217 protein-coding genes and 1 tRNA gene (2 of these 218 only partly in view) are annotated in these 224,006 nt (G+C 62.8%); 114 read left to right on the forward strand and 104 right to left on the reverse strand.

Annotated elements, in window-relative coordinates:
- On the reverse strand, window positions 1-439 hold the 5' portion of the coding sequence (locus ACYG9Z_RS06760; RefSeq protein WP_023671992.1) for an NADPH-dependent FMN reductase. 167 nt of this gene lie to the left of the window's left edge; 439 of the gene's 606 nt are visible here — the first part of the coding sequence; the start codon lies at window positions 437-439; the stop codon falls past the left edge of the window.
- 89 nt (window positions 440-528) lie between these two features.
- On the opposite strand from ACYG9Z_RS06760, the gene ACYG9Z_RS06765 reads away from it, so the two are divergent.
- Window positions 529-897 carry a winged helix-turn-helix transcriptional regulator gene (locus tag ACYG9Z_RS06765; protein WP_023683744.1) on the forward strand — a complete coding sequence of 123 codons (369 nt, stop codon included), beginning with the start codon at window positions 529-531 and terminating at the stop codon, window positions 895-897.
- A 500-nt stretch (window positions 898-1,397) separates the two neighbouring features.
- Here ACYG9Z_RS06765 and ACYG9Z_RS06770 read toward each other — a convergent pair whose 3' ends face one another.
- Complete coding sequence (locus tag ACYG9Z_RS06770) at window positions 1,398-1,793, reverse strand: acyl-CoA thioesterase (RefSeq protein WP_023671995.1); 396 nt, start codon at window positions 1,791-1,793, stop codon at window positions 1,398-1,400.
- A gap of 224 nt (window positions 1,794-2,017) precedes the next feature.
- On the opposite strand from ACYG9Z_RS06770, the gene ACYG9Z_RS06775 reads away from it, so the two are divergent.
- The 3 genes from ACYG9Z_RS06775 to ACYG9Z_RS06785 are packed head-to-tail and all read left to right on the forward strand — an operon-like array spanning window position 2,018 to window position 5,759.
- Window positions 2,018-3,634, forward strand: a complete 1,617-nt coding sequence (locus ACYG9Z_RS06775) for a GMC family oxidoreductase (RefSeq protein ID WP_023751225.1) — start codon at window positions 2,018-2,020, stop codon at window positions 3,632-3,634.
- A complete protein-coding gene (locus ACYG9Z_RS06780) occupies window positions 3,631-4,845 on the forward strand; it encodes a mandelate racemase/muconate lactonizing enzyme family protein (RefSeq protein ID WP_023751226.1) in 1,215 nt (404 codons plus the stop codon). The genes ACYG9Z_RS06775 and ACYG9Z_RS06780 overlap by 4 nt, the downstream gene beginning before the upstream one ends.
- Entirely contained in the window at window positions 4,842-5,759 is a 918-nt protein-coding gene (locus tag ACYG9Z_RS06785) for an NAD(P)-dependent oxidoreductase (RefSeq protein ID WP_023683741.1), read from the forward strand. Before ACYG9Z_RS06780 ends, ACYG9Z_RS06785 begins: the two co-directional genes overlap by 4 nt.
- Before the next feature lie 92 nt (window positions 5,760-5,851).
- Here the strand turns inward: ACYG9Z_RS06785 and ACYG9Z_RS06790 are convergent, their stop codons facing one another.
- On the reverse strand, window positions 5,852-6,790 hold the full coding sequence (locus ACYG9Z_RS06790; RefSeq protein ID WP_023683740.1) for a diacylglycerol/lipid kinase family protein: 939 nt from the start codon (window positions 6,788-6,790) through the stop codon (window positions 5,852-5,854).
- Window positions 6,791-7,451: 661 nt separating this feature from the next.
- On the opposite strand from ACYG9Z_RS06790, the gene ACYG9Z_RS06795 reads away from it, so the two are divergent.
- Window positions 7,452-7,769: a hypothetical protein gene (locus ACYG9Z_RS06795; protein WP_023724937.1), complete on the forward strand. Its 318-nt coding sequence runs from the start codon at window positions 7,452-7,454 to the stop codon at window positions 7,767-7,769.
- Window positions 7,770-7,806: 37 nt separating this feature from the next.
- Here ACYG9Z_RS06795 and ACYG9Z_RS06800 read toward each other — a convergent pair whose 3' ends face one another.
- On the reverse strand, window positions 7,807-8,439 hold the full coding sequence (locus tag ACYG9Z_RS06800; RefSeq protein WP_156931477.1) for a hypothetical protein: 633 nt from the start codon (window positions 8,437-8,439) through the stop codon (window positions 7,807-7,809).
- Between the two features lie 286 nt (window positions 8,440-8,725).
- Here ACYG9Z_RS06800 and ACYG9Z_RS06805 point away from each other — a divergent pair, with 286 nt between their 5' ends.
- The 3 genes from ACYG9Z_RS06805 (at window position 8,726) to ACYG9Z_RS06815 (ending at window position 10,850) form a co-directional block, all read left to right on the forward strand.
- Entirely contained in the window at window positions 8,726-9,241 is a 516-nt protein-coding gene (locus ACYG9Z_RS06805; protein ID WP_023751228.1) for a hypothetical protein, read from the forward strand.
- Window positions 9,242-9,342: 101 nt separating this feature from the next.
- Window positions 9,343-9,837, forward strand: coding sequence for a YegJ family protein (locus ACYG9Z_RS06810; protein ID WP_023751229.1), 495 nt, complete (start codon window positions 9,343-9,345; stop codon window positions 9,835-9,837).
- An 11-nt stretch (window positions 9,838-9,848) separates the two neighbouring features.
- Window positions 9,849-10,850 carry a serine hydrolase domain-containing protein gene (locus ACYG9Z_RS06815; RefSeq protein WP_023691556.1) on the forward strand — a complete coding sequence of 334 codons (1,002 nt, stop codon included), beginning with the start codon at window positions 9,849-9,851 and terminating at the stop codon, window positions 10,848-10,850.
- A gap of 28 nt (window positions 10,851-10,878) precedes the next feature.
- Here ACYG9Z_RS06815 and ACYG9Z_RS06820 read toward each other — a convergent pair whose 3' ends face one another.
- Both ACYG9Z_RS06820 and ACYG9Z_RS06825 read right to left on the reverse strand, forming a co-directional pair.
- Window positions 10,879-11,856: a DUF3137 domain-containing protein gene (locus tag ACYG9Z_RS06820; RefSeq protein ID WP_023751230.1), complete on the reverse strand. Its 978-nt coding sequence runs from the start codon at window positions 11,854-11,856 to the stop codon at window positions 10,879-10,881.
- Window positions 11,857-11,902: 46 nt separating this feature from the next.
- A complete protein-coding gene (locus ACYG9Z_RS06825; protein ID WP_023751231.1) occupies window positions 11,903-12,949 on the reverse strand; it encodes a CapA family protein in 1,047 nt (348 codons plus the stop codon).
- A gap of 146 nt (window positions 12,950-13,095) precedes the next feature.
- Between ACYG9Z_RS06825 and ACYG9Z_RS06830 the strand changes: the two genes are divergently transcribed.
- The 4 genes from ACYG9Z_RS06830 (at window position 13,096) to ACYG9Z_RS06845 (ending at window position 19,836) form a co-directional block, all read left to right on the forward strand.
- On the forward strand, window positions 13,096-14,361 hold the full coding sequence (locus ACYG9Z_RS06830; protein WP_023751232.1) for a hypothetical protein: 1,266 nt from the start codon (window positions 13,096-13,098) through the stop codon (window positions 14,359-14,361).
- Window positions 14,362-14,483: 122 nt separating this feature from the next.
- A complete protein-coding gene (gene uvrB, locus ACYG9Z_RS06835; protein WP_023751233.1) occupies window positions 14,484-17,648 on the forward strand; it encodes an excinuclease ABC subunit UvrB in 3,165 nt (1,054 codons plus the stop codon).
- A gap of 340 nt (window positions 17,649-17,988) precedes the next feature.
- Window positions 17,989-19,515: an ABC-F family ATP-binding cassette domain-containing protein gene (locus ACYG9Z_RS06840; protein WP_023751234.1), complete on the forward strand. Its 1,527-nt coding sequence runs from the start codon at window positions 17,989-17,991 to the stop codon at window positions 19,513-19,515.
- Window positions 19,516-19,662: 147 nt separating this feature from the next.
- Entirely contained in the window at window positions 19,663-19,836 is a 174-nt protein-coding gene (locus ACYG9Z_RS06845) for a hypothetical protein (protein ID WP_023672009.1), read from the forward strand.
- 49 nt (window positions 19,837-19,885) lie between these two features.
- Here the strand turns inward: ACYG9Z_RS06845 and ACYG9Z_RS06850 are convergent, their stop codons facing one another.
- The gene (locus tag ACYG9Z_RS06850) at window positions 19,886-20,500 is read right to left on the reverse strand and encodes a glutathione S-transferase family protein (RefSeq protein WP_023751235.1); all 615 of its coding nucleotides are present in this window, start codon (window positions 20,498-20,500) and stop codon (window positions 19,886-19,888) included.
- 220 nt (window positions 20,501-20,720) lie between these two features.
- Between ACYG9Z_RS06850 and ACYG9Z_RS06855 the strand changes: the two genes are divergently transcribed.
- Both ACYG9Z_RS06855 and ACYG9Z_RS06860 read left to right on the forward strand, forming a co-directional pair.
- Window positions 20,721-21,149 (forward strand): VOC family protein, encoded by a 429-nt coding sequence (locus ACYG9Z_RS06855; RefSeq protein ID WP_023672011.1) that lies wholly within the window; start codon window positions 20,721-20,723, stop codon window positions 21,147-21,149.
- A gap of 71 nt (window positions 21,150-21,220) precedes the next feature.
- Window positions 21,221-21,574: a DUF1428 domain-containing protein gene (locus tag ACYG9Z_RS06860; protein WP_023683729.1), complete on the forward strand. Its 354-nt coding sequence runs from the start codon at window positions 21,221-21,223 to the stop codon at window positions 21,572-21,574.
- Between the two features lie 7 nt (window positions 21,575-21,581).
- On the opposite strand, the gene ACYG9Z_RS06865 is transcribed toward ACYG9Z_RS06860, so the two are convergent.
- On the reverse strand, window positions 21,582-23,216 hold the full coding sequence (locus ACYG9Z_RS06865) for a tetratricopeptide repeat-containing sulfotransferase family protein (protein ID WP_023751236.1): 1,635 nt from the start codon (window positions 23,214-23,216) through the stop codon (window positions 21,582-21,584).
- A 203-nt stretch (window positions 23,217-23,419) separates the two neighbouring features.
- Complete coding sequence (locus ACYG9Z_RS06870) at window positions 23,420-23,602, reverse strand: hypothetical protein (protein WP_023728228.1); 183 nt, start codon at window positions 23,600-23,602, stop codon at window positions 23,420-23,422.
- 323 nt (window positions 23,603-23,925) lie between these two features.
- Here ACYG9Z_RS06870 and ACYG9Z_RS06875 point away from each other — a divergent pair, with 323 nt between their 5' ends.
- Genes ACYG9Z_RS06875 through ACYG9Z_RS06885 form a run of 3 tightly spaced genes read left to right on the forward strand, consistent with a single transcriptional unit; the run spans window position 23,926 to window position 24,633 of the window.
- Window positions 23,926-24,195, forward strand: a complete 270-nt coding sequence (locus ACYG9Z_RS06875) for a hypothetical protein (RefSeq protein ID WP_023672014.1) — start codon at window positions 23,926-23,928, stop codon at window positions 24,193-24,195.
- On the forward strand, window positions 24,192-24,458 hold the full coding sequence (locus ACYG9Z_RS06880) for a hypothetical protein (protein ID WP_023751237.1): 267 nt from the start codon (window positions 24,192-24,194) through the stop codon (window positions 24,456-24,458). Before ACYG9Z_RS06875 ends, ACYG9Z_RS06880 begins: the two co-directional genes overlap by 4 nt.
- Window positions 24,459-24,495: 37 nt before the next feature.
- Window positions 24,496-24,633 (forward strand): hypothetical protein, encoded by a 138-nt coding sequence (locus ACYG9Z_RS06885; RefSeq protein ID WP_023689689.1) that lies wholly within the window; start codon window positions 24,496-24,498, stop codon window positions 24,631-24,633.
- A gap of 553 nt (window positions 24,634-25,186) precedes the next feature.
- Here ACYG9Z_RS06885 and ACYG9Z_RS06890 read toward each other — a convergent pair.
- Entirely contained in the window at window positions 25,187-25,591 is a 405-nt protein-coding gene (locus tag ACYG9Z_RS06890) for a Kazal-type serine protease inhibitor domain-containing protein (protein ID WP_023751238.1), read from the reverse strand.
- A 484-nt stretch (window positions 25,592-26,075) separates the two neighbouring features.
- Between ACYG9Z_RS06890 and ACYG9Z_RS06895 the strand changes: the two genes are divergently transcribed.
- From ACYG9Z_RS06895 to ACYG9Z_RS06905, 3 genes are all read left to right on the forward strand, one after another.
- Window positions 26,076-26,288 carry a cold-shock protein gene (locus ACYG9Z_RS06895; protein WP_006202520.1) on the forward strand — a complete coding sequence of 71 codons (213 nt, stop codon included), beginning with the start codon at window positions 26,076-26,078 and terminating at the stop codon, window positions 26,286-26,288.
- Window positions 26,289-26,640: 352 nt separating this feature from the next.
- Window positions 26,641-26,853 carry a cold-shock protein gene (locus tag ACYG9Z_RS06900; RefSeq protein WP_023672019.1) on the forward strand — a complete coding sequence of 71 codons (213 nt, stop codon included), beginning with the start codon at window positions 26,641-26,643 and terminating at the stop codon, window positions 26,851-26,853.
- A 192-nt stretch (window positions 26,854-27,045) separates the two neighbouring features.
- On the forward strand, window positions 27,046-27,471 hold the full coding sequence (locus ACYG9Z_RS06905; RefSeq protein WP_023672020.1) for a BA14K family protein: 426 nt from the start codon (window positions 27,046-27,048) through the stop codon (window positions 27,469-27,471).
- A gap of 66 nt (window positions 27,472-27,537) precedes the next feature.
- Here the strand turns inward: ACYG9Z_RS06905 and ACYG9Z_RS06910 are convergent, their stop codons facing one another.
- From ACYG9Z_RS06910 to ACYG9Z_RS06920, 3 genes are all read right to left on the reverse strand, one after another.
- The gene (locus tag ACYG9Z_RS06910) at window positions 27,538-28,176 is read right to left on the reverse strand and encodes an MBL fold metallo-hydrolase (RefSeq protein WP_023751239.1); all 639 of its coding nucleotides are present in this window, start codon (window positions 28,174-28,176) and stop codon (window positions 27,538-27,540) included.
- Window positions 28,177-28,403: 227 nt separating this feature from the next.
- Complete coding sequence (locus ACYG9Z_RS06915; RefSeq protein WP_023751240.1) at window positions 28,404-28,718, reverse strand: hypothetical protein; 315 nt, start codon at window positions 28,716-28,718, stop codon at window positions 28,404-28,406.
- Window positions 28,719-28,863: 145 nt separating this feature from the next.
- A complete protein-coding gene (locus ACYG9Z_RS06920; RefSeq protein ID WP_023672023.1) occupies window positions 28,864-29,757 on the reverse strand; it encodes a branched-chain amino acid aminotransferase in 894 nt (297 codons plus the stop codon).
- 244 nt (window positions 29,758-30,001) lie between these two features.
- Between ACYG9Z_RS06920 and ACYG9Z_RS06925 the strand changes: the two genes are divergently transcribed.
- The 4 genes from ACYG9Z_RS06925 (at window position 30,002) to ACYG9Z_RS06940 (ending at window position 33,977) form a co-directional block, all read left to right on the forward strand.
- The gene (locus ACYG9Z_RS06925) at window positions 30,002-30,535 is read left to right on the forward strand and encodes a MarR family winged helix-turn-helix transcriptional regulator (protein ID WP_023683723.1); all 534 of its coding nucleotides are present in this window, start codon (window positions 30,002-30,004) and stop codon (window positions 30,533-30,535) included.
- Window positions 30,522-31,241, forward strand: coding sequence for a response regulator (locus ACYG9Z_RS06930; RefSeq protein WP_023751241.1), 720 nt, complete (start codon window positions 30,522-30,524; stop codon window positions 31,239-31,241). The genes ACYG9Z_RS06925 and ACYG9Z_RS06930 overlap by 14 nt, the downstream gene beginning before the upstream one ends.
- 75 nt (window positions 31,242-31,316) lie before the next feature.
- The gene (locus tag ACYG9Z_RS06935) at window positions 31,317-32,732 is read left to right on the forward strand and encodes an ATP-binding protein (protein WP_023751242.1); all 1,416 of its coding nucleotides are present in this window, start codon (window positions 31,317-31,319) and stop codon (window positions 32,730-32,732) included.
- Window positions 32,733-32,954: 222 nt separating this feature from the next.
- A complete protein-coding gene (locus ACYG9Z_RS06940) occupies window positions 32,955-33,977 on the forward strand; it encodes a glycosyltransferase family 4 protein (protein WP_023751243.1) in 1,023 nt (340 codons plus the stop codon).
- 10 nt (window positions 33,978-33,987) lie between these two features.
- Here the strand turns inward: ACYG9Z_RS06940 and ACYG9Z_RS06945 are convergent, their stop codons facing one another.
- From ACYG9Z_RS06945 to ACYG9Z_RS06955, 3 genes are all read right to left on the reverse strand, one after another.
- Window positions 33,988-34,347 carry a tRNA-binding protein gene (locus tag ACYG9Z_RS06945; RefSeq protein ID WP_023672028.1) on the reverse strand — a complete coding sequence of 120 codons (360 nt, stop codon included), beginning with the start codon at window positions 34,345-34,347 and terminating at the stop codon, window positions 33,988-33,990.
- 6 nt (window positions 34,348-34,353) lie between these two features.
- On the reverse strand, window positions 34,354-34,854 hold the full coding sequence (locus ACYG9Z_RS06950; protein WP_006202532.1) for a type III secretion system chaperone family protein: 501 nt from the start codon (window positions 34,852-34,854) through the stop codon (window positions 34,354-34,356).
- 315 nt (window positions 34,855-35,169) lie between these two features.
- Window positions 35,170-35,472: an accessory factor UbiK family protein gene (locus ACYG9Z_RS06955; protein WP_023751244.1), complete on the reverse strand. Its 303-nt coding sequence runs from the start codon at window positions 35,470-35,472 to the stop codon at window positions 35,170-35,172.
- 77 nt (window positions 35,473-35,549) lie between these two features.
- On the opposite strand from ACYG9Z_RS06955, the gene ACYG9Z_RS06960 reads away from it, so the two are divergent.
- From ACYG9Z_RS06960 to ACYG9Z_RS07005, 10 genes are all read left to right on the forward strand, one after another.
- Window positions 35,550-35,786 carry a hypothetical protein gene (locus tag ACYG9Z_RS06960; protein WP_023672030.1) on the forward strand — a complete coding sequence of 79 codons (237 nt, stop codon included), beginning with the start codon at window positions 35,550-35,552 and terminating at the stop codon, window positions 35,784-35,786.
- 82 nt (window positions 35,787-35,868) lie between these two features.
- A complete protein-coding gene (locus ACYG9Z_RS06965) occupies window positions 35,869-36,108 on the forward strand; it encodes a BrnA antitoxin family protein (protein WP_023751245.1) in 240 nt (79 codons plus the stop codon).
- 103 nt (window positions 36,109-36,211) lie between these two features.
- Window positions 36,212-37,096, forward strand: a complete 885-nt coding sequence (gene lgt / locus ACYG9Z_RS06970; protein WP_023713942.1) for a prolipoprotein diacylglyceryl transferase — start codon at window positions 36,212-36,214, stop codon at window positions 37,094-37,096.
- The gene (locus tag ACYG9Z_RS06975; RefSeq protein ID WP_031243963.1) at window positions 37,093-38,157 is read left to right on the forward strand and encodes a class I SAM-dependent methyltransferase; all 1,065 of its coding nucleotides are present in this window, start codon (window positions 37,093-37,095) and stop codon (window positions 38,155-38,157) included. The genes lgt and ACYG9Z_RS06975 overlap by 4 nt, the downstream gene beginning before the upstream one ends.
- A gap of 151 nt (window positions 38,158-38,308) precedes the next feature.
- On the forward strand, window positions 38,309-39,103 hold the full coding sequence (pgeF, locus tag ACYG9Z_RS06980; RefSeq protein ID WP_023751246.1) for a peptidoglycan editing factor PgeF: 795 nt from the start codon (window positions 38,309-38,311) through the stop codon (window positions 39,101-39,103).
- On the forward strand, window positions 39,103-40,254 hold the full coding sequence (locus tag ACYG9Z_RS06985) for a M24 family metallopeptidase (protein ID WP_023683716.1): 1,152 nt from the start codon (window positions 39,103-39,105) through the stop codon (window positions 40,252-40,254). Before pgeF ends, ACYG9Z_RS06985 begins: the two co-directional genes overlap by 1 nt.
- 55 nt (window positions 40,255-40,309) lie before the next feature.
- Window positions 40,310-40,906: a hypothetical protein gene (locus tag ACYG9Z_RS06990; RefSeq protein ID WP_023713943.1), complete on the forward strand. Its 597-nt coding sequence runs from the start codon at window positions 40,310-40,312 to the stop codon at window positions 40,904-40,906.
- Window positions 40,907-41,047: 141 nt separating this feature from the next.
- Window positions 41,048-41,983, forward strand: coding sequence for a ribose-phosphate pyrophosphokinase (locus ACYG9Z_RS06995; protein ID WP_023670050.1), 936 nt, complete (start codon window positions 41,048-41,050; stop codon window positions 41,981-41,983).
- Window positions 41,984-42,075: 92 nt separating this feature from the next.
- The gene (locus tag ACYG9Z_RS07000; RefSeq protein ID WP_348524866.1) at window positions 42,076-42,399 is read left to right on the forward strand and encodes a hypothetical protein; all 324 of its coding nucleotides are present in this window, start codon (window positions 42,076-42,078) and stop codon (window positions 42,397-42,399) included.
- Window positions 42,400-42,738: 339 nt separating this feature from the next.
- Window positions 42,739-43,710, forward strand: a complete 972-nt coding sequence (locus ACYG9Z_RS07005; RefSeq protein WP_023683714.1) for a Bug family tripartite tricarboxylate transporter substrate binding protein — start codon at window positions 42,739-42,741, stop codon at window positions 43,708-43,710.
- A 35-nt stretch (window positions 43,711-43,745) separates the two neighbouring features.
- On the opposite strand, the gene ACYG9Z_RS07010 is transcribed toward ACYG9Z_RS07005, so the two are convergent.
- Window positions 43,746-44,618 (reverse strand): AraC family transcriptional regulator, encoded by an 873-nt coding sequence (locus tag ACYG9Z_RS07010; RefSeq protein ID WP_023751247.1) that lies wholly within the window; start codon window positions 44,616-44,618, stop codon window positions 43,746-43,748.
- A 203-nt stretch (window positions 44,619-44,821) separates the two neighbouring features.
- Between ACYG9Z_RS07010 and ACYG9Z_RS07015 the strand changes: the two genes are divergently transcribed.
- Window positions 44,822-46,066: an MFS transporter gene (locus ACYG9Z_RS07015; protein WP_023683712.1), complete on the forward strand. Its 1,245-nt coding sequence runs from the start codon at window positions 44,822-44,824 to the stop codon at window positions 46,064-46,066.
- Window positions 46,067-46,207: 141 nt separating this feature from the next.
- The gene (locus ACYG9Z_RS07020) at window positions 46,208-47,122 is read left to right on the forward strand and encodes an alpha/beta fold hydrolase (protein WP_023683711.1); all 915 of its coding nucleotides are present in this window, start codon (window positions 46,208-46,210) and stop codon (window positions 47,120-47,122) included.
- A gap of 98 nt (window positions 47,123-47,220) precedes the next feature.
- On the opposite strand, the gene ACYG9Z_RS07025 is transcribed toward ACYG9Z_RS07020, so the two are convergent.
- Window positions 47,221-48,063 carry an alpha/beta fold hydrolase gene (locus ACYG9Z_RS07025; RefSeq protein ID WP_155924133.1) on the reverse strand — a complete coding sequence of 281 codons (843 nt, stop codon included), beginning with the start codon at window positions 48,061-48,063 and terminating at the stop codon, window positions 47,221-47,223.
- Between the two features lie 150 nt (window positions 48,064-48,213).
- On the opposite strand from ACYG9Z_RS07025, the gene ACYG9Z_RS07030 reads away from it, so the two are divergent.
- Window positions 48,214-48,645 (forward strand): MarR family winged helix-turn-helix transcriptional regulator, encoded by a 432-nt coding sequence (locus ACYG9Z_RS07030; RefSeq protein ID WP_023670043.1) that lies wholly within the window; start codon window positions 48,214-48,216, stop codon window positions 48,643-48,645.
- A 22-nt stretch (window positions 48,646-48,667) separates the two neighbouring features.
- Here ACYG9Z_RS07030 and ACYG9Z_RS07035 read toward each other — a convergent pair whose 3' ends face one another.
- The 4 genes from ACYG9Z_RS07035 to ACYG9Z_RS07050 all read right to left on the reverse strand — a co-directional run bounded on the left by ACYG9Z_RS07035 (window position 48,668) and on the right by ACYG9Z_RS07050 (window position 54,104).
- Window positions 48,668-49,429, reverse strand: coding sequence for a glutamine amidotransferase (locus ACYG9Z_RS07035; RefSeq protein ID WP_023683709.1), 762 nt, complete (start codon window positions 49,427-49,429; stop codon window positions 48,668-48,670).
- 79 nt (window positions 49,430-49,508) lie between these two features.
- Window positions 49,509-50,510 (reverse strand): rhamnose ABC transporter substrate-binding protein, encoded by a 1,002-nt coding sequence (locus ACYG9Z_RS07040; protein WP_031192988.1) that lies wholly within the window; start codon window positions 50,508-50,510, stop codon window positions 49,509-49,511.
- 46 nt (window positions 50,511-50,556) lie between these two features.
- Window positions 50,557-51,546: an ABC transporter permease gene (locus ACYG9Z_RS07045; RefSeq protein WP_023670040.1), complete on the reverse strand. Its 990-nt coding sequence runs from the start codon at window positions 51,544-51,546 to the stop codon at window positions 50,557-50,559.
- On the reverse strand, window positions 51,543-54,104 hold the full coding sequence (locus ACYG9Z_RS07050) for an ATP-binding cassette domain-containing protein (RefSeq protein ID WP_023751248.1): 2,562 nt from the start codon (window positions 54,102-54,104) through the stop codon (window positions 51,543-51,545). Before ACYG9Z_RS07050 ends, ACYG9Z_RS07045 begins: the two co-directional genes overlap by 4 nt.
- A gap of 242 nt (window positions 54,105-54,346) precedes the next feature.
- Here ACYG9Z_RS07050 and ACYG9Z_RS07055 point away from each other — a divergent pair, with 242 nt between their 5' ends.
- The 7 genes from ACYG9Z_RS07055 (at window position 54,347) to ACYG9Z_RS07085 (ending at window position 60,623) form a co-directional block, all read left to right on the forward strand.
- Complete coding sequence (locus ACYG9Z_RS07055; protein WP_245259840.1) at window positions 54,347-55,579, forward strand: ROK family transcriptional regulator; 1,233 nt, start codon at window positions 54,347-54,349, stop codon at window positions 55,577-55,579.
- Between the two features lie 262 nt (window positions 55,580-55,841).
- A complete protein-coding gene (locus ACYG9Z_RS07060; protein WP_023686131.1) occupies window positions 55,842-56,486 on the forward strand; it encodes a 50S ribosomal protein L25/general stress protein Ctc in 645 nt (214 codons plus the stop codon).
- 21 nt (window positions 56,487-56,507) lie between these two features.
- On the forward strand, window positions 56,508-57,248 hold the full coding sequence (gene pth, locus ACYG9Z_RS07065) for an aminoacyl-tRNA hydrolase (RefSeq protein ID WP_023741063.1): 741 nt from the start codon (window positions 56,508-56,510) through the stop codon (window positions 57,246-57,248).
- A gap of 95 nt (window positions 57,249-57,343) precedes the next feature.
- Window positions 57,344-58,447 (forward strand): redox-regulated ATPase YchF, encoded by a 1,104-nt coding sequence (ychF, locus tag ACYG9Z_RS07070; protein ID WP_023751249.1) that lies wholly within the window; start codon window positions 57,344-57,346, stop codon window positions 58,445-58,447.
- A gap of 200 nt (window positions 58,448-58,647) precedes the next feature.
- Window positions 58,648-59,622, forward strand: a complete 975-nt coding sequence (gene corA / locus ACYG9Z_RS07075) for a magnesium/cobalt transporter CorA (RefSeq protein WP_023741062.1) — start codon at window positions 58,648-58,650, stop codon at window positions 59,620-59,622.
- Between the two features lie 78 nt (window positions 59,623-59,700).
- Entirely contained in the window at window positions 59,701-60,162 is a 462-nt protein-coding gene (locus ACYG9Z_RS07080) for a MaoC family dehydratase (protein WP_023670033.1), read from the forward strand.
- Complete coding sequence (locus ACYG9Z_RS07085; protein WP_023749786.1) at window positions 60,159-60,623, forward strand: MaoC family dehydratase; 465 nt, start codon at window positions 60,159-60,161, stop codon at window positions 60,621-60,623. Before ACYG9Z_RS07080 ends, ACYG9Z_RS07085 begins: the two co-directional genes overlap by 4 nt.
- A 90-nt stretch (window positions 60,624-60,713) precedes the next feature.
- Here ACYG9Z_RS07085 and ACYG9Z_RS07090 read toward each other — a convergent pair whose 3' ends face one another.
- The 5 genes from ACYG9Z_RS07090 to petA form a co-directional block, all read right to left on the reverse strand.
- Window positions 60,714-61,259, reverse strand: coding sequence for an adenine phosphoribosyltransferase (locus ACYG9Z_RS07090; RefSeq protein ID WP_013529989.1), 546 nt, complete (start codon window positions 61,257-61,259; stop codon window positions 60,714-60,716).
- Window positions 61,260-61,268: 9 nt separating this feature from the next.
- Complete coding sequence (locus ACYG9Z_RS07095; protein WP_023749787.1) at window positions 61,269-62,414, reverse strand: alpha-hydroxy acid oxidase; 1,146 nt, start codon at window positions 62,412-62,414, stop codon at window positions 61,269-61,271.
- A 186-nt stretch (window positions 62,415-62,600) separates the two neighbouring features.
- On the reverse strand, window positions 62,601-63,473 hold the full coding sequence (locus ACYG9Z_RS07100; protein ID WP_023670029.1) for a cytochrome c1: 873 nt from the start codon (window positions 63,471-63,473) through the stop codon (window positions 62,601-62,603).
- Window positions 63,474-63,496: 23 nt separating this feature from the next.
- Entirely contained in the window at window positions 63,497-64,840 is a 1,344-nt protein-coding gene (locus ACYG9Z_RS07105; protein ID WP_023670028.1) for a cytochrome b, read from the reverse strand.
- Window positions 64,841-64,856: 16 nt separating this feature from the next.
- Window positions 64,857-65,417: a ubiquinol-cytochrome c reductase iron-sulfur subunit gene (gene petA / locus ACYG9Z_RS07110; RefSeq protein ID WP_023670027.1), complete on the reverse strand. Its 561-nt coding sequence runs from the start codon at window positions 65,415-65,417 to the stop codon at window positions 64,857-64,859.
- A 259-nt stretch (window positions 65,418-65,676) separates the two neighbouring features.
- Here petA and ACYG9Z_RS07115 point away from each other — a divergent pair, with 259 nt between their 5' ends.
- Genes ACYG9Z_RS07115 through ACYG9Z_RS07125 form a run of 3 tightly spaced genes read left to right on the forward strand, consistent with a single transcriptional unit; the run spans window position 65,677 to window position 66,724 of the window.
- Window positions 65,677-65,952 (forward strand): type II toxin-antitoxin system Phd/YefM family antitoxin, encoded by a 276-nt coding sequence (locus ACYG9Z_RS07115; RefSeq protein ID WP_023701566.1) that lies wholly within the window; start codon window positions 65,677-65,679, stop codon window positions 65,950-65,952.
- Window positions 65,952-66,374, forward strand: coding sequence for a type II toxin-antitoxin system VapC family toxin (locus ACYG9Z_RS07120; RefSeq protein ID WP_023670025.1), 423 nt, complete (start codon window positions 65,952-65,954; stop codon window positions 66,372-66,374). The genes ACYG9Z_RS07115 and ACYG9Z_RS07120 overlap by 1 nt, the downstream gene beginning before the upstream one ends.
- A 5-nt stretch (window positions 66,375-66,379) precedes the next feature.
- Window positions 66,380-66,724, forward strand: coding sequence for a cupin domain-containing protein (locus tag ACYG9Z_RS07125; protein WP_023751250.1), 345 nt, complete (start codon window positions 66,380-66,382; stop codon window positions 66,722-66,724).
- A gap of 20 nt (window positions 66,725-66,744) precedes the next feature.
- Here ACYG9Z_RS07125 and ACYG9Z_RS07130 read toward each other — a convergent pair whose 3' ends face one another.
- The 5 genes from ACYG9Z_RS07130 to ACYG9Z_RS07150 are packed head-to-tail and all read right to left on the reverse strand — an operon-like array spanning window position 66,745 to window position 71,759.
- Window positions 66,745-67,053, reverse strand: a complete 309-nt coding sequence (locus tag ACYG9Z_RS07130; RefSeq protein ID WP_023724966.1) for a DUF6665 family protein — start codon at window positions 67,051-67,053, stop codon at window positions 66,745-66,747.
- A gap of 1 nt (window position 67,054) precedes the next feature.
- Entirely contained in the window at window positions 67,055-67,531 is a 477-nt protein-coding gene (locus tag ACYG9Z_RS07135) for a GNAT family N-acetyltransferase (RefSeq protein ID WP_023751251.1), read from the reverse strand.
- A gap of 3 nt (window positions 67,532-67,534) precedes the next feature.
- The gene (locus ACYG9Z_RS07140; RefSeq protein WP_023751252.1) at window positions 67,535-69,418 is read right to left on the reverse strand and encodes an ABC transporter ATP-binding protein; all 1,884 of its coding nucleotides are present in this window, start codon (window positions 69,416-69,418) and stop codon (window positions 67,535-67,537) included.
- A 10-nt stretch (window positions 69,419-69,428) separates the two neighbouring features.
- Complete coding sequence (locus ACYG9Z_RS07145) at window positions 69,429-71,324, reverse strand: ABC transporter ATP-binding protein (protein WP_023751253.1); 1,896 nt, start codon at window positions 71,322-71,324, stop codon at window positions 69,429-69,431.
- A gap of 27 nt (window positions 71,325-71,351) precedes the next feature.
- The gene (locus ACYG9Z_RS07150) at window positions 71,352-71,759 is read right to left on the reverse strand and encodes a hypothetical protein (protein WP_023670019.1); all 408 of its coding nucleotides are present in this window, start codon (window positions 71,757-71,759) and stop codon (window positions 71,352-71,354) included.
- A 445-nt stretch (window positions 71,760-72,204) separates the two neighbouring features.
- Between ACYG9Z_RS07150 and ACYG9Z_RS07155 the strand changes: the two genes are divergently transcribed.
- The gene (locus tag ACYG9Z_RS07155; RefSeq protein ID WP_023751254.1) at window positions 72,205-72,663 is read left to right on the forward strand and encodes a tRNA (cytidine(34)-2'-O)-methyltransferase; all 459 of its coding nucleotides are present in this window, start codon (window positions 72,205-72,207) and stop codon (window positions 72,661-72,663) included.
- 146 nt (window positions 72,664-72,809) lie between these two features.
- Complete coding sequence (gene soxR, locus ACYG9Z_RS07160; RefSeq protein ID WP_023691595.1) at window positions 72,810-73,256, forward strand: redox-sensitive transcriptional activator SoxR; 447 nt, start codon at window positions 72,810-72,812, stop codon at window positions 73,254-73,256.
- Here soxR and ACYG9Z_RS07165 read toward each other — a convergent pair.
- Window positions 73,253-73,510: a hypothetical protein gene (locus ACYG9Z_RS07165; RefSeq protein ID WP_023683688.1), complete on the reverse strand. Its 258-nt coding sequence runs from the start codon at window positions 73,508-73,510 to the stop codon at window positions 73,253-73,255. The two genes, soxR and ACYG9Z_RS07165, sit on opposite strands and share 4 nt — an antisense overlap.
- 275 nt (window positions 73,511-73,785) lie before the next feature.
- Between ACYG9Z_RS07165 and hemF the strand changes: the two genes are divergently transcribed.
- The 3 genes from hemF (at window position 73,786) to ACYG9Z_RS07180 (ending at window position 75,616) form a co-directional block, all read left to right on the forward strand.
- The gene (gene hemF, locus ACYG9Z_RS07170) at window positions 73,786-74,700 is read left to right on the forward strand and encodes an oxygen-dependent coproporphyrinogen oxidase (RefSeq protein ID WP_023751255.1); all 915 of its coding nucleotides are present in this window, start codon (window positions 73,786-73,788) and stop codon (window positions 74,698-74,700) included.
- Between the two features lie 238 nt (window positions 74,701-74,938).
- Window positions 74,939-75,199, forward strand: coding sequence for a DUF1344 domain-containing protein (locus ACYG9Z_RS07175; protein WP_023751256.1), 261 nt, complete (start codon window positions 74,939-74,941; stop codon window positions 75,197-75,199).
- 231 nt (window positions 75,200-75,430) lie between these two features.
- The gene (locus ACYG9Z_RS07180; RefSeq protein ID WP_023670013.1) at window positions 75,431-75,616 is read left to right on the forward strand and encodes a DUF1059 domain-containing protein; all 186 of its coding nucleotides are present in this window, start codon (window positions 75,431-75,433) and stop codon (window positions 75,614-75,616) included.
- A gap of 6 nt (window positions 75,617-75,622) precedes the next feature.
- Here ACYG9Z_RS07180 and ACYG9Z_RS07185 read toward each other — a convergent pair whose 3' ends face one another.
- From ACYG9Z_RS07185 to ACYG9Z_RS07195, 3 genes are read right to left on the reverse strand one after another with little or no spacing between them, the layout of a single operon-like run.
- Window positions 75,623-76,894, reverse strand: a complete 1,272-nt coding sequence (locus ACYG9Z_RS07185) for a CCA tRNA nucleotidyltransferase (protein ID WP_031243969.1) — start codon at window positions 76,892-76,894, stop codon at window positions 75,623-75,625.
- Window positions 76,891-77,523, reverse strand: coding sequence for a CoA pyrophosphatase (locus tag ACYG9Z_RS07190; RefSeq protein ID WP_023724971.1), 633 nt, complete (start codon window positions 77,521-77,523; stop codon window positions 76,891-76,893). The genes ACYG9Z_RS07185 and ACYG9Z_RS07190 overlap by 4 nt, the downstream gene beginning before the upstream one ends.
- Window positions 77,523-78,152 carry a DUF1285 domain-containing protein gene (locus ACYG9Z_RS07195; protein WP_023670010.1) on the reverse strand — a complete coding sequence of 210 codons (630 nt, stop codon included), beginning with the start codon at window positions 78,150-78,152 and terminating at the stop codon, window positions 77,523-77,525. Before ACYG9Z_RS07195 ends, ACYG9Z_RS07190 begins: the two co-directional genes overlap by 1 nt.
- 144 nt (window positions 78,153-78,296) lie before the next feature.
- Between ACYG9Z_RS07195 and ACYG9Z_RS07200 the strand changes: the two genes are divergently transcribed.
- From ACYG9Z_RS07200 to ACYG9Z_RS07215, 4 genes are read left to right on the forward strand one after another with little or no spacing between them, the layout of a single operon-like run.
- Complete coding sequence (locus ACYG9Z_RS07200) at window positions 78,297-79,301, forward strand: AAA family ATPase (RefSeq protein ID WP_023751258.1); 1,005 nt, start codon at window positions 78,297-78,299, stop codon at window positions 79,299-79,301.
- A complete protein-coding gene (locus tag ACYG9Z_RS07205; protein ID WP_023751259.1) occupies window positions 79,301-80,215 on the forward strand; it encodes a DUF58 domain-containing protein in 915 nt (304 codons plus the stop codon). Before ACYG9Z_RS07200 ends, ACYG9Z_RS07205 begins: the two co-directional genes overlap by 1 nt.
- Complete coding sequence (locus ACYG9Z_RS07210) at window positions 80,212-83,037, forward strand: DUF4159 domain-containing protein (RefSeq protein ID WP_023751260.1); 2,826 nt, start codon at window positions 80,212-80,214, stop codon at window positions 83,035-83,037. The genes ACYG9Z_RS07205 and ACYG9Z_RS07210 overlap by 4 nt, the downstream gene beginning before the upstream one ends.
- A gap of 4 nt (window positions 83,038-83,041) precedes the next feature.
- Window positions 83,042-85,126, forward strand: coding sequence for a membrane protein (locus tag ACYG9Z_RS07215; protein ID WP_023814983.1), 2,085 nt, complete (start codon window positions 83,042-83,044; stop codon window positions 85,124-85,126).
- A gap of 44 nt (window positions 85,127-85,170) precedes the next feature.
- Here ACYG9Z_RS07215 and clpS read toward each other — a convergent pair whose 3' ends face one another.
- The 4 genes from clpS to ACYG9Z_RS07235 all read right to left on the reverse strand — a co-directional run bounded on the left by clpS (window position 85,171) and on the right by ACYG9Z_RS07235 (window position 86,683).
- A complete protein-coding gene (clpS, locus tag ACYG9Z_RS07220; RefSeq protein WP_023670006.1) occupies window positions 85,171-85,476 on the reverse strand; it encodes an ATP-dependent Clp protease adapter ClpS in 306 nt (101 codons plus the stop codon).
- Between the two features lie 133 nt (window positions 85,477-85,609).
- Entirely contained in the window at window positions 85,610-85,957 is a 348-nt protein-coding gene (locus ACYG9Z_RS07225) for a hypothetical protein (RefSeq protein ID WP_023713954.1), read from the reverse strand.
- Window positions 85,958-86,110: 153 nt separating this feature from the next.
- A complete protein-coding gene (locus tag ACYG9Z_RS07230; RefSeq protein ID WP_023670004.1) occupies window positions 86,111-86,341 on the reverse strand; it encodes a hypothetical protein in 231 nt (76 codons plus the stop codon).
- A gap of 39 nt (window positions 86,342-86,380) precedes the next feature.
- On the reverse strand, window positions 86,381-86,683 hold the full coding sequence (locus ACYG9Z_RS07235) for a hypothetical protein (protein WP_023683677.1): 303 nt from the start codon (window positions 86,681-86,683) through the stop codon (window positions 86,381-86,383).
- 258 nt (window positions 86,684-86,941) lie between these two features.
- Here ACYG9Z_RS07235 and ACYG9Z_RS07240 point away from each other — a divergent pair, with 258 nt between their 5' ends.
- The 3 genes from ACYG9Z_RS07240 to ACYG9Z_RS07250 all read left to right on the forward strand — a co-directional run bounded on the left by ACYG9Z_RS07240 (window position 86,942) and on the right by ACYG9Z_RS07250 (window position 89,562).
- Window positions 86,942-87,658, forward strand: a complete 717-nt coding sequence (locus tag ACYG9Z_RS07240) for a response regulator (protein WP_023670002.1) — start codon at window positions 86,942-86,944, stop codon at window positions 87,656-87,658.
- Window positions 87,655-89,064, forward strand: a complete 1,410-nt coding sequence (locus ACYG9Z_RS07245; RefSeq protein WP_023751261.1) for an ATP-binding protein — start codon at window positions 87,655-87,657, stop codon at window positions 89,062-89,064. Before ACYG9Z_RS07240 ends, ACYG9Z_RS07245 begins: the two co-directional genes overlap by 4 nt.
- Before the next feature lie 93 nt (window positions 89,065-89,157).
- Window positions 89,158-89,562, forward strand: a complete 405-nt coding sequence (locus ACYG9Z_RS07250) for a YciI family protein (protein WP_023751262.1) — start codon at window positions 89,158-89,160, stop codon at window positions 89,560-89,562.
- A gap of 27 nt (window positions 89,563-89,589) precedes the next feature.
- Here ACYG9Z_RS07250 and ACYG9Z_RS07255 read toward each other — a convergent pair whose 3' ends face one another.
- Both ACYG9Z_RS07255 and ACYG9Z_RS07260 read right to left on the reverse strand, forming a co-directional pair.
- On the reverse strand, window positions 89,590-91,065 hold the full coding sequence (locus ACYG9Z_RS07255; RefSeq protein ID WP_023683674.1) for a pyridoxal phosphate-dependent decarboxylase family protein: 1,476 nt from the start codon (window positions 91,063-91,065) through the stop codon (window positions 89,590-89,592).
- 19 nt (window positions 91,066-91,084) lie between these two features.
- Window positions 91,085-92,170, reverse strand: coding sequence for a PLP-dependent cysteine synthase family protein (locus ACYG9Z_RS07260; RefSeq protein ID WP_023683673.1), 1,086 nt, complete (start codon window positions 92,168-92,170; stop codon window positions 91,085-91,087).
- A 202-nt stretch (window positions 92,171-92,372) separates the two neighbouring features.
- Here ACYG9Z_RS07260 and ACYG9Z_RS07265 point away from each other — a divergent pair, with 202 nt between their 5' ends.
- Window positions 92,373-94,403: a transcriptional regulator gene (locus ACYG9Z_RS07265; RefSeq protein WP_050586802.1), complete on the forward strand. Its 2,031-nt coding sequence runs from the start codon at window positions 92,373-92,375 to the stop codon at window positions 94,401-94,403.
- A gap of 96 nt (window positions 94,404-94,499) precedes the next feature.
- Here ACYG9Z_RS07265 and choV read toward each other — a convergent pair whose 3' ends face one another.
- From choV to ACYG9Z_RS07280, 3 genes are all read right to left on the reverse strand, one after another.
- The gene (gene choV / locus ACYG9Z_RS07270) at window positions 94,500-95,681 is read right to left on the reverse strand and encodes a choline ABC transporter ATP-binding protein (RefSeq protein ID WP_023683671.1); all 1,182 of its coding nucleotides are present in this window, start codon (window positions 95,679-95,681) and stop codon (window positions 94,500-94,502) included.
- A complete protein-coding gene (gene choW / locus ACYG9Z_RS07275) occupies window positions 95,678-96,532 on the reverse strand; it encodes a choline ABC transporter permease subunit (protein ID WP_023669995.1) in 855 nt (284 codons plus the stop codon). Before choW ends, choV begins: the two co-directional genes overlap by 4 nt.
- A 137-nt stretch (window positions 96,533-96,669) precedes the next feature.
- A complete protein-coding gene (locus tag ACYG9Z_RS07280) occupies window positions 96,670-97,605 on the reverse strand; it encodes a choline ABC transporter substrate-binding protein (RefSeq protein WP_023686157.1) in 936 nt (311 codons plus the stop codon).
- A gap of 236 nt (window positions 97,606-97,841) precedes the next feature.
- On the opposite strand from ACYG9Z_RS07280, the gene ACYG9Z_RS07285 reads away from it, so the two are divergent.
- The 6 genes from ACYG9Z_RS07285 (at window position 97,842) to ACYG9Z_RS07310 (ending at window position 104,633) form a co-directional block, all read left to right on the forward strand.
- Window positions 97,842-98,453 (forward strand): thymidine kinase, encoded by a 612-nt coding sequence (locus ACYG9Z_RS07285; RefSeq protein ID WP_023683669.1) that lies wholly within the window; start codon window positions 97,842-97,844, stop codon window positions 98,451-98,453.
- 14 nt (window positions 98,454-98,467) lie between these two features.
- Window positions 98,468-99,646, forward strand: coding sequence for a glycosyltransferase (locus ACYG9Z_RS07290; RefSeq protein WP_023683668.1), 1,179 nt, complete (start codon window positions 98,468-98,470; stop codon window positions 99,644-99,646).
- A gap of 85 nt (window positions 99,647-99,731) precedes the next feature.
- Complete coding sequence (locus ACYG9Z_RS07295) at window positions 99,732-100,115, forward strand: c-type cytochrome (protein ID WP_023683667.1); 384 nt, start codon at window positions 99,732-99,734, stop codon at window positions 100,113-100,115.
- A gap of 321 nt (window positions 100,116-100,436) precedes the next feature.
- Window positions 100,437-101,525 carry a hypothetical protein gene (locus tag ACYG9Z_RS07300; protein WP_023669990.1) on the forward strand — a complete coding sequence of 363 codons (1,089 nt, stop codon included), beginning with the start codon at window positions 100,437-100,439 and terminating at the stop codon, window positions 101,523-101,525.
- A gap of 27 nt (window positions 101,526-101,552) precedes the next feature.
- Window positions 101,553-102,698, forward strand: a complete 1,146-nt coding sequence (locus ACYG9Z_RS07305; protein WP_023751264.1) for a hypothetical protein — start codon at window positions 101,553-101,555, stop codon at window positions 102,696-102,698.
- 24 nt (window positions 102,699-102,722) lie between these two features.
- The gene (locus ACYG9Z_RS07310) at window positions 102,723-104,633 is read left to right on the forward strand and encodes an ATP-binding protein (RefSeq protein ID WP_023695821.1); all 1,911 of its coding nucleotides are present in this window, start codon (window positions 102,723-102,725) and stop codon (window positions 104,631-104,633) included.
- A gap of 68 nt (window positions 104,634-104,701) precedes the next feature.
- Here the strand turns inward: ACYG9Z_RS07310 and ACYG9Z_RS07315 are convergent, their stop codons facing one another.
- Complete coding sequence (locus ACYG9Z_RS07315; RefSeq protein ID WP_023701543.1) at window positions 104,702-104,839, reverse strand: hypothetical protein; 138 nt, start codon at window positions 104,837-104,839, stop codon at window positions 104,702-104,704.
- Window positions 104,840-104,966: 127 nt separating this feature from the next.
- Here ACYG9Z_RS07315 and ACYG9Z_RS07320 point away from each other — a divergent pair, with 127 nt between their 5' ends.
- The 3 genes from ACYG9Z_RS07320 (at window position 104,967) to ACYG9Z_RS07330 (ending at window position 109,404) form a co-directional block, all read left to right on the forward strand.
- Window positions 104,967-106,271: a DUF6638 family protein gene (locus ACYG9Z_RS07320; RefSeq protein WP_023683664.1), complete on the forward strand. Its 1,305-nt coding sequence runs from the start codon at window positions 104,967-104,969 to the stop codon at window positions 106,269-106,271.
- 16 nt (window positions 106,272-106,287) lie between these two features.
- A complete protein-coding gene (locus tag ACYG9Z_RS07325; RefSeq protein ID WP_023686165.1) occupies window positions 106,288-107,412 on the forward strand; it encodes a DUF2333 family protein in 1,125 nt (374 codons plus the stop codon).
- A gap of 312 nt (window positions 107,413-107,724) precedes the next feature.
- Window positions 107,725-109,404, forward strand: a complete 1,680-nt coding sequence (locus ACYG9Z_RS07330; RefSeq protein ID WP_023683662.1) for a formate--tetrahydrofolate ligase — start codon at window positions 107,725-107,727, stop codon at window positions 109,402-109,404.
- Between the two features lie 61 nt (window positions 109,405-109,465).
- On the opposite strand, the gene ACYG9Z_RS07335 is transcribed toward ACYG9Z_RS07330, so the two are convergent.
- Both ACYG9Z_RS07335 and ACYG9Z_RS07340 read right to left on the reverse strand, forming a co-directional pair.
- A complete protein-coding gene (locus tag ACYG9Z_RS07335; RefSeq protein WP_023691612.1) occupies window positions 109,466-110,782 on the reverse strand; it encodes a hypothetical protein in 1,317 nt (438 codons plus the stop codon).
- Between the two features lie 521 nt (window positions 110,783-111,303).
- A complete protein-coding gene (locus ACYG9Z_RS07340) occupies window positions 111,304-111,942 on the reverse strand; it encodes a cysteine hydrolase family protein (RefSeq protein ID WP_023751265.1) in 639 nt (212 codons plus the stop codon).
- Between the two features lie 123 nt (window positions 111,943-112,065).
- Between ACYG9Z_RS07340 and ACYG9Z_RS07345 the strand changes: the two genes are divergently transcribed.
- Window positions 112,066-113,061: a GlxA family transcriptional regulator gene (locus ACYG9Z_RS07345; protein WP_023669983.1), complete on the forward strand. Its 996-nt coding sequence runs from the start codon at window positions 112,066-112,068 to the stop codon at window positions 113,059-113,061.
- Between the two features lie 15 nt (window positions 113,062-113,076).
- Here ACYG9Z_RS07345 and ACYG9Z_RS07350 read toward each other — a convergent pair whose 3' ends face one another.
- Window positions 113,077-113,634, reverse strand: coding sequence for a sugar O-acetyltransferase (locus ACYG9Z_RS07350; protein WP_023669982.1), 558 nt, complete (start codon window positions 113,632-113,634; stop codon window positions 113,077-113,079).
- Between the two features lie 154 nt (window positions 113,635-113,788).
- Here ACYG9Z_RS07350 and ACYG9Z_RS07355 point away from each other — a divergent pair, with 154 nt between their 5' ends.
- The 4 genes from ACYG9Z_RS07355 (at window position 113,789) to ACYG9Z_RS07370 (ending at window position 118,079) form a co-directional block, all read left to right on the forward strand.
- Entirely contained in the window at window positions 113,789-114,250 is a 462-nt protein-coding gene (locus tag ACYG9Z_RS07355) for a membrane protein (RefSeq protein WP_023695827.1), read from the forward strand.
- Window positions 114,247-115,638 carry an FAD-containing oxidoreductase gene (locus ACYG9Z_RS07360; RefSeq protein ID WP_023751266.1) on the forward strand — a complete coding sequence of 464 codons (1,392 nt, stop codon included), beginning with the start codon at window positions 114,247-114,249 and terminating at the stop codon, window positions 115,636-115,638. Before ACYG9Z_RS07355 ends, ACYG9Z_RS07360 begins: the two co-directional genes overlap by 4 nt.
- 115 nt (window positions 115,639-115,753) lie before the next feature.
- Complete coding sequence (locus tag ACYG9Z_RS07365; protein WP_023751267.1) at window positions 115,754-116,932, forward strand: MFS transporter; 1,179 nt, start codon at window positions 115,754-115,756, stop codon at window positions 116,930-116,932.
- A gap of 91 nt (window positions 116,933-117,023) precedes the next feature.
- Window positions 117,024-118,079 (forward strand): succinylglutamate desuccinylase/aspartoacylase family protein, encoded by a 1,056-nt coding sequence (locus tag ACYG9Z_RS07370; RefSeq protein ID WP_023695830.1) that lies wholly within the window; start codon window positions 117,024-117,026, stop codon window positions 118,077-118,079.
- Window position 118,080: 1 nt separating this feature from the next.
- Here ACYG9Z_RS07370 and ACYG9Z_RS07375 read toward each other — a convergent pair whose 3' ends face one another.
- Entirely contained in the window at window positions 118,081-118,851 is a 771-nt protein-coding gene (locus ACYG9Z_RS07375; RefSeq protein ID WP_023751268.1) for an isocitrate lyase/PEP mutase family protein, read from the reverse strand.
- Window positions 118,852-119,172: 321 nt separating this feature from the next.
- Between ACYG9Z_RS07375 and ACYG9Z_RS07380 the strand changes: the two genes are divergently transcribed.
- Together ACYG9Z_RS07380 and ACYG9Z_RS07385 are read left to right on the forward strand one after the other, a co-directional pair.
- Entirely contained in the window at window positions 119,173-121,362 is a 2,190-nt protein-coding gene (locus ACYG9Z_RS07380; RefSeq protein ID WP_023686176.1) for an anthranilate synthase, read from the forward strand.
- Window positions 121,363-121,367: 5 nt separating this feature from the next.
- Entirely contained in the window at window positions 121,368-122,315 is a 948-nt protein-coding gene (locus ACYG9Z_RS07385) for a cation diffusion facilitator family transporter (protein WP_023751269.1), read from the forward strand.
- Window positions 122,316-122,321: 6 nt separating this feature from the next.
- On the opposite strand, the gene ACYG9Z_RS07390 is transcribed toward ACYG9Z_RS07385, so the two are convergent.
- The 3 genes from ACYG9Z_RS07390 to ACYG9Z_RS07400 form a co-directional block, all read right to left on the reverse strand.
- Complete coding sequence (locus tag ACYG9Z_RS07390) at window positions 122,322-122,708, reverse strand: type II toxin-antitoxin system VapC family toxin (protein ID WP_023751270.1); 387 nt, start codon at window positions 122,706-122,708, stop codon at window positions 122,322-122,324.
- Window positions 122,705-122,950: an antitoxin gene (locus ACYG9Z_RS07395; protein ID WP_023724992.1), complete on the reverse strand. Its 246-nt coding sequence runs from the start codon at window positions 122,948-122,950 to the stop codon at window positions 122,705-122,707. Before ACYG9Z_RS07395 ends, ACYG9Z_RS07390 begins: the two co-directional genes overlap by 4 nt.
- Window positions 122,951-123,015: 65 nt before the next feature.
- Complete coding sequence (locus ACYG9Z_RS07400) at window positions 123,016-124,104, reverse strand: hypothetical protein (protein WP_023751271.1); 1,089 nt, start codon at window positions 124,102-124,104, stop codon at window positions 123,016-123,018.
- A gap of 100 nt (window positions 124,105-124,204) precedes the next feature.
- Between ACYG9Z_RS07400 and ACYG9Z_RS07405 the strand changes: the two genes are divergently transcribed.
- From ACYG9Z_RS07405 to ACYG9Z_RS07425, 5 genes are all read left to right on the forward strand, one after another.
- A complete protein-coding gene (locus tag ACYG9Z_RS07405; protein WP_023683648.1) occupies window positions 124,205-124,633 on the forward strand; it encodes a DsrE family protein in 429 nt (142 codons plus the stop codon).
- A 73-nt stretch (window positions 124,634-124,706) separates the two neighbouring features.
- Window positions 124,707-125,486, forward strand: coding sequence for an SDR family NAD(P)-dependent oxidoreductase (locus ACYG9Z_RS07410; RefSeq protein ID WP_023669971.1), 780 nt, complete (start codon window positions 124,707-124,709; stop codon window positions 125,484-125,486).
- A 78-nt stretch (window positions 125,487-125,564) separates the two neighbouring features.
- Window positions 125,565-125,873: a putative quinol monooxygenase gene (locus ACYG9Z_RS07415; protein ID WP_023686181.1), complete on the forward strand. Its 309-nt coding sequence runs from the start codon at window positions 125,565-125,567 to the stop codon at window positions 125,871-125,873.
- 80 nt (window positions 125,874-125,953) lie between these two features.
- The gene (locus ACYG9Z_RS07420; protein ID WP_023751272.1) at window positions 125,954-127,042 is read left to right on the forward strand and encodes an AbrB family transcriptional regulator; all 1,089 of its coding nucleotides are present in this window, start codon (window positions 125,954-125,956) and stop codon (window positions 127,040-127,042) included.
- Window positions 127,043-127,087: 45 nt separating this feature from the next.
- Complete coding sequence (locus ACYG9Z_RS07425; RefSeq protein WP_023669968.1) at window positions 127,088-127,840, forward strand: SDR family NAD(P)-dependent oxidoreductase; 753 nt, start codon at window positions 127,088-127,090, stop codon at window positions 127,838-127,840.
- Window positions 127,841-127,896: 56 nt separating this feature from the next.
- On the opposite strand, the gene ACYG9Z_RS07430 is transcribed toward ACYG9Z_RS07425, so the two are convergent.
- Window positions 127,897-128,793 (reverse strand): LysR family transcriptional regulator, encoded by an 897-nt coding sequence (locus ACYG9Z_RS07430; protein WP_023695836.1) that lies wholly within the window; start codon window positions 128,791-128,793, stop codon window positions 127,897-127,899.
- Between the two features lie 146 nt (window positions 128,794-128,939).
- Between ACYG9Z_RS07430 and ACYG9Z_RS07435 the strand changes: the two genes are divergently transcribed.
- A complete protein-coding gene (locus ACYG9Z_RS07435) occupies window positions 128,940-130,475 on the forward strand; it encodes an MFS transporter (RefSeq protein WP_023751273.1) in 1,536 nt (511 codons plus the stop codon).
- A gap of 10 nt (window positions 130,476-130,485) precedes the next feature.
- Here ACYG9Z_RS07435 and ACYG9Z_RS07440 read toward each other — a convergent pair whose 3' ends face one another.
- From ACYG9Z_RS07440 to ACYG9Z_RS07450, 3 genes are read right to left on the reverse strand one after another with little or no spacing between them, the layout of a single operon-like run.
- The gene (locus ACYG9Z_RS07440) at window positions 130,486-130,800 is read right to left on the reverse strand and encodes a nuclear transport factor 2 family protein (RefSeq protein ID WP_031192978.1); all 315 of its coding nucleotides are present in this window, start codon (window positions 130,798-130,800) and stop codon (window positions 130,486-130,488) included.
- Entirely contained in the window at window positions 130,800-131,576 is a 777-nt protein-coding gene (locus tag ACYG9Z_RS07445; protein ID WP_023705945.1) for an esterase family protein, read from the reverse strand. The genes ACYG9Z_RS07440 and ACYG9Z_RS07445 overlap by 1 nt, the downstream gene beginning before the upstream one ends.
- A 5-nt stretch (window positions 131,577-131,581) precedes the next feature.
- Window positions 131,582-132,748: an ATP-grasp domain-containing protein gene (locus ACYG9Z_RS07450; protein WP_023751274.1), complete on the reverse strand. Its 1,167-nt coding sequence runs from the start codon at window positions 132,746-132,748 to the stop codon at window positions 131,582-131,584.
- A 482-nt stretch (window positions 132,749-133,230) separates the two neighbouring features.
- Here ACYG9Z_RS07450 and leuA point away from each other — a divergent pair, with 482 nt between their 5' ends.
- The 4 genes from leuA to ACYG9Z_RS07470 all read left to right on the forward strand — a co-directional run bounded on the left by leuA (window position 133,231) and on the right by ACYG9Z_RS07470 (window position 138,440).
- Window positions 133,231-134,907 (forward strand): 2-isopropylmalate synthase, encoded by a 1,677-nt coding sequence (leuA, locus tag ACYG9Z_RS07455; RefSeq protein ID WP_023669962.1) that lies wholly within the window; start codon window positions 133,231-133,233, stop codon window positions 134,905-134,907.
- 154 nt (window positions 134,908-135,061) lie between these two features.
- Entirely contained in the window at window positions 135,062-136,831 is a 1,770-nt protein-coding gene (locus tag ACYG9Z_RS07460; protein WP_023751275.1) for a tetratricopeptide repeat protein, read from the forward strand.
- A 103-nt stretch (window positions 136,832-136,934) separates the two neighbouring features.
- Entirely contained in the window at window positions 136,935-137,738 is an 804-nt protein-coding gene (locus ACYG9Z_RS07465) for an alpha/beta fold hydrolase (RefSeq protein WP_023751276.1), read from the forward strand.
- A gap of 84 nt (window positions 137,739-137,822) precedes the next feature.
- The gene (locus ACYG9Z_RS07470; RefSeq protein ID WP_023683637.1) at window positions 137,823-138,440 is read left to right on the forward strand and encodes a hypothetical protein; all 618 of its coding nucleotides are present in this window, start codon (window positions 137,823-137,825) and stop codon (window positions 138,438-138,440) included.
- Here the strand turns inward: ACYG9Z_RS07470 and ACYG9Z_RS07475 are convergent, their stop codons facing one another.
- Complete coding sequence (locus ACYG9Z_RS07475) at window positions 138,441-139,367, reverse strand: metallophosphoesterase family protein (protein ID WP_023683636.1); 927 nt, start codon at window positions 139,365-139,367, stop codon at window positions 138,441-138,443.
- Window positions 139,368-139,438: 71 nt separating this feature from the next.
- Between ACYG9Z_RS07475 and ACYG9Z_RS07480 the strand changes: the two genes are divergently transcribed.
- Complete coding sequence (locus ACYG9Z_RS07480; RefSeq protein WP_031195394.1) at window positions 139,439-139,939, forward strand: NUDIX domain-containing protein; 501 nt, start codon at window positions 139,439-139,441, stop codon at window positions 139,937-139,939.
- 16 nt (window positions 139,940-139,955) lie between these two features.
- On the opposite strand, the gene ACYG9Z_RS07485 is transcribed toward ACYG9Z_RS07480, so the two are convergent.
- Complete coding sequence (locus ACYG9Z_RS07485) at window positions 139,956-140,942, reverse strand: glutathione S-transferase family protein (protein WP_023751277.1); 987 nt, start codon at window positions 140,940-140,942, stop codon at window positions 139,956-139,958.
- Window positions 140,943-141,213: 271 nt separating this feature from the next.
- Between ACYG9Z_RS07485 and ACYG9Z_RS07490 the strand changes: the two genes are divergently transcribed.
- The 6 genes from ACYG9Z_RS07490 (at window position 141,214) to ACYG9Z_RS07515 (ending at window position 145,954) form a co-directional block, all read left to right on the forward strand.
- Window positions 141,214-141,750, forward strand: coding sequence for a GNAT family N-acetyltransferase (locus ACYG9Z_RS07490; protein ID WP_023669955.1), 537 nt, complete (start codon window positions 141,214-141,216; stop codon window positions 141,748-141,750).
- Between the two features lie 105 nt (window positions 141,751-141,855).
- Window positions 141,856-142,617: a 3-hydroxyacyl-CoA dehydrogenase gene (locus tag ACYG9Z_RS07495; RefSeq protein ID WP_023751278.1), complete on the forward strand. Its 762-nt coding sequence runs from the start codon at window positions 141,856-141,858 to the stop codon at window positions 142,615-142,617.
- 6 nt (window positions 142,618-142,623) lie between these two features.
- Entirely contained in the window at window positions 142,624-143,790 is a 1,167-nt protein-coding gene (locus tag ACYG9Z_RS07500) for a CaiB/BaiF CoA transferase family protein (protein ID WP_023751279.1), read from the forward strand.
- A 35-nt stretch (window positions 143,791-143,825) separates the two neighbouring features.
- A complete protein-coding gene (locus ACYG9Z_RS07505) occupies window positions 143,826-144,596 on the forward strand; it encodes a HugZ family pyridoxamine 5'-phosphate oxidase (protein WP_023751280.1) in 771 nt (256 codons plus the stop codon).
- Window positions 144,597-144,749: 153 nt separating this feature from the next.
- Window positions 144,750-145,088 (forward strand): ArsR/SmtB family transcription factor, encoded by a 339-nt coding sequence (locus ACYG9Z_RS07510; RefSeq protein ID WP_023669951.1) that lies wholly within the window; start codon window positions 144,750-144,752, stop codon window positions 145,086-145,088.
- A 71-nt stretch (window positions 145,089-145,159) separates the two neighbouring features.
- Window positions 145,160-145,954, forward strand: coding sequence for a TrmH family RNA methyltransferase (locus tag ACYG9Z_RS07515; protein ID WP_023751281.1), 795 nt, complete (start codon window positions 145,160-145,162; stop codon window positions 145,952-145,954).
- A 38-nt stretch (window positions 145,955-145,992) separates the two neighbouring features.
- Here ACYG9Z_RS07515 and ACYG9Z_RS07520 read toward each other — a convergent pair whose 3' ends face one another.
- Window positions 145,993-147,153, reverse strand: a complete 1,161-nt coding sequence (locus ACYG9Z_RS07520) for a coiled-coil domain-containing protein (RefSeq protein ID WP_023751282.1) — start codon at window positions 147,151-147,153, stop codon at window positions 145,993-145,995.
- Window positions 147,154-147,308: 155 nt separating this feature from the next.
- Entirely contained in the window at window positions 147,309-147,845 is a 537-nt protein-coding gene (locus ACYG9Z_RS07525; RefSeq protein ID WP_245259859.1) for a DUF1134 domain-containing protein, read from the reverse strand.
- A gap of 389 nt (window positions 147,846-148,234) precedes the next feature.
- Between ACYG9Z_RS07525 and chpT the strand changes: the two genes are divergently transcribed.
- Entirely contained in the window at window positions 148,235-148,864 is a 630-nt protein-coding gene (chpT, locus tag ACYG9Z_RS07530) for a histidine phosphotransferase ChpT (protein WP_023669947.1), read from the forward strand.
- A 243-nt stretch (window positions 148,865-149,107) separates the two neighbouring features.
- Complete coding sequence (locus ACYG9Z_RS07535) at window positions 149,108-149,476, forward strand: response regulator transcription factor (protein WP_023669946.1); 369 nt, start codon at window positions 149,108-149,110, stop codon at window positions 149,474-149,476.
- Window positions 149,477-149,561: 85 nt separating this feature from the next.
- On the opposite strand, the gene ctrA is transcribed toward ACYG9Z_RS07535, so the two are convergent.
- Window positions 149,562-150,257, reverse strand: a complete 696-nt coding sequence (gene ctrA, locus ACYG9Z_RS07540) for a response regulator transcription factor CtrA (protein WP_006203583.1) — start codon at window positions 150,255-150,257, stop codon at window positions 149,562-149,564.
- Between the two features lie 449 nt (window positions 150,258-150,706).
- Between ctrA and ACYG9Z_RS07545 the strand changes: the two genes are divergently transcribed.
- Window positions 150,707-151,084 carry a flagellar export protein FliJ gene (locus ACYG9Z_RS07545; RefSeq protein ID WP_023669945.1) on the forward strand — a complete coding sequence of 126 codons (378 nt, stop codon included), beginning with the start codon at window positions 150,707-150,709 and terminating at the stop codon, window positions 151,082-151,084.
- Window positions 151,085-151,192: 108 nt separating this feature from the next.
- On the opposite strand, the gene ACYG9Z_RS07550 is transcribed toward ACYG9Z_RS07545, so the two are convergent.
- Window positions 151,193-151,594, reverse strand: coding sequence for a winged helix-turn-helix transcriptional regulator (locus tag ACYG9Z_RS07550; protein ID WP_023669944.1), 402 nt, complete (start codon window positions 151,592-151,594; stop codon window positions 151,193-151,195).
- Between the two features lie 92 nt (window positions 151,595-151,686).
- Between ACYG9Z_RS07550 and ACYG9Z_RS07555 the strand changes: the two genes are divergently transcribed.
- A complete protein-coding gene (locus ACYG9Z_RS07555; protein ID WP_023751283.1) occupies window positions 151,687-152,616 on the forward strand; it encodes an NADP-dependent oxidoreductase in 930 nt (309 codons plus the stop codon).
- 67 nt (window positions 152,617-152,683) lie between these two features.
- Here the strand turns inward: ACYG9Z_RS07555 and sciP are convergent, their stop codons facing one another.
- Complete coding sequence (sciP, locus tag ACYG9Z_RS07560) at window positions 152,684-152,959, reverse strand: CtrA inhibitor SciP (RefSeq protein ID WP_013529904.1); 276 nt, start codon at window positions 152,957-152,959, stop codon at window positions 152,684-152,686.
- Between the two features lie 257 nt (window positions 152,960-153,216).
- Here sciP and mnmA point away from each other — a divergent pair, with 257 nt between their 5' ends.
- Complete coding sequence (mnmA, locus tag ACYG9Z_RS07565) at window positions 153,217-154,407, forward strand: tRNA 2-thiouridine(34) synthase MnmA (RefSeq protein WP_023669942.1); 1,191 nt, start codon at window positions 153,217-153,219, stop codon at window positions 154,405-154,407.
- Between the two features lie 64 nt (window positions 154,408-154,471).
- Here the strand turns inward: mnmA and ACYG9Z_RS07570 are convergent, their stop codons facing one another.
- Window positions 154,472-155,431, reverse strand: coding sequence for a Gfo/Idh/MocA family protein (locus ACYG9Z_RS07570; protein ID WP_023695851.1), 960 nt, complete (start codon window positions 155,429-155,431; stop codon window positions 154,472-154,474).
- Between the two features lie 236 nt (window positions 155,432-155,667).
- Between ACYG9Z_RS07570 and ACYG9Z_RS07575 the strand changes: the two genes are divergently transcribed.
- A tRNA-Met gene (locus ACYG9Z_RS07575) sits at window positions 155,668-155,744 on the forward strand.
- Between the two features lie 305 nt (window positions 155,745-156,049).
- Here the strand turns inward: ACYG9Z_RS07575 and ACYG9Z_RS07580 are convergent.
- The 3 genes from ACYG9Z_RS07580 to ACYG9Z_RS07590 all read right to left on the reverse strand — a co-directional run bounded on the left by ACYG9Z_RS07580 (window position 156,050) and on the right by ACYG9Z_RS07590 (window position 160,403).
- Complete coding sequence (locus ACYG9Z_RS07580) at window positions 156,050-157,204, reverse strand: GNAT family N-acetyltransferase (RefSeq protein WP_023751284.1); 1,155 nt, start codon at window positions 157,202-157,204, stop codon at window positions 156,050-156,052.
- Window positions 157,201-158,193, reverse strand: a complete 993-nt coding sequence (locus ACYG9Z_RS07585; protein ID WP_023751285.1) for a sterol desaturase family protein — start codon at window positions 158,191-158,193, stop codon at window positions 157,201-157,203. Before ACYG9Z_RS07585 ends, ACYG9Z_RS07580 begins: the two co-directional genes overlap by 4 nt.
- 203 nt (window positions 158,194-158,396) lie before the next feature.
- Entirely contained in the window at window positions 158,397-160,403 is a 2,007-nt protein-coding gene (locus ACYG9Z_RS07590; RefSeq protein ID WP_245259842.1) for a heparinase II/III family protein, read from the reverse strand.
- Between the two features lie 16 nt (window positions 160,404-160,419).
- On the opposite strand from ACYG9Z_RS07590, the gene ACYG9Z_RS07595 reads away from it, so the two are divergent.
- Entirely contained in the window at window positions 160,420-161,661 is a 1,242-nt protein-coding gene (locus tag ACYG9Z_RS07595) for a glycoside hydrolase family 5 protein (RefSeq protein WP_031243975.1), read from the forward strand.
- Between the two features lie 222 nt (window positions 161,662-161,883).
- Window positions 161,884-163,773: an asparagine synthase (glutamine-hydrolyzing) gene (gene asnB / locus ACYG9Z_RS07600; protein ID WP_023713988.1), complete on the forward strand. Its 1,890-nt coding sequence runs from the start codon at window positions 161,884-161,886 to the stop codon at window positions 163,771-163,773.
- Between the two features lie 18 nt (window positions 163,774-163,791).
- Here the strand turns inward: asnB (ACYG9Z_RS07600) and ACYG9Z_RS07605 are convergent, their stop codons facing one another.
- Window positions 163,792-164,910 (reverse strand): glycosyltransferase, encoded by a 1,119-nt coding sequence (locus ACYG9Z_RS07605; protein ID WP_031197598.1) that lies wholly within the window; start codon window positions 164,908-164,910, stop codon window positions 163,792-163,794.
- Window positions 164,911-165,078: 168 nt separating this feature from the next.
- Here ACYG9Z_RS07605 and ACYG9Z_RS07610 point away from each other — a divergent pair, with 168 nt between their 5' ends.
- Window positions 165,079-166,518, forward strand: coding sequence for a lipopolysaccharide biosynthesis protein (locus tag ACYG9Z_RS07610; RefSeq protein WP_023683435.1), 1,440 nt, complete (start codon window positions 165,079-165,081; stop codon window positions 166,516-166,518).
- Between the two features lie 40 nt (window positions 166,519-166,558).
- Here ACYG9Z_RS07610 and ACYG9Z_RS07615 read toward each other — a convergent pair whose 3' ends face one another.
- From ACYG9Z_RS07615 to wecB, 3 genes are all read right to left on the reverse strand, one after another.
- Window positions 166,559-167,272, reverse strand: a complete 714-nt coding sequence (locus ACYG9Z_RS07615) for a WecB/TagA/CpsF family glycosyltransferase (protein ID WP_245259843.1) — start codon at window positions 167,270-167,272, stop codon at window positions 166,559-166,561.
- Between the two features lie 86 nt (window positions 167,273-167,358).
- A complete protein-coding gene (wecC, locus tag ACYG9Z_RS07620; protein WP_023683437.1) occupies window positions 167,359-168,696 on the reverse strand; it encodes a UDP-N-acetyl-D-mannosamine dehydrogenase in 1,338 nt (445 codons plus the stop codon).
- Complete coding sequence (wecB, locus tag ACYG9Z_RS07625) at window positions 168,689-169,843, reverse strand: non-hydrolyzing UDP-N-acetylglucosamine 2-epimerase (protein ID WP_023751288.1); 1,155 nt, start codon at window positions 169,841-169,843, stop codon at window positions 168,689-168,691. The genes wecC and wecB overlap by 8 nt, the downstream gene beginning before the upstream one ends.
- Before the next feature lie 354 nt (window positions 169,844-170,197).
- On the opposite strand from wecB, the gene ACYG9Z_RS07630 reads away from it, so the two are divergent.
- On the forward strand, window positions 170,198-171,493 hold the full coding sequence (locus ACYG9Z_RS07630; protein ID WP_460223151.1) for a glucosamine inositolphosphorylceramide transferase family protein: 1,296 nt from the start codon (window positions 170,198-170,200) through the stop codon (window positions 171,491-171,493).
- A 42-nt stretch (window positions 171,494-171,535) separates the two neighbouring features.
- Here ACYG9Z_RS07630 and ACYG9Z_RS07635 read toward each other — a convergent pair whose 3' ends face one another.
- Window positions 171,536-172,639, reverse strand: coding sequence for an acyltransferase family protein (locus ACYG9Z_RS07635; RefSeq protein ID WP_196814872.1), 1,104 nt, complete (start codon window positions 172,637-172,639; stop codon window positions 171,536-171,538).
- A gap of 256 nt (window positions 172,640-172,895) precedes the next feature.
- Between ACYG9Z_RS07635 and ACYG9Z_RS07640 the strand changes: the two genes are divergently transcribed.
- The 5 genes from ACYG9Z_RS07640 to ACYG9Z_RS07660 all read left to right on the forward strand — a co-directional run bounded on the left by ACYG9Z_RS07640 (window position 172,896) and on the right by ACYG9Z_RS07660 (window position 179,090).
- The gene (locus tag ACYG9Z_RS07640; RefSeq protein WP_023751290.1) at window positions 172,896-174,155 is read left to right on the forward strand and encodes a VpsF family polysaccharide biosynthesis protein; all 1,260 of its coding nucleotides are present in this window, start codon (window positions 172,896-172,898) and stop codon (window positions 174,153-174,155) included.
- A 218-nt stretch (window positions 174,156-174,373) separates the two neighbouring features.
- On the forward strand, window positions 174,374-175,972 hold the full coding sequence (locus tag ACYG9Z_RS07645) for a GumC family protein (RefSeq protein WP_031243977.1): 1,599 nt from the start codon (window positions 174,374-174,376) through the stop codon (window positions 175,970-175,972).
- Window position 175,973: 1 nt separating this feature from the next.
- Window positions 175,974-177,080: a glycosyltransferase gene (locus ACYG9Z_RS07650; RefSeq protein ID WP_023671792.1), complete on the forward strand. Its 1,107-nt coding sequence runs from the start codon at window positions 175,974-175,976 to the stop codon at window positions 177,078-177,080.
- Between the two features lie 169 nt (window positions 177,081-177,249).
- A complete protein-coding gene (locus ACYG9Z_RS07655) occupies window positions 177,250-177,978 on the forward strand; it encodes a N5-glutamine methyltransferase family protein (RefSeq protein WP_023671791.1) in 729 nt (242 codons plus the stop codon).
- Entirely contained in the window at window positions 177,975-179,090 is a 1,116-nt protein-coding gene (locus tag ACYG9Z_RS07660; RefSeq protein ID WP_023671790.1) for a hypothetical protein, read from the forward strand. Before ACYG9Z_RS07655 ends, ACYG9Z_RS07660 begins: the two co-directional genes overlap by 4 nt.
- A 134-nt stretch (window positions 179,091-179,224) precedes the next feature.
- Here ACYG9Z_RS07660 and nadE read toward each other — a convergent pair whose 3' ends face one another.
- From nadE to asnB (ACYG9Z_RS07680), 4 genes are read right to left on the reverse strand one after another with little or no spacing between them, the layout of a single operon-like run.
- The gene (nadE, locus tag ACYG9Z_RS07665) at window positions 179,225-180,229 is read right to left on the reverse strand and encodes an NAD(+) synthase (RefSeq protein WP_023751291.1); all 1,005 of its coding nucleotides are present in this window, start codon (window positions 180,227-180,229) and stop codon (window positions 179,225-179,227) included.
- A complete protein-coding gene (locus tag ACYG9Z_RS07670) occupies window positions 180,226-181,773 on the reverse strand; it encodes a class I adenylate-forming enzyme family protein (RefSeq protein ID WP_023683447.1) in 1,548 nt (515 codons plus the stop codon). Before ACYG9Z_RS07670 ends, nadE begins: the two co-directional genes overlap by 4 nt.
- Window positions 181,774-181,796: 23 nt before the next feature.
- Window positions 181,797-182,060, reverse strand: a complete 264-nt coding sequence (locus ACYG9Z_RS07675; protein ID WP_023671787.1) for an acyl carrier protein — start codon at window positions 182,058-182,060, stop codon at window positions 181,797-181,799.
- 22 nt (window positions 182,061-182,082) lie between these two features.
- The gene (gene asnB / locus ACYG9Z_RS07680) at window positions 182,083-184,020 is read right to left on the reverse strand and encodes an asparagine synthase (glutamine-hydrolyzing) (RefSeq protein WP_023744244.1); all 1,938 of its coding nucleotides are present in this window, start codon (window positions 184,018-184,020) and stop codon (window positions 182,083-182,085) included.
- 298 nt (window positions 184,021-184,318) lie between these two features.
- Between asnB (ACYG9Z_RS07680) and ACYG9Z_RS07685 the strand changes: the two genes are divergently transcribed.
- Window positions 184,319-185,188 carry a hypothetical protein gene (locus ACYG9Z_RS07685; RefSeq protein ID WP_023751292.1) on the forward strand — a complete coding sequence of 290 codons (870 nt, stop codon included), beginning with the start codon at window positions 184,319-184,321 and terminating at the stop codon, window positions 185,186-185,188.
- A gap of 207 nt (window positions 185,189-185,395) precedes the next feature.
- Here the strand turns inward: ACYG9Z_RS07685 and amaB are convergent, their stop codons facing one another.
- From amaB to ACYG9Z_RS07740, 11 genes are all read right to left on the reverse strand, one after another.
- A complete protein-coding gene (amaB, locus tag ACYG9Z_RS07690; RefSeq protein ID WP_023751293.1) occupies window positions 185,396-186,910 on the reverse strand; it encodes an L-piperidine-6-carboxylate dehydrogenase in 1,515 nt (504 codons plus the stop codon).
- A gap of 175 nt (window positions 186,911-187,085) precedes the next feature.
- Window positions 187,086-188,360, reverse strand: a complete 1,275-nt coding sequence (locus ACYG9Z_RS07695) for an RNA polymerase sigma factor (RefSeq protein ID WP_023707663.1) — start codon at window positions 188,358-188,360, stop codon at window positions 187,086-187,088.
- Window positions 188,357-188,731 (reverse strand): YciI family protein, encoded by a 375-nt coding sequence (locus ACYG9Z_RS07700; RefSeq protein WP_023671781.1) that lies wholly within the window; start codon window positions 188,729-188,731, stop codon window positions 188,357-188,359. The genes ACYG9Z_RS07695 and ACYG9Z_RS07700 overlap by 4 nt, the downstream gene beginning before the upstream one ends.
- An 82-nt stretch (window positions 188,732-188,813) precedes the next feature.
- On the reverse strand, window positions 188,814-189,914 hold the full coding sequence (locus ACYG9Z_RS07705) for a DNA topoisomerase IB (protein ID WP_023703952.1): 1,101 nt from the start codon (window positions 189,912-189,914) through the stop codon (window positions 188,814-188,816).
- Window positions 189,915-189,977: 63 nt separating this feature from the next.
- Window positions 189,978-190,739, reverse strand: a complete 762-nt coding sequence (locus ACYG9Z_RS07710) for a glycosyltransferase family protein (protein ID WP_023751295.1) — start codon at window positions 190,737-190,739, stop codon at window positions 189,978-189,980.
- Complete coding sequence (locus tag ACYG9Z_RS07715) at window positions 190,736-191,614, reverse strand: glycosyltransferase family 2 protein (protein WP_023751296.1); 879 nt, start codon at window positions 191,612-191,614, stop codon at window positions 190,736-190,738. The genes ACYG9Z_RS07710 and ACYG9Z_RS07715 overlap by 4 nt, the downstream gene beginning before the upstream one ends.
- A 137-nt stretch (window positions 191,615-191,751) precedes the next feature.
- A complete protein-coding gene (locus tag ACYG9Z_RS07720; protein WP_245259845.1) occupies window positions 191,752-192,543 on the reverse strand; it encodes a glycosyltransferase family 2 protein in 792 nt (263 codons plus the stop codon).
- 101 nt (window positions 192,544-192,644) lie between these two features.
- Window positions 192,645-193,529, reverse strand: a complete 885-nt coding sequence (locus ACYG9Z_RS07725; protein ID WP_023683456.1) for a transglutaminase family protein — start codon at window positions 193,527-193,529, stop codon at window positions 192,645-192,647.
- A 1-nt stretch (window position 193,530) separates the two neighbouring features.
- Window positions 193,531-195,942, reverse strand: a complete 2,412-nt coding sequence (locus ACYG9Z_RS07730) for a circularly permuted type 2 ATP-grasp protein (protein ID WP_023728357.1) — start codon at window positions 195,940-195,942, stop codon at window positions 193,531-193,533.
- 6 nt (window positions 195,943-195,948) lie between these two features.
- Entirely contained in the window at window positions 195,949-199,308 is a 3,360-nt protein-coding gene (locus ACYG9Z_RS07735; protein ID WP_023751297.1) for a transglutaminase family protein, read from the reverse strand.
- A gap of 248 nt (window positions 199,309-199,556) precedes the next feature.
- The gene (locus ACYG9Z_RS07740; protein ID WP_023751298.1) at window positions 199,557-200,753 is read right to left on the reverse strand and encodes an acyl-CoA dehydrogenase; all 1,197 of its coding nucleotides are present in this window, start codon (window positions 200,751-200,753) and stop codon (window positions 199,557-199,559) included.
- A gap of 106 nt (window positions 200,754-200,859) precedes the next feature.
- On the opposite strand from ACYG9Z_RS07740, the gene ACYG9Z_RS07745 reads away from it, so the two are divergent.
- A complete protein-coding gene (locus ACYG9Z_RS07745) occupies window positions 200,860-201,771 on the forward strand; it encodes a LysR family transcriptional regulator (RefSeq protein ID WP_286439811.1) in 912 nt (303 codons plus the stop codon).
- A gap of 11 nt (window positions 201,772-201,782) precedes the next feature.
- Here the strand turns inward: ACYG9Z_RS07745 and ACYG9Z_RS07750 are convergent, their stop codons facing one another.
- The 9 genes from ACYG9Z_RS07750 to ACYG9Z_RS07790 form a co-directional block, all read right to left on the reverse strand.
- Complete coding sequence (locus ACYG9Z_RS07750; protein ID WP_023714001.1) at window positions 201,783-201,965, reverse strand: hypothetical protein; 183 nt, start codon at window positions 201,963-201,965, stop codon at window positions 201,783-201,785.
- 65 nt (window positions 201,966-202,030) lie between these two features.
- The gene (locus tag ACYG9Z_RS07755; RefSeq protein WP_023751300.1) at window positions 202,031-204,352 is read right to left on the reverse strand and encodes a Tex family protein; all 2,322 of its coding nucleotides are present in this window, start codon (window positions 204,350-204,352) and stop codon (window positions 202,031-202,033) included.
- 114 nt (window positions 204,353-204,466) lie between these two features.
- Window positions 204,467-205,648 carry a serine hydrolase domain-containing protein gene (locus ACYG9Z_RS07760; protein WP_023686323.1) on the reverse strand — a complete coding sequence of 394 codons (1,182 nt, stop codon included), beginning with the start codon at window positions 205,646-205,648 and terminating at the stop codon, window positions 204,467-204,469.
- A gap of 33 nt (window positions 205,649-205,681) precedes the next feature.
- Window positions 205,682-206,878 carry a serine hydrolase domain-containing protein gene (locus ACYG9Z_RS07765; RefSeq protein ID WP_023686324.1) on the reverse strand — a complete coding sequence of 399 codons (1,197 nt, stop codon included), beginning with the start codon at window positions 206,876-206,878 and terminating at the stop codon, window positions 205,682-205,684.
- A gap of 62 nt (window positions 206,879-206,940) precedes the next feature.
- Entirely contained in the window at window positions 206,941-207,975 is a 1,035-nt protein-coding gene (locus tag ACYG9Z_RS07770) for an ABC transporter substrate-binding protein (protein WP_023683465.1), read from the reverse strand.
- Window positions 207,976-207,998: 23 nt separating this feature from the next.
- Window positions 207,999-208,799, reverse strand: coding sequence for an ABC transporter permease (locus ACYG9Z_RS07775; RefSeq protein ID WP_023671766.1), 801 nt, complete (start codon window positions 208,797-208,799; stop codon window positions 207,999-208,001).
- Window positions 208,792-209,712: an ABC transporter permease gene (locus ACYG9Z_RS07780; protein ID WP_023691712.1), complete on the reverse strand. Its 921-nt coding sequence runs from the start codon at window positions 209,710-209,712 to the stop codon at window positions 208,792-208,794. Before ACYG9Z_RS07780 ends, ACYG9Z_RS07775 begins: the two co-directional genes overlap by 8 nt.
- A gap of 2 nt (window positions 209,713-209,714) precedes the next feature.
- On the reverse strand, window positions 209,715-210,815 hold the full coding sequence (locus ACYG9Z_RS07785) for an ABC transporter ATP-binding protein (protein ID WP_023699750.1): 1,101 nt from the start codon (window positions 210,813-210,815) through the stop codon (window positions 209,715-209,717).
- A gap of 156 nt (window positions 210,816-210,971) precedes the next feature.
- Complete coding sequence (locus tag ACYG9Z_RS07790; RefSeq protein WP_023751301.1) at window positions 210,972-212,651, reverse strand: amidohydrolase; 1,680 nt, start codon at window positions 212,649-212,651, stop codon at window positions 210,972-210,974.
- A gap of 277 nt (window positions 212,652-212,928) precedes the next feature.
- Between ACYG9Z_RS07790 and ACYG9Z_RS07795 the strand changes: the two genes are divergently transcribed.
- Together ACYG9Z_RS07795 and ACYG9Z_RS07800 are read left to right on the forward strand one after the other, a co-directional pair.
- Window positions 212,929-213,582, forward strand: a complete 654-nt coding sequence (locus ACYG9Z_RS07795; protein ID WP_023686329.1) for a TetR/AcrR family transcriptional regulator — start codon at window positions 212,929-212,931, stop codon at window positions 213,580-213,582.
- Window positions 213,583-213,606: 24 nt separating this feature from the next.
- Window positions 213,607-214,638: a histone deacetylase family protein gene (locus ACYG9Z_RS07800; RefSeq protein ID WP_023751302.1), complete on the forward strand. Its 1,032-nt coding sequence runs from the start codon at window positions 213,607-213,609 to the stop codon at window positions 214,636-214,638.
- A gap of 87 nt (window positions 214,639-214,725) precedes the next feature.
- Here the strand turns inward: ACYG9Z_RS07800 and ACYG9Z_RS07805 are convergent, their stop codons facing one another.
- Complete coding sequence (locus ACYG9Z_RS07805; RefSeq protein WP_023751303.1) at window positions 214,726-215,919, reverse strand: TMEM43 family protein; 1,194 nt, start codon at window positions 215,917-215,919, stop codon at window positions 214,726-214,728.
- Between the two features lie 64 nt (window positions 215,920-215,983).
- Window positions 215,984-218,890, reverse strand: a complete 2,907-nt coding sequence (locus ACYG9Z_RS07810; RefSeq protein WP_460223152.1) for a M16 family metallopeptidase — start codon at window positions 218,888-218,890, stop codon at window positions 215,984-215,986.
- Between the two features lie 507 nt (window positions 218,891-219,397).
- On the opposite strand from ACYG9Z_RS07810, the gene ACYG9Z_RS07815 reads away from it, so the two are divergent.
- Window positions 219,398-220,108 (forward strand): helix-turn-helix transcriptional regulator, encoded by a 711-nt coding sequence (locus ACYG9Z_RS07815; RefSeq protein WP_023671758.1) that lies wholly within the window; start codon window positions 219,398-219,400, stop codon window positions 220,106-220,108.
- Complete coding sequence (locus ACYG9Z_RS07820) at window positions 220,105-220,875, forward strand: helix-turn-helix transcriptional regulator (RefSeq protein WP_023683474.1); 771 nt, start codon at window positions 220,105-220,107, stop codon at window positions 220,873-220,875. The genes ACYG9Z_RS07815 and ACYG9Z_RS07820 overlap by 4 nt, the downstream gene beginning before the upstream one ends.
- Window positions 220,876-220,906: 31 nt before the next feature.
- On the opposite strand, the gene ACYG9Z_RS07825 is transcribed toward ACYG9Z_RS07820, so the two are convergent.
- The 5 genes in view from ACYG9Z_RS07825 to ACYG9Z_RS07845 are tightly spaced (at most 38 nt apart) and all read right to left on the reverse strand, a layout consistent with a single transcriptional unit that may run on beyond the window.
- Entirely contained in the window at window positions 220,907-221,344 is a 438-nt protein-coding gene (locus ACYG9Z_RS07825; RefSeq protein ID WP_023671756.1) for a hypothetical protein, read from the reverse strand.
- Window positions 221,341-222,423, reverse strand: a complete 1,083-nt coding sequence (flhB, locus tag ACYG9Z_RS07830) for a flagellar biosynthesis protein FlhB (RefSeq protein WP_023683475.1) — start codon at window positions 222,421-222,423, stop codon at window positions 221,341-221,343. The genes ACYG9Z_RS07825 and flhB overlap by 4 nt, the downstream gene beginning before the upstream one ends.
- Window positions 222,424-222,436: 13 nt before the next feature.
- Window positions 222,437-223,453, reverse strand: a complete 1,017-nt coding sequence (locus ACYG9Z_RS07835) for a flagellar motor switch protein FliG (protein WP_023683476.1) — start codon at window positions 223,451-223,453, stop codon at window positions 222,437-222,439.
- 38 nt (window positions 223,454-223,491) lie between these two features.
- Complete coding sequence (fliN, locus tag ACYG9Z_RS07840) at window positions 223,492-223,881, reverse strand: flagellar motor switch protein FliN (RefSeq protein ID WP_023683477.1); 390 nt, start codon at window positions 223,879-223,881, stop codon at window positions 223,492-223,494.
- A 33-nt stretch (window positions 223,882-223,914) separates the two neighbouring features.
- A protein-coding gene (locus ACYG9Z_RS07845) for a FliM/FliN family flagellar motor switch protein (RefSeq protein WP_023683478.1) crosses the window boundary here: on the reverse strand, window positions 223,915-224,006 show its end. The gene runs 841 nt beyond the window's last position; only the last 92 of its 933 coding nucleotides appear in the window; its start codon lies off the right edge, out of view; the stop codon is at window positions 223,915-223,917.

Here is a 224,006-nt window from a genome sequence, read left to right on the forward strand (position 1 = left end):
CAATGTGAACGGCGGATTTGACCGGCGCCATCTGCAATTCGACCGCGGCAAGACGCAAATGTTCGACAGCGCGCGAGCCGCCGACGCTGCCATAGCCGACGAAACCGGCCGGCTTCTTGTTCCATTCATTGGCGGCGTAATCGATGGCGTTCTTCAGCACGGCCGTCGGGCCATGATTGTATTCGGCGGCGGTGAAGATGAAGCCGTCGAATTCGGCGACCTTCTTTTGCCAGCGCTGGGCAACTTCGTTCTGCGACGGCGCCCAGGCGGACGAGGCGACCTCGTCGAAGAAGGGCAGCGGCCAGTCGCGCAGGTCGACGGTCTCGACGTCGATGTCGGCATGAGATTTCGCGATCTTGGCGATCCACTGGGCGGGCACATCGGCGAAACGCGCGGCGCGTGTCGAACCGACGACGATGGCGATTTTGGGCTTGGACATGGGGCTCTCCATATATGCAAAAGCTGGTATCGTTTGGATACCGGCGCTATATGAGATACTGACAAATGGCAGCGCAAGGAGGCACCGTTATGTTACTGAGGCACCCGCACAACACCGAAGACTGCCGCGCCGTCTCGGAAATCCTGCAGCGCGTCGGCGACAAATGGACCGTTCTGGTCGTCGGCAAGCTGGGCGGCGGACCGCTGCGTTTCAATGAGTTGCGCGCCGCTGTCGGCGGCATTTCGCAGAAGATGCTGACCACCACCTTGCGCGGTCTTGAGCGCGACGGCTTCGTCACCCGAACCGTGTTCCCGACCATCCCGCCACGCGTCGACTATGAGCTGACGGAGCTCGGCCATGAGCTGCTGGTGCCGGTCGGCGCGCTCGGCGAATGGGCGCGGAAGAACACCTCGCGGGTCCAGGCGGCGCGTGAAAGATTCGATGGCGTGCACGCCTGAAAACCGTTGCCCAGCAATAGTTTACGGATTTTGCCGTCGACGACGCGTACCCGGGTTTAACTGGATCCGCCCTGGCATCGTTGGTCGCGCCATCGCGACATAGCTGCAGCGTTTCGTTCGCCGGCGCATGATCATTTTGAGGCTGACGAGGTCTTCCGCTGACGGGCCCTCAGGCCTTTGACGCAGGGTTGCTGCAACACACTGCGCCGCACGTCTCTACCCTTGCAGACCGCTGGGCAGTCCGCTCGTTGCCAACGGTCCGGTCGTGCGTGCAGGCAACGCTTGGAAGCTCTTTCCTGATCTCGGTATAAGCGGTCGTGCCAAGCAGGCAGATCACCGCGACGAGGGCCGCCACGAGCCAGCCGTTCAGCATGTGTTGACGCATTGTCTTCCCTCCGCCGCCCGCAGAATCGGATGTGAAGGCAACCATTGGATGTCGCGCAGCGCATCGCCCGCGCGGGGGATGTTACATAAGCGCAAGCTTGGCAGAATCGACGATGTCAACTTTCGGTTGGAATCGGCTTCGGCTTGCCGTCGCTATCCAGCGCCACCATGACGAAATCGGCGTGGGTGACCTTCTCCATCAGGTCGGAGAGGTAGCGTTGCGCCCAGGCCTCGACCTTGAGCGTCATGGAGGTGCGGCCGACGCGCTCGACATGGGTGTAGATGCACAGCGTGTCGCCGATCTTCATCGCCTTGGCGAAGGACATTTCCTTGACAGCCGCCGTCACCACGCGACCCTTGGCCCGCTCGGCCGCACGGATGCCGCAGGCAAGATCCATCTGCGCCATCACCCAACCGCCAAAGATGTCGCCGGCCGCATTTGCATCGGCCGGCATGGCGAGCGTACGCAAGGTCAGATCGCCGATCGGCCGTCCGTCCGCGTAATGCACCATCTGCCGGATCCCCTGAAACGATTGCCCTCGATCCCCTAGCGTCATGGACCCAAGAGGTCAACGCGACGGGCGAGGCTCCCGGCGCAATGTCGGTTCCATGGCAGCTTTTCCGGCCAGGCGTCTCACGGTCGCATTTTTCACAACGCATGCCGGAAGGCACCGCGACTTCGGAAGCCTGCCGCGGATAGGCTGCAGCCAGTTTTGCGGAGCCGCCGACACCAATCATGCAGACCTATGACTTCATCATCGTCGGCTCCGGCTCAGCCGGCTCGGTTCTCGCCGACAGGCTGTCGGCTTCCGGCCGTTACTCCGTGCTGGTGCTGGAAGCCGGCGGCAGCGACCGCCGCTTCTATGTCCAGATGCCGCTTGGCTACGGCAAGACTTTCTTCGACCCCGCGGTCAACTGGAACTACAAGCCCGAGCCGGACCCCGGCCTTGCCGGCAATGTCGACCATTGGCCGCGCGGCAAGCTGCTTGGCGGCTCAAGCTCGATCAACGCCATGGTCTGGATCCGAGGCGCGCGCGAGGATTTTGATGACTGGCGCGATGCCGGCAATCCCGGTTGGGGTTATGACGATCTGTTGCCGGGCTTCAAGGCGCTTGAGGACAATGAGGCCGGCGCCGACAGATGGCGCGGCACCGGCGGGCCGCTGCATATCACCGACACGACGAACGCCGTCCATCCGCTGACCAGGCGCTACCTCGCAGCCGGCCAGCAGGCTGGGCTGCCGCTCAACCCTGACTTCAACGGCGCCGCCCAGGAAGGCGTCGGCACCTACCAGATCTCCACCAAAAACGGCCGCCGCATGTCGGCCGTGCGCGCCTTCCTGCGCCCCGCGATGAAGCGCAAAAACGTCCGCGTCGAGACGAATGCGCTGGCGAGCAGGATCCTGTTCGAGGGCAAGCGAGCCGTCGGCATCGAATATCTGCAGAATGGCGAGACCAAGACGGCGCGGGCCGGCCGCGAAGTCATCCTGTCCGCCGGCTCGATCAACTCGCCGCAGCTCTTGCAACTTTCCGGCGTCGGCCCCTCGTCACTGCTCATGGGGCTTGGCATCCCGGTCGTCCACGCCAACGAAAATGTCGGCGCGCATCTGCAGGACCATGTCGGCATCAACTATACCTTCAAGGGAAACGTGCCGACGCTCAACCAAATCCTGCGGCCCTGGTGGGGCAAGCTGCTGGTCGGCATGCAGTACATCCTCACCCGCTCCGGCCCGCTGTCGCTGTCGATGAACCATGGCGGCGGCTTCTTCCGAACCGACCCGGCGTTTTCGCGCCCCAACATGCAGCTTTATTTCCAGGCTTTCTCGACCGTCATTCCGAAGAGCGGCGAGCGGCCGATCCTGACGCCAGATCCGTGGCCGGGCTTTTCCATCGGCCTCTCCAACTGCCGCCCGTCCAGCCGCGGCGAGATCATGATCCGCTCCAGCAATCCGCTGGACTATCCCAGGATCGTCGCCAACGCCTATTCCACCAACGCCGATGTCGACGAGATGCTGGCGGCGGTGAAATTCGTGCGCAAGATAGCCTCGATGCCCGCCATGGCCGAGATCATCACTGAGGAGGTTTTGCCAGGCCCATCGATCCAATCGGATGCCGACCTGATCCAGGATTTCAGGAAGCGCTCAGGCACCGTCTATCACCCGGTCTCGACCTGCCGCATGGGGCCGGACGCCGGGGCCGCCGTCGTCGACCCGCGCCTGAAAGTGCACGGGCTCGAAGGTCTGCGCGTAATCGACGCCTCGATCTTTCCCGCCAACATCACCGGCAACACCAACGCCGCCTCGGTCATGACCGGATGGAAGGGCGCCGAACTGGTTCTGGAGGACCAAAAATGAAGATCACCGACGTCAAGACCTGGGTAGTCGGCAACCCGCCGCCCGGCATCGGCGGCAAGTATTTCATCTTCGTCAAGCTGACCACCGATGGCGGCGTCGTCGGTTACGGCGAGGCCTACAACGCCACCTTCTCGGCTCACATAACAGCGAAGCTGGTCGAGGACATGGCCGAGCGTTACCTGATCGGCCACGATCCGCATGACATCGAGACCTTCTTCCGCCGCGCCTATTCCTCAGGATTTACCCAGCGCCCCGACGTTACCGGCATGGGCTGTTTCTCGGCGCTGGAAATGGCCTGCTGGGACATTGTCGGCAAGGAAGCCGACAAGCCGGTCTACAAACTGCTCGGCGGCCAGGTGCACGAGACGCTGCGCTCCTACACCTATCTCTATCCGCACACCGGCAGCGTCCATTCGGAGGACGCGCCGGACGGCCGGAACGTCTACAATGACCCCGAATTGGCGGCCGCCTGCGCGCTCGAATATGTCGAGCAGGGGTTCAACGCCGTCAAGCTCGACCCGGCAGGCCCCTACACCGCCTTCGACGGCCACCAGCCGCGCCTGATCGACATCGATGTCTCCACCCGCATGGTCAAGGCGGTCCGCGAAGCGGTCGGCACCCGCGCCGATATTCTGTTCGGCACGCATGGCCAGTTCACCGCGTCGGGTGCGCTGCGGATGGCACGCGCGATCGAGCCCTACGATCCCTTGTGGTTCGAAGAGCCGGTGCCGCCCGACATGCCCGAAGTGATGGCTCAGGTGGCGCGAGGCACGTCGATCCCGATCGCCACCGGCGAGCGGCTAACGACCAAGTTCGAATTCGCCCGAATCATCGAGAACCGCGCCGCCACCATCCTGCAACCGGACCTTGGCCGTTCCGGCGGCATTCTCGAAACCAAGAAGATCGCCGCCATGGCCGAGGCATACCACATCCAGATCGCGCCGCACTGCTATTGTGGGCCGATCGTTGGGGCCGCCAACATCCAGCTGGCGGTGACGCTGCCCAATTTCCTCATCCTGGAATCGCTGAAGCAGTGGGACGGCTTCCACGCGACACTGCTCAAGAAGAAGATCGAATGGCAGGACGGCAATGTCATTCCATCGAAGGAGCCGGGCCTCGGCGTCGAGCTGGACGAAGCGGTCTGCGACGCGCATCCCTACACCGGCAAGGACCTGCATTTGCAGATGATGCAAACGCCGCTGATGCCGTGAGCGAACGCTACGCCTTCATCGGCCTTGGCCATCTCGGCGGCAACCTTGCCGCCAGCCTGTTGCGCAACGGTTTTGTCGTCATCGTCTTCGACCGCGACCCCGCCGCCGTCGAGCGCCTCGTGGCGCTCGGCGCCACGGCCGCGACCAGCCCGGCCGAAGCGGCGGCACAGGCCGGCAATGCCATCACTTGCCTGCCCTCGCCCAAGGTCAGCGAAGCGGTGCTGGCTAATGCCGGCGGCCTGCTCGAGGGTCTGCCCAGGGGCGGCTCCTGGATCGAGATGTCGACCAACGGCCGCGACGAGATCCTGCGCCTCGCCGCCCTCGCCGCGGCCAAAGGCATCGAGACGCTGGAGTGCCCGGTCACCGGCGGCGTGCATCTGGCCGCGGTCGGAAAGATCACCGCGCTTGTCGGCGGCGATGCTGCGCTTTACGAGCGCCATCGTCCGGCCATCGAAGCGATGTGCGCAAAGTCGTTCCTGATGGGTCCGGTCGGCTCCGCGGCGGTGATCAAGGTGATCACCAACATGCTGGCCTTCATCCATCTCGTCGCCGCCGGCGAGGCGCTGATGTTGGCCAAGCAAGGCGGCCTCGACCTCGCGCAATCCTACCACGCCATCGTCGCCTCCTCCGGCAACAGCTTCGTCCATGAGACCGAAAGCCAGCTCATCCTCAACGGCTCCTACGACATTGGCTTCACCATGGACCTGGCACTGAAGGACCTCGGCTTTGCGCTTGCGATGGGCAGAGAGTTCAGACTGCCACTCCAACTGGCGCCGCTTGTGAGTGAGATTTTCCTGATGGGCAAACAGGAATATGGCGGCGGCGCCTGGTCGACCCAGATCGTCAAACTGCTCGAGGATGCCGTCGACATGGATCTGCGCGCGCCCGGTTTCCCAGCCAAGCTGGAAAGCTAAGCCGGGTAAATATGTCCTGCGATTTCAGGCCTTTGGCCGGTTCGCCGGAATCGCCGCTCAAACCACCTGAATCAATCCCTCAACGCCTTGATTCAATATCTCAGCGTCAGCGCTCCGGGCAGGATCTCAAACGTCGCGGGTATACGCCCCGGCGACTCGCCATCTATGTCGACCAGCGCGCCGTTCTTCTCGACATCGCCGATAGGTTCGACCACCACTTTCCGGCCACGCAATATGGTGATGGCCGGATGGTTGCGGTGCCGGCCGCCATAGAGCAGCCGAATATCCCAGATCAGCTTCAGCTTGCCGGCCGCGCGCAGGATGACGATGTCGAACTGGCCGTCGGCGAGTTCGGCGTCCGGGGCGATCATCATGCCGCCGCCGAAGAACTTTCCGTTGGCGACCGCCACCAGCGCCATGCGCGCCTCGACCGGGGTGCCATCGTCGACGGTGATCCTGACGTCCTGGAAGCGGTAGCGGATGAACTCGACCACGGTGCGCCAGAAAAACAGCGCCTTGGCCGACATCCTGCCCTTGCGCTTGTCGGCATTGACCGCACGGTCCGTGGCGCCGGATAGGCCGAGGCTGGCGATATTGATGAAGTGCCGGCTGGCCAGCGCGCCATGGTCGTCGATGTAGCAGATGCGCCCTGCATCGACCTTGCGCGCCTTGGCTTCGGCGATCCGCTTCAGCACCGCATCCACCTCTTTCGGCAGCCCGAGCCCGCGCGCGAAATCGATGCCGGTGCCGCAAGGCAGCAAGGCAAGTTCGGTTGTCCGGCCGCTCTCATCGAATGCCTGCAGCAATCCGTCGGCCACCTCGCTGGCGGTGCCGTCGCCGCCGGCCGCGATCACCAGCTCGAAGCCGCTTGCCGCGAGGTCGAGCGCCAGCCTTTCGGCGTCGCCCTCGGCCTGCGTCTCGCGCAGCTCGAATTCGCCGAAATGCTTTTTCAGCGATGCGGCGACCTCCGGCCAATGCCGTTTCAGCCGGCCGCCGCCGGCAATCGGATTGAGCACCACCCCGACTTTCAATGCGCACCCTCCCCGCACCGAGCCGATAGGCTCGATGCTTTGCCGGCATTGAAGCCCGCGCCAGCCGGCGGAGCAAGGGGCACAGCCGATCAGGCGCCAAAAAGCGGGCGGGCCGTCTAATGCAACTGGAGTCGAAATTCCGAGCTTTGTGGCAAACGATCCCCGATAATCCCGTTATCCACAGGCTCACGCCCATTCCCCAAAACCCTTACCCGGCGTAAGTTTAACCCATCTCAGGCGGCTACCGATCGCCACGCCGAAAGGCAAAGCGAAAAGGCGGATTTCCTGAGGCCCGTACGGCCCGAAGCGAGAGCAGGCTTGCTTGTTCGAGGGACGGATGCCGAGACCTACGGGGCCGCGGAAAGCGTGCGAACGCCAACGGCGGACCGATGCTGCCATGAAGGACGGCGAAAACCTTCGATGGCGCGCTGGGCGAAGCTCGCAAGGGTGGAGCACGGCGTGGTCTGGAACGGGCACTGCCCTCGGGCGGTGACTGGCAGGACCGTCAAAATCAAGGCCGGCATGGCGCGACGACTTTACGGAAGTTGCTGCCGCGACCGTGTCCTGATCTGACAGGGAGGCGCTGGGAGAAATCCCGGCGCCGACTGTCTTTTGGGCTAAGGGTCCAGTCGGCGAAGCGACGCGTGAAGAAGCCGATACTTTGCTGGAGCGCGATTTCGGCGCTGACGGCACCATCTTCATCACCAGGCGCGATCAGCAATTCACCGACATGATCCCGCGCCTGATCGACAGAGGCGTGTCCTTCGTCGAGATCGGTGGCAATGACGCGATCATGCTCACCGTGCTTTCGGCGGCAGACTTCGCTCCGCCCGAAGGCGCCCGGGCGCTGTTCAGCCAACCGTTTCCGATCGATCCGGCCACCCGTCGCACCGGGCTGATCGTCGCCGTGCGCAAGCTGCACATCGTGCTGCCGGCGCTGTTCGAAGCAGGCGCGAGGCTTGAGCGCGTCTACAACTGAAGCCGCGCCCTGCACGCGGCCTGCCCGGCGGGCCGAGCTACTTCTTCGGGCCGATGCCCGGGACCAAATTGAGGCCAGCGTTTATATATTCCGGCCGTATGGCGCCGCTGATGAGCGTGAAGGTGGCGAGCATGATGCTGGCCAGCGCACCGTCATGCCATGGCCTGAGGGCCAGCGCGTTGACGGCATAGGCCCAGAATGGGAAGGCGAGCATCGACATGACGATGTTGGCTCCCGGAGCCTCCGCATTGTCGGCTGAATCGCTGACCGATTTCAGATACACCGGCGTCATCGCCAGCGCGACGATCAACATGATCCATGAAATGGTCCAGACGCTGATACCGGCCATTTCAATCTTATAGATGGCTGCCTGCACCTTACCCGGAATGTCCCCCGGATTGCCTTTGGTCTCTTCCGCCACCGCATCGGTCAACGCCTTGGCAACCGGCTGCTCAGTGGCATTGACCAGGATGGAGTTGACGAAGATGAAAAATGCCACGACTTCGGCAGGCACGTACTTCGCAACCCGGTCGAGATAGCCGTCGCCGCCTTTCGATCCTTGATCTTCTTGCTTGTCATCGTCGACGCCGAGCGGAGCATCGCCTGGAATGCCCTCGAGCGTTGAATCCCTTTTCGGCACAGGCTCGGCGGACCGGACAATTCTTCCCATGACAAACCCCTCCTATATTGTTGTATCGCCCCGTGAGTATCGTAGTAGAAAACCGGGCCAAGAAACAGTTGTCGCGGCCATAGCCGACAAGATTTATTCAGGCTTCTTCCTGCAAATGCATCACGCCCCCGCCATATCTGCTACCGGGTGTCTCGAAATCCACCTATAGTGAGCCGTACCCGAAAAACGCATCCCCCGGCTCATCGCGTGATCGCGGCCAAAATCCCGCCTTGTTCGCGCGCGATGGAAGGACTGGCTGCCGGGGGGCAATCCGAAGGACAAGACCGTGCTCAAGACCGCCCTTGTCGCCATGACCATTGTCGGCTGCGACTGCGACGCCAAGCTTTGCGAATATATCGGCGAGACGCCGGCGAAGTGGGCGACCATCGCCGACTGCGAAGCGGCGATGAAAAGCCAGATGCTGCACCAGAAGAACTTCGACTATCCGCTGGTCTCCGGCATATGCCGCAGCAAGGGGTCGGCGTCTTCTTCGCAACTGGTGGCGGCCGCATCCCGCCCAGAACTGAAGCCGGCCAGCCGGAATGTCCAAACCCCGTTGCCGCCGGAACTGAGCCATCGGCCGAGCGTTCCCGTCGGCTCCCCGACGACGGCCATGGAGGCAGCAGCGGTACGGCCCGTCGCCTACGAGCAAGTGGTCGATGGCGGAACAGGCGTGCTCTACCGCACCAGGAACGGCTACGCCGTGGTCAAGACAGATCTCGGCCGCGTCGCGTCGGCAACGGTCGGCATTGCCAAGCGGTCCGCGAACTGGCTGGCAGGGCTGGTGCCGAGCGGGTTGTGAGCGGCCTGCCGTTCGGACCATACCACGCTGTCGCACTGCCGTTGAAAACTCCAGGTAGATGCATGATGGTGTCAGGCATCGACACGCAGGAGCGCCATTTCATGAAGCATGCAGTTCGAACCGTGCTGTCCCTGGTGCTGGCGTTGGCGCCGGTTCCGGCCGGTGCGCAGGATTCCGGCCAGGGCGGCGACAAGGTTGTAGGCGTCGCCAGGGACGATCCGGACATGGCGGCGGCCATTGCGCAGGCGCGCGCCAGCCTCGATGAATTCCTGTCCTTGTCGGATGCGCCGCCAGCCGGGACAACCAGCTACAAGTTGAAAGTCGAGGTCAGGGACGGAGACGCCTCGGAGCATTTCTGGATCATCCCCTTCCACAAGACCGCGACCGGATTTGCAGGAACATTGGCCAATGAGCCGCAAGCGGTGCACAATGTCGTGGCCGGCCAGGAACTCGAATTCAAGCGGGACGATATTTCCGACTGGGGCTACACCAGAAACGGTCGCCAGGTCGGGAGCTTCACCGTCTGCGTGATGTTCAAGACGATGGCGCAAGAAGACGTCGAATATTACCGCCAGAACTACGGCTTCGACTGCTGAGGCGCGGCGACATGAAAGGGGCTGAATATCCCGGCGAAAAATGGAACGTCGTATCGGCGGCCGATGCCGGATGGAACGTCGATCTCCTCGCCGAGGCGAAAGCAGCGGCACGGCAATTTGGTTCGATAGCGTCTGTGGCCATCCATCGCGGATCTGTCGTCGCATCCAGCGGTTCGGCCTCGAAAAAAGTCGTCATCCGCTCGGTCCGCAAAAGCCTGCTGAGCGCTCTAATCGGCATCGAGGTCAAGCGCGGACGCATTCGTCTGGACAACACGCTGGGCGAGCTCGGCATCGATGATGTCGCGCCGTCGTTGAGCGAAGCCGAAAAGCAGGCAACAGTCGGCGATCTCATCAAGGCTCGGTCCGGGATTTACCACCCGGCGCTCGCCGAATCCGAACAGATGAAAGCCGACCGGCCCGTCCGCGGCAGCCACCCCAGGGACAGCCACTGGTATTACAACAATTGGGACTTCAACGCCCTTGGCACCATCTATGAGAGGGCAACCGGCCGCTCCGTTTTTGACGGCTTCCATGCCGACATCGCCGTCCCGCTCGGCATGCAGGATTTTCACCCTGACGACGGCGCGTATTTGCGCGGCCCCGAATCGGAGCACCCCGCCTATCATTTTCGCATGACCGCGCGCGATCTTGCCCGATTCGGCCTTCTGTACCTGCGCAAAGGCAGCTGGCGCGGCACGGAGATCGTGCCGCGGGCGTGGATCGAAGACAGCACAAAGGCTTATTCGATCACTCCAGACGGAAGCGGCTATGGTTACATGTGGTGGACGACCGGCCGTGATGGCGAAGCCCAGTCCGAAGCCACCGTTCTTCGCAATGCGGATTTGCCCAGGGTTCGCTATTTCGCCCATGGCGGTTTCGGTCAGATGATCGGCGTCTTGCCGGCAGCCGAACTGGTAGTCGTCAATCTCGCGGTCAGCCGCTCCAGATCCGCCGAGGAGCAGCGCAGGCTCGGCGATATTGTCCGCCTTGTCGCGAGAGCCGCACCCGGATGAATGGCGGCTTGTTGCAATCGGGAACTGCCTAGCTTGCGGCCGCCTCGCCATCCGTCGCGCCGATCTTGCGCACCAGCGCCGCGGTCGCCAGGATCGCGCCCATATCGGCGATCATCGGGGCGATGTGCTTGGTGTAATCGAGTGGCACGGAAATGGCGGGCAGTTCGAAGAAATTCTTCGGCTGCGGCAAGAGCAGGAAACCATCGCTGCCTTTAAGTGCCACCCGCGCCGGATCATCGCGCCATGTCTCGTGCAGCCATTTCAGCGCCTGCGCCAACCGGCCGCTCACCAGCGGCTGCGCGGCGGCGACATTGTCGGTGCGAAATTCGTAGTCGCCGTCGAGCAGCGGATCGCCGCTGGACAGTTCCTGCATCTTGCCGGCGAAGATGCCGCGGAAGAAACCGACCACCGCGTTGCTGCGGCGCGTCGCGACCAATATGCCGGGGAACGGCGCGATCGTCTCGAACGCAACGATGACGCCCTTGAAGACCGTCGACGAGCCTTTGCCCGACCCTTGGCGCAACTCCGCCTCGTAGAGCTCGAACGGAAAATCCTCGTAGCGGCCTGATACGATGTCGTCGAAGCTCTGCCGGTTGAAGGCGCCGACCACGGCGCGCGGCAGCCGGTCGAAGGAATTCGGCGTCACGCTGTGCTGATAGCGCACATCCCTGATGAAGCCGAAGATGATCGGCAGCAGCGTGTCACGGAACGATTGCTGCAGCCGCGTCGCCGGCCTGATCGCCAGGAAGTACAGCAGCAGCGCCGCGAAGAAACCGCCGGCATAGAGGAACACATGCGGCGTCGAGAACCATTGCTCGTTCAAGTCGGCGACCTTGTTGAACAGCCAGGCCACCAGCACGACAAAAACCAGCAGCAGCCCCAGAAACACCGGCACCCGCCAGCGCACCTGGCGGCAGGCCGAAGCCCGTCCAGCCTCATAGATCTCGATATTCTTCCTGATGCCGGCGACCACCGCTTCATCAGGCATGAACTCAGCTGCTTCCATCGCCCCCTCGCAAATTCCTATTATACCTATGATAACGGGAAAGTTGTCAGTCGCCAAAGATCGCCTTCAGCCTGGCCTGGACCTTGCCCTTCACCCGGCCAGTCAGCGCCTCGACCGGAACCAGCCGCTCATGCCCGCCTGCGCGCAGCCGCATGAAGGGATGCATCCGGTACCCGGCGATCGCACCGCGCATGCCGAGATCGGCGCTGACATCGACGACGAAAATGCCGGCGATGCGGCCGGGCCAGGGCTGCCGCGCCAGCGCCGTGCCGAGGAAGTCGCCAAGCCCGTAAGCCACGAGCGTCTTGCCGACCCATTGCACCGGCTGCACGACATGGGCGTGGTGCCCGGCAATCAGCCCGACGCCGTGACCGGCCAGCAACCTCGCCAGCGTTTGCGTTTGCGGCTGCGGAAAATGCCGGAACTCCCAGTCCCAGTGCGGCACCGCACAGGTGAGATCGATGTTCTTGTCGGCCGCGCCTCTCGGCCATGCCGCCGGATCGCCTTGCATCGAGACAAGCTCGGTGAATGGCCCGGCGTCACCATTGCGCCACAGTGTGAAGGCGGCAAAGCCGATCGTCAGCGGCCCGGCCTTGACCTGCTCGACCGGTCCTTTTTTCGCGGTGCCGATGGTGCGGATTCCAAGCCGCTTCAACGCCGCAACGGTCTCGTCGAAACCGGCGACGCCCTGGTCGAGCACATGGTTGTTGGCCAGCGACAGCACGAGCTTTTCACGCGCGATGCCTACGGCGGCAAGCGCCGCGGCAAGAAACCGCTCGCTCATCGCATGGTGCGTGCCAAGCCGCGTGCCAAACGCCACGCTCGGCCGCTCGACGACCGGACTTTCGCAATTGCCGATCACCAGATCGGCTGAGCCCAAGAGCTTTGCGATTTCCGGATCGCACTCCGGCGCACTACGGTTGGCCACCGCCGAAATATCGCCGACAAAGGCCAGCCGCACCTTCCGCCCCGGCGGCGGATCGATGATCGTCGTCGCCGCCCTCGGTGCAAAATCCCTGACATCGCCGCCGAGAGACGGTTTCAGGAAGCGCGGCAGCCATGACAGTTTGTAGGAAAGCGGATAATTCGACACGCGACGCCCAATCGTTTGCCCAATCGGTTAGCTTGTGTAGACGGTCTGCTCGGGAAGTGTCGACCGTCAGTCCTTGAAACACTGCCGCCGGCAGACACGGCGCCAAATGCGTGTAATGTCTGCGCATCGCATAGTGGAGGGATGAGATGACACGTTTTGCAGGCCTGCTGGCGTCCGCCTTCCTCCTGTTGCTGCCGCTATCTTCGGCCCGCGCCGCCGCGCCCGAAGCGGCAACCGCTTTGTTCGAGGCCAAAACGGTGACCGAGCGCAACCGTGCGCTCACAACGCTTGAGTCTGCAGCGAAAGGCGATCCGGCGTCAGCCTATGCCGCCGGCGCCGGCGAATTCTTCACCGCGCTGGAAATCCTCGCCGGCGGTCTGCACCGCCACGGGTTCGAAAGCCCGCAATCCTTCATGCTGCCGCTGATGCGGCTGCCGATTCCGGACAATCCCGATCCCGAACCGCTGACCTATGAGCAGTTCCGCGCCATTCTGGTCGCCTTCCGCGACCGGCTGGAGACATCCGCGGCCACTCTGGGCTCGGTACCCGCCGATGCCGATATCGGCATGGTCGTCGACCTCACCCATGCCGGCATCGATCTCAACGAAGACGGCGCCATCGCGCCGGATGAAAGCATGGCCGCCATCATGGCCTCGCTGTCGCGCGGCGGTATCTCGTCGGACGGCGCCGCTTCCTCGCTCACATTCCGCTTCGACCGCGCCGACGGTTTCTGGCTGCAGGGCTATGCCGAATTCCTGATGGCGCAGGCCGATTTCTGGCTGGCGCATGATTTCAGGACCATGTTCGACGGCTCGTTCCACATGCTGTTTCCGCGCGCCAAACTGCCGCTGCAGGACATTCTCGTGCCTCCCGCCGGCGACATGGGCAGCAGCATCTTCTCATCGGAATGGCGCATCGCGGATTTCATCTCCATGGTTCACCTCGTCAACTGGTCGGTGGTCGAGCCCGAGCGCCGTCAAGCGGCGCGCCGCCATCTGCTCGAAATCATCCGGCTGTCGCGCGAGGACTGGAAGGCGATCCGCGCCGAGACCGACAATGACCGCGAATGGCTGCCGGGACCGCAGCAGAAGGGCGAGAACCCGCTCACCGGGCTCGAAGTCGGCGAGGAGCAGGTCGAGGCCTGGCTCGCCACTCTGACCATGGCCGAAGACCTTTTGGAAGGCCGCAAGCTGCTGCCGCATTTCCGCATCACGGCCAGCACCGGCCAGGGCATCAACATGAAGCGTTTCTTCGAAGAACCGAAGCCTTTCGACCTCGTGCTGTCGATTACCGGCCCGGCCATCGCGCCCTACCTCGAGAGCGGTGAGATCGTGACCAGCGGCGAGTTCGACCAGATCCAGCGCCAGTTCGGTGGCGGTGGGTTTTTGACCTTCGCGCTGTGGTTCAATTGAGCAGGCGGCCTGGCTTCGCGTAACACAGCTCCTGACACCCTTGTGTCAGGAGCTTCGACCCGCTTAGCGCCCTTCGCCACTGCACTCTTTCCATTTTGGCGGACTCTGCCCATATTTGGGGCATGGCCAAACTCCCTGACAAAAAGACACCGTCTCCGGCGGGTGACAACGGCGCTTCGCCGCCGAAGCGGCGCAGCCCGCTGACCGATTTCCTCGATGCCTCGGAGCCTCTGCACAGAGGCGGCTTCGCCGAGGCGCCGCAGGCCGACTTCACCGGCGCGCCGCTGAGCGGCTCGATTGCCGACTGGGCCGAGCAGATCGAGCAGGAGGCCGAGAAGGAAGGCCGTCTCACCGGTAAGAGCGATGGTAGATCGCCAAAGTCCGCGAAAAAGATCCCGGAGCGGTCCGCTGCGCCCGGCCGCAGTTCGCGCGGCACCTCGATGGGCGGCGCGGCCACGGCCCGCGAACGCACCGCAGCCGGCCTCAATCCGGTCGCCGGCCTCGACATCTCGCTGGAAGACGCCGAGACCATGGCCTCGGGCAGCGTCACCGCCACGGTCGCGGCGCTGTCGGCGCTGATCGAATCCGGCAACCCCTTGCACAAGGACGGCGTGCTGTGGACGCCGCACCGCCCTGCCCGCCCGGAAAAATCCGAAGGCGGCATCGCCATCAAGATGGTGTCGGATTTCGAGCCGGCCGGCGACCAGCCGACCGCCATCAAGGATCTTGTCGAGGGCGTCGATAACAATGACCGCACGCAGGTGCTGCTCGGCGTCACCGGCTCCGGCAAAACCTTCACCATGGCCAAGGTGATCGAGCAGACGCAGCGCCCTGCTTTGATCCTGGCGCCCAACAAAACGCTGGCCGCGCAGCTCTATTCCGAGTTCAAGAAATTCTTCCCCGACAATGCGGTCGAGTATTTCGTCTCCTATTACGACTACTACCAGCCCGAAGCCTACGTCCCGCGTACCGACACCTTCATCGAGAAGGAATCCTCGATCAACGAGCAGATCGACCGCATGCGGCATTCGGCGACCCGCTCGCTGCTCGAGCGCGACGACGTCATCATCGTCGCTTCGGTGTCCTGCATTTACGGTATCGGCTCGGTCGAGACCTATACGGCGATGACCTTCCAGATGCAGATCGGCGATCGGCTCGACCAACGGGCGCTGCTCGCCGACCTCGTCGCCCAGCAGTACAAGCGCCAGGACATCAATTTCGTGCGCGGCTCGTTCCGCGTGCGCGGCGACACGATCGAAATCTTCCCGGCCCACCTTGAAGACCGCGCCTGGCGCATCTCGATGTTCGGCGACGAGATCGAGGCAATCACCGAATTCGATCCGCTCACCGGCCAGAAGACCGGCGAGCTGAAGAGCGTCAAGATCTACGCCAACTCGCACTACGTGACGCCGCGTCCAACGCTCAACCAGGCGATCAAGTCGATCAAGGAGGAGCTCAAGTACCGGCTGGTCGAGCTCGAGCGCGCCGGCCGCCTGCTGGAGGCACAGCGGCTCGAACAGCGCTGCCGCTTCGATCTTGAGATGCTGGAAGCCACCGGCTCCTGCGCCGGCATCGAGAACTATTCGCGCTATCTCACGGGACGCCAGCCGGGCGATCCGCCGCCAACTTTGTTCGAATATATCCCCGACAATGCGCTGGTCTTCATCGACGAAAGCCACGTCACCGTGCCGCAGATCGGCGGCATGTATCGTGGCGACTTTCGGCGCAAGGCGACACTGGCGGAGTATGGTTTTCGCCTGCCCTCCTGCATGGACAATCGCCCGTTGCGCTTCGAGGAATGGGACGCCATGCGTCCGCTCTCCGTCGCGGTTTCTGCGACACCCGGCGCCTGGGAGATGGAACAGGCCGGCGGCGTGTTCGCCGAGCAGGTCATCCGCCCGACCGGCCTGATCGATCCGCCGGTCGAAGTCCGCCCGGCGAAAAGCCAGGTCGACGATGTCGTCGGCGAAATCCGCGACACCACGGCCGCCGGCTACCGCACGCTGGTCACCGTTTTGACCAAGCGCATGGCCGAAGACCTGACCGAATATTTGCATGAGCAAGGCGTGCGCGTTCGCTACATGCACTCCGACATCGACACGCTGGAGCGCATCGAGATTCTGCGCGATCTCCGCCTCGGCGCTTTCGACGTGCTGGTCGGCATCAACCTGCTGCGCGAAGGCCTCGACATTCCTGAATGCGGTTTCGTCGCCATCCTCGACGCCGACAAGGAGGGCTTCCTGCGCTCCGAGACGTCGCTGATCCAGACCATCGGTCGCGCCGCCCGCAACGTCGACGGCAAGGTCATCCTCTATGCCGACCAGGTCACCGGCTCGATGGAGCGGGCGATGGCCGAGACCAACCGCCGCCGCGAAAAGCAGATGGAATGGAACGCGGCCAACGGCATCACCCCGGAATCGGTGAAGTCGCGCATCTCCGACATTCTGGACTCGGTCTACGAGAAGGACCATGTCCGCGCCGATATCTCGCAGTTCACCGACGGCGCCGGTGCGATGATGGGCAACAATCTCAAGGCTCATCTCGACGCCATGGAAAAGCAGATGCGCGACGCCGCCGCCAATCTCGACTTCGAGAAGGCCGCCCGCTTCCGCGACGAGATCAAGCGGCTGCGCGAGATGGAACTGTCCATCTCGGAAGACCCTCTGGCCAAATACGCCGACATGGAAAGCCCGGTCTCCGGCCGCGAGAAGGGCAAGCACAACAAGGGCGTGGCCAAGCACCGTACGGCTGAGGAACAGGAGCGTTTTCGCAAGTTCGACGACGCACGCGCGGCTGAAGAGGCGGCCAGGGCTGCCCGGTCCAACCTCTTCCGCAAGCCGGCGCTCGACGAAATGGGCGCCGACGGCGCCGTGCCGGTAAAGAAGCCACTGTTCGCCAAGCCCTCGATCGACGACATGGGCCCAGGCACCGACATGCCGACACCGGCCGGAGCGGTATCGCGCTCGCTGTTCAAGAAACAGTCGGCCGAAGAGGCGCACGGCTCCGACTTCGGCATTCCGGGCGACGCGACTAGGCCCCTGTTCAAGAAGAACTCACTGGACGAGATGACGGTTCGGCGGACCGAAAAGCCGGTCGAAGGAAAAATGCCGGCCAAGCCCCAGCCAATCTCCCCCCAGCTGGGGGAGATGTCCGGCGGGACAGGCGCGAAGGATCGCGACGCCAAGCCAATGATTCGCCAGCGCGCCGGCATCGGCTCCTACGAAGACCCAGGCGACGCCCGCCGCGAAAAGCGCCGGCCGGGCAAGACGGGACGGCCGGGGAAATAGCACCTCTTCCCTTCTCCCCTTGTGGGAGAAGGGAAGAGCGCTCCACCACCGCCGCATCCGTCGCCCACTTGCCTCCACCCCCGCCTTTGGTGTAATCGCTCCACACACTCAAAGTTTTGTCTTGAAAGGAGGGCTGCGTGTCTATCGATCACCATCGTCAGCGTGGCCCGATTTCTGCCCTGCGAGTTCGCTTGCAGGGCTGACCAGGGACATCACGGGTTTTTTCCCGTTTCGATTTTTTGGTCTGCCCTTCGTGGTGCGCAAAGCTGAGCCTGATGGCCGGCAAGCACACCGTCAAAGTGCATCCGGAGTTGTCTCCGGCGAGACCAGAGAAATCACAATGGCCCTGATCAGCCTCAAATCCCTCGGTGTCACCATGAGTGCGCCGCTGTTTTCCAACCTCGATCTCACCATCGGCACCGGCGACCGGCTCGGCATCGTTGCCGCCAATGGCCGCGGCAAGTCGACCTTGCTCAAATGCCTGACCGGCGCGCTGGAGCCGACCTCGGGCGACATTTCTCGCACGCGCGGCCTGCGTGTCGGCCATGTCGGGCAGTCGGTTCCGCCTGCCCTTCTTAGCCGCACCTTCCATCAGGTGGTGGCCGATGCCTTGCCGGCCGAGCAGGCCGACAGCGAGATGTGGCGCGTCGATGTGGTGCTGGATTCGCTCGACGTGCCCGAGCCGATGCGCGAACGGCCGATGCAGGCGCTGAGCGGCGGATGGCAGCGGCTGGCGCTGATCGCCCGCGTCTGGGTCACCGATCCGGATGTGCTTTTGCTCGATGAGCCGACCAATCATCTCGACCTCGCCAAGATCAGCCAGCTGGAAAGCTGGCTGATCGCGCTGCCCCGCGAGGTGCCGGTGGTCATCGCCAGTCACGACCGCGCCTTTCTCGACGCCGTCACCAACCGCACGCTGTTCTTGCGCCCGGAGGACTCGCCGGTGTTTGCACTGCCCTATTCCAAGGCCAGGCAAGCGCTCGACGACCTGGACGCTTCGACGGCGCGCCGGTTCGAGCGCGACATGAAGGTGGCGCAGCAGCTGCGCAAGCAGGCCGCCAAGCTCAACAACATCGGCATCAATTCCGGCAGCGACCTTTTGACGATGAAGACCAAGCAACTCAGGGAACGGGCGGAGAAGCTGGAAGACGCCGCGGTATCGGCGCATCGCGAGAAATCGGCCGGCGCGATCCGGCTGGCCAACCGCGGCACCCATGCCAAGGTGCTGATTACGCTGGACGACGCCGCGGTGGAAACGCCGGACGGCATGCTGCTGTTCAAGACCGGCAAGCGCCACATCTGCCAGGGCGACCGCATCGTGCTGCTCGGCCGCAACGGCGTCGGCAAGTCGCGTTTCGTCGAGCTGATCCGCAACGCCATCGCCGAGCCGGACACGGTGCCGAACGTCAAAGTGACGCCGTCGACGGTGCTCGGTTACAGCGACCAGGCGCTGGCCGGCATCAGTGGCGACGAGACCCCGCTGGCCCTGGTCTCGCACCGCTACGATGTCGGCGAGCAACGCGCCCGCTCGCTGCTCGCCGGCGCTGGCGTGGTCATTGAGATGCAGGAGAAAAAGATCGGTGTGCTGTCCGGCGGCCAGAAGGCGCGGCTGATGATGCTGGCGCTCAGGCTCACCCACCCCAACTTCTACCTGCTGGACGAGCCGACCAACCATCTCGACATTGACGGCCAGGAAGCGCTGGAGGAGGAACTGCTCAAGCACCAGGCGAGCTGTGTGCTCGCCTCGCATGACCGCTCCTTCATCCGCGCCGTCGGCAACCGCTTCTGGCTGGTCGACAAGCGGAAGCTGACCGAAGTCGAAGACCCCGAGGATTTCTTCCGCTCGGTGGCTGAAACGGTGGGCTGAGGAACTACCACCATGGGCCGCACTGTGTTGCGGCCCATGGTTTCACATCTCCCAGAATATTTTCAGCGCTCTGTCGGATCGCCTGAACCTGCTGCGTCCTTGGGATGCCGACACGATGATGCCGGCTTCATCTGAGGAGAACGCATCATGTCCATCCTGTCATCCATAGGCCGCGTCGCCGCCCGTTACGCACAGAACCGCGCCCGCTATCGCAGCGAGCGCGAGCTTCTGGCCCTGCCGATCGAACTGCGCAAGGATATCGGCTGGCCGGAAATCCTCATCGACGCGCAAAACGGCCCGCGGATCTGCAGGGCGCCCTGACCATGCGGTCGGGAAAGATCGATGCAGGCCGCCGCGGGGCGACCGTTGCTCAGTCATGCGTATCGCCAGACAGCGGCGTCGCCTGCATCGATCGACGCTTTTCGAAGGCCTCGAACCAGCGCGTCAGCCGCGCCCGCGCGCGAAAGGACGGCAGCTGGCGGAACGCCATCCAGGACAGCGTGGTGGCAAGCGCTATATGGCCGACATGGAGCGATGTCTCGGCGTTCAGCGCGCTTTCGATCCAGTCATAGCTGGCCTCGATTTTTTCCCGGTAGCCTTCGGCAAGCGCTGCATAGCGCAACTGTTCGGGCCGCCTTTCCGTCTCCCAGCGCAGGCCTATGCCCGTCTGCGCCAGGCCTTGGGCGACCGCCTGCAGCCGCAACGCCTGCCAGCGCGCTTCGCCGTCCTGCGGCAGCAATTTGCGGCCGTCATGCAGCGTATCGAGATAGGCGCAGATGACATCGGAATCGAAGAGCGGCGACGCATCCGGCCGCAGCAGCACCGGCACCTTGCCGAGCGGGTTTTCGGCGTAGACACGGGCATTGCGCAAGGTCGGGCTGGTCTCGTGATGAATGACCTCGAGCCGGTCGGCAAGCCCGACCTCATGGGCGAAGACGAGCGCCTTGCGCGCAAAGGGCGAATGGGTCTGGTAATAGAGGATCATTGTCGTCTCAGCGGGTTGGAGAAGCAGTCCCCTTTTCTAGCCTGCTCATACCGAGGATTGCGCTCTGATTGGGCGCCGCCGACGCAAGTTCATTTCACCCCAAAAATCGCATCGGCCCAAAAAATCGCATCAGACATGTAGGATTGCCGCCGCCTCGTTCGTCCTGAGGTTCGCAAAGGCCAGACCAAGCGCCCAGACCAAACCCAAAGAGGAACAAGACATGACCGACCAGACCCCCATTCAGCCGGCCGCGAAAGTTCTCGGTGGATTGACCCCCTATCTGCAGCTGGACGGCGCCTTCAAGGCCGCCGAATTCTACAAGAAGGCCTTCGGCGCCGAGCAGGTGTTCTTCTATCCGCCCGATGAGCAGGGCCGCACCATGCACATCCATCTCCACATCAACGGCTCGACGCTGATGATTTCCGATTTCTACCCCGAAAACGGCATGCCTGCCGTCAAGCCGCAGGGCTATACCATGCAGCTCCATCTCGGCGCCGACGAGATCGATGACTGGTGGAAGCGCGCGGTCGATGCCGGCTGCGAAGTCGCAGTGCCGCTGCAGCTGATGTTCTGGGGCGACCAGTGGGGCAACATGCGCGATCCCTTCGGGGTCGAATGGGCGATGAACGCGCCGGCGAAGAAAGACTGACCACTGCTGACAAAGCTCCTCACCGGCTGACGCCGGTAAGGAGCTTTGTGAGATACTCCAAGGAGAACCTGATGTCCTATGTCGATGGTTTCGTGCTCGCCGTGCCGAAGGCAAATATCGATGACTACAAGAAGCTGGCCAACCTCGCAGGCCCGATATGGAAGGAACACGGAGCGCTCGCCTATGTCGAATGTATCGCCGACGACGTGCCCTATGGTGAGTTGACCTCGTTTCCGCGTGCCGTTCAGGCAAAAGACGACGAGATCGTCGTCTTCGCCTGGGCCGTCTATTCGTCCAGGCAAAGCCGCGACGCGGTAATGGCCAAGGTGATGGCCGATCCCCGTTTGACACCCGATTTGGGGCCTATGCCCTTCGATATGAAGCGCATGATCTTCGGCGGCTTCCAGCCCTTCATCGAGCTTTAGCCGCTGCTCAGGCCAGCTTGTCCAGCAGCGGCTTCAACCTGTCGCCATAGCGCTTCCAGAGATCGACCGAGCCCTGATACATCGGCTGGCGCACCTGCGCGGCCGAGGCCGTGCGCACCGGGCGGTCGGTCTCGTGGAACGACAGCGCCTTGTCGTCCCAGGACAGGCCGAGATGCCCGATCAGCGCCCGCGTCTGTCCCTCCTGGTCGGCCACGAAATCCTCGTAACGCACGTCATGGACGACGCCCGGCAGAACATCGTGCCAATGCGCCATGATGTCGGTGTAGATGTTGTGGAAATCGGCGAGCTCGCCCAGATCATAGCCGTAGCGGTGGTTGTCGCCGCGGAAATGCACCTTGTAGATCGAAAGGCAGGTCGCCGCCGCATCGCGCGCGCAATGGATGATCTTGGCTTTCGGCAGCATCATATGGATGAAGCCGATGAGCAGGAAGTTGCCGGGCATCTTGTCGGTGACATGCCTGAAGTTGGGATAGCGCTCATGCAGCATGTCGAGATAGGCTTGGCCCGCCTCCGCAAACTCCGCGTCGGATACATCGACCAGTCCCCAGGGGAAACCTCCCGGCATGGTCAGCGGAAATTGCTTGCCGACCGCGGTTTTCAACATGCTGAGCTCGCCCGCGCCATAGACTTGTGGATGGCTGGCGATGATCTGTTCGACCAGCGTGGTGCCGGAGCGCGGCATGCCGACGACGAAAATCGGCGTGTCGTCGGAGATTGCACTTGGCTTGTGCTTTTCGAAAAAGCCGGCGTTGAACACCGTCTTCATCGCCTCGAATTCGGCCCGCGTCCTGACCGGATCATAATCGATGCCCTTGCGGCGGATCGCATTGCCTTCAGCGAAATAGTCGAAGGCCCTGTTGTAGTCCTTCAAATCGTCATTGGCCTTGCCGAGACCGAAGGACAGCTGCATGCGCGCCAGGCTGTCGGCCGGCGCCTTGGCATGCTGGGCCTCCATGCCGGCGAGTTCGGCGTCGCGCTCCTTCTGGCGCTTGACCTGCGTCAGCATCAGCCAGGCTTTTGCCATGCCTGGCGTGATCGCCAGCGCCTGCCGGAACAGGTCGGCCGCCTCATCGAGCTTGCCTTTTTCCATCAGCCCGACGCCGAGCCCGTGCAACAGGTCGGCATCCCTGGGCCGGATCGTCAGCGCCTCGCGAAAGGTCGCCAGCGCCTCGTCCAGACGACCGGCTTCCTGCAACGTTTCGGCAAGCCCGATGCGGGCGCGGACATGGAAGGGATTGCGCGCGATTGTGCCGCGATAGATGTCCTCCGCAGCCTCGAACTGGCCGAGCTGTTTCAACGCCGAACCCAGATTGTCGCGTGCCGCGAGCTGGTCGGGCTTGAGATCTACCGCGCCGCGGAAGAAATCGGCGGCCGCTGCGATGCGGCCGAGATCGCGCATCACCGTGCCGAGATTGTTGAGGAAATCGGGATTCTTCGGCTGCAGACGCACAGACTGCTCGATCAGCTCCAGCCCTTCGGGGCTGCGCCCGGTCTGGTGCAGCAACAGGCCCAGGAAATGCGCCGCTGCCGGGTGATTGGCCTTGCGCGCCAGCACCTGCCGGTACAGCGTCTCGGCCTCCTGCCGGCGCCCGGCCTGATGCAGCTGCAGCGCCTGCTGCACATATTGGTCGAGGCCCAGCGGCGCCTGTCCGCCAGCTCCAGCACCCGCCGCTCTTCTCTGATCTCTGTTGATGGGAAACCTGCCGTGTTTTGTCCGCTTGCCGCGATCTAGGCCATCGGCGCTGCAGGTTCAAGGGAAGAGTGGGCTCGCCAAGGGCGCGGACCTCTTCGAAACTCTAGAGGAATTCCAGGAAAATGTAGCGTTCAAATCAGCCGGTGGCTCTCGGCGAGCCGGCGCTCCCGCCGTAGCGTGCCGTCGGTGTCGGCAATCTTGCGCCGTGCCGCTTCGTCGCTTCTTATCGTCAGGCGCACTGATATTGCCTTGGGGAAGAGGACGATTGGCTCGATTGTTGCGGTCGGACGATCCGGCGTTTTCATGAATCTCATATATTTTTGCCTTTCGTAAAAAATAATCTTAGGGGCACAGGAATAATTATTCCGATGCTCTCTAAATAAGAAATTGGCTGATATTGTTCCACAATAGCAGATTTATTAGGGGTTTATACGAGAAATTTTTTATACCGGTCGAGCCGCGGCGGAAATCAGCTTGAATAACCAACAATTTCGGATTATTGATCTGAGATCGTTTTTTGGGTCAAGCTTGGCATATAGCGGCGTCGGAGATACTCGACCCGCCAAACTCATTCCAATCGCCGATGGTTGAGTTCCCGGTTGATGCCGGAAAGCATCGACGAACCAGAGCCAAGCCAATGCCGGATCGCACCACCCGTTCCATCGCCCATTTCGCGGCACCCTTCGTGCTTGGCGGGCTGGAAGGGCAACTGCCGGCCGGCGACTATGACATCGATCACGACGAAGAGCTGATCGAGGGCATGTCGCGGCTTGCCTGGCGTCGCGTCGCCACCTTCATCCATTTGCCGGCAAGGGCGGTGAAGAACCCGGCCACCAGCCAGCTTGTCGCCATCGACTACCTCGAACTCGAAACAGCGCTGAGGCGCGACCAGGAGAACGCAGCATGATCCGCTTCCAGCAGAATGCGCGTCCGCGCACCGACACGCCCTCGCACCTCTTCGCCATCGGCCAGACCGTGCGGATGAAGAGCCGCAGCGGGCTCGCCCAGAAGGCCGCCGAGCTGTTTCAGATCAAGAGCAGATTGCCGGTCAAGGATGGCTCGCCGCAATATCGCATACGCAGCGAGGAGGAGACCTATGAGCGGGTCACCACGGAAGACAACCTCGAAGTGGCGGACGCCCCGGCTGTCCCCGACAGCCCCGCCGTCTGACACCGCACCCACCCAGCACGTACGAAGGAGCAGACAGATGGCCAAGGGTCAGCAGCGCAGCAATCGCGAAACGCGCAAGCCCAGGAAAGACAAGGTGGTGGCCAAGGCCGCCTCCCCGTTCGGTTCCTCGGTCAAGCAAGCCGAGAGCGGCCTGAAGCCGAAGTCGAAGGGCTGACCAGGCAGGGCGCGCCTGGCGCACCTGCCGGCAATGGACTGACGATCTCGGACTGACGATCTCGCCCAAAACTCTGCAACGGAGGCTTGCTTGACGTTCTTCGTCGAGCCGCTCGCGCGACGTCGACGAAGCCACGCTCGACAAGGTATCGCTGGACGCGCCGAACCTGCGCGCCGCCCTGCAGGGCGCCACCGCGCTGTTCCACAGCCTCGCCATGCCGCAGATCCCCGACCGTCTGCGCATTTGCGACGAGGACGGCGCAGAGCTTTATGCCGGCCCGGCCGACGGGGCGTATTCGGCGTAGGCAACCACTCCGATCCGCGACCTTGCCTTCTCCCTTGGGGGTGAGAAGCGGTCCGCGCAGCAGACGAAAAGCCGATTGTTGGCTTTTCGAGTTTCGAACGCCCTGAGCCTGCGAAGGACCAAGGGTGGTCCGGTCCACCCGCCCGGTCCCCGCTGCTTCGCAGGGTCCCGGCATTCGCCGCCTTTTATCGTGCCAGTGGGACGGTGAATTCGCCTCCGGCGGACTCACCCGACAGGGGAGAAGGAAAAATCAGCAGGGGCCGTCCTCGACGACGCGGTAGTCGGCGGCACGGGCCTCGCAGGCGTTGGGAAAGGTGCGCAGCTCGCCATGGCGGCGGGCGCAGACCGGGGCGTATTCGCGCGTGCAGAATGTCGGCTCTTCGCCGCCACCACCGCCGTCGCGGCAAGGGCCGTCGCGAACGATGCGGTAGCCTTCCCGTTCGGCAAGGCAGGCATTGGCGAAGGTCTGGCGGTCACCGCCGCGCCGCGCGCAGACCGGCTCGTATTGCCTGGTGCAGAATTCCGGTTCCGGCCGTGGCGGGCGCGGACGTGGTCCCGGCCCGTCATCGACGACGACGGTGCAGGCCGCAAGAAGACCCGACAGGAAGAGAATAGTAAAACCCTGGCGCGAGAAGATCGTCGCAAGAAATCTCATGAATATGCCTCCCTCGAGACCCCCGTCCCCGGCGCAAAACGCGCCTGTCGATCCTCGCCATTCCCTTGCCAAATGCAACCCCCGTTTGCGGCGCGGGAGCCATACGATGCCCGGCCCGCGCATTGCTTTGGCCCTGGACCAAACCGCTGGACCATGCGTGGCCGGGCTCTGGCTGATGAACTCTTAAGAACCCAGGTTTATCGAAGCGCCTTCGTTGGGATGCGTCGATGGACGCGGCCCGCGGCGCTATCTTGCAACGATCACGTTTCCGTGCGATAAATTTTGTGTTCGGGCATTTGCGACCCGGAGAGCGGAACGTTTTGGACGACCTTTCCCCGATACTGTGAATCTCTGACGGCCCCATTTTCGGCGGGGGGTTTTACCATGCGCAAATGCAGGACTGCCGAAGCAACCACCGGGACTTGCCCACGATGCCAGGCGGCGGGCAAACCATAAGACTGACACGGGTGAAGGAGTTTCCCCAATGGCCCAGACCGGCACCGTTAAATTCTTCAACGCGACCAAAGGCTTCGGCTTCATCACGCCCGACGGCGGCGCCAAGGATGTGTTCGTCCACATTTCCGCGATCGAGGCCTCGGGCCTGCGTACCCTCGTCGACGGCCAGAAGGTCACCTTCGACGTTGAACCCGACCGCATGGGCAAGGGTCCGAAGGCGGTCAACCTCCGCGCGGCCTGAACCGGCGGTGCCCGCGCGCCCGTCAGGGCGCTCGAAAAAGCACCTAAAGCGTGTTTGAACCGGCTTTGTCAGCCGTGCAGAGTTTCGAAGGCGCGACGTTTCCCGTTGCGCCTTTTTCATGACCGCCGTCGCCGGAGGCAAAGGACGCTTTATCGGTCAATGCCGTGGCTGATCGCCGGAGCAATCGTCTGGCGCGAATTGCCTTCGGTGCCACGATCTATTTGACCAGCCTTCAGCGTTGCCGCCGTCGCCAAAACTTTCTCTTGCCGATAGCGCTAAAATAAAGGACAAATTTCCCTTCGGGCATTTGCCGGCCCGAAACTGGACTTTATGGGATCAAAGGGAGCTTCCCATGCCGCAGACCGGCACCGTCAAATTCTTCAATCATGCCAAAGGCTTCGGCTTCATTACGCCCGACGACGGGCAGAAGGATGTCTTCGTTCATATTTCGGCCGTGCAGGCTTCGGGTCTTTCCGGTCTGGAGGATGGACAGAAAGTGACATTCGACACCGAGCCGGACAAGCGCGGCAAGGGTCCGAAGGCCGTCAACCTGTCGGTCGGCTAAGCTGGCTCAAGACAGTCCGGACGGAGATTGACGAGGCGGAGCGCCTTGCGTACGCGCTTGGTTTTGCCGCAAGAACTGGATCGTATCAGCCAATTCCGTTCAGCCCCCGTTCAGCCACGGTCTTCTATTAATCGTCCCCTAGGCTGGACCGCATCCCCGAAAACTATCCGGGCCGGCACGAAGGAGACCAAAATGAATCGCATTTTCAAGACCGCCATCCTGGGCGCCGCTCTCGCCGCGACCACCCTCGCCACCTTGCCTGCCGCCAATGCCAAGGACTGGAACCGCTGGCATCATGGCCATGGTCGTCATCATAATGGCGACGCGCTTGCGGCCGGTGTCGTCGGCCTTGCGGCCGGCGCTCTGATCGCCGGTGCGCTGAGCAACCCGCAGCCGCGCTACAGCAGCTATGATGACGATTACGACTACCGCGAAGTGCGGCCGGCGCCGGTGCGCCGTTACTATGCCGAACCGCGGGTCGTCTATGCCGACCGCTATGCCGAGCCGTGGACCCGCGACTGGTACGAATACTGCTCGGACCGCTACCGGAGCTTCAATGCCCGCAGCGGCACGTTCACCGGCAATGACGGTGAGCAGCATTTCTGCGTCGCGAATTGAGCTTCCCTGTCCCACAAAAAGCGCTGACCGCAAGGCCAGCGCTTTTTTTTTGGCAGAAAGACATCGCTAAGTCAGGAAGGGATTGGTCCGCCTCTCCTCGCCAAAGCGGCCACCCGGGCCGTGGCCGCAGATGAAGCCGACCTCGTCACCGAGCGGCAAAAGCTTGTTCTTGATCGAGGCGATCAGCGCCGCATGGTCGCCGCCCGGCAGGTCGGTGCGCCCGACCGAGCCGCGAAACAGCACGTCGCCGACATGAGCGAACTTCGCCGCGCGATTGTAGTATACGACATGGCCGGGCGCATGGCCGGGGCAGTGCAGCACCTCGAACATATGTGAGCCGAACGAAACCGTCTCGCCCTCTGCGAGAAACCGGTCGGGCACGCAGTTGCGCGCCCCGGCAATGCCGTAGCGCTGGCCCTGGTTCTCGAGATTGTCGAGCAATAGCTTGTCGGCTTCGTGCGGGCCGATGATCTCGATGCCGAGTGCTTCCTTCAGCTCCATGGCGCCGCCGGCGTGATCGATGTGGCCATGGGTGATCCAGATCGCAGCGGCGGTGATCGCATTGTCCTTCAGCACCGCCAGCACCTTGTCGATGTCGCCGCCCGGATCGACGACGACGCCATGCTTGTCATCCATGTCGAACAGGATGGTGCAGTTCTGCTGGAAAGGCGTGACCGGCACGATGCCGGCATTGAGCTGACCCATGATTGTCCTTTCGCTGTTCCAGCGTGATGTAGAGGCGCGGGCGAAGGCCGTCCACTGCTGAAAGGCAAACAGTCCGTCCCAAAACAGAAATGGGCGGCCCAACGGCCGCCCATTTGACGAAGCCTGAGTCTCGAGCAATTCCAGGAAAAGTGTAAAGCGGTTTTCCGTCCGGAATTGGGTAAAACAACCTAGATCATTCGCCGTGAAACGGTGAATGATCTAGAGGCTTACTTCTTCATCGCGCCCGTGACCGCACCGATGATGCCGGTCAGGATGGCGCCGCCGCCGGCGCCGCCGAGCAGGTTTTTGAGGTTCAGCGTATCACCCAATCCGCCCGCTGCCGTTGCAGCCGCTGCCGGGTCGGCCGTGCCGCCGAGCAGGCTGCCGAGGATCGCCGCCCCGCCGACGCCGCCAACCGCGCCGCCGAGGATTTTGGTCAACTGGCCCATCGCCGCATTCTTCAGCGCGACGCCGACCGCCTGACCACCGACAACACCTGCAATTACCTGTACAACGAGCGCAATGAGCGTATTCGTATCCATGTACCTAGTCCCTCCATAGCTGCCAGCCTCCCGGGCCGACACCATCATGAGACGCTGAATTGTACGAAAGTCAAATGCACAGATGCTGAAATAAAGGGGCCGGCCTCAAAACCGCCCCTGCTTGCGAAAAAAGCTGTGACTTTCGTTATTCTGCGGCTATCGCATGCTTAGGTTGCACCGCAGCAGAATAGTCGTTCATCAAAGTCTTGGCGATCTCGCCGACCTCGAATCGGTACGGACCGATCTCGGAGACCGGCGTCACTTCCGCTGCCGTTCCGGTGAGGAAGCACTGTTCGAAGCCTTCGAGTTCCTCAGGCATGATGGCGCGCTCGACGACTTCAAGGCCGCGGTCCTTGGCGAGGCCGATGACGGTGCGGCGGGTGATGCCGTCGAGGAAGCAATCGGGCTTCGGCGTGTGGATCTTGCCATCCTTGACGAAGAAGATGTTGGCGCCCGTTGCTTCGGCGACCTGGCCGCGCCAGTCGAGCATCATGGCATCGGCATAGCCCTTGGCCTCGGCGGCATGCTTGGACATGGTGCAGATCATGTAGAGGCCGGCGGCTTTCGACTTCGACGGCGCGGTGCGCGGATCGGGCCGGCGCCATTCCGCCAGATCGAGACGGATGCCCTTGAGCTTCTGCGCCGGGTCGAAATAGCTCGGCCATTGCCAGATGGCGATGGCGCAGTTGATGCGGCTGTTCTGCGCCGACACCCCCATCTGTTCGCTGCCGCGCCAGGCGATCGGCCTGACATAGGCGTCCTGGAAACCCTGCTTCTTCAGAAGCGTGGTCGAGGCGTCATTGAGCTCGGCCACGGAATAGGGAATATTGAAGCCGAGCAGGCGCGCCGATTCATGCAGACGCTCGGTGTGCTCGTTGAGCTTGAAGATGGCGCCGCCATAGGCGCGCTCGCCCTCGAAGACGGCGCTGGCATAGTGCAGGCCGTGGGTCAGCACGTGGATCTTGGCATCGGCCCATTTGACGAACTCGCCGTTGATCCAGATGAAGCCGTCCAGTTGGTCGAAGGGAACGGATGCCATGGAAACCTCCCGCGGGCGGCGACCCGCACATCATTAGTGTTGTTCTTGTTGCGCGACAGCCGCGTCGGGCGGCCCTTGAAGCGTAAGCGGAGAATCGAACTCTGGCAAACTCAGGAAGTTCCGGAAAAACCGCACTCCCTTGCCTTTTCGTTCGCATTCAGCCGAAAAGCTTGTCAAAAATTACCATTGCGGGGAAATTACGTCAATAGTACTGACATAATTTCCCTCTATGGACGGAGAAATGATGACGGATCGAAGCCCAGCTGCCGGAAAACCGATCAAGACGCCGATCACCGACGAGGACGGCATCGACTTCGCCATCATCGAACTGTTCTTCTTTGCGTATCGCGATTTCACTTCCGATCCGGACCAGATCCTGGCCGATTACGGCTTTGGCCGCGCCCATCACCGGGTGCTGCATTTCGTCAACCGCCGGCCGGGACTGACGGTCGCTGAACTGCTCGACGTGCTCAAGATCACCAAGCAGAGCCTGGCGCGGGTGCTCAAGCAGTTGATCGACACCGACCATATCGTGCAATTGCAGGGTCCGCGCGACCGCCGCCAGCGGGAGCTCTATCCGACAGCCAAGGGGCGCGCCCTGGCGCTGGCCCTGGCGCGGCCACAGTCACGCCGCATCCGTGCTGCATTGGAAGATTCCGGAGCCAGCGAGCGTCCCTTGATCGAACGATTCCTGGAAGCCATGGTCAATCCGGAACTAAGGGCGCAGATCGACATTGTGCCTGCAAACATGTCAGGGAAAAGCCATGGAGACCACTGAGAGGGTGGACCAGCCGACGGCGCCGGACGATGACGCGCCGCATCTGCTTGTGGTCGACGACGACACCCGCATTCGCAATTTGCTCAAGCAGTATCTGACCGAAAACGGTTTTCGCGTCACAGTCGCCGGAAATGCCGGCGAGGCCAGGCGAAAGCTCGCCGGGCTCGACTTCGACCTCCTTGTCCTCGACGTCATGATGCCCGGAGAGACCGGCGTCGACCTCACCAAGGCGCTGCGGGCGGAGAAGAACGTGCCGATCCTGATGCTCACCGCGCTATCGGAAACCGACAGCCGCATCACCGGGCTCGAGGCCGGCGCCGACGACTATCTGCCCAAGCCCTTCGACCCGCGCGAGCTGATCCTGCGCATAAACAACATCCTGCGCCGTGGCGGCCCCGCGACGACGCCCAAGGTCGAGCAGCTGGTCTTCGGCCCTTATACTTTCCAGATCGCCAGGCGCGAGCTGAAGCGGGGCGGCGAGGCGCTGAAGCTGACCGACCGCGAGCAGGAGATCCTGGCGATCTTTGCCGCGCGGGCCGGCGAAACGATCCCGCGCCATGAACTTGTCGGCGACGATTCGGAAGTCGGCGAGCGCACCATCGACGTTCAGATCAACCGCCTGCGCCGCAAGATCGAGCGCGATCCGTCCAATCCGGTCTGGCTGCAGACGGTGCGCGGTATTGGGTATCGGCTCAGCGTGGAATAGAATGCCGCTGACGGCCGCCCTTGGCCATAGATGTGCGGCCATCGACCAGCGGCGATTGACCCAGCGGAAGGACAAATGGCGACCACGCAACTGGAACGGCCGGAACAGGGCGGCTTTGGCGCGCGTGTATCACGGGCGCTGAAAGCAATGCCGCGTGCCTGGAAGCGGTTCTGGCGGCTGGTTGCGTTCTATATGCCCAAGCGGCTTTATGCCCGCTCGCTGATCATCGTCATCGCGCCGATGATCCTTCTGCAGTCGGTCGTCGCCTTCGACTTCATGGAACGCCACTGGGCAACCGTGACGCAGCGCCTGTCGCAGGCCACCGTGCGCGACATCGCCGCGATCATCGACATGATCGAGACCTATCCGCACGATGGCGACTACGCGAACATCATCCGCATCGCCCAGGACCGCATGCAGTTGAAGGTCGACCTCTTGCCGCCCGACCCGTTGCCGGCGCCTGGACCCAAGCCCTTCTTCTCGATCCTTGACGACGTCCTTTCCACCGAGATCACCCGCCAGATCAACCGCCCGTTCTGGATCGACACGGTCGGCAATTCCAACATCGTCGAGGTTCGCATCCAGCTCGAGGGCAAGGTGCTGCGCGTCTTCGTGCGCCGCAGCCAGGCCTATGCCTCCAACACCCACATCTTCCTGATCTGGATGGTCGGGACGTCGCTGGTGCTGCTGACGATCGCCATCCCCTTCCTTCGCAACCAGATCCGGCCGATCCTGTCTCTGGCCGAGGCCGCCGAAAGCTTCGGCAAGGGCCGGCCGATGCCGCGCGATTTCCGCCCACGCGGCGCCGAGGAGGTCCGCCGGGCCGGCTTTGCCTTCATCCAGATGCGCGAGCGCATCGAACGCCAGCTGGAACAGCGCACCGCCATGCTGACCGGCGTCAGCCACGATCTCAGAACCATCCTCACCCGCTTCAAGCTGCAGCTGGCGCTGGCCGGCGGCAAGCCCGAGACCAAGGCCGCGCTCAACCAGGACATCGACGACATGCAGTCGATGTTGGAAGGCTATATCGCCTTTGCCCGCGGCGAAGCGTCGGAAGATGCCGGCCATTTCGATCTCGAGGCCTATTTCCAAAAGCTCGGCGAGGAGGCGTCGCTGCACAAGCGCAAGCTATCGACCGTGCTTGCCGGTGATCCGGATGTGCATGTGCGCCCGCACGCTTTCGCCCGGCTGTTGTCCAATGTCGCCGGCAATGCCTTGCGCTATGCCAAGACGGTGGAGATCAGCGCCGATCACGGCCGCGGCTCACTCGTCGTCACCATCGACGATGACGGTCCGGGCATCCCGCCGGAAAAGCGCGGGGACGTGTTCAAACCGTTCGTGCGGCTCGACGAGGCGCGCAACCTCGACGCCAGCGGCACCGGCCTTGGTCTCTCTATCGCCCGCGATATTGCCCGCAGCCATGGCGGCGACATCATGCTGGAAGACAGCCCGCTCGGCGGCCTGCGGGCGGTGATCAAGGTGCCCGCCTGACCAAAGCATGATCTGGAAGGCGGGCTCGGCCAAAAACCACCTTCATCCGCCCGTCATGAAACCATGGTCAAGAGCGCGCATGAAGCGCGCGACCTCAGTTGATTCGGCTCAGCCGCCTTACTTCGACCTCGTGCCTGCCCGGGTGCGGTGGAGCGAAGCGAGGGCAGCCGGGCCGTACCGCTATCGCATCAAGGCAACCGTCGACCCGAGCAAAGGACCGCAATGCGCATCCTGATGGTCACCGACGCCTGGCGGCCGCAAGTCAACGGCGTTGTCCACACGCTGGAGCGGCTCACCGAAACGCTGAAAACCTTCGACGTTGCGGTCGACTTCCTGACCCCGAACATCTTTCGCACCTTGCCGTTGCCGACCTACCCCGACATCAGGCTGGCGCTGACCACGCCCGGTCATGTCGCGCGGCTGATCGAGGCTCGCAAGGCTGACCATATCCATATCGTCACCGAAGGCCCGCTCGGCATCATGGCGCGGCGCTATTGCCGCAATGCTGGCCGTCCCTTTACCACCAGCTATCACACCCGCTTTCCCGAATATCTCAGCGCCCGCCTGCCGGTGCCGGAGAGCTGGGCCTATCGCTGGCTGCGTGATTTCCACAATTCGGGACAAGGCACGCTGGTCGCCACCCAGTCGCTGGCGGAGGACCTTGCGTCGCGAGGCTTCACCAAGCTCAGGCCGTGGACGCGGGGCGTCGACACCGATCACTTCCGCCCGGACAAGAAGAAGGACCTCGGCTTTCCCGGCCCGGTATTCTTGTGCGTCGGCCGCGTCGCCATCGAGAAGAACCTGAGCGCCTTCCTCGATCTCGACCTGCCCGGCAGCAAGGTGATCGTCGGCGAAGGACCGGAACTGGCCAGGCTCAGGGCGAAGTACCCGCAGGCGCACTTCCTCGGCCATCGCCCGAACGATGAGCTGGCCGAGATCTACGCCTCGGCTGATGTTTTCGTTTTCCCCAGCCGCACCGACACGTTCGGCAACGTCATCATCGAGGCGCTGGCCAGCGGCACGCCGGTGGCCGCCTATCCGGTCACCGGACCGATCGACATTGTCGGCGACGGCATCGGCGGCGCGGTGTCGACCGATCTGCGCGAGGCCTCGCTCGCAGCGCTCAATGTCGACCGCGCCGAGGCGCGCGAACGCGCCATGCGCTACAGTTGGAAAGCCTGCGCCGAAATGTTCATGGGCACGGTCGAAGAGGCGCTGAGCACAAGGCGCAAGCTGGCCGCCTGACGCAATCTTCCTAAAACAACCTGCCGCCGTCCGGCACCTTGCGCTCGATGGCGCCGAGCACCACCGCGCCTTCCTCATCAGGGAAGCCGAGCGTCAGCACTTCCGACATGAAAGGACCGATCTGGCGCGGAGGGAAATTCACCACCGCAAACACCTGCCGTCCCACCAGCGTTTCCGGCGCATAGTATTTCGTGATCTGTGCCGAGGATTTCTTCACGCCGATCTCAGGGCCGAAATCGATCTTCAGCTTGAAGGCGGGTTTGCGCGCCTCGGGGAAAGGCTCGGCCTCGACGATCGTGCCGGCACGGATGTCGACACGATCAAAATCGGCAAAGCTGATCTCGGGCTTGCGCGCGCTGCTCGAACTCATGGAAGCTCAAGCGTTGCCATAGGTCTCGAACAGGACGCCGGCCAGCGCATCCTTGGCCGAGGTTCCCGACCAGACAACGAACTGGAAGGCCTGGAAATAGCATTCGCAGGCTTCAAGCGCCGACGACAAAAGCACCTCGACCTGCTGGCTCGACGGTTCGACCCCGCCGGCAAGCAGCAGCGACTGGCGAAACATGATCGCGCCCTCCTGCTCCCAGAGATCGAAATGGCCAAACAGCATCTGCTCGTTGATCAGCGACAACAGCCGCATCACTTCCAGCGCGCGGGCTTCCGGCACCTTGATGTCGAAAGCACAGGCCAGATGCAGCGCCTCGAAATCCTCCATCCATGAGAAGGAGACGTGATAGTCGGTCCAGCTGCCGGCAACCGAGATCGAGATTTCGTCATCGCCGGCCCGTTCGAAGGACCAGTCATTGTTATGGGCGACCTGCTCGATGACATCCACCGGATGGATTTCGCGGGAGAATTCGAGTTCGAGAAGTTCCATGGAATGCTTCCTGTGTTCAGGGGAGCGCCACACGCTCCGCGGGGCACACACGACGAACAATTTGTCTTGAACTCGGACGGCCAGGACTTCACGACACAAAGACCCCGGACCGGACCCCACCGCCCGGCCGCATGACCCTGCTCCGAATCATGCAACAAATTCAGTCTATTGATCGGGAGTCGCGTGAACAGCCTAATTTTTCGCACTGCGTCATCAGCATGTGGAAAGGCGCTGTCACAAAGATTCATGCATTGCCGGTAAACGATTCACGGCAAAGCACTTTTTCGGATTGTGCTTTGTGGAAAAGTTTAAATTTTATTTTTTTGCTTTGGGCTTTGCCGCAGCCGCAGGTGCGGCCTGTCCGGTCAATTCGGCAAGCCTGGCCTCGAGCGCGTCGATGCGGGCGGCCAGCCTGGTGTTTTCTTCGCGGGCCTTGGCAGCCATGTCGCGGGCAGCCTCGAACTCCTCGCGCTGCACCACATCCATGGTGTTGAGGATGCGCTCGGCCTGCCCCTTGAAGGCAGTCTCCACCTCGCGGCGCACGCCTTGTGCGGCACCCGCAGCATCGGTCATCAGCTTGGCGAATTCATCGAGAATGCAGTTCGGTCCGGTTGACATGGCAAATCCTCGCTTGCTCGAATTGACGTAGTGGCACTGCCTGCGGAATGCAAGAACGTTGAAGCTGGTGCGGCTTCATGTCGGACGCGATTTGGCTCACGGTCCGGCCGACAGATTGCTATTATCGCAAATGGATTCTTGGAACGACGGTTGCCGTGACGGACAGTGCGGACTTGGAGAAGCGCTTTGCAGCACTCGATGCAGCACTCGCAAAGGGCATTTCGGATGCCGATGCGGGCCGGGTCAAGCCTGGCGACGAGGTGCTGGACAGGCTTGAAGCCAAATACAGGGCAATGGCAGAGAGAACCAAGTGAAGTTACTGGTCTTCGCAGACCAGCGGCCTAGTTTTCCTCACGACTTGCTCAGGCAAGAGTCACTCTCATTCAGGATCAACCAATGGCAACGCCCCCGCGCCGACCGACCAATCCGATGGAAGCCGCTGAAGCGGCCTTCAAGCCGGTCAAGAAACCCGCGCCTCCCATTCGCGAACCCTCCGCCGCACCAAACGTTCGCGAGCTTGTCTCGATCAGGATCGATCGCGCCGTGCTCTACCATTTCCAGGAAGATGGCCCCGGCTGGCAAGACAGGATCAACGATGCGCTCAGGCAATTGGTCGCCGGCAAGCCGCAGGGTTGAGCCCATTATCTCTGACGATCAGGCTGTCGTCACCTTGCCTTGACCCAGCCAAAACCCTGCCGCATGGTCCGCGCCCTAACGCGAGCCCTCCCAGGAGATCCTGTTGAACGACTATTTCCCGCTGCCGATGGCGTCGCTGTCCTTCCCCAACATCGACCCGATCCTGGTTCAGATCGGCCCGCTGGCTGTGCACTGGTACGGCATCGGCTATATCGTCGGCATCCTGTTCGCCTGGTGGTACGCCAAGCGGCTCGTCACCAACACAAGGCTGTGGCCTGATGGCGTCTTGCCGATGAAGCCGATCGACCTCGACGATTTCATCGTCTGGGCCGCCGTCGGCGTCGTGCTCGGCGGACGCACCGGCTATGTGCTTTTCTACGATTTAAAGCGCTATATCGACCACCCGCTCGACATCTTCGCCGTCTGGCAGGGCGGCATGTCGTTCCATGGCGGCCTGCTTGGCGTCATCCTCGCCATGACGCTGTTTTCCCTCAAGCGCGGCATCCGCACCTGGACGCTGTTCGACGTGGTGGCAGCCGGCGTGCCGGTCGGGCTCGGCCTCGTCCGCATCGCGAACTTCGTCAATGCCGAACTCTGGGGTCGCGTGACCGACGTGTCGTGGGGCGTCGTCTTCTGCAACGAGCGTCTCCAGCAGACCGTGGCGGGTTGTGTCGCGGGCCTAGAGCCTCGCCATCCGAGCCAGCTCTACGAAGCGCTGCTCGAGGGCGCGGTGCTGTTCCTGGTCCTGCGCTTCCTCACCCATTCGCGGCTGAAGCTGAAGACGTCGCGCTTTGTCGGCGGCGCCTTCATTTGCGGCTACGGCCTGTCACGCATCTTCGTCGAGTTCTTCCGCGAGCCCGACCAGCAGCTCGGCTACCTCCTCGGCGGCTGGCTCACCATGGGCATGGTGCTGTCGCTGCCGATGGTGCTGGCCGGCATCTGGGCGATGGCCACCGCCAAACCGGCGCCGCAACCACAGCCGGCATGACACGGCTGAAGACCCGCATCGTCGACCTGATCGGCGCGCTCGGGCCCCTCCCCGTCAACGAGTACATGGCGCTCTGCCTTTTCGATCCCAGCGACGGCTACTACACCACGCGCGAGCCGTTCGGCGCCGCCGGCGACTTCGTCACCGCACCCGAGATCAGCCAGATGTTCGGCGAACTCGTCGCCGTCTGGCTCTATCAGGCCTGGCTGGCGATCGGCCGACCGCTGCCGGTCACCATCGCGGAGATCGGGCCTGGCCGCGGCACGCTGATGAAGGACATGCTTCGCACCCTGACGCGGCTCGATCCGGCTATCGCCGCCGGAGCGTCCTTCGCTCTGGTCGAGACCAGCCCGCGGCTAACCGAAATCCAGAAGCAGACGCTTGCCGAAAGTTCGGTTGAGCTCGGCTGGCACGAAACCATCGCCACGCTACCGCAGGCGCCATTGCTGATCGTAGGCAACGAATTGTTCGATGCCGTGCCGATCCGCCAGTTCATCCGCGCCGGCGCCGGCTGGCGCGAACGGGTGATCGGCCTCGATGTCTCAGACGAGTTGAGCTTCTTCGCCGGCGCCGGCTCGGTCGAGGCGACGCTGCTGCCGGAAGACGCCGCCGAGGCGCCACAAGGCTCTATTTTCGAAATAGCACCGGCCCGCGCGGCACTGATGGCGACCATTGCCGAACGCATAGCCGACCACGGCGGCGCCGGGCTGTTCCCCGATTACGGCCATCTCCAGCCCGGTTTCGGCGACACATTGCAGGCCGTGCGCAGGCACGCCCCAGAAGATGTGCTGGCCAATCCCGGCGAAGCCGATCTCACCGCCCATGTCGACTTCGCGGCACTGGCCGCCGTCGTGCGGGCGCATGGCCTCGATGTGGAATTGGCGACGCAGGGCGACTTTCTGCTTGGCATGGGATTGCTTGAGCGAGCTGGCCAGTTGGGCAGCCAGGCAAGCCAAGAGGCACGACAAACCATTGCCGATGCCGTCGAGCGCCTGGCCGGACCCGACGGCATGGGCACGCTGTTCAAAATCCTGAAAATCCTGCCGCATCAGCCAGTCTGACCCTCGGAGATCGTTACAAGCCGTCCCGCCATGTCGCTTGTGGTCGCATGCCTGCTTTTGGCCAATGCAAAGTCGACGCAGCAGCACTGTCGCAATCACTCGGCCGAACTTCGCCTTGACGAAAACGCCGGCGCGGACAACAAACCCATCCATGCTGAATCAGACCAAACCGGATCCTGTTCGCTCGCCGCTGCTGGAAGCGGCCAAGCCGCGAGGTATCCGCCATGGCTATTTCACCCGTATCGGCGGCGTCTCCGGCGGCATCTATCAGGGACTTAACATCGGCACCGGGTCGGATGACGATCAGATGCTGGTCGCCGAGAACCGCCGCCGCGTCGCTGCCTGGATGGGTGTGCCGGCCAGCCATCTCCTGACCGCGCATCAGGTCCACTCGCCCGATGTCGTTATTGCCAGGGAACCCTTTCCCGGCCCGCGGCCCAAGGCCGACGCCATCGTCACCGACCGGCCGGGCATCGCCATCGGCGCCTCGACGGCCGATTGCGGCCCGGTGCTGTTCGCCGATGCGCAAGCGCGCATCATTGGCGCTGCACACGCCGGCTGGAAGGGCGCTTTCACCGGTGTGCTTGAAAACACCATTGCCGCGATGGAAAGCCTCGGCGCCCGCCGTGAGCGCATCATTGCGGTTCTCGGTCCTTCGATCGGCCCCGACAATTACGAGGTCGGGCCGGAATTCGTCGCCCGTTTCGTCGAAGCCGATGCCGAAAACATCGGCTATTTCGCGCCTTCGGCCAATCCGGCGCATGCAATGTTCGATCTCAACCTCTATACGGTCGACCGGCTGAAGAAGGCTGGCGTGACCGCGCAGGGGCTTGGCCGCTGCACCTATGCCGAGGAGGATCTCTTCTTTTCCTACCGGCGCGCGACGCATCGCAAGGAACCGGACTACGGTCGGCAGGTTTCGGCAATTGTTTTGGAGAAGGGATAATGGCGCTGCATTTCGAACGGTCGGAATTTGACGCCCGGCGTGACCGGTTGATGATCGAGATGACGGAAAAGAAGCTCGATGCTGTACTGCTTTTCGCCCAGGAGAGCATGTACTGGCTAACCGGCTACGACACGTTCGGCTTCTGTTTCTTCCAGTGCCTGGTTGTGAAGGCTGACGGCTCGATGGTGCTGCTCACCCGCTCGGCCGATTTGCGCCAGGCGCGCCACACATCGATCATCGACAACATCGTGCTGTGGACCGACCGCGACGGCGCCAACCCGGCGGTCGACCTGCGCAACCTGCTCAACGACCTCAATCTCCTCGGCGCCCGCATCGGCGTCGAATACGACACCCATGGCCTGACCGCCTTCAATGGCCGCCGCGTCGACGAGCAGCTGCAGACCTTCGGCCAGATCGCCGACGCCTCCGGTATTGTCGGCCGTCTGCGCCTGTTCAAGAGCCCGGCTGAAATCGCCAAGGCCGAAAAGGCCGCCAACCTTTCCGACGACGCGCTCGACGCGGCCCTGCCGCTGATCAAGCAGGGCGGCGACGAAGCGCTGATCCTTGCCGCCATGCAGGGCGCGGTGTTTGCCGGCGGCGGCGACTATCCGGCCAATGAATTCATCATCGGCTCGGGCATCGACGCGCTGCTCTGCCGCTACAAGGCCGGGCGCCGCAAGCTGACCAAGAACGATCAGCTGACGCTCGAATGGGCCGGCGTGTTCCATCACTATCACGCGCCGATGATGCGCACCGTGCTGACCGGCAAGGCGTCGAAGCGCCATCAGGAGCTGTTCGACGCCGCCCGCGCGGCTCTTCTGGCGGTCGAGAAGGCGATGACGCCCGGCAACACCTTCGGCGACGTCTTCGACGCGCATGCCCGCACGCTGGAGGCGCACAGCCTGACCAAGCATCGGTTGAACGCCTGCGGCTATTCCGTCGGCGCCCGCTTCACCCCGTCCTGGATGGATATGCCGATGTTCTACCAGGGCAATCCCGAGCCGATCGCGCCCAACATGACATTGTTCGCGCACATGATCATCATGGACTCCGAAACCGAGACGGCGATGACGCTTGGCCGCACCTACCTGACCACCGAATCCCAGCCGAAGCCGCTTTCACGCCATGATCTCGACTTGATCGTACAGTGAATCCATAATGGTTGGTCCACGCGGGGGCGTTCGCGACTAAGGAGTTTTCGGGCAGATGAGACGATCGCATGTGACGACCGTGTCATTGCTCGCAGCGCTTGTGCTGGCCGCTTGCACCAATGCCAAGGACGTCCTTGAGCCGTCCGCCATCACGCCGCCGGCAGCCTCGGCCCAACCGGCTCAGCCCTTGGCTGCCCCGGGCATCGCGCCCGCCGCCACACCAGCGCCGGTCGTCGGCGCCACGACACCCGCCAACCCCGCGCAGAGCGCCGCCGCTTTGTCGAAGACCCGGCTGCAGATCGCGCCGATCGTCGGCGCCTCCGTGGAAGCGGCAACGCCGCTGACGGCCGAACTGCAGACACGCGCCAAGCAGCGCGGCATCACCCTTGCCGGCAGCGCCGACCAGGCCGCCACCCATGTGCTGAAGGGCTACTTCTCGACGATGACGGAAGGCAAGGATACCACCGTTATCTATGTCTGGGACGTCTATGACCCCGCTGGCAACCGGCTACACCGCATCAATGGCCAGCAGAAGGCGCCCTCGGTCAATGCCGCCGAAGGCTGGCCCGCGGTTGCACCCGCTACCATGCAGGCGATCGCCGACCAGACGATCGACCAGTTCGCGGCCTGGCTCGGCGGCAGCGCCGGCTGATCCGCCTGTTACCGGCTTCCGTTCACTGTTGACGTTTTTGAGATTAGCCGGCGGATTCCCGTCAACGAGGCTTGCAATACCGGCACGGCTCGCTACAAGCCCGATTAAGAGGACCTCCCCATCCTTCGCCAGGAACGGTGCATGAAGCTTTTCGCGGGCAATTCCAACCGGGTGCTGGCCGAAGCGGTCGCCCGCTATCTCAATGTCCCGCTGGGCAAGGCCAGCGTCAGACGCTTCGCCGATCAGGAAATCTTCGTCGAAATCCAGGAAAACGTGCGCGGCGAGGATGTCTTCATCCTGCAGTCGACCTCGTTCCCGACCAACGATCATCTGATGGAACTGCTCATCATGATCGATGCCTTCATGCGCTCCTCGGCCAAGCGCATCACCGCGGTCATCCCCTATTTCGGTTACGCCAGGCAGGATCGCCGGGCCTCGGGCCGCACACCGATCTCGGCCAAGCTGGTCGCCAACATGATCACCCGCGCTGGCGTCGACCGCGTTTTGACGCTCGACCTCCATGCCGGCCAGATCCAGGGTTTTTTCGACATTCCGACCGACAATCTGTTCTCGGTGCCGGTGATGGCCCGCGACGTGAAGGCAAAATACAAACAGCTTGCCAATGTCGTCGTCGTCTCGCCCGATATTGGCGGCGTGGTGCGCGCCCGCGCGCTCGCCAAACGCTTCGACGCACAACTGGCCATCGTCGACAAGCGCCGCGAACGTCCCGGTGAATCCGAAGTGATGAACATCATCGGCGCGGTCGCCGGCAAGGATTGCCTGCTGATCGACGACATCGTCGATTCCGGCGGCACGCTGTGCAATGCCGCCGATGCGCTGCTCGCCAACGGCGCTACCAGCGTCACTGCCTATATCACCCACGGCGTGCTGTCGGGCGGTGCGGTCGCCCGGATCAGCGGCTCGAAGCTGCAGGAACTGGTGATCACCGATTCCATCCAGCCGACGCAAGGCGTGCTCGACGCCCCGAATATCCGCGTCATCTCCATCGCCGACCTGATTGGCGAGGCGATTTCGCGCACAGCGACCGAAGAGTCCGTGTCGAGCCTGTTCGATTAATCCATGTTGCCCAAAAGCGTGCCCACGGGCCTGGCTCGGGGGTAATCTCGTTTTGGAATCTGCCCCAAACCGTCGTGAAAGGAGCGCAGCTGATGCGCAATCGAATCAAGGCTGCAGGCATCGCAGGAATGCTTCTCGCAATCGGCATCGCCAGCGCGGCCTATGCGCCGACAATCGCTCCGGTTTCGACCGCGCAGGCGCAAACGGAATATCTTCCCACCGAAAAGGATTTCATCGGCAAATGGAGCATCGCAGGGTCCGCAATCCGGCCACCGCGTGATCTGAAAGAGCCGGCGAAGCCCGACCAGGATGCGGCTGCGACCGAATTTCAGCAGACTGTGACCGCCTTTTATGGCGCCTTCGACTATCTGGAGATCACGGCGGACGGCCGCTACAATTTTCACCCAACCGGGTGACCCGGCATCGGGGCCTTGCGTCTGGTGCGGGACATGGTCGTTCAAGAACGATTCCCTCTGGCTCGAACTGGACACGGCGCCCAGGCTCGACATCTACGCCGAGGGCGGCGACATGCAGATGACCTACACGGCCGAGCCTGAAGAGACGTCACGATACAAATGGCTTGTTTTCAGCTGGACCAAGGCTGATTGAACTGAGGGGTGAGGCGTTCTCGCGCACGCCAACCGAAGCATCGGTGTCAAGCCCGATCTCCTGAGGCGGGCAGTCAGTCCATGGTTGCATTGTGCGAGGAGTTCACCATGGCCATACTGCCCCTCCAATCAACGGAGGAGTAGCAGATGCGGCGTAGGACTTTGCTCGGGCTCGCGGTTTCCATCGCAGCCACCCTTTCAGCACCGGCGGCCTGGGCCGCCGATTTTCCGGACCGGACCATCACCATGGTTGTCCCCTTTTCCGCCGGTGGCTCGACGGATCTGGTCGCGCGCCTAGTCGCCAACAAGATGTCCGAAAAGCTGGGCCAGCAGATTGTCGTCGAAAATGTCGGCGGCGCCGGGGGCAGCATCGGCGCTGCCCAGGTCGCCCGAGCCGAACCGGACGGCTACACGATCCTGATGGGCACGGTCGCAACCCACGCGCTCAACCCGCTGATCCTGAAGACAAAGCCCTACGACGCGGAGAAGGATTTTGCGCCGATATCGTTGCTCGTGCTGGTGCCAAACGTCCTGGTCGTAAACCCTGAATTCCCCGCCAAGGACGTCAAGGAACTGATCGAGATGCTGAAGAAGGACCCGGACAAATATGCCTACGCCTCATCAGGCAATGGCACCCCGCTGCATCTCTCCGGCGAGCTTTTCAAGACGATGGCCGGCGTCAGTATGCAGCACATTCCCTACAAGGGCGCCGGACCGGCCTTGAACGACGTTATCGGCAATCAGGTGCCGATGATGTTCGACAACCTCCCCTCTTCATCGGGCCATATCAAGAGCGGGACGCTGAGAGCGCTTGGCGTCACCACCAAGGAGCGCGTTCCCTCCTTCCCCGACATACCGGCCATTGCCGAAACCATTCCCGGCTATGAAACCTACAGCTGGAACGCTCTGTTCGCGCCCGCAGGCACGCCGCCGGAGGTCGTCGCCGTTCTTCAGAAGGCGGCAGTTGAAGCCCTGAAAGACCCTGATGTGATCGCCCGCATGGCCCAGTTCAGCGCCTCGATCGTGGCCTCCACCCCGGAAGAGCTTGGAGTGCATGTGAAGGCCGAACTCGCCAAATGGGAACCGATCGTCAAGGCCAGCGGCGTTCAGCTGGACTAGGGCCTACGGCAAAGTACTGCGGGCTTTTCCTGGCGCTACGGCGCCGGGGCCTCAAGCCGAGGCTGAGCCCGCCGCATGCCTTCGTCGCGGGCGCCGCGCATATAGCCGCGCGGCGAGGCGCCGAGCATGCGCTTGAACATGGTTATGAATGCCGGCACGCTGTCATAACCGAGGTCGAGCGCCACCCTGGTGATTGGCTCGCCGTCGGCGAGCCTGGGAAGTGCCGCGAACAGGCAGGCCTGCTGGCGCCATGTCGACAAGGACAGTCCGGTCTGGCGGTGGAAGGCACGGGTGAAGGAGCGCCGGCTCATCCCCGCGGCATCGGCCCACTCGTCGATCGTGGCATGCGGCGACGGTGCCGCGACGAAGCGTCGGCAGAGCGCCGCCAGCCTGGGATCAGACGGGAACGGCAGGCCGAGCGGCCGTTCCGGCAAGGTCGGGATCTCGTGCAGCAAGAGGTTCATGATCAACCCGCCGCGGCCTTCCAGTTCGCCGCCTTGCGGCAGCTTTTCCGATTCGACGATCAGGCTGTGCATCAGTTCGGTGACGCCGACGACGCGCAAACCTTCCGGCAGGCCGGGGATCGCGCCCGGCATCACATAGACCGAGCGCATCGAGACATCGCCCAGCATTTCGACGGAATGCTCGGTGCCGGCCGGTATCCACATTGCATGGTCGGGCGGCACCATCCAGCGCCCGTACCTGGTCGTCACCAGCACGACACCGACCAGCGCATGCAGCAGCTGGCTGCGGCTGTGGCGGTGTTGCGGCACGAGGTAACCGTCCGGATATTCGGTCGGCAAAGCCACCGCCGGCCCGGAAACCTCCTCCAGCCACTGCCAGCGGCTTTCGTGCAATCGGCCGAGATCGGCATTGCCGGCGCGGAAGATGTCCCTGCCATGTGGCATCGGCTATGGCCCACTTGCGAAACTATTGGACCAAACCACGAAAGAAGTCGCCTCGCAAGCGGCTTATAAGGCAGCCATCCCCAGGGCGCTCCGCAGGGGCGTCGCCCAAGCGCTTCAGACGAGCGTCCTTAAGGCGGTCCGCGGGAGCGGCCGCCAAGCCTGCCCGCGGGCAAACACCCGCCAAAAAGACCTCGGAGCCTGCCTTGACCGATACGACAGCCACCAGCATTGCACCGCAGCCAAGCGCCAGCCTCCCTTCAGCCCAGGCGACCGCCTTCACCGTCATTCTGGCGGTGAGCTTTTGCCACGGCATTAACGACATCATGCAATCGCTGCTGCCGGCGATCTATCCGCTGCTGAAAGAGAACTACGGTCTCGATTTCTGGCAGATCGGTCTTTTGACCTTCACCTTCCAGGTCACGGCGTCGCTGCTGCAGCCGGTCATCGGCATGATCACCGACAAGCGGCCAATGCCCTATTCGCTGCCCTACGGAATGGCGTCCTCGCTGATTGGCCTGATCGTGCTCGCCTATGCCGGCCACTATGCGCTGCTTCTGGTCGGCGCCTCGCTGATCGGCATCGGCTCGGCGATCTTCCATCCGGAATCCTCGCGCATTGCCCGCTTTGCCTCCGGCGGCCGCTTTGGCCTGGCGCAATCTTTGTTCCAGGTCGGCGGCAATTTCGGCCAGTCGATGGGGCCGTTGCTCGCTGCCTTCATCGTCGTGCCCTTCGGCCAGACCAGCATTTCATGGTTCGCCGTCGGTTCTCTGATCGGCATCATCGTTTTGTCGCGGGTCGGCGGCTGGTACAGCCGGATGCGCGCCGCGCAGGGCAATCGCAAGGCGGCAAGCTTCGTCTCGCCCTTCCCGCGCAAGAAAGTGATGGGTGCGCTCATCGTCCTGACGCTGCTGGTGCTGACCAAGAATGCCTACATCGCCTCGCTCTCCAGCTACTACACCTTCTATTCCATCCATAAGTTCGGCGTGTCGGTGCAGATGAGCCAGGTCATGCTGTTCCTGTTCCTCGGCGCCTCGGCGCTGGGCATCCTGCTCGGCGGACCGTTCGGCGACCGCTACGGCCAGAAGGCGATGATCTGGTTCTCGATCGTCGGCGTGCTGCCGTTCACGCTGGCGCTGCCCTACGCCAATTTCGAATGGACGATGGTGCTGACGGTGCTGATCGGCCTGATCCTGTCCTCGGCCTTCTCCAACATCGTCGTGTTTGCGCAGGAGTTGGTGCCGGGACGTGTCGGCACCATCGCCGGGATCTTCTTCGGCTTCGCCTTCGGCATGGGCGGCATTGCAGCCGCCGTGCTCGGCGTCGTCGCCGACTTGAAGGGCATCGATTTCGTCTTCCAGATCTGCTCGTATCTGCCGCTGCTCGGCCTGCTGACGGTGTTCCTGCCCAACATGAAGGAAGCCAGGAAGGCGCAAGCGGCGGCCAGATAAAACCGGTCGATTTTGCGGATTTGGCGCAGGGCGCGGCATTGCTGCGCCCTCTGTGATTCTTTCACCATGCGCTGGTTGAAAAGCCTGCTAGAGATAGTCATCAACGAAGGCTTGGGGCCTTCGACGTCTCTGGGGGATGACATGCGCAAGACCGTATTGGCCGTATTGGGTGTGCTTCTTGTTACCTTGCCGGCGACGGCACGCATCGTTCCTTTTCCGCCGGGTTTCAAGACGCAGTCCGTCGAAACCAACGGCACCAAACTCTATGTGCGCGTTGGCGGCAAGGGTCCCGCCGTCGTGATGCTGCACGGCTTTGCCGATACCGGAGACATGTGGGGCGCCGCGGCCATCGCCCTCGCAAAGGACCACACCGTCATCGTGCCGGACCTGCGCGGCATGGGTCTGTCGGCCCACCCGGAAGCGGGCTACGCCAAGAAGAACCAGGCCGTCGACATCGCCGGCGTGTTGGATGCCCTGAAGATCGACAAGGCAGATCTCGTCACCCACGACATCGGCAACATGGTCGGCTATGCGCTTGCCGCGCAATATCCCAAGCGCATCACCAAATGGGTCATCATCGATGCGCCGCTGCCCGGCATCGGCGATTGGGAAAAGATCAAGCAAAGCCCGCTGCTTTGGCACTTCAACTTCCGCGGCCCGGATATGGAGCGGCTGGTCGCAGGGCGCGAGCGCATCTATCTCGATCGCTTCTACAACGAACTGTCGGCAGACCCCAAGAAGATCGACGAGGCCACGCGCAAGCACTACGCCAGACTCTATGCCCGCCCGCATGCGATGCATGACGCTTTCGAGCAGTTCAAGGCGTTTGACCAGGACGCGATCGACAACCAGGCGATGCTCGCCGCCGGCGGCAAACTGACCATGCCGGTACTGGCTGTCGGCGGTGAAAAATCCGCTGGCACTACGCAGGCCGATCTCCTGCGGCTTGTTGCGACCGATGTCACGGGCGGCATCGTGCCCGCTTCCGGACACTGGATCATGGAGGAAAACCCCGACGACACCGTCAAACTGATCACTGGTTTTCTCGATAAATAGGCACTGTCCCGCTGACATTTCGACGAAAGCAAATGCACCCGCCCGGCGGCGGGTGCCTTGCCTATCCAACTGGACGATGTCTATTCAACTGAACGATTCTAGGCCTTGAAGAACGCCAGCAGGTCGACATTGATGACATCGGCATGGGTCGTCGCCATGCCGTGCGGGAAGCCCTTGTAGACCTTGAGCTCGCCCTTTTTGAGCAGCTTGACAGCCAGCAGCGCGGAGTCGGCGATCGGAACGATCTGGTCGTCGTCGCCATGCATCACCAGCACCGGCACGTCGATGGCCTTCAGATCGTCGGTGAAGTCGGTTTCCGAGAACGCCTTGATGCAATCGTAATGCGCCTTGGTGCCGCCCATCATGCCCTGGCGCCACCAATTCTCGACGACAGCCTGCGACACCTGGGCGCCGGGGCGGTTGAAGCCGTAGAACGGGCCGGCCGCAATATCGTGGAAAAACTGGGCGCGGTTGGCTGCCTGGGCGGAGCGGAAACCATCGAACACCTCGATCGGCAGGCCACCCGGATTGGCCGCCGTCTTCAGCATGATCGGCGGCACCGCGCCGAGCAGTGCGGCCTTGGCGACACGGCCACCGGAACCGTACTTCGCGACATAGCGGGCCACTTCGCCGCCACCGGTGGAATGGCCGACATGGATCGCGTCCTTGAGGTCGAGATGCGCCGCAAGCTCCGCGACATCAGCGGCGTAGGTGTCCATCTCGTTGCCGGTATCGGTCTGGGTGGAGCGGCCATGGCCGCGCCGGTCATGGGCAATGACGCGATAGCCCTTGGACAGGAAGAACAGCATCTGGGCGTCCCAGTCGTCGCTGCTCAGCGGCCAGCCGTGATGGAAGACGATGGGTTGTCCCGTTCCCCAATCCTTGTAGAAAATTTCGGTGCCGTCCTTGGTGGTGATCGTGCTGCTGCCGGGCTTGGTCATCTCGCTCTCCATTGATTGCTTCCGCGATAATCAATATCGCGATAACCATACGACTAGCGCAGGTCCAAATCCTTGTCTACAGAAAATATGTATCGCGATATCATTTTTCGTGGTACATATTGATGTGCTCAGTCGGCAAAGGAATGCCTCGTGCCTCTCCCGTTGGACAACCAGCTCTGCTTCACGCTTTACGCCACCAGCATGGCAATCAATCGCACCTACAAGCCCATGCTGGACGAGATGGGCATCACCTATCCGCAATATCTCGTGCTGAACGCACTTGCCGAAGCCGGCGGGATGTCGGTCGGCTCGATTGCGCACAGGCTCGCTTTGGAATCGAGCACCATCACGCCGCTGGTGAAGCGCATGGAACAGGCCGGTCTCGTCACCCGCCAGCGCAGCCAGACGGACGAGCGCCAAGTGCAGGTCGACCTGACGCCTGCCGGCCGCGCGCTGCTCGTCCAGTGCAACTGCCTCAACGAAACCCTGATCGAACGCTCGGGCATGACGATGGCTGATCTCGATGCCTTGAATCGGCGGATCCAGGCGCTGCGCGAAGCGTTGAGCAGCAAGCCGGACTAGCTGCCCTACAAACACGCCAGGCTTAATCCTTGCCGGCCAGCCAGCGCACGACGTTGCCCATCAGCTTGCCGTAGAGCGGCCAGCCGAGAAAGTCCTGCGACAGCCAGTGCGGGCCGATATCCGTCGCCCAGGCGACAGTGCGGCCGTGGCCAACGCTGCGAGCAGCAAGCAGCGGCCAGTCCGTGCCGCGATACTGGCAGGTCGCCAGAAGCTGGGACGAGCCGTCGCGCCTGAAATCGAGTTTGTTCATGCCGAGGATCGGCGGCAACGGACCCGCGACACCGGCAAGGATCGGATGCGACGCCTGAAGGATCGACGGCTGCAGGCCTTGCGGCACTTCCAGCCCGTCCGAGAATGGCAGGCAGCGCACGGGCAGCACGTCCTCGACCGGGGTGTCGTGGAAACGCGCCGTGCCGAACAGGCCTTGGAACCCCATATAGCCGCCGGCCAGCATCAGCCCGCCGCCGCCTTCGACATAGGCCTTGAGGACGTCGAGGCGGTTGACGCCGATGCGCCCGGCGCGGGCCTCCGGCGTGACCAGCAAGGTCAGCGCGCCGACATCGGAGATCACCACCGCCTGGTATTCGGCCAGCGCGTCGAGGTCATACGGAAATTCGGCCGCACAGCGATCGCCACCGATCTGCGTCACCGCTATGCGCTCTGCGGCAAGGGCGGCATTGAAGGCCGTCGCGCCATTCACCCATGTCGCACTTGTCAGAACGTCGCCGCCGGCAGCGACCGACGTCGTCGCCGCGAAGGTCTCGCCTGCCAGCAAGAGTTTCATCGTCGCCCTCACGCTTTTCGACTGACAATTGAACGAGCGGGCGCCGGCTTGAACCGGCGCCCGCCGGGCCTTGGGAGGCTTAGAACTTAAACTCGGCCAGGTTTTCCGGCGTCACGATCTTGGCCGGGCCAAGGATCAGTTCGCCGCTGGCGCCGATCGTGTACTCGCCGAGCCTGCCTGCCGTGAACTTCTCACCTTCCTTGCCGGTGATCTTGCACTGCGCCAGCGCCTGGGCCGCCTGATAGGTCAGGTAGCCGAGATCGGTGACATTCCACCAGATATCCTGGGCAGCGCCATCCTTGATGTATTTCGAAATCAAAGTGGCCGGCGCAAGGCCGGTCAGCTTGACCTTGCCGATCATGCCGGCTTCCTCGAGTGCGCGCGCGGCCGCCGGAAGGCCTATGCCTGCCGGCACGATGATCACCTTGAGATCCGGAAACGCCTGCACCAGCGCCAAGGCCTGCTGCTGGTTGACCTGCTCGCTCTCTTCGCCATAGGCGACCTGCACCAGTTTCATCTTGGCGTATTTCGGCTCTGCCGCCATCTTCGCCTTCATGAAGTCGATCCAGGCGTTCTGGTTGGTCGCCGTCGGCGTCGACGACAGGATGGCGAACTCGCCTTCGCCGCCGCTGAGGTTGAATGCGCTTTCCAGCATCATTTCGGCCAGACTGTCGCCCTTCACCTGGTTCACGAACACCGCGCGCGCATCGGCCGCGACGTCGGAATCGTACGAGATCACCCGGACGCCTTGCTGAACGGCGCGCTTCAGCGCAGGCGCAACGGCATTGGCGTCGTTGCCGGCGATAGCGATGACGCCGACCTTCTGCGACACAAGGCTGTTGATGAATTCGATCTGTGCCTCGGCCGTCGCCTGCGACGGGGCGACCTGGGTGGCGGTGCCGCCAATTTCCTTCGCAGCCTCCTCGGCGCCGCCGAAAGCCACCTTGAAGTAGGGATCGGTGTCGAGCTTGGGCAGGAAGCCGACGATCACCGGTTCCTTGGCGCATTCCTGGCTGTAGGCCAGCGAGGCCGGCGCAAGCAGAACCGCGGATGCGAGCAGGGCTATTCTAAACGCTTTCATTGTGTCTCCTCCGTCAGAATTCGGGCTTGAAGAAAGGGGCCCGAGATCACCCCTTGGTTTCGCGCAGGACGCGCGATCTTGACAGCCGCTCCTCCAGGGAGCGCCAGTAATTGCCGACCAGCAGCGAGCCGATCAGAAGCAGGCCGATGATCATGCCTTGAGCGTCGCCGCCGATCTGGTTGAGCGCCAGCACATTTCGGATGATGGCGATCAACAGCAGCGCCAGCATGACCCCCGTGAGCCGCCCCTTACCACCGAAGACGCTGACGCCGCCGAGCAGCACGATGGTGATGACATCGAGCTCCATGCCGAGCGCATTGTTGGCGCGGGCATTGGAAAGGCGCGCGGTATAGACGATGCCGGCGATGGCTGCGACCATGCCCGAAACGACGAACAGCTTCAGCACCATTTTGCGCGTATCGATGCCGGAATAACGCGCCACTTCGGGGCTGCCGCCGAGCGCATAGATGCGCTTGCCGGTCGGCGTCTTCTGCAGCACCACCGCGAAGATCGGCGCCAGCAGCAGGAACGGCACGATGGTCCACGGGATTTGTGTGCCCGGCAGATTGCTGATGCCGAAATCGACAACCGCCGGCGGCAATATGTTGACCGAACCGGTGCCGAGCAGGATGTAGCCAATGCCCCGATACAGCGCCATGGTGCCGAGCGTCACCACCAGCGACTGCAACCCGAGGCCCGACACCAGATAGCCGTTGAAGGCGCCGAGCAGGCCGCCGAAGACGAGCGTCAGCGGAATGGCGGCCAGCGTCGGCACGCCGCCCTGGACGAGCAGGCCAAACACCACGGATGTCAGCGCCAGCACCGAGGCGATCGACAGGTCGATCTCGCGGGTGATGATGAGCAGCGTCATCGGCAGGATCAGCAACGCCTTTTCCGAGGCGCTTGCGGCCAATTGCGAGAGGTTGAAGCCGGAGACGAAATTCGGCACGAAGACCGCCGCATAGATAAAGACGGCGAGGCAGGCGGTCGCCAGCAGCAGATCCCAGAAGTCGATCGAGCGGATAAACTTTCTCATCTCGCCCTCGCCTGTCTTGCCTGTTCGGCACGCCGCGCGATGAAGGTGTCGATGCCGATGGCAACCAGGATCACCAGGCCATAGACGCCCTGCAGCCAGAGCGGGTCGACACGCACCAGCGTCAGCCCGTTCTTGATGACCAAGAGCGTGAGCGCGCCAAGGATGATGCCGAGCAGCGTGCCCGAGCCGCCGCGGATGGCGACGCCGCCGACCACCGCAGAGGCGATCACCGTGAGTTCGAAGCCGAGCGCGACGCGGGCATCGATGGTGGCGTAGCGCGAAGCCCACAGGGCGCCGCACAGGCCGCCTAGCAGGCCGGCCATGCCGAAGGCCAGCAGGATGCGCCGGTCGACCGGAATGCCGATCAGCCTTGCGCCGTCCGGGTTGGAACCGGTGGCAAACAGCTCGCGCCCGGTTGCGGTGCGATAGAGCAGCACATAGCCGGCGCACAGGATGACAATAGCGATGATGACGATCAGCGGCACGCCTGCGATCTTCAGCCCGGTCATGTCGAGCCAGGCTTGCGTGACTTCGTCGGCGCTGACCTGGTCGCCCGCCGCCCAGATCGAGTTGAAACCGCGGAAGATCGACATCGAAGCCAGCGTAACGACGATGGCCGGGATCTTTCCCCTGGTAACGACAAGGCCGTTGAGCAGTCCGGCAAAGCCGCCGACCGCGCAGGCGGTGATCAGGCCGATGCCGATGTCCAATCCGGGATAGGCCTGAACCATGCTGGCCGCCATATAGGCGGAGAGGCCGATCACAGCTGCGATCGACAGGTCGATGTTGCGGGTGATCAGCACCAGCATCTGCGCCAGTGCGGCGACAATCAGCAAGGCCGCGTCCATCGACACAGCGGTGAGGTTCGCCGCGCTCACCATGCGCGGGTTGATGATGGTGACCGGAATGGCGACGGCGAGCATCGCCGCAAGCAGGCCGAATTCCCGCCGCTTCAGAAAATCGAACGGTCCTTTTGCCTTTTCCTCCTCGGCGGCGCGTTCTATCTGCGCTGCCTGGCCGGCACGTTCATCGGTCCTGGTCGCCGCTTCCAGTACCTTTTCCTGCGTGGCTTGTCCGCGCGAAAACTCAGCAGTCTGGCGGCCTTCGCGCAGCACGATAATGCGGTCGCACATGCCGATCAGCTCGGGCATCTCTGACGAGATCAGCAGGATCGCCATGCCATGCGCGGCAAGGTCAGCGATCATTGCATGCACTTCCGCCTTGGTACCGACATCGATGCCTTGCGTCGGCTCGTCGAGGATGAGCACGCGCGGCTCGGTGCGCAGCCATTTGGCCAGCACCACCTTCTGCTGGTTGCCGCCGGATAACTCTTTCACCGGCTGCCCGTAGCCGGAAAAGCGCAGCTTCATGCGCTTCAGCCAGTCCGCCACCAGACCGATGGCGCGGTCGGTGCCGTAGAGACCGCGTTGTGCGGCCTTGTCGAGAACAGGTAGCACCGCATTGTCGAGGATGGAGAAATCCATCACCAGGCTCTGGCCCATGCGATCTTCCGACACATAGGCGATGCGCGCATCCATGGCGTCGCGCGCCGAGGCGAACTGCACGGGCTTGCCGTCGATCAGGATTTCGCCGGCGTCGGGCCGGTCGATACCGAACAGCACGCGCGCAATCTCGGTGCGTCCGCTGCCGACCAGGCCGCCAAGCCCCAGCACCTCGCCGGCGTGAAGCTTGAGGTCGATACCGGTAAAGCCGCCGGCGCGCGAAAGTCCCTTCCCCTCCAGCACCAGCGCGCCTGAGGCATGGCGCCGTTCGGGATAGAGGTCGGTGACTTCACGCCCGACCATCATGCTGATGGCGGCAGCACGGCCAAGCTCGGCCTTCGGCTTGACGCCGATCAGGCGCCCGTCGCGCAGCACCGCGATGCGGTCGGCGATGCGGAAGATCTCGTCCATACGGTGGCCGACGAACATCATCGCCACGCCGTGCAGCCTGAGATCGGCAACGACGGAAAACAGCCGCTCGACCTCGCGCTGCGACAGCGCCGCCGTCGGTTCGTCCATGATCAGCACGCGCGCATCCAGCGATAGCGCCCGGGCTATTTCGACCAGTTGCTGTTCTGAGGTACGCAGGGTTCCCAGCCGCGTTGCCGCCGGCACGTCGAGGCCGACGGTCGCCAGCACCTTGCGGGCGCCGGCCAGCATGGCGGCATTGTCGATGCCGCCAAAGCGGTCGCGCGGCATGTGGCCGAGATAGATGTTCTCCGCCACCGACAGATCGGGAAACAGGCCAGGATGCTGGTGCATGACCGCAATGCCGGCCGCCTGCGCGTCATGCGGCGAATGGAAGACGGCTGATTTGCCGTCAACCTCGACATGACCGCTGGTGGGAGAATGCACACCGGCCAGAAGCTTCACGCAGGTGCTCTTGCCGGCGCCGTTTTCGCCAAGCAGCGCCAGCACCTCGCCGGAGCGCAATTCGAAGGAGGCGTCCTTGAGCGCAATCGTGCCGCCGAAAGCCTTCGTCGCCTGAACCAGGGCAACAGGAACAGCCCGCACCACCGCAGCGTCGGCTTCGCTTTGTGTGCTCGAGTGCAGCACGTCTCCTCCCTGACTAGTTATTTTTTCAATTTGCTATATTAAATAGCACAAAGGCGCAACGGCAAAATTGACTTCCATGGTTCCGACGCGCACTGTCGCCGCCAACATAGGCACCGCAGGGTGCGCTCGGCCGCAGGTGGTTTGCGGGCTTCGCGCCGGGAACGGGACATTTGGGGAGTGTGCGGGTTTTGTCAGGGAAAGGCAGCAATTCTGTCAAAGTTCGGCACTATAATGAGCGTTTCGTGCTCGACGCCATCCGTCGCCTCAAGGAAGCCTCCAAGTCCGATCTGGCGCGCGCGGCAAGCCTGACGCCGGCGGCCATCGCTGCCATCGTCGACGGCCTGGAATCTTCCGGATTCGTAAAGCAAGTGGGAAAAAGGTTTGGGCAGCGCGGTTCGCCCTCCACGCTGTACCGGCTGACGCCGGAGCGCATCTACAGCGTCGGCATCAAGATCGGCCGGCGTGCGCTTGAAGCCGTTCTGGTCGACTTCGCCGGTGAAATCCGCGCAAGAGAGTCGCACGAATACCGCTTCCCCGATCCTGATTTGGTGCTGAAGGCCGGCAACATGGCGCTGGCCACCTTCGAAAAGCTGGTGGATGGGCTTGGCGATGCCAGCATAGTCGGCGTCGGCATTGCCTCACCCTATTTCCTCGGCGGCTGGAGCGAGGAACTCGGCTTTCCCGACGATCTCGGCAGCCGCTGGGAGGCGATCGACCTGACGACATGCTTTGCCACGCCGGCGAAGACGCCGGTGTTCGTGGAAAACGACGCCACGTCGGCGGCGCTGGCCGAACTCGTCCAGGGCGCCGGCGCCCGCTTTCGCGATTTCATGCACATCTCGATCGACACTTTTGTCGGCGGCGGCCTGGTGCAAGGCGGCAGGGTCCATACCGGGCCGCATGGCAACAGCGCTGCCCTCGGACCCTTGCCGGTCTCGCCCTCAAGCCTCGATTCGGTGGCGGCGAAGCCTGCGCGCTACCAGAGCCTGCTGCATCGCGCCTCGATCTATGTGCTGGTCAATCACCTGAGGTCGCGCGGCGTGGTGATCAATCGTGTGCGGGAACTCGATCCGTTGCCACCCGAAGCGCGCGTGCCGCTGTTCGAATGGATCGACGATTGTGCGAGCGCGCTGGTCGAGGCGATCATCGCCATCACCTCCATCATCGATATCGAGGCCATCGTTCTCGACTCGATCCTGCCCAGGCCGATCCATCTCGAACTGCTGGCAAGGGTGCAGGCCCAGTTCAACCAGGCCAGCGCCATCGGCATCGTGGCGCCGGAGATCGTGCCGGGGCAATTCGGCCCCGAAGCGTCCTCGATCGGCGCCGCCATGCTGCCGTTCTCGGCGCTGCTGGCGCCCGACAGCGGCGTGCTGATGATCGGCAAGGACCGGACTAAACTGCTGAGCGCGCTGTCCACGCTGGGTGGCGCCAAGGGAAACGGATCAAATCCGCCCGCCGACCTGCCGGCCTGAGCGCAATGCGGCGCCCAACGCAGGATCGGCCGCCCTTGCCCGCCATGGCTTGCACCCTTTCCCGCCTTCCGCTATAGAGCCGCCACCCGCGTAGACACCCTTGGAGGCAACGCGGCGGAAGGCTGCCTTCCCTTGTGATCCCGAACAAAGCTCCGCGTATGCGGTTTCTGGCATTCGGACATCCAGGCCTGGCGGCTTTCGACGTTTACGGTCCAGGCACACTGCCACCGCAAACGCTCCATAAAACGCGAAAGGAAATGCCATGAGCCACGATACTTACGAGCTCAAGGCCGAAGCGCGCGAACAGGTCGGTAAGGGGTCCGCCCGTGCAGTTCGCCGCAACGGTAAAGTGCCTGCAGTTATCTACGGCGACAGACAGCCTCCCCTGGCGATTGCGCTGAACTACAAGGACGTCTTCTACAAGATCCATGGCGGCGGGTTTTTGACCACGATCGCCACGATCGATGTCGACGGCAAGAAAATCCAGGTTCTGCCCAAGGATTTCCAGCTCGACCCGGTCAAGGATTTCCCGGTCCATGTCGACTTCCTGCGCATCGGCAAGGACACCGAGGTCAACGTCGACGTGCCCGTGCACTTCATCAATGAAGACAAGTCGCCCGGCATCAAACGCGGCGGCGTGCTCAACATCGTGCGTCACGAAGTCGAGTTCCACTGCCCGGCCAATGCGATCCCGGAATTCATCACCGTCGATCTCACCGGCGCCGACATTGGCGATTCGATCCACATCTCGGCGGTTACATTGCCGGCCGGCGTCAAGCCGGTGATCTCCGATCGCGACTTCACCATCGCGACCATTGCCGGCTCCTCGGCGATGAAGCCGGAGACGGAAGAGACGGCGGAAGCGGCAGCCCCCGAAGCGGCGGCTCCTGCTGCCGAAGAGAAGTAATTTTCGAGCCCGGAGCGCACGATGCTTGTCTTTGCAGGCCTCGGCAATCCGGGCGCGAAATACGCTGATAACCGGCACAATGTCGGCTTCATGGCGGCGGACGCAATTGCCCGCCGCCATTCCTTTTCGCCCTGGTCGAAGAAGTTCCAGGGCCTGATCGCCGAAGGCACGATTGCCGGCGAGAAGATTCTCCTGATCAAACCGCAGACCTTCATGAACCTGTCGGGACAGCCGGTCGGCGAAGCCTTGCGCTTCTACAAGCTCGGCCCCGAGGCGCTGACCGTCTTCTACGACGAGATCGACCTGCCGGCCGGCAAATTGCGGGTCAAGGTCGGCGGCGGCGCCGGCGGCCACAACGGCATCCGCTCGCTCGACCAGCATGTCGGCAAGAATTTTCGCCGCGTGCGCATCGGCGTCGGCCACCCCGGTGTCCCGGAAATGGTGCACGGCCATGTCCTAGGCGACTTCGCCAAGGCCGACCGCGGGTGGCTGGACGTGCTGCTCGACACCATCGCCGACGATGCCGGACTGCTGGCCAAGGGCGAAGACAGTTCCTTCATGAACCGCATCACGCTGGCGCTTCGCGACAAGCTCGTGCCGACCAGCGACGACGACCGCCCGCCGCCCAAGGCGCCGAACACGCAGAGCCCGAAAGCCCAGAGCCACATCCGCCAGGCACGGCCACAGCAGGCGCCGGCCAAGCTGCCGGAAAGCGGCCCTATGGCCGCCATGCTGAAGAAACTGTTCGGCAAGAAGGACTGAGCGTCGATAGGATCGGGACTGCGGGGCTTGACGTTGCTCACCCCTATCGCCCATAGCCCTCATCAAATTTCTAGTTTCCCGATAGGACCGGACACATGGGTTTCAAATGCGGCATCGTTGGCTTGCCCAACGTCGGCAAGTCGACGCTTTTCAACGCATTGACCAGGACGGCGGCGGCGCAGGCCGCCAACTATCCGTTCTGCACCATCGAACCGAACACCGGCGAGGTGGCGGTGCCTGATCCGCGGCTGCAGAAGATCGCCGCAATCGCCAAGTCTAAGGAGATCATCCCGACCCGCATCTCCTTCGTCGACATCGCCGGCCTGGTGCGCGGCGCCTCCAAGGGCGAAGGGCTGGGCAACCAGTTCCTCGCCAACATCCGTGAGGTCGACGCCATCGTGCATGTGCTGCGCTGTTTCGAGGATGACGACATCACCCATGTCGAGGGCAAGATCGACCCTGTCGCCGACGCCGATACGGTCGAGACCGAGCTGATGCTCGCCGACCTCGACAGCCTCGAGCGCCGCATCGTGCAGATCCGCAAGCGCGCTGGCAGCAAGGACAAGGAAGCAACCACCGTGCTGCCGATGATGGAGGCCGCACTCGAGCTCCTCCAGGCCGGCAAGCCGACCCGCATCCTGCTCAACGGCATTTCAGCGGAAGACCTGCGCGTCCTGCAGGGACTGAACCTCTTGACCTCGCACCCCGTGCTCTATGTATGCAACGTCGCCGAAGCCGACGCCGCCACCGGCAACGAGCACACCAGGGCCGTGGAAAAGATGGCGACCGCGCAGGGCGCCGGCACCGTGGTGATCTCAGCCGCGATCGAAGCCGAAGTCGCCCAGCTCTCCGACGAGGAAGAGATGGAGTTCCTGTCCTCGCTCGGCCTCGACGAACCTGGCCTCAACAAGGTCATCCGCGCCGGCTACGATCTGTTGCATCTCATCACCTATTTCACCGCCGGGCCGAAGGAGACCCGCGCCTGGACGATCCACAAGGGCGACAAGGCCCCGCAGGCGGCCGGCGTCATCCACACCGATTTCGAGCGCGGCTTCATCCGCGCCCAGACCATCGCCTATAACGACTACGTCACACTGGGCGGCGAAGTGGCGGCCAAGGAAGCCGGCAAGGCGCGCGACGAAGGCAAGGAATATGTCGTCCAGGATGGCGATGTCCTGCTGTTCAAGTTCAACACCTGAGGCGCCGCGGCTGGCGCGCTGACGGCGACCGATCACGGCTTCGTCAAGTGGAGGAGCCGGCATGCCGCTTCGCTTGACTGCCCTTGGCACCGGGTCTATGGCCGTTTGCATGCGACTTGGCCATCCCCGTGGGAACGGCGGCGCGTGCAAGACCCATCGCTATTAAACGAAACCTTGGGCTCAACCAACGGAGACCGGCGATGATCAAGGCCTTCGTCGTCGACAATGATCGCCTGCGCCTCGCCGACGATCTCGTGGCCAATGGCGATCAGGTCGTCTGGGCCGACCTTCTCAACCCGACCAAGGAAGAAGAAGCGACGATCGAGACCTGGCTCGGCGTTGCCATCCCGACGCGCGAGGAGATGGAGGAGATCGAGATTTCGAGCCGCCTCTACATCGAGGACGGCGCCTACTTCATGACCGCCACCTTGCCGGCGCAGACCGAAATCGATGATCCCTTGATGTCACCGGTTACCTTTGTGCTTGCCGGCCCGAGACTGGTCACCATCCGCTATCATGAGCCGAAGGCGTTCAAGACCTTTCCCCTGCGCGCCGAGAAGGTGGCGACAGGCTGCACCACCGGCAACACCATCCTGATCGGCCTGCTGGAGGCGATCGTCGATCGCCTAGCCGATATTCTCGAACGCGCCGGCCGTGACATCGAGACGATCTCGCGCGATATCTTCGAAGCGCGGTCGACCAAGGTGAACAAGCGCAATCGCGACTTCCAGGAACTGCTCAAGGCCATCGGCCGCAAGGAGGACATTGCCTCCTCGATCCGCGACAGCCTTATCTCGCTGCAGCGCCTCACCGGCTTCCTTGCCCATGTCGCGACCCAGATCAAGATGAGCAAGGACGTCCGCGCCCGCATCAAGACAGTATCGCGCGACGTGCTGTCGCTCGCCGACCACGCCACCTTCCTGTCGCAGAAGATCTCGTTCCTGCTCGACGCGACGCTCGGCATGATCTCGATCGAGCAGAACGCCATAATCAAGATCTTCTCGGTCGCCGCCGTCATCTTCCTGCCGCCGACGCTGGTGGCTTCGATCTACGGCATGAATTTCGACGTCATCCCGGAGCTGAAATGGGAGCTCGGCTATCCCTTCGCCATCGGCCTGATGATCCTGTCGGCGATCCTGCCGTTCTGGTATTTCCGCCGCCGCGGCTGGTTGTAGGCCCAATAGAATTCGCTTGACCAAACGCCGCCCGGACGGCATCCGGATGCCCGGTGATCGTACAACCGGATTGGGATCATGACCGCAAAAAGCTGGGCCTACGAGGATTTCACCGAGGGCGCATCGATCGACCTCGGCGCCAAGCAGGTGAGTGCGGCCGAAATCATCGAATTCGCCACCGAATTCGACCCGCAGCCGATGCATCTCGACGAAGCCGCCGGCAAGGCCAGCATCCTTGGCGGCTTGGCCGCCTCCGGCTGGCACACCTGCGCGATCTTCATGCGCATGCTGTGCGACGCCTTCCTGCTCGACTCGACCGCGCAAGGCGCGCCCGGCATCGACCAGGTCAAATGGAAGAAGCCGGTGCTGGCCGGCGACACACTGGCCGGCAGCACCAGCGTGCTTGCCAGGCGCCTGTCGAAATCCAGGCCTCAGCTCGGCCTCGTCACCTTGCGCAGCGAACTGTTCAACCAGCGCGGTGAAAGCGTCTTCGAACTTGAGAACACTGTCATGTTCTTGACCCGCGAGGCCGGCGCATGAGCCTCGACGCGTTCTTCCGCATCGGCGAAACCATCAACCTCGGTTCGCACACATTCGAAACCGAGGCGATCAAGGCGTTCGCCTGCAAATACGATCCACAGGTCTTTCATGTCGACGAGGAGGCGGCGAAGAAAAGCGTGTTCGGCCGCCTCTGCGCCTCAGGCTGGCACACCGCGGCCACCTGGATGAAGCTCAATCTCAAAAATCCTATGGACGCTTCTCAATGGACCGGACCCGGCCCGGTACCAGAATTCGGCCCCTCCCCCGGCTTCAGGAACCTGAAATGGCCAAAGCCGGTCTATGCCGGAGAAACCGTCACCTTCATGCGCACGGCCCTGTCCCACCGCCCGCTTGCCACCCGCCCCGGCTGGCGCCTGCTGGCGCTGCGCTCGGAAGGTTCCGATTCGGCAGGCGACAAGGTGCTGGAGTTCGACAGCGCCGTGCTGGTGAAGGCTGGGTAGTGAATAGTGAGTAGTGAGTATTCAATATCAGAGTGTGTGAGTAAGCCTAGCGCCTGTCATTGAACGCTGACATTCACTATTCACTATTCACTAATGCCCCTCAAACCCGATCAACGTCCGCACCGGCACGCCCAGCGCTTCGAGCTTCGCCCGTCCGCCGAGATCCGGCAGGTCGATGACGAAGCACGCGGCAAGAATATCGGCGCCGATCTGCCTTAGCAGCTTGACCGCCGCCTCCGCCGTGCCGCCGGTCGCGATCAGGTCGTCAACCAGGATCACCTTCTCGCCCGGCGCAACGCCGTCCTTGTGCATCTCCATCTCGTCCAGCCCGTACTCCAGGCTGTAGGCGACGCGTACCGTCTCGTAAGGCAGCTTGCCCTTCTTCCGGATCGGCACGAAACCGGCCGAAAGCTGGTGCGCGACCGCACCGCCGAGGATGAAGCCGCGTGCCTCGATGCCGGCGATCTTGTCGATCTTCTGCCCGGCATAGGGATGCACCAGCTCGTCGATGGCGCGGCGGAAGGCGCGCGCATTGCCGAGCAAAGTGGTGATGTCGCGAAACAGGATGCCGGGCTTGGGGTAGTCCGGAATGGTGCGGATCGCGGCGAGCAGCGTGTCTTCGAGCGAGGATTTCATGGGTCGAGATTACCTGAAACGGAGGTTGTTGCGCGACAATTGTTCGATCGAACTGCAGCCCATCAGCTTCATGCCGCGCTCGATCTCGACCCGCATCTGCTCCAGCGCCCGCTCGACGCCCGGCTGTCCGGCCGCCGCCAAGGGGAACAGATAGTAGCGGCCGACGCCAACAGCCTTGGCGCCGAGCGACAGCGCCTTCAGCACATGGGTGCCGCGCTGCACGCCGCCATCCATGATGACGTCTATTCTGTCGCCGACGGCATCGACGATCTCGGCCAGTTGGTCGAACGCCGCCCGCGAGCCGTCCAGCTGCCGGCCGCCATGGTTGGACAGCACAATGCCGCTGCAGCCGATCTCGACGGCGCGCTTGGCATCCTCCACCGACATGACGCCCTTGAGACAGAACGGACCTCCCCACAGTCTGACCATCTCGGCAACATCGTCCCAGGTCATCGACGGATCGAGCATCTCGGTGAAGTAGCGGCTGATCGACATCGTGCCGCCGCCCATGTCGACATGCTCGTCGAGCTGCGGCAGCTTGAATCCCTCATGGGTGAAATAGTTGATCGCCCAACCCGGCTTCAGCGCGAACTGCAGCATGCCGGCAAGGTTGAGCTTGAAGGGGATGGCAAAGCCGGTGCGCTTGTCGCGCTCGCGGTTGCCTCCGGTGATGCTGTCGACGGTCAGCATCATCACTTCGACTCCAACCGCTTTCGCCCGCTGCATCATCGCCCGGTTGAGGCCGCGATCCCGGTGGAAATAGAACTGGTAGACCTGCGGGCTGCTGCTGATCTTGCGCGCTTCCTCAAGACTGACAGTGCCGAGCGAGGACACGCCGAACATCGTGCCGAATTTGGCCGAAGCCTTGGCCACCGCGCGCTCGCCTTGATGATGGAACAGCCGCTGCAAGGCGGTCGGCGAGCAATAGACGGGCATGGCCAGCTTCTGGCCCATCACCGTCACCGACATGTCGATCTCGCTTACCCCGCGCAGCACGTTGGGAACGAGGTCGCTGCGCTCGAAGCTCTCGGTGTTGCGGCGGTAGGTGACCTCATCGTCGGCCGCGCCATCGATGTAGTTGAAGATTGGCCCCGGCAACCGCTGCTGGGCCATGCGCCGGAAATCGGAAAAGTTGTGACAGTCGCGTAGCCGCATCATCGATCCCAAATGCCCCTTTAGCCGGCGATCCGCCGGGCGCGCGTGCAATACCAATCGCATGGCGGCGTGCCAACGGACTTCTTACTGGACGGCTGCTGCGCCAAGATGCGAACCATGTCCGGTTTGGCAAGCAAAAAGGGCGTCCGAAGACGCCCTTTCCATTTCCGAGGAATAAGATGCGGCTTAGTGCGCCACGCCTTCCCACACCTTGCGCTTGGTCAGATACATCAGCGCCCCGAACAGAAGCAGAAACACCAGCACGCGGAAGCCGGTCTTCTTGCGGTCTTCCATATGCGGCTCGGCCGCCCACATCAGGAACGCCGAGACGTCGCGCGAATACTGGTCGATCGTCTGCGGCGAACCGTCATCGTAGGTCACCTGGCCGTCGGAGAGCGGCTTGGGCATCTTCAGCGACACGCCGGACATGAAGTATGGATTATAGTGGGTGCCTTCGGGGATCACCATGCCGGCAGGTGGCGTCTCGTCATAGCCGGTCAGCAGCGAATGGATGTAGTCCGGGCCGCCCTGCGCATATTGCGTGAAGATGTCGAAGACGAAGCGCGGGAAGCCGCGCTCGACGCCGCGCGCCTTGGCCAGCAGCGACATATCCGGTGGGGCAGCGCCGCCGTTGGAAGCGGCAGCCGCCTCCTCATTGGCGAACGGCGCCGGGAAATGGTCTGACGGCTTGCCCGGCCGGTCGAACATGTCGCCGGCATCGTTGGGTCCATCATGGATGGTGTACTCGGCCGACAGCGACTTGATCTGCGCTTCCGAATAGCCGAGGTCCTCCAGCGTGCGGAACGCCACCAGGTTCATCGAGTGGCAGGCCGAGCAGACTTCCTTGTAGACCTTCAAGCCACGCTGCAGCTGCGCCTTGTCGTAGGTGCCGAACGGACCGGCAAAAGTCCAGTCCATCTCCTTCGGCTCGTGGATCGGGAAATGCGTCGGTGCCGCCGCGTTGTGCGCCTCTTCAGCGGCGATCGCCACACTGCCGACGGCTCCGATGCCAGCGGCAAACACGCCTAGCAGGGCGAGCGAGGTGAGAATCTTTTTCATGCCAAATCCCCTTAGATTCTCACTCAGCCTTTGGTTTCCGGCGCCGCGGTCGCACCGGCCGGATGTCCCCCTCCGGCACCCTTGTTCTTCTCCAGCACCGCCTCGGTGATCGAATTCGGCAGTCTGCGTGGCGTCTCGATCAGGCCAAGCACCGGCAGGATGACGAGGAAGAAGGCGAAGTAGAACAGTGTCGCCGCTTGAGCGTAGCCAACGTAGTTGCCCGAGACCTCACCTATCAGGAGGGTCAACAGACCGCCGCCTTCCGCCGGCTGCGAGCCAAGCCAGCCAAGCAGGACAGCGTCGGCGACGAACAGCCAGAAGAACAGCTTGTACCAGGGCCGGTAGACCGCCGAGCGCACCTTGGAGGTGTCGAGCCACGGCACCAGGAACAGCATGACGATGGCGCCGAACATGCACAGCACGCCACCGAGCTTGGAGTTGATCGGCCCGATGTTGAAGGTGATCGCGCGCAGGATCGCGTAGAACGGCAGGAAGTACCATTCCGGCACGATGTGGGCCGGCGTCTTCAGCGGGTTGGCGATCGTGTAATTGTCCGGATGGCCGAGAAAGTTCGGCAGGTAGAAGACGAAATAGGCGAAGAAGAACAGGAACACGATCATGCCGAATGCATCCTTGATGGTCGCATAGGGCGTAAAGGCAACGGTGTCGGTCTTCGATTTCACCTCGATGCCGGTCGGGTTCGACTGGCCGACCACGTGCAGCGCCCAGACGTGCAGCACGACGACGCCGGCGATCATGAACGGCAGCAAATAGTGCAGCGCAAAGAAGCGGTTGAGCGTCGGGTTGTCGACGGCGAAACCGCCGAGCAGCAGTTCCTGGATCCAGTTGCCGACCAGCGGAATGGCACTGAAGAAGCCGGTGATGACGGTGGCGCCCCAGAAGCTCATCTGACCCCAAGGCAGCACATAGCCCATGAAGCCGGTCGCCATCATCAGCAGATAGATGATGCAGCCGAGGATCCACAGCAGCTCGCGCGGCGCCTTGTAGGAGCCGTAATAAAGCCCGCGGAAGATGTGGATGTAGACGGCGACGAAGAAGAACGAGGCGCCGTTGGAATGCATGTAGCGCAACAGCCAGCCCGAATTGACGTCGCGCATGATCTTCTCGACCGAATTGAAGGCGAGGTTGGTGTCGGCGGTATAGTGCATGGCCAGCACGATACCGGTCAGGATCTGCGCCACCAGCATGATCGTGAGGATGCCGCCGAAGGTCCACGCATAGTTAAGGTTGCGCGGCACCGGATAGGCGATGAAGCTGTCATAGACCATGCGCGGCAGCGGCATGCGGGCGTCGAACCAGCGTTCGATACCGGTCTTGGGCGTATAGGTCGAGTGTCCCTCGCTCATCGAATTATCCCCTGCCTCAACCGATAAGGATTTTGGTATCGGAAATGAACTTGAATACCGGCACGGCCATGTTTTCCGGCGCCGGGCCTTTGCGGATGCGGCCGGCGGTATCGTACACCGAACCGTGGCACGGGCAGAACCAGCCGCCGAAATCGCCTTCCTGGCCAAGCGGAATGCACCCCAGATGCGTGCAGACCTGCACCATCACCATCCAGGCTTCCTTGCCGGGCGTGGTGCGGTTGGCGTCGGTCGCCGGCGCATCGGCGGGCAGATTGGCGTTGCGGGCAATAGGATCCTTGAGGTCGGCAAGGTTCACGGCCTCGCCGTCCTTCATCTCCTGCTCGGTGCGGTTGCGCACCACGACCGGCTTGCCGCGCCATTTGACGATCAGCGACATGCCAGGCGTCAGCGAGGCGACGTCGACCTCGACCGAGGCCAGCGCCAGCGTCGAGGCATCGGGGCGCATCTGGTCGATGAAGGGCCAGGCAACGGCGCCTGCGCCAACCACTGCGGCCATGCCGGTGGCGACGTAGAGAAAATCACGACGGTTGGGATCCTGGGTGTCGGTTGCGCTCACGGGTGCCTGATCCTTTCGCCTCTTCCGAGCCGGCGGCCGAGCTTTGTCCCCGCTCCATCGCGCCGGCCCGACAGCGCATGGCGAACAAGCTAGCGAATTCCTCCGGCATTTGGATTTCGGTTTATGCGTGAAGCCCGTTTTTGTCCAGCGGGCTGAGGCCACAAGGGCAGATTGTCGCGGGCGTTCCGCACGAAGAGAAATTTGACGAGCTTGGCCGAATGTAGCAATATGTCTACATCTTCCGGATGGAGGTGTTGATATGAATATCTCGACGAAGACGATAACCATCATGTCGAGCCGTGAATTCAACCAGGACACGGCGCATGCCAAACGGGCAGCCAAGAACGGGCCGGTCATCATTACCGACCGCGGCAAGCCCTCCCATGTGCTGATGTCGATGGAGGAATATCAGCGTTTAGAGAAGAAGCCGAGAAGCCTCGCGGACGCGATTGCCGATGATCGCCCCGAAGCAGATTTCGACTGGGAACCACCTCGCCTGGAAGGACCGTTTTTCAAGATTCCCGAACTCGACTGATGTTCATTCTTGACACCAATGTCGTTTCGAATCTGCGTCGTCGGGACAAGGCCGATCGCAACGTTTTGGCCTGGTCAGAGACCCACGACATCGCCAGCTTTTTCATGTCGGTCATTTCGATCCTGGAACTCGAAATCGGAACATTGCTCTTGTCGAGGAAGGATACTCGCCAGGCCACCATGTACCGTGAGTGGTTGGATCAGACACTCATTCCACAGTTTGACGACCGGATATTGAGCATAGACACGGCTGTTGTCGTGCGTTGCGCAAACCTCCACGTTCCCGATCCAAAGCCGGAGCGCGACGCCCTCATAGCCGCTACCGCGCTCGTCAAAAACTTGACAGTCGTGACCCGCAACACCAAGGATTTTGAAGGCACCGGCGTGAAGCTTTTCAACCCCTGGATACCGACGAAGGGTTAGAGGCTATGGCACACATCATCGACCGCGAGACCTGGACCAGGACGCCCGGCCGCTGGCAGGGCGAACTGCAATGCGGCGCCTACGACTCCAACTCCTGCCTGATTTTCAACTATCAGGAAGAGATTGGCGGCGGCCCGCGCGTGCACACGCATCCCTATTGTGAAATCTTCATCATCCGGCAAGGCACCGGCCTCTTCACGATCGGCGACCAGCAGATCGAGGCCACGGCCGGCCAGATCCTGATCGTGCCGCCCGATACGCCGCACAAATTCACCAATCTTGGCCCAGGCCCGCTCGAAACGACCGACATCCACGAAAACGGCAGCTTCATCACCGAATGGCTGGAATGAATGTTGCCGGCTGATGACCTCTAGCTTGCACCGAGCCTGACCAGCACGGCCCTTGGGATATCGTATTCGCGGATGACCGACTCATGCCGGCGCAGGCCGCAGAGTTCACGCTGGATGAAATAGGCGTGCACCGCTGCGGCAGCCTCCTTGAGCAGCCGCGGTCGCTGCTCCTTGTCGTCGTTGTTCTGACGGAGCTTGGCCAGCGTTTCCTCGACCCGTTGGCCGGCACGGCCGAGCGCTGCGGCCTTTTCAGCCAGTATCTCATGGCCGAGGGCGTCGAACGCGGCTTCGGCAGCCGAGGCGCCTAGGGATGGCGGACGCAGTGACATCTCAGCCTCCTTTTCTGTCTTGAGAGAGCATCATGCGGTGCGTGACGAATTCTTCGCCCACCACCGGCTGGAAGCCAAGCCGTTCATAGAACCCAAAGGCTCCTTGTGGCGCGCGGCTGTTCAGCACGGCAAAATGCTGACGTGCCCTGTCAATGACGGTCTCGACCAGCATGCGGCCAACGCCGCTGCGGCGATGATGCGCGCTGACGAACAGGTGCCTGACCCGGCCGTGGTCCCTGCCTTCGAAATAAGGATCGATGTTCAACCCGCACACACCAGCGAGTTCTCGGCCATGCCATGCGCCAAACAGCGCCTCGCCTCGTTTCAGGAACTTATTGCAGCCGCCTGCCCAGCCATCCGCCAGCCGCACCAGCATCCAGTAGCCCTCCAGCCGGCTCTCCTCCTTCAGCGCATCGAAGGCCGGCGCGGTTGGCCGCAGCCGCTTGAGGACGTAGCCGATATCAGGCGACGCTGCCATGCCCTACTCCGCCGGCCGTGTCTCTTCCAGCACGCTTTCCTCGTGGTAGAGGAAGCCGCCGGACTGCCGCTTCCACAGCCGCGCATAGAGCCCGTCGAGCGCCACCAGCTCGTCATGCGTGCCCTGTTCGATGATGCGGCCTCCGTCCAGCACCACAAGACGGTCGAGCGCGGCGATGGTCGACAGCCGATGGGCGATGGCGATGACCGTCTTGTTCTCCATCAGCCTGGCCAGATTCTCCTGGATCGCCGCCTCGATGTCGGAATCGAGCGCCGAGGTCGCCTCGTCGAGGATCAGGATCGGCGCATCCTTGAGGAAGACGCGGGCGATCGCGACGCGCTGGCGCTGGCCGCCCGACAGTTTCACGCCGCGCTCGCCGACAAAAGCCTCGTAGCCGGTACGGTCCCGGTTGTCGCGCAGGCCCAATATGAACTCGTGCGCCTCGGCCTTCTTCGCCGCCGCGATCACCTCGGCGTCAGTTGCATCCGGCATGCCGAGCTTGATGTTGTCGCGTAGCGAGCGGTGGAACAGCGCCGTGTCCTGGCTGACCACGCCGATATTGGCGCGCAGCGAGTTCTGCGTCACCTCGGCGACGTCTTGCCCGTCGATCAGGATTTTCCCGCTCTCGAGGTCGTAGAGGCGCAGGATGAGATTGGCTAAGGTCGTCTTGCCCGCACCGGACGGCCCGACCAGCCCGACCTTCTCGCCAGGCTTGACCACAAGGTCGATGCCATTCAGCACGCCAAAACCCTTGCCGTAGTGGAACTCGACATTCTTCACCTCGATGCGGCCGCCGGCGACGACAAGCTCTTTCGCATCCGGCGCATCGACAAGGCCAAGCGGCTGCGAGATCAGCGCCTTGGAGTTTTCCAGCACGCCGAGGTTTCGCAAAATGCCGTTGAGCTGCATCATCACGCGCCCGAGCAGCATGTTGAGCCGTAGCACCAGGGACAGCGTGAAGGCGACGGCGCCGACAGTGATCGACCCTTCGACCCAGAGATAGACGGCAAAGCAGCCAATCGCGGTGATCATGATGCCCGACAGCGTCGTCAGCGCCATTCGCACGCCGGTCAGCCGGCGGGTGAAGGGCCGTAGTGCATCGAGATAGATGTCGAAGCCGTTCTTGATGTAGCGGTCGTCGCCGTCGGCCGAGAACAGCTTCAGCGTCTGCACGTTGGAATAGGAATCGATGATGCGCCCATTGATCATCGAGCCCGCTTCAGCCGTCGCCTCGGCATGCCTGCGGATCGAGGGCAGATAGAGCTTGGCCAGCCAGGCGAAAGCGAGGATCCAGATCACCACCAGCACGGCCAGGCGCAGATCCAGCCCGGCGACCAGCGCCAAGGTCGTCACCGTATAGATGAGCATGAACCAGATGACCTCGATGAAGCTCTCCATCAGGTCGCCGGTCGCCTGCCCCGCCTGCCAGACTTTTGTCGCGATACGGCCGGCGAAATCGTTCTGGAAGAAAGTGTAGGACTGCCGCGACACATGCCGGTGTGCCTGCCAGCGCACCAGATTGTAGAAGCCCGGCGTGATCGTCTGTTCGTTGACCAGCGCCGACAGGCCGACGACGACGGTGCGGATGACCAGCACCACTGCGATCATGAAAACAAGCTCAGGCCCGGCGGCGGTCCACAGCGCGTCCCAGCTGCGTTCACCGGGAAGCTGGTCGAGAATATCGACCAGCCGCCCGACGAAGTAGAAAAGCCCGGCCTCGATCAGCGGCGCGATGCCGCCGATGACCAGCATGGCGAAGAAGGCGAACTTCGCCTGGCCGACATAGTGCCAGAGGAAGCCGCCGACGCTTGGCGGTGGCCGAAGGTCCGCCGGCTCCCTGAACGGATAGACCCAGTCCTCGAACCAGCGATAGACGGCTGTCATCATGCTGACGTCATCACTCTGCGGCTTCACCCTTCACGCCGATGTCGTTGGCAACGGCGTCATTGGCGGCATCGACCGGACCGTCGTCGAGCAGGAACCCGCCCGACTGGCGCTGCCAGAGCTGCGCGTAGAGCCCGCCGCTGGCAACGAGTTCCTCGTGCGACCCTTCCTCGATGACACGGCCCTTGTCGAGGACGACGAGCCTGTCCATCGCCGCGATGGTCGACAGCCGGTGCGCAATGGCGATGACGGTCTTGCCTTGCATGAGCTTGTAGAGATTCTCCTGGATGGCGGCCTCGGCTTCGGAATCCAGCGCCGACGTCGCTTCGTCAAGGATAAGTATCGGTGCGTCCTTCAACATAACGCGAGCAATGGCGATGCGTTGCCGCTGGCCGCCGGACAATTTGACGCCGCGGTCGCCGACATGAGCATCGAGCCCTTTACGTCCGGTGTGATCCGAAAGCCTGCCGATAAACTCCAGCGCCTCGGCCCGCCCGGCTGCCTCGACAAGCATTTCCTCCGTCGCATCGGGCCGCCCGTAAAGGATGTTGTCGCGCACCGAACGATGCAGCAGCGAAGTGTCCTGCGTCACCATGCCGATCTGCGCGCGCAGCGAATCCTGCGTCACCGAAGCGATCTCCTGGCCGTCGATCAGGATCCGGCCGTTCTCGAGGTCGTAGAACCGCAACAGGAGATTGACCAGCGTCGACTTGCCCGCACCCGAGCGCCCGACAATGCCGACTTTCTCGCCGGGCTTCACCGTCAGCGACAGGTTCTCGATGACGCCCTTCTGCTTGCCATAGTGGAAACGAATGTCGTCGAAGCGGATCTCGCCCTTGGTGACGGCAATGTCCTTCGCCCCCGGCCGGTCTTCGACCAGGCGCGGCAGCGAGATCGAGGCGATGCCGTCTTGCACCGTGCCGATGTTCTCGAACAGGCTCGACATTTCCCACATGATCCACTGCGACATGCCCCACATACGGAGCACGAGGCCGATGACCACGGCGACGGCGCCGATCGTCACCGCCTGGCCGAGCCACAGCCACAGCGCCAGCGCCGTCACCGAAAACAGGAGCAGCGCGTTGAGGATATAGAGCAGCCCGTAAAGCACCGTCACCAGCCGCATCGACCGGTAGACCGTGTCGAGGAAGCCTGCCATGCCTTCTTTGGCGAACGTTGCTTCGCGCCGTGCATGGGAAAACAACTTGACCGTCTGGATGTTGGTGTAGCTGTCGACGACGCGGCCGGTCATCGTCGAGCGCGCATTGGCCTGCGCCTCGCCGACCTTGCCCAGCTTCGGGATGATATAGCGCAACAACCCGATATAGCCGAGCAGCCAGACGCCGAGAGGTGCCGCCAGCCGCAAGTCGGCCGAGCCGACGATGAACAGCATGCCGAGGAAATAGACGATTACGTAATTGAGCACCTCGATCACCTTGATGACGCATTCGCGCACGGCGAGTGCCGTCTGCATCAGCTTGGTGGCGATGCGGCCGGCGAATTCGTCCTGGTAGAAGCTCATCGACTGCTTCAAGAGATAACGATGCACCTGCCATCGGATGCGCATGGGGTAGTTGCCCATCAGCGTCTGCTGGTTGAGCAAAGAATGCAGCCATACTGTACCTGGCAGCGCGAACAGCACGACGAAGGCCATGCCGGCGAGCTTCCAGCTCTCGGTCTGCAGGAAGGTTTCGCGGTTCTGCCCGGACAGCCAGTCGACGATGTGGCCCATGAAGCCGAACATCCACACTTCCGCGATGGCAATCGCCGTCACCAGCACCGCGTCGAGGATGATGTATGGCCAGGCGCCGCGCGTATAATGCACGCAGAAGGCAACCAGCGTCTTCGGCGGCTCGACCGGTTCCGCTGCGGGGAACGGATCGAGCCTTCTTTCAAACCAGCTAAACATAGTGATGCTCACAAAACTTTTGTCCGCTCATGCGGCGCGGGAAAAATCCCCGGGGCGCTCCGCGTCCCCAGACCGTACGTCGGCGGGGACCGACGGCCCGGAATCACCCGGGCCATCGGTCCTGCTTCGCGCAATATAGGGACTTGCGGGCTTTTCACCGACAGAAGCCTTCGACTGAGCTGACGGCACGCCGCCGCCAGTCCGGTTTTTCGCGCCCGGCCGGATCAGCCGGATGATCCGGCGCACCAGCGACGGCCGGCTGTGGTCGGGAACCGCACGCGAGAAATCGACATCCGGCAACATGCCGCGATGCGGACGCCGGCGCGTCTGGGCGTGAACCGCCGACGAATACGTCTCGCCGACCAGCAACGCCCAGGTCGCCGTCTTGCGTTCGTGCAGGCTTCTTGAACCCGGTATCTTATAGGGATCGAACATCGGTCCGTCCTCCGTGTGAAAATAGACATAAAAAGGCGAAGCAATGTCGTGCGCCGGCCTTCGGCCGGAGGCACGGATTGCATCCGTCGGGACACGACGATAGGCCTCGGTCGCGACATGCTCAGCTGGGGCGCTTGGCCCCTTTAACGGTTTGAAAAACATCGCAGGATTCCTTCGAGAGCCGAAAATTGGGTTCGGCGGGAATCGGTGCGATCAGATCTAAGAAATCAGGTAAATCGTCGTACCGAAACCGCCAGCAGGCAGGTAAGCCCACGGGAGGGGCGCTGGATGTGCATGGTCATCATGAAATACCCCTCCATCGGTTCGGGTTGACAATGCGTGCGGTATAATCGACTTCGCAGAAAATGGCCACCCGCAGGTCCAGCAATTTCCAAAACCAGCCACCCGCTGTGGCCGATCTGCCACTTATTAGAAAGACGCGGAAATGAACCACCGTCTCCGCATCGCCCTCTACCAGCCTGACATCTCCGGCAACACCGGAACTATCCTGCGCTTCGCCGCCTGCCTCGGCCTTGGCGTCGACATCATCGAACCAGCCGGGTTTCCGCTCTCCGACAAAGCGCTCAAGCGCGCCGGGATGGACTACCTCGAAATGGCTGCCCTGACCCGGCATGTCGACTGGAACGCCTTCGAGGATTGGCGCAAGGGCCAAGCCTGCCGGCTGGTGCTGCTCACCACCAAAGCCGCGACCCCCTATACGGGCTTCAGCTTCGCCCAAGGCGACATCCTGCTGTTCGGCCGCGAATCCGCCGGCGTGCCGGATCCTGTCCATCAGGCGGCGGATGCGCGGCTGACGATCCCGATGCAGCCGGGCACGCGCAGCATCAACGTCGCGCTGTCCGTCGCCATGGTCGCCGGTGAAGCCATCCGGCAACTCGGCTAGAACCTTCAACGCGTTGTCGTCATCGCCAACGGCCCTTGCGTCTTGCATCATTCTCACCCAGGCGCACATCGCCTTCTCCTCAATTGCCCTATCGACATTTCCTGGCTACAAGCTCAACTTAAGTTGAGGTCAAGCGGAAAATCGAGATGGCTCCGGTAAAGGAATTGACGGTCGGCCAGTTGGCCATGCGTAGCGGCGTGGCGGTGTCGGCGCTGCATTTCTACGAGGCGCGCGGGCTGATCCGCAGCCACCGCACGTCGGGCAACCAGCGGCGCTATGGCCGCGACGTGCTGCGGCGGGTGGCGATCATCCGGATCGCCCAGGAGGTCGGCATCTCGCTGGCCGAGATCGGCGCCGCACTTGAATCGCTGCCAGAAGGCCGTACCCCGACGCGCGAGGACTGGAACCTGTTGTCGACCGGCTGGCGCGACGACCTCGATCGCAAGATCACTCAGCTAAAGAAGCTGCGCGACGGCCTTACCGACTGCATCGGCTGCGGCTGCATGTCGATCGACAAATGCCCGCTGCGAAACAGGGAAGATCGCTTGAGTGCGCAAGGGCCGGGCGCAAGGCGACTGCTTGTGGAATCCTAATCCGCCGCGGGCAGCCGCCGTATGGTGAATTCGATTACGTCGCCCGGCCGCTCGAACCAGCTTTCGATCTCGGTCCAGTAGGCCTGCTTGGGAAAACGCTCGAACCATTCCTTGGCCTTGAGCCGCGCATCCGGGCGCGGCAGGACGAAGGTCTCGCGCAAAAACCCGTCACGCGGCATGCGCTCGCGCTCGGCGCGTGAACGATCGAGCCTTTTCTTCAGGCCATGCAGCGGCGGTCTTGCCGGCGTGCGCATGAAAGAACTCCTGGGCCGAACCAGATGACACTTGACCCTTGCCCCTAAGAGATTAGGGATCGCGCCCGGAAAAGGCTAGTGGTCCGATTCCAACATTCGCCTCCCTAATCCCCAGGCGCCGTTGCGAATGTTGGAATCACAAGGACCGCTAGCAAGTTTATGTTTCTGGTGGAGTTTTCGAATTTGACATTTGCATCGTGCCCTGCGCCACGCTCTCTGCAAATGTCAAATTCACTCCACTAGGTCCTTTGTCGGCCGCGACCGGAGACAGCATTTTGGAACGACCAGAAATACCGGCAGGCCTGCCAGCCGACATCGAACAGAAGAAAATGAAGGCCAGGCTCTGGTTCGAGACGCTGCGCGAGCGCATTTGCACAACCTTCGAGCAGATCGAACAGGAACTGCAGGGACCACTGGCCGAATGGTCGCCCGGCAGCTTCGAGAAGACGCCGTGGGAACGCGACAATGGAAAGGGCGGCGGCGGCACCATGTCGATGATGCATGGCCGCGTCTTCGAGAAGGTCGGCGTCCACACCTCGACCGTCTATGGCGAGTTCTCGCCCGAATTCAGGAAGCAGATGCCAGGCGCCGAGGAAGACCCGAGCTTCTGGGCATCGGGCATTTCGTTGATTGCGCATCCGTGGAACCCCAACGTGCCGGCCGTGCACATGAACACCCGCATGGTCGTGACATCGCGCCACTGGTTCGGCGGCGGCGCTGACCTGACACCGGTGCTTGATCGCCATCGCACCGAAGACGACCCCGATACCATCGCCTTCCACCGCGCCATGCAGTTCGCCTGCGAGAAGAATGCCGGTGTCGCCGACCACCCCAAATTCAAGGCCTGGTGCGACGAGTATTTCTATCTGCCGCACCGCCACGAGCCGCGCGGCGTCGGCGGCATCTTTTTCGACTGGCTGCATTCGGGGGAGGAGAAAGGCGGCTGGAATGCCGATTTGAACTTCGTCCAGGATGTCGGGCGTTCTTTCCTTGTCGTCTACGGACACCTGGTTCGCGCTCATTTCAACGAGAACTGGACCGACGACGACCGCGACGAGCAGCTCATTCGCCGCGGCCGTTATGTAGAATTCAACTTGCTTCACGATCGCGGCACCATTTTCGGCCTGAAGACCGGGGGCAATGTCGCCTCGATCCTGTCCAGCCTGCCGCCGGAGGTCAGGTGGCCGTAAACTATCGGTGAGCGCAACGTGAGCCGCATTGACGTCCCATTCGCCGAATCTGGGCAGCCAATGTGGCATCGCCATTATCTTTTTCGTCTAATAGGCAATTGAAATAAAAAGACTATTTGTCGTTTCGGGCCGGGAAGCGCCGGCGGTTCAGTCCCGAACCGCGACACGACGCTACCGGACGGCCCTGAACAAGGCGGAGCATTTTCCAAACGGATGCCCGCATTTCCAGGAGTATTACATGCGAAAGCTCATTGTTTCGGCAGCCGCCGCTGCCCTTCTCGCTTCCGGTTCGGTCGCCTTTGCCGCGGTCAAGCACACCACCGGTACGGTCAAGACCTATGATGGCACGGCCATGAGCCTTGTTCTGGAGGATGGATCCACCTTCACGCTGCCCCAGACCTTCAAGGATCCAGGCTTGAAGGCCGGCGAAAAGGTCCGCGTTTCCTGGGACATGAGCGGCAAGAACAAGGTTGCCGAGTCCGTCAAGATCGTGAAGTGATGGGGACAAGACCGAACGGTCTTGCCTTGGCTTAGCCTGGCAAGAGGGGGCGGAGCAGCGCTGCTCCGCCTTTTTCGCACCCACGGCAACTAAAATGGTCGAACCGTGTTATGCTAGCTCCCCCGTGCGTGCCCCCGAAACCGACTGCTGTGACAGGGCGCGGAACAGGAGATGGCGGAGCTTCGTGTGCCCATGAGAGGCACAGGCTCAAGGAGGAAAGGAGAAAATCCCATGAAGGAATTCCATTGCGGCTCGCTGGTTCCCGGCTGTGAGTGGCACACGCGTGCCGGTGAGGAAGCCGAGGTCATGCGCCGCGCCGTCGACCATATGCGCGAGACACATGGCGAAACGGTCATTCGCGAGACGATGATCGAGGCGATCCGCTCGCGCATCGAGAAAGTTCGCGACGCGGCCTGAGCAGACCTATCTGGCCTTCAAGGCTTCCGCGGCGCGCTCCAGCAGCGCGTCGCGATCGAGCGCAAAGCCGGACCCGATCCATTCCTTTTCCAGGTTTTTCAGGATCGCACCGAGTATTGGCCCCGGCGACGCGCCAAGCGCCGTCAGATCGCCGCCCTTGACTGGGAACACCGGTTTTTCCCATTTCAGCGCAAAAGCGAGCAGGCGCGAAAACCCGCCGGCCTGAACCAGCGCGTCATTGTCCTCGAGAGCCCGCGCTCGCGCCGACGCCAGCGACAGCCGCAGGCGATCGAGAAAACCCTGGCGCTCGCCGGAATAGAGTTTCTTGGCCAGTTCCGCTTCGCTTGTCTTGGGCTCGACGGCAGCCGTCAGCGCCCAGTGGCGCAGGCGCTCCGCCTCAGTGGTCGAAAGTTTCAGCCGCTCGGCCAGTGTCTTCATCCGCGCCGCATCGGGCGGCACGATCGCCTCCAGCCTGAGCAGCGGGTCCGGCGCCCAGCCCAGATCCTTCTCTGTCTTGGTCAGCCCATGAATGGCATCGATGCCCCATTTCTCGCTTTCCGGCAGGGCGCTGGTGAGCACGCCGGCCTGGCGCATCCACAGCAAGGCGCGCGACGGATCTGGGGCCGATAACAACTTCTTCAGCTCGGACCAGATGCGTTCGGCCGAGAGATGGGCGAGACCGTCCTTGAGCCGGGCGCAGGCCTTCAATCCCTCGGCATCGGGCCGACCCTCGCCATACCAGGCGAAAAAGCGGAAGAAACGCAGGATGCGCAGATAGTCTTCGCGGATCCGCTGCTCGGCATCGCCAATGAAGCGCAGCCTTCGTGCCTCGATATCGCCGACGCCGCCGACCAGGTCCACGACGGTCCCGTCAGCCTCCGCATAGAGCGCGTTGATGGTGAAATCGCGCCGTTCGGCGTCGGCCTTCCAGTCGCGGCCGAACGACACTTTGGCGCGGCGGCCATCGGTCTCGATGTCGGCGCGCAGCGTGGTGACCTCATAGGGCGCGCCGCCGGCAATCACCGTGATCGTGCCGTGCTCGATGCCGGTCGGCACCGCCTTGAAGCCCGCCGCCTCGGCGCGGCGAACGGTTTCCTCGGGCAGGCAAGTGGTAGCAACGTCGATATCGGCGACCGGCTGCCCCATCAGCGCATTGCGCACCGCGCCGCCCGCGATGCGGGCTTCCTCGCCGCCCTGCGCCAGCACGGCAAACAGCCGCTGCAGATGCTTTTCACCCAGCCAGTCGGCTCTGCCCGCCAGCGATATCGGATCACTCAAGCATAGAGCCTTTCATAGAGGGTGCGGATGATGCCGGCGGTGACGCCCCAGATGCGCTGGCCGCCATAGGGCATATCGTAGAAGAACCATTCCAGGTCGTTCCACATGCGGCTGTCCCTGGTGTGGTTGGCCGGATCCATCAGGAACGAAAGCGGCACTTCGAAGGCGGCGTCGACCTCGTCGGAATTGAGCGACAGCGTAAAACCGGGCTCGACGATCGCCAGCACCGGCGCGATGCGATAGCCGCTGCCGGCGACATAATCGGGCATGCGGCCGATGATCTCGATGCGGTCCTGGCCGAGCCCGATCTCCTCGAAGGTTTCGCGCAAGGCCGCTGCTTCCGGGGTCGCATCGGTGGGATCAATGGTGCCGCCGGGAAAAGCCACCTGCCCGGAATGGCTGCGCAGTTTTTCCGCCCGCTTGGTCAAAAGCACGGTCGCATCGCGTCCATGATCGACGACCGGGATCAGCACCGCGGCGTCGCGCAGCGCTTTGAGCTGCGTCAACCGTGGATGGCCGGGGTTGAAGCGATGATCGCCATAATCGTCGCCGGCATGGGCTTCAGCTTGCGCCGCGACCCGCGCGCGAAAATCCGCTGTGGAAAACGGCGGCGGCCTCACCTGATCCATCATGCGCTCAGCCGCTTCAGTTTTTCCGCCGGCATGATCGGATAGATTTCGCCTTTCGAGCGCACGGCAAACATCGTCTTGCCGCCGATATCGATCTCCTCGCCATGCTCGACCAGTTCGTACATCACCGGCCGCGCCACCAGCGCTTCCAGCCGCCCGCGCACCAGCACATAGGGTTTTAGCCCGCCGGTCTCGTTCTCGTCGACGAAGCGCAGCGGATGGCCAGGTCCGGCCTCGACGACATCGCCGACATTGGTGCGGAAAGTGATGGTCTGCTCGGCGCCGGCGCCGGAAACATCCATTTCAACCGCGATGAAAGGCGCGTCCACGACGCGGATGCCGACCCGTTCGACCGGCGTCACCAGATAGGTCCTGCCATCCTCGTCCTTGCGCAGCACGCTGGAAAACAGCTGCACCAGCGGCATGCGGCCGATCGGCGTGCCGAGATAGAACCACGTTCCGTCTTGTTTGATCTCCATGTCTAGATCGCCGCAAAAGTCGGGATTCCAGCGCTCCACCGGCGCCGCGCCCTTGCCGGCGCGAGCCGCACGCGAGATCAACGCTTCGAGACCGCGCGCCTCGGTTGCGGCAGCAAGGCTGTGCTCGCGATGTTCGGAGCGTTCCGTCATGGTCACGAAATAGTCACTGTTGTTCCGCTTGTCAGCCTAAGTCTGTGATTTAAATTCATTCGTAGGCGCCAGGCGAAGCCGAATCGCGGCATTCTAAGGCACTACAGTGCAAGCCGGTACTTCCAGCACAAGGATCGATGCGGCATGAGCGTAATGGTCAAGGAAAGCCCAATCAGCGAAAAGGACATGATCGCCCAGGCCGAGACGGCGCTGGCCGATATTTCCAGGGTGCGCGACGGCGTCGGCCGTGTCATTTTCGGCCAAGAAGTGGTGGTCGAGCGCACGCTGGTGGCGCTGCTTGCCGGCGGCCATGCGCTGCTGGTCGGCGTGCCCGGCCTTGCCAAGACCAAGCTGGTCGAAACGCTCGGTGTCGTGCTCGGCCTCGATTCGCGCCGCATCCAGTTCACGCCCGACCTGATGCCGTCCGACATTCTCGGCTCCGAAGTGATGGAGCAGGACGAGGCGGGAAAGCGCTCCTTCCGCTTCATCTCCGGCCCGATCTTCGCGCAATTGCTGATGGCCGACGAGATCAACCGCGCCTCGCCGCGCACCCAGTCGGCGCTGCTGCAGGCAATGCAGGAATATCACGTCACCATCGCCGGCATTCGCCACGACCTGCCCGCACCCTTCCATGTACTGGCGACGCAAAACCCGCTGGAGCAGGAAGGCACCTATCCCCTGCCCGAAGCGCAGCTCGACCGCTTCCTGATGCAGATCGACATCCTTTATCCCGAAATCGAGGCCGAGCGGCGCATTCTGCTGGAGACCACCGGCATCGAGGACGCCAAGGCGCAAAACGTGCTGCAGCCGGCGCGGCTGAGGGAAATCCAGACGCTGATCCGCCGTATGCCGGTGCCCGAAAGCGTCGTCGACGCCATCCTCAAACTGGTGCGTTCGGCGCGTCCCGGCCAGGGCAATGCCGAGACCGACAAGCATGTCGCCTGGGGTCCCGGCCCGCGCGCCAGCCAGGCGCTGACGCTGTGCGCCCGTGCGCGCGCGCTTTATGACGGGCGGCTGGCGCCGTCGGTGGACGACATCCGCGCGCTGGCCGAACCGGTGCTGCAGCACCGCATGGCGCTGACCTTTGCCGCCCGCGCCGAGGGCACGACCGTGCGCGACGTGGTAGCGAAACTGGCCAAAGGAATCTGATGGCGCGTATCGGCGAAGTCCAGGCACCGGCAGCGACGCGCGAGGCGCTCGCCAGGGGCCGCTTGCGGGCTTCGCTGGTGCCGGACCTGCTGGTCGAGGCGCGCCGTATCGTCAATACGGTAATTGCCGGCTGGCATGGCCGCCGCAAGCGCGGCATCGGCGAGAATTTCTGGCAGTTCCGCCCCTATGTCGAAGGCGATTCCTCGCGCATCGACTGGCGCCGTTCGGCCCGCGACGACCACACCTATGTGCGTGACCGCGAATGGGAAGCAGCCCACACGGTGTGGCTTTGGGCCGACCCATCGCCCTCCATGCTCTACAAATCGACTGGCGCCAGCGTTTCCAAGGAATCGCGCGCGCTGGTGCTGGCACTGGCCATGGCCGAATTGCTATCTCGCAGCGGCGAGCGCATCGCCTGGCCCGGCCTGACCGATCCGTTCACCGCCCGCAACGGCGCCGAGCGCATCGCGGCGCAATTGATTCACGCCGCCGACCCGCCGGCAAAGCCTGACCTGTCCGCCATCCGCCGCTTCTGCGACATCGTCGTCGTGAGCGATTTCCTCGACCCGGTCGAGGAGACCATGGAATGGCTCGATGTGCTGGCGCGGCATGGCGTGCGTGCGCATCTGATCGAGGTTGCCGATCCGGCGGAGGAGACCTTTCCCTATGCCGGCCGCACCGAATTCACCGATCCCGAGACCGGCGACAAGTTGACCGCCGGCCGCGCCGAAATGCTCGGCGACGAATACCGCCTGCTCTACACCGCCCGCCGCCAGGAGTTGGCCAGCTGGTGCAAGCGCCTCGCCTGGAGCTACACCGTCAACCACACCGACCGCCTCGCTTCCGAGGCGTTGGTGCGCATCCACATGGCGATGACCGCCGATGGCGCATTCGTGGGAAAGGCCGGCGCATGAGCTGGCTGCCGCTCTCCTTTGGCGCTCCCATGGTGTTGTGGGGCCTGCTGGCGCTGCCGGTGATCTGGTGGCTGCTCAGGCTCACACCGCCCAAGCCGCAGTCCGAAATCTTTCCGCCGCTGAAGATCCTCGCTCGCGTGCTGAAGCGCGAGGAAACGCCGCAGCAGAGCCCGTGGTGGCTGACGCTGCTGCGGCTGTTGATGGCAGCCCTTGTCGTCGCGGCATTAGCCGAACCCATTTTCAATCCGCGCGAAAAATTGCCGGCCGAGGGCGCCGCCCTGGCGCTCGTCATCGACAATGACTGGGCGAGTGCCGCCGACTGGGGCAAGCGCGTCGCCACCGCCCAGCGGCTGATCGCCGATGCCGGTTCGAACGGCGTACCGGTCGTCATCGCCTTCACCGCCGAAAAGCCGAACGCCGAGATCGGCCCCTTCGATGCGGCGGCTGCCCTCGACCGGCTGCGCGCCGCCAAGCCGAGGCCGATCCCGACCGACCGACCCGCTGTCTATGCCCGCGTCGCCGGCGTGCTGGGAACCTTGCCCGGCGCCAGCGTTGCCGTTCTCACCGACGGCCTTGCGGCAAAGGGCGACGAGGCCGCCTTCAACACACTGCTGTCGAAAAACGCCGCCCGTGTCGTCTGGGCCAATTCCGACCGGCTGGCGCTGACTGGGCTCACTGGCGCCGAAAATCAGGTCGACGGCTTCGCCCTGACCGCCATCCGCGCGCCCGGCGATCCGGCGCCGGCACAAGTCACCGCCGGCGCCTTCGACGATAAGGGCCGCCGCATCGCCGACGCGACGCTGACCTTCGCGCCGGGTGAGACTACTGCCACCGGCACGATGGCGGTGCCGTTCGAACTGCGCAACGACTTCGCCTCGATCGCGCTCGACGGCGAACGCCAGGCAGGTGCGGTGCGCGTGCTTGACGAAAGTTCCAAGCGCCGTCGCGTCGGACTTTTATCGCAGGCCGAGGCCGACCAGGCGCAGCCGCTTCTGTCGCCGCTCTATTACATCAGGCGCGCGCTGCAGCCTTTCGCCGATCTGGTCGAACCGTCGAGCGTCGATCTCGCCGACGCCATCCCGCAGCTTCTCGACCAGAAGCCGGCGATGATCGTCATGGCCGATATCGGTACCATTCCGCCGCAGGTCCATCAGCGGCTGGTCGACTGGGTCGAGAATGGCGGCACGCTGGTGCGCTTTGCCGGTTCGCGGCTGGCCGCCGCCGGCAATGACGATGATCTGTTGCCGGTCAGGCTGCGCACCGGCGAGCGCTCGCTTGGCGGCGCGCTGTCATGGACGACGCCGCAAGCGGTGACCGAATTCCCGAAGAACGGCCCGTTCGCCGACCTCGCACCGCCGGCCGAAGTCACGGTGAGCCGGCAGGTGTTGGCCGAACCGACGCCGGACATCGTCGAGCGCACCTGGGCAACCCTTGCCGATGGCACCCCGCTGGTGACCGGGTTGAAGAAGGGCAAGGGCACGCTGGTGCTGTTCCATATCACCCCGGAAGCGACATGGTCGACGCTGCCGATCTCCGGCAGCTTCGTCGAGATGCTGCGGCGCATCGTGCAGCTGTCGCGCAACCAGGGTGCGGCGGTTGCCAACGCCGAAGCCGCTGCTACGTCGCTGGCGCCTTATCGCATGATAGCCGCCGACGGCACTTTGGTGCCGCCGACGCCGGACGCACGACCGCTGGTCCCTGGCGCCGGCTCGCTGCCGGTGACGTTCGAGAACCCGCCCGGCCTCTATGGCTCGGAAACCGGCGTTTTCGCCCACAATCTGCTCGACCCGGCCACCGCCTTCGCGCCGCTGGTGCGCCCGCAATTCACAGTGCCGGTGACCAATATCCAGTACGCTTTCGATGAATCGCGCGACCTCAAGGGATCGCTGGTCACAGCGGCACTTGTGCTTATGCTGCTCGACACGCTGGCGGTGTTCTGGATGGGCGGGCTGATGTCGCGCCGACCGCGCCGCGGCCGATCGGCCGCAGCAACGACGGCTGCGCTGCTGCTTGGCCTCGGCATGCTGTTTGGCCATGCCGACCTCGCCCACGCCGACGACGCCAAGCCCGGCGATGCCGCGGCAATCGAGGATATTGCCAAGACCCGCATCGCCTATGTGCTGACCGGTGTGCCCGGTGACGATTCGATCAGCCGCGCCGGGCTCGAAGGCCTGACCCGCTTCCTGATCGAGAAGACCGCGCTCGAGCCGGGCGCGCCGGCGGGCGTCGATATCTCGAAGGACGAGCTTTCCTTCTATCCGCTGATCTACTGGCCGATCGATCCTTCCGCGCCGATGCCGAGCCAAGCCGCGATCGCCCGCATCGACGCCTATATGCAGCAGGGCGGCACGGTGCTGTTCGACACGCGCGACCAGTTCGCCAACGGCATCGGTGCGGATTCGGCGAGCCCGGCGACAGAACGGTTGCGCGACATTCTCGGCAATCTCAACGTGCCGCCGCTGGAGCCGGTGCCCGCCGACCATGTGCTGACCAAATCCTTCTTCATCCTGCCCGAATTTCCCGGCCGCTTCTCCGGCAGCCCGCTCTGGGTGGAAGCCTCGCTCGAGGCCAGCAATGCCGAGAATCGGCCGGTACGCGTCGGCGACGGCGTCTCGCCGATCCTGATCACCGCCAATGATTTTGCCGGCGCCTGGGCCGTCGACGAGAATGGTGACCCGCTTTTGCCGACCGTGCCATCGGATCCGATGCAGCGCATCTATGCGCTGCGCGCCGGCGTCAACATCATGATGTACATGCTGACCGGCAACTACAAATCCGACCAGGTGCACGTGCCGATCCTGCTCGAACGGCTGGGGCAGTAAGCCTATGAACTGGTCGATTTCCTTCGAACCGCTGCTGTCCTGGCCCTTGCTGGCTTTGGTGCTCGCACCGCTGCTGGTGCTGGCGGCTGTCGGCTTGTGGTTTCGCCAGCGCGGCGCGATCTTCCGCTTCGCGGCGCTGATTGCGCTGGGCGCAGCACTCCTCAATCCGGTCTTCCTCGATGAGGAGCGCGAGGCGCTGAAGAGCGTCGTTGCCGTCATCGTCGACCGCAGCCAGAGCCAGGATATCGGCGACCGGACCAAACAGACCGACGAAGCGCTTGCCGGTTTGCAGCAGCGCCTTGGCCGCTTCAAGCAGTTCGACGTCCGCGTCGTCGAGGCCGGCAAGTCGGAAGCCGCCGACGAGCGCACCGAGACCAAGCTTTTTGCAGCGCTTGAAGGCGCTTTCCGCGACGTGCCGCCCTCGCGCATCGGTGGCGCCATCATGATCACCGATGGCGAGGTGCATGACGCACCGGCCGCCCCCGACTTCAATGCGCCGCTGCACGCGCTGATCACCGGCAACGAGCACGAGAAGGACCGCCGCATCCGCTTCGAGAACGCGCCACGCTTCGGCCTCGTCGGCAAGCCGCTCGACATGACCTACCGCGTCATCGCCACCGACGGCGAAACCGGCCCGGTCGATGTCCGCGTCTCGGTCAATGGAGAGCAGGTCGCGGTCGAAGAAGCGACCATCGGCCAGGCGATGCCGCTGCAGGTGACCATCCCCGGCGCCGGCCGCAACATCGTCGAACTCTCTATTGACCGCGAGCCGGGCGAACTGACCGACGCCAACAACCGCGCCATCGCGCTGATCGACGGCATCCGCGAGAACTTGCGCGTGCTTTTGGTTTCCGGCGAACCGCATGCCGGCGAGCGCACGTGGCGCAATCTGCTGAAATCCGACGCCTCGGTCGATCTCGTCCATTTCACCATTCTGCGGCCGCCGGAAAAGCAGGACGGCACGCCGATCAACGAACTGTCGCTGATCGCCTTCCCGACCCGCGAGTTGTTCGTCGAGAAGATCAAGGATTTCGATCTCATCATCTTCGACCGCTACCAGCACCGCGACGTGCTGCCGATCCTCTATTACGACTACATCTCCGAATACGTCGAAAAGGGCGGCGCGCTGCTGATCGCCGCCGGGCCGGAATATGCCGGCGACTCCTCGATCGCCCGCACCCCGCTAATGTCGTCGCTGCCGGCAATGCCGACCGGCGAAGTCATCGACAAGGCCTTCTATCCGCGCCTCACCGATCTCGGCCAGCGCCATCCGGTGACGCGCGGCCTCGACGGCTCGGCGACCGAGCCGCCGCGCTGGAGCCGCTGGTTCCGCACCATCGGCGTGCAGAACCCCGAAGGCGAAGTGGTGATGAAGGGCGCCGACAACCGCCCGCTGCTTCTGCTCGATCATAAGGGCGAAGGCCGCGTCGGCATGCTTCTGTCCGATCAGGGCTGGCTATGGGCGCGCGGCTTCGAGGGTGGCGGGCCGCATGTCCAGCTTTACCGCCGCATCGCCCACTGGCTGATGAAGGAACCTGAACTCGAGGAAGAGCGGCTGACCGCCGACGGCCGCGGCATGATGCTGGAAATCCGCCGCCAGACGATGAGCGACGATCCCGGCCCGGCGCAGGTGATCACCCCTTCGGGCAAGGCGCTGATCGTCAAGCTGGAGAAGTCCGAACCCGGCGTTTTCCTGGGCAGCATCGAGACCAAGGAGATCGGCCTCTACCAGATCGGCAATGGTGACCTGACCGCACTCGCCCATGTCGGCCCGGTCAACGCGCCGGAATTCTCCGACGTCGTCTCTACCGAGGACCGGTTGAAGGCTCCGACTGAGGCCACCGGCGGCAGCGTGCGCCGGCTGGCGGCCTCCTCCACCCTTGGCCAGCTCACCGGCAGCGTCACCCTGCCCTCCATCGTCCCGGTCCGCGCCTCCGGTGCGGCCTCGGGCGCAGACTGGATCGGCCTGCGCAGCACCGACGACAGCGTGCTCAAAGCCGTCTCGCGCGTACCCCTGTTCGGCGGCTTCCTCGGCCTTTGCCTGCTGCTGCTGGCCATGGGCGCGATGTGGTACAGAGAGGGAAGGTAAGGATCCCTTCTCCCCGTCACTATACGGGGAGAAAGACGCTCAACCTACTCCTCCGGCTCCGTCGTAAACAGCAGCGGGTACCCCTTGGCCTTGGCCGCGTCGACGGCCCGTGTCGCCTTGGTCTCGGCGACATCCCTGGTGAAGACGGCAACGACGCAAACGCCGAGCCGGTGCGCGGTGATCATCACCCGGTTAGCCTGGTCTTCGCTGAGCTTGAACTCGCCCTTCAGCACCGTCACCACGAATTCGCGCGGCGTAAAATCGTCATTGATGAGGATGACCTTGTAGAGCTTCGGCCGCTCGGTCCGCGGCTTGGTCTTGGTGCGGGGTTTGGAACTGATTTCAGGCATCGGGAACCGGTATCGCGCGAGGGGTCGCTCTCACTTTGTCATGGGGGAAAGCCGTCGTCCATTTTGATCGGCGCGCCAAACCGGCTTCCCGGAAGTGCTGCCGTTCACAAATTTAGGAAGTGTATGCTGCGGTTCAACGGCCCTGGCGATTGGCGACGCGACGAGCCTGGAATTGCCGTGCGCTGGATGCCGCATCCGGCCTTGATCCGGCCGCCTTGTATTCGACCCAGGCGACCGCGAGCCAGCCGAAGAAGCAGGCCAGCGCCGCGCCGGTGATCACGGTAAGCAGCAGGCTTTGCCATGGTGTGATGTATTGCCAGCTGCTGGAGATTGCCGGTGCAAACAGCGACGGCTCTGTGCGCCCGCTCACCGGATCGGGCACCGGGCTGGCGGTGAACTGGATCAGCACCCTGACCATTGCCGAGGCCACAAGGCCGCCGATGGCCATCGAGCGCAGAATGGATGAAAGCCGCTTCTTCATGCGGGCTATCCTACCGGACCGGCATTGCAAACGGGTTAAAGTCCTGGGTGGCCGGCACCCATCAACGGGTAATCATGCTCACACGACAAGGCCGCTCCAGCCGGGGGGGTGCTGGAGCGGCCTTGTTACAGACAAGCCTGTTGGCTGTCTGGATCAGGCCTTCGGGGCGTCCGTCTTGACGACCTTCTTCGCCTTCTTGTGCTTCTTGACGGGCTTCTTGGCGACGACCTTCTTCACCGGGGGCTTGGCGGTCGTGGTCGCCGGAGCGGTGGTCGTGGAAGCAGCCGGAGCAGCGGTCGTGGTGGCAGCGGCATTGCCCAGAGCCGGCATTGCGAAAGCGAGAGCGACGGCGAGACCGGTGGCGGAGAGGATGGACTTTTTCATGGCTTCATTTCCTTCTTTGTGCGGGTCGTGTTTCGAGTGTCACTGAACCGGGTCGATCGGTGTCACTCCAAGCAGCTTCAAAGCGTTCGCGAGCATCCGGATACCCTGTGCCTGTTTCTTGTTGGCGCAGAACCGGTTTCCCTTTCTTTGCAGTGCTTTCGCCGCGGTGACCTGCGTTGCCGCGGCATGGGTTTCAAGGGCTTCGTCTACCTGGCGATTGAGATCGATGCAGCGCTCGCTCCTTGTGATCGGCGTCACCTTTGCGGTTGTGGCTCCGACCGCGGCTGTGACGAGCGGAATGCTGAGCAGCGCACCCATCAAGCTGATCGTGAACCTGTGCATTGGTGATGTCCGTTACTCCGGAGACTTCGCGTCGCAGCCGATGTCCTGACCGCCACGGCACCCTTTATGCCCTTGATTTTTTTCGGGAGTTTTTCCGGACTATAGAATTTTGTTTCTGAATTGTTTCTGGCAAATCGGCTTTGCGGGCGATCATCGCCGCTGGCCAACATGTGGCCAGAATTCTATCGTGTGGGTGACGCCACAGAAGCAGACTCAGAAGGCAGCCGCCGACCGGCCGCCAGCAATGACAGGATCGCCGTGAAATCCGATGCGCACATACTGATCGTCGACGACGACAAGGGCATTCGCGACCTGCTTCAGGAATTCTTCCAGAAGCGCGGCCTGCGCACCACGGTTGCCGCCGACGGCGTCGAGATGGAAGACATACTGCGCCGCACGCAGGTAGACCTGATCGTGCTTGATGTGATGCTGCCGGGAAAGAGCGGGCTGGAGCTCTGCCGCGACCTGCGCGCCAGCTACTCGACGCCGATCATCATGCTGACGGCGGTCACCGAGACCACCGACCGCGTCGTCGGCCTGGAAATGGGCGCCGACGATTATGTGCCCAAACCCTTCGATCCGCGCGAGCTGCTGGCCCGTATCCGCGCCGTTTTGAGGCGCAATGGTGCTGCCGAGCCGAAGCGGGCCACCACCAAGCAGATCTATCATTTTGCCGGCTGGACGATGGACTGCTCGCGCCGCCGGCTGATGGCGCCGGGCGACGTCAGGGTCGAACTGACGATGGCGGAGTTCAACCTGTTGCAGACCTTCGTCAAAAGCGCGCAGCGCGTCCTCACCCGTGACCAGCTCATCGAGCTTTCCGGCGGTGACAGCGACTATTCCTTCGACCGCAGCATCGACATCCTGGTCAGCCGTCTCAGGCGCAAGATGGAAGACGACCCCAAGACGCCGAAACTGATCCTGACTGTGCGCAGCGGCGGCTACCAGTTCCTGCCCGAGACCACCTCCGAATGAGACGTTTCCTGCCGCAAACCCTGCCGGTCTGGGTTTTGCTCATCGTCATTGCCGGCCTGCTGATCAGCCAGGTCGCCACGCTCTACATCGTCTCGCGCGATCGTGCCGTCGCCAATGACGAGGTCGATCTCTACCGGCTTAACGACCGCGCCTATTCGCTGGTGCAGCTGATGCATGACGACACGCCGGAGCAGCGCAAGCTGACGGCCTCCGGTCTGTTCAACGCCACCTATGCGCTCACCGTTTCGGACACGCCCGCGGTCACCTCGTCGATCGCCGGCGACGACGAACTGGCCGAACTCGAGGACATCCTGGTCGGGCGGCTGTCGAAATTCGGCATCACCGACGCCCGCGTCCGGCGCGATCCGGCAACCCAGGCAGCCAACGCGCCTGGCGGTGTGGCCGTGACCAAGGATGTCGGCGCGGTGGAGCGTGACCTGTTATCGCTGGCGGCCAGCTTCGCCCAGAGCGACAAGCTGACGGCATCTGTCCGCTTCGCCGACGGCCAATGGCTGAATTTCACCGAGCCCAACACGCCGGTCGGACCGATATTGAGCTTCGACAGCCTGCCGCTCTATTCGCTGATCGCGGCCCTGGTGGTGATCATGTCGATCTGGTCGCTGCGCCGGCTGACGGCGCCCTATCGGATGATGGAAACGGCGGTCAACCGGATCGGCACGGACCTGAAGAGCCCGCCGATCGCCGAGACCGGCAGCCGCGAAATCCGCGCCGCGGCCAAAGCCGTGAACGCCATGCAGGTCCGGCTGCGCGACTATGTCGAGGACCGCGAACATCTGGCCGCCGCGCTCGCCCACGATCTGCGCACGCCGCTGACCCGCATGCGGCTGCGCCTCGAGCTGTTGCGCAGATCGACGGCGCGCGAGGCGCTCGCCCACGACCTCGCCGACATCGAGAGCATCGCCAGCTCCGTCATCGACTTCGCCACCTTCGAAGTCACCGAGGAGAAGAGCGAGCGGATCGATTTCTGGTCGCTGGTGGAATCGATCGCCGACAGTTTCGAGGACGTCACGTTCGACCATGACGGCGCCAGGCCGCGTGGCATGATCTGCATGGCGCGGCCGGTGGCGCTCAAGCGCTGCGTCAACAATCTGGTCCAGAATGCCGTGACCTACGGCAAGAAAGCCCATGTCAGCCTGCGGCAGTCGGACGGCGCGGTCACGCTGGTTATCCGCGACGAGGGGCCGGGCATACCGCAGGCGCAGCTCGACCAGGTGTTCGGTTCCTTCGTGCGGCTGGAGCAATCGCGCAACCGCCAGACCGGCGGTCTCGGGCTAGGCCTGACCATTGCCCGCAACATTGCGCGTGCCGCCGGCGGCGATGTCAACCTGTCCAACCATCCTCGCGGCGGCCTGCTGACGGAGCTCAGCCTGCCGCTGGCGGCATAAGGCAGCAGACTAGCGTCTCGATGGGCACCGGGGGTGGATCAACCAACCCAACCTTGCAATAGTGCGGCCGCTCGAACAGGAGGAGATCGCCGCATGCTTTACGCCATCCTGGCCTATCACGTCGAACAGACCATCCAGTCCCTGACGCCGCAGCAGGACGCGGCGCTGATGCACGACCTGCTCGAGGTCAATGCCAGATTGACCCGCGAAGGCAAGCTTGGGCCGGCGGCAAGACTGGGCGCGACCGCCGAGGCCGTCACGCTGCGCGGTCCGGGCGAAGGCATCGTCATCGACGGGCCGTTTGCCGAGACCAAGGAACAATTGCTGGGTCTTTATGTCCTCGACTGCGCCACGCAGGAGGCGGCGATTGCAGCCGCGCGCGACTTGCGCCGCGTGAATCCCTCGGCAGTCTACGAAATCCGGCCGATCACATTTTACCTTCCCGGCCTGGCGTTCCCCGTGACGAAGGGCGATTTCCAGGAGGCCGCCAGCGGCTGAGAGCCGCTTGCCCTACCCCATGGCCGGTCAGGCGGAAGCGATCTCGTTGCCCAGGCGGACCGTTTCGGCGACGAGAAGGTCGAGATCCTCGCGCCGGGTCCGGTGGTTGTTGATCGCCACCCTGAGGCAATGCTGGCCTTGCACCGTGGTATCGGAAATGGCGGCGATGCCCTCTTCCTGCAGCCTCAGCATGATCTCGGTGTTGAGCGCTTTCGCGCGCTCGCCATCGAGACCATCCGCGCGATAGCGGAAGCAGACGATGTTGATGCTGGTCGGCGCCGTCAGTTCGAGCGCTGGTTCGGCCGCGATTAGCCCTGAGAGATACTGCCCCTGCGCAATGTTCTGGTCGATCAGGCGGCCGAATTTTTCGACGCCGTGTTCTCGCAACGCCATCCACACTTTGAGTGCCTTGAAGCCGCGTGACGTCTGCAGGCCATAATCGTGCAGCCATTGGCCGGAGGCGAGGCCGCGCGGTGTCGATTCCAGATATTCCGGCGTCACCGCGAAGGTCTTGCGATGCGCCGAGGCATCCCTGACCAGCGCGCAGCCTGCCTCGAACGGAGCGTGCAGCCATTTGTGGGGGTCGAGCGCGATGGAATCGGCCCATTCGATGCCGGCGACGCGATGTGCATTCTGAGGCGCGATCGCGATCAGCGCGCCGATGCAGCCGTCGACATGGAACCAGAGGTCCTCCTCATGCGCCAGCTTGGCCAGCGCCTGCAGATCGTCGATGGCGCCGGTGTTGACAGTGCCGGCGTTGCCGATGATGCAGGCCGGCTTGAACCCGGCCGCGCGATCTTCCGATATCGCAGTCCTCAAACCTTCAATGTCGATGCGCAGGCCGGCGTCGCTGGCAATGCGGCGCAGCGCCTTGTTGCCGAGACCGAGCGCTTCCATCCCCTTGCGGTGACAGGAATGGACCTGGTCCGAGCCATAGAAACGCAAAGGCTTTTCGATTGCTCCAACGCCGTGCTCGCGCACGTCGATGCCGGCCTTGGTGTTGCGCGCCACGGTGAGCCCGATGATGTTGGCCATCGAGCCGCCGCTGACCAGCGTGCCGCTGGCCGAAGCCGGCATGCCCATCATCTGCTTGCACCAGTCGACCACCTGGCCGTCCATCAGGGCGGCGGCATGGTTGCCGCCGCCGAGATTGGAGCCCTGGATTGCCGCCAGGAAATCGCCGATCGCGCCGGTAAAATTGCTCGACCCCATATACCAGGACCAGAAGCGCGGATGGATGTTGCCCATCGGATAGGGCATCACCTTGTCCACGACATCGCCATAGATGTCGGCGAGCGGGGTCGGCGATTGCGGCAGCGAGGCGGTGAAGAAATCCCTCACATCTCCAGGCATCTCCTGCCACACCGGCCGTTGCCTGACATCGCGCAGGTAAGCGACGGCATCGTCAACGATCCGATGCGACAGGCTTTGCACATCGGCCCAGTCCGAGGGGTCAAGCGTTTCCTCGGTACTGGTAGCCGAGTGTCCAGGCATCGCGTCCATGCAATTTGCTCCCGCGTCATCATGCCGGGAACTGGCAACCGGGCGTCGAGCGCGAGAGAGCAAGCTCTTCCGCATTCATCTCGGCCTCGATGCCATCGAACAGCGGTGTCGACATATAGCGTTCGCTGGTATCGGGAAGCATGCACAGGATCACCGAACCGGCCGGCGCCGTGCCGGCGATCTGGCGTGCCACGGCAAAAGCCGAACCGCCGGAAATGCCGGTGAAGATGCCTTCCTGCTGCGCCAGCGCCTTGGCCCATTTCATGCCCTCCGGCCCGGCGATCGGCATCACCTCGTCATAGAAGTTGCCAGCGATGGCCTCCTGCAGGACGTGCGGGATGAAATCCGGCGTCCAGCCCTGGATCGGGTGCGGTTCGAAAGCCGGATGGCTGGCGGCCGGCGCTCCGCCGGCGCCACGCATCTGCGGCTTGCCGCTACCGACAAGCTGCGCATTGGCCGGTTCGGTGAGCACGATCCGGGTCTCAGGCCTCTCGCGGCGCAGCACCCGCGCCACGCCGGCGACGGTGCCGCCGGTGCCGTAACCGGTGACGAAATAGTCGAGCCGCGAGCCGGCGAAATCGTTGACGATCTCGCGTCCCGTGGTTGCTTCATGGATGTCGGCGTTGGCCTTGGTCTCGAACTGGCGGGCCAGGAACCAGCCATTGGCTTCGGCCAATTCCACCGCCTTCTTGTACATGCCGAAGCCTTTCTCGGCGCGCGGCGTCAGCACCACCTTGGCGCCCAGCATCCGCATCAGCTTGCGGCGCTCGACCGAGAAACTGTCGGCCATCGTCACCACCAGCTTGTAGCCCTTCTGCGCACAGACCATGGCAAGACCGATGCCGGTGTTGCCGCTGGTCGCCTCGACAATGGTCTGTCCAGGCTTGAGCGCGCCGGTGCGTTCACCTTCCTCGATGATGTTGAGCGCCAGCCGGTCCTTCACCGACGCCGCCGGATTGAAGAACTCGGCCTTGACGTAGATGGTGGCGTGCGCCGGTCCGAGATTATTGACGCGGATGACCGGCGTGTCGCCGATGGTGTCGAGAATGCTGTCGAACAGGCGGCCGCGGCCGGCCGTGGTTCTGATTTTCTGCTGATGCAACATGGTAGACTCCTGGTTCTTGCTCACGGGCCGGTTACACACCGGCGGTTTGGGCGGCGAGATTTCGACACCTTGCCGCACTACAGGTCCTTGACGTGCGGCAGTGTGGTAAACACCACATTCGGCGCACAAATTTTGCGAGCCGGGTGCACTTTGTCGTGCTCGGTGGTAAAGCAGGGGTCGGCAGGTCAGCGTGGGAGCAGGCGTGGTATCTGGCGTGGAATCGAGCCTGGCGAGCAGCCATCAAGGTGTTGTCGTGCGCCTGTTTGGGCCGCCGACGATTGCGCGCGACGGCGTCCCGGTGGTCTTGCCGGCATCGCGCAAGCTGCGCGCGCTGCTGGCCTATCTGGCGCTGGCGCCCCATCCGGTCGGACGTGGCAAGCTCTGCGAGTTGCTGTGGGATGTTCCAAATGATCCCAGGGGTGAGCTTCGCTGGTGCCTGAGCAAGCTGCGGGCCGCGCTCGACGAACCGGGCCGCCGCAGGATCGAAACATCGGGCGATACGATCGCGCTCGACCTCGACGGCATCTCAGTCGACGTTCTGGATGTCGCGGCGGCGGCTGCCGCAGGCATCGAAACGCTCGAGCCGACGCGACTGCAGTTGCTCTCCGACCTGTTCGTCGGCGACTTCCTCGAAGGGCTGGAGATCGACCGCAGCCCTCTCTTCAACAGCTGGCTGACCGCGCAGCGCCGCCGTTTCGGTTCCTGCCAAGCTGCTATACTGGAACATTTGGTCAAGACGCTGCCGGCCGATTCCGAAGACGTCTCCGCCCATCTCGAAAAATGGCTGGAATTGACCCCGTTCGACAGCAGCGCCCATGTCGCACTCCTGGTGAGGCTGGCGAGGCGCGGCCAGTTCGGTGCCTGCGAAGACCATCTTGCCGCTGCGGCGCAGTTGTTCCAGTCGGAAGAGCTGGATTTCGGCCCGGTGCGCGAGGCGTGGCTGTCCATCCGCAGCGAACGGCCCTGCGCGATTTTGCCGGCACAACCGGCAGCTCCGCCCGGGCCGAACCAGGCGTCAGTCATGCTTGCCGGTTCAGAAGCCGCGACGCCGCACAAGGCTTCGCTGGCCGTGATGCCATTTGCCGAAGACGCCGGTAGCGGCGTTCGTGGCGGGCTGGCCGATGGCTTGACCCACGACATCATTACCCGCCTCGCCAAGCTCAGGGACTTCTTTGTCATCGCCCGGGGCTCGGTCTTTGCGCTGGCGGAAAGGAACATCGCGCCGGAAGATGCCGGTCGAAGGCTGAATGTCGACTATGTCGCCACCGGCACGGTGCGCAGCGCGACGGGCCGCCTGATCATCACCGTCGAGCTCGTCGAGGTCCGCACAGCCAGGATCGTCTGGGCCGAGACCTTCGAGCGCAAGCCCGACGATCTTTTCGCCGTGCTTGACGATATCGGCAACAGCATCGTGGCCTCGGTCTCATCCGAGATCGAGACCGTCGAGCGCAACCGCGCCATGCTGAAAGCGCCCAATTCACTTAACGCCTGGGAGGCCTACCATCGCGGCCTCTGGCACATGTATCGCTTCACCCGCAGCGAGAACGACCTCGCACGGCATTTCTTCGACATTGCTGTCAGGCAGGATCCGACCTTCACCCGCGCCTATGCCGGCCTCTCCTTCACCCATTGGCAGAGCGCCTTCCAGCGCTGGGGCGACCGCGACCAGGACAGCGTGCTTGCCTTTGAGGCGGCCGGCCAGAGCCTTTTGGTCGACGATCATAATCCCGCCGCGCACTGGGCGATGGGCCGGGCGCTGTGGCTGCGCGGCGAGGGTGACGCGTCCGTGCTCGAACTGCAAAGAGCCGTCGACCTCAGCCCGAACTTCGCGCTTGGCCACTATGCGCTGTCGTTCGTGCATTCGCAGTCGGGCGACCCGCAAGCGGCGATCGGGTCGTCGGATCATTCGCGCCATCTGTCGCCGTTCGACCCGATGCTGTTCGGCATGCTGGGCGCACGCGCCATGGCGCATGTCCGCCTCGGCCAGTTCGACGAGGCAGCCGATTGGGCACTGAAGGCGGCCGCCCGCCCCAACGCCCATGTCATCATCCTGTCGATCGCCGCTCACTGCCTGGCGTTGGCGGGGCGACTGGACGAGGCGAAAACTTTCGCCGCCGCCATCCGCAAGACGCTTCCGGATTACCGAGCCGACGACTTCATCGACACCTTCCGCTTCGACCGGGATGCCACAGCCCTGTTCAAGCTCGGCGCCACGCGCATCGGTCTGGCTTAGAGCATGATCCCAAAAAGTGGGTACCGGTTTTTGGAAAAGATCATGCTCCAACAAAGGGCTAGATCATGATGAATTTCAACCAAATCTCATCATGATCTAGCGCCGCAACACCGCGCTCAGCACATCGCGTATCCCGATCGCGCCGACAAAGCGCGACTGGTCGTCGAACAGCGCCACGGGTGCCGTCTGCGAGCGGTGCATGGCCAGCATCACCGTCTTCAGCGACGTGCCGGGGTTGGCCCAGAACACTTGCGCCGTCTCCTCCGGCTGCGCCTCGACATCGGCGCATGAAACCCATACCGCCGGTTTGCCGTCGCGTTCCGCCGCCGCCACCAGCCCGTGCTCGTCGATCTTAAAGCGCGTCGTCTTGCGCCGGTCGAGCCACACCCAGCCATTATCGCCGTGCTGGAGGTCGCGGCTGTCGCGCATGACGTTCCAGGCGGTCAGCACCGACAACGGATTCACATTGGCGATGAAGTCGCGGACATAGTCATTGGCGGGCTTGAGCACGATGTCTTCCGGCGCCCCGGTCTGCACGATGCGACCGCCCTCCATGATGGTGATGTGGGTGCCGATCTTCAGCGCCTCTTCCAGATCATGGCTGACGAAGATGATGGTCTTCTTCAGCTCCGCCTGCAGCTGCAGCAATTCGTCCTGCAGCTTGGTGCGGATCAGCGGATCGAGCGCAGAGAACGGCTCGTCCATCAGCAGGATCGGCGCCTCGGTGGCGAAGGCACGGGCCAGGCCGACGCGCTGCTGCATGCCGCCGGACAGCTCATGCGCGTATTTCTTCGACCACTGGTCGAGATTGACCAGTTTCAGCTGGCGTTGCACGCGCTCCTTGCGCTCTTGCTCCGGCACGCCGGCGAGTTCGAGGCCGAGGCCGACATTCTCCTCCACCGTACGCCAAGGCAGCAGGCCGAACTGCTGGAACACCATCGCCACCTGCTTCTGGCGCAGCCGCCGCAGCGTCGCCTGATCGCAGGTCACGACATCGACGATATTGTCGCCGTCCTTGACCAGCACCTGGCCGCGCGACACCACGTTGAGCCGGTTGACCGCCCGCAGCAGCGTCGACTTGCCCGAGCCGGACAGGCCCATCAGCACCGAGATTTCGCCCTCATGCACGGTCAGGCTGGCGCCGGCGCAACCCAGCACATTGCCGGTCTTTTCGAGGATTTCGGCGCGCGTGGCGCCGCCGTCGATCAGCGCCAGCGAACCGGCCTGGTCGGACCCGAAGACGATATCGACATTCTTGAAGTCAACGGCGACGGTCATTTCTTGCCTCCAACGCCGATACGCGTCATCCGGTCGAGCACGATGGCGAGTACGACAATCGCCAGACCCGCCTCGAGCCCGAGATCGATGCGGCGCGAGCCGAGCGCGCGGTTGATTTCAGTGCCGAGGCCGCCGGCGCCGATGAGGGCTGCAAACACCACCATCGACAGCGACAGCATGATCGATTGCGTCAGCCCGGCCATGATGGTCGGCAGCGCTGAGGGCAATTCGACCTTCCACAGCAGCTGCTGCTTGGTGGCGCCAAACGCCTCGCCGGCCTCGATGATCGACTTCGGCACCGAGACGACGCCGAGATGGGTGAGCCGGACCGCGGTCGGGATGACGAAGATGATGGTGACGATGAGGCCGGGCGCGTTGCCGAGACCGAACAGGGTCAGGACCGGGATCAGGTAGACGAAGGTCGGCAGCGTCTGCATCAGGTCGAGCACCGGCAGCATGATGCGGTAGACCTTCGGCTTGTGCGCGGCCCAGATGCCGAGCGGCACGCCGATGGCCATCGCCATGGCGGCGGCGGCCACGACCAGCACCAGCGTCTGCACCGTCTGCTTCCAGAGGTTCTGGTTGATGATGAAGATCAGGCCGAGAAAGACGCCTATGGCCAGCGGGCGCGAGCGCTGCAGCAGCCAGGCGATGATGGCGATGATCAGCGCCAGCAGCACCGGCGGCACCATCAAAAGGATGCCAACCAGCCCGTCGAGCAGGAAATTGAGGCCATTCGAGAAGGCCCTGAACACGGTGTCGAAATTGTCGGTGAGGAAACCGAAGAACGCCTTTCCCCAGGCGCCGATCGGTATCTTGTGATCGACCATGAATTTCGAAATCGGATCCATATCGCCCCTCTCATGCGAGAGACCGCCTGCTTCCGGCCTCCGCTGTCGTTAGGTCATCTTCTCACAGGATATGAAAAAGGGCAGCCTTTTTTAGATTGGCTGCCCTTCCTGGTTCGGCTTTGCCGAATTCAGTCGGCTCAGCTTCCGAGCGCGGTCTTGACCGCCGCTGCCGCATCGCCGCCATCGAAGGTGGTGACGCCGGCAATCCACGGCGCAACCGCGTCAGGGTGCTTCTTCAGCCAGTCGGCTGCGACCGTGTTGGCGTCGCCGCCCTTCAGGATCGCGTCCATCATCTCGCCTTCCATGTCCAGGTTGAACTTCAGGTTGGCGATGAACTTGCCGGCATTCGGGCATTCGGTGGTGTAGCCCTTGCGCACATTGGTGTAGACGGTGGCGGCGCCGAAGCCGCTGTCGCCCATGCCGTCGAGATAGGTGAGCTTCATGGCGCCCATCACCGGATGCGGCGTCCAGCCGAGGAACGCGATCCACTCATTGTTCTTGATCGACTGCTCGGCCTGCGTCAGCATGCCGGCTTCCGAGGACTCGACCAGCTCGAAGCCTTCGAGATTGTCCTTCGGATTCTTGATCATGTCGAGGATGATGCGGTTGCCGTCATTGCCCGCCTCGATGCCATAGATCTTGCCGTTGAACTTGTCCTTAAACTTGCCGATGTCGGTCAGCGACTTGACGCCGGCCTCCGCGACATAGGTCGGTACGACGATGCCGTAGCCGGCGCCGGTCAGGTTGGTGCCGATCGTCTCGACCGAACCATCGGCGGTGTAGTCCTTGATGTCGTTGGTCATCGACGGCATCCAGTTGCCGAGGAAGACGTCGAGATCCTTGTTTTTCAGCGACGCCATGGTCACCGGTACCGATAGCTGGATCGTCTGCGGCTCGTAGCCGAGCGCGGTGAGCAGCACCGAAGCGACGCCGGTGGTTGCCTGGATGTCGGTCCAGCCGACATCGGAAAGGCGCACCGCCTTGCAGCTCTCCGGATCGCCGGCAAGTGCAGCGCTCGTGGACAGAAAAGTCGCCAGGCCGAGGCCGGCGACGAAGGTGTTCATACGCGACATTGGCAGTCTCCCATTGTGATTCTTGGCGAAGCGTAGTTACGGTTTCTCTGCCCGCCTTGTTTCGTCAGCCAAACACCATTCTGGTGTGGTTTCAAGCGCTAAGACAATCACGATCAACGGCGCGGACTGGCCAAACAGCGACACGCCCGCCGCTTTTTCGATGGCAGACGGCTTTTCCCATGAAATGCAGCGGTGCCCTCTCCCCGCGCCGCGCCAACTCGGCTTAAAAGGACGGCATGGCCAAGCTCTACTTCCACTATGCGACGATGAATGCCGGCAAAACGACAATGCTGCTGCAGGCGTCCTACAATTATCGCGAACGCGGTATGACGACGATGCTGTTCGTCGCCGGCCACTACAGAAAGGGCGACACCGGGCTGATCTCGTCGCGCATCGGCCTGGAGACGGAGGCCGAGATGTTCCGCGACGGCGACGATCTCTACGCTCGCGTCGCCGAGCATCACGAACATACGACGGTGCATTGCATCTTTGTCGACGAGGCGCAATTTCTCGAGGAAGAGCAGGTCTGGCAGCTCGCCCGTATCGCCGACCGGCTGAACATCCCGGTGATGTGCTACGGCCTGCGCACCGATTTCCAGGGCAATCTGTTTTCCGGTTCGCGAGCGCTTCTGGCCATCGCCGACGATCTGCGCGAAGTGCGCACCATCTGCCGCTGCGGCCGCAAGGCGACGATGGTCGTGCGTCTCGGCGCTGACGGCAAGGTGGCCAGACAAGGCGAACAGGTGGCGATCGGCAAGGACGTCTATATCTCGCTCTGCCGCCGCCACTGGGAAGAGGAAATGGGCCGCGCCGCGCCCGACGATTTCATTGGCTTCACCAGAGGCTGAACGGCCGGGACAACATGAAAATTCTGCAGTTCACAGTCGATTGCCCGTTTCCGCCGGTCTCCGGCGGAGAGATCCGGAACGCCGCCAATGCACGCGCTTTGGCATCGATTGGCGAGGTCCTGACGGTAAGCCTGACTGGCGCCCCGGCACCCTCCACACCGCCGAACATCCGTCACCGGATCATCGAGGCAGCGCGCGGCAGGGCGCCTTGGGGCAGGCGCAGCCCGCACCCGACCGTGCATATGATGCCGGACGACGAGCTGGCCGAAGCCGACGCCATCTGGAGGGAATTCGCGCCCGATCTCGTGGTGATCGAGGAGATCGTGCTTTCGCAGCTGCTGACGCTGGCGCCGAAGCATCGCGCGCGCACCGTCCTTGACCAGCACAACATCGATTCCCGGACGGTGTCCGACCGGATCGCCGGCCTGACGCTGTGGCAGCAAATACGAGACTGGCGCCAAAACAGGCGAAGGAAGGCAGAGGCGCGCGAAGCCGACAGGTGTGCGGCTGCCCTGGCCGACCAGATCTGGGTTTGTTCGCGGGCCGACGAAGCGCTTCTGTCCGCTCTCGGCCCCGTCAACGACGTCAGGTTCGTCGCCAACCCCATTCCAGACGAGAGCGTGCTTTCCCTGCCGATTGCTGCCGAGCGCTTCAGTGAGCTCAGCCTGTGCTTCATCGGGCATCTCGGCTATTTCCCCAACATCGACGCCGTCAAGCAGATCGGCCGCGCGATGGCGCCGCGCCTCGCCGCTTCCGGCCGGCCCTGGTCGATCACCGTCGCCGGCAGAAACCCGCGCGATGTCGTGCGCGGTCTATGCACCAGGCATGGTCTGCGGTTGATCGAGAACCCGCCGCATCTGCCGGAATTGCTTGGCCGCGCCGGCTATGCGCCGATCCCGCTGCGCTTCGGCGGCGGAACCCGCATCAAGGTGCTGGAGGCGATGGCGGCGGGCTTGGTCGTCGCCGCCACCGAAAAGGCCGTCGAAGGGCTTGGGCTGCAGGCGGGCAGGCATTTCCTGTCCAGCGACGATGCCGGCAAGTTGGCATCGAAAATCATCGATCTCGCGACACGCCCGCAAGCGGCCGCCGAGATGGCGGAGATCGGCCGCGCTTTCGTGCGCGATAACCATTCGTCGGCGGCGATTGAAAAGCAAGTCAAGCAGGCGGCTGCGGCGATCCCGCGCACGGATTGAGCCCGGTCCGCTATCAGCCGCCATACTGCGTTTGTTAAGGCCTGCTGCCTATTTTGCCCTCAGCAAGAGCCAGCCGGGAACCGCCATGCTTCGAGCCATTTCATCAGCCCTTGTCATTTACTTGGCCGGTATCCTCGCCGCGCAGGCCGACGGCGATGCAGCACTTGGCAAGAATGTATTCTACCGCTGCATGGCCTGTCACGAGGCGGCAAGCGACCGCGACAAGGTCGGCCCGCATCTCCTCGGTATCGTCGGCCGCACCGCCGGCACCGCCCAGAATTTCAACTATTCGCAGGCCATGAAGGACGCCGGCGCGGCCGGCCTGGTCTGGGACGAAGCCAACCTCAAAGCCTATCTTGGCGCTCCCAAGCTGAAAGTACCCGGCAACAGGATGGGCTTCTCCGGCCTGAGCAGCGACGAGGACATCGCCAACGTCATCGCCTATCTGAAGGCCGATCCGAAGCCTTAAACGTCGCGATGGGTAGCGTGATGGCGACGGCTTCCGCCAGCTGTCTCGCGCTTGCAACTCATTGAGCCTTCTGTCGAATTCAGCACACCCACACTGTCCGAGATCGACTTCTTCGCAGCCGTCAAAGTTCAATGACAATTGAACAATACTTGGCCGGCTGGTTAATCACGCCATGACCCCGCCTTCATTGCCTTTCAAGACGACCAGGCAATTTTTTGTTTTCGGGGCGGGTCTTGTCTTGCGTCTTTCAATCCCCTGATACCCCACATATATTCGCCGCTGTTCGCAGCCAGCGACCGGAAGCCGAAGCGGGAGGCCCCTATGGCGACATTGCAGAATTTCGATGCCGAAATTGCCAAGACCAGGCAGGTCGTGCAGGACATGCGCTCCAAGATCGAGCAGTCGGGCACGGTGCTTGATACGCTGGCCACCGCCGACAAGAAGATCGGCGACGCCAATTTCGACATCGAGAATGCCCGCATCGAGGACGTGCTGAAGCAGCAGAAGGTGATGGAAGGCAACATTGCCGACCTGATCATCGGGCTGGAAGACGCCACCAACGTCTTCGGCACCGAATTCGAGAGCATGAAGAACTACACCGGCTGGGAAAGCTTCGTCGGCGTCTTCTCGGCGCAACGCAAGCAGCGCATGCGCACCGACCGCGTCCGCAACATGTCGCTGGCCGGCAATCTGCAGGAGCTTCTGGTCAAGTCCGACACCATCGTCGGCATCCTGAAAGCGCAGAAAGAGGTCCTCGACCAGCGCTACAAGACCTCGGAAAACAGCCTGTCGCAGGTGATCGAGCGCCGCAAGGTCACCATGACCAACCTCGAGGCGGTGCAGAAGCGCATCGAGGAGGTCAATCCGCTGCTGCTCGACATCGAAAACAAGATCGCCGCTTCTACCAGTCAGAAGGAGCGCACGCAGCTTGAGGGCGAGCGCTCGAAACTGGCGACCGAATACAATGAAAAGCAAGCCAAGGAGCAGGAGCTTCTGGCCGAGAGCCAGACGCTGGAACGCTACACCTCGATGTTCCAGACCTTCGTCGATTCGCTTAACAATCAGATCGCAGCCCAGTCGACGCTTATCAACAAGCTGACCATCGATACCGAGCAGCGCATCGTGCTCTACAAGGCACTGGAAGATTCCTTGAAGACCGCCGCCCAGCAGGATGTCGCCCACAAGATCAACACGCTGGGCAGCCAGGTTGACAACACCGCCGAAGAGACCATGGCCGGCATTGGCGCCGCCTCGCAAAAGCACATCGGCGATCTTCTCGAAATGCACGAGAAGAACATGGTCGCCAGCTCCGACATCCAGCGCCGCAAGAAGCTCGCCGACGACGCCTTCGCCCGCCGTTTCGACGACGTGATGAAGAAGCACAATTCGGCCAACTACGTGCAGTCGTAAGGAGCGGCTGCACGCGGGCACACCGGCATGACTCCCGAAAACGAAGCGGCGGCGCGCTATTTTTCCGCCATCACGGCGGCACTCAGCGGCCTCGAAGTGTTCATGCGCGACGACCGCTCGCCGCTTTACCGGCACGGCATCGTCGCCAAGATTGTCGCCGAATACATTGCCCGGCTGGACAAATCGTTTTCCTGCTGGCGCAACCGGCTCGGCTTCATGGACACGTTCCGCATTTCGCGCGCCGACAGCGGCTATCCCGTCTTCCAGAACCTGCTCGAACTGGAAAACGACCGCCGCCAGGCCGAGGCGCGGCTGGCCAACATTCCGCTGGCCGGCGAATTGCGCGAGGAAATGGCCGACTTCATCCTGCGCCACAAGGAATTCCCCGAAGCGCTGCAGAAGTCGATGGCCGAGCGGCTCTATCTCGAGGACGTCAAGAGCGAACAGACTTTTGGCCCGTTCTCGCTGGCGCAGACGGCCAAGGTCTCGGTCAATCCAAAGACCGGGCGCCCCTATTACCTCGTGCACTGGGCGAGCTTCGACGGCAGCGCCAACCTGCCGCTGGTCTACATGGTGACGGTGGAGGATTCCTCCGAAAGCATGATCCGGCAGCTCGTTGACAGCAGCGGCAAGCTCAATGAACGGGTCGACATCCCGCTGCCGGTGGACGGCCTGCTCAACCCCGAACTCGCCCATCGCTTCGACGATTTCACCGAGAAGAATTCCGCCTACACGCTTTCGCCCGCAACGATTGCGGTCAATCTCGACAAGGATTTCGAGCCGCTGCACCCTAAGCAGCTGCGCCGCGTCGTGCTCGGCCCCTTTTATTCCGCAGGCATTACGGACAACAATTCGACCGTGACCGAGGTGCTGGCCAAGGTGCGCAAACCGGAAAATGCCTGGCTGCTCACCTGGACCATCCAGGAGGTCTACTCCAAGGGCGAGAAACCCGGCCGCAAGGGCCTGTTTTCGAGCGAGAAGACCACGCAGGAATTCTTTATCAACACCGACGATCTCGAAGCCGCGCGCCAGGGTGTGTCGAGCTACGAGAACCACGCCCTGATCTCGCACGAAGCCTATCAAGCACTCTACGCCGCCGGCGAAGCTCAAAAGATCTTTTCCGGCTACAAGGTTCACATCCTGTCAAATGGGCAGGTGATTTCAGATGTCTGACCGTCACATCGCGGAGCATCCTTCATGGACACCGGCCTGACCACCATTCCGGAAGCGGCTATCGAAAAGCACCGCGCAACCGCGCAAAGCTTCATCACTCGCGTCGTCGTGCTGGAGGATCCTTCACGCGAATCCGGCACCGCGCTTGCCGGCACCAATCGCCGCTTCGTCTCGACAGTCTCGGTCGGCTCGGTGCGCCGTACCCGCGAGGTCGAGCTTACCAAGACCGTCGCCGCGATCCATCCCGACGACCAGTTGATGAGCATCCCGCAGCACACGCTTTTGTTTCGCGCCCGCCGCGGCCTGGCGATTGCGCTCGCCATTTCCGATGTCTTCGCCGAAGGCTCCGACCTTGAAAGCCTGCAGGCCAAGAACACCCGCGCACCGCTCGAAGGCGATGAAGCCGCGACCTTCAAGAAGCTTCTGTCAGCCTCTGCTTACGTTTCGGCCTTCAGCCTTGCCTCCTATCTGTTCCAGCTGATCGACAGCGATGGCGAGGCGCCCAACGATATCCCCGAACCCGACTTCCTGTTCGACACGCCGCAGGACGCGGTGAAGTCGATCGTGGCTGGGTTGGACAAGGCGATCACCGGGTCGAAGGACGATGGCGACCTGACGACCCGGGCGCGTGCTTTCGCCCGTGTTGCCATTGACGGGCTCTTGGCCCGTAAAGGCCGCTTCGACGGCATCGGCCCGTTCGAGAACGCCCATATCCGCATCGACGCCGACGATTTCACCCTCGACGGCTTCGACGTCGCGCCCGGCAAGCGCTCCAAGCCGCTGGTGATGACCTTCAAGAAGCCGGAAGAGGTCGTCGGCAACCACATTGCCAAATACCAGTCGGTCAAGCTCGCCAAGATGCTGATGGCCTACGATTTCGAGCGCGAGCTGAACCCGTTCGTCGAACTCGGGGGCTTCCTCTTCACCTTCATCGGCGACGGCGCGCCGGGCACCGGCAAGACGACGCTGATCCAGATGATCGCCGGCCTCGTCAACAATTATTGTCAGGTTGCCGGCTATCCCTTCGCCTATGAGAATTTCGGCGTCGACCAGATCTCGTCCTACCAGGGCAAATCCGGCCAGAATTGCCGCCAGTTCATCAACAATGTCTTGAACCCACGCGTCATCGGTTTCGGCACCGTCGACGACATCGACCAGGTGGCGGCCCGCCGCTCCGACGACCGCGCCTCGGCCGGCCAACAGGAAATCACCGGCGTCTTGATGGACGCCTTTGCCGGCGCCGGCACGGTGGTGCGCGGCAATTGCTCGTTCGGCATGTTTTCCAACTATCCCGAAAATGTCGACGATGCGCTGCGCCAGCGCGCCGGGGCCCGCTGGCTGGTCGACGGCCCACAGAGCCGCGACGACTATATCGACATCTTCGTCCTGCTTGCCGGCAAGAACCACAAGATCCCACTCGGCGACCACAAGCTCTACGCCGCGCAGGAGATCCAGCGCGCGGTGACCGAAGCCTATGAGGAGCACGAGAAGCCTCAGGAAGACGGGCTGATGAAGGTCTATGAGCGCTACATGAAGGAGAATGGCGCGCCGAAATCGATGGCCGACATCGGCACTTATCTGCACCTGATCAAGGATGCCGAGCCGCGCTTCACCGGCCGAGCCATCAAGAACGTCACCGACGCCATCAAGATGCGCGCCATGGACATCGAGCTGCCCGACGACTGGTTCGAGAAGCCGGAAGTCTTCATGCACAAGGGCTACGACGAAAAGAAGGCCATGATCGAGGAACTGCGGGGGCCGTTCTCGATGGACATGGTCATGCAGGAGATCAACCGCTACGCCGACTCGGAGTTCCGCTATTCCGACAAATCCGACGACGCCGCGGTGGAGAAGCTGCTGCGCGACGCACGCCTGCGCGAACGGGCGGGGCGCGAGATGGAGGAGATGAAGAAGAAGGGGCTCTGGAATGCGTGAACTTCCTTCGCTGCCCGCGGGTGCTGAAAGGCTTGGCGCTAACGCTGACGCCCCCCTCTCCCCGTCCTTCACGCGGCGAGGGCAAGGGTGAGGGGCGGCGCATGCGTGGACCAGAGATCGCTCCGACCATACTGGCAGCTATCGAACAGCGCCTCGATCGGGACATCCGGACCAATGATCTTCGATTTATTGACGCCAAAGGCCATGGGGAGACATGTCCTTGAATGCTAGCGCTGCCCCTCACCCTTACCCTCTCCCCGTGAAGAACGGGGAGAGGGAGGCGTCAGCGTTGGCGCTTCGCCACAACAGGCAACGCCGCTCGGAACGTTCTGCATGAGCCACGCCAAAAAACCCGACCTTCTCCGCGACAATGAGCTGATCTACGGCCGCTTGCTCACCGTCGACGAGTCGCACCTCATCCAGCGCTACAACAAGGCGCTTGTTGCCTTCGGCCTCAAGCCCACCAAGCTGAAGAGCTTCCAGATCGACCGCACCGGCTTCTCGCCCGAAGTGGCCGAGGAATGCGGCGATTACGATTATCTCGACCCCAATGAGGTCAACCGCCGCTTCATCATCCTGACGCCTTCGCAGATCGATCTGCCGGTGGTGCACACCGCCTTTTCCAACACCTCGCAGCTGATGTTCGAGTTCATGTCCAAGAACCAGCGCGCCATCGATGCGCTGACCATCAAGGATGTCATCTACGGCGAGATCGAGGATTCCGTTCCCCTGGTCAACGACATCGAGGATCTGCTGTCGATCAGCCAGGTCGAGTTCCGGGTGCTTTCGGCCGAGGACGTGCTGGGCAAGGCCGCCGAACTCGGCAAGCTGGTCGACCGGCTGAAGCAGGAGCCCGATGCCTGGCGCGACAACACCATGCTGAGCCGTATGGTGGAGCTGGCGAAGGTCTGCGGCGATATCCGTGAGAATGCGCTGGTGCCCGACCAGGTGATCTTCCGCCACAACGCCTACTGGACCAGCCATTTCGGCGGCGTCTACGTCTTCGTCGATCCTGATATGACCACCGTCATCGGCGACCCGGCCGCCCCCGGCTTTCGCCGTTCGCGGCCCTGGCAGGTCAGCTATCTCTCGATCAACGATGCCGACAAGGTGTTCAAGTTCCTGGCCAGCACCGGCCGCATCGAATTGCCGCGCGCGTCATGGGTCGAAAGCTCGGGCTATCTCGAGCATCGCGCCGAGATGGTGGTGCGCTCTCTCATCCGCGACACAGAGCCGAACCGCAATTTGACCGAGGTCGACAAGGTCTGGCTGCAGACCTGGATCCATGGCCATGCCGATCTGATCACCAAGGACGGCAATTTCCCCTTTCTCAACGCCGCCAAGCGTGAGATCGCCCAGCTCGGCCATCTCAAGATCGAGGATGTGTTTCCGCAACAGCGCTTCCTGGTCGTGCGTGGCAAGCCCGACCATCCCGACGCCTGGCTGACCAACCAGCTGATCTCGGATTTCGTGCCGCAGGACTTTGTCTCGCGTTACGTCTTCAACAAGCCGGGCTTCTACAAGGACTATGACGGCTACAGCGACGCCTGGCGGTCGCATGTTGTGGACGTTCTGAAAACCACATATTTGAAAGACAAAGTGGCGTTTCGCACGCGCCTTTACGGCCTGACTGACTGAGGGGTGAACGAGAGCCATGCTTGATCCGATCGTGAATTTCTTCACCCGCATCTTCCAATGGATCGGCCGCGGCATCGGCCTCGTCATCGGCGCGATCCTGTGGCCGTTCCTCTGGGCTGGGCGCTGGTATACGCAGCGCGGCTGGATCCTGAAGGCTGTGGTCGGCCTCGCGCTTCTGGTATTGATCGGCCTCTACGCCAATTTCTTCTACGCCACCCAGTGGTGGAACAAGTTCGATCCCAACTACGTCGACAAATACACCTTCGAGAACCGCAACATTTCCGCCGGCGAACAGGTCGCCGCCGGCGCCGGCACCGACACCGCCAAGACCTGCGGCAATTCGGGCATCGCCCAGGTGGCGGCCGACCTGACGGACTTCAACGTCAACCAGAATGCCTGGATCTCGTCGATGATCCTCTACAAACTCGGCCTGTTCGGCATCGACTGGGACAACACGCCGTTCATGGACAACAAGGCCTCGTTCCAGCGCGGCATCAACCAGGCGGTGCGGCGTACCGCCACCGAGCTTGCCGACAATCTCGGCCGTGTTCGCACCACATCGCAGATCGACGGCGACCTGCAGGATGCGCGCGGCAATCTGCAGTTCGACGAGGAGACCTGGTATTTCGGCCTCAACCCGTTCGGCCCCAAGACGCCGACGCCGAGCTATTATCGCGATGCCGTCACCAAGCTACGCTCCTTCAACGCCCGCCTCGGCAGCTGCCAGGCGACGTTCGATGCCCGCGCCGACAATCTGAAGCAGTATATCGACCGCATCTCCTCCGACATCGGTTCCACCTCCGCGATCCTCAAGGAGCGCGCCGAAAACCATAACAATGGCTGGTTCGACTTCCGCGCCGACGACCGCTTCTGGTTCGCCTATGGCCAGCTCTATGCCTATTACGGCCTGATGAAGGGCGCCCAGGCCGACTTCGAGGACGTCATCAAGGAAAAGCATCTCGGCAATCTGTGGGACACGATGGATGCGCAATTCGTCTCGGCCCTGCGCATCCAGCCCTTCATCATCGCCAATGGCCGCGAGGATGGCTGGATCATGCCGACGCACCTGACGACGATGGGTTTCTACGTGCTTCGCGTGCGCTCCAACATGGTCGAGATCAGCAACGTCCTGACTCAGTAGCGTCCACAGCTTTCCCGGCGAGCGATGGCGAATTTGCGCCGTCGCCTCTGTCGCATTCCGTGCATTGGGCGGCTGTTTTGAGACGGCGGAACGTCGCGTCCTCTGGCTTCTATACGGCGCGGCAACGGAGCCAGGAAGAACCGGCGACAGGTCGGCCGGCCGCGGAGACACTTTCTTCATAGGAAACATAGTTGCATGCAAGTTGACGCCGCGGGAGCGACAGGGTTAGAACATGCCCGCGCCCTGGTTCAACATGCCTGCGAGTGAGATCAAACCCGTCCCCTCCACCGTCCAATCCGAAGGAAAGCCGTCATGGCCGAAGTGAAGTCCGACATCGAGATCGCGCGCGGCGCCAAGAAAAAGCAGATCCAGGAGATCGGCGCCAAGATCGGCATCCCGACCGAGCACCTTTTGCCCTACGGCCACGACAAGGCGAAGATTTCGGCCGAATTCATCAAATCGGTGAAGGGCAACAAGGACGGCAAGCTGATCCTCGTCACCGCCATCAACCCGACGCCGGCCGGCGAAGGCAAGACGACCACCACCGTCGGCCTCGGTGATGGCCTCAACCGCATCGGCAAGAAGGCGATCGTCTGCATCCGCGAGGCTTCGCTCGGCCCGAATTTCGGCGTCAAGGGCGGTGCCGCCGGCGGCGGCTACGCGCAGGTCGTGCCGATGGAGGACATGAACCTCCACTTCACCGGCGACTTCCACGCCATCACCACGGCGCACAATCTTCTGTCGGCGCTGATCGACAACCACATCTACTGGGGCAATGAGCTCGGCATCGACACCCGCCGCGTCGCCTGGCGCCGCGTCATGGACATGAACGACCGGGCGCTGCGCGAAATCATCTGCTCGCTCGGCGGCGTCGCCAACGGTTATCCGCGCGAGGCAGGCTTCGACATCACCGTCGCCTCTGAAGTGATGGCTATCCTGTGCCTGTCCACCGACCTCAAGGATCTGGAAAAGCGCCTCGGCGACATCATCGTCGCCTACCGCCGCGACAAGACGCCGGTCTATGCCCGCGACCTCAAGGCCGACGGCGCCATGGCGGTGCTGCTGAAGGACGCCATGCAGCCAAACCTGGTGCAGACGCTGGAGAACAACCCTGCCTTCGTGCATGGCGGCCCGTTCGCCAACATCGCGCATGGCTGCAACTCGGTGGTCGCCACCACCACGGCGCTGAAGCTCGCCGACTACGTCGTCACCGAAGCCGGCTTCGGCGCCGACCTCGGAGCCGAAAAATTCTTCGACATCAAGTGCCGCAAGGCGGGTTTGAAGCCGGCGGCTGCCGTCATCGTCGCCACCGTGCGCGCCATGAAGATGAATGGCGGCGTCAAGAAGGAAGACCTCGGCAAGGAAAACATCGAGGCAGTCAAGAAGGGCTGCCTCAATCTGGGCCGCCACATCGAGAATGTGAAACAGTTCGGCGTGCCTGCGATCGTGGCGATCAATCATTTCACCACCGATACCGAGGTGGAAATCCAGGCGATGAAGGATTTCGTCGCCTCGCTCGGCGCCGAGGCGATCCTGTGCAAGCATTGGGCCAATGGCTCTGCCGGCATTGAGGAGTTGGCGCGCAAGGTCGTCGAGATCGCCGAATCCGGCGCCTCGCAGTTCGCGCCGCTCTATCCCGACGCAATGCCGCTGTTCGAGAAGATCAACACCATCGTCCAGCGCATCTATCGCGGCGACGAGGCGATCGCCGACAAGTCGGTGCGCGACCAGCTGCATGCCTGGGAGCAGGCCGGCTACGGGCACCTGCCGGTCTGCATGGCCAAGACCCAATATTCCTTCTCGACCGACCCGAACCTGCGCGGCGCGCCGACCGGGCACACCGTGCCGGTGCGCGAGGTCAGGCTTTCGGCGGGCGCCGGCTTCGTCGTCGTCATCTGCGGCGAGGTCATGACCATGCCCGGCCTGCCCAAGGCGCCGTCCTCGGAAAAAATCTTCCTCAACGAGGCCGGCCAGATCGAAGGCCTGTTCTGAGATTTGTCTCGACAACCAAGGGCGCCGCAGCCATGCGGCGCCCTTTTGCTTGCCGGGCTTCTCACGCCACTGTCGAGGACCCGAACTTCTTGATCCCGGCGACCGACATGCTGACGAACTGGTCGAGAATGGTGAAGAAGATATCCAGACTGAACCCAAACAGGAAGGAGAAGGTGAAGAGGCTGAAGCCTATTCCCGAAGCCTCCTCTCCAAGCTTGGTGCCCGGTGCTACAAACCAGGCAAGCACCATGCCGGCCAGCGCCCCCAGTGCGATCCTGTGGATCAGCCGCGACAGCGGTGGATTGGGCAGCAGCGGATTGAGGATCATCCGCATGTGAAACATGATGGCTCCGAGCGCGCCGTAGAAGGCCGGGAGTATCCACAAGGCATATGGGCTGAGAACCTCGTCCAGCGTCTTTATCTGCGCGGTCAGCGTGTAGATCGAGTTCGGCGCGATCGTGATCACTCCGTCGCACTGCAGGCTGCGCGTTGCCTCGTCGAAATCGGCATTCACGTCCGTCACTTTTTCCGAAGACGTACCTTCAAGATTGTTCGGGTTTTTCTTTTCGGTGTTTATCTGCGCGCAATAGGCATCCGGCTGATTGGGGAGCTCCTTGAGCTTGTCTGGAGGCGTGGATTTACTCACCCCCAGCGGCTGGTCACAGAACTGGTCTATGGCACCTTGCTGGGAATACTGAGCCTGGCCCGCCGCTACGCCATCTGCCGTGGAGGTTGAATAAAATTTGCAGTACATCCATTGCATTCCCCAGATCGGGAATTGCGCGTCCTCAGTCATGAACCCTTGCGCTCTTCTCACCAGGGAGGAAAAGCGCTGGTCGAGAGCGTGAAGGCTATCTTCCGAATTGTAATAGGCGTCCTTCAGAAGCGTCAGATCCGTGGTCGAAGCCTGCTCGGACGATGCCGAGCTCAGTTGTTTCTTCGTCGCCCAAACCTGGCGTATCGCCTGTCCGAACCGTGCGCTGAAATCATTGTTGTCGATTTCTATGAGTTCGGAGTTTATCGCGACTCCCTTGTTGTAAATGTACGTCAATCTTCCGGTTACAACCATGAAAAGCACGGAAAGAGCCACGAGAAAGTACGTCGCCAGCGCGGTCTTGCGCGACATGTCACCGGGCGACCAGCCCGATCGCAGTGCCGCCAGGGTGGCAAATGGCACGGTGCCGGAACAATCGTTGAAAACCGTCTGAAGATTGACGACCTCAGGCTGGCTGGCCGTCGCATCGTCGAGCTTTTCGGCATTGCCGATGGCCGCAAACAGGGAACTGTCCTTGAACACACCGTAGCGGCCGTAGTTGGCGACCAGCTTGGCGTCCGCGATGAGTCCAGAAACGAGAGGGTCGGCCGGTGTCGTCGTCATCGTGAAATCCCCCCGCCTGACGACTACCCTAGATAGCCCGGCACATAGCCGTATTGCGACGGGCACCCGCACGGATATCCGGGCGGGCCGGGCGGCTGCGCCCAGCACCAGAAGGATTGAGTGAAGCAGATCGTCCCCGGCGCGTGCGAAGGGACCTGGGCGAAAGCGGGCCATGGCAAGAGTGCCGCGGCACCAGCCAAGGCGAGAACGACTGTAGTTCGTGCAATTCGCGCTTTCACTTGTTTCTCCCGGGGAAGTCTACCCCGTCCCACCCCTTGATCCAGATATACCGTTCCTCGGAGAGAGGCCTTCGTCTGTGAAAGACTTCACTCTGTTCTCCAGTTCCCCATCCTGAGATAGAGCCCGATCTGAGTTTCTTGCGTTTAGCCGGCTCATCATCCCGAAAGTGAATGGGCCCAGCCGAAAAGACTTCCAAACGAGGCCACGCCCCAGTGTTCGTGATCAGGAACGCCAAAGGGCGCCGCAGACTGCGGCGCCCCTGTTCCTTCGCGGCAATTTGCCTATGCAGCGTTGCGCGCCAGCGCGCGCTGGTTTGACGCATAGGGCGTGTCGCGTTCGGGCAAAGCACCGGTCTTCAGGCAATCGATCCATTCGGCGGTCTTGAGCACGGCCGCAAAGCGCGACTGCAGGATGATGGACACCACGCGGTGGATCTCCTCGGCCGAGGCGTAGCCGGCGCTGTTGGCGTAAGGCAGCGAACCGGTGGCGTCGGACAGGAACTCGACCGCAAAGCCGACATGCGCGGCGTGGATGATGGTCGACAGGTCGCAATTATGCGTCATGTAGCCGATCACCGTTATCGTATCGATGGTATTGGCGCGCAGCCACGCCTCGAGGTCGGTGCCGGCAAAGGCGCTAGGCAGTGACTTCTCGACATAGTGGTCGCGGCTTCGCCGGGCGATCTCGGGATGCAGTTCGCCGCCATGGCTGCCCTTGGCGAAGACTGGCGAGGTCTCGGGCGCCATCTGCTTGACGACCACCACCTTCACGCCGGCCGCAGCGGCGGCATCCATAGCGCGCGCGACATTGACGACGCTGTCGCGGAACGGCGGACACTGGATGGCGAGGTTGCCGCCATCATAATCATTCTGGACATCGATAACGATGAGTGCGCGGCGCGGCGTGATATTGGCGGACATGGTGTTCTCCTTCGAGCTTGAATGGGACAGGAAATAGGCGAATCGCCCGACTGCCAAAAGTGGCCCGATTGACATCAGTCGAAAGAATTGGGACAATCCGCTTTTCGCTTGCTGGAAACACGCATGGCCGACCCGATCATTGCCGTTCTCGCCTTTGACGGCATCAGCCCGTTCCACCTCTCCGTGCCGTGCGTGGTGTTCGGCACCGACCGCACCAAGCTTGGCTTGCCGCGTTTCGACTTTCGCGTCTGCGCGCTCGACGATGGAGCGATCCACACCGATGCCGGGCTGACCATCGCGGTGCCGTATGGCCTTTCCGCATTCGACGATGCCGACATCGTCATCATTCCGAGCTGGAAGGATCTCGAGGCCCCACTTCCGCCGCCGCTCCTGGCAGCGCTCACCCACGCGCACCGGCGCGGTGCGGTGATCGTCGGCCTCTGTCTCGGCACCTTCGCCATTGCCGCCGCCGGGCTGCTTGCGGGCCGGCGTGCGACGACACATTGGGCCTCCACCGACCGGCTGCAAACATTATACCCGGACATCGAAGTCGACGCCGACGTGCTCTATGTCGACGACGGCGACATCGTCACCTCGGCCGGCGTCGCCGCCGGGCTCGATTGCTGCCTGCACATTGTGCGCGCCCGCTATGGCGCAGAGGTAGCGCTGCGGCTGGCCAGGCACATCGTGCTGTCGCCGCACCGGCAGGGTGGGCAAGCGCAGTTCATCGAGCGCCCGCTGGCGAAAACCCCGGCCACCGACCGCTTCACCCTGGCGCTCGACACGGTGCGGGCAACGCTCGGACAAACGCACAACCTCGACCGCGTCGCGGAGGCCGCGGGCCTGACCCGGCGCACTTTCACCCGCCGTTTCCAGAAATCGATCGGCACCAGCTTTGGCGAATGGTTGGCCGGCCAACGCATCGAACTGGCGCAACGGCTGCTGGAGGCGACGGAAAAATCGATGGACATGGTGGCCTTCGAAGCCGGCTTCGGCAGCGCCACCTCGCTGCGCCAGCATTTCGCCGCACGGCTCAAGACGTCACCGGCCCAATACCGGCGTGAATTCTCGCGGCGAGCCGGTCCGGACGAGCGCATGGCACGCACGGCTTCATACTGACCGCCCACGACGAGTTCAGCCCCGCTTGACCGCCCGCGCCGGATTGCCGACCACCGTGGTGTTGTCAGGGACGTCGCGCGTCACCACCGCGCCGGCGCCGACTATGGCGCCATCGCCGATGCTGATGCCGCCGAGGATGATGGCGCTGCCGCCGATCCAGGCGTCATCGCCGATGGTGACCGGCCTGGCAATCTCCAGTCCCGACTGACGGCCAGCGGCCTCCTTGTGGTGCTCGGCGCAGTAGATCTGCACATTGGGGCCGAGAAGCGTCCGCCTGCCGATACGCACCGGCGCGGTGTCGAGGATGGTGCAGCCGGCATTGAGGAAGGCGCCGTCGCCGAGATGGATGTTGAAACCGTAGGCGCAGTGGAACGGCGCCTCGATGCGGGAGCCTGCGCCCGCGCTGCCGAGCAGCGCCAATAGCGCCGGGCCGATATTGCCGCGTTGCTGGGGCCGTAGCGTATTATGCTCGAACACCGCATCGCGCGCGATCGCCCGCAGCGCCTCCAGTTCGTCGTCGATGCAGATGTACCATTCGCCTGCAATCATCCTTGTGCGTTCGCTTCCGGCCATCACAGCGACTCCGTCCCTTCGTCATGTTCGACTGGTTACCAAAGTACAATGCTCACTGATGGAAGAAGCACCATCGCCTACTCTCGTCAAACGTAGGACCTATGCTAGCTTGCCCTCGTGGGCCAGTCCCGGGCCTGCTTTCGAGGGGATCTACATGCTCTATTTGCTTGCACTTCTGATCGGCGTCATTGCCGGTCTTCGCGCCATGACCGCGCCGGCCGCGATCGCCTGGGGCGCGTATCTCGGCTGGCTGCCGGTGGCCGGCACCTGGGCAAGTTTCATGGGCCATTGGGCCGCCGTCGGTATCTTCACCATCCTCGCCATCGTCGAACTGGTCACCGACCAGCTGCCCTCGACGCCGAGCCGCAAGGTGCCGCAGCAATTCGGCGCCCGCATCCTGCTTGGCGCCTTCAGCGGCGCGGTGATCGGCGCCACCGCCGGTTCCACCATTGGCGGCCTGATTGCCGGCGCCATCGGCGCCGTCATCGGCACCTATGGCGGCGCCGAAGCGCGCGGCCGGTTGGCCGCCGCCTTCGGCAAGGATTTGCCAGCCGCCCTCATCGAGGACGCGGTGGCGATCATCGGCGGACTGCTGATCGTGGCGGCGGTGGTATGACTGCCCAAGCCTCAGACGCCAAGACATACGACGCCATCATCATCGGCGCCGGACAGGCCGGCCCTCCTCTCGCCGGCCGGCTGACGTCAGCCGGCATGAGCGTGGCGCTGATCGAGCGCAAGCTGGTCGGCGGCACCTGCGTCAACACCGGCTGCATGCCGACCAAGACCATGGTCGCCAGCGCCTATGCCGCGCATTTGGCGCGGCGTGCCGCGGACTACGGCGTGACGTTCTCAGGCCCTGTCGGCGTGGACTACAAGAGGATCAAGGCGCGCAAGGACAAGGTCACGAACGACTCCCGCAGCAATCTGGAGACGTGGATCGCCGGCATGAAGGGCTGCACGCTTTATCGCGGCCACGCCCGCTTCGAATCCGCCAACACCGTGCGTCTCGGCGGCGACCTTCTGACTGCCGAAAAAATCTTCCTCAACACCGGCGGCCGCGCCTCGGTGCCCGACCTGCCGGGCGTCAACGACTTCGACTACCTCACCAACTCCTCGATGATGGATCTCGATGTTTTGCCGCGCCATCTTATCGTCGTCGGCGGCAGCTACATCTCTCTTGAATTCGCGCAGATGTTTCGCCGCTTCGGCTCTGAAGTCACCGTCATCGAGAAGAGTTCGCGCCTGACCGGCCGCGAGGACGAGGACGTGTCGGCGGCCATCCTATCGATCCTCGAAAACGAAGCCATAGAAGTCCATGTCGGCGCCGACGACATCCGCTTTGCCAGACAGGGCAAGGACATCGCCGTGACCTTCTCATCCGGCAAGCCGCCGGCGGTCGGCTCGCATGTGCTTCTGGCACTCGGCCGCACCCCCAACACCGACGATCTCGGCCTCGATAAGGCCGGCGTCGCGGTCGATCTGCGCGGCTTCGTCACCGTCGACGACCAGCTGCGCACCAGCGTGCCCGGCATCTGGGCAATGGGCGACTGCAACGGCAAGGGCGCCTTCACCCACACCTCCTACAACGATTATGAGATCGTCGCCGCCAATCTGCTCGACGACGATCCGCGCAAGGTCAGCGACCGCATCGAGGCCTATGCGCTCTACATCGATCCGCCGCTCGGCCGCTGCGGCATGACCGAGGCGGCGGTGAAGAAATCCGGGCGCAAGGCGCTGGTCGGCCAGCGGCCGATGACCCGCGTCGGCCGCGCCATCGAAAAGGGCGAGACGCAAGGTTTCATGAAGATCCTGGTCGATGCCGACACCAGGCAAATCCTCGGCTGCTCCGTGCTCGGCCCCGGCGGCGACGAGGCGGTGCACTGCGTGCTCGACCTGATGTACGCCAAGGCGCCGGTCGATACGCTGGCGCGCGCCGTGCATATCCACCCCAACGTCTCGGAGCTGTTGCCAACCATCGCCCAGGAGCTAAAGCCGCTCGCCTGACATAACCCCGCGTCAAGCTCAGCGCTTTCTGCATTGGTGCGTTGCAGCAATGTGCATTGCGCGCGGCAAGGCTTCTCGTTCAGTCTGAATTGAACCGATTCAGTCTGGATTTTCCATGCCTTTGCCGATCCTTGCGCTTGCCATTGCGTCCTTCTGCATCGGCACAACCGAATTCGTCATCATGGGCCTGTTGCCGGAGGTTGCGGCCGATCTCGGCGTGTCGATCCCCTCGGCCGGCCTGCTGGTTACCGGCTATGCGCTGGGCGTCGTCTTCGGCGCACCCATCGTCGCCATGGCCACCGCGCATCTGCCGCGCAAGCCAGTGCTGGTCGCGCTGACGGCGATGTTCGTCGTCGGCAATCTGCTCTGCGCCATTGCGCCCAATTACTGGCTTCTGATGGCCGCGCGCGTCTTCACCGCGTTCGGTCATGGCGCCTTTTTCGGCATTGGTTCCGTCGTTGCCGCCAGCCTGGTGCCGCGCAACAAGCGCGCCAGCGCCATGGCGATGATGTTCGCGGGATTGACGCTCTCCAACATTCTCGGCGTTCCTGCCGGCACCGCGCTTGGCGAAGCCTTCGGCTGGCGCTCCACCTTCTTTGCCGTCGTTGGCATCGGCCTGATCTCTGTTGCGGCCATCGCCTGGCTGGTGCCATCCAATGTCGCCGAACCGAGCGGCGGCGGCCTGCGCAGCGAACTGCGCGTGCTGGGCAAGCTGCAAGTCTGGCTCGCCATGCTGATCGCCTCGCTGGCCTCGGCCAGCCTGTTTGCCGTCTTCACCTACATCAAGCCCTACCTTGCCGATGTCTCCGGCCTGTCGACCTCCGCGGTCACCTGGGTCCTGCTGCTGTTCGGCGCCGGCATGACCATAGGCAACATCATCGGCGGCCGGCTGGCCGACTGGAAATTGATGCCGACGGTGATCGGCACGCTGCTTTTGATGGCGGTTCTGTTTGTCGGCTTCACGCAGTTCGGCGCTATCGCCAGCGTCGCCATCGGCGTCGTCTTCTTGTGGGGACTGCTGATCTTCGTCGTCGTGCCGCCGCTGCAGATCCGCGTCGTCGAAGCGGCTTCGGAAGGGCCGAACCTCGCCGCCACGCTCAACCAGGGCGCATTCAATATCGGCAATGCCAGCGGCGCCTGGATCGGCGGCGTGGCTCTGTCGGCCGGCGTTTCCTATGCTCATTTGCCGCTGGTCGGCGCGGTGCTGGCCCTGCTGGCGGTCAGCGTAGCCGTTGTCTCGCAGGCGCTCGAAGGATCGGCGCCGATAACGACGGTTCCGGCCGCCGCCGAATAATTCCATTGCGCCCATGGCGGCGCGAACTGGACCAATCGACAGCCCTTCGGCAAAAGTGCATGTGTTCTGCCTCTTATCCTGGAGGCATCCCATGCAGAAATCGATCGAACGCATCGCCGGCGATACCGAAGGCGTTTCCTACGAATTCCCGGTGTTCCGCTTCGCCGGCGCCGACAAGGCAGCACCTTCGGCCTATCTCCAGGCAGCACTCCACGCCGGTGAACTGCCTGGTGTCGTCGCCATCGACGCGCTGATGCCGGCGCTGAACAAGGCCGAAGCCGAAGGCCGCATCAAGGGCAGCATCACGGTCGTGCCCTGGGCCAATCCGATCGGCCGCGCGCAATATCATTTCGGCGAGCACCAGGGCCGCTTTCATCTCGGCACCCGCAACAATTTCAACCGCGGCTTTCCGTTGCTCGCAGCACCGGACGCCAAGCTTTTGCCCGACACCACGCTTGGCACCCCCGACCAGCGATTGAAGACCCGTCTGGTGCAGCTGTCGCTCGGCCACGACATCGTGCTCGACCTGCATTGCGACGACGAGGGCCTTGCCTATCTCTACGTCCACGCCAGCCTGTGGCCGGCGATGGCCGATTGCGCCGCCGCCATGGGTATCGACGCCGTGGTGTTGTGGAGCGAGGACACCGACGGCACCTTCGAGGGCGCCACGATCATGCCCTACCAGAACGTCCCCGCCAACGTGGCGAAGCTCGACCGCCGCGTTGCCACCACGGTAGAATACCGTGGCATGCTGGATGTCGACGGCGCGCTGGCAAGTTCCGATGCCGAAGGCCTTTACCGGCTGCTGGCGGCGCGCGGCGTCATCGCCGATACCGCCCTTCCCGCACCCGGCGCGTTCAAGGGCCTCGTCGCGCCGCTGGAGAACATCGACATGATGCCGGCGCCCCGGGCCGGCGCCATCCTCTACGACGTCAAGCCCGGCGACCGCGTCGCCAAGGGCGCGCGCCTCGCCACCATCGTCCACACACCGGGCGAGGCCGGCGGCCGCACCGAAGTGCTGGCGCCGCAGGACGGCGTCATCCTGACCCGCCGCTCGCGCCGCATCATCCGCGCCGGCGAGGATCTCTTGAAGCTGGTCGGCGACAAGAAGAGCGCCGACGCGAGGTCAGGCACGCTGGAGGACTGAGCTAACCCGAAATCGCCAGCCGCGCCTTGGCCTCCAGCCATTCGGCCATCTGCCGGTACGGCACCGGGCCGTGGCTGACACGGGCGACACCAAGCTCGGCCAGGCGCTGGCGCGGCGGCACATGCGCCAGCGCGATGATGTTGACCGGCAATGCCGTCGCCTTGCACAGCGCCTCGATCAGACCCTCGTCGCCGAGCCCCGGCGCAAAGAAGCCGCTAGCTCCTGACTTTTCATAAGCGTGCGCCCGCTCGATGGCCTGGTCGAGCAGCACGCTGTCATGCGCATCCGGCTTGGCCTTGAGGAAAATGTCGGTACGGGCGTTGATGTAGGCGGGAATGCCGGAAGCCTTCACCGCCGCCGCTGCCGCCTCGATCCGCTTCACCTGTACCGCGATGTCGTGCAGACCAGCGCCGCCGACGATCTGGTCCTCGAAATTGAAACCGATGGCGCCGGCCTGCAGGGCACGTGTCACCGTCTGGGCGACAGTCTCCGGCTCGACGCCGTAGCCGCCTTCGAGGTCCATGGTCACCGGCAGGTCGACTGCCGCCACGATGCGCCTGATGTTGTCCAGCGCTAGCTCCAGCGGAATTTTCTCGCCATCGGCATAACCAAAAGCAGCCGCGACCGGCCAGCTTCCGGTGGCGATCGCCTTGGCGCCCGCCCTCTCGACGATCTTGGCCGAGCCCGGATCCCAGGCATTGTAGAGAACGATCGGGTTGCCCTTGACATGAAGGGCATGGAACGTGCGTGCGCGCTCGATCTGCTCGGTCATTGCTGTCTTCCCGTCTTTCCAATGTTGGACGAACAGTCTAGGCAGGACCCCAAGCCTTGGCGATGTGCCATGGGCTGCAGAAGCGGCGGCCACAAACAGGCCTTTCAAACCTGTTGCGCATCCGGCTATTCGCCGCTATGGATTTCGCCCATGAACATGCGCTCGATCAAGACCATTTGGTGGTGGGCTCGCTGACAGCGGCCTGTTCGAACGCGTGCGCGTGAAAATAGAGGGTGGCCGCAACGGAATGTCCGGGCGGCCATTTGTTTTTTCAAAGCCATTCCCGGGTCCGTTGCCCCAACAAGCCATATGGAGACGGCAATGACGATGAAGGCTCTGGAAAACGGCGCGGAAAGCTTCGTTACCGCAGGTGGTGTCACCATCACCCGCGAACGCCACGACAAGCCTTACGCCGGTGCGATCGACGCTTATGTCGATGGCTTGAACTCGCGCCGTGGTGCGGTGTTTTCCTCGAATTACGAATATCCGGGCCGCTACACACGCTGGGATACGGCCATCATCGATCCGCCGCTGGTGATTTCCGCGCGTGGCCGCGCCATGCGCATCGAGGCGCTGAACGGCCGTGGCGAAGTGCTGCTGCCGGTGATCGGCAAGACGCTGGCCGGCATTACCGAGGTGACGATTGCTGAAACCTCGAAAAAGCTGATTCGCCTCGATGTCGCCAAGCCCGGCCGCGTCTTCACCGAGGAAGAGCGCAGCCGCGTCCCCTCTGTGTTTACTGTGCTGCGCGCCATCACCGCTTTGTTCAAGACCGATGAAGACGCCAATCTCGGCCTTTACGGCGCCTTCGGTTACGACCTCGCCTTCCAGTTCGATCCAGTCGACTACAAGCTCGAGCGCAAACAGAGCCAGCGCGATCTCGTGCTGTTCCTGCCTGACGAGATCCTGGTCGTCGACCATTATTCGACCAAGGCCTGGACCGACCGCTACGACTATTCCGGCGACGGTTTTTCAACCGAGGGGCTGCCGCGGGACGAAATTGCCGAACCGTTCAAGACCGCCGACCGCATCCCGCCGCGCGGCGACCATGAGCCGGGCGAATATGCCAATCTGGTGCGCAAGGCGATGGACAGTTTCAAGCGCGGCGACCTGTTCGAGGTCGTGCCCGGGCAGATGTTCTACGAACGCTGCGAGACGCAGCCTTCCGAAATCTCGCGCAAGCTGAAGTCGATCAACCCGTCGCCCTATTCCTTCTTCATCAATCTCGGCGAAAACGAGTATCTGATCGGCGCCTCGCCCGAAATGTTCGTGCGCGTCAACGGCCGCCGCGTAGAGACCTGCCCGATCTCCGGCACCATCAAGCGCGGCGACGACGCCATTTCCGACAGCGAGCAGATCCTGAAGCTGCTCAATTCCAAGAAGGATGAATCCGAGCTGACCATGTGCTCGGACGTCGACCGCAACGACAAGTCCAGGGTCTGCGATCCGGGCTCGGTGCGCGTCATCGGCCGCCGCCAGATCGAGATGTATTCACGCCTGATCCACACCGTCGATCACATCGAAGGGCGCCTGCGCGAAGGCATGGATGCCTTCGACGCCTTCCTGTCGCATGCCTGGGCGGTCACCGTCACCGGCGCGCCGAAACTGTGGGCGATGCGCTTCATCGAGCAGAACGAAAAGAGCCCGCGTGCCTGGTATGGCGGCGCCATCGGCATGGTCAATTTCAACGGCGACATGAACACCGGCCTGACGCTCCGCACCATCCGCATCAAGGACGGCATTGCCGAGGTGCGAGCCGGCGCCACATTGCTCTTCGACAGCATCCCCGAGGAAGAAGAAGCCGAAACCGAACTGAAGGCATCCGCCATGCTCTCCGCCATTCGCGACGCCAAATTGGGCAATGCCGCAGGCGCCGAACGCACCACCGCGCGCGTCGGCGACGGCGTCAACATCCTGCTCGTCGACCACGAGGACTCCTTTGTCCACACACTGGCCAACTATTTCCGCCAGACCGGTGCCAATGTCTCGACCGTGCGTTCGCCGGTGCCGGAAGAAGTCTTCGAACGGCTGAAGCCCGATCTCGTCGTGCTGTCGCCCGGACCGGGCACGCCGAAGGATTTCGACTGCGCCGCGACCATCAAGAACGCCCGCGCCCGCGACCTGCCGATCTTCGGCGTCTGCCTTGGCCTGCAGGCGCTGGCCGAGGCCTATGGCGGCGAACTCAGGCAGTTGCACGTGCCGATGCACGGCAAGCCGTCGCGCATCCGCGTCTCCAAGCCCGGAATCATCTTCTCCGGCCTGCCCAAGGAAGTGACCGTCGGCCGCTACCACTCGATCTTTGCCGATCCGGTGCGGCTGCCCGACGATTTCATCGTCACCGCCGAGACCGAGGATGGCATCATCATGGCCTTCGAACACCGCAAGGAGCCGATCGCCGCCGTCCAGTTCCATCCGGAATCGATCATGACGCTCGGCCACAATGCCGGCATGCGCATCATCGAAAACATCGTTGCGCATCTGCCGCGCAAGGCCAAGGAAAAGGCCGCCTAGAAACGATGGCGGCAACCGACAACATGGCGGCGATCGCAGCGAAGGCAGCGGCCAGGCAAAGGATCGCCAGCCTTGCCTTCTGGTCGATTGTCATCGCCTGCGTGGTGCTCGCGCTCAAGCTTGCCGCATGGTACGTCACCGGCTCCGTTGCGCTCTATTCGGATGCGCTGGAGTCGATCGTCAACGTCATAGCCTCGGCCGCCGCCTATTGGGCGGTCCTGGTCAGCTACAAGCCGGCCGACCAGGACCATCCGTTCGGCCACCACAAGGCCGAGTATTTTTCGGCGGTGCTGGAAGGCGTGCTGATCGTGCTCGCCGCGCTTTTGATCCTCAACGAGGTCTGGCGCTCCTGGCAGACGCCGACCCCGCTCGAACAACCCTGGGAGGGCCTGGCGATCAACGGTGTCGCCACCGTCATCAACGCCTTCTGGGCCTGGACGCTGATCCGCGCCGGGCGCAGCGCAAAATCACCGGCGCTGGTCGCCGACGGCCGGCACATCATGACCGACGTCGTGACCTCGGTCGGCGTCTTCGGCGGCCTCGTCGGCGCTATCCTGACCGGTTGGCAGATCCTCGATCCGGCGCTTGCCGTCATCGTCGCGCTCAACATCCTGTGGCAGGGCTGGCACGTCATCGGCTCGTCGATGAACGGGCTGATGGACCGCGCAGTGGACACGTCCGAACACATGCACATTCGCGACATCATCTCGGCCAATTGCAAGGGCGCGCTGGAGGTTCATGACCTCAAGACCCGCATCGCCGGCCGCGCCACCTTCATCGAGTTCCACCTGGTCGTCGACGCCGACATGACGGTCGGCGCCAGCCACGTCATTTGCGACCGCATCGAGGACGCGCTGAAGGCCGAAATCCCCTCGGTGCGCGTCACCATCCATGTCGAACCGGACGACGAGGCGAAGCTGCCGAAAGGCACGACGGCGGTGCCGTTCGCGTGAGGCGAGTTACCACGTTTCGATAGTGAGATCTTTGATCCGCTCGAATTCCCGGATATTGCGGGTTATCAGCGTGAGGTCCCGAGCACGTGCCTGCCCGCCAATCAGCGCATCGTAGGGACCAGTCGGGGTTCCCAGTGCCGCAAGCCCAGCACGAATCTCACCGGCATGTCTCGCGTCGTCTCGGTCGAATTCAAGTACCGGGAACTGCAAGGCTTCGATGCGCGCCAGATTTTGGACCTTTCGCTGGCTCTTTTCAGCGCCGTAGTACAGCTCATGCAAAACGACCGCCGAGAGAGCAAAGTCTTGTGGTGCATGCCGTTTGAGCAAAGCCAGCAGACCCTCGTCGCCCGCGATGACCGCTATGACGGCATTGGTGTCGAGCAGGTAGGTCACTTAAAGAGGTCATCCAAAGCAGGTCGATCCTGACCATCCTGACGCTCCAGCGCTCCCTGGACGAAATCGTCGTCAACCGGTCCGATGACCTGGTCGAGCCATGCCCAATCCTGCGCAAGCGGCTCCAAGATGACAGTTTGCCCATGACGACGGATCGAAACCTCGTCTGCCTCGAACCGAAACTCCTTAGGCAAGCGCACAGCCTGTGACCGGCCTGACCAGAACACCTTTGCCTTGTCCATGTGCTATCCTCAAATGAGATATAGCAAAGATATATACCATGGTAGCGTCATAGACAAGATCGAACTCAACGAGTGCAGGTCGACTGCGGCATAGCCTCCAACCGGTAGACCTTGTCATCGGACTTGGTCTTGCCATCCGCCGAGCACAAATCGACGATCGCCAGGCTGCTGTTGGGATTGGCGAGCATCATGGTGCCGTTGGCGCCGCGCTTGAGGAAGATTTCCTTTTGCGCGATATCGCAGGAAAAGTTGCTCATCTTCGAACTGGCCGCGCAGCGCCATTGATCCGCTTCACCCTGGCAGGAATAGGTCTGCGTGACCTTCGTCCCGTTCTTCCTGGTGGTCACCGAAACGGCGACATCGGAGCCGTCGGGCCAGTTGGCGACATCGCCTGAGGCAAAGGAGGCGAGTTCGACCGGCCCGCGGAAGACCCGGATCGACTGCGTCACCTGGTCGGGATGCGAGGAGAGATGCGCGGCATCGTAGTCTCGCCCGAAACAGAAAGGCTGGTCCGGCTTCAGTCGCTCGCGCAAGGGAGCCCCAAGCGCCGGATCGATCGGGTCGATCTTGGCGAATTCAGCCTGGCAGGTTGCGGCCGGCATCGGGTCGAGGCGGAAATTGTTGTCCTCCGAGCCCAGAGCCTGCCGGTCATATTCGGCTTCGCCCAGTTCGTCTTCCGATCCGGCGTCGAGATAGAGATCGGACGAGACGTCGGTGAGGATCAGGCGGCCTTTGTCATCGAGCTTCAGCGACGCCATGGTGCGGTCGCAGTCCATGCCGCAGCGGATCGGACCTGACTTGCCGTCCTCGGACTCGTGATTGCACCAGCCGCCGGCCCATTGCGGCGCCTTGGCGCCGCGCACCATGGTGGTGAGAAAACCGTTGTAGGAGGTGTCGGCGTTTGCCATCGGCTCCTCGTTCGGATGGCTCACCGGATCATGGCCATAGAGGAAGAAGATCCGCGCCACCTTCTGCTTTGGATGCGCCTTGAGGTGCGCCGCATCATAGACGCGGCCGAAACAGGCATCGGCGCCATTCGGGCTGAGTTCGGGTAATTTAAGCACATCGTCGGCCGCGGCCGAACCCGCAAGCGCGCCGAGCAGCACGGCGCCAAATCCAGCGCTGGCAACAACCTTCCACTTCCTGAACGCCATGTGACCCCCTCCTCGCATCGACAGGACGTAACGTGAATTTATGCTAGTATCATGGCCGCAGCCACGCAATCTGCGGGGAGCGCCAAGCCGAGAGGATGCCATGCGTCGACGCGACATGTTCCGGGCCAGCCTTGCCGGTGCCGCCGGCCTGTTCGGGCTGAGCCGGGCCGCCGCCGCTGAAGACAGACCGAAGGTCGCTTATCACCTCAGCGACCTCGATAAGGTCAACTTCGTGCTCGGCAACATCAAGAACCACTATGAAGGCACCGGCGGCAATGTCGACATCGTGTTGGTCGTGCATGGTCCGGCCCTTGCCGGCTTCAAGTCGAAAGGCCTATCGGCGGCGATCTCGGGACGCTTTGCCGGCCTTGTCCAACAGGGCCTTGAGCCGCATGCCTGCGGCAACACCATGCAAGGCATGGAGATCACGCTTGCCGACCTGCTCGAGGGCTTCCACGCCGCCGACAAGGGCGGCGTCGTCAAGCTCGCCGAACTGCAGCGCCAGGGCTACGCCTATCTCCGGCCCTGAGCCGCCACGGGCTTGAACGTGAAGGCCATGAGAGCCTACGAAGGGTGGCCAAACAGCCCGAAGGAAAGTGCTCATGACCGCGACCACCCTCGTCATCCCCGATCTTGCCGGCAAGGCGGTGCTGGTCACCGGCGCTTCGACCGGCATCGGTGCCGCCCTTGCACTGGCCTACGCCGCCCAGAAATGCCGGGTCGCGCTGCACTACAATTCGAGCCGGAAGGCCGCAGAAACGCTGGCCAAAACCATCCGCGACAGCGGCGGTGAGGTGTTCCTGACACAGGGCGACTTCTCACAGGCAGCCGATGTCGAGCGGGTAGTCGAGGAGAGCGCCGAAAAATTCGGCCGGCTCGACGGGCTGGTCAACAATGCCGGCGGCATGCTCGGCCGCGTGCCCTATGCGGAGCAGACCGAGGCGCACTACGACGCGGTGATGGACCTCAACGCCCGCTCGGTGCTGACGGCCTCGCGCAAGGCGATGCCATGGCTGAAGAAGCAGGGCGGCTTCATCGTCAACACCTCGTCAATCGCGGCGCGCAATGGCGCTGGCGGCGGCGCCGGGCTGTACGGTTCGGCCAAGGCCTTTGTCTCCAATGTGACGCGCGGCATGGCCAAGGAACTGATCGGCTTCGGCATCCGCGTCAACGCGGTGGCGCCGGGCACCATCGCGACACCCTTCCATGAGCGCTATTCCACCGACGAGCAGATGAAGGGCATGGTCGCCACCATTCCTCAAGGGCGTGCCGGCACGGCCGAAGACTGCGTCGGCGCCTATCTGTTCTTGTCCTCCGATCTTTTGAGCGGCTACATCACCGGTCAGGTCATCGAGGTGAACGGTGGCCAGTTGATGCCGTGAGCCGGCAATTGCATACTGCGTCTCGCAACCATGCATGTCGTGCGCACGTTTGCTGAGGTTGGAAGAAGGGGAGAGGCAATGTACGGATTGATCGGAAAGATGCGGGCGTCGCGCGGCCAGCGCGACGCGATCATGGATGTGCTGCTCGCCTCGACCGGCGCCATGCCGGGTTGCCTGAGTTATGTCATCGCCCGCGACCCGGCCGATGCCGACGCGATCTGGGTGACCGAAGTGTGGACCGACGCCGCAAGCCACAAGGCTTCGCTGCAGCTGCCGGAGGTCCAGGCAGCGATCGCCAAGGCCCGGCCGATCATCGCCGGCTTCGAATTCCAGGTCGAGACCCATCCGGCCGGCGGTTTCGGCCTGCCCGCCATCAAGAACGAGTGACATCCCAACGCGGGGTCGGGGTCGTGAATTTCGTCCGAGACAGCGTTCGCATTTTTCTCTTCCAGGTCTAAGACCCAAACATGGACTCTTCGCCAGACCAACCGGCCGTCGAACGCATGGCGCGCATGCGTCCGGTTCGGCAGTGGGTGGTGCTGCTGATCGTCTCGCTGCTGTTCGCCGGCGCGCTGGAATACGCCGCACTGCCGGCGGCGCTGCTGATCGGCCCGATGCTGGCGGCGATCCTTGCCGGCACCAATGGCGCCACGGTGCGCGTGCCGCGGCCGCTGTTCGCCGCCGCCCAGGCCTTGGTCGGCTGTCTGGTCGCGGCGTCGATCTCCACCGACATTTTTTCGGTGTTCTACAAGGAATGGCCGCTGGTCCTTGTCGTGGTGCTGGCGACCCTTGCGGCGTCCAGCCTGCTTGGCTGGTTGATCAGCCGCTGGCGCATCCTGCCCGGCACCACCGCGGTCTGGGGCTCGTCGCCGGGTGCTGCCACTGCCATGGTGCTGATGGCCGGTGCCTTCGGCGCCGATCAGCGCCTCGTCGCCTTCATGCAGTATCTGCGCGTCATCTTCGTCTCGATGACGGCAGCACTCGTCGCCAAGATGTGGGTCGACACTTCGGGCATCGAGGTACCAGCCATCGTCTGGTTCCCGCCGATCGAACCGGCAGCCTTTGCCGCCACGCTCGGCGTGGCGCTGGTCGGCGGCCTGCTCGGCCGGTTGTGCCGGCTGCCGTCACCCTTCTTCCTCGGCACCTTCATCATCGGCACCATCGTCCATCTCGGCTTCGGCGTGGCGATGCAATTGCCGCCATGGCTGCTGGCGCTCTCCTATGCGATGGTCGGCTGGTCGATAGGGCTGAATTTTACCCGGGCGATCCTGCGTCATGCGACACGGGCGCTGCCGCAGATCGTCGGCTCTATCGTCGTGCTGATCGCCTTTTGCGGCGGGCTAGCCTGGCTGATCAGCCACGTCCTTGGTATCGATCCGCTGACCGCCTATCTCGCGACCAGCCCCGGCGGCATGGACAGCGTCGCCATCATTGCCGCCGCCGCCCAGAACGTCGACATATCCTTCGTCATGGCCTTGCAGTCGGCCCGCTTCCTGGTCGTGCTCATCGCCGGGCCAAGCATAGCGCGGCTGATGGCGAGAGCCGTCAGGGACTGAGATTCAAATATCCAGGGAAGAGGAAAAGTGCCCATGAAACGTCGTGTGAATGCCGTCGATCTCTCAGGCCGGGTCGCCGTGGTGACCGGCGGCGCGCAAGGCATCGGCCTTGCTGTCGCCCGGCGACTGCTGTCATCGGGCGCCAGCGTCGCCATCTGGGATGTGGACGAGACCGCCATGGCGAAGGCCGTTTCCGAACTCGCCCCGCTCGGCCGGGTCGAGGGTTTGCTGTGCGATCAATCGCTGATGGAGGCCGTCGACAGCGCCGCGACCGAAACCGAGCGCTCGCTTGGTCCGGTCGATCTGCTGGTAAACAATGCCGGCATCGCCGGACCGGCAGCGACTGTGGCGGATTATGATCCTGCCGCCTGGCGCCAGATAATCGACATCGACCTCAACGGCGTCTTCTACTGCTGCAAGCGCCTGGTGCCCGGCATGATCGCGCGCAGCTACGGCCGCATCGTCAACATCGCCTCGGTCGCAGGCAAGGAAGGCAATCCGAATGCCGCCGCCTATTCCGCCGCCAAGGCCGGCGTGCTCGCGCTGACAAAATCGCTCGGTAAGGAACTGGCCGGCCACGACATCGCCGTCAACGCGCTGACCCCATCGCCCGCCCGCACCCGCATCCTCGAACAGCTCACTGAGGCCCAGGTCGCCTACATGCTGGGCAAGGTGCCGCGAGGCCGGTTCGTCGAAGTCGAAGAGGCGGCTGCGATGATCGCCTTCATGCTATCGGACGAAAATTCCTTCACCACCGGCGCGACCTTCGACCTGTCCGGCGGCCGCGCCACCTACTGAGAAGCAGAGCTATTCCTCGCTGTCTTCGTTATCGCCGTCGGCCGCGAAGGACTAATTCAAGAGCCGCTCAGCGTCGCGGCAAGCCGGTCGGGAAGGAAATCGACGAAGGCGCGAACCTTCGGCGACAAATGACGATTGGACGGCCACAACAACCGGAACTGGCCGCGGCCGTCGACATGGTCGTCCAGCACCGTGCGTAGCTGGCCGTCACGCAGCGCCTCGCGGACCAGGAAATCGGGCATCGAGCTGATGCCGAGCCCGGCCATCGTGGCGCCCTTCAGCGCCTCCGTGTTGTTGCAGGTCAGCATCGAGCGGACCTGCGGCTCGGCGCTGCCGCCGATGAACGGCCAGCCTTGCAGCTTGCCGCTGTTGGGAAAGCGGAAGCGGATGCCGTAATGGTTCACGAGATCGTCCGGGCGGCTCGGGTTGCCGTGCTGCTCGATATAGGAGGGTGCCGCACACAACAGCAGCCGGAAGGGTGCAAGCGGCCGCGCCACCAGGCGCGAATCCGGCAGGTCGCCGCTGCGGATCGCGATGTCGACGCCTTCGTCGATGAGGTCGACGATGCGGTCGTTAAAGTCGATGTCGAGTTCGATTTCGGGATAGCGCGCCATGAACTCCGACAGCACCGGGAACAGCAAATGATAGGTCACGATCGGCGTCGAAACGCGCAGCCGCCCATGCGGTGTTTCGCGGCTCCGCGACAGCATCGCCTCGGCATCGTCGATGTCGTCGAGGATGCGCCGCACCCGCTCGTTGAACAGCTTGCCCTCTTCGGTCAGGCCGATGCGGCGCGTGCTGCGCTGAAGCAACCTTACGCCGAGATCCTGCTCGAGCCTGGCGACGCTCTTGCCGACGGCCGATGCCGAGATTCCGAGCGTGCGGCCCGCAGCGATGAAGCTGCCGAACTCAGCCGTGCGGGCAAAGGCCAGGAGCCCATTGAGGCGTTCCATCGCATCTCTCCATTCGAGCGTTTCAGTCCGGTATATCTGGAGATTTAACACTATTTTTCTCGAAGTGTCGCGAGCCTATCTTCCCGTTACGACCGGCGCACCAAGCTTGCGGCAGGCCGGCGGATCCTGGTTCAGATAGGAAAATTATGACCCCGAAGACCACAAACGGCGCGGTCGCGCCATGGCTTGTCCTGTTGTCGGTATGCCTTGCCGCCATGACAATGCCCTTGACCTTCACCGGCCCGGCCGTCGCGCTTTCCCGCATTGCGGCCGACCTCGGCGGCAGCCCGATCGCGCTCAACTGGGTGACCAACGCCTTCATGCTGACCTTCGCCGCCACCTTGATGGCATCAGGCGCGCTGGCCGACAATCATGGCCGCAAGCGGCTCTTCCTTGTTGGCCTCGCCACCTATGTGCTGGCATCGCTGGGATCGATGTTTGCTCCTGATATCGTCTGGTTCGATGTGCTCAGGGCTGCGCAAGGGCTCGGCAGTGCCGCCGCCTTTGCCGGCGGCGCCTCCGCTCTTGCCCAGGAATTCGATGGGCCATTGCGGCTGCGCGCCTTCTCCTTCCTCGGCACCAGTTTCGGCATCGGCCTCGCTTTTGGGCCGATCGCGTCGGGCCTGCTCATAGATGCTTTCGGCTGGCGATCGATCTTCGTCTTGGTGGCAGTGCTCGCGATTGCAGCCGCTTTGCTCGGCCTGCGCACCATCAGGGAATCGCGCGATCCGGATGCGACCGGCCTCGACTGGGCGGGAGCCGGCACCTTTACGATCGCGCTGGCATCGCTGACCTACGGCGTGCTGCAAGCGCCGCAGAGCGGCTGGACCGATCCCCTGGTGATCGCGCTTCTCGTGGCGGCCGCCCTTTGCTTTGCCGCTTTCGTCGTCGTCGAGCGGCGCGTGCGCCGGCCGATGCTCGATCTCTCGCTGTTCCGCTTTCCCCGCTTCGTCGGCGTCCAGTTCCTGGCGGCCGCTCCCGCCTATGGCTTCGTCGTCCTGCTGGTGCTGTTGCCGATCCGCTTCATCGGCATCGAGGGGATGAGCGAGATCAAGGCGGGGCAGTTGATGATCTGCCTGTCGGGACCGCTGTTGATCCTGCCACTGCTCGCCGGCCAGGTAGCGCGCTGGATCGCTCCGGCAACGATCTGCGGTGTCGGCCTGCTTGTGGCCGCCGGCGGCCTTGTCTGGCTGAGCCTGACACCGCCTGTCGTCGCAGCGCTGGTGGCGCCGCTGATCCTCATCGGCGTCGGCATCGCCTTGCCCTGGGGGCTGATGGACGGACTTGCCGTCGGCGTCGTGCCGAAAGAGCGTGCCGGCATGGCGGTCGGCATCTTCAACACCACCCGCGTCGCTTGCGAAGGCGTGGCGCTGGCGATCGTCATGGCAGTCCTGTCGGGTTTCACGGCAGCCCAACTGGCGGCTCAGGGAACGGCGTCTTCCCTGGATGCAACCGCCGCCGCGCAGCTGCTGGTGACCGGCAACATCGGCGAAGCGGCAGCCCGCTTGCCGGGTGCCGGAGCCACGGTCCTGGTCCAGGCCTATGAGATCGCGTTCGACAGGCTGCTGATCGTGCTGGCGGCAATCACCATCGTCACCGCCCTTGTCGTCTTTCTCGGCTTGCGCCGTGGATGGGCGGTGGAACACGAGACCATTGCTCTGCCGGTTTGCCAGGAAGGGTAGCTGAGCCGCGTCAGGAGATGACGAGGCTCGCTATGCGGTGGCCGTCCAGCACGAAGGTCATGTCACCCTCGCCGTTGAAGCCATTGCCTTTCACGGCAATGCGGACGCGGTAGCTGCCCTCGACCTCGGCGATGCGGACAATGCGAAGATTGGACTTCACGCCGATATTGTCCGACTGGTTCCAGCGCGCGATCTGCTGGCGGCCTTGGAAGGACCGCCCCCAGTCGGTCAGGGACGCGTCGGCTGTGAACGTGTGGAGAACGGCTTCGCTATCACCCGCATTGGTGGCCTCGATAAAGCGGCGGATAGGTTCGGGTGTGGTCATCAATCGAGCCGGTGCATCAGATCATCATCCAGCCAGCGGCCGAAGAAATAGACCAGCTGCTTGTGCCACCATGGCCAGTCATGACTGACATCGCCGCCCCAATAGTCGACCCAGGCGGGAATGGATTTGTCGCGCAGGATCTGTTCCAGCCTGCGGGTCTCGACCAGCATCCGCTCTTCCCAGGCGCCCTGCCCGCAGCAGAAGATCATCCTCAGCGACTTCAGCCGGGCAAGCAGTTTTGGGTCTACGATGCCGGGCAGATAGTCGAGCGGCGAATTGTAGAAAATGTCGCCTTCCAGCACCTTGCCGAAGAAGTCGCCCGCCGAATAGACGCCCGACAGCGCGATGACGCCGCTGGCGAGTTCGGGAAAGCGAAAGACGAAGTTCGAGGAATGATAACCGCCCATCGAACAGCCGGTGAACAGCGGCTTTAATTTGCGCCCGCCATTGGCTTGCTCGGCGGTCGCCAGAAACTCCGGCAGCGCCTCCTCGCGCACATATCGGAAATAAGCCTCGTGGCGACCGATACGGTGGGCGGCGCCGGCATGCTTGTTGAAGAACGATTCCGAATCGACGCCGTCGACCGCGAACAGCTGGATGCGGCCGGTATCGATGAATTCGGCCAGCGCTCCAACCCCTCCGGAATCCTCGAATTGGTAGAACCGCCCCTGCGACGTCGGGAACACCACCACCGGCCGGCCGGCATGGCCGTAGCGCTTGTATTCCATGTCGCGGCCGAGATTGCCGGAGAAATGCTTGTGATAGGAGATGTCCATCGCGTTCAAGCCTTTTCCGCGTGGATGTAGGCGACGGCCGCGCGCAGTGCTGCTTCGTCTTTCGAGCGCATCTGGTAGGCGTAATTTCCCATGGCGCGGCTGAAAACCTCTTCTATCGGCTGATGATGGACGATCTTGTCGCGATGCGCGGCTATCACGTCCTCATGGCTGTGCAAATAGTGGAGGTGCTGCTTGCGGCTGGCATAGGCGGTGAAATATTTGCCCTCGTAGGGCCCGCCGGCGGCATCCTTCACCACCATGTCCGCCCAGGCCGCGTAAACGTCGATGTCGAACGTGTAGTTGATCGCATCGGTCATCCAGGCGCCGGGCGGCCGCATGTTGACCTCAAGCGCGATGACGCGGTCGTCCTTGGTTTCGAACAGCTCGATGTGGAAGAAGCGCTCGCGCACGTCGAACGCCTTGAGGATTTTGCGGCCGGCCTCTTCGATCGCCGGTCGGACCTTGGGAAAGCAGGTGTAGCTCATGTGGCGATCCTTGTTGACCACTTCCATGATGCTCTGGTCGTAGCGGTGGCTGGCCGCCAGCACCACCTCGCCGTCACGGTTGACCAGCCCATCGAAGGTCACCACCAGCCCCTCGATGAACTGCTCCATGACGAAGGTCACGTCCTCGGGCTTGTCTCTGAAAAACTGGTCAAGCTCCCTGGCGTTGGAAATCTTGAAGGTGTTCGAGGCGCCGGACCCGGAATCGGGCTTCACCACCACGGGATAGCCGACGCGGCGGATAAAGGTCATGGCGCCGGCCCGGTCGGAGCATTTGCGCTGGGCGATGGTGTCGACGCCGCTCTTGCGGAAGAATGCACGCATGCGGCTCTTGCGCTTCAAATTCTTCACGAAATCGAGCTTGGTGCCGTAGATGTTGAAGTCGGTGCGGATATTGGCCTCCAGCTCCAGCCAATGCTCGTTGAGGGACTCGAAGCGCTCGATCCGGCCCCATTTGTGGATGAAATGACCCATCGCCCGGAACACCGGATCGTAGTCCTCCATGTCGGCGATGCGGTAATATTCCGACAGGGCCGCCTTCAGCTTGCCGTCCAGCGCCTCATAAGGCGCATCGCCAATGCCCAGCACCGTAGCGCCGGCCTTTTTCAGCCGGTCGCAGAAATCGGCGCCGTTGGCGGGAAAATGCGGCGAGAAGAAAACAAAATTCACGGATGACCCCTCCGACGGCGAAGCATTGCGGCCCCGGCTACACGCAAGTCTGGCGCATTTGCCGCGCATGGGGAAGAGTGCTCGCGAGTGGTGGAATGGCAGCCCACTTGCCTGTCCATGGCGGCTCCTGTATGAACCCCGCCATGAACACGCGCGTCTCCTCCGTCGCTTCCCGTCCGACCGGCTTTGCCGGCGAGACCGTGCGCGCGCTGGCATCGACCCTGCTTCTTCTCGGCCTTATCGGCGATCGCCGGGTTCGCTGAAGGAGCGCCCGGCGGTCGAACCGCCGCTTACGCGCACGCTCCTTGGCCAGTTCAGAAATTGGCAATTCACATCAAGCGAACGAAAATCTGATAAGGCGCTGCTCGCCCTGGAATCCGTCCGAAGACCGATCCGCGAGCCGCCGGGAGAACAAGACGATGAACGCACGAGAAGACATCCGCGCCGGCGAAGCCGAAAGCGTAAAACGCGCGGCCGGCCACATGCCGGGCGCGGCCCGAAAATACCAGCCCTACCCGACGGTCGGTCTCACCGACCGCACCTGGCCCAACAAGGTCATCGACAAGGCACCGGTCTGGTGCTCGGTCGATTTGCGCGACGGCAACCAGGCGCTGATCGATCCGATGGGTCATGAGCGCAAGGCGCGCATGTTCGCCCTGCTGCTCGACATGGGTTTCAAGGAGATTGAGATAGGTTTCCCCTCGGCCTCGCAGACCGATTTCGATTTCGCCCGCTGGTGCATCGAGGAAGGCAATGTGCCGGCTGATGTTTCGCTACAGGTGCTGGTGCAGTGCCGTCCCGAACTCATCACCCGCACCTTCGAATCTCTGAAGGGCGCCACCAACCCGATCGTGCATTTCTACAATTCGACCAGCGAGTTGCAGCGTCGCGTCGTCTTCGAGAAGGATGTCGGCGGTATCAAGCGCATCGCCACCGACGCGGCCAAGATGATCACCGACATGGCGGCCAAGGCCGGCGGCGGTTATCGCTTCGAATATTCGCCGGAGAGCTTTACCGGCACCGAACTCGACGTGGCGCTGGAGATCTGCAACGCCGTCACCGAGATCGTCAGGCCGACGCCCGACAACAAGCTGATCATCAACCTGCCCTCGACGGTCGAGATGTCGACGCCCAACATCTACGCCGACCGTATCGAGTGGATGTGCCGTAACCTCGACAACCGTGAAAACTTGTTGATCTCGCTGCATCCCCACAATGACCGCGGCACCGGCATCGCCACCACCGAGCTCGGCCTGATGGCGGGTGCGGACCGCGTCGAAGGCACGCTGTTCGGCAATGGCGAGCGCACCGGCAATGTCGACATCGTGACGCTGGCGCTCAACATGTACACGCAAGGCGTCGATCCCCATCTGGATTGCTCGGACATCAACCGGATGAAGGACGTCTACGAATATTCCAACCAGCTGAAGATATCCGAACGCCATCCTTATGTCGGTGAACTGGTCTACACCGCCTTTTCCGGCTCGCACCAGGACGCCATCAACAAGGGCATGAAGGCCTTGAAGAAGGCCAACACGCCGGTCTGGGAAGTGCCCTATCTGCCGATCGATCCGGCCGATGTCGGGCGCAGCTACGAGGCGATCATCCGCATCAACTCACAGTCAGGCAAAGGCGGCATCGCCTATGTACTGCAGGCCGATTACGGCCTCAATCTGCCGCGCAACCTGCAGATCGAGTTCAGCCAGGAGATCCAGGCGATCACCGACGCCGAAGGCAAGGAAGTGCCGGCAAAACGCATCCATGACCGCTTTATCGAAACCTATGTCGACCAGCCCGGCGCACGACTGAAGTTCCTCGACCATCACACCTATCCCGATACCGAGAAAAAGGGCCGGCGCGTGGTCGAGGCGGTGATCCTCGACAACGGCAAGGAGACGACCATCGCCGGCTCCGGCACCGGCCCGATCGACGGCTTCGTCGATGCGCTGTCGCGTCATGTTGGCGTCGACATGTCGGTGCTTGATTATTCCGAACATTCGCTCCAGCGCGGCTCGAACGCCTCGGCGATTTCCTATGTCGAGATGGAATATCCCGGCGGCAAGCTGTTCGGCGCCGGCATCAACACCAACATCGTCGCCGCCTCGCTGGAAGCCGTTGTTTCGGCCGCCAACCGGATAATCGGCCGCAAGGCCGGCTGATATTTTCCCGGGCGCCGAATGTCCGGTCTTTTGTGTCAACCACCGGCAACTATCCGGTGTGTTACGCGATCGCATAACATAAGCATGCTTGTATGGAAGTGCAGGCTCTATATGATTGCGCCTCAACCTGTGCCGACTTCGAGAGGATCGACACTTGCAGCATGCCACGCCTGCCGCCCCCGCAGTGCGCGAGACACTGGAGCGACTGCTCGCCAGCGAAACGTTCGGACGTTCCGAGCGCGCGCGCAAGTTGCTGCGCTATCTTGTTGAGCGCGAGCAGGCCGGCGAAGCCGACAGGCTCAAGGGTTTCTCCATCGCCATGGACGTCTTCGGCAAGGACGGCGATTTCGATTCGTCGACCGACGCCGTTGTCCGGGTGCAGGCAGGCCGGCTGCGCGAACTTCTCCAGCATTATTTCGCCAATGAAGGCATAGCCGAACCGGTTCGCATTGCCATTCCGCGCGGCGGCTACGTGCCGTCCTATGAGCTCAACGCCATACGCCTGCCGGTTGGGCAGGAGCCGCTTGCGGCGGCGGTAGCCGCCTTGCCCGGATCGCCCGACCAGGCGGCTCTTGACGCCGTTCCCGCTGCCGCGACAGCTTCGGGGGTTACAGAACCTGGGCCTTCGCTGGCGCGCCATCTCCAGTTCTTCTGGGTCGCCATGACGCTGGTCATCCTCATGCTGGGCGTGCTCATCCTGCGCCAGGGCAGCGGCGCATTGCTTGCCAGCAGCGATCCGACCGCGGCGGTCGAGACCGCGGGCGTAACGAGCAGCATCGCATCGCCGTCGATGGAGGCCCTGCCCCTCGTCTACATCGCGGTGAAGGCCACCGGCCCCGAGGCCGGCCGCGTCGCCGCTTCGCTGCGCGCCGGCCTTGCCGGTTTCGACACGATCGACTTCATCGGCCGCGACGCCGACAGCAAGCGCGATCCGAGCACCGACCCGACCAGCTTCGTTTTCGATGTCCTGCCGGGACCAATGGCAGGTGACGTGACGCTCGAACTGCAGAGCGTGGCGACCGGCCGCGTGCTTTTGTCCCGCAGTCTGACGGCCGCCGACAGCGCACCTGGCACCGTCGAGGATCGTATCGCCGCCATCCTCAGCTCGACCGTTCCCGCCTCCGGCCCGCTCTACAGCTACATCGAACAGAACGGCATTCAGACCGGGCTGACGAGCTGCCTGATCCTCAACGACAGATACTATCTCGACCAGAGCACCAGGACGCACGAGGCCGCCTATCGCTGCCTGGACAACCTCGCCGGCCAGGGTGCGAAATCGTCGTTGGTCTATTCGGAACTGGCCTCCCTGACCCTTGAGGCCGCCACCGATCATTACGCCTATCCGCCTGGCGCGACGGTCGAACAAGCAATGTCTTTCGCCCATCGCGCCATCCAGATGGGACCGACCAGCCCCTATGCGCACCGCGCCTATGGCTACCTCAATTCGCGCCTCGGCAACACCGAGGAATCGATCCGCTGGATGCGCAAGGCCTATGAGCTCAACCCCTACGACCTCGGCATGGCTGCCGCTTACGGCTATGGCCTGATCTTTGCCGGCAAATATGCCGAGGGAACACCCATCCTGACCCATGCCGTCGAGACGTTCAGCGGCCATCCGACATGGTGGGATTTTGGGCTTTTCGCCGGGCAATTTATGCTGGGCGACATGAACAAGGCCGCGATAGCCAGCGAGTCGCTGCGCACGACGGCGATGAAATCGCATTATCTGGCGGCGCGGCTGATCGGCGCCAAGGCTGCCGGCCGCGAACAGCTGGCAGCCAAGCTTCTGGATGAGCTGACCACCAAATTCCCGAAATTCGCCGCCGATCCGCGCGCGGCCTTCGCTGAGCGCAAATATCCCGCCGATCTGACCGACCGGCTGGTTGAGGCGCTGCGCGCCGCGGGCCTCGGCAACGCCAGCTAGTCTTTCCGGATCGCGAAAACTTTACTGGCCATCGGTCTGGACTGGGAGCAATCCAGCCTCGATTCGAATTTCCTCTCCAGTCTTGCAATAATCGCACATTTTCATGGTCTCATCCCTCTATGTTGCCGAGCGGGGCGCCGGGCCGAAGACGGTCGTCCTGCTGCATGGCTTCGGTGGTTGCCATGATATCTGGGGCGAGGTGACCGCGTCGCTAGGGCCCGATGTCAGGACCTTGGCCTACGATCTTCCGGGACACGGACTGTCTCTCGAATTTCCTGGCAGCGGCCCGGCCAAAACAGCGGCGCGAGCGGTTCTCGCCGATATCGCCGCACGCGGGATAGCAAGGGTGCATGTCGCCGGTCATTCGATGGGCGGCGCGGTCGCCTCCCTGATGGCGCTTGCCGAGCCTGAAAGGATAGGCTCGCTGACGCTTCTGGCGCCGGGCGGTGTTGGCCCCGAGATCAACGGACCGCTGTTGCGCCGCTACGCCGCGGCCGCCGACAGACGGGAAATCCGCGCCTGCCTTGCCGCCATGTCGGGACCGCGAAGCCCGCCGCCCGAACGCATCGTTGGCGTCCTGGCGGACCTACGCCGTCGCCCCGGCCAGTTGCGCAAGCTGATTGAGATATCGGCCGTCATGACCAGGAACGAGCGGCAGGGGGTCATACCCCGCGAACAGCTGGACACCCTCGACATGCCGGTGATGGTGGTTTGGGGAACGGACGATCCGGTGCTGCCCTTTACCCAGGCTGATTGTCTGCCGGCGCATTTTCATATTCATCACGTGCTCGATGCCGGCCATATGCTGGTCGAGGAAGTGCCTGATGTGGTCGCCCAGGCCGTGCGCCGAAACATGGCACGCCGCGGCAGGCGCCTGCGTCCGACATTCGAGGCCGCGGCGAGCTAACTTACTTGCGCCCCGCATCTCGCCAGTGCATTTTGCCGCCGCCTGTGTTAACTCGCAATTAACCATATCAGCGAGGCGACGCCGATGAAGGACACTGGCGAAAACATCACCCCCATCGACACCTCCCGCAAACTGTCCGACGCCGTTCGCGATGTGAAAAATGCCTTCGCCGATCGCGACGATGTCGTGGTCGACATGCGCGAGGCGCACCGGATGCGGCTTGATCTGCTCGCGGCCGAGCTCGCCCCGGTCTTTGCCGACGTGCCCGCCGACATGGACAATTTCGACTTCGTCGTCTCCTCCGGCCTGCAGCCCCGCCTGTGGATCGACGCCGTCAGCCATGTCGCCATGGGGCGCGACCGCCGCACCTACCGCTTTCTCAGGGATACCCGCATCGGCCGCGTCGTGCTCGCCGAATCGACCGATATGAAACCGGTCGCCGATCAGGTCACGCGCTATGTGGCGGAGCGTATCGTCGAGCGCCAGCGCATGATGGAGGGCGGTGTCGAGCCGGCCGTCGCCGACCTGAAACGCGCCGCCGTGCCGGAAGCTGAGCCGCCCTTGCAAGCAGCCGTGCCCCGCAAGGGCTGGTCGACGTTCCTTTCCGGTCTCGGCTTGGTCGCCGCCGGCGCGCTTGTTGGCCTGGCGGTGGCGGCCGCCCTGTTTTGGGATCGCCTGATGGCGATGAAGATCAGCTTCTGATCAACGATCTGGAGGCCTCGGTGTCTGCGCGCCGAGTTCAATGACCTGCAGGTCCGATGGCGGCAAGGCCGGCCCGGTCAGGCCGCGCCGCGTCAGGCGAATCAGCCAATTGCCCTTCTCCCCGTCAATATCGAGCAGATTGTACTGTGCCGCCGGGTTCTTGCTGCCTGGCGACTGCCCGGCGGCGGCGACGCCGACGACCGGAATCCTGGCGCCGCGCCCGCCGATGAAGAACAGCGACGGCAGATGCGAATGGCCGTGCAGCACGAGTTCGGCGCCATGCCTATGAACGGTCTTGTGGAAGCGGGAGATGCCGAACAGGCGCTTTTGCTGGGCGACGGCGCCGCGCACCGGCGGATGATGGATCATGATCACCCGCAACAGGCCGCGTTTGTTCGTTGCGTCGAGCACTGTCGCCAGCCTTTGCGCCTGACCTTCGAGGAAGAAGCCGTTGGCCATGAACGGCGCCGTGGCGCGCGCCGTCGAAACGCCGATCAGCGCGACATTGCCGCGTACGCGCAGATAGGGAAAAGCGTTGCGGTCGATCGGCGCAGTCACGCCGTCGCCGCTCATCCACGCCGCCCAGGAGCGGCAGACCTTGTCGAAGGCGCCCGGCACATAGGCGTCGTGGTTGCCCGGCACCACCGAGACATCCTCCGGCGAACCCAGCGTCTCAAGCCAGTGCTTGGCCATCTCGATCTCGCCGTCGAGCGCCAGATTGACCAGATCGCCGGTAACGGTGAGGTGGTCGGGTGTGCTCGCCTTCATGTCGGCGACGATGGTGTCGATGACGGCATCGTGCATATGGCGGCGGCGGTTGCGCTGCCAGTTGACGTAGCCGACGACGCGCTTGGACGCGAGTTCGCGATAGGTTACACCGGGAAGCGGCCCCAGATGGACATCGGAAATATGCGCGAGCCTGAACATCCTTCCTTCATAGGCGACGCGCTCCCCGCTTTCCACTCACTGTTTCCTGCCCATCCACGGTTTCGCTAGTCATGGCTATATCGGACCCGGAGCAGGCGTTTCGCCAGACCGGCTGGGCAGGCCTCAGGGCAAGGCTGTTCCATCTCTATTTCCTGCTGCGGCGGCCGATGACGCTGGGCGTGCGCGGCCTGATCCACGATCGCGCCTCGAACACTGTCTTCCTCATCCGCCACACCTACGTTCCCGGCTGGCAATTGCCGGGCGGGGGCGTCGAAGTCGGCGAGACGCTCGGTGAGGCGCTGGTGCGCGAACTGGCCGAGGAAGGCAACATCGCGCTGACAGCCCAGCCGGTGCTGAAATCGATGCATTTCAACCGCCGCTCCAGCCGCCGCGACCATGTCGGCCTCTATCTCATCGAAACCTTCAACCAGACCGCGCCGAAACTGCCGGACCACGAGATCGCCGAAGCAGGCTTCTTTCCGCTCGACCGCTTGCCGCATGGCACGACGCCGGCGACGCTGCGGCGGCTTGCCGAGGTTTTTGAAGGCGAGCCGGTATCGCCGTACTGGTAGGCTGTCAATCCGATGCTCACGCCGCCTGCCTGAACCGCGCCCGGTCGTGCGGCGCGCCATAGTCGAGCCCAGGCCCGACCGGCACGATGCGCGTCGGGTTGATGCTCTCGTGGCTGCCGTAATAGTGCATTTTGATGTGGTGCAGGTTCACCGTGCCGGCGATACCGGGCACCTGGTAGAGGTCGCGCAGATAGTTCGAAAGGTTCGGATAGTCGGCGATGCGGCGCAGATTGCATTTGAAATGGCCGACATAGACCGGGTCGAAACGCACCAGCGTGGTGAACAGCCGCCAATCGGCCTCGGTGACACGCTCGCCAGTGAGATAGCGCTGTTTTGACAGTCGGCCCTCCAGCGTGTCGAGCGCCGCGAACAGCTCGCCGAACGCCTCTTCATAGGCCGCTTGCGTGGTGGCAAAGCCGGCGCGGTAGACGCCGTTGTTGACGGCGGGAAAGACCAGCGCATTGACCTTGTCGATCTCGCCGCGCAGGCTTGGCGGATAGGAATCGAGAGCGGCATCGCCCCACTCGTCGAAGGCCGAATTGAGCATGCGGATGATTTCGGCGGATTCGTTGGAGACGATGGTCTCTTCCTTCTTGTCCCACAGCACCGGCACCGAAACCCGGCCCGAATAGGCTGGATCGGCCTTGGTGTAGATCTGATGCACGAAGTCGAGGCCGTAGAGCGTGTCGCCGGTGGCGCCATCCTCGGCCAAAAACGCCCAGCCCTCAGCACCGAGGAAATGATGCACGGCTGAAACCGGGATGATGTCTTCTAGCTTCTTCAGCGCGCGAAAGATCAGCGTGCGGTGCGCCCACGGACAGGCGAGCGAGACATAAAGATGGTAGCGTCCGGGCTCGGCCTTGAAGCCGCGCGTACGACCTTGCGCTGGCGCGCCGTCGCGCGTGATCCAGTCACGCCACTGCGTCTCGGCGCGGATGAACCTGCCGCTGCTATCGACATTGGCCGGACGGTCCTGCCATTTGCCTTCGACCAGCAATCCCATACGAAATCTCCTTGCGTGCCTTGGCCAATCTAGTCGCAAGGCGGCAATGTCGAAGCCGTCATCTGCTGAACAGAGCGTCACTCGTATGAAACGCCGGATGAAAACAGCCGATTGCAGCCGCCGGAAATTGATGCTAGCGGACACTCCGCATGTTCGATCTTGGCTTGATCCGGTTTGACCGACGACGAAAGGGCGCCCGCGCTTAGAAAGCGCTGACTGGCGAACGCTGCCGCTTGCAGCAACCTTTCCTCTTTATCGGACCGCGAAGACCATGAGCCTTGCCGACGTGAAATACCTGCCGGAAACTCCGGCGCATGATCCCGAAATCGAAGCCATCAACGACGAAGCCTTTGGTCCGGGCCGTTTCGTGCTGGCCGCCTACAAGATCCGCGAGACCGGCGGCCACGAGCGCTCGCTATCCTTTGTCGCCATGGATGGCGACATTGTCATTGCTTCGGTGCGCATGACCCGCATCGCCGCCGGCGCCGGACGCGCGCTGATGCTGGGGCCGCTCGCCGTGCGGCCCGCCTTCAAGAATCTCGGTATCGGCCGCCGGCTCGTGGCGATCGCGCTGGAGGCGGCCGCCAAGGCCGGCGCGCCGGCGGTGATCCTTGTCGGCGACGAGCCTTATTACGGCCCGCTCGGCTTCAGAAAGATCCCCCGCGGCCAGATCTCCATGCCGCGCCCGGTCGACCTCGACCGGCTGCTGTCGCACGAGATCGTGCCCGGTGCCGTGGCGCGGCTCTCCGGCGAGGTCGGCCATGCCAGCCTTGCCAGGATCGCGGAGCAGGCACCAGTGATGGCCTGAGCTCCAGGATCGGTCGCGGCACCGGTCGCGATGGATCCCCATTGGTCAGGTTGCACCATGGCGGCGACCTCCGTAGCATGACCCGGACAGCACGGAGCACGCCGCATGAACCCTAACCGCCAGATTGCGATCGTAACCGGCGGCGGCTCCGGCCTCGGCGAGGCAACCGCCCGCGCGCTGGCCGACAAGGGCGCGCGCGTCGCCATTTTCGATATCGGCATCGACCGGGCATCGAAGGTGGCGGGCGACATTGGCGGCGCCGCCATCCAGTGCGATGTGAGCAGCGCCGACAGCGGTGCGGTCGCGGTCGCCGAGGTGGAAAAGAGACTTGGGCCAGCGCGCATCCTGGTCAATTGCGCGGGCATTGCCATCGGCGTGAAGACGATCGGCAAGGATGGTCCGCATCCGCTCGACCAGTACCGCAAGGTGATCGAGATCAATTTGATCGGCACCTTCAACATGATCCGACTCGTCGCCGACCGTGCCGCCAAACTCGAACCGCTGCAGGGCGGCGAGCGCGGCGTCATCGTCAACACCGCGTCGGTGGCCGCTTATGATGGCCAGATCGGCCAGGCCGCCTATGCCGCATCCAAGGGCGGCGTCGTCGGCATGACGCTGCCGGTTGCCCGCGACCTGGCGCGCTCCGGCATTCGCGTCTGCACCATCGCGCCCGGCATCTTCAAGACGCCAATGATGGCCGGCATGCCGCAGGAGGTGCAGGATTCGCTCGGCGCGGCCGTGCCCTTCCCGTCCCGCCTCGGCGAGCCGTCCGAATATGCCGCGCTCGCCATGCATATCGTAGAAAACCAGATGCTGAACGGCGAAACCATCCGCCTCGATGGGGCAATCCGCATGGCGCCGAAATAGACGGCCATGGCGGCCGGCGCAGTGAAGACTGGTCCGCTGGCCGGCCTGAAAGTCATCGAGATGGCTGGGCTCGGCCCGGTGCCTCTGGCCGGGCTGATGTTGTCGGAGATGGGCGCCGAGGTGCTGCGCATCGAGCGCACCGGTTCGGACCAACCCCTGCTGCCGCTCTCCGATGCGTACAATCTCGACCGTCACGGCCGCTCCATCCTGCACGTCGACCTCAAGCAGGCCAAAGGAACGGAACTGCTGCTGCGCCTTGCCGAAAAGGCCGATCTGTTTGTCGAAGGCTTTCGCCCCGGTGTGATGGAGCGGTTTGGTCTCGGCCCGGATGCTGCATTGGCGCGCAATCCGGCGCTGATTTACGGCCGCATGACCGGCTTCGGCCAGGACGGGCCGCTCGCAGGTCGCGCCGGCCACGACATCACCTACCTCGCCTATTCCGGTGTGTTGCATGCCATAGGCCGGGAGGAAGGCCGGCCGGTGCCGCCGCTGAATCTGATCGCCGACAATGGCGGCGGCGCCATGATGCTGATCGCCGGGGTGCTTGCAGCGCTGTTCGAGCGCTCGCGCTCCGGCAAAGGCCAGGTGATCGACGCGGCGATGGTCGAGGGCGCTTCGATGCTGGTGGCCCCCATACACGCCTTCATGTCGGCAGGTCTGTGGAGCGACCGGCGCGGCGCCAACCTGCTCGATTCCGGTGCGCCCTTCTACGACACCTATGAGACGGCGGACGCACGCCACGTTGCGGTCGGCTGCCTTGAGCCGCGCTTCTTCGCCGCATTCGCAAGGCTGCTGCCGCTCGGCGAGGATTTTGTCCGCGGCCAGTACGACAAGGCGTTGTGGCCGGACATGCGCGCGGCCATTGCCGACCGGTTCCGGCAGAAGACACGCGACGACTGGGACGCGCTGTTTGCCGCAAGCGATGCCTGCGTGGCGCCGGTTCTGTCGCTGGCCGAAGCCAGGGATCATCCGCACAACCGGGCGCGTCACGCATTTGTGAAGGCCGGTGCGCTCGAGCGGCCCGCACCCGCGCCACGCTTCTCGACCTCGCAGCCGGCGCTTGCCGGCATGCCTGAAGATGACGATCAGCGACCTCAGACCGTGCTGGCGCGCTTCGGCTTTTCGACAGCCGAGATCAAAGCGCTTGTCAAAGCCGGCATGATTGGCCAATAACTGGATTTAGAAAATCAACTTACCTGGTGGGCATTTTGGACCAGCCGAAGAAGGACGTCATTCGCGCGACGGACGCCGAGGCGATCAGGCTGGCCGCAACGCTGATCCGCAGCGCCCGTTTCGGCGCCCTCGCGGTGATCGAGCCGTCGACCGGCGCACCGCTGGCCTCCAGGGTCGGAGTCGCCACCGACATCGATGGCACGCCTCTGATCCTTGTCTCGGCGCTGTCAGCCCATACCGGCGCCATCCTTGCCGAGCCGCGCTGCTCGCTGCTTGTCGGCGAACCCGGCAAGGGCGATCCGCTGGCGCATCCCAGGATAACGCTGGTGTGCCGGGCGCAGCCGCTGGAACGCGGGTCGAGCGCGCATGCCCGCGCCGAGCGGCGCTATCTCAACCGCAATCCCAAGGCAAAGCTCTATGCCGAGCTCGGCGATTTCTCGATCTTTCGCCTCGAGCCGGAGCGCGCCAGCCTGAATGGCGGCTTCGGCAAGGCCTACCTGCTCGACCGTGCCGATCTCATCACCGAGGGGTTGATCGTCGACGAGCTGGCCGCCAGCGAACAATCCGCTCTCGGCCACATGAATGCCGACCATCTCGACGCCATCGCCGTCTATGCCCATCATTTCGCCAGGGTTGAAGGTGATGGTTGGACCATGACCGGCTTCGATGCCGATGGCATGGACCTGGCATCGGGCGACACCGTTTGCAGGGTCTATTTTCCGCAGCCATTGAAGACCGCGCGCGACCTGCGGCCGGTTCTGGTCGACATGGCCAAAGCCGGTCGTGCGCCAGCTACGCAAGGATAATCGTCATGAATCAAAAGCACGTCTTGAGATTTGGGCGAAATCATCTACGATTCAGGCGACGCTGAATCAGCAGCGTGATCCATAGCTGAATTATAGCAGCCAACGCTATTTGCCCCCATAGCGTTTGGATGAGCAGGAAAACATGGGGCATCGATGGTCTCGACCAAACTAATCGCCAATGCCGAATCGGCGGCGACATTTCTGACCCTTATGGGCAACGAAAAGCGGCTCTTGATCATGAGCTATCTGGCCGACGGTGAAATGTCGGTCGGCGCCATCGCCGAAAAGGTGATGCTCAGCCAGTCCGCTTTGTCGCAACATCTGGCCAAGCTCAGGGCGCTCGATCTTGTCGAGACCCGCCGCGACCGGCAGATGATCTACTATTCCTGCAAGTCCGAAGCGGTGCGCGAACTGTTGCGCATGCTGGACGGCATTTTCGGGATAGGCGACTTGTCCCAGATGGCAACGCGTCTGCGCCGCGCCGGGACTTGACCTGCAGGGCTTGACTGGCGGCTCCGATCGCTCCTTACCTCGCTGACGATTTTTCGCCGGCCGAGGTATTGATGGATCCGATCCAGATCGACGACGCGCGCGATCCGCGGGTCGCCGCCTATCTCGACATCCGCGAGCGCGATCTCACCGGCCGCCATGGCCGGTTCGTTGCCGAAGGCAAGGTGGTGCTGGACGTCCTGCTGTCAGCCCGACGCTTTGCTGCGGAGTCGGTCCTGGTCCTCGAAAACCGGCTGGCCGGGCTCGACGACATCCTGCACAAGGCCCCTGCCGACCTGCCGGTCTACGTTGCGGCAAGCGCCGTCATGGACAGGATCGCCGGCTTCCGCATGCATCGCGGTATATTGGCGATCGGCAGCAAGGGCACGCCACAGCCCGCCGAGGCCTTGCTCGACACCTTGCCTGCCGAAGCGTTGATCGTCGTTCTCATCGGCATCGCCAACCATGACAATATCGGATCGATCTTCCGCAATGCCGCCGCCTTCGGCGCCGATGCCGTCTTCGTCGACGCCACCTGTTGCGACCCACTGTATCGCAAGGCGATCCGCGTCTCCGTCGGCGCCGCGTTGAAGGTGCCCTTTGCGTCCTTCGGCGACACTGAAGCTTTCATCGCGAAGCTCGGCGAGTTGGGCTTCGGCCAGGTCGCTTTGTCGCCGCGTGGTGAGGCTGACATTCGCGATGCCACGCGACCGAAACGACTGGCGCTCTATCTCGGCACCGAAGGCGAGGGCCTCCCGGAGAGGCTGCTCACTCGCCTGCGGACGGTGCGGATCGCGATGTCGGAAGGGTTCGACAGCCTGAATGTTGCGGCCGCCTCAGCCATCGCGCTGCATCATTTTTCGCGCTGATAGGGGTAGTCGGGCAATTTCAAGCCGAGGCTCGAAACTCAGCTCGGCGAGTCCGCCTTCTGCAACGCCCGGACGCGATCGGCGAGGCTGGTGGTTCCTGACCGCGTTTCCTGCGGCGCCGCCAGCGCCTTGGCGATCGGTGAATCGGGTCCTTCGAGCTTGGCCGTCAAATGGACGACCTCAGCCGCCAGATTGTTCATTTGTTCGCGCAAGGCAGAACCGGCATCATTGCCATTGCCGGGGCCATTCCCGGGCTTCGCGGATCCAGAACCGCCAAGCTCCGCCTTCATCCGCTTGTTTTCGCGGGCCAGCGTCGTCAGCCTGGCTTCCAGCCGCTCTCGGTCGCCTTCGAGCTTGGCGAGCGTCTTGTCGATGTCCTCGTTCCTGGCGCGGGCACTGTCTTGCGCACCAACCTGGCCAGCAGCCGCGGCGGCTCCCGTAGCGTCGCCCTTCAGCCGTTCGCGAAGGCGGGCCAGTTCTTTTTCGCGACGATCGAGCTTGTCCTCGCGATCGGCAAGCGTGGCGAGCAGGCGCTCGAGCTTTCTGTCGAGGTCGGCGGTTCTTTTCTTTTCGGCCTTCAAGGCATCGCGCGTGGCCTTAGCTTCGGTGACGACTTCCTGATGGCGCTTGTCGGCCTCCTTGCGCTGGCCGCGCAGCACTGAAATGTCGTTGGCGAGTTTTTCCAGCTCGGATTCGCGTGCCACGAGTTCAATCTGACGATTGCTGGAGGAGAAGGACGCGTCGTCGTACATATGTTCGAGCTTTTCCAGCTCGAGCGCGCGCTTCTCCATCATGCGCTCTGTTTGTGCAAGCCTGTCCGACAGCTGTCGTATCTGCTGCTCGCGATGCAGGAGCAATTCGTTTTTTTCCCCGAGCTCCGAAAGCGCCTGCTTCTTGTCCTTGCGCTCGACCGCCAGGCCTTTCAGCGCCTCGCGGCCCCGATTGATTTCGACGAGTTGCTCATTCGCCTGCTCACGCAGCGTCTTGATGCTGATTTCGAGCCGGCGCGTCGTCATGGCGAACTCGGCCCGCAAGCTGTCCTTGTCGGCCTGGATCTCGGCCAGCGTTCGCGGCACCGACGCCTCGACACGCTTGCGTGTCAGCGCGACCGCCCGCCGCCAGATGGCCGGCGCGACCAGCAGCGCCAGAAAGCCTGCGCACAGAAAGCCGAGGGCGAAGAACAGGATCGACTGAACCAAGGTGACTACCCGTTACGGGCGGGCCGCTATCCGGCAACCGCCAAGTCTGGACTTTGCCATGTTCGCATGACGCAAATCCAGCGCTGCGGCAAGGGTTTGCCGCAGCTGCACCGGGTCAGAATCTGTTGATCGGGTCGAAGTGTGGTCGGAATCGCTCAGAAAGGATTCCAGGTCGGCCTCTGCGTCAGCTTCAGATAGCCGAGATTGACGCCAAGCCGCGCGCCGACGCCGGTGCGGATCGGCACCAGCAGCACCCTGTTGTTCTGCAGCACGTTGAAGCCGACGCCGGCCACGACATAGGCCGAACCGGCAACGCCGCCGAACCGATTGTAGAGATTGCTGACGTCGTCGAGGTTATAGACGAGCATCATCACCCGCGATCCCTCGCCGCCGAAATCCCAACCGAGCGAAGGCCCTTGCCAGAACACCTTATGGTCGCCGGCATTCTTGGTGTAGAGCGTACCTTCGCCATAGGTCAGGCCCCCGATCAGCGCGCCGGATCCCTCTTCGCCGAGCAGATAGCCATTGGGCAGGCCGTAGGAGGCAAAAATCTTCTCGACGACGGTTGCGAGACCGCCCGACGTCGCGCCGAAGAACTTGTGACCGGAATCGACGATCTCCTGAGCGGTGTATTCCTGTGCCCGCGACGCAGAGGTTGAGAAAGCGAGAGCGCCCATGAGGGCAATCGCCATGAAGAAGACGCGGACAAACGTCCGGTCGTAGAATCGGGAAACCATGCTTCCAATCTCCGTCAGGGAGCACTTTCGCCGACGCCTCGCACCCCGTCCGGCTCTTTAGGCGGCCGTTAAGGATGACTGTTACGGGCAAACTATGCCGTAATCCTTTTTCAACCATTAACCTCCCACATGAACATGGCGGTTCGAAGGCTGTTTCTGACGGTCTGCGCGGGCGCCCATCCTGTGCAAAGTGCCGTTTTTCTCACAAGAATTGTGGATTGTTGCTGCACGCTCGGGCGCTGTGTATTCAGAATGCCTGGGGGGAGAGAGCGTGATTCGGGTGGTGAGCGTGGCTGTCGGCCGCGCGGCCACCAGGATGTGAATTTTAGCAGGGATTTTCGCCGATGGCTGAGCTTTTCTCTCTCTCCGCACCCGATCTCGCAGCCTTGTTGTGCAGCCGAGTCTGCCACGACATCATTTCGCCGGTCGGCGCCATCAACAACGGCCTTGAACTCCTGGACGAGGGCGGCGCCGACGAAGACGCCATGAAACTGATCCGGCAGAGCGCCAGAAACGCTTCGGCCCGCCTGCAATTCGCCCGCATCGCCTTCGGCGCCGCCGGTTCGGCGGGCATGATGATCGACACCGGCGATGCCGAGTCCGTCGCCATCGCCTTCCTGAAGAACGAGAAGCCGGAATTGATCTGGAACGGGGTTCGCGCCCTGCTGCCCAAGAACAAGGTCAAGCTGCTGCTCAATTTGCTGCTCGTCGCCAATGCCGCCATCCCGCGCGGTGGCAGATTGGTGGTCACGCTGGAAAACCTCGACACCGAGCCGCGCTTTGCGCTTGCCGCAAGCGGCCCGATGCTGCGCGTGCCGCCGAAATTCCTCGAGCTCCATTCCGGCAACAAGCCCGAGGAGCCTATCGACGCCCATACCGTCCAGCCCTACTACACGCTGCTGCTGGCGCGTGAGGCCAACATGACGATCTCGATTCACGCGACCGCCGAAGAGATCGTGCTGTCCGCGGCTTGAGCGAAGCCGTTCGGCAGGACGCCGAGCATCAAGAACAATCAAGTATCTTTTCCCGCTGATATTTGCGGCAATTCAGAACAGGCAAGTTTCATTGCCGGCAACGCCCCTGCAGAATGGGGCTGCAAACGACATGTTTGGAAAAACTTTACCTAACGGCTTTTCTGCTTCTTTACCAGATCGGCCTAGTGTGCATCCCGATACCCGGATGCCGCCGGTTCGCCCCATGGCAAAGAGGACCCGGAAATGAAGCGCTGCATGTTTGTCGACGATTCGAGCGTCATCAGAAAAGTTGCAAAACGGATTCTTGGCGGCTCCGACATGGTGGTGATCGAAGCGGCAACTGGACTTGATGCTGTCGAGATGTGCGCTGCCGAGATGCCTGATGTGATTGTCGTCGACGGCGCCCTGCCGGACATGCAAGCGGTCGACGTCATTCGCCAGGTTCGCGCCATGGAGAGCACGATCAAACCACAGATTCTGATCTCACTGGTCGAGGTCGACGTTGCCTCGATCATGAAGGCAAAGCGCGCCGGCGCCCAGGGTTATCTGTTGAAGCCGTTCAACCGGCCGCAACTGCTCGAACGTTTTCGTACCTTGAAGGTTGCCGCCTGATTCGGCTCGTTTTCGGCCAAAAAGGACAGCAAAAAACCCGGCCTGAGCCGGGTTTTTTGCATTGGTTCAATCGGATGGTGTTCGCTCAGGCGCTGACGCGGATGTCTTCCGGCTCGCGCAGCACATAGCCGCGACCCCAGACCGTCTCGATGTAGTTCTGGCCACCGGATGCTGCGTCGAGCTTCTTGCGCAGCTTGCAAATGAAGACGTCGATGATCTTCAGTTCCGGTTCGTCCATGCCGCCATAAAGGTGGTTGAGGAACATTTCCTTCGTCAGCGTGGTGCCCTTGCGCAGCGAGAGCAACTCCAGCATCTGGTATTCCTTGCCGGTCAGATGCACGCGCTGGCCGCCGACTTCGACGGTCTTGGCGTCGAGATTGACCACCAGGTCGCCGGTGGTGATGACCGACTGGGCATGGCCCTTGGAACGGCGCACGATGGCATGAATGCGGGCGACCAGCTCGTCCTTGTGGAACGGCTTGGTCATATAGTCGTCGGCGCCGAAGCCCAGGCCGCGCACCTTGTCCTCTATACCGGCCATGCCGGACAGGATCAGGATCGGCGTCTTCACCTTGGACAGGCGAAGTGTCCGCAAGACTTCGTAGCCGGACATATCGGGAAGGTTGAGGTCGAGAAGAATGATATCGTAATCATAAAGTTTACCGAGATCGACACCTTCTTCGCCGAGGTCGGTCGTGTAAACATTAAAACTTTCAGATTTGAGCATCAGCTCGATGCTCTGAGCGGTTGCACTGTCGTCTTCTATCAGCAGAACGCGCATTTCATTCCCCTTTTCTGCCGCCGGACCATGTCACGACCCATCCGGGACCGGAGCAGTGATTGCCTGAACAGAGGCTGCCATCGAATGGTTAACAAAACCTAATTCCGCACCAAGGACGGTACCAGATTTTTTAACCGCTTTCTACACCCTCTTGAATCTAATGATGAATCACAGAACCAAATCGCTAATGCTACACATTAATAAGTCGGACTAAGTGACTCAAGGGACTCGCTGGCCGGCTTCCGCATCGGGAGCCGGAATTTTTACCCGGCCTTAAGTCCTCGCCCTTATGATTAACAATGCGCGTAAACGAATGGTTACCGCCGGCAAAAAACTTTAGGGATTTGTTTCCCATAGTTCGGGGAATGCCGGTGGATACGGGCGGCGCCAGGCCCTGGCGGGCGGATTGGACGATATGTGCAGGTGTGCGTTTCCGGGAGTACCGAATCATGAAGTCACGTGAAAACCTCGTTCGGCTGAAGCAATTTCAGGTGAATGAGAAGCGGCGGCAGCTGCTGCAGCTCGACATGATGATCGCCGAGTTCGAGCGCATGGCCGTTGAACTGGAGCTTCAGATCACCGCCGAGGAGAAGAAGGCCGGGATCACCGACATCAATCATTTTGCCTATCCGACCTTCGCCAAGGCGGCGCGTCTGCGCCGTGATAACCTCAGAAACTCTCAAAGCGACCTCGCCCAGCAGCGAAGCGCTGCCGAATCATTACTCGGCGAAGCTGAAGCGGAGCTTTCCAAGGCCGAGATGCTGGAATCGCGCGACACCAAGATCCGCGACGCGGAACTCGGCGGTCGCAGCGCCATGATCGGCTGACGGCAGGGTTTTAACCCGACCGGTGCCCCCTGACGCCGCGCTTTGCTTTGCGTGTAGCGCGCCAAAAGGCTCCGGCGCTGCTGACCTGGCCGCAAGGCGGCCGCAGCTTCAGGCCCGTGTCAAATCCCCGTCCTGGTTCGCCGCCGCCCTCGCCCGCGCTTGCTTGATGTCAGGCACATGCTCTTCCGACCAGGAGCGTATCTGGGTGAGCAGCCCCGCCAGGTTCTGGCCAAGTTCGGTCAATTCATATTCGACCCGCGGCGGGATCACTGGAAAGATTTCGCGCCGCACCAGCCCGTCGCGCTCGAGGACGCGCAGGGTCTGCGTCAGCATTTTGGGTGTGATGCCTTCGAGCTTACGCGCCAGTTCCCCATTGCGCATCCGGCCACGGCGCAGCGCACAAACCGTCAGATAGACCCATTTGCTGGCCAGCATCTCGAGCACGGCGTGCGAAGGACACGTCCGCTGGAAGGCGTCATAGCCGGAGCCGCAATCATTATCACTATCCATGAGGTGCCTATATATGGAAAAGGTACATGCTGGACAAGGGAATTTTACTATCGAAATGATAGTGGCTCAGAAAACCCCAGCAGGAGCCTCCCATGCGTGCCGTTATCCAGAATTCCGTCGGCGGGCCCGACGTCCTCGTCATCGCCAATCGCCCCGCGCCCTCGCCCAAGTCAGGCGAAGTGCTCGTGCGCGTGCATGCCGCCGGCATCAATCCGGTCGATGGCTCGGTGCGCGCCGGTTACTATCCTTTGCTGGGCGAACCACCCTTCACTTTGGGCTGGGATATTTCAGGCACGGTCGAGGCGGTAGGCCCAGGCGCCGATGGCGGCCTCAAGGTCGGTGACGCCGTGTTCGGCATGCCGCATTTTCCCAAGCAGGCCGCGGCCTATGCGGAACTCGCTGTCACCCCGGCCGATGAAATCGCACCGAAGCCGCAAGGCATCGACCACAATCATGCCGGCGCGCTGCCGCTGGCCGGTCTGACCGCCTGGCAAGGCCTTGTCCGCCATGGCGGCCTGAAGCGCGGCCAGCGCGTGTTGATCCATGCTGCGGCTGGCGGCGTCGGGCATCTGGCGGTGCAGATCGCCAAGGCGCACGGCGCTTATGTCATCGCCACCGCCAGCCCGAAGAAACTCGATTTCGTCCGCTCGCTCGGCGCAGATGAAGTGGTCGACTACACCAAGGGAGATTTCACCGCCGAGGTCAGCGACGTCGACCTGGTGCTGGAGCCGGTGGGCGGCGACCATGCCGACCAATCGCTGACAGTCCTGAAGGACGGTGGGGTCCTGGTGTCGCTGCTCAATGTCCACGACACCACCCGAGCCAAGGCTGCTGCGCGTGGGATCCGCGTCGAGCGCATGTCCGTCGTGCCCGACCGTGAAGGCCTCGTCGAACTTGGCAAACTGGTCGATGCGGGAAAGCTTGCGGTCCATGTGGCAAAGAGCTTTCCGCTCGAACAGGCGGGCGCCGCGCACGCTTTTCTCGCCACCAGGCCGATCGGCAAGGTGGTGCTGACGGTCTGAAGCAGCAGGCATTACCGACAGGCAAAAGGGCGCGGTTACCGCGCCCTTTTCTATTGTGGTCCTGGCTCTAGTGCCGGTATTGCTGGATGCGCGTCGTGCGCAGCCCGGCAAGGCCGTATTCGTCGATCGACGCTTGCCAGGACAGGAATTCCTCGGTGGTCAGCTTGTAGCGCTGGCATGCCTCGTCGAGGCTCAAAAGCCCGCCGCGCACCGCAGCAACCACTTCCGCCTTGCGCCGGATAACCCAGCGACGTGTATTCGTCGGCGGAAGATCGGCAATCGTAAGAGGGCTGCCGTCAGGCCCAATAACATATTTGACTCGCGGTCTAACAAGATCGGTCATCGTACTCTCTACTAAAAACTCAAAGACCCAATCCCCACCACATTACCGCCACAGCTTTAAAAATTGCCTAAGCGAACCCTAATGAGTAGGTAAGGATCATGAACGCCGCGTTAGTCTTTTTATCGGCATTTGAGGCAACGGCGGGCAGGCGCGCAATTTTCCCGCAAAATCGGCACCGCCGCAAAGCTAGCGCCGCTGGTGTGGTTGACCTATATTCGCGCCACTGCCATTGAAGCGCCGCGCAGAACGAAAGAACCATGAACAGCCTCGACCTTCCCGCCAGCCCGCAAAACACCCGCATCGTCGTCGCCATGTCGGGCGGTGTGGATTCGTCTGTCGTTGCCGGCCTTTTGAAGCGCGAAGGCTATGATGTCGTCGGCGTCACGCTGCAGCTCTACGACCATGGCGCCGCAACGCACCGGGCCGGGTCGTGCTGCGCCGGCCAGGACATTGACGATGCCCGCCGCGTTTCCGAGACACTGGGCATTCCGCATTACGTGCTCGACTATGAGGAGCGCTTCCGTAAGGCGGTCATCGACCCGTTTGCCGAAAGCTACGTCGCCGGCGAAACGCCCATTCCGTGCGTCTCTTGCAATCAGACGGTGAAGTTCGCCGACCTTTTGGCCACCGCCAAGGACCTTGGCGCCGATGCGCTCGCCACCGGCCACTATATCCGCTCCGGGGCCAATGGCGCCCACCGCGCGCTATTCCGGCCCGTCGATGCCGACCGCGACCAGAGCTATTTCCTGTTTGCCACCACGCAGGCGCAGATCGACTATCTGCGCTTTCCGCTGGGTGGGCTGTCCAAGCCTGCGGTGCGGGCCATCGCCGAAGAAATGCGGCTGACCGTTGCCGCCAAGCAGGACAGTCAGGACATCTGCTTCGTGCCCCAGGGCAAATATTCCGACATCATCGCCAAGCTGAAGCCAGCTGCCGCCAACCCAGGCGACATCGTCCATATCGACGGCCGCGTGCTCGGTCGCCATGACGGCATCCTGCGCTATACGATCGGCCAGCGCCGCGGCATCGGCATCGCCTCGGGCGAGCCGCTTTACGTCGTCCATCTCGACGCCGACCGGGCCCGTGTCATCGTCGGCCCGCGCGAGGCGCTGGAGACCCACAAGATCTATCTGCGCAACATGAACTGGCTGGGCGATCGCGCGCTGTCCGACATTCCGGCCGCCGGCATGGAGCTGTTCGCCAAGGTCCGCTCGACGCGGCCGCCGCGCCCGGCCGTGCTGCATCACCGCGCCGGCAGCACCTTTGTCGAACTGGTCGACGGCGAGTCCGGCATCGCGCCCGGACAGGCCTGCGTGCTCTATTCCGACGACGGCAACGAAGCCCGCGTCTTCGGCGGCGGCTTCATCGAGCGCTCCGAGCGCGGCGCCGAGGCCGAAGCCATGCTCAGCCGGCTCGCAGCCAGGCCGGCGCAGATTCCCGCAGAGTAAACACTACCCTCTCGGAGACAGTTTTAGTTTCGATCTGCCTTAAAAGCAGAGTTTCGAAACGGTCTCAGGACTTTGTGTGCGTGACTGTACCCGCCGTCAGGATGCGCAGCACCCTGATGGCTTCCTCGCCGCTGGTGCGCGGCTCGGCCCGCGTCTCGATACACTGGATAAAGTGCTTGAGCTCGCGCGTCAGCGGCATCCCCTGGCCGACCGCGACATAGGACGGCTCGTTGGTGGTGAAGGCCCACTGGCCGCTGTCCTGCCACACCGCGTGGCGGTAGACGGCCAGCTTGCGCTCCCAGGGCTCGACATCGTCGAACACCGCCATCGCCTTGGTGCCGACCACGGTCAGCCGCCGCTCGCGATAGGGATTGAGCCGCGAGGTGAAGAGATGGCTGCGCAGCCCGTTGGGAAAACGCATGTGCAGATGCGCGAAATCGCTGAGATTGTCGAGGAGTGCCGCCCCCTCGCCCCTGACCTCGATCGGCTCGGTGCCGGTGATGGCCAGGATCATCGACAGATCGTGCGGCGCCAGATCCCACAGTGCGTCGTTCTCGGTGTGGAATTTGCCGAGGCCGAGCCGGTGCGAGTGGATGTAGCGGACCTCGCCGAGCTCGCCATTGTCGATCAGCGCCTTCAGCGTCTCGAAGGCGGGATGGAAGCGCAAGACATGGCCGACCATGAACACGCGGCCATTGTCCCTGGCCGCCTGCACGGCGCGCTCGGCGTCGGGCACGGTCAACGCAATCGGCTTTTCCACCAGCACGTCCTTGCCGGCCTCAGCGGCGCGAACGGCAAGATCGGCATGGAACTGCGGCGGCAGCGCCATGACGATGGCGTCGATATCATCACGCACGAACAGCTGGTCGGGCTCGATCGCCAGGCAGTCCTGCTCGCTGGCAAAGCCTTCGGCCCGCGCCCGATTGGCATCGGAAACCGCATGCAGCGCGCCGAGCGCCTTGAGGGTGCGGATGTGGTTGCTGCCCCAGTATCCGCAACCGAGGACTGCAATGCGCGGCTTCATCAGCTTCAAACTCTAATTTCTTGGCCGAGACATAGCGGCGTGCCCCGTCGAACTCAACCCCGGTGGCTTACCGGAGATGCCAGCCCGGCAAAGCTTTTACCGGCGACAATATGCCGGCGCCCCTCGCGCATCGATGCTTGACAGGCTCGCCCTCCCAACCTTATATCCGCGCGACCTTGGCGAACGCCTCGAAATGCCTTTCGATTTAAGGCGGATTTCGGGCCTTTCGCCGCCCTGGCGGGGTAGCTCAGTTGGTTAGAGCACGGGAATCATAATCCTGGGGTCGGGGGTTCAAGTCCCTCTCCCGCTACCAGCCTACCTAAGGTACTGAAATCATAGTAAAAACGCCGACCTATGGTAGCGCCCTGTCCGAAAAAATCTTCAATGATTCTCAGGACCTAGCCTGCTACCGTTGTGACGCCAACGAACGTGTTGCAACGCTTCGCAGACGACAAACTGCGCCTCGAGAGACGTGATTTGCGGGAATTGAAGTCTGCACCTGCGGACCCATTCGGTCCCGATTCCGAGGCGCAATCGACGCGGATTTTCGAATGGCGCGCCCATGTCGCACGCCAGCCCTCAACGCTCGGCGGCTTATGCCCAAGTTATCCAGCTAAATTAAGCAGTCTCATCGGGCGGGCGCTCTGGATTCGCCGACGCCAATCCGCGTGAGCGTACGCGGATCGTCTGACAGATACGATCAGCGAGAGAAGCGAGCGCGCCCTGCACAGTGCGTGCCCCAAGAATGGATTGGAGGGTAACGGCCTGTGTTGCAAACCTATGTTTGAAGGCCTCTCCGCCACAGAGGAAATCGACCAATCCCAAGCCGTGATCAAACGACCACTGTATATACTCCGTAATCAGGACCGCACCCGGCGACGCTCGGCTAAAATCAGGGTCGTAGGTGGTAACGAATGCCATCATGACGTTGTGCTGGACGATGTTGATGGAAACCGCGACCATCGCACCATTGCATTCAAGTACGAAAATGCGCAGCACACCGGCGCGTGACAGCGCGTCCACCAGGGCGGCAAGAACCGGCTCGCCCTCTTCGAAAAGGTCGGATTCACGCGTGTGCTTTTCCAGCCATCTGCGCTTCAGCGCCGACAGTCGCTCCAGCAATGGCTGCAGCGGCTCGTCGGCCGACAGGAGGCGGAATTTCACTTCGCCTGTTTCTTCCAGTATCTTGATGCCGCGCCGATAGTTCTGGCGCATCTTTTTCGGCTGGTCCGCCAGCCATGCTGCTCCGCTGGCCCACTGTCCAGCGACGCGATAACTGACTTCCTCCCGGTGATTGGCGCGAAGCTTGACGCCGCTGGAAGAGCCCGGTGTAAAAATCCTGCGGGCTGCCGCATCCGGCGACAGACGATTGATAAAAGCAAGATCGAAGCCACCCGCCGAACAGATCCGGTTCCAGAGGTTCTGGAGGGCCGATAGGGAGCATTCCGGCGCGACAAGAATATCACCATAGTCCGTATAGCTATTGGCGGCCCATTCGAGGAGCCGAAGTCCTTTTCGTCTGCCGATCGCCAGGGGAATGACAGCGACCAGCCTGTCATCGCTCCATACCAGGCCGATCCGCAGCGAGCGCCGGTCGCGGTCGCGCACGGTGCTCCACCATGCCGAAACCCAGGCATGGCTCTGAAAGATCAGTGCATCGGTACGATGCCATAGGTCTACCCATTCGGTTTCGATGGCGGCCAGGCGATCCGTCGAACTGACGATTTCCAGTCGCTCCGCGCCAACAGCGTCAATCGAAGCCATTTTGTTCATGGTTGGAGACGGTCCTGCGGCCGCGCGACATCGATGCGCTTTTGAAAAAGTCGCACGATATGGTTTGCCATTTTCTTGAGCGGCAGCACGTAAAGTCCAAAAAGCGACTGATAGTCGCGTACGTCGCGATCTATCAGCCCAAACTTGAGGTCTTCGTCCGGATCCGGGATGAACTGCGTTCCGAATATGCGATCCCAGAATGAAAAAAGCAGCCCGAAATTCTTGTCGTAGTGGCGAGGGTCGACACTGTGATGCACCTGGTGCCAGTGCGGACACAAGATGACGCCGTTCAACCGGCCGAAGGAAATCTTCAGATGCGTGTGGCGAACAAAGTCCATCATGAGAATGTTGCGAATGACATAGACGTTGATGCCAAATATGGCGATCTCGACCGGATTAAGCGCAATCAGGCTCCACAAGCCGAAACTGATCCCCGGTATGACGCCGTCCCAGATCCGGTTCATCAGATCGTCCAGGGGGTGAACCCGGTCCTTGGTGATCCCAACCATCACTTCGGCCGAATGATGCACCTTGTGCAATTCCCACAGGAACGGAAAACGGTGCTGGGCAACGTGATATAGGTAGTAGGAGATATCGTAAGCAACGAGCATGGTTGCGGTGAAGAGGATGATCGTCACTGGGCCGGCGGGGCCGGGTATCAGCGGTTGCGAGATGCTGAAGAGCCAGCCGACTGCCTGGTTTGTTGCATATCCCATGGCGGCAACGAAAGTGACACCGGCGGGAATGAGCAGGAAGGGCATCACCAGCCTTTTCGTGATCCAGAACAATGCGTCCGCTCGCGCCGATGGGTGCATGATGACTTCCGCGGGAAAGGCGAAGTCGAAAAAGTCCCGGAAGGATTTCTGTTCGACCGTTCGCCAGTAGGCGACCACCGCGCTCCCCAGCGCCGTGAGCAACAGGAGACCGAGTGTCAGCAGATTGATGTGTGAGAGTTTTTCCACGATCACTCTGGCGAATTCCGAAAACATCGATGCAGTGGCTCCTAGGTGGTGAAATGGTGATCCGGCTCGTCGCGAAGCACATATTGCCAGGCCCATCATATGCTGCCCGCAACTGTGTATCGGGATGCGACTGGCAGAACAATCATGGCCAAATTAGCAGATCAACGGTGTCAAAACCGCTAAATATCTGAACGTAATTAATGTCGAACGCTGCGCCTGCAACCTGCCCGTTATCGGGTCTGCGGCGGACTTGGCGCGAGCCGGATGACTACTCCCTTTTCGCCTACTTGGCCACGCCATGCGAGGCGTTCGGCTGGCTGCCTTGCACCAAAACGCGGCGAAACCCAGCCGCCCTGGCCCGGTGTGTCGCCGCCGGAACGGATGTGGATCGCTGCGTCTGGAAAGTGGATAGTCATCAAAGGTTCAGCGCCGCGCAATATCGTGACAATGTTTCCATCCCTGTTGGCGTGGAGGTCGGCGGCGAGTTGGAAGACGATCTCAGCGACGCGGCTGCCGCCGAGCAGTTGGTCGGTCACGAGGATGCCGTCGCCATCGCGTGTCACGGCGCGTTGATGCACAACGCCGAAGCGGCCTTTGTACCCGTCATGTCGGGCACACAGCCTCCAGTGCGGCCCCGGCTCGCTCTCCACCAATGTCGCAACCGCCTTGTGCGACCAGTTGAACGCCCCGGAGATGATGCTTTGGCTTTTACCCTCTAGGTTCAGCGTGTTGTGCGCCGGCGTCGAGCGGAACCAGTCGCGCCAGCCTCCCCCCGAACCATAGAGCCATGTGCCGGGGTCGACCAGCACCGGATCGCCGTCAATGCACAGGGTGAGCGACAGCGCGTCGGCATGACCGTGCGCCGCTATCGAAAGGTAGCCCAGCGGGCCGTGGTCGTATGTCAGATGGACGTTGCGACCATTCATCTCGCCGCGCCAGACGGAGAGCCCGCCTTGCGTGAATGTATGCAATCCATTCGGCACCGGCGCCGGCCGCGGTGGCGCGCCGAAGAAAAGCGCGCGAAAATCGCCAGGCTCCGGTGCGCTGCCCGGCATCCGTAGAAAACCATGGATGGCGGCCGCGACCGATCCGACATAATCGGTTTCGCCCCCCACCGTGATCACGCGGCCTTCATCATTGTCGCCGAAGCCGCTGGCTTTCGGCGGGAGCCAGCCTGCGAAATTGGCGAAAGCGGCCAAACGCGCTTCGACGGGCTGGGGAAAAGGCAGTCCGGCCTGGCGCGCCGCCGCAGCGCACAGCAGGAAAAGCTCGGCACTGAAGGCGGCGTAGGTCGGGGTCTGCTCGGCCCCGGCGCCATCGGCCAGGATCTGTTTGAGCACCTCAGCCAGGAGCGACTCGCGAGCCACCTCGGCCCCGAAAGCCAGACCGATCAAATATTCGCCAGCCAATTCCGCGACGAGATGGTTGTTGGCGGACGAAAAACGGGAGGGAAACCGCGGCAGCCAATAGGCGCTTGCCGCCAGTATTTCACCTACTTTTTCTCGCGTCGCCGCGCCAAGCCGGTCGCCGACGAGGTCGAGCGTGACAATCAGGCTGATGGCTCGTAGCGCGACCTCGATGCCCGAGGCCCAGCCAACGCCCCGAAATGGTGGGTTGGCGAAATGCCAGCTCTCGATCGCCGCCTCGATGGCCGCACGGGATTGATCATCGCCGGTGAGAAGCAGATGGGCAGCCAGTGGCGGCAGTTGCTGCAGCCGGTTGATTTCCCAAACATATTTTACATCGCCACGGCCGGTGGCATGGCGAAAATCGATATCGAAAGTATGGGTCTCGGGGCCCGGCCAAAGCCGGCCGGTCACCGGATCAAGGCGCCAGAGCTCGGGGGGAAAGAGAGTATGGGGGTCTCGCTGTGGCCAGGTCTGCCCAAGTGCTGAAAACTGGCCCCGAAGAGTGTTTTGCGCAGCCGCCTCGACAGCTTGCCGCTGGGCTGGTGTCGCAGCGGCCGGCACAGCATTCCGCAATCCGTGCAGCACCGGGTGCAACTGCGGCGACGCATAGCGCTGCCAGCCGTCGTCGCGGCGGCGCGAAACGGTCCTCCGGCGCTGCTCGTCCAACCGATGCAATATCTCGGCCAACTCCATGCTGCGTAATCGGTTGAAATACCACCCGACCCTCATCCGCGCTCCGCCAAGATTTTGATCCTCATACACCATCCCGTCGAAAAAGCGTGTGGCGGCATCCTCTTTTCCGTTCCCGCGGTTAATATCTTCGGCCATGACGCGGAGTTTTGCGATGAGAAAAGTTGTCTACGTCATAGCGTGCGCGCTTGGCATGGCTATGTCAGCCGAGGCGGCGCCGATCCCGCTTGAGCGCGGCGTCGGCGTCCATGAATGGCTCAACTGGTCGCCGGTGGAGAAAGATGGTTCCTACAAATGGCCGCCCTATCGCAGCGAGAAGGAATGGCTTGCGGGCGGCAGGCCGCTCACCGATTGGCCGGACGGCGACCAGTTTGATCGCATTCGATCCATGGGCTTCGACTTTGTCCGGCTGAGTGTCGACCCTGGCCCTCTGCTTGCCAGCGAGGGCGCCAAACGACAACAGGCGCTGGACATGCTTGCCGCTGCGGTGCAGCGGGTCGTTTCAAGCGGGCTCAAGGTGGTTTTCGATCTGCATGGCGTCAGCCAGGTTCCGGCCTACAGCATGGAAATGATCTATGGCGGGGCCGACAGCGAGGGTGTTGCCCGCTATCGCAAAATGGTAGTGGCGGTGGCTGCCATGCTGATCAAAATTGGCGCCGACAAGGTCGCCCTCGAGCCCTATAACGAGCCCGCCTACTACCCTTGCGATTCAAGCGGCAGCGATGACTGGCAGCGGATCATGGCAGGCACGGTTCGCGATATTCGCGCCGTCAGCAGCGAACTCACCATCGTCGCGACCGGCGCCTGCGGCGGGAGCATCGCGGGACTGGTCAACCTGGACCCCAACTTCGACGACCCCAACGTCTATTACAGTTTCCACATGTATGATCCGCACAGCTTCACGCACCAGCGGGCCGATGACAAGAACGCTTTCTCCTCCGGCCTTCCCTGGCCTGCCGACGCCAGCACGCCCGAAGTGGTCGCCGAAACCCTCAAGGCGCAGATGGACGCCGCCGGCTTGAGCCAGATCGAAGAGGTGATGAACATGGCCTCGGCGCGTGAAACGATCGCCCGATACTTTGAGCAGAATTGGGGGCAGAGCCAGCTCGAAGCGGGTTTCCGTCAGGCGGTCGACTGGGCTGAAGCCCATGGCATAGCGAGCAGACGCCTGTTCGTGGGCGAATTCGGCGTTATCCTGATGTCTGCGGATGGCCGCATGGGAGCTTTCGATGCTGATCGCCTGCGCTATCTCATGGCAGTGCGCAGAGAGGCGGAACGTTTCGCGATGCCGTGGTCGGCCTGGGAATTCTCCAATCCTTACGGAATGAGTGTTCTCCAACCCAAGGGGCCTGCGATCCCGGACCGGGAGATGTTGCGGGCACTAGGCCTGCCATAACTCGTCATCGGGTCAGGATCGGTTCGAGCGGTCTGCCTTGTTGCTGGCGATCAATCGCGTGGAAACCCAAGGACTGTCGTCTCAGTTGCAGCCGAGAGGGCCTGATCGAACCAAATCAGGCTCAGTTTTAAAATCACTCCACCGAGCAGCTATTTAATATATTCGCTGTAGATTGGTGTCCTCAATCATACGCAAACAAGGGAAAAAGGGCCAAGGGAAAGAATGTGCGGAATTGCCGGCTGGATTGGGCGCAGGGTCGAGAAGCCACAAGATCGGGCCGTCGGGATGTCGAATGCCTTGCAGCATCGTGGTCCCGATGCCGAAGGCATCGAACTCTTGGACCTGAATACAGGCGAGGACCAGTTGGCATTGGTGCATCGCCGCCTGGCGATTATTGACTTAAACGCCGATTCAAATCAGCCGATGCAGACCGAGGACGGACGGCTCCGGATTATTTTCAACGGCGAAATATACAACTACATCGAGCTGCGTGAGGAGTTGATCGGTCTCGGTCACCGTTTTCGCACACGCTCCGACACGGAAGTGCTGCTCAGGGCTTATGACCAGTGGCGCCTGGCCATGTTCGACCGATTGAGCGGGATGTTCGCTTTTGCGCTGTGGGACGCTCAACGGCGCGAATTGATCCTCGCCCGCGACCCCTTTGGAAAAAAACCCCTTTACCTCATGCAAGGCAGAAATTTGCTCTCGTTTGCCTCGGAGATCAGCGCGTTGTTGTCTGCGCAGCCAGATGGCCAGCAGCTCGATCTGGATGGAGTGCGCGAGTATCTGACCTGGCGTTACGTGCCTGGACCGCGGACGCTTTTCAAACAGATCCGCAAGCTCAACCCGGGAAGCTACGCTGTGTGGTCGCAAGGGGAAGTAACGGAAACGCGCTATTATGCGCCCCCGGATCACACCGATCTGACAGCGGATATCGATCCAGGAACCGCCAAGCGACGATTTCTGGAATTGCTCGACCGTTCTGTCGAGATCAGGATGCGCAGTGATGCGCCGTTTGGCGCCTTTCTATCCGGGGGGCTCGACTCGTCGGCAATCGTTGCCCTGATGACCAGGCACAGCGACAACCCCATTCGTACGTTTTCGGTCGGTTTCAGCGAACAGGCTTACAGCGAGCTTCCATTCGCCCGGCGCGTCGCCGATCATTTCAATACCGATCATTGCGAAATCGTCATCCAGGCGGATGACCTGATGACTCATCTGCCCAAGATGGTCCGCCATCGGGGGGCACCTGTTTCACAAAGTACGGACATTCCAATTTACCTGATGTCGGTTCGAGCCTCGCGGGACGTCAAGATGGTGCTTACGGGCGAAGGGGCGGACGAGATTCTCGGCGGCTACCCCAAACATCGCGCAGAGTCTCTGGCGGGTGTCTACCGGTCACTTGTTCCAGCGTCGCTTCACAACAATCTCCTCGCCCCTTTGATGCGCGCATTGCCCGGCGCATCGGCCAAGTTCGACATATTTGCCCGAAGCGCGGGTGAACGGGACTTTGCCACCCGGATGATCTCCTGGTTTGGAGCCATGACGGCGCGGGAACGCGATTCGCTCCTCGGTGGGTTGGCCACTTGCGGCCATGACTGCAACGATTTCCCGTTCTCTTCGAGTGTGACGGAATCTCATCTGCGCCGTGTGTTGTTTTTTGATCAGACATCGTGGTTGCCCGACAACCTCTTGGAACGGGGCGACCGAGTGATGATGGCCGGTTCAATCGAGGGGCGAATGCCATTCCTTGATCGCGATCTGGTTTCCTTCGTCAGCCAACTGCCCGATCGTTACAGGCTGGGCCTCCTGCACAGCAAACAGATCCTGCGCGACTGCATGGCCGGCATGGTTCCCGACGAGGTCCTCAACCGCCCAAAGATCGGCTTCAAGGTGCCCGTCGCCGAATGGTTCCGCGGGCCGATGAGCGATTATGTACGGGACCATCTGTGTTCGTCCCATTCGGTCATCCGTAGCTATTTGAGCGCCAAGAAGCTGGACCAGATTGTCAGGGAGCACGCCGAGCGCGCCGCGGACCACGAAAAACTGATATGGGCGCTTTTGAACCTGGAGATATTCCACCGCGAATTCGCGCTTGGCCCGCCGCAGTGACGACAATGAAGGACAGCGTCAGCGCTTGACCGATCGCGCCTCGGACGCGACCGATCTCCAGACATCGCAGATCGCGTCGACAAACGGTGCAAGCTCAAGCCTTTCCCGGTGCACCGCCATGGCGGCGGCGCCAAGCCGCGCGCGCAGCGCCGTATCCTCGACCAGCCGAGTTAACGCCTCGGTCAACGCCGCCACATCGCCGGGCGGCACCAACAGACCGGATTGTTCGTGGGTGATGATGTCCTCGACCGCGCCAACCGGGGTGGCCACGACAGCCAGGCCGGCCGCCATGCCTTCGATCACCGACATTGGCAGATTTTCGGCGAACGAGGGGAGCACCAGAATATCGGCCGAAGCGATCAGTGATGCGACCTCGTCAGGTCCCACCCAGCCCGGAAAAGCAATACGGTCGGCAATCCCTAGAGCGACCGACCTCGCTCGTGCCGGCTCGACCTCACCATCGCCGGCGATCGTGGCACGCCAACCCCTGAGATGTTTCATCCGCTCCAGCGCCTCGCCCAACTGCGGCACGCCCTTTCGCTCGCCGATGCGGCCGAGGAACAGGATGTGCACGTGATCGCCTCCGCCGACATGCGCCAGGGAAGGAACTGCCGTGGCGTTGGGAACGATGACAATATTGCCGCCGCTCCCCGGTGCCCGGCTGGCGACGAAATCGCGCCAAAGCCCGCCCAGGACAATCACCCGGCCGGCATGCTCGAACAGAGCCCTGATACGGCGGCTCATAAAACTATGATCATCTTTCCAGAATGTCTGATACTGCGCCCCATGCAGATGAAGGACATATGGTATCGACAACAGCCTGGCGCAGGCGGCGATCATCATCTTGCGATAGGTGCTGCCGGAGACCGATATATTGATGTGAATGACGTCGGCGCGTCTGTCGAGGCGGGCCGCAAGCATCCGCGCGCAAAAACCAAGCATGTAGAAGATCGAAAGCCCGACATGTCCCGGGCCACGGCTGGAAAGAAAGCGCAGATCGATGTCGGCGATCTCTTGCCGTTCGAACTCCTGCTTCAGCGCCCCCATGATCCGGTCGATGCCGCCTTGTCCCGAAACGCCCGAGGGCGTTGCGACCAAGACATGTATTTTTCTATTGTGGGCGAGACGCTGCAACATGACACCATTTGGATTGCGGATGCCGGGTGACCGTAAAGCAAACGTTCCAAAAAAGGTTTACGACAAATCTTTTGGTTCAAACTGTATCCGTTCACCCTTTGCCGTCATCATGCTGGAATTCCCGTCGGTCAACGGTTAATCGACGGCAAATTTTCCGGGGACAACCCTTTGCTGCTCCGTTCCACGCTCATCTATGGCCCAGCTATTCTGCTGACGCGGGTCTCCGCTCTGCTCCTGCTGGTCGTCATGACGCGGTTGATCGACCAGACCGAGTATGGCCTGCTGACCCTGGTGGTCACCGTGGGCGAAATGACGGATGTTGCCGTTACCAACTGGCTGCGCATTGCCTTGCTGCGGCTTGGTGGAAAAGGCGACGTCAGCCGTGGCAGCCTGATGCTTGCCGGACAGGTATTGCTTGCCACCACGGTGCTGGCCCTGATCATATCCGTGATCGCCTCGGCGGTGATCGTGCCGGAGCGTTGGATCGAATTTGCAATCGCCGTCTGCAGCTATCTGATTGCCGGCTCCATCAGCCGGTTCGCGTTGACGGTGCTGCAAATGCAGCAGCGTCATTCCCTCTATTCGATGCTTGAATATCTGCGCGGCCTGCTGCAACTCGCCTTGCCGATCGCCGCCATCCTTATCTTCCAACGCTCGTTTCTGACGGTATCGCTCGGCTCGAGCCTCGCCGTGCTGATTGCCGGCATCGTGGCGTGCGTGGTGGCATCCGGGCGCGTTATTGGCGGCCCGCCGCGCTTCACCCACAAGGAGTTTTTTGCCCTCGGCGTGCCCCTGGTCATCATGGCGCTGGTCGGTTTCGGTCTCAACAGCGCTGAACGCGTCTTCCTCAAGCTCTACTACGATGCCGGCGCGGTGGCCGTCTTCGCAGCCGCCTACGCATTGGCTCGGCAGCCGATCGATATGGTCGCCAACGCAATCAACATGGGCGCATTTCCAGAAGTGGTCAGCCGCTTCGACGAAGAGGGATCCGAGGCGTCCGGGCGGTTGTTGTCGCAACTCATGGCCTTGATGATACGCCTTTGCCTGCCGGTCGCAGCAATGCTTATCGCGCTCAGCGGCGACATCACGCGACTCCTGCTGCCCGCGGAATATCATGGTCGCTTCGGTCTGCTGTTTCCGATCATCGCCTTCAGCGTTCTATGTGCTAATCTCACAAGCTTCGTTTATGGCGTCGTGGTGCACGCACATAAGCGGCCGTGGTTGCTGATCATCGCCAATTCCTTCGGCTCGGTGGCAACGATTTCACTGTCTTTTCTGTTGATCCCCACCATGGCGGAGGTTGGCGCGGCGTTGGCGTTGGCGGGCGGATCGCTGGCAGGTCTTGCAGCCTGCATCGTCATCGCCGAGAGGCTCACGCCGGTGCCGGTTCCCTGGCGCGACATCGCTGTCTCGGTCATCATTTCTATCTGCACCGGACTGGCCGCCAGCCTTGCCAGCACTGGGCTGGGCAATATGCCGGCGATCTTTCCGCTCGCGGCGGGCGGTGTCGCCGGCGCTGCGGCTTTCCTGGGACTGACCTGGTTGTTTCACCCCGCGGCCGTGACGCAGTTCATCGGCAAGCTAAGGGTACGGCTCCGGATCGCATAAATCCCGCGCTATGAGGCATGCTTGTCTGAAAGTCGCGAGCCTACGGATTGACGTTTCGGCGTCCCCGGCGAGACCAGAACTCACGCCACAGCAGCAGTGCATAGGCGGTGTTGGTATCGTAGTAGCGGCGCCACAAGCGTCGCGGCTCCTGCGCCACGCGAAACAGCCACTCCAGGCCCGCCGCCTGAACCAGTCTCGGTGCCCGGGCGACCTTTCCACCATAGACGTCGAAGCTGCCGCCCACGCCCATGACGAAACTCGGAGCGAGTACGTCGCGATAGCGCTTGAGAAAGCGCTCCTTGCTCGGCGTCGGCATCGCCACAAACAGACAGTCGGCACCTGAAGCGTTGATGGCCTCGACGATCGCGGCCTCTTCCTCCGCCTTGAAATACCCATTGCGCCGGCCGGCAATGGCCAGGCTCGGATGATCTCTGGCAAGTCGGCTTTCAACTGCGTCGAGAATGTGCTGTTCAGCGCCCAGAAGGTAGGGGCGATAGCCACGCCTGGCGCACAGCGCAAGCAGGTTGATCATGACGTCGACGCCGGTCACACGCTCCGGCAACTCGACGCCGCAGAGCCGCGCGCCCCAAAGCACGCCTTTGCCGTCGACATTGACCATATCCGCCCCGACGACATCCTCGCGCAGTTCGGCATTCTTGCGCATGTTCACAAGCTTGGCGACGTTCACGACAACATGATGAAGCGGTCGCCGCGTCGCCATCGCCTCGTCTGCGATGGCCAGCGTCTCGGCCATGGTCAGCGCATGGATGGTCGCACCGAGAAACTCGCGGCGGCGTGATGCCAATAGAGAGTGTTGCGCCCATGCCGGGTCATGCGAGTTCATGCCGCTTCTCCGGTGCGAGCGAGAGACTGCGAGCGTTCCATTTCGGATTTCTTGCCTTCGATGCGGGCGTCGGGCTTGCGCGCCTTGCGCCAGGTCCACAGGCCCCGTGTGTCGACGAGCTTCTTGTCCTTGAGCGCTTCGGGATCGATCAGATTGAATTGTCGATGGTCGACCAGCAGGACGACGATATCGGATTGGTCAATAGCGGAAAGTGCATCGGTGAACATGACGCCGCTGCCCTCGAGCTCGTGTGGCAACTGACGCGCATTGGGCTCGGCAGCGACGATCTTGATATTGGGAATCTTGGACAGAAGCTTAACAACCTCGACAGCCGGGCTCTCGCGCATATCGTCGATATTGGGTTTGAAGCTGAGGCCAAGACAGGCGATCGTCTGCTTGCGGGTCGGGTCGAGCAATGCCTCGATGTCCCTGACCACCGACAAGGGTCGCTCGGAATTGATGCGCCGTGCCGAACTGATCAGCCGCGTATTGTTCGGTGCGGCGTCGATGATAAAATACGGATCGATCGCAATGCAGTGGCCGCCCACGCCCGGGCTCGGCTGCAGGATGTTCACGCGAGGATGCCGGTTGGCGAGATCGATTACCTCCCAGACATTGAGCGACAGATCCTGGCACACCGCCGCAAGCTCATTGGCGAAGGCGATATTGACATCGCGGAACGCATTTTCGGTCAGCTTAACCAGTTCCGCGCTTTCGGCCTGGGTTATGAACAGGTCGCCGGCGACGAAGCTTGAATAGAGTGCCGCTGTCCGCTCCGAAGACTTTCGGGACAGTCCGCCGATCGAGCGATCATTGTTGATCAGCTCGGTCAGCACCTTTCCCGGCAGCACGCGCTCGGGAGAGTAGGCGACCAGGACGTCAGCTTCCTCGCCATGCGCGACGGGAAATTTGAGATCGGGTCGCAGTTCCGCGAGCAGCGCTGTCATGACGCGCGTCGTGCCGACCGGCGATGTTGATTCCAGCACCACCAGGTCGTCCCGTTTTAGCACCGGAGCGATGCTTCGCGCTGCCGCAAGCACGTAGCTGACATCCGGCTTGCGGTCCGGGGTGATCGGAGTTGGAACGGCGATAATATAGGCATCGGCCGGCTGAGGCGTGCTGAATGCCTTGAGCTTGCCATTGGCGACGACTTTCTGGATCAAACCATCCAGGTCCGGTTCGATGATGTGAATTTCGCCGCGGTTGACCTTCGCGACCACCGCCTCGTTCACATCGACACCGATGACATCGAGTCCGCGGCTGGCAAAAATGGCACAGGTCGGCAGGCCGATATAGCCCATGCCGATAACGGAAACGGTTTTGATTTCAGCCATGATTCAGCAATTCCTCAACGATCCGGCTCGCAGCTTGGCCATCGCCGTATGGGTTGTGCCTCTCCGCCATGCCGCGATAGACGCTCTCATCATCGAGCAGGCTATTGGCATTGGCCAGAATTTTTTCGATATCGGTGCCGACCAGCCGGGCAGTACCAGCGGCGATCCCTTCGGGTCGCTCCGTGTTTTCCCGCATCACCAGCACCGGCTTGCCGAGTGAAGGCGCCTCTTCCTGCACGCCGCCGCTGTCGGTCAACACCAGGTAGCTCTGTTTCTGCAGGTACAGGAATGGCAAATAGTCCTGCGGGTCGATCAGGTGGATGTTCGGCACCGTCCCGATTTCGGCGTCGACCACGGAGCGCACATTCGGGTTGGGATGGACCGGGTAGATGATCTGCACATCCCTGCGCGCCGACAATGCCTTCAGCGCGGTGCAGATTCTCTGGATGCCGCCATCGAAATTCTCACGGCGATGACCGGTGACGAGGATCATTTTCTTGGTCGGATCGATGAAGGGGAAACGAGCGGCGAGCTCGGCGTTCATCAGCTTGTCGGCATCGATCTCGCTGGAGAAATGCAGCAGCGTGTCGATCACGGTATTGCCGGTTACGAAGATGGTGTTCGCAGCCTTTCCTTCGGCGATGAGATTGTCGCGCGCCTCGGTGGTCGGCGCAAAATGCCAGGTGGCGATGTTGCCGGCAATCTTACGGTTCAGTTCCTCCGGAAAGGGAGAGTTGATGTTGTGGCTGCGCAATCCCGCCTCGATATGGGCAACCGGAATGCGCTTGTAGAAGGCAGCTAGAGCCGCGGTCATCGCGGTGGTTGTGTCGCCCTGGACGATGACGATGTCCGGCTTCGCCTTCTCCAGCACCCCCGCCATTCCGAGAAGCACGCGCGAGGTCACGTCGAACAACGTCTGACCTGGCTGCATGATGTTGAGATCGTAGTGCACCGGCAGGCCCGTCAGTTCAATGACCTGATCGACCATCTCGCGATGCTGGCCCGTCACACATATTTCCGTGGTGAAGCCTGGATGGGCGAGCGCGGCCCGCGCCACCGGAAAACATTTGAGCGCCTCCGGCCTCGTGCCGAACACGATCAGCAGTTTTCGCCTTGAGGGCAAGTTCGGATGTGAAACGGCGTTCATGGTTGACCCTGGTCACCGAAAGCGTGGGCGCCCGGCTGACATGTGCTTTCAGCCTAACAATAGCGCCCTGAACCGCCTTCGTATTCAAAAAAATTAACGTATGATTAACGCTAGAGTCCGCAGCCCCCCTTGGGCAACCCTTGCCAGGAACTGTGGGGAAAGATACCAGAGCAAAGCCATTTTTTGCTTTAACGAGAATAACTTGGGTTGACTAATATTTTAATCATCGGCCACGCCGTCGCATCCCGGCGCTGGGAAAATGAGCTTTTCATGCGGTTGGGTGCGGCAGGTTATGTGGTCTCGAGTTGCCACGCGCCGGCGCCGGCGCCAACCGCTCGGGGGCTGGACACTGTCTTGGCGATCGAGAGCCGGCGTTTCGGTCCCTCGCTGGCGGGCCGGTCCGAGCCGTTGCCGCCCATCGATCGCGGCCCTCCGGACCTCGTCATAGATCTCACTGCCAGCGCAACGGGGCAAGACGCGCCAGTCCTGAGGCTCGAATTTTGCGGTCGCAACAGCTTTCCAGCCGGCGTTGCCGCAATGTTGGCGAGCGGACAATTGCCTGAACTTGGCGCTCGCCTCGATGGCGTTGTCGTGGCCCAGGCTAGACCGATGCTGGCAGACAGGCTCTGGCTATCTCGAAGCTGCAACGACCTGCTCGCCGGCGCCATGTCGCTGATCATGCAAACCGTCGCCCGCTTCTTTGCGGGCAAGCTTGTGCCGGTAAGCGACAACCCGGTGCCGATCCTGAAGAACGACAGTTTTGTTCGACACTATGTGCCCCTTTTCGGCAGGGCTTTGATCGATCGCGCCGTGCAAAAAATCAGGCGGGGACGACGCCCCTTCTATTGGCAGGTTGCCTATCGGGTGATCGACGGACCAGGCATCGCCGAAACCGGGCAACTCGACGGCAAACCGTTCACAGTCCTGCCGGACGATGGCCAACGCTTCTATGCCGACCCGTTCGTCTTCGAGGCCGACCGCCGCCATCATCTGTTTGTCGAGGAATTCCCCTACGCGACGAGTCGCGGCGTGATTTCCGTCGCCGAGCTCGGTGACGATGGCACTTTCGGTGTTCCAAGGGTTGTATTGGAGGAAGCGCACCACCTGTCGTATCCGCAGGTGTTCGCACACGATGGCGAGATTTTCATGATCCCCGAAAGTGGTTCGGCTCGCGAACTTGTGCTCTATCGCGCCGCGCAGTTTCCCGACCGCTGGGTCCGCGACACGGTGCTGATGACGGACAGGGATTTCAACGACGCGACGCTGCTCGAATCCGACGGTCGCTTCTGGCTGGTTGGAACGGAGCGGTTCGGCTACGGCAGCGCGTCGGACACGATGGCGGTCTATTGCGCACCCTCGCTGCGCGGGCCATGGGTCGCCCATCCGCTCAATCCCATTGCCGTCGATCATTCGGCCACCCGGCCGGGCGGCGCCTTTATCCGCCACGACGATGCCCTGGTGCTGCCGGTGCAGAACGGATCGAGGGCCTATGGCGGTGGTCTGGGGCTGATGCGGCTTGAGCGACTCGACGCGTCCGATGTCCGTTTTGCCTCGCCCCGGCCGATCGGCGCGGGTCCGGCATGGGCACGCACGGGCATTCATACGCTTAACCGCGCCGGCAATGTCGAGGTCGTGGACAGCGCGGGCTGACTGAAGCGCTGAAAGCCGTGACCGTCCCGTTGCTTGGCCTGCTTATTTGTTCTCCGTGGCAATATGAGGAAGCGGTGTGTTTCTCGTCTTCCTTTTGCCGTTCAGGGTCTGAAGAATCGGCTTCTCGATCATCTCGTAAATCACCAGACTGACGAGGCAGGCTGCCACGATGCTGACCACCGACACCAACAATACCGTTGTCGGATGCTCGTATCCGACGGTGCGTCTGGCCAGGTACGCCACAGCGCCGATCACGAAGATATGCGACAGATAAAGCGCGTAGGAAGCGTCGCCCAACTGCTCGAGAAGGCTCCAGTGCTTGAGTTTCGGCTCCAGAATGAGGCTGAGATGAAGTAGGCCCGCCGCCCACATTGCTTGTCCCGCGAAGCTGATCTGACCCAAGAGCGGCGTACCGTCATCGACGAATGAAAGCACCCCGCCCGCAGCGGTCATTACGCCGAATATCCAAGCATGGCGTATGTCGGAAGTGAAATCACCGTCCAAATAGCGCCGCCCTATCCACATACCGATGACGAATGCCACCGGAGAAGGGTTGAGATAGAACTGGATAACAGGGTTGGTGGGAGCCAGCCACAGCCCGGCTATCCACATCGCAATGAAAAAGACCGTCAGCACAAATACGCGCGAGGTCACGGACAGGAATGCGAACACCGCAAAAGCGATATAGAAAAATACCTCGTAATTGAGCGTCCAGCCGAGTGAGAGGATTGGACTGGCGCTATCCCGTCCAGGCGCTTCGTGAACAATGAAGAGGAGCGACTGAAGATAGTGGGGCCACGTAAAGACGGTCTTCTGGAAGAGACTTGGCGCGAGCGCCGCCAGAACCGCGGCGAGGCTGGTGAAAAGCCAGTAAAGGGGGATGATCCGGATTGCTCGGCGTTTCAGGAAGGTGGCAGCGGAAAACGGACCATCTCCCGTAATATGGACCATTATGAAACCGCTGATGACAAAGAAAAGAACGACGCCCAGGCGGCCCGCCGTCACAATAATCAGATTGTCCACGCCAATCTGATAGGAAAAGGCGTGTGCGAACAGAACCAGCAAGGCGGCGCAGGCGCGAAGATACTGAATCGAATAGAACTTCTTCACCTTGATCTCCTGCGCTTTGCCGGCGCCTGATGCCATTGTGCCGTCCACAGGCAGCGCGTCGGGCGCCGTGCAAAGCATCGCCATCAATACGACCGGCCAATTAAGTGTGGGTTACCGACTTCATGAAATAGCCCATGCCGGGCATCGCCACTGTTAAGATCGGGTTATCCATATTCCTTTACGTTCTTGCAGGAAAATGTACCCGGGGGTGCGTTCGTCCCCTGCCATCTCAATCGCAAGCCGCAACGCTGGTCAGATAATCGTGAGTGTCACCCCCACAGAGCAACAGTTCGTGACCGCGCAGGCCAGCCGCCAAGACGCCCTCACACTCCTGTTCTTTCTCCTCGCGGCCTTCGCTTTCCTGCTCCGCTCGACCATCTCTCCGCAATTGATGAATATGGTGATGTCCTATTCGACGGAGGGGGGGTCGTTTCCCGAAAAGCTGCATATCGGGACCTATGCCATCTTTCTGCTGCTTGTCGTCATCGCCACGACCCGGCCAATTCGGCTCGAAGGCGATGAAGTCAGGCTGTTCAAGGCGACATTGTTATATTCGCTGCTGCTGTTGTGGCTGGTGCCTTATCTCTTCGTGATAGGCCGTGCCGGCTCGGCCGGCTTCATAATCGATTCCTATCTGGTCTCTTGTGCCGCGGCGATGATCATGCTTGCCCTGGGTGACCATGTGCGCAGGGCGCTTGGCAATGTCATCGTCGGCATGATCGTCCTCAGCGCCATCATCGGAACGATCGAGGCCGTCACCCAGCATCGATTCCTGCCCTATCCCCTCGTTGAGCTGGACTTTCGGCCGATCGGACTGTCGGCCCATCCGCTGGCGCTGGGCGCGCTTTGCACCACCGCCATAGGTTTCGTTGCATTGACGCGGTGGCGTATCTGGGTGTGCGCGCTTTGCATCTTCATTCTCTTCATCGGCACGGCCGCTTCGGGCGCGCGCACCGCCCTGCTGCTCGCTTGCGGCGAGATCCTGTTCCTGCTCGTGTTCCTGCCTTGGCCGGACTTGTCACCCAGACATCAACGCCAGGCCAAACTCCTGGTGCTGATGCTGACGCTGGCCGGTGGCGCCATACTGATTGCGATACTCTTTTCGGCGGGGCTGCTGAACCGCTTCAGCAACACGCTCTTTGATCAAAATTACGACGCGCGCGTCAAGATCTACGATGTATTCAAGTTCGTTGAATGGAGGGACATCCTGCTTGGCATGAATCCCAACGAGTTGTTGAAGATCGTCAACGAAAAGCTCAACCTCCCCTTCATCGAAAGCACGCCGGTCGTTCTTACGCTTTTGTTCGGCCTGCCGATCGCCCTGCTCTTCGCGTTTGCTTTCTTCCGGTTCCTTTTCAAGCTCCTGCGCAATACGCCTCGGGCCGCCCATATCGCAGCGGCCGCGTCCATTCTCGCGGCATTGTCAAACAATGCCCTTTCTTCGAAGGCGCCGGATATCATGCTGCTCGTCATCTTGTTGCTCGCTTATCGAAAGCCGGATGGGCGCCTCGGCACGCCCCTTCAAGGCCAACCAGCATCAACAGCGACATGACGCCAAGCCCGCTCCTTGCGGGTGCCCTCGCGACGACCTCTTGTATTTCCATTTGAAACGCCTGCACGCTTTGCCAGGCTACGACGGGCGTGGCAGAATACCGACCAAGGGTGGATAGATCGCTGTTCCGGAACGCGCCTGACACGCCTGGAAAATGAAATGTTAACGATGTTTCCGTAAAGCAGGCTGTGCGTATTGAATATTAAAGGGTTAGCATGATGTCCGCCGCTTCCGGTCCTCCTCCAGCCGCGGCCGCCGCCGGCATTAGCCCCTATGAACGGATCGAAAATGCGCGGCGCGCCAGCAGGCCAAAGCCGCAACAAACCGCGCCGATCATGGCACATGCGGCGGCACCCGCTGTAACGTCGGCCCCTGTAACGTCGGCCCCTGTGTCGCCTGCACCCGTGGCGCCGCCTGTAGCCGAGCCCGTCACGACGGTGACGCTCAACAAGATCGGAACCTTTCTCGAACTCGATTTCGGGCGTCTGTTTGTCTGGCTGCGCGCCGGCCTCGCTCTGGTATGCCTGCTGGCAATCGCCGGCGGGATCATCGGCGGTGCCTACGCTCTGCTGAGCAAGCAGCGCTACACCGTGACCACGGACATCCTCATCAATCCCGCCAATCTTCAGGTTGTTCCGAATGATCTTTACCCGCAATCGGCCCAGGTCGATGGACAGCTGCTCAGCGCGCGCAGCAAAGAGCGCATCTTGACCTCGGGCAGCGTGCTTTCACGTGTTGTAGACGATCTTGACCTGGCCAGTGACCCGGAGTTCTTCGACGCGGACCGAAGCCGCACAGGGACGGACGGCGCCAAACCCGACCCAAAGCTTACCGCCCTGAAGAACCTGGCGGAACGGGTTAGCAGCATCGCGGATGAAAAGTCGTTTGTCACGACCTTGATGGTATCGGCGGAAACCCCCGCTAAGGCGATCCTGATTTCGCAGGATATCGTCAAGACTTTCCAGGAAGAGCTGGCCAGCGCCGAGGCTTCCGGCGCCAGCCGTGCCGCGGCCGCGCTGGACGGGCGGCTGGGCCAGCTCAAGAGCGATGTGCAGGCGGCCGAAGAGAAGGTCGAGGCCTATAGGCGCAGCCACAATCTGGCCACCAGCAATGGGCAGCTTGTTTCCTCGCAAACCATGACCCAGCTCAACGGCCAGATCGTGGAGACGCAATCGCGCGTCATCGCCGCGCAGGCAAGTTACGACGCCCTGCTTGCCGCCGGCGCAAACGGCACCAATTCCGGTCCCGCCACGTCGGAGGCGCTTGTGGCGCTGCGCGCAACGGCCAACGGCCTGCGCCAGCAGATCGATTCGCAGTCGATGACCTTTGGCCCCCGTCATCCGTCGATCGTCAGGCTGAAGACGGAGTACAACACGGTCAGCGCGCAACTCAGCGCCGAATACGCGCGCACCCTGCGCCTGGCGAAGGTCAATCTCGATGCCGCCAAAACCTCGTCGGCCTCCCTCAATGCCAAGATGAATGACTTGAAGGGCAACGTGTTCTCGGATAGCGATTCCGAGGTCGCCTTGCGTGAACTTGAACGTGACGCCGCGTCGAAGACGGCTATCTATGAAAGCTTCCTGTCGCGGGCACGCCAGATAACCGAGCGCGAACAGATCGACAGCACCAATGTGCAGGTGATTTCCACCGCAGTGCCGCCAAAGGGCCGTTCATGGCCCCCGCGCACGGTCGTGATGATCGGCCTGGGGGCCATTGGCGGCATGATCCTTGGCATGTTGCTCGCCATTACCCTGGGTATCGTGCGCGACATGCGTCTTCCGCCGAACCGCCCGGACGTCATTGCCAGCCGCGCCTGAAATGGCGAAGCGGATTGTCTTTCACATTGCCAGCCTCAGGGGCGGCGGCGCCGAGCGTGTGTTCGTCCTGATAGCGAACGAGCTGGCATCGCGCGGCCACAACGTCACGCTTTTTACCTGGAACGCGCAGGGGCCCAATGCCGCCCTGCTTTCGCCTGCCGTGCATCTGGTCGATTTCGGCCTCCCCATTCGCGGCGAGGGTTATGGCAAGTGGGCGACATTGAAAGGCATCGTGCGAAGCGCGGGCCTGCTTGGCCGCCTTTCTCCCGACGCGATCTACAGCGCCCCGGAATTCGCCAATCTGGTCGTGGCGCTGGCGCTTTCCCTCGCGCGAAGCAGGGCGCGGTTCTTCCCGAGTTTCCACGCCGCCGCCTCACTGCCTTCCGGCAGCCTTGGCGCGAAAATGGCGGTCTGGCTTTCGGCCCTGGTTGCGGCCCGCGCCACCAGGGCCATCGCGGTTTCTGAGGGTGTCGGCGGCGATCTTGTGGCCCGAGGCTTCCCGAAATCCAAGGTCGTGGTCATCAACAACCCGCTGCCGCCGGCTGCGGCATCCCAGCAACGCTCCTACGCCTGGCAGGCAGAGCTCGCGGCGATGGGCGACGGCCCCATCATCATCACCGCCGGACGCCTGGTGCCCGTTAAGGATCATTGGACGTTGCTGCGGGCCTTCGCTGTGCTGCGCGCCGGCCGCCGGGCCCGGCTTGTCATCTTCGGCGAGGGTCCGCTGGCCGACGAGCTGCGCGCCTATGCCGAAGAATCCGGTATCGGCGCAGACGTTCTGTTTGCGGGCTATGTCAATGATCCGGCGGCCTGCTACGCCGTAGCTGACTTGTTCGTCCTATCATCGACCAGCGAGGGCTTCGGCAATGTTCTGGTCGAGGCCATGGCAGCGGGGATTCCGGTGGTCTCCACGGACGCGCCGCACGGCCCGCGCGAAATACTTGATGACGGCCGCTTCGGCGCCCTGGTGCCGGTCGGCGATGCCGCGGCCCTGGCAGTGGCGATGGCCGGAATGCTCGACCAGCCGACAACCGCCGCGATCCTGAAAAGCAGGGCGGCGGATTTCGAAATTGAAAAGATCGGAGACCGGTACGAGGCGTTGCTCTGAATTAGCGCATGGATCGGCTTGCGGCGGCACAGGAATCCGCCATTGATGGGACAGGACGCCGCCAACATAGGCCGGTTACTCCCAATCCAATCATGATCTTTAACATCAATTTACCCGGAGTTGGTAACAACAGGGAACCCGCGTTTTATCCTCAGGATAGGGATTTTCCTTGCCGCAGCATCACAGCCTTCCTGCCGGCCGTGCAAACGATCGCAATTGGCCGCGATTGCACCGCTTCATGCGGGTTGAGCTGGAACTCGCGCCTGACGTCCTGGTGCCGCGAGCCGAAACGGAACTGCTTGGCCGGACGGCCGCGGCCATTCTTGGCGAACAGGCGCACGAAACGATCCTGATCGACATGTGCTGCGGCAGCGGCAATCTTGCCGTGGGCATCGTCAGCGAATGTCCTCGGGCTCGGGCGTGGGCGGCGGACCTGACCGACAGCACGGTTTCGCTTGCCCGCCGCAATGTTGTGCGCCTCGCCCTGCAGGACAGGATCAAGGTCCGGCAAGGCGACCTATTTGCCGCGATCGAGGGTGACGGCCTCCGCGGCGCTGCCGACATGGTTGTGTGCAACCCGCCCTATATTTCCTCATCCCGTCTCGATAGCGAAAGCGCGCATCTGTTGGAGAACGAACCTCGGGAAGCTTTCGACGGCGGCCCTTACGGTATTTCGATCCTCCAAAGGCTGGTCCGGGATGCCGCAGCTTTCCTCAAGCCAGGCGGATGGCTGCTATTTGAGTTCGGCGAAGGTCAAGATCGGCAGATAGCAACCCTTTTATCGAGAACGAAATCCTACGAAACCCCAACCTTTGCCGTGACGGCCGACGGCCAGCCCCGTGTCGCCATGGCGCGCAAACATGGTGGCCGGGTTCCCGGAACCGGGAGCCCGGCGTGAGCGTCGTCCGCGCCCTCGATCAGGCCGACCTTGCGGCCGTCGCGGGCATGTTTCAACGCATGCTGCGCAAGAAGCGGGGGCCAGCGCCGGCCTCCCTCGTCGATTACATGAGGCGGTTTTATCTGGACGCACCCGACTGGGGCAGCGGGCTCCGTTCGCTTGTCCATGTCAATGACGCCGGCCAGGTTTCCGGGTTCGTCGGCGTTCATGCGCTGCCAATGAAATTCAACGGCCGGCAGCTCTACGCTGCCATCTGCAGCTCGCTGATGGTCGAGGATCACGAGACCGATCCGATGGCCGGTGCCCGCCTGTTGAAGGCCTTCCTCGATGGTCCGCAGGACATCTCCTTCAGCGAAACCGCCAATGATACGTCCGTGAAACTGTGGACGCGGCTTCGCGGCGTTGTGCTGCCGCAATACAGCCTTGACTGGGTTCGCGTGATGCGGCCGGCGACCTTCATGCTCAGCCTTTTTGCCAATCACATGAAGCTTGCCTGGATGTTCAACCCGCTCGCCCGGATCGTCGACCGGCTCTACCTTCGCAAAATGAAGGGCAGTCAACGACGCTGGACCGGCGTCGTCGCCAACGCATCGAGCCGGGGGGCATTTCGGGCCTCCGAGATCGACAGCGGCAGCTTTGCGGGGCTGCTGGAGCCGCTTTGCGCCCAATTTCCGCTACGTCCGCAGTGGGCGGAAGGTCAGCTCAACCATATTCTGGGCGATGCGGCGCAAAAGCCGGATTTCGGAGAGCTTGTCTACGTGTCGGTGGCATCGCCGAACGGCGCCAATGTCGGCGCTTTCGCCTATTACGCGCGACCGGACGGGATCGGCCGCGTGCTGCAGGTCCTCGCTCTTCCCGGCCAGGCCGGGCCGGTGATCGATTGCCTGGTCGAGCATGCCGCCCGGCGCGGTGTCTCCGGCTTGCGCGGCCGCGTCCAGCCCGCGCTTCTGGACGCCATGCTTGTAAGACGCATAGCCTTCATACCGGTCGCCTCGACCGTCGTGCATTCACGCGATCCCGAGCTTCTCGATGCCATGAAGAACGCGCAGGTCTTTCTGAACGGGCTTGCGGGCGAGCAGTGGAGCCAGTTGATCGGCGGCCGCTTCACCTGAAGCGTTCCGCCTACAGCAATTCCAGGAAAGGGTGCGCGGCTTTCCGTCCGGAATTGCGTAAAGACAAGAGCTTAGTATTTCTTTCATGCATGTCGTATCGCAAGACCGGATCACTTTTGCTCGATATGCATAGGTCAGGAGCCGACTTCGTCCACGCCGTCAACGAGCTGCGGGCGCAGGTGCAGATAGCGCGTTGCCTTTCGCTTGGCGGCGATGTCGGCCCAGACGCGTTCGATCTGTGAGGCGGTCAATCCCGCCGCTTGCCCTACCACCTCGGCGGACACGCCGTTGTTGAGGCCGTAGAGACACAGATCCATCCGATCGTAAGGCAGGGAGAAGTAGAATTCTTCCTGCGTCTGCGCCAGCGAGTAGGTGTCGGTGGTCGGCGGCCGGTTGCGGACCTCTTCCGGAATGCCGAGATAGGCGGCTAGCGCATAGACCTGCGTCTTGTAGAGATGCGCGATCGGCTTGACGTCGGCGGCGCCGTCGCCGTTCTTGACGAAGAACCCCTGGTCGTATTCCAGCCGGTTCGGTGTGCCGAGCACGGCGAAGTTCAGCCGGTCGGCATGATAATATTCGAGCTGCTTGCGGGTGCGCTGCTTCATGTTGGTGGCGGCAACGATGCCGAGATAGACAGCCACCGGCATCCGCAATTTCGTCTGCTTGCCTTGCGGGTCCTGCACCACCAGCGACGAGATGTTGTAGCCCTCGCCTTCGAGCACGTTCGCGATCACGATCTTCGAGGCCCAGCCCTTGCCATAGTCCGGGACCAATTCGCGGATGAAGGCGTCGCGGCGTTCATAGCAGCCCATTGCCCGCAGGGTCGGCCCGATATCCTCCACAACGGCCTCGACGCCGAAAGTGTCGGCGACCAGATGGCCGAGCCGCAGGCTTTCGGGGTCGGAATCGCTTTCCGGCATGAGGACGCACAGCACATTCTGGTGGCCGACGGCCCGCGCGGCCAATGCAGCCGAAACGCTGGAATCTACACCGCCCGAAAGACCGAGCACGAGTCCGCGCTTGCGAATGCCGCGCAACTGCTCGCGCAGGGCCGCCACGATCCTGTCCGTTTCGGCGGCGGGATCGATGGCCAGGGCTTGCGTGAAGGCCGGCGCATCCTGGGTTGAGCCGATGTTCATTGCTCGGCCTCCATCATCTCAGCCGCGAGCCGGCGGCTGACCTTGCCCGACTCCGTCTTCGGTAATTCGCTCCGGAACTCTATGATTTTGGGGACCATGAAATCCTCCAGGTGGCGCGCGCAGTGACGAATGATGTCCTTTCCGCCAAGCGCCGGATCGGACCGCACGACGAGCGCGCCAATCGCATGCCCCAGCACCGGATCCGGCACGCCGACGACCACCGCTTCCGCGATACCTGGATGGGCGTGGAGCACGGCCTCCACTTCCTTGGGGGCGACCTTCTCGCCACGCGTCTTGATGATGTCGTCCTTACGCCCGACAAAATAGAGAAAGCCGTCCTCGTCGGTCTGGAACAGGTCGCCCGTATAGAGCACCTTTTCCCAAGGGTTAGGCCCCGGCCGGAGCGCTCGTTCCGTCGCGGCCTTGTTGCGCCAATAGCCCTGCATCACGTGCGGACCGCGGATGACTAGCTCACCTGCCACGCCCGCCGGCACGCGTTGTCCAAGGTCGTCGACGACAAAGGCTTCCGTGTTGGGGATGGCTATGCCGACCGACCCTGGCCGGCGGTCAAGTTCCTCGGGTGGCAAATAGGTGCAGCGCTTGCATTCGGTCAGCCCATACATCGAATAGATCCGGACGCCGGGCAGCAGCGAGCGCAGGCGTTCTATGTGGGCTGGCGGCAAGGCGGCCGCGGTGTTGGAAATATAGCGGAGGCTGGGCAGGAAACCCGGCGCCAGATCACGCATCTGCAGGATCATCGCCGCCATGGTAGGCACCAGCGGAAGGCCGGTGACGCCCTCTTTGCGGATGCGTTCGAAGATCTCGTGCGGGAAGGCGAAGGACTTCTCGAGCACCAGCGTGGCCCCGAGCCTGACTGCCATCAGCAACTGGTAGAGGCCATAGTCGAAGGCAAGCGGGAGGACGTTCAGGATGATGTCGTCCGGCGCGTTGCGCAGATAGGTGGCGATCGACCCCGCGGCGGCGTCGCAATTGCGATGCGTCATCATCACACCCTTGGGCCGGCCGGTCGAACCTGACGTGTAGATCAGCATCGCAAGGTCGACGTCGATGCCGCGATGGTTTACCTCCGCGCCATCGAACGTCAGGCAGTCAGTCAGGGACGCGGCCCCTGCCGGGCATTGCCCGTCGGCCCCAGGGGTGGAAGCCACGAAGATGCCGGGCTTGCCTTGCGATGCGCAGGCTTCGGTGACCACGGGCATCAGCTTCGCCTGCGTCAGGACCGCCCTGGCGTCGCAATCGGCGATGACGTAACCGAGCTTGTCGGCCTTTGTGGAGGGGTTGATCGGACTGAAGGTCGCACCTGCCTTGAGTGCGGCAAAGATCGATACGGCGGCCTCCCAGCAATTGTCCATGAAGATCAGAACGCGGTCGTCGCGCCTGATCCCATTCATGAAGAGAGCGGTGGCCAGCCGGCTCGAAAGGTCGTCGAGTTCTTCGTAGCTCAGCCTTTTGCCCTTGGTGACCAATGCCGTCTTGGCCGGGTGGGCAGCAGCCTTCGCCACCAGAAAATGCTCGATCCGCACGGGACGTTCCTCGCCGTTGGCGCTTACGCTGCCAGCGTTTGTGCTCTCGCCTCGATGAAGGACGAGATGCGGTCAAGCGAGTCCAGGTTGGCCGGAACGATGTCGGCATCCACCATCGCGATGCCGAAATTGTCCTCGATGAAGGCCACCAGCTCAAGTACCGCAGTCGAGTCGATAATGTCGTTCTCGATCAGCGAGGCTGAATCCGACAGTTTGTAGGAGGTGTCGCCGAACAGGAAGTTGTCGACGATAAAGCTTCTGACCCTGTCCTTGATTGCCGTCATCATGTCTTTCCTTTTCCTCGCCGTCTCAGGCCGCTCTTGCCGCGCCGGCCGCTTGGCCGGCGAAATTCTTCTGCCACAGCTGCGTCGACAGAATGCCGACGAAGGCGGCGTTGTCGCGAAATCCGGTCGCGGTCTCAATGCGGCATTTCTCGTGGAGCTTGGCCACCGCCTTGGCGTTGAACAGGCCGCCGGCGGTAATGCTCGCCTCGCCCAGGCAGTCACGAACATAGTCTAGTTCCTCCGCCCCGACGAAGGAGCGGGCCTCCGGGGCGCGGTAAGGTTGCTTGGTGCGTTTACCGATCGCCGCCGGAAGGTGGTGCCTGGCCACCTTGCGCAATATGTGCTTCTCCATCAAGCCTTTCAGTTTCATCTCCGGCGGAAGTCTTGCCGCGAACTCTACCACGCGATGATCCAGGAAAGGAAACCGCCCTTCGATGCCGTGCGCCATGGCCATCCGATCGCCTTGGCTGGAGAGGATGTAGCCGGGCAGGAGGAAGCGGGTTTCGAGATATTGCGCCTGATGCAGCGGATGCCATAGGGAAAACGCCTCGGGTAGGCGGCTGGTCAGCTCTTCAGCTGCGTCATAACCCTTCAACGTCGCGCGCAGGTCGCCGGAAAAGAAGATTTTCGCCGCCGCCGTGGTCTTGAAGCGTGGCCGATGCGAGAACAGCGGATCGTCGAGGGCAGCGTTGCTGGTGCCGAAGAAGGCAGCCAGATACTCCACCGATTGCTGTTGCAGGCCCGGCAGATACGGGTAAAGCCGGCGGAACAGCTGCGGCCTTATGCGCGATGTGGGCTGCCGCCCGCAGAACCGGCGGACACGCGCCTCCTTGAAGACGTCGTAACCGGCGAAGACCTCGTCGGCGCCTTCACCCGTCAGCACCACCTTCAGGCCGGCCTGGCGAACCAGGGCGGACAATTTGTAGAGTGGCGCTGGCGCCGTGCGGATGATCGGCCGCTCGGCAAAGCGGATGACGTCAGGAAAGACGCTGGCGATATCGCGGGCGCCGCATTCTATGGCGTGGTGGCGCGTGCCGAGCGCCGAGGCCATTTCGGTCTGAAAGGCGCTTTCGTCATGCTCGGCGCTGTCGAAGGTTACGGAAAATGTCTCCAGTCTCCGAGGAGTCATGCCGGCGGCAAGCGCCGAAACGAGCGACGAATCGAGCCCTCCGGAAAGATAGGAACCGACCGGCACGTCGGCCCGCATGCGAAGCCTCACCGCATCGGTCAGAAGGGCTTGCAATTCCTCTGCCGCGTGGTCCTCGTTCGTGATCTTCGACGGCTCATCACGATGCGGATAGTCCAGGTGCCAGTACCGTCTGACCGTGACCTGCCCCTGCGTCGCGATCATCACACTTGCCGGTTCCAACTCGTGGATATTGCGGAACGCCGTGCGCGGAGCGATCGGCGCCCACAGCGTAAAGATCTGATCCAGCGCAATCGGATCAATTTCAGCGGAGACGCCCGGGACCTTCAACAGAGCTTTGATCTCCGAGGCAAAGTAAAGCACCCCGTCCTTACTTGTGTAGAAGAGCGGCCGGACACCCATCCGGTCTCGTGCAAGCACCATTCGTCGCTGCCGATTGTCCCATATCGCCAAGGCGAAATCACCGTTCAGGAGAGACAAGCAGTCTTCGCCCATCTCCTCATAGAGCTGAAGGATGACCTCTGTGTCGCTCGACGTCCGAAAGTGTCGGCCCTTGGCGATCAGCCCTTCGCGCAGTTCTATGTAGTTGAAAATCTCGCCGTTGAACGCAATCGTCAAATTGCCGGCCTCGTCGGACATCGGTTGCTGGCCATCGCCGATGCCGATCACCGACAGCCGCGCATGCCCGAGCCCGGCATCGGGTGCTACGAATTTCCCTTGCTCATCCGGCCCACGATGGGCAATTGCGGCTACCATGTGCGTGAGCAAAGCTTCCGCATCCCGGATTGACCCGAAATAACCCCCGAATCCACACATCCCTTGAACTCATATTGAACGCTAAGGTACGGAACATAACCACGATAGTGGCATCTGAGGTTAATCCGATATTTTCACCGAGCATGTGGTTAACAAGAAGTTTGCCACGATGTGGTGTTCGTGGCTAGGACGCGATGGCTCTCCATCACCTCGCGGTTGCGGCCGTAATAGCCGGAACGATAGCCCAGGCTCGCTCTAGGCCTTTTGTCCGGGTTGGCATGGCTGGACACGGGCGGCTAAGGCTGGAAATGTGATTGCACGTCTTCGCTGCCGGGGGGCTGGCCGGAGGACGAGGAGGATGGCGCTGAATTTCGAATATATTGCCGGCCATCCGGCGCTGCACCGTCATGTCGAGGCGCAGTCGAAGGCGCTGCTGCATATCTATGAAACGAGCCCACGCCTGGCCGCCGTGTTCGCCACGCAACAGCGCTGGTTGCTGGCTCACACCGGCCTAGCCCTGCATTTCGCCCGCGACCCGCGCGATCCCCGCACGGAACTGACACTGGCCCGCTTCATCGATGCCGTGCTTCACTATTCCGTCGCTAGCCGCAACACGGCCGAAGCCTTCATCAAGGAGATGCTGCACTATCACATCATCGAATACCTGCCGCACACCGGTGACGGACGAGCCCACCCGTTTCAGGTGACGGCAGCGACGCTGAAGGAATTCGACGGCTGGGTGGTTGCGCACCTGCGCACGCTCGACGGTCTCGACAGCGGCAGCCGCCTCGCCGCCTTTCTCGAGCAGCACGGCATGATTTCCAGGCTGCAGCCGCTGGTGGCGGAAGGCCTGCTCTCCTCCAACCCTGTGCGTGAGCCCAAGCTGACGTTTTCGCTGTTCATCTGGCTCAACAATGGCGGCATCGTCATGGATTGGCTGATGTCCGGCATCGATCCCGACAATGCCGCCCTCGACCGGATCCCGACCAGCGTGGTTTCGATCGGCGAATTCGCCAGTTGGCTAAAACTCTCGCGCACCCATCTTGCGCGCAAATTGCGCGACGCCGAAAAGCTCGGCAGCGTCGGCTGGATGGGCAAGCGCGGGCATTCGGTGATGTGGGTGTCGAACAGCTTCTACCAGGAATACATGACCGTCCAAGCCGCCAAACTTGCCGTCATCGATGCCGCGTTCGAAGCCTGCCGACCGGCGTCGCCGCACGCTGGCTGAACGTTCGGCGCAGACGCTGTTGCGCAGCCGATCGTGCCGACCGCGAGGACCCGTCCGGGCGCATGGCCGAGGTGGCCTTTCCGCCGTCGGGATACGGACATCTGGACAGCGGGGGCGAAGCCTGAAAGCGGAACGATCCGCGCGAGCGGCAGCGATCCGGCCGACGGGCTCGGGTGGATCAACTGGTCAAAAGCCGGGCGCAGCATCTCAATCGATGTCGAATGACACGCCCTGCGCCAGCGGCAGCGCCTTGGAATAGTTCACCGTGTTGGTGGCGCGGCGCATATAGGCCTTCCAGGCATCGGAGCCGCTCTCGCGCCCGCCGCCGGTTTCCTTCTCGCCGCCGAAGGCGCCGCCGATCTCGGCGCCCGACGTGCCGATGTTGACGTTGGCGATGCCGCAATCCGAACCATCGACGCCGAGGAAGCGCTCGGATTCCTGCAGGTCGCGGGTGAAGATCGACGACGACAGTCCGGCGCCGACCGCATTGTGCTCGTCGAGCACGGCATCGAAATCGGAGTACTTCATCACATAGAGGATCGGCGCGAAGGTTTCTTCGGTGACGGGAGCCACCTGCTTCGGCATTTCGACCAGCGCCGGATGCACGTAATAGGCATCGGGATGGCCATTCTCGACCCGCGAACCGCCGGTCAGCTTGCCGCCGTGAGCGGTGGCTTCCTTGAGCGCCTTCTGCATGGCGTCGAACGCCGCCTTGTCGATCAGCGGCCCGACGAGCGAAGACGTCTCCAGCGGGTTGCCGACCGAGACGCTCTCATAGGCCTTCTTCAGCCGCGGCAGCAGCGTGTCATAGACGCTGTCATGCACGAACAGGCGCCGCAGCGTCGTGCAGCGCTGGCCCGCGGTGCCCATGGCGCCAAAGGCGATGGCGCGCAGCGCCATGTCGAGATCGGCGGTCGGGCAGACGATGCCGGCATTGTTGCCGCCGAGCTCGAGCACGGCGCGGGCAAAGCGCTTGGCCAGCCGCGGGCCGACATCCCGGCCCATGCGGGTCGAGCCGGTGGCAGAAACCAGCGCCACCTTCGGGTGGTCGACCAGGATCTCGCCGACGGAGCGGTCGCCAATCAGCACCGGTGCCAGGCCCTGCGGCGCATCCGCGCCGAAGCGCTTGACCGCGCCGGCAAAAATCGCCTCGCAGGCGAGCGCCGTCAGCGGCGTCTTTTCCGAGGGCTTCCACACCACGGCGTCGCCGCAGACCAGCGCCAGCGCCGCGTTCCACGACCACACCGCGACCGGGAAGTTGAAGGCCGAAATGACGCCGACGACGCCGAGCGGATGCCAGGTCTCCATCATGCGATGTCCCGGACGCTCGGTGGCGATGGTCAGACCGTAGAGCTGGCGGGAAAGGCCGACGGCGAAATCGCAGATGTCGATCATTTCCTGGACTTCGCCGAGGCCTTCCGACGGGATCTTGCCGACCTCGATCGACACCAGCCGGCCAAGCTCGGTTTTGTGCGCGCGCAACTCCTCGCCGAGCAGCCGCACCAGTTCGCCGCGCCGGGGACCCGGCACCATCCGCCAGGCCTGGAACGCCGTGTGCGCGGCATCGATGGTCTTGGCCGCATCGGCCGGCGAAATCGTCTTCAGCGCCGCGATCTGTTCACCCGTCACCGGGCTGCGCACGACGAGGTCGCCGCCGGTCAGCGCGTCCTTGGCCACACCCAGTTTCGCCAGAAGTTCGGCCGTTTCCTTCGCTATCGTCATTTTTATCCCTTTCAGATCCGCTCGCCATCATAGGGCGGCGGTCGAGCCTTGGCGCCATTATCGCCCGCATGCCGCGGGCGCTGTCATGGCGTGCCATTACTCGTTTCAGGGGAAAATCGCCACCCCGGCATGGTCCAAGCCGGGATTGCACGATTGAGCCAGAGGAGGAACAGGCTTAGTGCGCTGTCTTCGCCGGCGCCTTCACGGCTCCGTCCCGCATCAGCCGGTCGATATGCATGCGGATATGGGCGGCTTCCGCTGCCGTGTTGGCCAACGCAATGGCGCGATCGAAGGCGACACGCGCCTCTTCGCCACGGCCGAGCTGCATCAACAGACCGCCCTTGAGGCCGAAGAAGTGGAAATAGCCGGACAGCCTCTCGCCAAGCGGCTCGATCATGGCAAGGGCAGCTTCCGGCCCGCGCACCTTGGCGACCGCAACGGCACGGTTCAGCGTCACCACCGGCGAAGGTTGCATCGCCTCCAGCAGGCTGTAGAGCAGGTCGATCTCTGTCCAGTCGGTCTCCTCGGGGGTTGCCGCCCGCGCATGAAGGGCGGCGATCGCCGCCTGCACCTGGTAGGGTCCGGGCTTCTGGTGGCGCAGGGCCTTGTCGACCAGCGCCAGGCCTTCGTCGATCATCTTGCGGCTCCACAGCGAGCGGTCCTGGTCGTCGAGCAGCACGATCTCGCCATTCTCGTCGAAGCGGGCCGGCGCGCGCGCATGCTGCAGCAAAAGCAATGCCGTCAGGCCCATGATCTCCGGTTCGGTCTGGAACAGCCGCAGCAACAGGCGCGCCAGCCGGATCGCCTCCTCGCAAAGCGGCGCACGCGCCGGCGCCTCGCCGCTGTTGGTGGAATAACCTTCGTTGAAGATCAGATAGACCATGGCGGCAACGGCGGCGAGCCGCTCCGAGCGCTCGACCGCGCCGGGCGTCTCGAACGGCACGCCGGCATCGGCAATGCGCGCCTTGGCGCGCGTGATGCGCTGTTCCATGGCGCTTTCGCCGACCAGGAACGCACGCGCGATCTGCTTGACGGTGAGACCGGAGACGATGCGCAGCGCCACCGCGATCTGCTGCGTAGGCGGCAGATCCGGATGGCAGCAGATGAACAAGAGCCGCAATATGTCATCGCGGTAGTGCGCGCCGTCCAGCCGTTCGGCGATATCGCTCTCGGCATCTTCCAGGTCCGAGATCTGGTCCTCTTCCGGCATCGGCGCCTGCTTGGCGCGCTTGCGCACCGCGTCGATGCCGGTGTTGCGGCCGACGAAGATCAGCCAGGCCGCAGGATCGCGCGGCGGCCCGTTCTGCGGCCAGTTCTTGAGTGCCCTCAGGCACGCGTCCTGGAAAGCTTCCTCCGCCGTATCGAGATTGCGGAAATAGCGCAGCAGCGCACCCATAGCCTGCGGGCGGGCAGCGCTGATCGCCGAGCTTATCCAGGCGAGGTCTGTCATGTGGCTACTCTGGTTGGGTTGAAGACGGAAACCGGTCGGATCTCATAGGATCCGCCGCTGGGATTGACCTCGGAAAGCTCGCGCGCGAAGTCGACGGCCTCGTCGAGATCGGCGCATTCCAGCGTGTAGAAGCCGAGGAACTGTTCCTTGGTCTCGGCAAACGGGCCGTCGATGACGACCGATTCGCCCTTGACCTTGCGCAGCGTCGTCGCGGCGGTGGTGGGCAAAAGCCGCGCCACCGGCCCAAGCCGGCCGGCTTGAGCGTATTTTTCCTGCACATGCATGAGCTTTGCCATGACCTCGTCATCCTGTGCCTTGCTCCAGGAGGAGACGACATCTTCGGAGGCATAGCAGAGGATAGCGTAGAGCATGGGACGTCCTTTTCTGTCTCAAAGGACGAAACAGTAGGGCCTATGCCGACATGGCGTCGACAAAAAAGTTACGCCATTTTTGTCAGCCTTCGCTTGCCTTCAACCATCTCAGCACAAGAGCCTCTTCATCATCGAGACCGTCTATCGATCGCTTGCGCTTGTTGGCCTCGGTCATTTCGCTAAGCAGCCGCCCTTCCACCCAGGCTTCGAAAACCTGTGGATGGATGTAGCATTTGCGGCAGACGGCGCGTGTGTTGCCGAGCCGCTCGGCCACCTTGTCGATGACGGCGTTCATTACACGCTTGGTCTGCGCCTGGCTTTCGGGAAGCTCCGTCCGCGCAAACAGCGACGCGGCATGGATGGTGCCGCCCCAGGTGCGGAAATGCTTGGAGCTGAAATTGGCGCCGATCGCGTCGCGGATATAGCGGTTGACATCGTCGGAGCGCACTCCATGCCTCTCGCCGTCCTCGTCGAGATATTGGAACAGTTGCTGCCCCGGAATATCCTGCGCGCCGCGCACGACCCGGGCGATGCGGCGGTCGACCAGCTTCAACTTCCATTCCTTGCCGGACTTGCCCTTGAAGGCAAAGCGCAGGCTGGATCCCTTGATGTCGACGTGGCGGTCGCGTAGCGTCGTCAGCCCAAAGCTCTTGTTGTCGCGGGCATAGGCGGCATTGCCGACCCGGATCATCGTGTTGTCGAGCAGCCAGACAATTGCCGCCACGACGCGCTCGGCCGGCAGGCCACGGCGGCGCAGATCGGCATCGATCCGGCGGCGAAGCTCCGGCAGGCTTTCGGCAAAGGCGACAAGGCTGGAGTATTTGGCGCCGTCGCGCTCGGCGGCCCACAGCGGATGGTAGCGGTACTGTTTGCGCCCGCGCTGGTCGCGGCCGGTCGCCTGGATGTGGCCGGCGGGATCGGGCGAGATCCACACATCCGTCCATGCCGGCGGAATGGCCAGCGCCTTGATGCGGGCAATGGCTGCCGCGCCGACGGCCTGTCCTTTCGCGCCCTTGTAGGAAAAGCCTTCGCCCGCCTTCAGGCGCCGGATCCCCGGCTCGCTGTCGCTGATATAGGTGAGCGAGGCCTGTTCGGCAGCGGTCTGCGCGCCGTTCTTCGGCGCTCCATCGTCCCCCTGTCCGGCAGCCGACCGGCCGGATGGCGTCCCAGATTTGTCAAGCATGCCCGCTCCACGAAATTTTTCTCGTAGATAAGCGCCAAGCCGACTGCTGGTTCCACCCCGTTGCTATGGAATGTGGTCGGGTCCACCAATGGTGGCACCAGCCGGCACGGCCATCCAGAGGCCGCCATCGTCGACGTGAGGCGGATGGTAGTCGCGCCCGGGCGGAATCTGTTCGAACACGGCCCCTGCCTCATCGGCAAGGTAGTCATAGCCCACATCCTGCAGGAGCCCCTTTGGATCAAGGTGGTGGTAGAGATTGCGGCGGGCGATCCGCCGCTTCGGCTCCATCATCTTTAAATGATAGAGGTTGAGCCCGCTGTTGCGGGCCTTGAAACCAAGATCGGGAGGATACCAGAGCCCGTGCAGGTCCTCTGGTCGGTACTTCGCCGGATCGTAGGCTCTGAACAGACGATACTGGAACTTTTCGGCCCACAGCCCGTCGACCCGGTACTCGGCCGGCGAATACAATTCGCGGAGCCGGAACCCCCAGGCCATGCGCCTGTAATCCCCCGTCAGCTGTCCGATCCGCTCCGCGGTACCGCGTTCCAGCCGCTCATCGGGATCAATAGCCAGGATCCAGTCGGCGGCAGCTTCATGCGCTGCGTCGAGTAAGATCCGCCGCCGCTGCGGCTCGCTGCTGAACACGCCGGTCGCCCCGCGATTGTCATAGGCAATCCAGCCGTCAACGACCGGATCGATATTGGTGATCAGATCGGCAACCAGATGCGCGTCATAACGATAGCTGAAAACTGCGACCGTTCTCTGGCGCGTCCAGAACAGTCGGCTCCGTCGCAAGCGTCGAGGCTTGATTTGGCTCGTTATCATTTTCTTGTTGCCGCTTTCACGCGATTTCGCACGCCAATATAGACACCCACGGATTTGACCAGCAGGGCAAGCCAGACAATTGGCATCGACATCATCGCGAAAGTTCGATCCCGATCGGAAAGCCCGATCTTCGCCAGCTTGCGGGCATTCCGCCGATCGCGAAACGTGTCGCGAAAACACCGAAACGGAGTGTTCAGGGCAGACGCTGCGAGGTAATCGCCGCGGCGACAGCCGCGCCTGTACTGATCGGCAAGCAATCTGGACAGCCGGGTTTCGTTGCGATGAACGGTTTGCACCTTAGGCTCCCACACCGGCTGCAGTTCCTGCGGCAGCCGCCCCAGGAATTCGGTGTCTTCGGCAGCAGGCATGGTTTCATCGAACAAGCCAAATTCATCGAACAGCCGCCGATCGAACGACACGCCGTAACGCAGCGCACGATCCGACGGCAGACCGGGAAGCCGTCGCATGAACATGATCAGATGAGCCGCACAGGCGATCAGATTGCGCGGATGGCTATTCACCATCGCGCTCGCCACGGCGCGGTCGCCAGCCAGATGCCGCTGCATCCGTGCCTCGGCCCAGCCCGAACAGGCGAGGCAATCATCGGCAAGAAAGGCAACGAAAGGCGCTTTGGTGGCCGCAATGCCGAGATTGCGGGCTGCGCCTACAAACAGCCTTCGACCGACCTCGATCACTGGCACCTTGACCCCGGCGCCGGTCAGCAGCGCCAGGACCTCGCCTCCGCCCGAGTTGACCACCATGATCTCGAGCGGCTCATCCTGATCCAGCAGGGATGTCACCGCCTCGACGATTTGAGCCGGCGCGCGATAGCCGATGACAATGACGGCAAGCTGCGGCGGGGCTGATTCAGGCACGTTGCAACTGGACGCGCGGAGAGGAAAACCAGCGCCGCAGCGCCAGCTTCAGCTGGTAGCGCCTGCAGCGCCAGGTGTTCGACCGCACCTTCGGCGCCGCCGCCGCGATCCTCAGGAACCGCGCCGCCGTCTCCAGATCACCGCGCGCATAGTGAACCCGGGCGATCTTGAGGGCGACCAGCCCCCTCCCTGGTCTTTAGCGACGACAGTGGGATGCCACAGTCAGTCAGCTCGCGCAGCGCCAGCCGCCAGTCGAGAAAGCGGCGCACCGGCCTGGTGATGAAGCGATCATCAGAACGCACTGCCGAAACGTGGTAGATCATGACGGGATGCACGATCAGGGCAAGCGACGCCCTGCCCATCAGCCTGGACCAGAACAGCGTGTCCTCGTCATAGGCAAGCCCGGTCGGGAAGCGCGTGTCGCCGACGACCCGCCGGGAAACCAGCGCACTGCCCACGGCGATCGAGCGAATGTGACCTTCCAGATAGGCCGAGGCATTGGCTATACCGTCTTCTATGTAGCCGGCTGGAAGCTTGAGGTTCCGGTTCTCGCCATCGGTGCGCCGACGGTAGGCGCCGATCACCATGTCGGCGGCCGGTTGCTCCCCCGCCCGGACCAGCATCGACCGCAGCCCGCCCTCCAGATGCAAGTCGTCGGCGTCGATCAGGTAGATCCAGGAGCATTGCGCCTGCGCCAGCGCCACATTGCGGGAGCCGCCCGCGTCCCGGCAGCTGCTCTTGAGCACGCGCAACGGCAACGAGAATTGCGTGGCGGCATTCAGCGCGGCTTCTGCCGTCCCGTCCGAGGAGGAATCGTCGACCAGCAGCACCTCGCCGATAACCTCGGCTTCGGAACGAAGCGAGGCCAGCGTGGCCGCAATGGTTGCCGCCGCATTGTGCGCCGGGATGATGACACTGATTGCCGTCAATACCGAACTCCGCATCAGCATGCCTGCCGACCGATCCTCCCCGAAGTTTCGACCGAGCATAACGGGCATGGCCGTTGTTGAGAAGCTGTGCTTCGAGGCTGTCAGGCCTTCTCGAGCGCGACCGGGATGACGTCGACGGCCTGGTCGCCGACCTGGCCGCCGGTGGTTTTCAGCACGCCGACGATCGGAGCCACGTCGGAATAGTCGCGGCCATAGCCAACGGTGATGTGGTCGTTGCTGGCCCGCATGCCATTGGTCGGGTCGAATTCCTGCCAGCCGGCATCGCGCCCACACCACACCTTGACCCAGGCATGCATGGCATCGGCGCCTTCGAGCCGCGGCTTCCCTTTCGGTGGAATGGTGCGCAGGAAGCCGCTGACATAACCCGCAGGAATACCTAGACCGCGCAGGCCGGCGATCATGATGTGGGAGAAGTCCTGGCACACGCCCCGCTTCAAACGGAAGGCATCGCTGGCCCCGGTACGCACCGTGGTCGCTTCCCCGTCATAGGTGAAGTCGCGGTGGATGCGGTTGCACAGATCGATGGCCATGCCGACCGTCGAGCCGCCGGCGCTGTCGCGAGCATAGGCGGTGATCGCCGCATCGATGCCGGCATGATCGCTGGCGGCGAGAAAGTGATGCGGTGCATCCGGCGCCAGTGACCGTACGGCGCCGAGTTCTTCCCGCAGGCGCTGCAGATCGGGCGACACGTCGAGCCCAGGCTCCGGCCGTGACACCGACACGCGCGCGCTCATTCTGATGTCGAGCCCGTCATGGACGTCGCGAAAGGCGATCGCGGTGACATTGTTGCCGAAGAAATCGGCAAAATCCGTGCGCTCCGATGGGGTCGGCACAAACGAAAGCGAGGCCGCGATCACGCGCTGCACGCCGGCAATGGTCGGCGGCAATACACGCACCTGATGCCGGCTGCCACCGGCCGCGGCGTCATAATCGTAGCTGAGATGAAGCCTGATATCGTACAGCATGTTAACCGAAATACGCTTTAGCCAGGCTGCTATAGAGGTTGCCGATCTCAGTTGCGAGATCGTCCAGCACCTCCGCCGACATCTCCGATGGCTCCATGACGGCAATTGCCGTGTTGAGCTGCAGGATTTCCTTGGCCGCGACGGACATATGCCCCTCCGGCCCAACCGATGGCAACAGGCCGATCTCCGCCTTCAGCCGTTCGAGCTGGAACAGGATCGAGCGCGGGTTGAGTGGGTCGAGCGCCAAGAGGTCGATCACCGTGCGCCGTCCGGCCCGCACCGGATATTGCCGGCGGTGGGTCATGACGCTGTCACCGATCTCCAGCATCATGTCGAGCGAGCCGTCCGGCGCACCGGACCTTGTCAGTCGGGCTAGCGTACGGGCGATCTGGATGCCGCGCTCGATCCGCCGGCCGATCTCGAGGAAACGCCAGCCAGTGAAACGGTACATATTCTCGTGCAACAGGCCGGAAAAGCCGGCCAACTTGCGCAGCATGACCGTCATCGCCCGTGTCGCGTCGTCACCCGGCGCCACCGTGGTGGCGAACTGATGAATGGTCTTCGACAGGTCCTTCAGCGCCAGCCAGCCATCGGGCGAAAAGCGGTCGCGGATCTGTCCGGCGCTGTAGACGGCGCTGTCCAGCGTGCCGATCAATCCGGGCGGAATGGCCGCTTCGAGATCGATGCCGAAGGGTTCGAGATAGTCCCTTATATCGGCGAGCAGCAGCATGTCAGGATCGGACGTCTCGGCCAGCCGCACATGATACGCGCGCAGGATGCGAACCGTATCCTCCGAGCGCTCGATATAGCGGCCGAGCCAGGTCAGGTTTTCCGCCGCGCGGCTGGGCAGGCTGCCCGGCATGGTGCGGACGAAGCTGTCATGCTCCTGCGGCAGCAGCGTCTCGCGCTCGACCGACCGGTCGCTGACCACCCAGACGTCGGCCGCCTGGCCGCCGCGCTGCATGGCGATGGCCGTCGGGTCGAGCGAAAGGCCGACACGGGCGAAACCGCCCGGCATTACCGTCCAGCCATCGGGCGTGCGCGCGAGATAAACGCGCAGGCTTGCCGGCCGTGGCTCCAGCCAGCCGCCGACATAGACCGGCGTCGTCGACAGCGTCACCGCTTCCTGGCCGACGAAACCGCTGCCATCGCTCTCGATTCGCGCAATCAGCGCGATGCGTTCCTCCGGCGTCAGTGCCGAACCGAGCCTGGTCTGGCCGTCATCCTCGAAGGCCAGCCGCGTCGACAGCGCCGGACCGATCACCATGCGATCGATATTGGCAAGCACATGGGCCCGTTCGGTTGCTTGCCCGCACCACCAGGTGGCCACGCTTGGCAACAGAAGTTCTTCGCCGCGCAATGCGCGCGAAATCTTCGGCAGGAAGGCGAGCAGCGCCCGGGTTTCCATCAAGCCCGACCCCAGCGCATTGACCGTAGACACGGTGCCGCGGCGGATCGCCTCGACCAGCCCCGGCGTGCCGATATGCGAGTCCGACCTCAGTTCCAGCGGATCGGCAAAGGCGGCGTCGAGCCGCCGCCACAGCACGCTGATCGGCATCAGCCCGGAAACCGTGCGCACCATCAGCTTGCCGCCGGACACGGTCAGATCCTCGCCCTCGAGCAGCATGATGCCGAGATAGCGGGCGATATAGGCGTGCTCATAATAAGTCTCGTTGAGCGGCCCCGGCGTCAGAATGGCGACGCGGCCGTCATTCTCCTTCGCCATGCCGATCAGCGCATCGCGAAAGCGGCGGAAGAAACCGGCCAGGCGATGCACATGCATCTCGCCATAGACGTCGGACAAAGCCCGCGTCGTGGCGACGCGGTTTTCCAGCGCAAAGCCGGCGCCCGACGGCGCCTGCGTGCGGTCGCCCAGCACCCACCAGCTTCCATCCGGCCCACGGCCGAGCTCGAAGGCGCAAAAATGCAGGAAATGACCGCTGGCCGGCATGGTGCCGACGACGGGGCGCAAAAATTCGGGGCTCGCCGCAATCAGGCCTGCCGGCAGGATTCCCTTCTCGATCAGCCGGTTCGGGCCATAGATATCAGCGACTATCTCCTCGAAAAGGTCGGCGCGCTGGACGAGACCGGCGCTGATCCCGGCCCATTCCTTGTCTTCGATCAGCAGCGGGATATGCGCCAGCGGCCATTCGCGCTCATTGGCGCCGGCCTTGTCATAGACGCGGTAATAAACCCCGGCGTCGCGCAGATACTGGTCGGCACGGGCAAAGCGCTGGCCGAGCTTTTCCGGGCCCAGCTCCTCCAGCGCCTCGATGAAGGGCGCCCAGGCCGGACGCGGACGGCCCGAAGCATCGACCATCTCGTCGACGACGCCGTCAATCGGCTGGTAGTGCTCCAGCAGACTGTGCCTCAGCGGCTTGCCGCGGACCTTTTTCTGATTCCCCTTTGCCATCGCTGATCAGAGTCTTGCTGGCCGCCTGAGGTCAAGGGTCATGGGGAAGTCTTCAGAGGCTTCTTCATTGCGCACCACATAGGCCGACGGCGTATGGCCGCGCGGCTCGAAGCGGGCGAGACGCCGCGCCTCAGCCTCATTGCCGTTGACCGGGAAGGTGTCGTAGCTGCGCCCACCTGGATGCGCGACATGGTAGACGCAGCCGCCCACCGCCCGCCCCGACCAACGGTCGTAGATATCGAAGACGAGCGGCGTGTTGACCGGCAGCGCCGGGTGCAGGCCCGACGAAGGCTGCCAGGCCTTGAAGCGCACACCGGCCACCGCGACCTCGCGATTGTCGGTGACCTTCATCGGCACGATTCGGCCATTGCAGACAATGGCATGACGGTCCGGGTTGAGGCCTTCGGTCCTGACCTGCAGCCGTTCGACCGAGGAGTCGACGAAACGCACAGTGCCGCCGATGGCGCCTTGCTCACCCATCACATGCCACGGCTCCAGCGCCTGCCGCAGTTCCAGCTTGATGCCGGCATGCTGGACTTCGCCGCAGAACGGAAAGCGGAACTCCAGCTGGGCATCGAACCATTCCGGCCGGAATTCAAAACCGTTGAGCTTGAGGTCGTCGAGCATGTCGAGGAAATCCGCCCAGACATAATGCGGCAGCATGAAACGGTCATGGAGCGAGGTGCCCCAGCGCACGAAGCGGCCATCAAGCGGGTTCTTCCACGCACGGGCGATGATGGCGCGCACCAGCAATTGCTGCGCCAGCGACATGCGCGCATTGGGCGGCATCTCGAAACCGCGGAACTCGACAAGCCCAAGCCGGCCGGTCGGGCCATCGGGCGAAAACAGCTTGTCGATGCAGATTTCCGAGCGGTGCGTATTGCCGGTGACATCGGTCAACAGGTTGCGAAACAGTCGGTCGACCAGCCAAGGCAGCGGTGTGTTGCCCTGGCCCGGATGCGGCACCTGCGCCATCGCGATCTCGAGTTCGTAAAGCGAGTCGTGCCGCGCCTCGTCGAAGCGCGGCGCCTGGCTGGTCGGGCCGATGAACAGGCCGGAAAATAGATAGGACAGCGACGGGCGCCGCTGCCATTGTAGCACCAGGCTCTTCAACAGATCGGGCCGGCGCAGGAACGGGCTGTCATTGGGCGTTGCGCCGCCGACGACGACATGGTTGCCGCCGCCGGTACCGGTGTGGCGGCCATCGATCATGAACTTGTCGGCGCCAAGCCGTGTCTGCCGTGCTTCCTCGTAAATCGCCGTCGTCGTCGCCACGCAGTCCTGCCAGTTGGCAGCCGGATGGATGTTGACCTCGATGACGCCGGGATCGGGTGCCACCCTGATGACGTTGAGGCGCGGATCGTGCGGCGGTCCATAGCCTTCGATATGCACGGGAAGGCCGATCGCCTTGGCCGCGTTTTCTGCGGCTGCGACCAGTTCGAGATAATCTTCCAGCGCCTCGACCGGCGGCATGAATACGCACAGCCTGCCATCGCGCGGCTCGACCGAAAGTGCTGTACGCACAGCGCCGCCGATCTCGGTGATCTCCTGTTCGACCCTATCCTGCTGGCCGGTCGTCGCCGTGAAAGAAATCGCCTGCTGGCGTCGTGCCATCTCGTCGGCGCCTTCCAGCTCGGCCGGAGCCGGTTCTGGCAGTATGGCTTCCCGCGCCGGCAGCGGTCCACGCGGCAGCGACGGATCGACCGGCACAATATAGGGGAACTGCGCCGGCGGCACATAGGGCAGCGTGCCCAGCGGCAGGCGGTAACCGACAGGCGAATCGCCCGGCACCAGGAACAGCCGCCCGCGCCGTGTCTTCCACTTCTCCGAGCGCCAGCGCGGGTCCGAAGCCTGGCTGTTCCAGCGCTGCACCGGCAGCACGTAGCCGGACGGCCTGGTCAGCCCGCGCTCGAACACTTTCGCCATGCGGCTGCGCTCTTCCGGGTCTTCCAGCTTGGAGTTGGACGGATCGACATTGTCGGGCAGCTTGCCTTCCTTGAGCAGCCATTCGGCCGGGTCCTCATAGGCCTCGCTGACCATCGCCTTGTCGATGCCGAGTTCGCCGGCGATTGCCGTCAGCAGGTTTTCCGCCTGCTGCGGCCCGACCTTCGCATCGCTCTTTTCGTGTGCGATCAGCGACGGATCGCTCCACACCGGCTGGCCGTCGGTGCGCCAATACAGCGAGAAGGTCCAACGCGGCAGGCTCTCGCCCGGATACCATTTGCCCTGGCCGTAGTGGAGGAAGCCGCCCGGCGCGAAGCGTTCGCGCAATTTACGGATCAGCGCATCGGCCTTTTCGCGCTTGGTCGGGCCGACGGCGGCGGTGTTCCACTCGGCGGACTCGAAATCGTCGATGGAGACAAAGGTCGGCTCGCCGCCCATGGTCAGCCTGACGTCGCCCGCTTGAAGTGCGGCGTCGACCTTGTTGCCCAGCCCATCCAGCGCCTGCCAGCTTTCGTCCGAGAATGGCTTGGTGATGCGCGGATGTTCGGCGATGCGGTCGACACGCATGTCGAAGCCGAATTCGACATTGGCGAAGCTCGCCATGCCGGAAATGGGTGCGGCGTTGCGGAAATGCGGCGTGGCCGCCAGCGGCACATGGCTTTCGCCGGTGAGCAGGCCGGACGTCGGATCGAAGCCGATCCAGCCGGCGCCCGGCAGATAGACCTCGCACCAGGCGTGCAGGTCGGTGAAGTCTACGGCGGTCCCGGCTGGGCCATCGAGCGCGACCAGATCGGGCTTCAGCTGGATCAGATAGCCGGAGACGAAACGCGCGGCGAGGCCGAGATTCCTGAGGATTTGCACCAGCAGCCAGCTCGAATCCCGGCACGATCCCTTTTTCGCGGCCAGCGTTTCCTCCGGCGAGAACACGCCGGTTTCCATCCGCACGATATAAGCGATCTCCCGCTGCAGCCGCGCATTGAGGTCGACGACGAAATTGACGGTGTTGGTGGCGCTACGGTCGATGGTTGCGAGGAAAGCAGACAGCAGCGGCCCCGCCGGCTCCGGCGTGCGGTAGATGGCGAGATCGTCCCTGATGTCTTCGGGGTACTCGAACGGGAAGGTCTCGGCCGATGGCTCGACGAAGAAATCGAACGGATTGTAGATCGTCATGTCGGCGACGAGGTCGACCTCGATCTTCAATTCCGTCACCGGTTCCGGGAAGACGAAGCGGGCCAGGAAATTGCCGTAGGGGTCCTGCTGCAGATTGACGAAGTGGTTCGCCGGCCCGACCTTCAGCGAATGGCTGAGCACCTTGGTGCGGGAATGCGGTGCCGGCTGCAGCCTGATGACCTGGGGCCCGAGAACCACCGGCCGGTCATATTTGTAATGGGTCAGGTGGTAGACGGCTGCCAGTATTGCCATGGGGCCCCGGAGATCGGCGTTTCTTCAGCCGAACCCTGACACATCTATTGGCCATTCTCCAAGCAGAGATGTTGCGCTGCACCTAAATTAAGCAGCCGAAGCCGGCTACGCTGTGTCGAGATTCAGGTCAGGCCGAGTCGAAAATGGCTGATACCGAGAACCGGAGCAGAGCGTACTTTTGGTACGCGAGCACCGGAAGCGCAGGTATCGGCCATTTGCAGGCCGGCCTCACTTGAATTCGGCACAGCTTAGAAAAACGCCTGTATCCCCGTCTGAGCCCTGCCAAGGATCAGCGCATGCACGTCATGCGTGCCTTCATAGGTGTTGACCGTCTCCAGGTTCTGCGCGTGGCGCATGACGTGGTAGCCGATCTGGATGCCGTTGCCGCCATGCATGTCGCGGGCCTGGCGGGCGATGTCGAGCGCCTTGCCGCAATTGTTGCGCTTGACGATCGAGATCATCTCCGGTGCCATCTTGCCCTCGTCCATCAGCCTTCCGACCCGCAAGCTGGCCTGCAGGCCCAGCGCGATCTCGGTCTGCATGTCGGCGAGCTTCTTCTGGAACAGCTGCGTGCCGGCGAGCGGCTTGCCGAACTGCTTGCGGTCGAGGCCATATTGCCGCGCCCGGCGCCAGCAATCGTCGGCCGCGCCCATCGCGCCCCAGGAAATGCCGTAGCGCGCGCGGTTGAGGCAGCCGAACGGACCGCCGAGGCCCTTGGCGTTGGGCAGCAGCGCATCTTCGCCAACCTCGACGCCTTCCATCACCACTTCGCCGGTGATCGACGCGCGAAGGCTGAGCTTGCCGCCGATCTTCGGTGCCGAAAGCCCCTTCATGCCCTTTTCCAGCACGAAGCCGCGGATTTCGTCCTTGCCGTTGTCGCCCTTGAGCTTCGCCCAGACGACGAACACATCGGCGATCGGCGCGTTGGAGATCCACATTTTCGAGCCGGAAATCCTGTACCCGTTCGCGGTCTTCTCGGCCCGCGTCTTCATACCGCCGGGATCGGAACCCGCATCCGGTTCGGTCAGGCCGAAGCAGCCGATCCATTCGCCGGAGGCCAGCTTAGGTAGAAATTTCTTGCGCTGTTCTTCCGAGCCATAGGCATGGATCGGATACATCACCAGCGACGACTGCACGGACATCATCGAGCGGTAGCCGGAATCGACCCGCTCGACCTCGCGCGCCACCAACCCGTAGGTGACGTAATTGGCGCCGAGCCCGCCATATTCCTCGGGAATGGTGATGCCGAGCAGGCCGGCCTCGCCCATCTCACGAAAAATGCCGGCGTCGGTCTTTTCCTCGAGATAGGCCTCCTCGATGCGCGGCGCGAGCTTGTCGGCGGCAAAGGCGGCCGCGCCATCGCGCACCATGCGCTCATCCTCGGAAAGCTGGTTCTCGATCAGGAAGGGGTCTTCCCAGACGAACGCGTTCTTGTCGGCGGCCATGGCTTCGCTCTCTCCCAAAATCTTGAAGTGCTCGGGCTTATCCACCTCCGCTTCGGAAAAATCAAACAAAATTGCATCACAGATCAATGAGGTTTAGTAATGGATCATGAACGTCCAACGCCGGCTTTTACCCAGCACCAGCGCCCTTGCCGCCTTCGAGGCCGTGGCCCGCCTTGGCTCCTTCACCGCTGCCGCCCAGGAACTCGATTTGACCCAAGGGGCCGTCAGCCGCCAGATAGCACTTCTGGAGGAACAGTTCGGCCGCCGGCTGTTCGAGCGCGACAGCCGCAATGTTCGGCTGTCCACGGCGGGCGAAATCTATGCCGAAGCCGTGCGGGCGGCACTCGGGCAATTGCGCGACGCCGCGCTCGGATTGATGAGCAATCGGCATAGCGGCATGCTGAACCTCGCCATACTGCCGACCTTCGGCACGCGCTGGCTGATGCCGCTGATCCCGGATTTCGTCGCAGAAAACCCTGACATCACCATCAACTTTGTCACCCGCATCGGCCGCTTCGACTTCGCCCGCGAGCGGCTCGACGCCGCCATCCATCATGGCCAGCCCGACTGGCCGGACGCCGACTCCACGCTTCTGATGCGCGAGACCGTAATGCCGGTGGTCTCGCCAGACTTCCTTGCCAGCCGCGATATCACCACGGCGGCCGACATCAGCCGCCTGCCGCTGCTGCACATGGCGACGCGTCCCGGGGCCTGGGGCGAATGGTTCGAGGAACAGGGCTTGAGCGCACCGATCGGACCCGGCATGCAGTTCGAGCAATTCGGCACCGTTGCCCAAGCCTGCATGGCGGGGCTTGGCGTCGCGCTCCTGCCGCAAGTTCTTATCGCCGGCGAATTGCAGCGCGGTCAGCTCGTGCAGGCGCCGGGACAGCCGATGCAAAGCCGCAGCGCCTACTACCTCGTCGTCCCGAACGACAAGCGCGGCCACCCGCCCGTCGTCAGCTTTCGCGACTGGCTGCTGGGCCAGGTTGAGAAGGAACCGGCCGTTCTGGCCTGGTAGCTACTTCCGCTTCATCGGCTCGGTTTCCGGCTGGAAGCGCAGCGTTTTTGCGACTTGCGTTCGGCAACTTTCGCATCGAGCTTGCTTTTGATCCGGGCGAAAGCCTGGTCTCCATCGACCGAACTGCCACTCGCCATGCCCCCGTCCCAAAGACGCCCCAACTCTTGGACACTCACTTTCTCGAAACTTGCCATATCGCGCGTATCTCCACACAAGGATGGTAGATAACGCTCTAGCGATTGCAAGGAACCATTCGAGGCTACTTCCGCTTCAAGGCATCGGCCAGCGCCGCACCAAACGCGCCTTGCTGTGCCGGTCCTTCCGGCTGACGCTGCGGCATCGGCGAAGGTTGCGCTGGCTTGCCGCCGCCATTGTCGCGCGGCCCCTTCGGCGTCCCGCCCTCGCCGCCGTCCTTGCGCATGGACAGCGCGATGCGCTTGCGCTTGATGTCGACATCGACGACCCGCACCTTCACCACATCGCCCGCCTTCACCACCTCATGCGCGTCCTTGATGAAACGATCGGCCAGTTGCGAGACATGCACCAGCCCGTCCTGGTGCACGCCGATATCGACGAAGGCGCCGAAGGCCGCGACATTGGTGACGGTGCCTTCGAGAAGCATGCCGGGCTTCAGATCCTTGATATCGTCGACGCCGTCGGCAAAGGTCGCCGTCTTGAAGCCGGGGCGCGGGTCGCGGCCGGGCTTTTCCAGCTCCGCAATGATGTCGCGCACCGTCGGCAGGCCGAACCGTTCGTCAACGAAGACGCGCGGATCGAGCGCCTTGAGCGCGGCACTGTCTCCCATCAGCGAGCGCACATCGCGACCGCAGGCAGCGACGATCTTCTTGGCCACGCCATAGGCTTCCGGATGGACGGACGAGGCGTCGAGCGGCTCGCTGCCATTGGCAATGCGGAGGAAGCCTGCGGACTGTTCGAACGCGCGCGGGCCGAGCCGCGCTACCTTGAGCAGTTCCTTGCGGCTGGCGAACGGCCCGGTCGCATCGCGATGCGCGACAATGGCATCGGCAAGCGACGCGCCCAGGCCTGACACGCGGGCCAAGAGCGGCGCCGAGGCGGTGTTGAGATCGACGCCGACAGCATTCACCGCGTCCTCCACCACCGCCTCCAGCGAGCGGCCAAGCCGGTACTGGTCGACATCATGCTGGTACTGGCCAACGCCGATCGATTTCGGCTCGATCTTGACCAGTTCGGCGAGCGGGTCCTGCAGGCGCCTGGCGATCGACACCGCACCGCGCAGCGACACGTCGAGCCCGGGAAACTCAGCCGCCGCTGTCGCGGAGGCCGAATAGACCGAGGCGCCGGCTTCGCTGACGATCACCTTGAGCGGCTTTGGCCCACCATCTGAAGGCATGTCGGACAGCATGTCGGCGACCAGCTTTTCAGTCTCGCGGCTGCCGGTGCCGTTGCCAATCGAGATCAGCTCGACCTTGTGCAGGCGGATGAGCTTGGCGAGCTCCGCCTGTGTGCCGCGCACATCGTTCCGCGGCGGAAATGGATAGACCGTCGTCGTCGCCAGCACCTTGCCGGTGCCATCTACCACCGCGACCTTGACGCCGGTGCGGATGCCGGGATCGAGCCCCATGGTCGGACGCGATCCTGCGGGCGCTGCCAGCAGCAAATCCTTGAGGTTGCGTGCAAAGACATGGATCGCCTCTTCCTCCGCCCGCTCGCGCAGGTCACGCATCAAATCGAGCGTCAGGTGCAGCGAAAGCTTGATCCGCCAGGTCCAGCCGGCGACTTCCATCAGCCAGCGGTCGCCCGGCAGGCTGCCGCCGATGGCGTAGGCATTGGCGATCATCCGCTCGACCGGCTTCACCGGCGAGGCATGGTCGGCATCGACCTCGATGTCGAGCGACAACACCTCTTCGTTGCGGCCGCGCAGCATGGCCAGCGCACGGTGGCTCGGAACATTTGCCCAACGCTCGACATGGTCGAAATAGTCGGAGAATTTCGCCCCGGCCTCCTGCTTGCCGTCGACGACACGGGCACGCATGAAAGCGCGCTCCTTCATGTAGGTTCGCAATTTGCCGACCAGATCGGCATTTTCCGCAAACTGTTCCGACAGGATGTCGCGTGCGCCTTCCAGTGCGGCCTTGGCGTCGGCCACATCCTCGGTCACATAAGCCAGCGCCGCCTCGGCGGGCACCAACGACCGGTTGGCCAAAATAGCCTCCGCCAATGGCCCCAGCCCGCGCTCCCGGGCGATCTCGGCCTTGGTGCGGCGCTTGGGCTTGTAGGGCAGGTAGATGTCTTCCAGTTCAGCCTTGGTGGCGGCAGCCACAATTTTGGCCTCAAGTTCGTCGGTCAGCTTGCCCTGCTCGCGAATCGAACCAAGGATCGTATCGCGCCGCGCATCGAGCTCGCGCAGATAGGCCAGCCGCTCGGCAAGGTCGCGCAATTGCGTGTCGTCGAGCCCGCCGGTGACCTCCTTGCGGTAGCGCGCCACGAACGGCACCGTCGCGCCCTCATCGAGCAGCCCTATAGCTGCCGATGCCTGCTCCGGCCGCGCCCCGATCTCTGCCGCGATGATGGATGCGATGCGTTTGCTGTCTGCTGCCATGCTGGTCCCTGTCGCAAAGAGCGGCGACCATAGGCGCTGATGTCCGTCCCGCCAACCGCAGTGTTCTCAAGCGTCAAAGAGGTCCACAGGAAAGCGCCTTGCTTTGGCTCGTCCTCAGACCATCCCGCTCAGCGCCTCGAAAAAGGCAACGATCTCGCGTTCGAGCGGATAATCTTCAGGCACCGGCTGCGACCCCATTTTTGCAATCACCACTTCCGTCTTCGGGTTGACGTAGAGCCATTGGCCGTGGATGCCGATGCCGCAGAAGGCGCCGTTTGCCGCCCCCGTCTGGTACCATTTGTTACGGTAACGGCCCTTTGGGAACAGATGCACCATTGTGCCGCGCTGCCAGGCCTCCGCGCTGCCGCCGGCAACGGTCGTATCGCGCACCCAGCCTTCTGGCACGATGCCGCGGCCATTGGCCGTGCCGCCCTGCCGCATCATCTCGCCGATACGCGCCAGGTCGCGCGGCGTCACCGAAATGCCGCCGGCGGTGCGCGCCGTACCTTCCATGTCGACGCCGATCGAAGCCTCGCTGACAGCACCCAGCGGTAGCCACAGTTTCTCGCGCATCAGGTCCGGGAAGCGCTGGCCGGAAGCTCGTTCGAGCAACAGGCCGAGCAGATCGGAATTGGGCGAACGGTAGCGGAAGGTTTTGCCGTGCGGTTCTTCGAGCCGCTGCAAGGTCAGAATGAATTCGCGCAAGCTTTCAGTGCCGCCGCCCGGATTCCACAGCGTAGCGCGACGGTAACGGGCAAAGGCGCTTTCGGGATCGAGATAGGCCTCCTCGAAGTCGAGGCTGACGCTCATATCGAGCACATGCCGGCAGCTTGCATCGGCATAGGCCGAACCGGCGGCTTCCGGAATGTACTGGGTCACCGGCGCTTCCGGGTCGAACACGCCCTCGCCTTCCAGTATTCCGGCGATGATCGCGGTGACCGATTTGCTGATCGAAAAGATGATGTGACGGGCGCCGAAATCCATATTGGGCGCGAACCAGTCGCCGATGACCTTGCCAGCCTTCATCACCGTCAGCGCGTCGCTGCTCGAACGTGTGAGGAATTCGGCCACCGTTTCCGGGGCGCTGGCGATCGAAACCTTTTCGCCGAGCAGGCCGCTCAGGTCCCGCACCGGCGCTTCGACGCTTCCCGGCGTCGCCGCCACGGGAGCGGTCGGCACCAGCTCGCCAAGGTTCTGGAACGACCAGCGGTTGAACGGGCTTTCGCGCCAGTTGGAGAGCAGCACCTCATTGCGGGCAAAGCCGTAGCGGGTCTCGAACGCAGTCTTGCCGGTCATGAACCTTTCCTCAGAGGGATGGTTTGTTGTGGGTCAACCAAGCGCCTTGGCGATGGCGTGCACCGCCTTCAGCGTTGCCACCGAATAGGCGACATTGCTGAAATCCGGATAGCTTGAAAGCTTGACCACGACCATGCCGGTGTCCCAGTCGATATGGATCATCTGCCCGAACACGCCTCGGCACATCAAAGCGCGCGTGCGCGGATTCTCGATCCAGAACTGGTTGCGATAGCTGCCCTCCGGCAGGCTCGGATTGAAGTCCGGCCCATGCTTGCCGTTGCGCGTCGCCTCGATCCAGTCGGCCGGCACGATGCCGCGGCCCTTGTCGAGGATCAGCTGGCCGAAGCGGGCGTAATCGCGCAGCGTCGCGTTGAAGCCGCCATCGGCCAGCGCATAGCCGGCGCTGTCGACCGTGAAGCAAGCGCTTTCGTCGGCGCCGAGCTTTTGCCACAGCTCCTCGGACACCAGCTGCGCCAGCCGTTTACCGGTGACCCGCTCCATGATGAAGGCAAGCACGTCGGTCTCGATCGAGCGGTACTCGAACGCGACGCCATGCGGCCGCACCTTGTCCTTCAGCTGCAGGATCAACTCGAACAGATGCGGCGGCCATTGGAAATCCGGATCGCTGTCCGGCGGCACCGGCTTCCAGCCCGTGGCGACATCAACCTGGCCGATGTCGGAGTAACGGTCGGTGTATTCCTCGGAAAACCGCACGCCGGTGGTCATATCCAGCACATGCTGCACGCTGGCGCCGTCCCAGCCGGTCGCGCCGAGCTCCGGCAGATAGGCGGTCACCGGTTTGGCCGGGTCGATCAAGCCGCGCCCAACCAGAATACCGAACACGGTGCCTGTTACCGACTTCGCCATCGACTGCGACAGATGCAGCGTGCGCTCGGCCATGCCGTTGAAATAGCGCTCATAGGCGACCTTGCCGTCTTTGAGCACCAGGAAGCCGTCCGTGTAGGTCTCGTCGAGCAGGCCAACGAGCGTCGTCGGACGGCCCTTGCTGTCTTCCACCGGCAGCGCGTCGAGATCGGTCTCTGCGCGCTCAAGACGATGGCGATGGCCATTACCGCGCCAGACCTCGATGGTCGGCAGGAATTCGCGGATGTGTTGGAAGGCCCAGCGATTCCATGGCGGCCGGTCCCAGTTGAGCTTCGGCAGCACCATTTGAGGCGGCGAGCCCTGCATGATCGACGGCCGCGGATCGCTGTTGCGATAGGAGTCCATGAAAGCCATTCCGGAAAAGAAAAGACCCGGCGGCGCATGCCGCCGGGTCTGTCAGACTGCGGTTATTTCTGCAGTTCGGTCCAGATCTTGGTGTAGATGTCCTGGATCTCAGGCGCGCACATCTTCTGGAATTCGCCTTGTGCCTTCGCAGCCTCCGGAATGACGACTTCCGGGGCATCCTTCATATCGGCCGGCATGTACTTGTCCGAGCCGGTAATGGCGTTTGCGTAGCGATGGAAGGCCGAGAGGCCGGCCGCGTTTTCCGGATCCATGATGAAGTTCTGGAACAGCTTGGCGTTCTCGACATTTTTGGCTTCCTTGAGAACGACGACGTTATCGCTCCACAGGCCGTAGCCTTCCTTCGGATAATTGTAATGGATGGCCGGATTGGCCAGCCGCTGACGCAGCGCCGAACCGTTCCAGTCGCTGGTCGCCTTGAAGTCGCCGGCGCCCATCTTTTCGATGGTGTTGTATTCCATCGCGATCCAGTTCGGCTTGGCCGCGACAAGCGTGTCGCGCACCTTCTTCAGCACCGTCTTGTCGTCGGTGCACTGCTGGCCGCCGACATATTTGATCGCCGCGAAGATAACGTCATTCATCTCGGGAACGACATTGGTCTTGCCCTTCAGCTCGTCCGGCGTGTTGAAGATGATGCCCCAGCTGTCGGCTGGTCCCTTGTAGGCATCGGTGTTGACGACGACGCCGACGGTGCCCAGCGCCCACGGCACGGAATATTTGCGGCCGGGGTCGAAGTCTGGATTGGCCCATTCCGGCGCCACGTTCTTGAAGTTCTCCATCTTGCCCGGATCGGTCTCCTGCACGAGGCCCTCCTTGATCCAGATCGGCACGTAGGTTTGCGACGGAACGGCGATGTCGAAGCCGGTGCCGCCCTGGCGTACCTTGGCGAGCGCCGTATCGTTGGAATCGTAATCGGTGATGGTCACCTTGACGTTGTATTTGGCTTCGAACTTTTTGATCACGTCGGGGCTGGTATAGTTGCCCCAATTGTAGATGTTCAGCTCGCCATCGGCGCTGGCCAGGCTCGTCGTTGCGAGCAGCGCCAACCCCATGGCGGCTGTCGTTGTTTTCCAGTTCATGGTTTTAGCTCCCATTTGTCGGTTCAGTCTCTTTTCCTGCTGACGAAGAAAAACAACGTGACGATCGCGACCGAAAGCAGCAGGAAGGCGGTCGATATCGCGTTGATCTCAGGCGTGATGCCGCGGCGGATCTGGCCGAGCATGTAGGTGGGCAGCGTATCCTGGCCGCCCGATTTGACAAACTCGGTGATGACGACGTCATCGAGCGAGATGACGAAGGCCAGCATCAGTCCGGCCAGTATGCCGGGCCACAAAAGCGGCAGCGTGATGCGGCGGAAGGTCTTCCAAGGCGTCGCGTACAGATCGGCGGCCGCGCGCTCCAGCGTCAGGTCCATGTTTTCCAGCCGCGCCCGGATCGGCAGATAGGCGAACGGGATGCAGAACGCCGTGTGGGCGGCGATCAGATAGCCAATGCCGGAATAGCCGGTGAAGATCTTGATGCGCGAGAAGAAGATCAGCAGCGCCACGCCCGTGACGATCTCGGGCACCATCAGCGGCTGGTTGATCGCCGCATATTTGAAGGTGAGGCCCGGATAGGACGCGGTGCGCGTGGTGGCAAGCGCGGCCATGGTGGCAAAGATTGTCGACAGCACCGCAGCGACGGCGCCGATCTGGAACGAGCGTAGCGTCGCGTCGATAACTTGCACGTTCTGCCAAGCCGACTGGAACCAGCGCATCGAAAAGCCGCCCCATTCCGACGTCGAGTTCGCCGCGTTGAAGGCATAGGCGACCAGCACGATGATCGGCAGATAGAGTACGATAAAACAGGTCGCAGCGATCACCGTGAAGCCGGTCTGGTGCTTGATGGAAAAGTTCTTAGCCATGCCGCGCCCCCGACTTGCCGGCATTGCGCACATAGGCAAGCAGCGCCACCATGACGATGATCATCACCGTGATCGACAGCGCCGAGCCGAGCGGCCAGTTGCGGCCTTGGCCGAACTGCAATTCGATCAGGTTGGACAGCATCATATTCTTGCCGCCGCCAAGCACGCTCGGCGTCACATAGGCGCCAAGGGCTGGAATGAAGACCAGGATGGAGCCGGCAATGACGCCGGGTTTGACCAGCGGGAAAATGATCTTCCGCAATACCTTGAATCGGGTCGCGTAGAGGTCGTAGCCCGCCTCGACGAGGCGAAAATCAAGCTTCTCCATGCTGGCATAGATCGGCAGCACCATCAGCGGCAGATAGACATAGGCCATGCCGATCAGAATCGCCGTGTCGGTGAAGAGGATCTGCACCGGCGCTGAAACGATACCAAGCTTGATAAGGATGGTGTTGATGATGCCTTCGTTGCGGATGATCTGCAGCACGGCGAAGGTGCGGATCAGAAGGTTGGTCCAGAACGGAATGGTGATCAGGAACAGCCAGAGATCCCTGGTTTTCTCGCTGCGCGTCGCCATGAAATAGGCGGTTGGAAACCCCAATGCCAAAGTGGCGATCGTCGTTATCACCGCCAGCTTGATCGAGCGCCAGAAGATGGTGACATGCGCTGCCGCAAGCGAAAGCGTATCGTCGAAAATGTCGCGTTCCATGAACACCGACAGCCAGGCATCGGGCGAAAACTGCCACTTCACATCGCCATAGGGGCCAGGCGTCAGGAACGAGTAGATCAGCACGATCAGCAAGGGGCCGGTCGCGGCGAGGAAGATCACCAGCAAGGCTGGCGCTGACAGCAGCCACCGGTCGCGCACATCGCGTCGCTCCGCTGCCTTGGCGACTTGTTCCGCGGTCGCCATGATCAGTCCTTCAGCACTTGCGCGGCGTCGTTGCCGATCGTGATACCGATCTGGCCGCCCTGCACGAAGCCGTCACCGGCGCCGCGGCTGTTCTGACGCCGCACGATGAACGGCTCGCCACCGGCAAGGCGCAGATGGAAGTGCGTGTCGGTGCCGAGATAGACGATGTTTTCGACGGTACCGGACAGCGAAGCGCTCGGGCTGGCCGTGCCCAACTGCGCATGCTCTGGACGCACGACGATGGTGACCTTGCCGCTGGGGCTGAAGCCTTCCGGCAGCGAGGCTGGGATTTCCACACCAGACGGCAGCTTCACCGTCGCCCGGCCACCAGTCGCGCTAACCACATCCGCCTTGAGGAAGTTCGACTCGCCGATGAAGTCGGCGACGAAACGCTCGGCCGGCCGGTCGTAGATGTCGCGCGGCGAGCCGACCTGCAGGATCTTGCCCGACGACATCACCGCGATGCGGTCCGACATGGTCAGCGCTTCCTCCTGGTCGTGGGTGACGAAGATGAAGGTGATGCCCGTCTCGTGCTGCAGCCGCTTCAATTCGATCTGCATTTCCTTGCGCAGCTTGTAGTCGAGCGCCGAGAGCGGTTCGTCGAGCAGGAGCACCTTGGGCTGCGGCGCAAGCGCCCGGGCGAGCGCCACGCGCTGCTGCTGGCCGCCGGAGATCTGGCTGGTGCGGCGACCCGCCAGCGCCTCCATCTTCACCAGTTTCAGCATCTCGGCGACGCGCGCCTTGATCTCGGCCTTCGGCTTGCCCAGCATTTCCAGGCCAAAGCCGATATTGTCGGCAACCGTCATATGCGGGAACAGCGCGTAGGATTGGAAGACGGTGTTGACCGGCCGCTTGAAGGGCGGCAACGGCGCGATGTCCTGACCGTAGAGGAGGATTTCGCCGGCGGTTGGAAAGTCGAAGCCGGCAATCAGCCGCAGCAACGTGGTCTTGCCGCAGCCGGATGGTCCCAGCAGTGTAAAAAACTCATTCTCGCGGATGGATACCGAGACCGTATCGAGGGCAGCGACCTGCCCCTCACCCGATCCGAAAATTTTACTGACGTTTACGACTTCAATTGCATTCCGATCCGGTTTTTCCGGCACGATACGCCTCACTGTTGACCCCGCTCTTGCTGGCGGAGTTTTTCCCCTGTTCGATGTGACCACACGGCCGGTTGGTTGGCAAGTCCGGCATTGAATCACAGTTCAGTCGGTCATTTCGTCTTGCAAGCGGCAAGCTGTGCAAGCCGCATGCCATTGTCAGGCCTGGTAGGTGACCTTGCCACCGCAGACCGTCGTCACCGGTCGCAGCTTGTGCAGATCGGCCGGCGCCGTCTTCTCGATATCGGCCGACAAAACCACCAGATCCGCCATGTAGCCGGGTTTCAGAACGCCTTTGCGATGCTCGGCGAATTCGGCATAGGCGCCCTCGACCGTGTAGGCGGCAATCGCTTCCTGCAGCGAGAAACTCTGGTCAGGATCGCCTTCTGCCCATGGTTTGCGCTGCACTGCCGCCTGAATGCTCAGGATCGGGTCGATCGCCGCCACCGGCCAGTCCGAGGCGAACACGACATGGGCGCCGGCGCTTTTCAGGGTGCGCCAGGCATAGCTCAGCGGCCAGCGGTCCCGCCCGATGCGTGACACCGTCGGCTCCAGCGGAAAATCCATGGCGCCGGGCGGATGCGACGGCTGCATCGAGGCGATGACGCCGAGTTCGGCAAAACGCGGCACGTCGGCTGCTGTGGTGACCTCGACGTGCTCAACCCTGTGCCGGCTGTCGCGCTTGCCATTGAGCTTCTGCGCCGCCTCGTAACCGTCGAGCACTGCGCGCACCGCGCCGTCACCGATCGAGTGCACCGCGATCTGCAGCCCGCGTTTGTCGATAGCCACGGCGAGATCGATAAATTGCTGCGGCGTGAACAGCGGCTCGCCGACCCAGTCGGGACGATCCGCATAGGGTTCGACCATAACAGCGGTCCAGGAATCGAGCACGCCGTCATAGAACACCTTGACCATGCCCGATGACAGCCACTCGCTGTCGTAGCGCTCGGCCATGACGGACGCCTTCTCGAGCATGTCGAGCGTCATGAAATTCTTGTAGTGGAACGGGATCTTGACGCGGCAGGGCAGGCCTTCCTCGGCCTCGATCTCGGAAAGCAGTTCGAGCTGGTAGAGATTGCCGTCCATGTTCTGGATCGAGGTGATGCCGTGGCGCGCGCACCAGGCAAGTCCGCGCCGCATGATGTCACGGTCAGCGGCCCGCTCGGCGGCCGACGGCATTGGGTCGGGCTCGCCGCCGGTCGACAGCCCCAGCCGCACCCGGCTTTCGCCGGCAAGGTCGAGCACCGGACCGAAGGCCTCGCCCTCGCGCAATTCGCCCGCGGCCAGGCCGTCGTCACCCATCACGATCTCGTTGCCCGGACCGAGCGTGCGTCCCTTCAGGATGCCGGCCATCTCCAACGCCTTGGTGTTGGCCCACATCGTATGGTGGTCGGGCGCCGCCATGCAGAAGGGGCGGTCGGGCAGGATGGCGTCGAGATGATGGCGTGTCACCCGCTCGCCGCCGAGCACGGTGTAGTCGACGCCCTGGCCCACAAGCATTTTCGCCTCGGGCCGCGTCGTTGCGTAGTCGCGGATGGCGCTTTGAAGCGCCTCGAAGCCATGGATACCGCCGAGTTGAAGATGCGCGAGCTCGGCCCCTCCCGAGAACAGATGCATGTGGGCTTCGATGAAACCGGGCAGGACCGAACCGCCCTTGGCGTCGATCACCTCTGTGGTCGTTCCCTTGAGTTTTTCGATGGCGGCGTGGTTGCCTATGGCGATGATGGCGCCGTCCTTGACGGCAATCGCCTCGGCGGCGGGATTGTCATCGTCCATGGTCCGCACGCGACCATTGATGACGATCAGATCAGCATTTTGACCCGCACCCGTGACAGACATCGCGACTCCGCGCTTTTGACGACTGGCTGAGACCGACAACCCTCTTGTCCGACAAGCTGCCACTCCGCTGGAGCGGCGTTATCGGACGAAAACTGATGCCAGTGCGCTGTTTCGAAATTCCCCTTGTGATCTCTCAAAACAGCGTGGATAAAAGAATGCGACTAATTATTCGCGTTTGTCAACGTGCCGAATTTCGAATGTATTGTGGACAACACACCACGCCAATGTTGAGACCGGGACCTGTGTTGAAACCGGCGGGGAACGAAGGCATCAATCCGTGAAGCGCAGTCTCAGCCGCGAAACCAGGATGGCGCTCGAACCGCGCAAGCAGCCGCGGCAGGAACGGTCGAGCAAGGTGGTCGACAGGATACTCGACGCTGCGCTGATCCTGACGCGGGAGCAGGGAACCAAGACGCCGACGACGCTCGCCATTGCCCGGCGCGCGGGCCTGTCGGTCGGTTCGGTCTACCAGTACTTTCCCAACAAGGAAGCCATTCTCCTCGACCTCGCCCGGCGCTGGCTGTCGTCGTTTCCCGAGGTGATCGCCAGGCGCATCGAGGTCACCCCACCCACCAACCGCGACGAGTTTCGGCAGGAGGTGCGCAAGCTCTTCATCGATACCTCCAGAATATATCTCGAAAACGCCACCCTGATGCCGGTGATCGAGGCGATATCCGGCAATGCCGACCTCAGGCCGATCCAGGACGAATATGACGAGCAGATCATCGCGCTTTACGCCGCGTGGCTGCAGCATGTGAACCCGGCCCTTGAAGACAAGATCGCCAGCCGACTCGGCGTGCTGATGATGGATGTCGGGCACGCCTGCCGGCTTGTGGGGTTGAAGCGGGATCGCAAGACATACGACCTCATCGAGGACGATGTGGAAAGAATGTGGCTCGCTCTGGTCACCCCCTATCTCAACCTTGACTGATTTCGCTATTTCGAGAGGAAATTCATGAAGACTGTCTATTCGCCGCTTCATGCCGGCCATGCCGGCCAGATGGAACTGGTGACATCAGCCATCGTGCCGGGTTTCGAAAAGCCATCGCGGGCCGAGTTCATCAAGGCGCGGGTCGAGAGCGAGAAGCTGGGGCCGATCATCGGACCGGTCGAGCACGATCTCACAGCCGCCAAGCGCATCCACAAGGCCGACTATATCGACTTCCTGCCAACCGTCTGGCCGGCGTGGAAGGCCGCCGGCCTCGATGGCACGGCGATGCCCTTCACCTGGCCGACGCGCGGCCTGCGCGGCGACGTGCCACCCAAGCGCGTCGACGCCTTGCTCGGCTACTATTCCTTCGACGCCGGCGCCACCTTCGTCGAAGGCACATGGACCGCGATCAAATCGTCCTATGACGTGGCGCTGACGGCGGCGGCCTTGGTCAAGGGTGGTGAGCGGTCGGCCTTCGCGCTTTGCCGCCCGCCCGGCCATCACGCCGGTGCCGGGTTCATGGGCGGCTACTGCTACATCAACAATGCTGCGGTCGCCGCGCAATGGTTCCTCGATCAGGGCGCAAAACGCGTCTCGATCCTTGACGTCGACTATCACCACGGCAATGGCACGCAGGAGATCTTCTATGAACGGGCCGACGTGCAGGTTCTCAACCTGCATGGCGATCCCATGGTGGAGTATCCGTTCTTCCTCGGCCATGCCGGCGAACGCGGCGCTGGCGCCGGCGAAGGTTTCAACGTCAATTATCCCATGCCCTTCGGCACCAATTGGGACGCCTGGAACGCCTCGCTGGAGGATGCCTGCGTCAAGCTCGCCGCCTACGCCCCCGATATCGTCATCGTCTCGCTCGGCGTCGACACCTTCGAGAAGGATCCGATCAGCCAGTTCAAGCTGAAAAGCCCGGACTATCCGAAGATCGGCCGGCGCATCGCAAAGCTCGGCCTGCCGACGCTGTTCGTGATGGAAGGTGGCTATGCCGTCGAGGAGATCGGCATCAACGCCGTCGGCGTGCTGACCGGCTTCGAGGACAAGTAGGAAAGCAATTCCAGGATAAGTGTGAGGCGGTTTTCCGGCCGGAATTGCGCCAAGGAGATATGGGGCGGCTCCGGCCGCCCCGACCATCTAGGCGGCCGTAGCCGGGTTGGGTGCAACCACCGGAACGGCTGGCCTTCGCGACCGGCCGATGCGGTAGACAATCACCGCCGCAATCACGCCTGCCGCCAGGATGGCGAGCGCCAGCAACGGCCGGTACCAGAACCAGGCAATCGCAATCGTCACCGTGCCGACCAGGATCGCCAGAACGAAGGCGATGATGCCGGTGCCCATCCGCGCCATGCTGCCGAGGAAGGGTATGACGTCGAGGATCACCCCGATCGGGCTGAGGAACAGCGCAAAGCCTATGGTCAGCAACAGCAAGCCGGCGCCGCGCAGCAGCCAGGTGATCAGCGTGTTGGCGCTGACCGCGTCGGCGAACATCTTTTCGGCCGGGACGTTGCCGGTATCGACCATCAGCAGCGCATCGCCGGCTTGCGTCTGGTAGGGCTCGAAGCGGCTGCCGGCCTGGCGCGCGATGATGCTGATCACGCCCAGCGGCGCCAGTTCGTAGCCGATGCGATAGTCGCCCAAAGCGGGCGTCGTGTTGTCATTGCCGAGAAAAATCTTGCCATCGACGATGCTGAGCGGTTTCGTTCCGGTATAGGCAGCCTTTATCGCCGCCGACTGGTCGGCTGACAGGGAATAGTCCTTGTCACCCTCGATGCGGTCCAGCACCGGCGTATCGAGATCGAAGGCGACAAGCTTGCCCTCAGGAATCTGGAAGGTCCGGCCGTGGATTTCCATCGGCGGAGTCTGGTGGCCGTCCGGCTTCTTGAAATCGGAGGAGTCGATCTGGCTGTCGTCCCACACCTTGGAATAGCTGTAGGTGGTCACCGTCTCTTCGCCACCGCCGAGCTTCTTCGTCGTCTCCGACTTGGACTCTTCCTTCCACTGATACATCTCGACGCTGCGCGACAGCCGCAGCCCTTGCGCCGCAATGCCGAAATCCGGATCCGCCAGGCCGCTGTCCGCCGTCACCAGTCCGCTGACATGAACCAGCTTGCCGTCATTGGCGGTATCGACGCTGTCGGCGCCGACCGAAACCACCGCTCCAGAACCTTCGGCCAGCGAGCGCGCCGTCTGCACGGCGCGGCCTTCGTTCCAGAACAGCCCGATCACCATCAGCACGATCAGGATAAGGCCGAAGATGACCCCGCCGACCGCGCGCTTGATCCGCCCGAACCACGAGACGGATGTGACTTCCCGAAATGAATCGCTCATCGTTTCCCCCGAAACAAAGTTATCCCAAAATTACAACGCGGCCGGCGGCTGCGCGTTTAGCCCGTCAATCGGCGTGGATCTGCGCGCCGCAATCCCTTTCGCCGGCGCAGGCGTGCACCGCGCGCGTCGTGCCGCCATCGCCAACCCGCCACGGCGAGGCAGACAGCGGCGCCTGGCGATTGCCCCCGAGAAGATCGAGCGCCCGCATCGCCGTCTCTTCACCAGCCTCGTCACGCTTGACGATCTCGACGTCCTTGAGGCCGATCGCGGCAAGCTGCGGCATCACCACATCGGGGTCGCCCGCCACCACGATCAGCGACGGATCGAGCGACGCCAGGGCCAGCGCCTGTTTCTGAACCGCATCGAGCGTCAGCTTTGTGCGCGCCGCCATGCGGGTTTGCTGGTCCTCCAGCGTCGATCCGCTGCCGACCGCGCCAATCAGCGAGGAGAACAGACCAGCCGACGTCTCGGCCGATCCAGCCAGCGCCCGGCGATAGACAGTCACCGTGCGGTCGACTTCGTCCTGCGCCACCGGCAGGGTGGTCAGGCCGGCAAATCCTTTCAGGATTTCGGTAATCGCCGGCCCGGTGTTGGCGCGCTCGACGGTGGTTGCCACGACCAATCCCGAGCCGGCCTTCATCGGGCTCATCAGATAGCTCGACACGCCATAGGAGTAGCCCTTCTCCTCGCGGATCACCGAATTCAGCCGGCTGGAGAAATCGGCGCCAAGCAGGTTGGAGACCGCGGTCGATTCAGCGCGCTCGCTCTCGTCGGTGCCGGGCGCCGGCCGCGCCACGAACAGCGCCGACTGGCTGGCGCCGGGTTCGGGCACCAGCAGCACTTTCTGTCCCCCGTTGAAATGCGCCGCCGGCGACGGCTCGACGGCATAGCCGGCGGTGTCGCTTGTCCACGCGCCGAATGCTTTTTCAAGGCTGGCGGCGACGGTCGCAACCGGCATCGGGCCGACGCTGTAGAAGGTCACCGCCTTCGGCGTGAACTCCGCCTTGAATGCGTCCCTCGCCTCGTCGAGCGAGATCGAGGCCAGCGCCTTTGCCGACCAGTCCACCGCTGCCTTGCCCGGCACCTGCGGGATCAGCGTCGCCTTTGCCATGCGGCCGGCAACGCCGGGCAGATCCGCCTCGCGGCCGTTTAGCCAGTCGACTGTCTGCGCCATCAGCACCGTCCATTCGGTCTTGTCGAAACGAGGCTTCAGCACCGCGTCGGCGAGCAGGCCAATACCCTGGTCGAGCTTTTCCGGCGGCACGCCAAGCGTCATCATCGTGGTCAGCGTTCCGGCCTGGTGGCCGACGCCGGCGCCGATGTCGCTGGCCGCCTTGGCGAAATCAGCCGAGCCGCGATCGGCGGCCCCGCGTGTCGCCATGCTTGCTGCAAGCTCCAGCAATCCCTCCTTGCCTTCCGGCACGCTGTTCCAGCCGCCGGCGGCACTGGCCGCGACATACACCATCGGCGCTTCCGGCATTGTGTAGTGGACGAGTTTGATGCCATTCGAGAGCGTCGCCGTTTCCATGGCGGGCAGTGTTGCCGAAGGCGCTTGCCCGGCCGCATGCTTCGGAATGTCGATCGCCGCTCGCTCCGGCGCGGTGAACGGCTGCGGTGTGCCGGACGACCCGATCAGTGCATCGGGATAGCCGCCGCGCGGGCCGGGCTTCAGCACCAGTATGCTGGCGTCTTCCGGTTTCAACAGCCGCTTCATCGTTGCCTCGACGCCCGCCACGCTGGCGTCCTTCACCCGCGGGTCGTCGACCAGCGCGCTCTGCGCATCGCCGAGCACGTCGGCATTGTAGGAGACGACGCCGGCGCGATCCTTCAGTGCTTCGCTGCCGAGCCGCGCTGCCTGCAAGATGCCGGTGCGCGCACGCTCGACATCGACCGGATCGAGCGGGGTCTTCAGGAAATCCGCAAACGCCGTTTTCATCGCGCTTTCCAGCGCTTCCGGCACCACACCTTCGGCGGCACCCGCCTCGAAGGTAAAGCGGCCACCGAGCAGACCGCCGGTCCAGCTCGCGCTGGCATAGGTGGCAATGCCCAACTGCGAAACCAGCCGGTTGCGCAAAAACCCATATTCGCCGTTGCCGAGCAGTTCGGCGGCAATGCTGAGCGCACCATTGTCGGGCGACTGCGCCACCGGGCCACTGAAGCCGACCACGACGATGGGGCTTGGCACACGATCCTCGAGCACCAGCTTGAGCCGGGCCTGCGTCGGTTCCGGCACGGCGGGCCGCGCCACATCGGCGCCGCGCGCCACGCGGCCGAACGTGTCGGCAATCAGCGCCTTGGTGTCGTCGATCTCCAAGTCGCCGACCAGCACCAGCACCGCATTGTTGGGCAGATAGTAGCTGTTGAAGAAACCCCTGACATCGTCGAGCGTCGCCGCATCGAGATCGGCGACCGAGCCGATGACCATGCGGCTATAGGGATGCGGCTTCGGGAACAGGCCGGACCAGAAAGCTTCCCAGCCGGATGCGCCGGCCTTGTCGAGCACGTTCTGGCGCATCTCGTTCTTGACCACCGAGCGCTGCAGATCGAGCTTGGCCTGAGTCACCGAGCGGCCGAGATTGGCCATGCGGTCTGCCTCCAGCGACAAGATCATCGGCAGTGACGACGACAGCCCGTCGACGTAATAAACCGTGCCGTCCTCGGTGGTCCAGGCATTGATCTCGTTGCCGAGCGCGGCGTGCGCGCCGAACACGTTCGGCCAGGCCGGCGTGCCGGAAAACATCAGATGTTCGAACAGATGCGCAAAGCCCGAGCGTCCCGCGGGTTCATTCATCGACCCGACGCGGTAGCGCAGGTTCATCACCACCTTCGGCACGCGATGGTCGGGCACCAGCACCACCTGCAGCCCGTTGTCGAGCGCATAGGTAACGGTCGGCTCAGCCTTGGCGGGCGCTGCCATGCCGGCAAGAACCGCAAGCACCACCGTGAACGCCAGGAAAACCTGCTTCATCATGACCCCCGATGCTGATGGCCGCGAGCAAGCGCCGCCAAATCCGCCGTATGACCGAAGGGATGCCCACCCCTCCCGGCTGCCGAGACCCTATCGGAATCGATCGGCCCTCGATACGGCAGTATCGCAACACCCTCTGGCTTTTTCGTGTCGGCGTTTCAGGCCTTTTGCGGCGGAAAAGGCCGCGAAAGCCGCCCCTGAGTCGCTTGAGTCCAATAATATTGATTTTGTCAAATCGCGTTTGATGTCGGATTCATCTGCGGGTAGATTAGACCCGAATCAGCCGGTCCTTGGGGGGCGCGGCGACCACCCAAAGTCTCAAGTTCCGGCCAATGACCGGCACCAGACGCGGACGGCTTCGCGTTCCCTGAATGGATTCGGCGATCAGCGCGACCGCCGCGCCGTGTGAGTGCTTCGTAAACGTGATGCGTCTTCAAGTTCGGCCGCTGCCAACCCCAGCGTCCGGGCTCAAGAAAAGACTCCGGCCATGACATACAACCAAAGCATCCAATGAGCAGTTCCGCCGCGCTTCTCCAATCCGATACGTTAGGCTCGCGCCTTGAATCGCGCGGCGATCTCACCTCCTTTTTCATGCAGCTTGCCGCCGAGATCGGCGCCGACAGCTACATGCTCGTCGCCATCGTCCACGACCAGGATCGCAACGACGCCCGCATCGTCTCATCCAACTGGATCTTCGACGCCATTGAACTGATCGGCAAGCGGCTGATCGCCGGCCTTGCCCAGGGACCGCTGACCGTTGCACCTGGCATCCGCCCGAGGCCACTGGTCGCCGCCGCGGCGCCCGACGCCGGCGGACTGCTCACCGGCGAAGAGGCGCGCCTGCTCGACGTGCTTGGCCATGCCGAAGTCTATTCACTGCGGCTCAATGTCGGTCGCCAGCGGCTGTTTGCGCTTTTCTCGGCGGCCGAGGCCGGCAGTATCGACCAGCCGGCGCTGATGAAGGCTCAGTTGAAGTGCTGCTACGCGCTGTCCGCTATCCCGCAATTGATCGCCGCCGCCGCCATGCAGGACCCGCTGTCCGACCGTGAGCGCGAATGCCTGTTCTGGGTGTCTGAAGGCAAGACCACCGATGAGGTCGCGGTGATCCTCGGGGTCTCGTCCAACACCGTCAACAGCTACATCACCCACGCCATCCAGAAATTCGCGGCCTCGAACCGCGCGATGGCCATCGCCACGGCGATCAGGAGCGGCATCATTTGAAACACGCTGACATCAAGGCGGCGGCCGAAGCCCTTTTCAACGAGCAGCGCAATCCGTTCGGCGCCTTCTCCATCGGTTCCGAGACGCACCATGCCGTTACCATCCCGGACGCGGTGCGCCGCTGCCGCTGGATCGCCGTCGACATCAACGCGTCGGCGTTTGGCCTCTATTTCGTCAGCCCCTCGCCGGAACGGGCGCGCCTGGTGCCGAGCTTCGATTCCGACTATCCAGCCACTGCGGTGACAACCAAGTTCATCGCCGGCGCCAATGGCGAGGAGATGGTGCGCCACAGCGGCGCCTCGACAGCGCCGCGCTGGTGGGCCGATGACGGCATCGCCGGCTCGGACGCCGTCTTCAAGAACCTCGCCTGGGCGGAGCGGACGGAGCCGCTGGCGCCGGGCACCAACGGCATTGGCTTTCCCGTCCATGCCGATCGCGGCCATTGCGGGCTGGTGGTGTTCCTCGGCTCGACGATCGCTTTGCCGGAGGACACGCTCTACGAAATCCACGCCCGCTGTTTTTCGCTGTTCGCCGCCGTCGCCCGCATTCGTCCGAACGATGCCGGCCGGATGCGGTCGATCTCCAAGCGTGAACTGGAGTGCCTGAAGCTGACCGCCAACGGCAACACCAGCGAAGAGATCGCCAGGCTGTTGAAGCTGTCGGTCCACACCGCCAACCAGTATCTCACCCAGTCGACGCAGAAGCTCAACGCGGTCAACCGCAACCAGGCGGTGGCCAAGGCGCTGCGGCTGGGGCTGATCGAGTGATCGCGTCTGGCAGTTGGAGTAAGACAAAAGATCAGCGATAGGCGAGCGGCTCGGTCCTGCGGATTCGCGCCTCTTCGATCACCGTCTCCAGCAAAGCGGTGTTGTGCTCGGGGTCTTCCCCGGGCTTTTCGAACGACACATAGTTGACCGCGACCGAAGATCTCTCCTCGCTCAGCGTCAGCTGGAAATAGACGGTGACGCCCGGCGGCCGAAGCTCGAGATCGAGCACGATGCGCGGGCTGCCGCTCCAGTCGACATGTGCCTCTCCGCCATGGCCGAGCCTGAGCGTGCCTGGGAGGAAAAAAAGCTCCACAGCCGAATCCACCAGATCCGACAGGCAAGCGAAATGCTCGAGCCGGATGAAGGCGATGTAGTCGGCGACGTCGATCAGCCGCAACTCGTCGACCACCTGCTCGATGGCCTTGGCGACGATGAGTTCGCGGGATTTTGCGTGCGGTTGGCGGTTCATGAAATTTGTCTCCGCTCAGCCTTTTTGGAGTAGACGATCCGCACCAGTTCGGCGACGGCCTGGTAGAATTGCGACGGGATCACGCTATCAACCGAAACTTGCTTGTACATGGAGCGGGCGAGCGCCACGTCCTCGAAGATCGGGATGTTGTGCTCCTTGGCAATCTCGCGAATCTTGAGCGCCACAAGGTCCTGGCCCTTGGCCAGCACCATGGGTGCTGAATCCTCGTCGCGGACATATCTGAGCGCGATGGAAAAGTGCGTCGGATTGGCGATGATCAGCGTCGCGCGCGGCACCGCCGTCATCATCCGCTTGCGCGCCCGGTCGCGCGCCAGCGAGCGCAGCCGCGACTTGATGATCGGGTCGCCCTCGGACTGCTTGAACTCGTCCTTGACCTCCTGCTTGGTCATCCGCAGATCCTGCTTCCAGTGGAAGCGCGACCAGACGACGTCGACCGCCGCGATCAGCCCCATGACGAAGACGATCGCCACCAATATGTCGACGGTGATGCTTTTGATGACGAGGCCGAAAGCGACGGGGTTGGTGATCATGCCGGCCAGGAGCTGGCGGTAGTCCTGCGATAGCGTGAAGTAGAGCACGATGCTGGCGAAGCCGAGCTTGCCCAGCGATTTCAGGAACTCGACCCAGCCCTGAATGCCGAACATCCTGGTCCAGCCTTTGGCTATCGAGATGCGCGACAGTTGCGGCCGGATCCGCTCGCCGACGACTTGCGGCATGTTCTGCAGCACCGAGGCGCCGATGCCGGCCACCACCAGCAGCACCAGCAGGCTGACGACGGCGTTGCCTATTTCCATCATCACGGTCTTGTAGAGCGCGATGACGTCGGTCTCGGTGTCCATCGGCCACGCCTCGGGCTTTTCCAGGAACATCGACAGGAACATGCCGAGATCAACGACCGCGTCCTTGGCGTAGAAGACGGTGAACACCAGTATGGCGATGAAGGACGCCAGAAGTGCGGCCTCTCGCGAATGGGGCAGCTTGCCCTGTTCGACGGTGTCGCGGATCTTCTTTTCGGTCGCGTCTTCGGTTTTGGAGTCTTTGTCCGCCGCTTCAGCCATTCAGCGCTCGGCGTTAAGCCGCTTCGCTCTGCTGCGATGAGGGCAGTTCGAAAGCCCCCTCGCGCGAAAGCCGGATTGTCGCCACCGCGATGTTCTTGCGCGCCGTCATGATGTCGGCAAGCTGAATGCCTTCCGAGCCCTGGCCGAGCTCGGACTCGATCATGCGCCGCGACCGTGCGCCGATCGCCGACAGCACCGATTCCGTCAATGCGGGCGCCGCACCGCGCAGCGCCAGCGTGATCAGTTCGGTCGACAGCCCGTCGAAAAGGAGTACCCTCGCCTTCTGCGTCAAAAGCGGCAGATCGTCGAAGGCAAACAACCTGGAGCGAACACCGCCGAGGTCCGGCGTGCCGGCCTCTTCCAGATCCTGCATGACCTCTTCCAACTGAGGCTTGTCCATCTCGTTGAGCATACTGGCGACGCGCGCCTGTCCCGCCGAGATATCCTTGGTCGCGGTCTGCGCCAGCACGCTGGCGCGCAGCTGGTTCTCGATGATCCTGGTGGCCGCGTCCGGAATGGTCGCCATCGTCACCATGCGCTTGATGATCTCGCTGCGCATCGGCTTTTCCATGGTCAGCAAAATGTTGGCGGCGGCTTGCGGCGCAAGCTTCGACAGCACCATGGCCGCGGTCTGGGGATGCTCGGCGGCAAGGAATGTGCCCAGACGCGTCGGTTCGAGCTTTTCCAGCTCCGGCCAGATCGGCGGTGGCCCTTCCGGCGCAACCTCGAAGCGCTTGTCGCCCATGATGGCGCTCATCTCTTCGGGCGACAGCGATTCATTGAGGATCGTGTCCATCCGGTCGGCGGAATCGAGCAGGCCCGCACCTTCGGTGAACTCGGCCTCGAATTCGGCAACGATGCGTTCGAGGTCGCTTTGCGGAATGGTGCGCAGCAGCCGCGCCCCTTCGATCAGTGCCTTCAGTTCTTCTTGCTTGAAGAATTTCAGCAGCCGGCTGGCCGAAGGTTTGCCCATCGCCACCAGGATGGCGGCGGCCTTTTGCGGGCGCGTGAGCGTCACCGGCGTCGTCATGGCATCCGCTCCTGCTGAGACCGCATGTCATTCATTGCTCAAGCGCCCTTGGTCGCCGCGATAATTTCGGTCAGCCTGATGCCAAAGCGCGACGGATCGCTTTCCAGCACGGTGATCTCGCCGCGCGCGATCTTGCGGCCGTTGACCACGACATCGACCGGTTCGCCGATGCGCCGGTTGAGCGCCACCGTCGAGCCCTTCTGCAGCGCCATCAGGTCCGACACCGGCATTTCCGTACTGCCGAGGATGATCTGCACATCGACCGGGATGCTCATGATGATGTTGGAATTGGCGCCGGACGTGGCAGCCCGCAAGGCGGCGTCGGGGCGCTTTTCCTCCTCCTGGAGGACGCCGCGCAATTCCTCGATGGCGCGGTCGAGCTGTTCGTCCGGCTGGTCGATATTGGCTTCCACCTTGGTCTTGGCCATCAGTCGTCTCCAAATGCTTGGGCTTGCCCGGCGTCAGCCCGGCATGAGCCCATCGATAAAATCCTGACCGGCATCGTAAGGATGCCTGATCCGGACGGTGTAGTTCTGCCCGAGTTTACCGAACT

The organism is Mesorhizobium sp. RSR380A (genome assembly GCF_054719385.1).

What these genes read in the sequence shown, in the direction of transcription:
- ACYG9Z_RS06765 (WP_023683744.1), top strand. Translation starts at nt 529, where the DNA reads ATGTTACTGAGGCACCCGCACAACACCGAAGACTGCCGCGCCGTCTCG.
- ACYG9Z_RS06770 (WP_023671995.1), bottom strand. Translation starts at nt 1,793, where the DNA reads ATGGTGCATTACGCGGACGGACGGCCGATCGGCGATCTGACCTTGCGT.
- ACYG9Z_RS06775 (WP_023751225.1), top strand. Translation starts at nt 2,018, where the DNA reads ATGCAGACCTATGACTTCATCATCGTCGGCTCCGGCTCAGCCGGCTCG.
- ACYG9Z_RS06780 (WP_023751226.1), top strand. Translation starts at nt 3,631, where the DNA reads ATGAAGATCACCGACGTCAAGACCTGGGTAGTCGGCAACCCGCCGCCC.
- ACYG9Z_RS06800 (WP_156931477.1), bottom strand. Translation starts at nt 8,439, where the DNA reads ATGGGAAGAATTGTCCGGTCCGCCGAGCCTGTGCCGAAAAGGGATTCA.
- ACYG9Z_RS06810 (WP_023751229.1), top strand. Translation starts at nt 9,343, where the DNA reads ATGAAGCATGCAGTTCGAACCGTGCTGTCCCTGGTGCTGGCGTTGGCG.
- ACYG9Z_RS06815 (WP_023691556.1), top strand. Translation starts at nt 9,849, where the DNA reads ATGAAAGGGGCTGAATATCCCGGCGAAAAATGGAACGTCGTATCGGCG.
- ACYG9Z_RS06820 (WP_023751230.1), bottom strand. Translation starts at nt 11,856, where the DNA reads ATGGAAGCAGCTGAGTTCATGCCTGATGAAGCGGTGGTCGCCGGCATC.
- ACYG9Z_RS06830 (WP_023751232.1), top strand. Translation starts at nt 13,096, where the DNA reads ATGACACGTTTTGCAGGCCTGCTGGCGTCCGCCTTCCTCCTGTTGCTG.
- uvrB (WP_023751233.1), top strand. Translation starts at nt 14,484, where the DNA reads ATGGCCAAACTCCCTGACAAAAAGACACCGTCTCCGGCGGGTGACAAC.
- ACYG9Z_RS06840 (WP_023751234.1), top strand. Translation starts at nt 17,989, where the DNA reads ATGGCCCTGATCAGCCTCAAATCCCTCGGTGTCACCATGAGTGCGCCG.
- ACYG9Z_RS06845 (WP_023672009.1), top strand. Translation starts at nt 19,663, where the DNA reads ATGTCCATCCTGTCATCCATAGGCCGCGTCGCCGCCCGTTACGCACAG.
- ACYG9Z_RS06850 (WP_023751235.1), bottom strand. Translation starts at nt 20,500, where the DNA reads ATGATCCTCTATTACCAGACCCATTCGCCCTTTGCGCGCAAGGCGCTC.
- ACYG9Z_RS06855 (WP_023672011.1), top strand. Translation starts at nt 20,721, where the DNA reads ATGACCGACCAGACCCCCATTCAGCCGGCCGCGAAAGTTCTCGGTGGA.
- ACYG9Z_RS06860 (WP_023683729.1), top strand. Translation starts at nt 21,221, where the DNA reads ATGTCCTATGTCGATGGTTTCGTGCTCGCCGTGCCGAAGGCAAATATC.
- ACYG9Z_RS06870 (WP_023728228.1), bottom strand. Translation starts at nt 23,602, where the DNA reads ATGAGATTCATGAAAACGCCGGATCGTCCGACCGCAACAATCGAGCCA.
- ACYG9Z_RS06875 (WP_023672014.1), top strand. Translation starts at nt 23,926, where the DNA reads ATGCCGGATCGCACCACCCGTTCCATCGCCCATTTCGCGGCACCCTTC.
- ACYG9Z_RS06880 (WP_023751237.1), top strand. Translation starts at nt 24,192, where the DNA reads ATGATCCGCTTCCAGCAGAATGCGCGTCCGCGCACCGACACGCCCTCG.
- ACYG9Z_RS06885 (WP_023689689.1), top strand. Translation starts at nt 24,496, where the DNA reads ATGGCCAAGGGTCAGCAGCGCAGCAATCGCGAAACGCGCAAGCCCAGG.
- ACYG9Z_RS06890 (WP_023751238.1), bottom strand. Translation starts at nt 25,591, where the DNA reads ATGAGATTTCTTGCGACGATCTTCTCGCGCCAGGGTTTTACTATTCTC.
- ACYG9Z_RS06895 (WP_006202520.1), top strand. Translation starts at nt 26,076, where the DNA reads ATGGCCCAGACCGGCACCGTTAAATTCTTCAACGCGACCAAAGGCTTC.
- ACYG9Z_RS06900 (WP_023672019.1), top strand. Translation starts at nt 26,641, where the DNA reads ATGCCGCAGACCGGCACCGTCAAATTCTTCAATCATGCCAAAGGCTTC.
- ACYG9Z_RS06905 (WP_023672020.1), top strand. Translation starts at nt 27,046, where the DNA reads ATGAATCGCATTTTCAAGACCGCCATCCTGGGCGCCGCTCTCGCCGCG.
- ACYG9Z_RS06910 (WP_023751239.1), bottom strand. Translation starts at nt 28,176, where the DNA reads ATGGGTCAGCTCAATGCCGGCATCGTGCCGGTCACGCCTTTCCAGCAG.
- ACYG9Z_RS06915 (WP_023751240.1), bottom strand. Translation starts at nt 28,718, where the DNA reads ATGGATACGAATACGCTCATTGCGCTCGTTGTACAGGTAATTGCAGGT.
- ACYG9Z_RS06920 (WP_023672023.1), bottom strand. Translation starts at nt 29,757, where the DNA reads ATGGCATCCGTTCCCTTCGACCAACTGGACGGCTTCATCTGGATCAAC.
- ACYG9Z_RS06925 (WP_023683723.1), top strand. Translation starts at nt 30,002, where the DNA reads ATGACGGATCGAAGCCCAGCTGCCGGAAAACCGATCAAGACGCCGATC.
- ACYG9Z_RS06930 (WP_023751241.1), top strand. Translation starts at nt 30,522, where the DNA reads ATGGAGACCACTGAGAGGGTGGACCAGCCGACGGCGCCGGACGATGAC.
- ACYG9Z_RS06935 (WP_023751242.1), top strand. Translation starts at nt 31,317, where the DNA reads ATGGCGACCACGCAACTGGAACGGCCGGAACAGGGCGGCTTTGGCGCG.
- ACYG9Z_RS06940 (WP_023751243.1), top strand. Translation starts at nt 32,955, where the DNA reads ATGCGCATCCTGATGGTCACCGACGCCTGGCGGCCGCAAGTCAACGGC.
- ACYG9Z_RS06945 (WP_023672028.1), bottom strand. Translation starts at nt 34,347, where the DNA reads ATGAGTTCGAGCAGCGCGCGCAAGCCCGAGATCAGCTTTGCCGATTTT.
- ACYG9Z_RS06950 (WP_006202532.1), bottom strand. Translation starts at nt 34,854, where the DNA reads ATGGAACTTCTCGAACTCGAATTCTCCCGCGAAATCCATCCGGTGGAT.
- ACYG9Z_RS06955 (WP_023751244.1), bottom strand. Translation starts at nt 35,472, where the DNA reads ATGTCAACCGGACCGAACTGCATTCTCGATGAATTCGCCAAGCTGATG.
- ACYG9Z_RS06960 (WP_023672030.1), top strand. Translation starts at nt 35,550, where the DNA reads ATGTCGGACGCGATTTGGCTCACGGTCCGGCCGACAGATTGCTATTAT.
- ACYG9Z_RS06965 (WP_023751245.1), top strand. Translation starts at nt 35,869, where the DNA reads ATGGCAACGCCCCCGCGCCGACCGACCAATCCGATGGAAGCCGCTGAA.
- ACYG9Z_RS06975 (WP_031243963.1), top strand. Translation starts at nt 37,093, where the DNA reads ATGACACGGCTGAAGACCCGCATCGTCGACCTGATCGGCGCGCTCGGG.
- pgeF (WP_023751246.1), top strand. Translation starts at nt 38,309, where the DNA reads ATGCTGAATCAGACCAAACCGGATCCTGTTCGCTCGCCGCTGCTGGAA.
- ACYG9Z_RS06985 (WP_023683716.1), top strand. Translation starts at nt 39,103, where the DNA reads ATGGCGCTGCATTTCGAACGGTCGGAATTTGACGCCCGGCGTGACCGG.
- ACYG9Z_RS06990 (WP_023713943.1), top strand. Translation starts at nt 40,310, where the DNA reads ATGAGACGATCGCATGTGACGACCGTGTCATTGCTCGCAGCGCTTGTG.
- ACYG9Z_RS06995 (WP_023670050.1), top strand. Translation starts at nt 41,048, where the DNA reads ATGAAGCTTTTCGCGGGCAATTCCAACCGGGTGCTGGCCGAAGCGGTC.
- ACYG9Z_RS07000 (WP_348524866.1), top strand. Translation starts at nt 42,076, where the DNA reads ATGCGCAATCGAATCAAGGCTGCAGGCATCGCAGGAATGCTTCTCGCA.
- ACYG9Z_RS07005 (WP_023683714.1), top strand. Translation starts at nt 42,739, where the DNA reads ATGCGGCGTAGGACTTTGCTCGGGCTCGCGGTTTCCATCGCAGCCACC.
- ACYG9Z_RS07010 (WP_023751247.1), bottom strand. Translation starts at nt 44,618, where the DNA reads ATGCCACATGGCAGGGACATCTTCCGCGCCGGCAATGCCGATCTCGGC.
- ACYG9Z_RS07020 (WP_023683711.1), top strand. Translation starts at nt 46,208, where the DNA reads ATGCGCAAGACCGTATTGGCCGTATTGGGTGTGCTTCTTGTTACCTTG.
- ACYG9Z_RS07025 (WP_155924133.1), bottom strand. Translation starts at nt 48,063, where the DNA reads ATGACCAAGCCCGGCAGCAGCACGATCACCACCAAGGACGGCACCGAA.
- ACYG9Z_RS07035 (WP_023683709.1), bottom strand. Translation starts at nt 49,429, where the DNA reads ATGAAACTCTTGCTGGCAGGCGAGACCTTCGCGGCGACGACGTCGGTC.
- ACYG9Z_RS07040 (WP_031192988.1), bottom strand. Translation starts at nt 50,510, where the DNA reads ATGAAAGCGTTTAGAATAGCCCTGCTCGCATCCGCGGTTCTGCTTGCG.
- ACYG9Z_RS07045 (WP_023670040.1), bottom strand. Translation starts at nt 51,546, where the DNA reads ATGAGAAAGTTTATCCGCTCGATCGACTTCTGGGATCTGCTGCTGGCG.
- ACYG9Z_RS07060 (WP_023686131.1), top strand. Translation starts at nt 55,842, where the DNA reads ATGAGCCACGATACTTACGAGCTCAAGGCCGAAGCGCGCGAACAGGTC.
- pth (WP_023741063.1), top strand. Translation starts at nt 56,508, where the DNA reads ATGCTTGTCTTTGCAGGCCTCGGCAATCCGGGCGCGAAATACGCTGAT.
- ychF (WP_023751249.1), top strand. Translation starts at nt 57,344, where the DNA reads ATGGGTTTCAAATGCGGCATCGTTGGCTTGCCCAACGTCGGCAAGTCG.
- corA (WP_023741062.1), top strand. Translation starts at nt 58,648, where the DNA reads ATGATCAAGGCCTTCGTCGTCGACAATGATCGCCTGCGCCTCGCCGAC.
- ACYG9Z_RS07080 (WP_023670033.1), top strand. Translation starts at nt 59,701, where the DNA reads ATGACCGCAAAAAGCTGGGCCTACGAGGATTTCACCGAGGGCGCATCG.
- ACYG9Z_RS07085 (WP_023749786.1), top strand. Translation starts at nt 60,159, where the DNA reads ATGAGCCTCGACGCGTTCTTCCGCATCGGCGAAACCATCAACCTCGGT.
- ACYG9Z_RS07090 (WP_013529989.1), bottom strand. Translation starts at nt 61,259, where the DNA reads ATGAAATCCTCGCTCGAAGACACGCTGCTCGCCGCGATCCGCACCATT.
- ACYG9Z_RS07095 (WP_023749787.1), bottom strand. Translation starts at nt 62,414, where the DNA reads ATGCGGCTACGCGACTGTCACAACTTTTCCGATTTCCGGCGCATGGCC.
- ACYG9Z_RS07100 (WP_023670029.1), bottom strand. Translation starts at nt 63,473, where the DNA reads ATGAAAAAGATTCTCACCTCGCTCGCCCTGCTAGGCGTGTTTGCCGCT.
- ACYG9Z_RS07105 (WP_023670028.1), bottom strand. Translation starts at nt 64,840, where the DNA reads ATGAGCGAGGGACACTCGACCTATACGCCCAAGACCGGTATCGAACGC.
- ACYG9Z_RS07115 (WP_023701566.1), top strand. Translation starts at nt 65,677, where the DNA reads ATGAATATCTCGACGAAGACGATAACCATCATGTCGAGCCGTGAATTC.
- ACYG9Z_RS07120 (WP_023670025.1), top strand. Translation starts at nt 65,952, where the DNA reads ATGTTCATTCTTGACACCAATGTCGTTTCGAATCTGCGTCGTCGGGAC.
- ACYG9Z_RS07125 (WP_023751250.1), top strand. Translation starts at nt 66,380, where the DNA reads ATGGCACACATCATCGACCGCGAGACCTGGACCAGGACGCCCGGCCGC.
- ACYG9Z_RS07130 (WP_023724966.1), bottom strand. Translation starts at nt 67,053, where the DNA reads ATGTCACTGCGTCCGCCATCCCTAGGCGCCTCGGCTGCCGAAGCCGCG.
- ACYG9Z_RS07135 (WP_023751251.1), bottom strand. Translation starts at nt 67,531, where the DNA reads ATGGCAGCGTCGCCTGATATCGGCTACGTCCTCAAGCGGCTGCGGCCA.
- ACYG9Z_RS07140 (WP_023751252.1), bottom strand. Translation starts at nt 69,418, where the DNA reads ATGATGACAGCCGTCTATCGCTGGTTCGAGGACTGGGTCTATCCGTTC.
- ACYG9Z_RS07145 (WP_023751253.1), bottom strand. Translation starts at nt 71,324, where the DNA reads ATGTTTAGCTGGTTTGAAAGAAGGCTCGATCCGTTCCCCGCAGCGGAA.
- ACYG9Z_RS07150 (WP_023670019.1), bottom strand. Translation starts at nt 71,759, where the DNA reads ATGTTCGATCCCTATAAGATACCGGGTTCAAGAAGCCTGCACGAACGC.
- ACYG9Z_RS07155 (WP_023751254.1), top strand. Translation starts at nt 72,205, where the DNA reads ATGAACCACCGTCTCCGCATCGCCCTCTACCAGCCTGACATCTCCGGC.
- soxR (WP_023691595.1), top strand. Translation starts at nt 72,810, where the DNA reads ATGGCTCCGGTAAAGGAATTGACGGTCGGCCAGTTGGCCATGCGTAGC.
- ACYG9Z_RS07165 (WP_023683688.1), bottom strand. Translation starts at nt 73,510, where the DNA reads ATGCGCACGCCGGCAAGACCGCCGCTGCATGGCCTGAAGAAAAGGCTC.
- ACYG9Z_RS07175 (WP_023751256.1), top strand. Translation starts at nt 74,939, where the DNA reads ATGCGAAAGCTCATTGTTTCGGCAGCCGCCGCTGCCCTTCTCGCTTCC.
- ACYG9Z_RS07180 (WP_023670013.1), top strand. Translation starts at nt 75,431, where the DNA reads ATGAAGGAATTCCATTGCGGCTCGCTGGTTCCCGGCTGTGAGTGGCAC.
- ACYG9Z_RS07190 (WP_023724971.1), bottom strand. Translation starts at nt 77,523, where the DNA reads ATGGATCAGGTGAGGCCGCCGCCGTTTTCCACAGCGGATTTTCGCGCG.
- ACYG9Z_RS07195 (WP_023670010.1), bottom strand. Translation starts at nt 78,152, where the DNA reads ATGACGGAACGCTCCGAACATCGCGAGCACAGCCTTGCTGCCGCAACC.
- ACYG9Z_RS07200 (WP_023751258.1), top strand. Translation starts at nt 78,297, where the DNA reads ATGAGCGTAATGGTCAAGGAAAGCCCAATCAGCGAAAAGGACATGATC.
- ACYG9Z_RS07205 (WP_023751259.1), top strand. Translation starts at nt 79,301, where the DNA reads ATGGCGCGTATCGGCGAAGTCCAGGCACCGGCAGCGACGCGCGAGGCG.
- ACYG9Z_RS07210 (WP_023751260.1), top strand. Translation starts at nt 80,212, where the DNA reads ATGAGCTGGCTGCCGCTCTCCTTTGGCGCTCCCATGGTGTTGTGGGGC.
- ACYG9Z_RS07215 (WP_023814983.1), top strand. Translation starts at nt 83,042, where the DNA reads ATGAACTGGTCGATTTCCTTCGAACCGCTGCTGTCCTGGCCCTTGCTG.
- clpS (WP_023670006.1), bottom strand. Translation starts at nt 85,476, where the DNA reads ATGCCTGAAATCAGTTCCAAACCCCGCACCAAGACCAAGCCGCGGACC.
- ACYG9Z_RS07225 (WP_023713954.1), bottom strand. Translation starts at nt 85,957, where the DNA reads ATGAAGAAGCGGCTTTCATCCATTCTGCGCTCGATGGCCATCGGCGGC.
- ACYG9Z_RS07230 (WP_023670004.1), bottom strand. Translation starts at nt 86,341, where the DNA reads ATGAAAAAGTCCATCCTCTCCGCCACCGGTCTCGCCGTCGCTCTCGCT.
- ACYG9Z_RS07235 (WP_023683677.1), bottom strand. Translation starts at nt 86,683, where the DNA reads ATGCACAGGTTCACGATCAGCTTGATGGGTGCGCTGCTCAGCATTCCG.
- ACYG9Z_RS07245 (WP_023751261.1), top strand. Translation starts at nt 87,655, where the DNA reads ATGAGACGTTTCCTGCCGCAAACCCTGCCGGTCTGGGTTTTGCTCATC.
- ACYG9Z_RS07250 (WP_023751262.1), top strand. Translation starts at nt 89,158, where the DNA reads ATGCTTTACGCCATCCTGGCCTATCACGTCGAACAGACCATCCAGTCC.
- ACYG9Z_RS07255 (WP_023683674.1), bottom strand. Translation starts at nt 91,065, where the DNA reads ATGGACGCGATGCCTGGACACTCGGCTACCAGTACCGAGGAAACGCTT.
- ACYG9Z_RS07260 (WP_023683673.1), bottom strand. Translation starts at nt 92,170, where the DNA reads ATGTTGCATCAGCAGAAAATCAGAACCACGGCCGGCCGCGGCCGCCTG.
- choV (WP_023683671.1), bottom strand. Translation starts at nt 95,681, where the DNA reads ATGACCGTCGCCGTTGACTTCAAGAATGTCGATATCGTCTTCGGGTCC.
- choW (WP_023669995.1), bottom strand. Translation starts at nt 96,532, where the DNA reads ATGGATCCGATTTCGAAATTCATGGTCGATCACAAGATACCGATCGGC.
- ACYG9Z_RS07280 (WP_023686157.1), bottom strand. Translation starts at nt 97,605, where the DNA reads ATGTCGCGTATGAACACCTTCGTCGCCGGCCTCGGCCTGGCGACTTTT.
- ACYG9Z_RS07285 (WP_023683669.1), top strand. Translation starts at nt 97,842, where the DNA reads ATGGCCAAGCTCTACTTCCACTATGCGACGATGAATGCCGGCAAAACG.
- ACYG9Z_RS07290 (WP_023683668.1), top strand. Translation starts at nt 98,468, where the DNA reads ATGAAAATTCTGCAGTTCACAGTCGATTGCCCGTTTCCGCCGGTCTCC.
- ACYG9Z_RS07295 (WP_023683667.1), top strand. Translation starts at nt 99,732, where the DNA reads ATGCTTCGAGCCATTTCATCAGCCCTTGTCATTTACTTGGCCGGTATC.
- ACYG9Z_RS07300 (WP_023669990.1), top strand. Translation starts at nt 100,437, where the DNA reads ATGGCGACATTGCAGAATTTCGATGCCGAAATTGCCAAGACCAGGCAG.
- ACYG9Z_RS07305 (WP_023751264.1), top strand. Translation starts at nt 101,553, where the DNA reads ATGACTCCCGAAAACGAAGCGGCGGCGCGCTATTTTTCCGCCATCACG.
- ACYG9Z_RS07310 (WP_023695821.1), top strand. Translation starts at nt 102,723, where the DNA reads ATGGACACCGGCCTGACCACCATTCCGGAAGCGGCTATCGAAAAGCAC.
- ACYG9Z_RS07315 (WP_023701543.1), bottom strand. Translation starts at nt 104,839, where the DNA reads ATGGCCTTTGGCGTCAATAAATCGAAGATCATTGGTCCGGATGTCCCG.
- ACYG9Z_RS07320 (WP_023683664.1), top strand. Translation starts at nt 104,967, where the DNA reads ATGAGCCACGCCAAAAAACCCGACCTTCTCCGCGACAATGAGCTGATC.
- ACYG9Z_RS07325 (WP_023686165.1), top strand. Translation starts at nt 106,288, where the DNA reads ATGCTTGATCCGATCGTGAATTTCTTCACCCGCATCTTCCAATGGATC.
- ACYG9Z_RS07330 (WP_023683662.1), top strand. Translation starts at nt 107,725, where the DNA reads ATGGCCGAAGTGAAGTCCGACATCGAGATCGCGCGCGGCGCCAAGAAA.
- ACYG9Z_RS07335 (WP_023691612.1), bottom strand. Translation starts at nt 110,782, where the DNA reads ATGACGACGACACCGGCCGACCCTCTCGTTTCTGGACTCATCGCGGAC.
- ACYG9Z_RS07340 (WP_023751265.1), bottom strand. Translation starts at nt 111,942, where the DNA reads ATGTCCGCCAATATCACGCCGCGCCGCGCACTCATCGTTATCGATGTC.
- ACYG9Z_RS07345 (WP_023669983.1), top strand. Translation starts at nt 112,066, where the DNA reads ATGGCCGACCCGATCATTGCCGTTCTCGCCTTTGACGGCATCAGCCCG.
- ACYG9Z_RS07350 (WP_023669982.1), bottom strand. Translation starts at nt 113,634, where the DNA reads ATGGCCGGAAGCGAACGCACAAGGATGATTGCAGGCGAATGGTACATC.
- ACYG9Z_RS07355 (WP_023695827.1), top strand. Translation starts at nt 113,789, where the DNA reads ATGCTCTATTTGCTTGCACTTCTGATCGGCGTCATTGCCGGTCTTCGC.
- ACYG9Z_RS07360 (WP_023751266.1), top strand. Translation starts at nt 114,247, where the DNA reads ATGACTGCCCAAGCCTCAGACGCCAAGACATACGACGCCATCATCATC.
- ACYG9Z_RS07365 (WP_023751267.1), top strand. Translation starts at nt 115,754, where the DNA reads ATGCCTTTGCCGATCCTTGCGCTTGCCATTGCGTCCTTCTGCATCGGC.
- ACYG9Z_RS07370 (WP_023695830.1), top strand. Translation starts at nt 117,024, where the DNA reads ATGCAGAAATCGATCGAACGCATCGCCGGCGATACCGAAGGCGTTTCC.
- ACYG9Z_RS07375 (WP_023751268.1), bottom strand. Translation starts at nt 118,851, where the DNA reads ATGACCGAGCAGATCGAGCGCGCACGCACGTTCCATGCCCTTCATGTC.
- ACYG9Z_RS07380 (WP_023686176.1), top strand. Translation starts at nt 119,173, where the DNA reads ATGACGATGAAGGCTCTGGAAAACGGCGCGGAAAGCTTCGTTACCGCA.
- ACYG9Z_RS07385 (WP_023751269.1), top strand. Translation starts at nt 121,368, where the DNA reads ATGGCGGCAACCGACAACATGGCGGCGATCGCAGCGAAGGCAGCGGCC.
- ACYG9Z_RS07395 (WP_023724992.1), bottom strand. Translation starts at nt 122,950, where the DNA reads ATGGACAAGGCAAAGGTGTTCTGGTCAGGCCGGTCACAGGCTGTGCGC.
- ACYG9Z_RS07400 (WP_023751271.1), bottom strand. Translation starts at nt 124,104, where the DNA reads ATGGCGTTCAGGAAGTGGAAGGTTGTTGCCAGCGCTGGATTTGGCGCC.
- ACYG9Z_RS07405 (WP_023683648.1), top strand. Translation starts at nt 124,205, where the DNA reads ATGCGTCGACGCGACATGTTCCGGGCCAGCCTTGCCGGTGCCGCCGGC.
- ACYG9Z_RS07410 (WP_023669971.1), top strand. Translation starts at nt 124,707, where the DNA reads ATGACCGCGACCACCCTCGTCATCCCCGATCTTGCCGGCAAGGCGGTG.
- ACYG9Z_RS07415 (WP_023686181.1), top strand. Translation starts at nt 125,565, where the DNA reads ATGTACGGATTGATCGGAAAGATGCGGGCGTCGCGCGGCCAGCGCGAC.
- ACYG9Z_RS07420 (WP_023751272.1), top strand. Translation starts at nt 125,954, where the DNA reads ATGGACTCTTCGCCAGACCAACCGGCCGTCGAACGCATGGCGCGCATG.
- ACYG9Z_RS07430 (WP_023695836.1), bottom strand. Translation starts at nt 128,793, where the DNA reads ATGGAACGCCTCAATGGGCTCCTGGCCTTTGCCCGCACGGCTGAGTTC.
- ACYG9Z_RS07435 (WP_023751273.1), top strand. Translation starts at nt 128,940, where the DNA reads ATGACCCCGAAGACCACAAACGGCGCGGTCGCGCCATGGCTTGTCCTG.
- ACYG9Z_RS07440 (WP_031192978.1), bottom strand. Translation starts at nt 130,800, where the DNA reads ATGACCACACCCGAACCTATCCGCCGCTTTATCGAGGCCACCAATGCG.
- ACYG9Z_RS07445 (WP_023705945.1), bottom strand. Translation starts at nt 131,576, where the DNA reads ATGGACATCTCCTATCACAAGCATTTCTCCGGCAATCTCGGCCGCGAC.
- leuA (WP_023669962.1), top strand. Translation starts at nt 133,231, where the DNA reads ATGCCGGGCGCGGCCCGAAAATACCAGCCCTACCCGACGGTCGGTCTC.
- ACYG9Z_RS07465 (WP_023751276.1), top strand. Translation starts at nt 136,935, where the DNA reads ATGGTCTCATCCCTCTATGTTGCCGAGCGGGGCGCCGGGCCGAAGACG.
- ACYG9Z_RS07470 (WP_023683637.1), top strand. Translation starts at nt 137,823, where the DNA reads ATGAAGGACACTGGCGAAAACATCACCCCCATCGACACCTCCCGCAAA.
- ACYG9Z_RS07475 (WP_023683636.1), bottom strand. Translation starts at nt 139,367, where the DNA reads ATGTTCAGGCTCGCGCATATTTCCGATGTCCATCTGGGGCCGCTTCCC.
- ACYG9Z_RS07480 (WP_031195394.1), top strand. Translation starts at nt 139,439, where the DNA reads ATGGCTATATCGGACCCGGAGCAGGCGTTTCGCCAGACCGGCTGGGCA.
- ACYG9Z_RS07485 (WP_023751277.1), bottom strand. Translation starts at nt 140,942, where the DNA reads ATGGGATTGCTGGTCGAAGGCAAATGGCAGGACCGTCCGGCCAATGTC.
- ACYG9Z_RS07490 (WP_023669955.1), top strand. Translation starts at nt 141,214, where the DNA reads ATGAGCCTTGCCGACGTGAAATACCTGCCGGAAACTCCGGCGCATGAT.
- ACYG9Z_RS07495 (WP_023751278.1), top strand. Translation starts at nt 141,856, where the DNA reads ATGAACCCTAACCGCCAGATTGCGATCGTAACCGGCGGCGGCTCCGGC.
- ACYG9Z_RS07500 (WP_023751279.1), top strand. Translation starts at nt 142,624, where the DNA reads ATGGCGGCCGGCGCAGTGAAGACTGGTCCGCTGGCCGGCCTGAAAGTC.
- ACYG9Z_RS07510 (WP_023669951.1), top strand. Translation starts at nt 144,750, where the DNA reads ATGGTCTCGACCAAACTAATCGCCAATGCCGAATCGGCGGCGACATTT.
- ACYG9Z_RS07515 (WP_023751281.1), top strand. Translation starts at nt 145,160, where the DNA reads ATGGATCCGATCCAGATCGACGACGCGCGCGATCCGCGGGTCGCCGCC.
- ACYG9Z_RS07525 (WP_245259859.1), bottom strand. Translation starts at nt 147,845, where the DNA reads ATGGCGATTGCCCTCATGGGCGCTCTCGCTTTCTCAACCTCTGCGTCG.
- chpT (WP_023669947.1), top strand. Translation starts at nt 148,235, where the DNA reads ATGGCTGAGCTTTTCTCTCTCTCCGCACCCGATCTCGCAGCCTTGTTG.
- ACYG9Z_RS07535 (WP_023669946.1), top strand. Translation starts at nt 149,108, where the DNA reads ATGAAGCGCTGCATGTTTGTCGACGATTCGAGCGTCATCAGAAAAGTT.
- ctrA (WP_006203583.1), bottom strand. Translation starts at nt 150,257, where the DNA reads ATGCGCGTTCTGCTGATAGAAGACGACAGTGCAACCGCTCAGAGCATC.
- ACYG9Z_RS07545 (WP_023669945.1), top strand. Translation starts at nt 150,707, where the DNA reads ATGAAGTCACGTGAAAACCTCGTTCGGCTGAAGCAATTTCAGGTGAAT.
- ACYG9Z_RS07550 (WP_023669944.1), bottom strand. Translation starts at nt 151,594, where the DNA reads ATGGATAGTGATAATGATTGCGGCTCCGGCTATGACGCCTTCCAGCGG.
- ACYG9Z_RS07555 (WP_023751283.1), top strand. Translation starts at nt 151,687, where the DNA reads ATGCGTGCCGTTATCCAGAATTCCGTCGGCGGGCCCGACGTCCTCGTC.
- sciP (WP_013529904.1), bottom strand. Translation starts at nt 152,959, where the DNA reads ATGACCGATCTTGTTAGACCGCGAGTCAAATATGTTATTGGGCCTGAC.
- mnmA (WP_023669942.1), top strand. Translation starts at nt 153,217, where the DNA reads ATGAACAGCCTCGACCTTCCCGCCAGCCCGCAAAACACCCGCATCGTC.
- ACYG9Z_RS07570 (WP_023695851.1), bottom strand. Translation starts at nt 155,431, where the DNA reads ATGAAGCCGCGCATTGCAGTCCTCGGTTGCGGATACTGGGGCAGCAAC.
- ACYG9Z_RS07580 (WP_023751284.1), bottom strand. Translation starts at nt 157,204, where the DNA reads ATGAACAAAATGGCTTCGATTGACGCTGTTGGCGCGGAGCGACTGGAA.
- ACYG9Z_RS07585 (WP_023751285.1), bottom strand. Translation starts at nt 158,193, where the DNA reads ATGTTTTCGGAATTCGCCAGAGTGATCGTGGAAAAACTCTCACACATC.
- ACYG9Z_RS07590 (WP_245259842.1), bottom strand. Translation starts at nt 160,403, where the DNA reads ATGGCCGAAGATATTAACCGCGGGAACGGAAAAGAGGATGCCGCCACA.
- ACYG9Z_RS07595 (WP_031243975.1), top strand. Translation starts at nt 160,420, where the DNA reads ATGAGAAAAGTTGTCTACGTCATAGCGTGCGCGCTTGGCATGGCTATG.
- asnB (WP_023713988.1), top strand. Translation starts at nt 161,884, where the DNA reads ATGTGCGGAATTGCCGGCTGGATTGGGCGCAGGGTCGAGAAGCCACAA.
- ACYG9Z_RS07605 (WP_031197598.1), bottom strand. Translation starts at nt 164,910, where the DNA reads ATGTTGCAGCGTCTCGCCCACAATAGAAAAATACATGTCTTGGTCGCA.
- ACYG9Z_RS07615 (WP_245259843.1), bottom strand. Translation starts at nt 167,272, where the DNA reads ATGGCCGAGACGCTGGCCATCGCAGACGAGGCGATGGCGACGCGGCGA.
- wecC (WP_023683437.1), bottom strand. Translation starts at nt 168,696, where the DNA reads ATGGCTGAAATCAAAACCGTTTCCGTTATCGGCATGGGCTATATCGGC.
- wecB (WP_023751288.1), bottom strand. Translation starts at nt 169,843, where the DNA reads ATGAACGCCGTTTCACATCCGAACTTGCCCTCAAGGCGAAAACTGCTG.
- ACYG9Z_RS07635 (WP_196814872.1), bottom strand. Translation starts at nt 172,639, where the DNA reads ATGGCATCAGGCGCCGGCAAAGCGCAGGAGATCAAGGTGAAGAAGTTC.
- ACYG9Z_RS07645 (WP_031243977.1), top strand. Translation starts at nt 174,374, where the DNA reads ATGTCCGCCGCTTCCGGTCCTCCTCCAGCCGCGGCCGCCGCCGGCATT.
- ACYG9Z_RS07650 (WP_023671792.1), top strand. Translation starts at nt 175,974, where the DNA reads ATGGCGAAGCGGATTGTCTTTCACATTGCCAGCCTCAGGGGCGGCGGC.
- nadE (WP_023751291.1), bottom strand. Translation starts at nt 180,229, where the DNA reads ATGAACATCGGCTCAACCCAGGATGCGCCGGCCTTCACGCAAGCCCTG.
- ACYG9Z_RS07675 (WP_023671787.1), bottom strand. Translation starts at nt 182,060, where the DNA reads ATGATGACGGCAATCAAGGACAGGGTCAGAAGCTTTATCGTCGACAAC.
- asnB (WP_023744244.1), bottom strand. Translation starts at nt 184,020, where the DNA reads ATGTGTGGATTCGGGGGTTATTTCGGGTCAATCCGGGATGCGGAAGCT.
- ACYG9Z_RS07685 (WP_023751292.1), top strand. Translation starts at nt 184,319, where the DNA reads ATGGCGCTGAATTTCGAATATATTGCCGGCCATCCGGCGCTGCACCGT.
- amaB (WP_023751293.1), bottom strand. Translation starts at nt 186,910, where the DNA reads ATGACGATAGCGAAGGAAACGGCCGAACTTCTGGCGAAACTGGGTGTG.
- ACYG9Z_RS07695 (WP_023707663.1), bottom strand. Translation starts at nt 188,360, where the DNA reads ATGACAGACCTCGCCTGGATAAGCTCGGCGATCAGCGCTGCCCGCCCG.
- ACYG9Z_RS07700 (WP_023671781.1), bottom strand. Translation starts at nt 188,731, where the DNA reads ATGCTCTACGCTATCCTCTGCTATGCCTCCGAAGATGTCGTCTCCTCC.
- ACYG9Z_RS07705 (WP_023703952.1), bottom strand. Translation starts at nt 189,914, where the DNA reads ATGCTTGACAAATCTGGGACGCCATCCGGCCGGTCGGCTGCCGGACAG.
- ACYG9Z_RS07710 (WP_023751295.1), bottom strand. Translation starts at nt 190,739, where the DNA reads ATGATAACGAGCCAAATCAAGCCTCGACGCTTGCGACGGAGCCGACTG.
- ACYG9Z_RS07725 (WP_023683456.1), bottom strand. Translation starts at nt 193,529, where the DNA reads ATGCTGTACGATATCAGGCTTCATCTCAGCTACGATTATGACGCCGCG.
- ACYG9Z_RS07730 (WP_023728357.1), bottom strand. Translation starts at nt 195,942, where the DNA reads ATGGCAAAGGGGAATCAGAAAAAGGTCCGCGGCAAGCCGCTGAGGCAC.
- ACYG9Z_RS07735 (WP_023751297.1), bottom strand. Translation starts at nt 199,308, where the DNA reads ATGGCAATACTGGCAGCCGTCTACCACCTGACCCATTACAAATATGAC.
- ACYG9Z_RS07740 (WP_023751298.1), bottom strand. Translation starts at nt 200,753, where the DNA reads ATGGCCGCCGACAAGAACGCGTTCGTCTGGGAAGACCCCTTCCTGATC.
- ACYG9Z_RS07745 (WP_286439811.1), top strand. Translation starts at nt 200,860, where the DNA reads ATGAACGTCCAACGCCGGCTTTTACCCAGCACCAGCGCCCTTGCCGCC.
- ACYG9Z_RS07750 (WP_023714001.1), bottom strand. Translation starts at nt 201,965, where the DNA reads ATGGCAAGTTTCGAGAAAGTGAGTGTCCAAGAGTTGGGGCGTCTTTGG.
- ACYG9Z_RS07755 (WP_023751300.1), bottom strand. Translation starts at nt 204,352, where the DNA reads ATGGCAGCAGACAGCAAACGCATCGCATCCATCATCGCGGCAGAGATC.
- ACYG9Z_RS07760 (WP_023686323.1), bottom strand. Translation starts at nt 205,648, where the DNA reads ATGACCGGCAAGACTGCGTTCGAGACCCGCTACGGCTTTGCCCGCAAT.
- ACYG9Z_RS07765 (WP_023686324.1), bottom strand. Translation starts at nt 206,878, where the DNA reads ATGGACTCCTATCGCAACAGCGATCCGCGGCCGTCGATCATGCAGGGC.
- ACYG9Z_RS07770 (WP_023683465.1), bottom strand. Translation starts at nt 207,975, where the DNA reads ATGAACTGGAAAACAACGACAGCCGCCATGGGGTTGGCGCTGCTCGCA.
- ACYG9Z_RS07775 (WP_023671766.1), bottom strand. Translation starts at nt 208,799, where the DNA reads ATGGCTAAGAACTTTTCCATCAAGCACCAGACCGGCTTCACGGTGATC.
- ACYG9Z_RS07780 (WP_023691712.1), bottom strand. Translation starts at nt 209,712, where the DNA reads ATGGCGACCGCGGAACAAGTCGCCAAGGCAGCGGAGCGACGCGATGTG.
- ACYG9Z_RS07790 (WP_023751301.1), bottom strand. Translation starts at nt 212,651, where the DNA reads ATGTCTGTCACGGGTGCGGGTCAAAATGCTGATCTGATCGTCATCAAT.
- ACYG9Z_RS07800 (WP_023751302.1), top strand. Translation starts at nt 213,607, where the DNA reads ATGAAGACTGTCTATTCGCCGCTTCATGCCGGCCATGCCGGCCAGATG.
- ACYG9Z_RS07805 (WP_023751303.1), bottom strand. Translation starts at nt 215,919, where the DNA reads ATGAGCGATTCATTTCGGGAAGTCACATCCGTCTCGTGGTTCGGGCGG.
- ACYG9Z_RS07810 (WP_460223152.1), bottom strand. Translation starts at nt 218,890, where the DNA reads ATGATGAAGCAGGTTTTCCTGGCGTTCACGGTGGTGCTTGCGGTTCTT.
- ACYG9Z_RS07815 (WP_023671758.1), top strand. Translation starts at nt 219,398, where the DNA reads ATGAGCAGTTCCGCCGCGCTTCTCCAATCCGATACGTTAGGCTCGCGC.
- ACYG9Z_RS07825 (WP_023671756.1), bottom strand. Translation starts at nt 221,344, where the DNA reads ATGAACCGCCAACCGCACGCAAAATCCCGCGAACTCATCGTCGCCAAG.
- flhB (WP_023683475.1), bottom strand. Translation starts at nt 222,423, where the DNA reads ATGGCTGAAGCGGCGGACAAAGACTCCAAAACCGAAGACGCGACCGAA.
- ACYG9Z_RS07835 (WP_023683476.1), bottom strand. Translation starts at nt 223,453, where the DNA reads ATGACGACGCCGGTGACGCTCACGCGCCCGCAAAAGGCCGCCGCCATC.
- fliN (WP_023683477.1), bottom strand. Translation starts at nt 223,881, where the DNA reads ATGGCCAAGACCAAGGTGGAAGCCAATATCGACCAGCCGGACGAACAG.